This window comes from Chelatococcus sp. HY11, from assembly GCF_018398335.1.
In the GTDB taxonomy this organism is placed as follows: Bacteria; Pseudomonadota; Alphaproteobacteria; order Rhizobiales; family Beijerinckiaceae; genus Chelatococcus.
This window is the reverse complement of record NZ_JAHBRX010000002.1, coordinates 171,987-402,672: the sequence shown is the minus strand read 5'-3', so window position 1 is coordinate 402,672 and position 230,686 is coordinate 171,987. Positions and strand designations below refer to the sequence as shown.

Genomic DNA, 230,686 nt, shown 5'->3' with positions numbered 1-230,686 from the left:
ACGCTGCCTGCGGATCGGCAAGGGGACCATCGATTTTCGGCGAAGGCCTCTCACGTTTCATCTCACCGAAGGGCCGGCGGTCGCGGATGTGACACTCGCGGCAGCGCCCGAGGGGCCGCTTGAGGACGTGCTGGCTGAAACCTTCCGGGGGCTCGCGCAGCACTTCGACATGGGTGCGGTGACCGCTGTCGCCCATCGCGTCGTGCATGGCGGCGACACCTTTTCGCGTGCGGTGCTAATCGATGATACGGCACTGGACGGGATCGCGGCCTTGACGCCCCTTGCGCCGCTGCACCAGCCACAATGTGTGCGGTTGATCCGCGCCATCCGCCAACTGCATCCGGCGCTGCCGCAGACGGCTTCATTCGATACGGCCTTTCACGGCAGCCAGAGCGACGTGGTGCGCCGCTTCGCCCTGCCGCGGATGCTGCACGATGCGGGCGTCAAGCGCTACGGATTCCATGGGCTATCCTACGCTTTCATCGCGCGGGAACTTGCGCGGGTCGCGCCTGCGGCTGCCAAGGGCAAGGTCGTCGCGGCTCATCTCGGCAGCGGTGCGAGCCTCTGTGCGCTCGACGGCGGCGTCAGTCGCGATACGAGCATGGGCTTCTCCACCCTCGACGGCATCCCGATGGCGACCCGTTGCGGGGCGCTCGATCCGGGCGTGATCCTGTATCTCCTCGAGGATGGGTCGCGGAGCCTCGCTGCGGTGAATGACATCCTCTACAAGCAATCCGGGTTGCTTGGCATGTCCGGGATCAGCGCGGATAGCCGGGAATTGCTGGCGAGCGACAGGCCGGAGGCTCGGGAGGCGCTGGAGGTTTTCGCGTTCCGGATCGCGGGAGAGATCGCGCGCCTTGCGGCCACGCTCGGCGGTCTTGACGCAGTAGTCTTCACCGCTGGCGTTGGTGAGAACCAGCCATGGGTGCGTGCGGCAGTCGCCGCGCGTCTTGAATGGCTCGGCCTGGCGCTCGACGGGGAAGCGAATGCGGCGAACGCCGTACGCGTGAGCGCCGCCATGAGCCGCGTGGCGGCCTTCGTGATCCCCACGGATGAGGAGCAGGTTATTGCTGACGAAGCGGAGAGCGTCCTGGCCGCGACCACTCGAGCCTAGCGCCAGGAGCAGGCGCCGACCCTGAGTGAAACGATCAGCGACTGCCCGCTTGTGGCTTGGGTTCGGCGGGAGGATATTCATCCGGCCGGGCAAGCCGGCCTTCCTCCGCCTTGAAGAAGAACTGGCTTGCGACGAGCCAGCCCTTGAGTGGCCGCAGCGGGAGTATACAGAAGAGGAGCAATACCGGCAGGGTTGTGAACAGATGCACCCACCACGGCGCCTCGTAGGCCGTCTCGATCCATAGCCCGAACATGACGGCAGGGATGCAGACGAACATCATGACGAAAAAGGCCGGGCCATCGGCGGGATCGGCGAACTTATAGTCGAGCCCGCACACCTCGCATTCCCGCGCCAGCGTCAGGAACCCGTTGAACAGATGGCCTTGTCCGCAGCGCGGACAGCGTCCGCGCAATCCCGTGCTCACGGGCGGCAGCGGCGGCCACTGCTCATTCTTCTCCATCACGTTGCTGGACATCGCAGGTTCCTCGATACGGGGAGGCCGACTCTTCACGCTAGTCTGTATGCGCAATGTATGCATACATAGTTCAAGGTTCAAGGGCTGAAGCGCGCTGTTGTCGCCGTCACAGGTGATCCCGGAAAGCCAAAATCCAGTGATACTATAGCTGTGAAGCACGACGCGCGTCCATACATTTAGAAAATTGTATGGATAAAAGCCCATCGGCTCTATGAGGCCGATCGTCGCGCGCACGCGTGGGCTCGATGACGAACCAGGCGCCGGTCGCGCCGAGCTGGCTGCGCGCCCGAGGCTCCAAAGTCAGGACTTTGTGAGTCACGTGTGATGCTTCATCGTGGCGGATGAGGAGGTGTAATCCTGACCGTCTCGGGATCCCTCCAGCTTCTTGTCCGTCACTGACGAGGCTGTCGCCATGAATCCTCCTGTCATGAATCCTCCTGTCATGAATCCTCCTGTCATGAATCCAGTCATTCAACTGCTTGGTCGCCGTTTACGTCTTGGCCTCATCGGCGGGGGAGGCTCCTCGCTGATCGGGCCGGTGCATCGTATCGCTGCCCGGTTCGACGATGGATTTGAATTGGTCGCCGGCGTCCTGTCTTCCCAGTCCGACCGAGCGGTCGGGCAGGCGGAAGCGCTCGGCCTGCCGCGGGGCTACAGCGATGTGGCGACCATGCTTGCGGTGGAGGCAGGGCTGCCGGATGGCATCGACGCTGTTGCGATCATGACGCCTAACGATAGTCACGCGGAGTTCGTGGGACTGGCGCTGGATGCCGGCCTTGATGTGATCTGCGACAAGCCCCTGACCAATGATCTGGCCTCGGCGCGGGCGCTTCTCACGAAGGCGCGCGAACGCGGCCTGATCGTCTGCCTCACGCATAACTATTCGGGCTACCCGATGCTGCGGGAAGCGAAAAGCGCGGTTGCGGCCGGGGAGCTCGGTCCCCTGCGCCTCGTGCAGGCCAACTACGTACAGGGGTCGCTCGGCTCGCATGTTGAAGCCAATCCTGGCGCCATGACGGATCGCCTGCGCTGGCGTCTTGACCCGGCGCGCGGCGGGTTGAGCCATGTGCTCGGCGATATCGGCACCCACGCCCATCAGATGCTGACGTTCGTGACCGGGCGAAGGGTCGAGGCCGTGCTGGCGGATGTCGGTGCGGTCATTCCGGGCCGCAAGGCCCACGACACGGCGTCGGTGATCCTGCGGCTGGAGGGCGGCGCGCGCGGCGTGATGTTCGTGACCAAGGCGGCCACCGGTGCTGAGAACGCCCTGACCCTGGAAGCCTATGGGGAGGAGGGGGGACTTGCCTGGGCACAGGCCAGCGCCAACGAGCTGCGCGTCATGCGCAATGCGCGGCCCGCGGAAGTGCGAACGCGTGGCCTGCCAACGCTGCATCCCTACAGCCGCCAGGCCGCACGCCTGCCGCCAGGACATCCCGAAGCGTTTTTTGAAGCCTTCGCCAATATCTACCGCGATTTCGCATCGCTCGTCGCGGCTCGTCGCGCGGGTCGTGAGCCGGACAGTTTCGCCCGGATGGCGCCGACGGCGGCGGACGGCGCCGAAGGGCTCGCTTTCATCGAGGCCTGCCTTGTCTCGACTGCGAGCGGGACCTGGGCGCCGGTTCCGCGCGTCTGACCCATTGGGGTGACAAAGCAGCGGATCGCCAAGAGACGACACAGCAATGGGAGGACGTCGTGACAAAGCCGCTAGTGCTTCTTGATCCTTTTCCGCGCCAGCGAGAACGTATCTTCAATCCAGCACAATGGGAGCGGCTCTCGGCAATGGCCGAGATCATCGAGGACAAGCATGCGCCCATAGCCGACAGCCTGATCGAGGCTATGCTTCCCGAGGCCGTCGCCATCATCGGGCAGACAGCGCTGCCAACGGATCGCGTGGAGCGCGCCGGAAAACTTCGGGCCGTCCTGAACGTTGAAGGCAATTTCTACCAGAACATCGACTATCACGCCTGTCTGACGCGCGGCATCTCGGTGCTCTCCATCGCGCCGGCTTTTGCCGTGCCGGTGGCAGAAATGGTGCTGGCGCTGGCGCTTGATCTCGCGCGCGGCGTCACGGCGGCTGACAGTGCGGTGCGCGCCGGTACGGAACGCTACGGCCTTTCTGGCAATCCGGATGCCTTGCTCATCAGCGAGGCGCGGGTGGGGCTGATCGGATATGGCAACATCGGGCGGGCGCTGCGCCGTCTGTTGAGCGGCTTCGCGGCCGACATCCAGGTCTATGATCCCTGGCTGCCGGATAGTGTTTTGCGCGCCGAGCAGATGCGCCCCACGGATCTCGATACGGTGCTGTCCACCTCACAGTTCCTTTTCATTCTGGCTGGCGTCACGTCGGACAATCAAGGCTTCCTGGGCCGAGAGGCACTCGCGCGCATCGCGCGCGACAGCGTGGTTGTGCTTGGCAGCCGCGCGGGCGTGGTCGATTTTGAAGCCTTTGTGGAACTTGCCAATGCGGGGCGCTTTCGTGCTGCAACGGATGTGTTTCCGGCCGAGCCGATCGCCGGCGATGACCCCGTGCGTCAGAGCAGGCTGTTGCTGTCGCCCCATCGCGCGGGTGGCATTCCCGCCGCAATGGAGACGATCGGCGAGATGGTAATCGACGATCTCGGCCTCATCCTGCGCGGATTGCCGTCACAGCGCATGCAGCCGGCTCGCTGGGAGACTGTCTTCAAAATGCGCAGCCCGCCGGCACGCGGTGGCCATGCGCCGGATGAGAACGACTGAGGCCACGCATTGTGGGCACAGCGGCCAAAGTTGGAAGCAGGATGTGTCGGAGCGGCTGGCAAGCTGGCCGATACGTCCTGACGCCTGCGACGGGGCCTGCCCACGGCATGGCTATCATAATCGGCATTGCCGCTCTCTTGTCGTGATAGAGATTCGGCTTGGGAGGCATGAACGGCGAGCAACACATTGCGCTTATCGCAAAGATTAGAGAAATAATAATTTATGATGCGTGAATATTTCGATGTATTTTGCATGTGTCGCGACTTGCGGAAAATCGAATCGTCCCTTATGAGTGTGGCCGGTCAAGCGGGGCAAGCATTGGTGAGTGAAGCCAGTGTGACGCCAAACTGAAGCCTCCGGTACGACTCGGGTAGACGTGTGTATCGCTTTCGATTTATTCTTGATCAGCAATTTCTGGAAATATTTAAGTTTAGAAATTTTTGAAATCTAGACTGGAGTGGATTGGAATATTTCGAGAGAGCACGGAAATACAGATTCACGCCGGTGCAATTTTTGAAATAGGGACTTGGCGGCAATCCAGCACGCGGGACAGTGTTTTTGGGGCGAGCCGCTAGTCGGGATCGAGGGTCGATATGAGCGTTATTCGTGAGCGCGATGTGGCGGCGGTCGTTGGGCGGGTCGACCGGCTGATCGTTGAGGAGTTGTTGCGAACGGGAGCAACCAGTCTCGAGCTTAAATGTGCCTATGCCTTCGTCAAAGGGCCCGCCAATGCGAGCGCGCGGGCTTATGACGTGCTGTCACGGCGGATGCAACGGCTGGTCGATCTCCTGACGGTTGGGTTGTTTGACGCCGCGGATGCCTCGTCGTCCGTCGCGTCGCGTGAGGAAAGGGCCGGGTATCGTGCTGCGTAACACATCTTCGGAGGACATAAGCTTCTATGAAGTCGAGCTGCGCCAGGCGGTCATGACAGCGTTCTGCAACGTGCTGCACGGCAGCCGTCTGCCTCCGATGACTGTCCTGAGCATGGCGGCTGAAGCACTGGGCTCAGTCTACAAGGAAATCTACGATGCTCATCGTGGCGACAATGCGTGTCCTTGCGGTTGGCAACCAGATCCGCGAGTGGATATCGCGATGCTGCAGACGGCTTTGGCGATGACAGCCCGGATTTTACCAGAACCGGATCTCCGCCGGATGGCGACGGTCGGTCGCGCCTGAGCGCCGCGCGGCTCCGACGGGATGACGTCGCCTTCGTCTTGCCCTAGGCTGCGTTCCAATCGTCGATCCGGCGCATGGGATGGCGGATCGGAACCTGGACATAGATGGTCACGGGCTGTCGAGGCCCATCATCATTTTCAAGGCGCTTGACTGAACGCGGCAGGCTTATGCTTGCGCCAGACGTGCGACGACCTTGTCGACCAATACTTCAGGCGGTTCGGTGCCATCGAGGGTCAGCACGCTCTCATCCGTGTCAGGCAATTCGAGAGCGGCGAACTGGCTGTCGAGCAGCGATGGCGGCATATAGTGGTCCGTCCGGCGCTTCATCCGTTCCGCGATCATGTCGCGGTCACCGACCTGGTGGACGAAGAGAATGCCGGGGCAGCCTTCACGCAGGCGATCCCGATAACGCCGCTTGAGCGCCGAGCAGGCGAGCGCGACCGAGCGGCCTTCCGCGATCGAGTCATGCAGGAGTTCCGCGAGCCGGTCGAGCCAGGGCGCGCGGTCGTCATCGTTCAGCGGGATGCCGGCCGACATCTTGGCGACATTGGCCGGCGGATGGAAATCGTCGGCGTCGTAGAACGCAAGCCCGAAGCGCTCGGCGAGGGCAAGGCCGAGGGTTGTCTTGCCGCTGCCGGCGACACCCATCAGCACGATGGCGATAGGGGGATCAGAGCGTCGCAAGGACGCCTCCATCGACGTAAAGGATCTGGCCATTCACGAAATTCGATGCGTTGGAGGCGAGGAAAATGGCCGCGCCCTGCAATTCCTCGACCTTGCCCCAGCGGCCGGCCGGTGTGCGCGTCTTCAGCCAGGCGTCAAAATCGGGATTGGCGACGAGGGCGGCGTTGAGCGGTGTGTCAAAATAGCCTGGGCCGATCGCGTTGATCTGCAGGCCATGACGTGCCCAATCCGTGCACATGCCACGCGTCAGGTTCTTCACGGCCCCCTTGGACGCGGTATAGGGCGCGATGGAATAGCGGGCGGCCTCGCTTTGCAGGCTGGCGATATTGATGATCTTGCCGCGCTTGCGCGGGATCATATGCCGGGCCACCGCCTGGCTGACGTAGAAGACGCTGTCGAGATTGGCGCGCATAAGTTCATGCCAGGTCTCGACGGGGTAGTCCTCAAGTGGTGTGCGCCGCTGGATCCCGGCATTGTTGACGAGGATGTCGAGCGGGCCGACGTCACGCTCGACGGCCTCGATGCCGGCGACCACCGCTTTCTGGTCTGTGACATCGAAGAGCGCGGTCGCGACGGTCAGGCCTTCGCCGCGGAGGCGCTCCGCGGCGGCCTCGAGGCGGGTGGCGTCACGGCCGTTGATGACGATATGCGCGCCGGCGCCTCCAAGTCCCTGCGCCAGGGCATAGCCGATGCCCTGGCCGGCGCCGGTGATGAGCGCGATTCGCCCTGACAGATCAAACAGTTGAAGACTCATGCCGTTGCAGCCCCGTGACGTTCCACCATTGGCGATCCGCAGTACTGAGCGGTCTTGATCATCGCGCATTGCATCGCCCCGGTAGGGGGCGACGCCATGGACCCGTGTCTGCTGTCAGACCGGTGGCCATTCGTGATGGAATACCCCATCCCGGTCGAGCCGGCGGAAGGTGTGGGCGCCAAACAGATCGCGCTGCGCCTGGATCAAGTTGGCAGTGCCCCGCGGCCGCCGCAGGTCGTCGAAATAGGCGAGCGCGGCGGAGAGAGCGGGCACCGGGATGCCGGCGAGCGCGGCTTCAGCCACGACGCGGCGCAACGCGCCCTGGCCCGCCTTAACACGCTGCACGAATTCAGGAACCTGCAGCAGGTTTTCCGGTGCCTCGCTGGCATCGAAGGCGCGCGTGATATCGTCGAGGAAGCGCGAGCGGATGATGCAGCCGGCGCGCCAGATCTCGGCGATCTTGCCGAGTGGCAGATCCCACCCGAAGGTCTTGGAGGCCTCCTGCATGATGACGAAGCCTTGCGCATAGGCAATGATCTTGGCCGTTTCCAAGGCCTTTTCGAGCGCGTCGAGGTCAACGCCGGACAGCTTGTCAGCCGGGCCGAGGTCGTAGATCGCGCCGGTTCGGGCGCGTTCGGCGCGATGGGCGGAGATGATGCGCGCAGAGACCGCGGCTTCGAGCGTCGTGGCGCTGACGGCGAGCTTCTGCGCTTCGATTACCGCCCAGCGGCCGGTGCCCTTCTGGCCGGCTTCGTCGACGATGACATCGACCATCGGCTTGTCCGTGTCGGGATCGATTTCGGCAAGCGTGACGCCGGAGATTTCGATAAGATAGGAGGAGAGGCCGCCCTCGTTCCACCGCGTGAAGACCTTTGCCGCCTCGGCTGCCTGAAGGCCCAGGCCGTCGCGCATGATGCCGTAGACCTCGGCGATCATCTCCATATCGGCATATTCGATACCGTTGTGGATGGTCTTGACGAAATGGCCGGCGCCATCCGTGCCCATATGGGCCACGCAGGGCACGCCCTGATATTTGGCGGCGATGCGCTCCAGGATAGGGCCGATGATGGCATAAACGTCGGCATCACCGCCGGCCATGATCGACGGTCCATGGCGGGCGCCGAGTTCGCCGCCCGAGACGCCCATGCCGACGAAGCGGATGGGGCTATCCTTCAGCGCGGCGGCGCGGCGGCGCGTGTCGTTGAAATCGGCGTTGCCAGCGTCGATGACAATGTCGCCTTTGTCGAGGAGGGGCTCGAGCGCGGCGATCTGCTCGTCGACGGCAGAGCCCGCCTGCACCATCAGGATGACGATCCGAGGGGTCGCGAGCGCGGCGACAAAACCTTTGAGACTATCGGTCGGAACCAGGGACTTGGCGAGCGCCGGGTTGGCGTCCACGAGTTCCTGCGCCTTGATCGTGGTGCGGTTGAAGAGCGCGACGGTCTGCCCGCCCTGATCCGCCAGGTTGAGGGCGAGATTGGCGCCCATGGTCCCGAGACCGAGAACGCCTACTGTTGCCTTTGTCGTCATATCTCGTTCCTGTTTCGCGCGAAGGCGGGGTTTGTGCCCTGAATACAGCAGGGCCGTCTCGCGATACACCGTTCCTGCCGATAGGGCAGGGGCCGAGGTTGAGAGCCGTCGTCTATGTGAAAGCCAACTGAACCTTGACGGCGCGCGAGCGGTCAAGCGCCAGGTTGAAGGCCTCATTCGCCTCCCGGAAGGGGATCGTGGCGGTAAGCAGCGGTTTTACGTCGATCAGCCCACGATTCATCAGCTCAACCGCCAGATTGAACTCGGAATCGAAACGGAACGTCCCACGTAGCTGCAGCTCCTTGGCCACGATGACATTGATGGGAAGTGTCATATCACCACCAAGCCCAAGCTGGACGATGACGGCGCCGGGACGCAGCGCGGTCAAGGCACCGACCAGGGCCGACTGGTGTCCGGAGGCTTCGAACAGCACGTCGAAGCTGCCCTTATCGGCGCCGTAGGCCTCCAGAGCGTCGGGCTCGGCTGCGATATTGATGGCGCGCGAGGCGCCGACCTGGCGCGCGATCGTCAGCGGGAAATCGCTGACATCCGTCACGACGATTTCGGCCGCGCCCGCATAGCGCGCCACGATCACCGTCAACATGCCGATCGGCCCGCAGCCGGTGACGAGGACGCGCTTGCCCATCAGCGGCCCGGCTTGGCGGGCCCCATGCAAGCAGACCGACAGGGGCTCCCCCATCGCGGCCTCACCCATGGTTACGGTGTCAGCGATCGGCACGGCTTGCTCTGCCTTCACCGTCAGGCTCTGCCGAAAACCGCCCTGGGCATGGGGGAAACGCATGGCGCTGCCGAGAAAATGCATGTCGAGGCACTGCCGCTGGGCGCCTTCGCGGCAATATTTGCAGACGCCGCAGGGGCGGCTGGGGTTGACGGCGACGCGCGTGCCGACAGCGAGATGGCTGACGCCGGCGCCGAGCTCCACCACCGTTCCGGCAATCTCATGACCGAGAACCATCGGCTCCTTGATCCGGATCGTGCCGAAGCCGCCATGGCTGAAATAGTGCATGTCGGATCCGCAGATGCCGCCCGCCTCGATACCGATGCGCACTTCGCCGGCGGCCGGCGCGACCGCCGCGACCGCCTCGACGCGCAGATCCTTCGGTGCATGAACGACAACGCCCAGTGGTGAAGACGACATGTGTTTCCTCGAACAAATCTCGTGGGCGAACAATGCCCGCCTATTGCTGCGTACGATTCTATATCGGCTCCTGCCCTGTCCGTCATGATCTCCATCATGCGTGGCATTGCCGTTGTTCTACGCCCCGTTTCGTGGCAACTCCAAGGATACAACAACCTCATCCATCACTTTTTTGCACAGATGGAAACGCGATGCCGCCATCGGCGCGGGCAATGGAGCTTGCCGTTCGCCGTCGCGGCGGTTATCCACGGCAAAAAGGGCACTGGCACTGCGGTGGGTTTTTCCTTGGTCGAAAGCTCGATCCCGATCCATTCGCCGGCATACGGCGTGACTGCGCGGTGAACAGACGCGAGGCACCGCCGGATCAAGCTCCCGGCGCATCGGATCAAAGCACGGTGCCCGTGACATTCGTCGCCCGCGTCCAGAAGCACTTCTTTTACGGCTGGATCATCGTGGCCGCAGGTTTCTGCGCCCAGATGATCACCAGCATCTCCATGCAGGGGCTCGCCATCTATGCCCAGCCGTTGCGTCACGAGTTCGGCTGGACGGCGGCGCAGATGTCGTTCGGCCGCTCGATCCAGACGGTCGATACGCTTCTGGGCCCCCTGGGAGGTGCTCTCGTCGACCGCTTTGGTGCCAAGCGACTGATGGTGGCGGGCACGGTCCTCTATTGCGCTGCCTTTGCCCTTTTCGGCACCATGGATTCGCTGGTCGGCTTCTACGTCGCCTGCCTGAGCATGGGGCTCGCCAATAGTCTGATCGGACTGCTCACGGTCAGCCAGCTCGTCAACAGCTGGTTTTCTGCCCGCCGCTCCACCGCCATGGGGCTCGCCGTGGCGGGGTTCGCGGTGGCGGGCTTCGTCGCGCTTCCATTGATCGTCTTGGCTGAAAGCCATGTCGGCTGGCGCCTCACCGCCATCGGCACCGGCTTTGCGATCGTCGGTTTTGGCCTGCCAGTCATGCTTCTTGTCCGCAGCCACCCGGAGGCGCTTGGTCTCAGTCCTGACGGGCAGCCTGTTCCGGCGACGGGGCCTCATCCTTCGAAGCCTTCTGGATCGCAGGGCCTTTCATTGCGCCAGGCGCTCGCGACACATTCATTCTGGTTTGTCACGGCCGCCATGGCGTTCTCGAATTTCCATCAGGCGGCGCTGCTGGTGCATCTCTTTCCCTATCTCGAAGGGGTGTCGGGCCGCGCTGTCGCGACCCTCTTTCTCGCCGAGGTGAATGTCTTCAACCTCGCCGGCCGCATCTTTGGCGGCATGCTAGGCGATCTCGCGCCCAAGCGTGTCCTTCTCGGCACCAATGTGGTCGCGGCGGCCGTTGCGCTTATGATTCTGGCGGCTTCGCCCAGCGTGATCGCCATCGCGATCTTCGCCGCGATCTTCGGCTTCGCCTGGGGTACCCGCACGGCCGTATCGAGTGCCCTGATCGGCGAATATTTCGGCCGCCGTTCCTACGGCAAGATCGCCGGCATCGTGCAGACCTTCGCGGCGATCGTCACGATCATCAGCCCGGTCGCCGTCGGGCTCATGCTCGATGCCTCGGTAGCCTATGGACAGGTCTTCATCGCGCTCGCCGTTTTGACCGCCCTGTCCGGTCTGTTCTTCTTCCTCGCCCACAAGCCACAGCCAAGGGGAGCGACGTCATGACGGCGCGTGCCATCCTGCGTTACCCCGATCCGCGGCTGCGCGACATCGCGCAAGCGGTCGTCGTCTTCGATGGCGCGCTGCGTGAACTGGCGGAGGATGTCGCCGATACGCTCGAAGCGGCCGCCGGCCTCGGCCTCACCGCACCCCATATCGGGCTTCTCCAACGGGTCGTGGCGATCAGGATGCCGGGGGACCGGGCCGCCCGCATCTATGTCAATCCGGAGATCACGGAGATCTCCGATAAGCTCATGCGCCACGAGGAAGGCAGCCTTTCCATGCCGGGCGTCACCGCCGAGGTGGAGCGACCGCGCGCGGTGGTGTGTCGATATCAAGACCTCGAAGGCAGTGAACGGATCGAGAGGGCAGAGGACCTCCTCGCGATCTGCCTGCAGCATGAGATCGACCAGCTCAATGGCGTCTTCTGGCTTCAGCGGCTGTCGCGCCTGAAGCGCGACCGGCTGATCAAGCAGTACGACAAACTGCAAAAGCGTGGCTGAGCGCAGCTTCGTGATTGTCATCGTGAACGAACCCGACGACATGGACGCGAGTTAATCTTGCAGGCCACTGTCGCGCCACAAATCGGGAACGATGCTGCAGGGCTGTCATCCGCGAGGGGCTCATGTCCTCGTTTCGACGTCCTGGTTCGTCGCGAACCGTCATTGTCCTTGCAACGCTCGGCTCCGTGGCGATCGGGACGGCTGTAGCGTTTCTCACGTTGCCCGCGCGCTCGCAAAGCGACGTCCCTACGCCTCCGCTGCAGGCGGCGGTCCCCGTGACGGCGACACGCGTGATAAGGCGCGATGTGCCTTTGACCCTGACGGGCCTGGGCACAGTCCAGGCGTCCCAGACGGTCAATGTCCGTACACGGGTCGATGGCACGCTCCAGGATGTGACTTTCAGGGAGGGGCAGCATGTGAAGGCGGGGGATGTTCTCGCCCGGCTTGACCCGCGCCTGGCGGAAGCTGCCCTCGCGCAGGCTCGCGCCAGCAAGGCGAAGGATACGGCCCAGTTGCGTAGCGCCCAGGCGGACCTATCCCGCTCACTCGCGCTCGCCAGCAAGGATTTCGCCAGCAAGCAGCAGCTCGACCAGCAACAGGCCACGGTCGATCAGTTGAAAGCGACGATTGATGCGGACCAAGCTGCGATCGACAGCGCGGCGACCAATCTTGACTATATGACGATAACCGCGCCCACGAGCGGGCGGATGGGGATCCGACAGGCGGATGCCGGAAACGTCGTCCATCCATCCGATGTCCTGCCGATGGGGATCCTTGCGACCTTGAAGCCGGTCGCGGTGCTGTTCACGCTGCCGGAGAAGAACCTCGATGCGATGCAGGCGGCCATGCGTTCGGGGCCTGTGCCGATCACGGCGATCGATGAGTCGGGTGCCGTTCTTGGAACAGGCCGGGTCACCGTGATCGATAACCGAATCGATCCCACGACCGCCACGCTGCGCCTTAAGGCGGAGTTTCCCAACGACGACGAGCGCCTGTGGCCGGGCGCGTTCGTCCATGTCACGGTGACCGTATCCACCCTGAAGAACGCCCTGACCGTGCCGGACGCGGCCGTCCAGCGCGGCCCGGACGGGCTCTATGCCTGGGTGGTCGACGGGGATGGCATAGCCCAGATGCGGCCGATCCAAACCGGCGCGACAGAGGGGGATCTGACGGTCGTGACCTCTGGGCTCGGCGACGGGAATCAGGTCGTGACCGCAGGGCAGTATCGCCTGCGACCGCGCGTTCATGTGGCGGTGAGCCCGCCGGGCGGAAACACGGTTGCCTCTCGCAAGGGCTCTTCCGCACAAAACCCTGTGACAGAGACAATCGGGTCAGTCAGCCAGGACGCGTCCCAAGGCCGAGGTTCGCTGCAAAACCAAGGTGTCTCGCAAGGTCAAGATACCCGCTGAGGCCTGCCCGCCCAAGGCAGCCGCTCCGGGTTGGGAGAGATCCATGAATATCTCCGCCCCCTTCATCACACGCCCGGTCATGACGACGCTGCTGATGGCGGCTGTCCTCATGTTGGGGGTTGTCGCCTATCCGCTCCTGCCCGTGGCGCCGCTCCCGCAGATCGATTTTCCGACGATCCAAATATCGGCCCGCCTGCCGGGCGCGAGCCCCGACGTCATGGCATCCTCGGTCGCCGCGCCGCTGGAGCGCCAGTTCGGTCAGATCGCCGGCATCACCCAGATGACCTCGACGAGCACGCTCGGCTCCACCTCGATCACCATTCAGTTCGCGCTCGATCGCAACATCGATGCGGCCGCGCAGGACGTGCAGGCCGCGATCACGGCCGCCCAGCGGCAATTGCCGGATGATCTCACGTCCCCGCCGAGCTACCGCAAGGTCAACCCCGCGGATAGCCCCATCATGATCCTGGCGGCGCATTCCGATACGCTGCCGCTGACCGATGTCGACGATGCCGCCGACAATGTGTTGGCGCAGCGGCTGTCACAGGTGGAGGGCGTGTCGCAAGTTGTCATCGGGGGCGAGCAGAAGCCGGCCATCCGCGTCCAGGTCGACCCCGCCAAGCTCGCCGGCACCGGCCTCACCTTGGAGGATGTGCACGCCACGCTCGCCAACGCCACGGCTGAGGCGCCGAAGGGCGTGGTGAACGGCGCGGTGCGCAGTTTCACGATCGCCGCCAACGACCAGATCACCAAGCCGGAAGACTATGACGACGTCATTCTGGCCTATCGCGAGGGCGCGCCCATTCGTGTCCGGGACGTTGGCCATGCGGTGGTCGGCCCAGAGAACACCGATGTCGCCGCCTGGCAGAACGACCGCCGCGCTGTCGTGCTGCTGGTGTTCAAGCAACCCGGCGCCAATGTTATCGCGACGATCGATGCCATCAAGGCAACGCTGCCCCTCCTCGACAACGTGCTGCCGGCGGGCATCAAGGTCGATACGGTCGTCGATCGCTCGGTGACGATCCGCGCTTCTGTCGCCGACGTCCAGTTCACCCTTGTGCTGACGATCGCGCTGGTCGTGCTAGTCATCCTGCTGTTCCTGCGCAATCTGCGCGCGACCGCCATCCCGGCCGTGGTCGTGCCCTTGTCTTTCGCGGGCAGCGCGGCCGTGATGTACGCGCTCGGCTTCAGCATCGACAATCTGTCGCTGATGGCACTGACCATCGCTGTCGGCTTCGTCGTCGACGATGCGATCGTCGTGGTCGAGAACATCGTGCGGCACATGGAGGACGGACAGGACGCCTTCACCGCCGCGATGAGCGGAGCGCGGGAAATCGGCTTCACGGTGCTGTCCATCAGCTTGTCGTTGGTCGCGGTGTTCATTCCGCTGCTCCTGATGGGGGGTATCGTCGGGCGGCTGTTCCGCGAATTCGCGTTGACCGTGACAGCTGCGATCGCCGTGTCGGTGTTCATCTCACTGACCCTGACACCGATGCTCTGCTCGCGTTTTCTCAAGCCGCCGAGCCATACGCACGGTCGGCTCTACCGGCTGATCGAAGGCGGCTTCGACGCTATCCTGGGGTTCTACATCAGCACGCTCGATATCGCTTTGCGGTATCGGCGGGTGACGCTCACCATCTTTTTTCTGACCCTCGGGCTTACCGGCTGGCTGTTCGTCGCCATACCGAAGGGTTTCTTCCCCACTCAGGATACTGGCCTCATCATGGGATTGTCGGAGGCGGCTCAGGATGTCTCGCCTGAGGAGATGAAGCGCCTGCAGCAGGAACTCGGCGCCGTGATCGCGCAGGATCCGGCGGTCGCCGCCTTCGGCTCCGTGCTTGGCGCGGGCGGCGCCAATACCACCAACAACGGGCGCTTCTTCATTGCATTGAAGCCGCGTGACGAGCGGGACGCATCCGCCGCGCAGGTCATCAACCGGCTGCGGCCGAAGCTTGGAGACGTCGCCGGCGCGGCGGTGTTTCTCCAGCCGGCGCAAGATATCACCGTCGGAGGCCGAGTCTCGCGCGCGCTCTACCAGTACACGCTGACCGACGTCGATCTCGCCGAGCTCGATACCTGGGCACCGAAGCTTCTGGCACGGCTCAGGCAATTGCCGGAACTCACCGATGTGTCGAGCGACCAGCAAGGCAACGCGCCGCAACTCAGGGTGATCATCGATCGCGACCGGGCCGCGCGCTTCGGCATCCAGCCGGCGCTGATCGATGCGACATTGAATGACGCCTTCGGCCAGCAGAAGGTGACGCAGTATTTTACCCAGCTGAACTCCTATTCCGTCATCCTGGAGGCCAAACCTGATCTGCTGGGCCACATCGCGACCCTCGACCAGATCTACGTGAAATCGCCGGCCTCGGGGCAGGCCATTCCGCTGTCGACTTTCGTTACTCTCGATGCAAAGGGCGTCGGGCCGCTCTCTGTTTCGCATCAGGCCCAGTTTCCCGCCGTGACCCTGTCCTTCAACCTGAAGCCGGGCGTCTCTCTTGGCGATGCGGTCAATGCCATCAACACGGCGGCCCGTTCAATCGGCGCGCCATCTACGCTGACGGGTGGCTTCCAGGGCAACGCGCAGGCCTTCCAAAGCGCGCTGGCAAGCGAGCCGGCCCTCATCGCGGCCGCGCTCTTTGCTGTCTATGTCATTCTTGGCATGCTCTACGAGAGCTTCGTCCACCCCCTCACCATCCTCTCCACCTTGCCTTCAGCAGGTGTCGGCGCCCTGCTCGCCCTTTGGGCCGGTGGGTTCGACCTCTCCGTCATCGGCATCATCGGGATCATCCTTCTCATCGGCATCGTGAAGAAGAACGGGATCCTGCTGGTGGATTTCGCGATCGTCGGCGAAAGGCAGAACGGTCTGTCCGCGGAAGAGGCCATCCGCGAGGCCTGCCGGCTGCGTTTCCGCCCGATCCTCATGACGACGATGGCGGCGCTCCTCGCGGGCGTGCCGCTGATGCTCGGCAATGGCACGGGTTCGGAGCTCAGGCAGCCCCTCGGCTATGCGATGGTCGGCGGCCTGCTGCTCAGCCAGCTGCTGACGCTCTATACGACACCGGTCGTCTATCTCTACCTCGCACGCTTGCAAGGCCGGTTCTCCCGCAGGCGTCAGGCGCGACCGAAGGTACTGCCGGCTGAGGCGCGCAACAGTGCCTAGCGCGCATGGGCGGTTGGGCGCCTAAAGCCGCCCATGCAACGCCCTCGGAGGGCTCAGGAGCGCTTGGCCGCATTCCTGAAGACGACATGGTTGTAGAGCAGGAAATTTGACACAAGACCCGCGCCGACGCCGGCCGCGAGCGCGATGAAGGGAAAGACGCCCTCGCGCCCCAGCATCGCGATAACGACGAGATAGAGGCCGATGTTGATCGCGCCTGAAAAGAGGGTGGCGAGGCCATAGAGCGCGAGTTCAACGCCCTGGCCGCGGGCCCGGTCCCGCTGCCTGGCGAAGGCGAGGCTGCGGTTGAGCACCCATGTCGTCAGCATGGCGGCCGTGAAGGAGATGGCGCGGGCGGAAAGCGCCGAGAGCTCCCACCTGTTCAGGCCCATCCACAACAGGCCGGCATCGACGAGAAAGCCGATACCGCCAGCGACGAGAAAGGCTGCAACCTTTGTTGCGCTCTCCCTGGTCAGCATTGCCTCGATCACCGACGTCTGGCCGCGGGCGCGGGCAGGCCGAGATAGCTGAGCAGCTTGAACTCGCGGCGCGCGCGGGCGACGCTGTCGAGGACGAGCCCGGCCGTCAACGCCAGAAGTGATGAGATGACCAGACCGGTCGCCAGCAGGGCGGTCGGCAGCCTTGGCACGAGGCCGGTTTCCGCGAAGGTGACGACGACCGGCACGCCAAGTGCGATGGCAACGAGTGCGAGAATGGCGGCGACAGCCGCGAAGAATTGCAGGGGCTTCTCATCGCGGATGAGATGGCTGATCAACCAGATGATGCGGAAACCGTCGCGATAGGTGCGCAGCTTGCTCTCTGATCCCTCACCGCGCTCACGATAAGGGGTCTTTATTTCCGCGACGGGCAGGCCAAGCTCGAGCACGTGAATGAGAAGCTCCGTCTCGATTTCGAAGCCGCTGCTCTTGATCGGGAAGGATTTCACCATGCGCCGGGACAGAGCCTTGTAGCCCGAGAGCATGTCATTGTTGCGCTTGCCGAAGATCATGCTGACGAGCGCCGACAGCATCTTGTTGCCGAACTTGTGGCCGGCCCGGAACGCGGCCTCGTTCGTGGGCACGCGCGCGCCGTTCACGAGATCACAATTGTCCTTGAGGACAAGCTCGACGAGCCTGGGAGCCGAGGCGGCATCATAGGTGTCGTCGCCGTCGACGATCACATAGACGTCTGCATCGACATCGGCGAACATGCGGCGGACCACGAAACCTTTGCCCTGCCGGGGCTCGGTTCGCACGATGGCGCCCGCCGCTGTTGCGATGGCGACGGTATCGTCCGTGGAGTTGTTGTCGTAAACGAAAATGTCGGCTTGCGGCAGGCTTGCGCGAAAGTCCCTGACGACCGCATCGATCGACGCCGCCTCGTTATAGCAGGGGACCAAAACCGCGATGCGTGGTTCGGATGACATGCTCACCTGATCTTCATTGCGCGACGCTCTCAAGAAGGCCGAACGACGCCCGTTTCACCGTTCATAGCGCATCATCCATGCCTCTTGGCAAGGGGGCTGCGCTGATCCTCGTTGCCAAGGCAATCCGTGGTCGTCCCACTTTCATGGATTGGGCTGGCAGGGCTCCACGCTCATCCGCGATATGGCAAAATTGAGTAGCCGCGTGTCGCCCGACATTTTGAGCGATGCTGGCGACTCGGCGGCGGTATCTGTCCGTAGGGTCAGTACTAGCGAACGGTTCTTGGGAAGCTGCGCAGCCGGAATGCAAAGGCCCAGAGAATCCTCGTCCCCCGTCAGGTTCAGGCTGCCGACTTCGGTATCATTCACCAGAACGTGCATCAGCTTGCTCGTAGCCAGCGGCGGCAGGAAGGCGTGCGCGGTCAAGATCAGGCGTACGCCGTTCTGAAAACCATCACCATCAAGGCGAAGCACGAGGGTCGCCTGCTGCGCATTGGCCCAGGTGCCCCAGCTTTCAGGGCGCGACCATCCATCCGCCAAAAGAAGGGTACCCGCCTCTCCGCCCGCGAACGAAACCGCTTCGCCGTTGCGCATTCCAAGCGACAAGTGGACATCGCCCGGTTTTACGGGTTCTCCCGCGCAGAGGAGGAGAGAGGCTTCTTTGTCGGTAATCGAGCGGCAAGGCAGACTGAGTGCGCTGCCTCCGTAGCGGTTAGCCAGGCTTGCCCTCAAGGAGAGCGGTATCGGACCCGTTGGGCTCACCAGTCCGGCCATCGCCAATTCCGGCGCTGGCGTGGCTGGACGGTCCGGCGGCGTCGTGACCATATGCCAGGTGAGGCTTTGCAGATCGAACTCACAGAGCCCTTTCGTCAGATCATGCGCCTTCGCATATTCATAAACACGCCACGGGTAGTCTGGCGACAGCGGATCGGTGAGGTCCCAGCCCGTTGGTATGAAGGTGTGCATGCCGAGAAGGGTTGGGAGATTGACCTTTTCGGCGATCAGCATCGCTTCTGTACTGTGAATGTAATACTTTATATTGACGGCAGATTCTCCGTCATCTCTGTATGGATTCGTCGTATAGAAGGTTCTGCATTCGCTTGGAGGCCTCGGAATTTCGCCGAGGGCTTTGACATCAGCGGCTTTTACTCGCGCGATCGGAAAGCCGGAATATTGCTCGACAAGAACAGCCAAGCCAACCAAGACAGCCGCCAGGCTGCTCCAGGGCGCGCGATAACGCCCCAAAGCGTCGAGCGCGATGGCCAGAGCGACAGCTCCAAATGTGAGCAGCAATAGTTCGAAGCGCACGACGACACGTACCGCCTTCGCGCCAGGGACGACATAATAGACGAACCACCAGAGCGTGAAGCCGCCGACCTGAATGAGCAGGACGAGGCCGACCGCTAATGCAACCAGCAAGCACCTGTAGGCGAAGTCTTGCCGCGCGGGCAGGCCTGTCCGGAATTTGAAGGCACCGATGAGCGCGAGAGCAAGCAAGGCGAGGTGGAGAGGGGTAAAGCCACGCCACAGCTCGAATTCACCCAGGCCCTCGCCGACCGTTTCGAACCGCAGGCTTTCGAACGCGGCGCTCCAGAAGGGATTGTCCGGACCGACATTGATGACATCGACGAGGTGAGGCGCGTTGTGGATGACGGCCGCAAACTGATGCATGCCAGTGAGCGCGGCGGTGGGGCCATAAGTCAACCATAGCGGGTACAGTCCGGCTGCGAAAATCAACAGGCCTGGAATGAGGACCAGCCAGCGCTGGCCGATCATAAATTCGCGGACAATCGCGACGAGCGATCGATGGTCGATCGCCAACGCCGCGCACAGCGTGATGATCATGAAAAGACCGGTCATCCAGAAGGTGTAGAAGGACGTCATCGGCCAGCATGCAAGCAGCAGACCCGTCAGACAGCCGGTGATGAGCGCCGCTCGGCGACGTTCCTCCATCAACAGTTCGTGGATGCGGGCTATCAGGCAGAACAGCAGCGGCGCATAAGCGACCGTTGTCAGCTGGGTATGCATGGTGCCGAGATAGACGCCGTTCGCGATCGTAGCCAGCGTCGCGCCAAAGGCTGTCGCCAGAAGGGAAAGTCCGAAATAGCGGCGCATGAGCACCCAAATCGCAAAGAAACCGATGGCACGCGTGCCCACGTGGGCCAGTTCCATTGCGCTCAGGGGACTGAGGCCGGCTGTCCGTAAAATCGAATAGGGAATGCTGGTGAGAAAATAGCTATCGTTGTATCCGAGAACATTTTTATAGGGCGCAAACACGATAGGGTTGCGCCAGTCGTACCAGCCGCGAAATACACCAAACCAGTGTTCAAGTATCGATGCTTGGATAACAGGATCGAACCGGTCGAACGTGTAAAAGAATTCGTCTGAGGCAAGATGCGTTCTGTAGAAATACAGTAGCACCATCGCGCACAGGATCATGGCGGCACAAGCCTCAACAGCTGTGGACCGCCTTGAAATGCCGCGCCCGCGCGCGATCTTATGGTCTGCTGGGTTCATTGCTGAATGGTGGTGCGGGAAGATGGCGGAACAGCACGAACTCCTCCGGCGAAGAGGCTCCGCGACGAGAAGGCAAGGCACGCCGAGAGAGCACCGCACGACCGCATCTGACTATGGCACCGCGTGAGAAAAGCCTGTGTAGGTACGAGTTCACATTTCTGCCTACACTGTCCCGTCGAGCAGTGGCAAGTGCATCGCCAGTTTGGGAACATCAAAAAAATGCATGCTGTCTCAACGCGGCATGGCTCTCGGGCGAGATAACAAGCTCTCGTCGTTATCGTGCCGCCACCCGGCGGAACCATACTGCGCGCAACGTGAAACCCGTGCTTGCGCTATGCATGACCGGACGCTCGGACCAGGCCGCTTGCAGGTCCGGGACGAGTTTGGGTCAGCGCCGGTTCGGCGCAGGCCATGGAATGGCCTCGACCAGGCTCTGAGCTGGCTTCAACGAAAGGCGTCAATGCTGTGTGCCAGTGCTTTAGACGCGCTTTCATATCGCTGTGAAATTGTCCAGACGCCATCCGGAAGGCTTAGCGCCGCCGCATATCCTTCCGGAGCCGGTAAACGCGCGACAGCAAGGCCGACGAGCGCGGGCAGGGGCTTTAACAGCGTGACGGGACGCGGGTTCGCCTCGGGAGGCGCCACGCTGAAGTCCATCAATGCTACGGAAAGGCCGGCCCCCGCAGCTTTGAGCACGGCTTCCTTGGCTGTCCAGTAGCCGAAGAACACCATGTTCTGCGCGGCGGGAGAAGCGTCCTCGACAGCGGCGGCTTCAGTCGGACTGAACCATTCGCGCGCCAATGCCAAGGCGTCGGTGCCTGCGACCTCCTCGATATCGATCCCGACCGGACAATCGGCCGTGGCAACCGCGACATAGCTACCAGAATGGGAGAGGCTGACATGGATGTCATGCCCCTCGCAGGCCCACTGCCCGCTTGTCTTTCGGATGAGTGGAACCGCGGCGGGCCGGCACCGCAACTTTATGCCAAGAACCGCGCGTAGCAGTCCGTGCGCCGTCACGAAACGTTGGCGGTCGGCGAGCTGGCGGAAGGTTTGTGCCCTTGAAACCTCGATCGGCGCGAGCACCTCGTTAAGCGCCGACAATTTCGCCGCATTTGCCTCAACAGACGCGAGAATGACGTCGGCATGGATCTCATTCATGGATGTTGGATCTCCCGGATCACCATGGATGTGATAAATCACTTTACAATGACTCTCAAGAGATCGATCTGCCTTGAATGATATTGATTCTATGCCGGCCTAACTGAGGCAATAATAATTCTTCCGGCGCCGTGCTCAATATGCCCTTCATTCTATGCATATTTAATAAAAATAATATATATAGGCAGTCGGGGGCATAGAAAATGTACAATCGTCCGCCGATATAAATCTAAAAGTATAATATATGTTTATTTTAACCTGCGCTGTGGATGTCGCGCCAGCGATGAGCCATCGGAATCTGTGCAGGCCAGCCACAGAGAGGGTTCTGGAGCGGCGCGAGGAGGCGCTATAGGTATATCCGCCGAACAGATCGAGACCGGGAGCAAGCGCCATGACCGCGTTCATCTGCGTCACCTGCGGAACGCAATATGCACCGGGGGAGGCGCCGCCGGAGCGCTGCATCATCTGCGTGGAGGAGCGGCAGTTCGTGGCGCCCACGGGCCAGGCGTGGACGACGCTGAAGCGCCTGCAAGGCTCGCATATGCCTGTCTTCCGCTATGAGGAGGAGTTGATGGCGGTCGGCATGGCACCGGCCTTTGGCATCAACCAGCGGGCGCTGATCGTGCCGTCCGAAGGCGGGAACATCTTGTGGGATTGCATCAGCCTCGTCAGCGACGCGATGGTTGACCTCATCAATGGCATCGGCGGCCTCAAGGCGATCGCCATATCGCATCCCCATTACTATACAACGCTGGTGGAATGGAGCCGGGCATTCGGCGGCATCCCTGTCTATCTCAACGCGGCCGATCGGCAGTGGGTGACGCGGCCGGATTCCAGCATCGTGCTCTGGGAGGGCGACACGCTGGAGATCGCGCCCGGCGTGACGCTCGTGCGGACAGGCGGGCATTTCGATGGCGGCACGGTGATGCACTGGGCCACGGGGGCCGGAGGGCGGGGGGCTTTGCTGTCGGGCGATCTTTTGCAGGTCGTTCCCGACCGCAAGCATCTCGGCTTCATGCGATCCTATCCCAACCTCATCCCCCTCGGCGCGGAGGCCGTGAAGGCGGTGGCGGCGCGGGTCGCCCCCTTCCCCTGCGATGCCATCTACGGCGCGTTCTGGGACCGCGTCATTCCCACCGGCGGCGGCCAGGCCATGGCGGCGTCAGTTGCGCGCCATATCGAATGGCTCGGCCGCCCGGCGCCGTGAAAAAGTCAGCCTCCAAAGGATCCTCGCGCATTGCGCATGATCGGAAAATCGATCACAGAGACAGCGCAGAACAAGCGAGGAAGCATCCATGGGCGGGGTCTCAGAGTTGATAGCCAAGGCGATCCCTATCGGGATCGGCGCAACGCTACTTTTCGATATCTGGCAGCAGGTACTGCGCTTTGCCCTCCAGGGGGCGGCCCCTTCGTGGAAATTGCCCGGTCGCTGGTTCGGCCATATGTCCCGCCTCACATTCGTTCATCCCGAGGGGGTTGCGAAGTCAGCGCCGCTGCCAAGCGAAGACGCCATCGGCTGGATCATGCACTACGTGGTCGGCATCTCCTTTGCCGTTGCCTTGCTCGCCATCTGGGGCACGGCATGGGCGAGCCAGCCGACCTTCGGCCCGGCGTTGATCGTCGGGCTGGCGACGGTCGGCCTGGGCTGGTTCGTCATGCAGCCCTGCATGGGGAACGGCATCGCCTGCAATCGCGCGCCCAACCCCATGAAAGCCAAGGCGCTCAGCATCATCGCACATGTCGTCTTCGCGATCGGGCTCTATGGCACGGCGCTGTTGCTGGCATAGCGCCGACGGAGATGCTGCTCCGGACTGGTTGCCCTCAAGTATCGGTCATTCCGATATAGATCATTTTCTTCGCAAGGACAGCCGCGGAGAAGCCACCGTCGATATTGACCGTGGCGATGCCGGGTGAGCAACTGGCGAGCGCCGTGCTGAGCGCGGCCTGCCCGCCCGCCGCGACGCCATAGCCGACCGAGGTCGGAACGGCGATGACGGGCGCCTTGACGAGGCCGGCGAGAACGCTGAACAGGGCGCCTTCCATGCCGGCGACCGCGATGACGACGTCGTGGCGCCGGATATCCTCGATCCGCGCCATCAGCCGCCAGAGCCCGGCCACGCCGACATCGGCGACCAGGGGGGCGTCGATGCCATGGAACCAGAGCGTGCGTTGCGCTTCCAGCGCGACGCTAAGGTCGGATGTGCCGGCGGCGACGATCACCACGGACCGCGATGATCGAGACCCCGCGTCTCGCCGCCCGAGACAGGCGGTCCGTGAGCGCGCGTCGTAGTCGAGGCCGGCGCGGCTCGCCTCGGGAAGGCTCGCCCACATCTCCGGCGTGAGGCGCGTCAACAGGAGGGGCCTGTCCTGCACGCGCGCGGCCGTGATGATCGCGGCGATGTCATCGACCGTCTTGCCGGCGCAGAACACGGCTTCCGGCACGCCGGTGCGCGTCTCCCGCTCCCAATCCATGATGAAATCCGCCATGATGAAAATCCGCCCCGGTCATGCCCTCAGAAAGGCCGATCCGCGCCTGTAGGGGCGAATGCCGGCGAAATGGCGGCCCGCGTCCCGGCACATGTCGCCGACGATGGCCATGACCGTTTCCGTGTCCACGTCGCATTCGATGACGATGCCCTGATGCGTGACCCGGCAGCGCAGGGGCATCGTCTTTCTTTCACCAATGCCGATCACCTCCGCAAGGCGCGCTTCCACCGCCTCCACGAAGGCGAGGTCCTCCGCGCGGACGGTCAGCCCCGTCTCGATGCGGCTCGACAGGCAGGGCTGGGCCGGCAGTTCGGCGAGATCGTCGAGCCCATGGACGGCGGCGAGCGCGCGGACCGCAGCCTTGTCCATGGAAGCCTCGATATAGGGATGGATGACCGATCGCTCCTTGGCTGCGATCAGTCCAGGCCGGTAATCGTCGAGATCGTCGAGATTGGCACCGGACGCAATGACCGCTTCCCCGCTCAACCCCCGGATACGATCATAGAGATGCGTCTTGCAGAAGTAGCAGCGGTTGACCGGATTGCTGATGTAGTCGGGATCATCGAACTCGCCGGCGCCCACCACATCGAGTGCCCATCCATGGCGTGCGGCATGCGCCTCGACCCGGGCCGTCGCCGCGGCCGGAACAGCGGGGGAGACGGCGTGAACCATTCGGGCCGTCAGGGGATGCCAGAGATGGGCGACATAGGCCAGCGTCATGCTGTCCACGCCGCCCGAAACGGCGATGGCCAGCGGCTGGAGATCCGCGAGAACGGCGCGCAGGCGCTCCTCAGCGCCGATGACACCGGCTTCCGTGACGAGAGCGTCCGTCATGGCTTCTCCCGGCGGGTTGTCGCCGCGGCCAGGCGACGGCGGGCGGCAAGACCATCGGTGGCGGCGAGCGCGTCGCTTTCGACCTTGATTGTCGTGCCGCCATCCGGCCGCAGGGCTTCCTTGGCCGGCAGCGCCACGCCTTCATATTCCAGCGTGACAGCGGCCCTCTGCAAAATCTGACGTGCCGCCCCATGCCAGCGCAGGCCAAGGGTCGTGGTTTCGAGAAAACAGACCTGCGCCACCGCCTCGCGCCGCGGTGGCTCGACAAGGAGCCGGAAGGTCTGGACGGGCCGCCCCTTCTTGCCCGAGGCGGTCGCGACAATGACATCGCGCACGCCGGACGTGGCGCGCAGCCTGTCGGCGGCGACCGCGATCTCCTCACCGGTCATGTCGTCGATGTCGAAAGCCATCACGACCACTTCGTCCCCTGCGAGCTGGTCTTGCACGAGCTGGTCTTGCACGAGCGAGGCCTGAGCCGTCGGATCTTTTGCTGCGGTTGCGGTGGGCGCGCTGAAGGCGAGCGCACGCAGGATATTGGGCATGACCTTGAGATCGCGCATGCCCGCCCCGGTGCCGGTGGCGACGAGCCGGCCGGCGGCTGTGGCCGCTTCGTCAGGCGCTGCGATCAGATGCTTGAGGATGGCCGCGCCGGTGGGAGTCACCCGCTCGCCGGCCACGCCGTCATCACGGAATGGAAAGCCGATCAGGATATGCGCGGTCGCCGGCGCCGGCACAGGCAGAAGCCCGTGCTGGGTCCGCACGACGCCCGCGCCCCGAGGCAGCGCGGAGACGGTCCACCGCGTCCCTGGCAGGGCGGCGATGATCGAGCCGGCGGCGACGACGTCCGCCAGTGAGTCCCAGTCGCCGATCTCATGGAAATGGACGTCATCCACGGTCACCCCGTGGATGAAAGCCTCTGCCTCCGCCAGAATGCGCAGGATCGCGAGGGCGTGGAGAGCCGCGCCCGGCCGCAGGTTGGCTGCCTCGATACGGGCGACCATATCCGTAAAGCGGCTGCCGGGCCCGTGGCCCGCATGCGGGTCCTTCGCAGGCTCGCGGGCCGCGTGACCAGTTTTGAGCGGCTCATCGTCATAATGAGGGTGGCGGTGATTATGGTGATGCGGATGCGCGGCCGCGCCGTGACGGCCGCCGGCCGGATGGTCGTTGGCGTGTTCGTGGCGACGGTGCGCCTCCGGTGGTCGCGCGGTCTGGAGCGCGAAGCGCCGCACGCGGATCGCGCAGCTCGTGCCAGCCGTCAGCACCGGTTGCCCGGCCTCCTCAGGCAGCACCGCTCCCAGATCCGCCAGCACCCGCTCCATCAGATGCGGAAACGTGTCGATGAGCGCCGCGCAGAACATGTCGCCAGCGACGCCGCCGACCGCGTCGAGGTGGATATGGGCTATGCCCTCGCTCATGCCGCGACGACCGGAACCACATAAGGCCCTTCGGGAATGATGGCGACGCTGCGGTCGCCGTGGCGGCTGATGCTTTCCGCGATGGCCGCGTCAAGCGTGGTGGTGATCTCCACGCCCGTCGCGGCCTTGTCGGCATCGTCGAGGCCGGTTGTATAGAGAACGACGCGGCCGGCATTCAGCGGCTTGAGCTGCATCTGCGTCTGCCATTCGTCGATATCAGCCAGCGACTTGGCCTTGAGCGTCGCGAGGAAACGCTCGGGCCCCAGTGCGACGAGCCGCTCCTGCGCCTCGCGGAACTCATGCGAGCCGAAGCCTTCCGAGCATTCCGACGCGATGATCAACGTGCCGCCGGGCGCCAGGATGTCGAGCGGCGTCACCATGCCCTTGATGGTCTGGTAGTAAGTCTTGTCGAGGGGGTAGCCGGCGGAGGAGGTGACGACCGTGCCGAACTGCCGGCCGACGGGGATACGCGTTGCCGCATTGATGAAGGAGACCGCCGCGAGGTGGCTCTCGATGATCTCGCCGAAGGTGACATGCACGAGGTCGCGGTCCTCATCGAGCACCGTGTTCAGCGCGTAGATCTCGCCGATCTTGCGAACGATCTCGAGCTGTTCCTCATGCAGCGGGTTGCCGACGAGGTTGCATTGCACGGCCAGCGGATCGGCCATGAAACGGGCGGAGTGGAAAGTGCGGATCGTCTCATGGCCGGCGACGCCCGGCGCCACCACCTTGCGGCCGCCCGACCAGCCCGCCATGAAATGCGGCTCGACGAGCCCCGTGGCAATGCGCAGGTCCGCCTCGACGAAGCGCCGGTCGATCTTCACAGGTGTTTGGCGTGTCGGAGTGGGACCGAGGTCGATATGCGCCTCATCATCACGGGCGAAGTGGTTCTCGACCCGGATCTGCGACAGGACCCAGGGATCGCCGATCAGTTCCGCGAGTTCTTCACCCTCGTTCGGGCGGTGGAGGCCTGTCGCGACAAGGACCGTGATGCGATCCGCCGGCACGCCGCCCGCGATGATGGTTTCGATCATGGGCCGCAGGAAAAGCCTGTTCGGCACAGGGCGCGTGATGTCGCAGACCAGGATGCAGGCGCTGCCTTTGCCTTGCGCGAGCTCAGAGAGCGGGCGCGCGCCGATGGGCTTTTCGAACGCGTCACGGATCGCCCGCTCCTGGTCGGGCAGCTTCGGCAGCACCGCCTTGCGAATCACCGTCACATCCACATCGCCCGGCAAGCTGATCGGCAGATGGCCCCGGCCATAGGCGAGCGATAGCGGCTGAGAATTGTCCATGATCGTGCTGGCCCTCGGAAATATCCAGAATAGTCACTGAACGCACTGCACGGGATCCGTCAAGGCTGGCGTATCCGAGCGTCGTCGCTTGTGGCTGCCGTCAGAAATCGCCCGGGAGGACGAGATGCGAAGGACGCGGCGATTGTCGCTCTCCTCATGGCGGGCCGTGTGATTGTGCGGTAAGTGAACACATCGGCGCCTGTGAAAGCCGCCCCATTCGTGTCGTCTCGGGTCAATCGGTTTCCATGACCATTCCCCTTCTCCAAACGCCGGATGAATGGCGGCAACGCATCCGTTCACTGGTGCGGCGCAGCGAGTTTCTGCTCGTTGTCGTCGCGGCGGGGATCGGCTGCGCGGCGGCGGTCGCGGTCGTGGCCATGAGCCGCATTGCCCATCTCGCACATTATGTCCTGTTCGGCGTCGCGCTTGATCAGGGTCTGAGCGCCGCGACCTATCTGCCGACCTACAGCTTCTTCGTCCCCGCCGTGGGCGGACTTTTTCTTGGCGCCATCGCCTATTGGATGCGTCTGCGAAAGGCCCGGGTCGCTGTCGATCCGATCGAGGCGAACGCTCTGCACGGAGGGGTGATGTCGACGCGCGACAGCCTTGTCGTCGCGGGCCAGACGGTTCTCTCCAATGGTGTCGGAGCATCCGTCGGTCTCGAGGCCGGCTATACGCAGATTGGCGGCGCGCTTGCCTCCCGCGCCGGCCGTGCGTTGCGTCTCAGGCGACAGGACATGCGCGTGCTGGTTGGCTGCGGTACTGCGGCGGCCATCTCCGCCGCGTTCAACGCGCCCATCGCCGGCGGGTTCTATGCCTTCGAGCTGATCATAGGCGCTTATTCGATCGCCACGGCGGCGCCGGTGATGGTGGCTGCCTTCACGGCGATGCTGGTCACCGATTTGATGGGCCGCGTGACCGTACCCCTGCAGTTTGATCCGCTGCCGGCGGTCACGACGATCGACTTTCCGCTCTACATCCTGCTCGGCGTCATCGCGGGCTTCGTCGGCATCGGCATCATGCGCGGTGTGTCGATCGTCGAGCGGTGGGTCGGCTATACGCGTATTCCTGTCCTGCTGCGTCCGGCGGTCGGCGGCGCGGTGCTCGGGGCTATGGCGCTGCTGACGCCACAGGTGCTGTCCGCCGGCCACGGGGCGCTTCTGGTCGAACTCAACAGCCATACGCCGCTCGCCATTCTCGCGGGCGTGTTCTTGCTCAAGGCCCTTGCTTCGGCAATCTGTCTGGGGTGCGGTTTTCGCGGTGGTCTGTTCTTCGCCTCGCTGTTCCTCGGGGCCCTGCTCGGCAAGCTTTTCGGCGGCGCTTTGCTGTTGGCTTGGCCGGCCTTCGACATGCACATCAATACCTCGGCGTTTGTGGGCATGAGCGCGCTTGCGGTCGCTGTCGTCGGAGGGCCGATGACGATGACATTTCTCACGCTGGAAACAACGGGCAGCATTGGTGTCGGCGGCCTCGCACTCTGCGCTGCGATCGCGTCGAGCATGATCGTGCGCGAGTTCTTCGGTTATTCGTTCTCCACATGGCGACTGCATCTGCGTGGAGAGACGATCCGCAGTCCCTATGACGTCGGATGGATCCGCAATCTGACCGTCGGGCGCATGATGCGGCCGACGACCCGCACCGCGCGCGTCGACATGCCGATCGAGGCCTTCTGTAAGGCCTTCCCGCTCGGTTCGGCGACCCGGGCGATCGTCCTCGACGCCAGGGATCGCTACGTCGGGATCGCCTCGGTTGCCCAGGCCCACGCCGCCGGCAGCGAAGATGGCGCGGATGCGCATACGCTCGCCGATATCGTTGTCTTCCGCGACCAGGTGCTCCTGCCCTCCATGAACGTGAAGGAGGCCATGGCCGCTTTCGACGCGGCCGAGACCGACGCCCTGGCGGTCATCGACAATCTCGCCGAGCGGAAGGTCCTGGGCGAACTCACGGAAGCCTACGCTTTGCGCCGCTATTCCGAAGAGCTCGACCAGGCACGCCGGGGCATTGCCGGCGACGTCGGCGCGTAGTGATCGGGAGAGGTTCGCCGATCAGGCGGCCTTCTCCTGCCACGCGGTGTAGCTGACTTCGGGATGATCGAGCCAATAGTCGGCATAGTAGGGAATAAGCGGCTTGTAGGCATCGAAGGCGCGGCGCAGGTCCTTGACCGCGTCGCCGCCGTCCTTGGGCAATGGACTGGCCATGTCGATACGCAGGTCGACGAGGGGGCGCTCACAGTCCGGCGCGGAGACGACGAGGCCGGCGGAGGCCTGGCCCTTGGGCTCGCCGCCGGCGGCGTAGCCGGCCTCGATGGCGCGGACAAGCCGCTCGGCGAAATCAACGCCGTGGTCTCCCGCGAAGCTGTCGTGGATCGCATCGACGACTTGGCGACCGGCGAGGCCGTTACCCATCGCGACGAATCCATGACCCACGCGATGGCCAGTCCAGGCGGCACCCTTGGGCGGGCTATGCGCCGCGGCGGCGCCGTCGATCGTCACGATACCGACCTGGCGGTAATCATGGAAATGCGGATCGTAGCTCGCGAGCAGGCGCAGGATCTCGTCAGGCGTCAGCCCACGGGCGGCGAGATCGAGGCCGATGTGGCCGAGCCGCCAGTTGCTGTGGCACTGGGAGGAAATGGCGGCGACACCGCCGCGGACATGGGGACAGCGAGATGCGACGCCGAGGGGGCTCGTGGCAAGGCAAATGCCGAGCTGCCTGGTGTCTGGGTCACGGGCGACAATGGTGAAGGTCATATCATTCCTCCTTTGCCGTGGCGCCCCCGGCCAATCAGGTCGGATGTGGCGACATGGAACGTTTCTGGTAAATTTCAGTGAGAGGCAGGTAACGGTCAAACAGACGACGTAGATCAGTCAGCGCGCAGCCGCCGGCTTCCGGCGGATCGCGCGCGAGATCGACCCGAAGATCGATATGAACGGCCTCGTGCGGGGAGCGCACGAGAAGTGAGCTGGAGACAAGCGGGCTTTCGGGTCCGAGATGGCCGCGCACGGCTTCCAGGGTCGCCAGAAGCCGCTCCGCCATCGGCCGCCCGTGCCCGTCGACAAAACGTCGCTGCATGGCGGCCAGCACGGACGGGTCTGGCAGGCCATTGCCAAGGCACACGAAGCCACTGCCGCCGACATGGCCGGCCCAGTTCACGTTCATCGGCCCCGTATGCACCTCGATTTCGCCAGTGGCCGCCACGATGGCGATCTGGCGGTAGTCCATCCAGCGGTCGTGCTGGCGTAGCGCCTGCATGGTTTCCTGGACGGTGAGACCGCATTGGATCAGGTCCAGCGCGAGTGGCCCCACTTTGAGGTTGCTGAAGCCCTGGCTCGCGACGACGGCCTTGCCGACGACGAGATAGGGGCAGCGGGCCGCGACGGCGATCGCGGACGACGCCAGCGCGATGCCAAGGGTCTGGTCGCGCGGATCGCAGGCAAGCACGCTGAGCATGACGCCGCCGAGATCGAGCGGATTGTTCACGGCTGATCCCCCAGGTCCTCGTGGGCCGCCATGTCCGCTTCGTTGGCGATCATGGTGGCGGCTACGTCACGGGCAAAGCGTTCGATCAGTGCTTCCAGGCGGCGCTGCGCGGCTGGGTTTGAGAGCTGCGGAATGCTCAAGGTCATCGTGGCGCTGCCTGGTCCCGATTGCCCGCGCCCCAGGATCTCCGAGGCCCGTTCGGGATGGGCGGCGATATAGGCGTCGAGGAACATGCGCTCTTCGTTCGGCCGCAGCCCCGCGATTTTGACGATGGTGCGGACATGCTGCGCGGGGATCGCGAGATCATAGGCCGGGCTCGTGATCTGGGTAATGAAGCTGCGCGTATTGCCAAGCGCTTCGGCAATAGCCTGCCGGCTGCCGGAACCGCGCCGCTTGAGAAAAGCCTGCAGGAGCATCTTGTACCGGCGAACGGGCATGAGCTCGTCATAGAGCTCGAATTCCCGGGCGGATCCGGAGGGCGTTGCGATGGCGCTGGGCGAGGCAATACGTGACATGCCGACATAAGAGCCTGAGCCCGTGCTCACCCGCAAGTAAAATGTTTAGCTCGCGATACTGCTCGTTAAGTCGCACGGATTGCGTCTGCACGTTTTAGCGGCATTTGCGCTGATCGGACGGCGCTTTTCCCTCTTGCGAAAGGCTTGGCTGACAGCCCCGCACTGCGGCGTGATTCAGGGGTTTGCGCAATAAGATCCTCCAAAATAAGCACAATCATTGCCGCTGGCGGTGCGGCTATAAAAGTATTTCGCGCTGGATAAAATTTAAGCTTGTTGCGCGACGAGTTTAATAGCTAAACTTTTGTCACTCGCTCGGCGAGCCAAAGTCTCCTGCAATGAGAGACCAGAGGGGTAAATCACATGCGTGGATTAGGAATCGTGCTGGCGGGAACGCTCGCCGCTCTGATCGCGGGGGCCCCGGCCCGCGCTGCGGATCCCTTGGTGATCGGCATGTTCGGTCCGATGACCGGCGAACGCTCGGCGCTGGGCCTGCGTTTTCGCGAAGCCGCCGACATGTTCGTGGGTGAAATCAATGCAAAGGGCGGCATTGGCGGCCGTCTCGTGGAGGTTCGCGTCGAAGACAGCCGGGGCGTGCCGCGTGAGGCGGCGAATATTGCCCAGAAATTTGCGCAGGATCCGGCGGTGCTGGCGGTCATCGGTGGCCAGACGAGCACGGAGTCGATGGCTGCCGGCCCTATTCTGGCGGAAGCGCATATCGCGCAAGTGGCTCCGACGGCCGGCCATCCGGATTATGTCAAGATCAGTCCTTACCAGTTCCGGACGACGCCGACTCACGCATCGATGGTGCAACCCCATGTCGATCTCCTGACCAAGGTGATGGGCATGAAGAAGATCGCCCTGGTCTATTTCAAGGACGATTGGGGCATGGTGACGAATACCATGGTCTCCAAAGCGCTGAAGGAGGCCGGCGCCGAGGTTGTCTTGTCAGAGGCTATGATTCCGGAGACGCGAGATTTCCGTCCGCTCATCACCAAGATTCTCTCCGCGAAGCCTGATGGCATCTTCCTTGTCAGCCACTACGCGGAATCCGCCCTGTTCATGCAGCAGCTCCGTCAGGCGGATCCGAACATGAAGGTGGCCGGCACGGATACGCTCAACGATCCCAAGTTCATCGAGCTCGCGGGCGGCGCGGCGGAAGGGGTCGTCATGCCGACGCCATTCCTGGCCGAGGCACCGGAGTCGGCCGCCTTCAGCAAGGCCTATGAGGCGAAGTTCGGCAAGGCGCCGAACTACTACTCGGCCTTTACCTACGACGCCATGCTCATCGTGACGAAGGCAATGGAGGCGCTGGCCGCCAAGGGCACGCCGATCACGCGTCAGGCCATTCGCGACCAGATCGCCGCGGCGGCTCCCCTGCAGGGTGTGAGCGGCACGCTGAAGTATGAGGGATCCGGCGATCTTGGCCCGCGCCAGATCAACTATATCGTCGTGAAGGGCAATACCTACGCGCCCCACAAGTAATATATGCATCGCGGGCTGATCATTTGACGATCCGCCCGCGATCCCGATCCTGGACTTATCCGCGCCTTGTCCGCGTTTGTCGCGGCGGGTCTTCCGATCCTCCCATCCGGAGCGACGCGGCACATGATCGAGTTCTTCAGCCAGATCCTGAACGGCCTTGTCATCGGCAACGTCTATGCGCTCGTTGCGATCGGCTTCTCGCTGATCTTCGGCGTCACCAATCTCATCAATTTCGCGCAAGGGTCGCTGCTGATGTTCGGCGCGTTCCTGGCCTACACGGGCATCAATCTGGGGCTACCGCTCGGCGTCGCCGTCATCGCGTCGATCCTCGGCACGACGCTCCTCGGCATGGCGATCGAGCGCATCGCGCTGCGCCCGCTCGAGAATGCCCCCTGGATCGCGCCGCTTCTGTCCACGCTGGCGCTCACCTTCATGCTGGACCAGGCGGCGGAGATCATCTGGACGCCTGAGGCGCATCGCTTCCCGAGCCCGTTCTCCAACTACAGCTGGGTCGTCGGCGCGGCCTATATCACCGGCGTCGATATCGCCATTCTGGTCCTGTCGCTCATCATCATGGTCAGCCTTTGGCTGTTCCTCACCCACACCTGGTCCGGCCGGGCACTCAGGGCGATGTCCCAGGATCTCGATGCGGCGCGCCAGATGGGCGTTCCGACTGACCGGCTGCGGCAGCTCGCCTTCGGCCTGGGCGCAGCACTCGCCGCCATCGCCGGCGTCATGGTCGCGATGTACTACCAGAACCTCTATCCGCAGATGGGCGTACCGTTCGGGCTCAAGGGCTTCACGGCCGCGCTGCTCGGCGGGCTTGCCAGCATTCCCGGCGCCGTCGTGGGAGGGCTTCTGCTCGGCGTGCTGGAGGCACTGGCCGTCGGCTATGTCGGGGAGGGCTTCCGCGACATGGTCGCCTTCGGCCTGCTGCTCCTCATTCTCACCATCCGCCCGCAGGGCCTCCTCGGCGACAAGCGCCTGGATGCGCTCGGCGGTTCGCGCGGCGCCTCGGGCGTGATGCCGTCGACCAGCATCATGATCGGGCAGGGTGGCCAGCCGCTGATGACAGGTCGCCCGCTGACCATACCCTATGGCTGGCTCGCGGCGGGCGTTGCGGTCCTGGCGCTCCTGCCGCTCGTCGGCCTGTCAGATTACATCGTTCAGGTCGGCCTCGTCATCGTCATCTTCGCACTGCTCAGCGTTGGCCTGACGATGCTGTCGGGCGCGGCGGGCATCATGTTTCTCGGTTTCGCCGGCTTCTTCGGCGTCGGCGCCTATGTGGCGGCACTCGCGGCCAAGCTGTGGGGCGTGCCCGCCGAGTTCGCCTTTCTGCTCGCGGCGGTCTCCACCGCTATCCTGGCGGCTCTGGTCGGCCTGTTGTGCTCCTCGTTGACAGGCCACGTGGTCGGCCTCGCGACATTGGCCATGGGCGTGCTTATCTGGCTCGTTCTTCTGAACTGGACGGATGTGACCGGCGGACCGAACGGGATCTTCGGCATTCCACGGCCCCGCCTTCTGGTGGCGCCCGGCGTGTCGATGAGCAGTCTCGCGGCGCAATACTGGCAGGCGCTGGCGTTGCTGGTGCTCGCGATCTTCGCGGCGGGGCGCTTTCTGGCCTCGCCGGTCGGTCGCAGCTGGCGCGCGATCCGCGAGGACCGGGTGGCGGCCCATGCGGCGGGCTTGCCGGTGCGGCGTTATCTGGTCACGTCCTTCGCGTTGGCGGGGGCCTGCGCCGGCCTTGCCGGGGGGGCCTTTGCCTTCCTGCACCGCTTCATCAGCCCCGACAGCTTCCGGCTCGACAGCTCCTTCCTGATGGTGGCCATCATCGTCCTCGGCGGGCTCGGCAATCTCGCCGGCGCGCTGATCGGAGCCGTGCTCCTTCTGGTCCTGCCGGAAGTCCTTCGCGACTTCGCCGATTACAGGATGATCCTGTTCGGCGCGATCCTCTACCTCACGCTGCGGTTCCGTCCGCAGGGCATTGCGGGAGTTCGCTGATGACGGTCGCTGTGCTTCATCGCCCGCTGGCCGCGCCGCCCAAGGCCGCCGACGGGCTCTCGATCGAGGATGTCAGCGTAAGCTTTGGCGGCCTCAAGGCCATCGACGGCGTCACCATCCATGTCCGCCCGGGGGAGTTCATCGGCATCGTCGGCCCTAACGGCGCCGGCAAGTCGACGCTCGTGCAGACCATCACGGGCTTCGTGCGGCCAACGGCCGGGCAGATCACCTTCAAGGGCACCCGGCTGGACGGGCGCTCGCCGGAGGCGATTTCCGCGCTCGGCGTGGCGCGCACCTTCCAGACGAGCCGTGTGTTTCCCGCCCTCACGATCGCCGATAGCGTGATGGTCGGCACTCAGCGTGCATTGATCGGCGGTGGTGCTAAGCCCAAGCGTTTCGGTGCCTTCGCGGAACCCATCGCGGCCCTATTCGGGCTTCCGGCTTATCGCCGCGCCGAAGAGGAGGCGCGGCAGCGGGCCGACGCGGTCATGGCGCTGTTCGGTGATCGGCTGCTCTCACGCAAGGACAAGCCCTCGCACAGTCTCTCCTACGCCAATCGCCGGCGCCTCGATATCGCCCGCGCGCTCGCGGCCGCGCCGGACGTGCTCCTCCTGGACGAGCCGACGGCGGGCATGAATCCGACCGAGAGCCATGAGCTGGCGGACCTGCTGATTGACCTGCGCAAGAGTTTCCCCGCCATGGCGATCATCATGATCGAGCATAAGCTCGACATCGTGCGCCGCTTGGCGGAGCGCACGATCGTCATGGCGCATGGCCGGGCGATCATCGACGATACGCCGGACGCTGCCTTCGCGCATCCGGAGGTGACCGCAGCCTATCTCGGCAAGGCGATCAGCGGCACTGTGCCGGCCTCGTCCGCGGCGACAAACGGCGGCCATCTCCAGCATGGCCCGGAGCAGGATTTACCCGGGGATCCCGCGACGCCCGCGGTGGCGCTCAAGAACGTCGATGTCTTCTACGGACCGGTGCAGGCCCTGTTCGACGTGTCGCTCCATGTCAATCGCGGGGAGGCCGTCGCCGTTCTCGGCGGCAACGCCTCTGGCAAGTCGACCACGATCAAGACCGTGCTGCGGCTCGTGCAGCCGCGCAAGGGCGAGGTTGATTTCTTCGGCAAGCCGTTGGAAGCGCGCACCACCGCCGAGGTGATCGACCAGGGTGTCGCGTCCATTCCCGAAGGGCGACGCATGTTCGCGGAATTGACCGTGCGCGACAACCTGCTCATGGGCGCTTTCTCGCGCCGCAAAGGGGATTCGAAGAAGCTCGAACAAGACCTGGAGCACGTGATCGCTGAATTTCCGTGGCTTGGCAGCCGGCTGAGCCAGCTTGCCGGCACCTTGTCCGGAGGCGAGCAGCAGATGGTGGCGATGGCGCGCGCCTGGCTGCGACGGCCGCGGATTCTGTGCATCGACGAGCCGTCCATGGGCCTGTCGCCGCTCATGGTCGACCGCGTCTACGAGATCCTCGCGCGCTGGAAGGCACAGGGGCTGACGATCATCATGGTCGAGCAGAGCGCCAATCACGCGCTGGAGCTGGTCGATCGCGCCTATGTTCTGCGCAACGGCGTCGTCGTTCTGGAGGGCGAAGCGGCGAAGCTGCGCAACGACCCGGCGATCCAGGAGGCCTATCTCGGCCTTGGACGGGACAAGGCGGCGAAGGCCCAGGCCGCCGTTTAGTCGCGGCTCTCTTAGACGAGGTGATACCGACCGTGGCGTTCACGCGGACCTGCCACGCGATCGCAGCTGTTCTTCGTAACTATATGTAGAATATAGTAAAAATATGTGTCGCTGCGCCGACGAACGGGTTGATCTGACTTCCAAGTCGTTGTTAAGTAGCTAAACAAATCGTCCCAGAGAGGGGTGTGAGATGGGTCTGCGTATCGGCATCGATATCGGCGGTACTTTCACGGACTTCGCCGTGTTGGATCCGGAGACGGGCAGCTTCAATATCGGCAAGGTGCTTTCCACGCCGGCGGATCCCGCGGAGGCGGTCTTTGAAGGCTTGCGTGGCCTGATGGCGTCGGGCTCGCGTGATATGTCGGCCGTCTCCGAGGTTGTGCATGCCACGACGATAGCCACCAACACGGTGATTCAGCGGAAGGGGCCGCCGACGGCCCTGATCACCACACGCGGCTTTCGCGACGTGATCCTGATCGGCCGTCAGAAGCGCTGGGAGCTCTACGACAACGCGGCGGGCCGTCCGGCTCCGCTCGTGCCCCGTCACCATGTCTTCGAGGTGCCGGAGCGCATGCTTTGGGACGGCTCGGTCGAAACGGAGCTCGACGAGGCGGCCGTGCGTGACGTGGCGAAACAGCTCCGCGCCAATGGCATCGTGGCGGTCGCCGTCTGCTTCCTGCACAGCTATGCCAACTCCGATCACGAGCGGCGGGTCGAGGCGATCCTCCGGGAAGAGGTGCCGGAGATCATGGTCTCGATCTCCTCCGACGTTTCGCCGCTCTATCGCGAGTTCGAGCGCACCAGCACGACGGTCATGAACGCCTATGTCATGCCGGGTGTCGCCACCTATGTGGAGCGGCTCGACGAGGAGCTGAAGCGCATGGGCGTCGATGGGCCCATGCTGATCATGCAATCGAACGGAGGCGTTGCCACCGCCGATGTGGTCAAGCGCTTTCCGATCCGCATCATCGAGAGCGGGCCGGCGGCCGGTGTCCTCACGGCCGCCCGCTTCGCACCGGCGGCGGGCACCGACAACCTCATTTCCTTCGACATGGGCGGCACCACCGCGAAGCTCTGTCTCGTCGAAGGCGGCAAGCCGCTTCTGACGAGCCAGTTCGAGGTGGACATGACCCATCTCAAGAAGGGGAGCGGCCTTCCCGTCAGCATCCCTGCCGTCGACTTGATCGAGATCGGTTCGGGTGGCGGCTCGATCGCCAAGGTCGAGCTCGGCGGTATCTCGATCGGGCCGGAGAGCGCGGGCTCGGTGCCGGGGCCCGTCTGTTACGGCCGAGGCGGCAAGCGGCCGACCGTGACTGACGCGGACCTGACGCTCGGTTACCTCAATCCTGACTATTTCCTCGGCGGCGAGATGAGCCTTGACGGAGCTGGCGCCAGAGAGGCCATCGACCGCGAGATCGCCCAGCCGCTTGGTCTTGATACCATGCAGGCCGCATGGGGCATCCACGAGATCGTCACCCAGCAGATGGCCCAGGCCGCGCGGGCTGTCACCATCAGCTGCGGCAAGGACCCGCGCAGCTTCGCGCTCGTGCCCTTCGGCGGGGCGGGCCCGGTCCATGGTGCGCGGCTTGCCCGCATGCTCGGCTGCCCAAAGGTCGTGTTTCCGCGCGCGGCCGGCGTCGAATCCGCGGTCGGCCTCCTCATGGCGGAGACCTCGCTCGATCTTGCGCGCACGCAGGTCATGACCCTCGACGAGGCCGTCATCCCGACCCTCAACGCCCTGTTCGCGGATTTGGAGGCGCGCGCCCGCGAGCAGATGGAGCGATCCGGCGTTAGTCCGGAGCGCCAGCGCTTCACGGCGAGCTGTGACATGCGCTTCGCCGGTCAGGGCTACGAGATCGCGGTCGATCTGCCGCCCTATCCCTACACGGCGGCGGACCTTCCCGCGCTGCGCGAGGCCTTTTTCGAAGCCTATGCGCGCTCTTATGGCGCGCGCACCTTCGAAACCGGCTGGGATGTCGTCGGTGTGCACTGGCGCCTGCGGGCAACCGCTATCGGCTCGGTCCTCACCATGGAGGATCTCGAGCCACTCGAGGGTGACGTGACGCGTGCCGTCAAGGGCGTGCGCCAGGTCTGGTTTCCCGAGACGGACGGTTTCACGAACTGCACCGTCTATGACCGCTACCGTCTCAGCGCGGGCGATGTGGTCAAAGGGCCTGCCATCGTCGAGGAGCGCGAATCCACCATCGTCCTGCCGCCCGACAGCACAACGCGTGTCGATCCGCATGGCAATCTTGTCACCGAACTCAGCTGAGAGCGCCTGTCATGAGCTCGATCGAACCCTTGGACACGACCATCGACCCCGTGACCTTCTCGGTGGTCTGGGGCGGCCTTCTGTCAACGGCCGCTGAGATGGGCAGCACGCTCCTGCGCACCGCCTACTCCATGACCGTGCGTGAAGGATCCGACTTCTCCACCGGCGTCTTCGACGCGGAGGGCAATATGGTGGCGCAGGGCGACTACAGCCCGGGCCATCTCGGCTCGATGGCGTTCACCGTGCGCCAGATGCTGGACTACTATCCGGTCGGCAGCCTCGGGCCGGGCGACGCCGTGATCTGCAATGACCCGACCATCGGCTCAGGTCATCTCCCCGACTTCTTCATGGTGACGCCGGTCTATCTCGGCGAGCGGCTGGTGGGCTATGCCGTCAACATCGCCCACCATATCGACGTTGGCGGGAGTGCCCCCGGCAGCGAGGAGGTCGTCGGCGTCCGCGAGACCTGCCAGGAAGGCATCCGCTTTCTTCCCACGCTCCTGTTCAGGAACGGGGAGCCGAACCGCGAGATCCTGCGTATCGTCGAGGCCAATGTGCGCGTCAAGGACGTGATCGGCGACCTTCATGCGCAGTTTGCCGCGAACATGGTGGGCGCCAACCGCATACGCGCGCTGGCCGAGCAGTATGGCCCGGAGCAGTTCGCAGCGTGCATGCGCCAGATCCTGGTGCAAAGCCAGGAGGCGATGCTCGCCGCCATCGACGAGTTGCCTAAGGGCACCTACCACTTCTCGGACAAGCTCGACGACGTCGGCCCGGGCACCGAACCCGTGCATATGCAGATGGCTTTGACCATCGCCGAGGACCGCATCATCTGCGACTTCGAGGGCACAGGCCCGCAGCGCGAAGCCGGCATGAACGCCTATATGCAATATACGCGCTCCTATTGCATCGCCGCGGTCAAATCCGTGACTTTGCCGCGGGCACCGCAGAACTTCGGCATCATCCGCTGCATCGAGATCCGGGCGCCCCAGGGCAGCTTCGTCAATCCGAGGCCGGGCGCCGCCAGCGGCGCGCGCGCGGTGACTGCCAACCGCATCTACGAGGTGGTGATGGGCGCTCTCGCCCAGGTCGTCCCTGACCGCGTCATCACGGCAAGCTCCGGCTTCTGCAATCCCAAGGTGAGCGGTGCTGTCAGCCCCTTCACGGGCAAGCCGTTCCTGGCATGGATGTCGGCGGTCGGCGGCGTCGGCGCGCACCGGCACCGCGACGGCCAGGAAGCGACCACCTCGCCCACCAATGGCACGAACACGCCGGTCGAGGTGCAGGAAATGAATGCGCCGGTCTTCATCGAGCGCATGGAGCTCATTCCCGACTCAGCCGGGGCAGGGCGTTTTCGCGGCGGCATGGCGCTGCGCAAGGACCTGCGCCTTGTCGCCGACGTCGGGCTCGTCACCAACCTCGGCGACCGCTACGAGAACCAGCCTTATGGATTGGAAGGCGGCCTTTCCGGCATCTGCGCCGCCACCGTTCTCAACCCCGATACGCCGGAGGAGCGCTATCTCCACTCCAAGGGAACCTATGCTCTGAAGAAGGGGGACGTGCTCAGCATGCGCACGGCCGGCGCGGGCGGGTTCGGCGCACCGAAATTGCGTGATCCCGCGCGTGTGCTTGGCGATGTGCGCGCCGGCCTCGTGTCGATTGAGGCAGCGCGTGATATCTACGCCGTGGCTATCCGCCCCGCCCCGCTCGCCATCGACGAGGCGGCGACGGCGAAGCTGAGAGCCGCGACCTCTCCGAGCGTTCTCGAACAGGCGAACTGACGGTCACGCCGACAGTTCGCGCGATCACGGACGATGCGGCGGTCTCGGTGATCCATCCGTCATCCCGGAAACGGCGCAGCCGTTGTCCGGGATCCCGATACCACGCCGGCCCTTCAGGCGCTTTCCGTCGTGGACAGCTGCCGGTCTTGGATAGCCGCCCGTCTTGGACAAAGGCCATCGGCCATTCACGCAGCGCGTTGGTTATGGATTCCGGCCTCAAGCCCGCGGCTCGCCCGGACGCCAACAGAGTTGATGGCCGGCGCGGGAAGCATGTCATCCCTGAACGTCGTACGGCTTAAGGAGCGCTCTGCGCGCGGCCTTTAGCCAGTGCCTTCGGCCCCGGCCCGCGCATATAATGGCGCTCCGGCTTGTAGCCATCCCGCTTATGCCGGATTGTCTGCAACAGCTTCGCCAACGTGGCTAAGCGCCCGCCTAACCTTGCCTCCTGTGAGGCCTTTGCCCAGATCCTCATGGTCGTGGTCTCTATAACTCGGTTACATCAATAGCGTCAGATAGTTCGCGCATAGTGACTCGTAATTGGTAAATACGCCTTTCACCGGGCACGAGTTTATTTTCTGGACCGCTCAGCCCGCCATCCCGTCGCGCGCTGGTGCAAGGCTCTATGCCGAGCACGCAGATATGTGGCCTCAGATCGTGCCAGAGCTGGAGATAGGGCAGGGTTTCCCGTCCCCAGACGAAATCGATGCCGAGCCCGGCTGGTCCGAGCGACGGCGCTAAGACCCGGCAGCCCGCGCCGCCACCATCCTCGATCGCCATCGCGACGCTGTCGCGGGACGCGGCGGCATCCGGCACGACCAGGGGACCGAGGAGACGCTGCCCGTTGCGCTCGACATATGTTCCGTCAGCGAGCGCGGGGAAGCCGAGATTGAAATGGTAGAGGCTCGCCTGCGGGCTTACGGCTGTGCCGATGTTCTCCACCACATCGGTGATGCAGAGGCTGCCGCCGCCGATGCCCGCCTCTATACGCCTCTTCAGGCGGAATGCCTCGCCGCCGAGGCGCGCCTGGACGACTTCGCCCTCGCAGAAAAGGACGGGCTCGTCACGCTCCCAATCCTCGCCGTAGGCCGTCACCCGCGCCGGCGTGAAGGGCAGCCGGCCGTGAAGGGGATGGCCCTCAGTGGGCTGCCGGATATGGTCGAGCCCGCAGGTGACGAGAAAGCCCGAGAAGCTTCTGTTGAAGCCGAAGCCCTGGTCGCCTTCCGCATGGTGCAGGGCGGGGTTCATGAAGCCGGTGGGAGCTTGCCAGGCCAGCGGCAGGCCGCGCCACCACAACGGTCCGATGTCGAGCGAGCGATCGGACAGCACCCAGAAATCGAGCCCGCCGCCCGTGGAAAAGGCAAGCGCCCGCACACCCCGTTCTGGGCCGTCGTCCAGCGTGATCCGGCGGACGGCCGCGAACTGGCGCAAGTCCCCCGATCGCATTCTGACGGAGGAAGCCTTCATGGCCCTGTCGCAGCCTCTTCACTTTCCCGCGATGCCGGCACGGTCAGGCCGAGACGCGCGAAGGCCTCAGGCGGGGCCTCGTTGTCCGCCATCAAGCGGCTCATCAGGTCGGTCAACCGTTGCTCTGTCCGGGGCTCCGTCAGCGGCTTCTCCTGCCCGGGATCGCTGGCGAGATCATAGAGCCGCGTTCCATTCTCGATGAGCGCGCCGGGACCGTAGACATTGTACATCGGTGAGCGATCGGTGACCGGCACCTTCAGCACCTTCGCGCCCTTCGTGAAGGGAAAGCCGTTGGAGAGGCTCGCCTGTGACAGTTCCTCCGTCGAGAACGGCGAGAAGATATGGGTCGGCATCAGCGTATACTGGTAGATTTCCTGGTTGTTCAGATCCGCCGGAAAGCGATGGTAGGTATAACGGCCATCGGCGACATTCACGGCCCCGCCGAAATACCCGAACAACGCCGCATCGCGGAGCTGTTCGCCGCGCGCGGCGGCGATGAGGGAGCGCCCTTCCATCTCAGGCGCGGATGCGACGCCGAAGAGATCGAGAAAGGTCGGCGCGAGATCGACCGATTGGGTCAGCGCGGCGCAGCGCTCGCCAGGGCGCGGATGGCGGGGATCGTGCACGAAGAGCGGGATATGGGCGATCTCCTCATAGAGATTCATGCGGTTCTTCGCCCAGAAATCATGCTCGCCAAGCAGAAAGCCATGATCCGTCGTGACGATGAGCGCCGTGTCCTTCCACAGGTCATGTTTGTCGAAGTAATCGAGCAGCTCGCCCATGAGGAAATCGCACATCGAGACGATGGCGTAATAATTGGCGCGCAGTTCCTCGCATTCTTCCGGCAGTTCGTCGACGCGGCCATAGCGGGGCCAATCGCGGATCGGGCCGGTCCATCCCGTGTCGAACGCCTGCTTGAAGCGGGCAGGCGCCGTGAAGGGCTCATGCGGATCGAAGGTCTCGATCTGCATGAGCCAGTTGTCGGCATCCCGGTTGCGGTCCAGGAACTCGAAGCCATGCGCGAAGCACTGAACCGAGGGGAAGTCCTTTTCCTCCCGGATGAACTCCCTGTTGATGATGTTCTGCGAGAAATACTCGCGCCGCTCCGTGGTGAACTGGCGGGCATGATACATCTCGCGCAGCCGCTCCCAATGGGGCTGGACCATCGCCTTCCAGGGATCTCCTTCCTGGCCGCGCACGAATTCATACGTGTCGTAGCGGTTGTGGTAGGTCGCCCCGCCGTCCTCCCAGTAATGGAAGTGATCAGTGATCAGATGGCTGTAGACGCCGGCATTGTGCAGAAGCTCGGGAAAGGCGTTGTCGAAAGGCTCCAGCGGACCCCAGCTGCGATGGAGAAAGGTCAGCCGGCCGGTGAGCATGTCGCGGCGCGCGGGCATGCAGGGCAGGCTGCCGACGTAATGGGTGTCGTAGGCAAGGCTTCGTGCGGCGAGCCGATCGAAATTCGGGGTCGGCACGCGCGTGCCGCCATAGGCCCCGAGCATATGGCGATTGAGCGAATCGAACAGAACGAAGACTGCTTTCATGGTCACTTCCATTGAACCGGCCCGCCACGGCGGGCGGCCCGCTTTCACGCGGGCTATTCGATCGCGCTATTTGACGGCGCCTTGGGTCAGTCCCTTGACGATGTAACGTTGGCCGATGAGCAGCAGGACGAGTGCCGGCAGGATCGACAGGGCCGCGCTCGCCGCCATTTGCGTGTAGAGAATCTCGAAGTCCTGCGCGAATTTGGCGATGGCGACCGGCACTGTCGCTGTCTGCTTCATGGTGAGGTTGAGCGCCACCGCGAATTCGTTCCAGCTGAAGACGAAGGTCAGCACACCGGTGGCCGCGAGGCCGGGCGCGATGATCGGCAGAACGATCTTGCGCAAGAGAAGCGGGGTGGACGCACCATCGATCGCTGCGGCTTCCTCGAGTTCCCGCGGCACCTCGCGCACGAACACGCCCATGAGCCAAAGCGCCATCGGCAGGTTGAGCACGGTATGGGCCAGGATCAGGGCCGTGAAGGTATTGTCGAGCCCGACCGCCCGCGCCATCGTGAACCAGGCGCCTGCCAGCGCGATCGGCGGGATCATGTGGAAAAGAAGCGCCCACGCCAGGAAGACATGGACGACCCAGCGCGGCCAGCGCATGCGGTGAAGCGACCATGCCGCCAGCGTCGCGATCACAAGGCAGAGCGCCGTGCTGATGAGGCCGACAATCAACGAGTTCCGGTAGTTGACCAGGAAATCGGACGTCTTCGAAAACAGGACCTCGGTGAAGCTGGTGAGCACCGGCGTGAAGAAGAACTCGCCCGTGAGCAGGGAAATCTGTGTGCGGAAGCCCGCAGCGATCACCCATACGACCGGCGCGACGACGGCTATCGCCGCTGCAATCAGAAAGGCGTGGCTGCCGACATGCCGGGGCGCGGAGGAACCCGTTCTCATGACGAGGCCTCCGAGCGCCGCCGCGTCGTCAGCGCCAGCACGAGCAGCAGCGACACGATGAAGATCACGGCGATCGACATCGCTGCGCCATAGCCGACGCGATCCTCCGTGAAGAAGCGCTGGTAGAGCGTGAAGCTCACAACTTCCGTCGCTGTGCCTGGCCCACCGCTCGTGAGCAGATAGACCTCGTCGAAGACCTTGAAGGCCAGCACCAGTCGGAAGGCGAAGGTGACGACGATGGCCGGCCACATCATCGGCAGGGTGATGTAGACGAGTTCCTGCCAGCCCGAGGCGCCATCGACGCGGGCGGCCTCGTAGACGTCCTGCGGCAGGGATTCGAGGCCCGCGAGGAAGAGCAGGAAGCAGAACGGGGTCCAGTGCCAGATATCGACCACGATAACCGACGCAAGCGCCGTCTCGCTCGCGCCGAGCCAGTCGCGGGGATCCATGCCGATGAGCCCGATCGCCTGGTTGATGAGGCCGAAGTCGTAGTTCAGCATCAACTTCCAGATGGCGCCGACGACGATGCCGGGGATCAGGATCGGCAGGATGAAGACGGTGCGATAGAGGATGCGCCCGTGGGCGACGCGGCTGCAGAGCAGGGCGAGCGCGAAGCCGATCACCATCTGGCCGCCAACGGCGCCGACCGCGAAGATGAGCGTGTTGAAAAGGCCCGCGCGGAACAGGGCATCGGCCGGCAGGGCCCGGTAGTGATCGAGGGCAACTGGTGTCCAGGTGGCGGCCCCCTCCGCCCATGTCACATTGTAGAAGCTTGTGATGAAAAGATTGGCCAGCGGCAGCACGCTCAGCGCCAGCATCAGCAATAGCGCCGGACCAAAGGTCGCCCACCGCCAGGTCCGGTCGTCGCCGAGCCTCGCGGCGGTGGAGGATCGCCGCACCGCGACATCAGGTGCGGGGATCGCGATGCTGCGTGAAGCCATGGACACGGAAGCCTCAGCGCAACGGCGGCAACTTGCCGGTATTGTAATTATACTTGGCCATGACTGTCTGGATCTGGTCCGACATGGAGTTGAGAGCCTCGACCGATGTGATCTCGCCGGCGACCGCCCGGTTGAGGCCGAGTTCAAGGATGGCGATGACTTCGCTGGCCTCGGGGAACTGGTAGATGTTCACCGCATGCGGCAGGGATTCCGCAAGCGGCTTCATCCAGCGGAACTGCCGTTCCTGAGAGATGGGATCGCGATAGGCTGCCGCATTGATCGGAATGCCGCCGAGCTTCGCCGTCGCGACCTGCGCATCCTTGGTCTGGAACCAACGCAGGAACTCGACCGCCGCGCGCTTGCGATCATCCGGGACATTGCGGGCGATGCCGCCGAGCCAATGGCCAAGGCCGGGCGCGGTCGGCAGGCCGGGCGCATGGGGCGTCGGCGCAAACTCGACCTTGTCGACGACCGCCGACTTGGCCGGATCGTCCATCTGGGACCATGCCGCGATGACCATCATGATGTGGGCGGCCTTGCCGGTCACCATGTTCTGGATCACTTCGGCTTGGTCGAGCGAGGCGGTCTTCGGATGCCCCGCTTCCTTGGCGAGGCGGACATAATAATCGAGCGCCGTGCGCCCCTTCTCGTCGTTCAGGACAACGGAATAGTCCCCGGCGGCCTGATCCTTGAAGATGCCGCCGCCGAAGCCGTAGAGATATGGGTAGAAATCGTAGGCGACCGTATGCGGGCCGCGTGCCCCACGCTGGACGATGCCATACATGCGTGGAGGCTTCTGGAAATGGCGCGCGTTCGTCTCCAGTTCGGCGAAGGTTTCGGGCGCCTTGAGGCCGGCCTCCTTGTAGAGATCGCCACGATAGTAGAGGAGAGGGATCAGTGGCGAGATCGGCATCGACATCAATTTTCCGGTCTTCGTCATCGTCTTCTTGACCGGATCGAAGTAAATTGTCTCGCCCAGCGAGTAGACATCCGGGTCGAGCTTGAAGCTGGGATCGATGTCCGAGATCGCATCGACGAAACCGCCGAAATACATCTCCGCGAACCAGCCCGAGTTCATGATGAGGAGGTCGTACTGGCCGCGTGACGCGCGCACCGAATTGCGCTGCTTCTCCAGGGAGCCGGCGAAGGGATTGACGTCCAGCTCGACCTTGTTGCCGGTTTCCTTCTCGTAGAGTTCGACCGTCTTGCGGAAGCTCTCGAACCAGGGCGACTGGTTGATGACGATGGTGAACGGCGGGACAGACGCGGCTCTAGCCCCGTGGCCCGTCGCCAGCGCCGACAGCGCAAGACCAGCCCCCGCGCCAGCCAGCATGTCACGACGGTTCAAGAAGGTCTTGGTGTGACTCATGAACATCCTCCCCAAGGCGGGCCGGGCATTATCGCGGCCACGTATTTTGAAAGGGGAGCGTTGCACATCTATGCTATGCGCACAAACAACTTTTCATGCCGAAGCCATAGACACAAGGAATGGCTCAAGGCACGTGTCCCACCGGCGTCATCCCGGCCTTGTGCCGGGGATCCCGATCTAGAGGGCGCGAGCCATACTGATCGGGATGGCCGGGACAAAGCCCGGCCATGACGGCTGCGGCTCAGCGATTCCATCAGATTGGAACATTCTCTAATTCTCCGGCTCGGCGGCGCAGATGGCCTTCAACGCGTCCGCGACATGCTGCGCGGCAGGCGACAGCCAGCCGCCGCGCCGGATCACGATGCCAGCCTCGCGCCTGACGGTGAGATCCGGCGCGTCCAGCATGACTAGGTCCTTGCCCTCGCGCGTGACGAGGGTCTTCGACACGGTGAAGGTTAGGGCGTCGGAATGGAGGAGAACGTTGATGAGGAAGGCGAGCGAGCCGGTCTCCAGGCAACTCGTCGGGGGTGGAAGGTCGTGCGCGACGAACAATGCGTCGAAGCGGCGGTGCGCGCGCGTCGTGCGCGGCGGCATGACCCAGGGGTAGGTGAGGACGTCACGCATGGACAGACGCCGCCGCCGGGCCAGCGGGTGTCCCGCGCGGCAGACCACCCCGAGATTGTCGGATGTGAGCGGGGTGACCTCGACATCGCGCCTGTCCTCGGGAGAGGGAAGCTCCGCCACCACGAAGTCCAATTCGCCGTCACGCAACGCCCGGAAGAGCGCCTCGTCGAAGCCGCCCTCGACACGGAGCTGGATGCCCGGATGCTGCTTCATCACTTCCGCGACCGCCAAAGGCAGGTTGCGCCGCAGCCAGGCAGGGCCCGCGCCGATCGTCACCGTGCCGAACGTGCCGCTGCGCAGCGAGGCAATCTCCTGGCTCGCGTCCCTCACCTGAACATGCACGGCCTCGGCATGGCGCAGGAGGCGCAACCCGACATCAGTCAAGGCGACACCCCGCGGCAAGCGCTCGAACAGCTTGACGCCGAGTTCGTCCTCGAGAAGCTTTATGCTCTTGGTCAGCGTGGGCTGCGTGATATTGAGCTCAACGGCCGCCAGCGAAATGTTGCAGCGCTGCGCAACACGTAGAAAATACTCAAGCTGCCGCAGGTCCATGGCCGTCTCCGATTGCCCCGGGGATTTGTAGAGCAATCGCTGGGATGCAGAAATACGGGAGAGGCCAAGTCCGTCGCGCGTGGCCTCCGTCTTTCACGGCCTCCGCCGTCATTCCGAGGCAGGCCGAAGGACTGAGCCCGGAATCCAGAACCGATGCCCCATCCGCAAAAAGCGCTATTGGACGATCGGTCAACTTCCCAACGCTACGGGTGATAGATTCCGGGCTCGCCGCTCACGCGGCGCCCCGGAATGACCGGCCACTCGACGTGAGGGCGGCCGAGCCGGGAGGCCACCTGCCCACAAGGCGAAAGGGGAGCGCGGGCCTCAGGCAAATCGGATCAAGTGCCTGGAATCAGGCGCTCGCCGAACAGGCGGCTGGTCACGGCACGCGGCTTCAGCGCATCCTCGGGCGTCGTCGGCATGAACGAGCTCTTGCCGCCTTCGAGCTCCGCCGGCAGCACCATCACGCGCACGAAAGCGCTGTTGGCGTCGTTGATATTGGTGCCGATGACCGGATCGCTGCCGGTCTCGAACCAGGCCTGTCCCGCTGCGATCCGCTCGACATGGTCGCCGACCTCGGCAATGAGCCGCCCGTAGAGGAGCCGGCGGATGCCCGGGCCGCGATGGCCGTGGCGCGGGGTCGCGGCGCCTGACGGCGATTCGATCCGGTCCGCGCGCATGAGCCAGGGACCATCGAAGGCAACAGTGAGGGGATGGGAGAGGATGATGCTTTTGTCCCATCGGAAGGCGGTACCCGTCGGATCCACTTCATAGATCCAGATCCGGCCTTCGCCGCGCAACCGCGCTTGCCCGTCCAGGAACAGCCCGTCGTCGGCGGTGCATGTCCGCGCTCCGCCCGTGTCCTCGACGGCGAGAACGCCCGTCTCGACATAGGCGAAGCGATAGGCGCCGTCGGGCAGATCGAGGGTGGCGCCATCAAGGTCGTGTTCGTAGAGCGTGATGCGCGGCAGGCTATCGGAAGTTGCGGTCATCGTGCTCCCCGCTTGCCAGCGAGCGTCTGGCCCACCAAAGCCCGGATGATCGGGCTCTGGGGATCAAGGTACTGATTGATGATATCGAAGTGATTGTAGCCGGGGACCACATGGGTTTCCGGGTCGCGTCCATGCCTGTGGAGGTGATGGGCATAGCGGAACGACTGATCGATCCAGTGCCAGGGCTCCACGCCTCCCGCGAGTATGGCCACCGGGCAGTCGATCACCGGCGCGCGTCGCTCGACATCATGGCGCGCGGCGATCGCCGCATCGAGATTGAGCTCCGCGTTCACGCTCGTATGGATTGCGGGCGCCGGATCGTAGATGCCGCTGATCAGGACCGCGCCTTTGAGGAAAGTCGGGTCGATGCCGCGCGCGCGCCAGTCGGTCGCGATAACCTCGGCGCCAAGATGCGCGCCCGCAGAATGGCCGGAGAGGGTGATCGCTTTGGGATCGCCGCCGAACTCCGCGATCGAGCGGCAGGTCCACTCCACGGCGGCAAGCGCGGAGTCGACGACCCCATCGAGGGTCGAGGCCGGGCAGAGTTCGTAGTTGGCGATGACCGTCGTGATGCCGAGCGGCACCAGTGCGCCGGCGATGAAGGCGAAGTTCTCCTTATCCTGCGCCCGCCAGTAGCCGCCGTGAAAGAACACATGCACCGGCGCCGGGCCGGCGGCGCTTGCGGCGGGATAGACATCGACCTTGCGCAGGGGATGGTCGCCGTAGGCGATGTCCCGGTGCGAGACCAGCTCCTCGCGCGCCTTGCGGTTCGGCGCGGCGCGCCCCGCCTGATAGTCCTTGAAATTCGGAAAAGCGTTCTGCGGGTTGTATTGAAACTCGTGCTCGTCGGCGGACAAGGACGACCACAGGCGCGGCGCGTCGGTCATCAGCAGTTCCCCTGGTTGCTTCCTGGATTGGGTGCCGTCGCGTTCCGGGCAGCTTGCCTGTCGAGCGCCGCCGAACGCAATCGCGAGAGGCTCGACCGCACCGAGAGCGCCTCCTGCGGCACGATGAGTTCGATCAGGCCGCCGGTCGGGCTTGCAAGGACAGTGTCCAGCGCCTGCGCGAAGTCCTCGGTTCGCTCCACCCGGAGGCCCGCGAGACCATAGGATCGCGCGAGCATAGCGAAATCCGGATTATGCAGGTGTGTACCGGAAACGCGGGTTGGATATTCGCGCTCCTGATGCATGCGGATGGTCCCATACATGCCGTTGTTGACGACGAGATAGATGATCGCGGCGCCGTATTGGACGGCTGTCGCCATCTCCTGGCCGTTCATCAGGAAACAGCCATCGCCATTGACCGAGAGAACGGTTCGGCCGGGGTAGGTGAGCTTGGCCGCGACCGCCGCCGGCACGCCGTAGCCCATGGCGCCTGAGGTCGGGGCGAGCTGCGAGCGGAAGGCGGAAAAGCGCCAGTATTTATGCACCCAGCCGGTGTAGTTGCCCGCGCCGTTCGACACGATGGTGTCACTGGGCAGGACCTCCTGCAGATGCTGGAACACCGCCGTCAGGTCGAGATCGCCCGCATTGGGCATGGGCTTATAGGTCGCGTCTTGCTCGGCCTTCAGGCTCCGCACCCAGTCCCGCCGGTCGGTAGCGCCTGCACTTCCGTCAAGCGTGGTGAGCGCCGCCGCGAAGGGCGCGAGGCCCGCATTGATGGGCAAATCAGCCTGATAGACACGGCCGAGCTCCTCTGAGTCGGCATGAATATGCACGAGCTTCTGGCGCGTCCGTGGCGCGGTCAGCAGGCGATAGCCAGCCGTGGTCATTTCGCCCAATCGCGTACCAAAGGCGACGACGAGATCGGCTTCCGCCAGCCGCTTGACCAGTTGCGGCTCGGCGCCGATGCCGAAATGGCCGACATACAGCGGGTGTGTGTTGGGCACGTAGTCCTGGCAGCGCAGGGAGGCCGCAATCGGCAGCTGCGCCCGATCGGCGAAAGCGAGAAGGTTGTCGCGCGCCTCGATCGTCCAGCCGCCGCCGCCGAGAATGATCAGCGGGCGTTTCGCCTCCGCGACCAGCGCCGCGAAACGCGCCATCTGGTCAGGCCGGGGGGCGGCCGCGATGGGGTCGGCGCGCAGGCCCGCCTCGACGGGTGCCGCGACGTCCTCGCTCAGCATGTCCTCGGGAAGAACGAGGACGACGGGTCCCGGGCGGCCGGCCATGGCCGTCTGGAAGGCGCGATGAATGTACTCGGGGATGCGTCGCGGGTCGTTGATCTCGGCCGCCCATTTGGCGAGCGGCCTGAACATGGCGACCAGATCGACTTCCTGGAAGCCCTCGCGATCCTTGAAGCCACGCGCCACCTGGCCGATGAACAGCACCATGGGCGTCGAATCCTGAAAGGCCGTATGCACGCCGATCGAGGCATTGGTCGCGCCCGGTCCGCGCGTGACGAAACAGACGCCCGGCCGGCCTGTGAGCTTGCCGTAGGCATCGGCCATATTGGCCGCGCCGCCTTCCTGGCGACAGACGACCAATTGCACGTCATCGGCGACATCATGGAGAGCGTCGAGGACCGAAAGATAGCTCTCGCCCGGCACGCAGAAGACCCGATCAACGGCCTGTCGGCGCAGGCAATCCACCAGGATCTCGGCGCCAGAACGGCTTGCTGCCCCACCTTCCGTCGCAGCGACTTCCGCCGTCATGAGCGTCTCCTTGCATGGGATCGATTTGAGAAGAGGTTGGATGAACCAATATAGGACCAATTATTGTCCAATTCCAATCCAATTGACAACCCCTTCGACACCAAGTTGACGACCAACACTTGCGCGCGGCAGGCATTTGACGGCATGGTAAAGGCGCCCAATTCCTTGTTGCCCCAATTCCTTCTTGCCGCATCAGACAGAGGAAAGAGAGCTTGCTCGATACCGCCGTTTCCAGCCAGGATCAGATGTCGCCCCCGACAGTCGGCGTCCGTGCCCGATCCGAGGTGGAGTCGCGCGCGCTCTATGCGCGCATCAAGTCGTCGATCACCGAGGGGCGCTTTCCCCCCGGGGCGCAATTGCCGACGGAGCGCGCGCTCTCCACGGAGTACCGCGTCGCCCGTAACACCGTGCGCAAGACGATGGCGCAACTGATGGATGAAGGCCTCATCGTGCGCGAGGTTGGCCGAGGCACCTTCGTCACCGATGCCAAGCCCGCCAGCGCGGCCCCCGCCGAGCCGGAATTCTCCCTGCCGGAGTTGTTCGAGGCGCGTCTCCTGTTCGAGCCGGCGCTGGTCGATCTCGTCGTCGAGCGCGCCACCGAGGCGGATTTCGCTGCCTTCGACGCCGCGCTTGCCGACATGAAGGCGGCCGATACCTGGATCGCCTACAAGGAAGCGAAATACGCCCTGCATCTGGCGATCGCGCGGGCCTCGCTCAATCGCTTCATCGCGCGCGTCCTCGAGATGATCATTGCCTCGCGCAGGGCGGCCGGCTGGGGCCGGCCGGGCGGGCACCCGGGCCCGCTGGCGCTTGTCCGCGAGACCGCCTGCCGCGACAATGCGGCGATCATCGCGGCCCTGCGCGCCAGGGACGCGGCGCGGGCGCGGGAGCTCATGCGCGACTATCTCGTGCGCACGCTCTATTCTGTCTCCGGCGCCTGACATCAGCGGCGATCGGAGCTGCGCTGTAGTGCCCGTCCCGTCAGCATCAGCGCGAAGGCGGTGATCAGCACGGCTATGCCGGGGAATAGGGAGATCCACGGGGCAAGCAGGATCGTGTCCTTGCCCTGCTGGAGGATCGCGCCCCAGTCGGGCGTCGGCGGCTGCACGCCAAGGCCGAGGAAGCCGAGCGCGGCCTGGATCTGCAGGACGAGCGGAAACAGCACCATGTACTGCATCAGCACGAGCGGCAGGACATTGCGCAGGACATGCCGATAGAGCACCGTGACCTCGTTGAGGCCGACGCAGCGCGCCGCTTCCACGTAAGTCTTGCCCGCTTCGCCCAGCGCGCCCGACCGCGCGATGCGAAAGAACATCGGTATATGGATGATGCTGAGCGCCAGGATCAGGTTTGAAGTGGCCGGCCCCAGCACGCCGGTGATGATCACGCCGAGAATGATCGGCGGGAAACTCAGCACCACGTCCACGACGCGTCCGAGAACCTGGTCCACCCAGCCACCGAAAAATCCGGACAGCGCGCCGACGAGCCCACCGATCAGCGCCGCGATCAGAAGGGAGCCGGCGCAGATCAGCAGCGTCACTCGCGTTCCGTAAATGACGCGGGCAAAGACATCGCGGCCGGTGTCATCTGTTCCGAACAGATGCGCGGCCGACGGCGGCTGCAGGGCGTCGTCGATGTTGATCGTATAGGGCGACTGTGCGGTGAAGAGCCCCGGCGCGATCACGATGACGAGGAGCAGGGTCATCACGGCGAGGCCGCAGAGCAGGCCGGGTTCACGCTTGAGGCGGCGGAGAAACTTCACGAGGCCGCTCGTTTCGCGGGGAGCTACCGTGGCTGCGAGGGGCGATGAGATATGGGACATGTCGCTGACCTCAGGACAACCGCACGCGTGGATCGATGACGCTGTAGAGCAGATCGATGATCAGGTTGACCGCCATCGCCGTCACGACGACCACCAGCAGCGCGCCCTGTAGCATCGGATAGTCGCGGGTCTCGATGGCGCTGATGAGCAGGCGCCCGAGCCCCGGAATGGAGAAGAGCGTCTCCACGATCACCACGCCACCGAGAATCTGGACGAGCACAAGACCCATGAAGGTGATGAGCGGTATGAGGATGTTCTTGAGGATATGCTTGAAGAACAGGATGCGGATCGTGACGCCCTTGGCGCGGGCCGTGCGCACATAGTCCTGATTGAGCGACGTCACCACGTTCTGCCGCACGAACTGGCTGTAGGCGGCCGCCTGGAGGAGCCCGAGCGACAGGATCGGCAACATCAGGATGGACAGGTTGTCCCAGAGTGATTCCGTCGGAGACACATAGATCAGCGGCGGCGACCAGCCGGCGAAGGATGACACGGCGACGAGCAGCATGAGGCCCGTCCAGAACACCGGTGCGGCAAGACCCAGAAGGTTGAAGATCTGGATGAGGTTATCCGGCCAACGCCCTTCGTAGATGCCGGAAATAATCCCGAGCGGCACGCCGACGATCGTCGCGAGCGCGAGCGTCAGAAGGCCGATTTCGAGCGTCACGAGGAAGGCCTCGAACACGGCGGGGCCCACTGGCCTGCCACCGGTCCAGCTGGTGCCGAGATCACCCGATAGAACGGCGCTGATCCACCGCCCATATTGAATCCAGACGGGTTGGTCCAGACCCAGAAAGCCTCTCAACGATGCAGCGGCCTCAGGATCGCTCACCTGGCCGAGCATCTGCGCGACCACATCGCCCGGGACCGCCCGGACGATGAGAAAAACAGCAATCGAGGCGACGAAGGCCGTGACGGCCGACGCCGCCAGTCGCCGGGCGAGATAACCACCCATTGAAAATATCTCCGCGGCGGGGACGCGGTACGAAGGCCAGAGCCCCGATACCGCGTCGCGCCGTTACTTCTTGATGTAGGCGCGCGCCAGACCGAAGAACCAGCCGGTCGGGTGCTGCTGGTAGTTCATGACGTTCTCATTGCGCACGCTGACGTGATCAGCGCTGAACAGCATGACGGTCGGCACGGACTGAGCGAGGATCTTCTGGAAATCCACGTAGATCGCCTTGCGCTTGGCCTGGTCCGTCTCACCCAGCCCCTGGTCGAGGAGGGCGCTGGCTTCGGCGTTGTTCCAGTTGCGGAAATCCGCGCCTTCCGGAGCCTTGTGGAAGTGCCGATAGAACAGGAGATGTGGATCAGGCTGGGTCGCCCAGTCGTTGAAGGTGAAACCCATCTGCTTCGACTGGAAGTTCTTGATCCAGACGCCCAGATCGACGCGCTGGATGTTGAGATTGATGCCGGCGCGGGCGAGCTGCTGCTTCATCGTGACGGCGGCCGGGTCCATCCAGTCATAGCCGTTGATGGTGGTCAGCGTCAGGTTGAGGTTGCTGTGGCCAGCCTCCGCGAGAAGCTTCTTGGCCTTTTCGATATCGACCTTCTGGTTCGCGAGCTGGTCGATCGGCGCGCCCCAGGCGTCCTGCATGGCGGGCACCATCGTGCCGATGACCTTGCCGTAGCCGCCGACCGAGGCCCGCATGATCTCGTCCTTGTCGATCGACAGGGCGATCGCCTCACGCACCCGCGGGTCACCGAGCGGCGAAAGCTCGGAGCCGAGATCAAGCGCCTTCTGATTGAGCGAGGGCCAACGCTCCATGACGAGCCCCGGCGCCTTGACAACCTGCTGGATGTCCTGGGGGCGCGTGAGGAGGGCGAGATCAACGCGCTTGTTGCGCAGCGCGACGATCATGCTCGCGCTGTTTGGGATGAAGAGGATGTTGATGCGGTCGAGATAAGGCGCGCCTTCTTCCCAGTAGGCGTCGTTCTTGACCAGAGCCAGATGGCTGTTGGGCTTGAACTCGGCGAGCTTGTAGGGCCCGGTGCCGACGCTCTTGGTGTTGAAGGCCTGCTTGGCATCGGCGGCATCGAAGTAGCCAGCCGGGACGACGCCTCCGTATTTGTTGCCGAGCGTCATCGGCAAGGCGCCGTTCGGCTTCGACAAAGTGATGCGGACGGTGCCATCATCGACCGCGTCGACGGAGGAGATCAGGGTCAGGTCGCCGGCGCCCGGGGAGCCGTTCTTCGGATCGCGAAGGTAGTTGTAGCTATAGGCCACATCCTTCGCGGTCATGGGCTGGCCGGTGTGGAATTTGACGCCCTCGCGCAGCTTGATGGTGTAGACGAGCCCGTCGGGGGACACCTCATATGCGCTGGCGAGCAGCGGCATCGCCTCGCCGGTCTCTGATTCATAGAACAGGCCCTGATACATCAGCACCGTGAAGCGGATGCGTCCGTCAGCGGCTTGATGGTAGGGATCAAGGCCCGGAGGCTCGACCAGCGAGCCGAAGGTCAGGGTGCCGCCCTTGACCGCATCGGCGGCCTTCGGCCCATAGAGATCGGCAGTCGCGGCCCGTGCCGGTAGCGACGCCATCGTCAGCGCGACCGCCGCCGCGAGAGCTTGCACCGCCCCTCGCCACGGGCGCCGTCTGAGATGAGACGGATGCGTTCCCACAATCATTGCTTCTTTCTCCTCTGAATTATGCTTTGACATCAGCTTGTTAGGAAAATCTCAGTCCGTGTAGCTCGCGATGAGTTCGATCTCGACCGCGGCATTGCGGGGCAGTTCGGCGACGCCGACCGCCGCGCGGGCGTGGCGGCCCGCGTTGCCGAAGATGGCGACGAGCAGGTCCGACGCCGCATCGAGAACCTTCGGCTGGGCATTGAAGCCCGGCGCGGAGGCGACGTAGCCGTTGACCTTCAGGATGCGGTCGACGCGGTTGAGATCGCCGAGCGCCTCCGCGAGGCAGGCGAGCCCCTGGAGAATGCAAATGCGCGCCTCTTCACGCGCGGTTTCAAGGCTCACTTCGGCCCCGACCTTGCCGAACACCCGTACCTCGCCGTCGACCTTCGGCATCTGGCCGCTGACATAGGCGATGCCGTTGTGGAGCGTGACGGCTGAATAGTTGAAGGCGGGCTTGGCGGGCTCGGGCAGTGTGAGCCCGAGGCTTTCCAGTTTCTGCGCGATCATGGGGCCTCCCTGGATGATGATGCCGCGACGGCTCCCTCGCCTTTCGCCATGTCGGCGGCGAGGCCGGGAAGGTCGAAGGCTGGCGTGAAACCCGTATCGTGGCGGAAGCGGGCATCGCTGATGAGCGGGAAGAGCATCGCCGGTTCGGTGACGTCGAGCGCGACCTCAAGGCCCGGCGTCGCCTTTTCGACGGCCGCGGCTATGTCCCGCACCGAGGCGGTGAAACCGTTGATGTTATAGACTGTCGCGAGCGGCTGATGCGCTGCCAGCACCGCGAGGCAGGCGGTGGCGACATCGCTGACATGCATCAGGTCGATCGGACGGTCGTGGAAGGCGATGTGATGCGTGCCGCCACGGCTCCCAGCTTGCAGAAGTTCCGCGAGAGCCGCCGCCGCGCCCTTGTACCAGAGGCCGGGACCGAGAATGAGCGGCAGCCTGAGGCCGGTGATCGACAGATCATGCCGCAGCGCCGCGAAATCAGCGACCTCCTCGGCGATGTGCTTGGTGAGGCCGTAGACGGTGCGTGGACGCTTGGGCGCGTCCTCGTCGACAGGTTCGGCGGCATAATCGCTGGCCGGGCCATAGACGACCGTCGAGCTTGTCCAGATGAGGCGCTTGACGTTGGCCTCCACGGCTGCGGCGATAAGATGCCTGAAACCATCGATATTAATGGCAAAGGCCATGTCGGCGTCGCTCTCGCCGGACCGCATGAGGCCCTGGTCGCCCGCGCCGAAGGCCGCGCAGGAAACGACCGCGACCGGCTTCACCGCGGCGAGCATGGCGCGCACAAGATCCCGATCCTCCAGGCCGCCGACGGTCTCGCCGAATTGGCCGGTCTTGTCGGCAAGCAGGTCGGCGGCCATTGCCGGACCAAAGACATGCGCCTGGTAGCCATTGGCGATCAGCGCCCGGACAACATGTGAGCCGACGAAGCCGCGGCCGCCGATGACGACGACGCTGGCACCGGGAGCGATGGGAGAGATTGCCGCCTGTGAGGTCATCGCGTCTCTGTCATCTCTGTAAGCCGGGGCGGTCCCGTCCGGCTGCCAGCCGGAGGGGGAGGGGCGAAAGGTCTGATATTCTTTGCCGTTACTGCGCGAACCGCTTGACGGCGTCCCAATCGAGGCTGATCCCAAGACCCGGAGCGGTCGGCACCGCGATCTGGCCGTCGACCGCGACCAAGGGCTCCGTCAGGATGCTCTCGCGCAGCGGGTTCTCGCCGACATCATATTCGACCAATGTGGGCCAAGGCGCGTTTTGCCCGTGCGGATAGGGGGAGCGGGACGCCACATAGTGGACGCCGGCGGCCAATCCGATGCCGGAGCCCCACACGTGAGGCGACAGCCTCAGATGGTTGGCCTCGCCGAGGTCGGCGATGCGCCGCCCTTGCCAGAAGCCGCCACACAGGGAGAGGTCTGGCTGCAGCACGTCGACGGCGTGCCTGTCGGTCAGTCTTTTGAAATCGAAGACCGTATAGAGAGCCTCTCCCGTAGCGATGGGAACCGGGCTCGCACGCTGCAGGATCTCGTACCCATCGATATCCTGCGGTGTGAGGGGCTCCTCCACCCAGGTGATCCGGTAGGGAGCGAGACGCGCGATCGACGCCTTGGCCAGATCCAGCATGTAGTTGGAGTTGATGTCGACCATGATGTCGACCTTGTCGCCCAGGATGTGGCGCGCCGTCCTGACGCGCGCTTCATCGGAATCGGGCCCAAGACCGATCTTGATCTTCACCGCCTTGTGACCCGCAGCGGCGATGGCCTCGATCTGCGGCGCAAAATCCGCGTCCGGATTCTCGGTGATGTAGCCGCCAGACGCGTAGACAGGCACGCTTTCGCCGCCGCGGCCGCCGATCAGCTGGCACACGGGCAGCCCGACCACCTGCCCCAGGGCATCCTTGGCGGCCATGTCGATACCACTGATCGAGCCCATCAACTGGTTCTGCACACCGAAGTGATAGTGGCGCGCGATGATACGCGTGAAGACAAGTTCCACATCCGCGATATGGGTGCCGACCAGATAGTCCTTGAGGAGCGGGAGATAGGCGAGATTGACGGACGGCATGCCCCAGGCCTCGCCGATACCGCTGACATCCGCGTCCGTTTCGACGACGACCAGGGTCGTCTGCCGCGCGCTCGCCAAGGATTTGGCCATGCCATAAGGCTTCGGGAGCGGGCAGGAGAGGGGGATGAAGCGGATATCTCGAACGCGCGCCAATGCGATCTCCTCTCGCGATTCCCGAATTGCGCCACAGCGCAGGCAACCCGCAAACCAATTGCAACCAATAGCGGACTTTCCGTGAGCCAATGTCACCAGTTTCGCGGGCTTCGTCAAGCGGTCGCGATAAAATCCCCACCGTTGGGTGGTTGCTCGTCTGATCGTGATGGTTGGAAACACGGGGCATGCCCGCTGGTGCCGCATCGATCCATGTATCGTCGATCTGCATTGGCCGGATCGCGCAGCCGAGTACCGCGCACGGGGCCTTCAACTGGACAGCCCGCCCGACCATCCTATCATGCGGGGGCAACGGGAGGAGACAAGCAGTGATGTCCGGACAGAATGAAGGTCAACCGGGGCGGAAGGTCGCCGTCATCGGGCTTGGCTCGATGGGCTACGGCATGGCATCGACCCTGCTGCGCGAGAAGTTCGACGTCGCCGGTTTCGACGTCAGTCCAGAGGTGCTTGCGCGCTTCACCCGGGATGGCGGACGCGGTGCGGCGAGCCCGGCCGAGGCTGTCGCGGGTGCTGATGTGGTCGTCTGCGTCGTGGTCAATGCCGCCCAGACAGGGGCAGTCCTGTCCGGTCCCGGCGGGTGTCTCAGTGCCATGGAGCGCGGGGCTGTCTTTCTCTCCTGCGCCACGTTGTCACCGGACGAGGCGCGTGCCTTCGCCAGAGATGTCGAGGCGGCCGGCCACGCTTATCTCGACGCGCCGATCAGTGGCGGCGCGCAGCGTGCGGCAGCCGGAGAGCTCACGATCCTCGTGTCGGGGGCAGGTTCGACGGTCAACACGGCCCGGGCTGTTCTCTATGCCATGGCGGAGCGCGTCTATGAGCTCGGCGAGGCGGTTGGCGACGCGTCTGCCTTCAAGATCGTGAACCAATTGCTCGCGGGCGTGCATATCGCGGCGGCTTGCGAGGCGATGGCGTTCGCGGCGGCGCAGAATCTGGACCTGCGGCGGGTCTACGAAGTCATCACCCATTCGGCTGGCAATTCGTGGATGTTCGAGAACCGCATGCCGCATGTGCTCGATAACGACTACACACCGCGCAGCATGGTGGATATTTTCGTGAAGGACCTCGGCATTGTGGCCGATATCGCGCGCAAGGACCGCATTCCGGTGCCGATCGCCAGCGCTGCCCTTCAGCTCTTTTTGATGACCTCCGCTGCCGGCATGGGGAGGGATGACGATGCCTCAGTCGCGCGTCTCTTCGAACGCATCAACGGCGTGCCAGTGACGGGCAGCGTGAAGGAATAAGTCACGCCGCGTCAGCCGGCGTCCCCGGGCGAGGTTTATGGTGCCGGCGTCGCTTTGCGTGTAGGGTGCTGACAAAGTATCAGAAATGAGAATGCTGTGGCCATGGGTGGACAAAACGCGGCAGGGGCGGCTTTCGATACGGCGCTCTGCCATTTGGGTGACATCGAGGTCACGATCGAGCGCAAGCGTCATCTCATCGAAAGGTTACGCGCCGCCGGCTGTTCCACGTACTATGCCGAGACGCTGCTATTGCGTTTTGAGGTCATTCGGGCAGAGCAGGTCCGCATGCTTGGCAGCCTGAACGGCACCTCGGCTGTCTGATGGGCGCAGGCTAGGCCAAGCCAAGCTTAGTAAAAGGCCATCGCCGCGCCGATCGCGGCCCCGATGAGCACGATGATCCAAGGCTGCAATGCGTACCGGATTAGCAGCGCCCCGTAAACGAGCGTGAGGGCGAGTGCTTCCCATCCGGTGATCGCGGCCGTGCCGATGGGGCTGACGAGCGCCGCGCCGAGAATGCCAACGACGGCGGCATTCACGCCATGCAAGGCGGCCCGCACGGTGGGACGTGTACGGAAACTGTTCCAGAAAGGCGCCACCCCACCGACCAGCAGGAAGCCAGGCAGGAAAATCGCGACCAGTGCGAGCAGCGCGCCGGGTAAGCCATTAGGCGGAACGTCCAGGGACATGCCGAGATAGGCGGCAAACGTGAACAACGGTCCTGGCACGGCTTGGGCCGCGGCATAACCCGCGATGAATTGTGACGGGTTGATCCAGCCGGGTTCAACGACGCGTGCTTCCAGAAGAGGCAGCACGACGTGCCCGCCGCCGAAGACCAGCGCCCCCGACCGGTAAAAGGCATCGAACATGGCGAGCGCTTGGGAGGACGTCAGATAAGCTCCGAGTGGCAGGCCGAGAAGGAGAGCCAGGAAAATAACCAGCGACGCGCCGCCGGCTCGCCGGGACACTGGCAAGGCGATGACACCGACGGACGATTGACCAGCGTCCCGGCAGAGCGCGAGGCCGGCCACCGCGCCCGCGACTAGCGCGACGATCTGGCCCAATGATCCGGCGGCGAAGAGAGCAATGACGCCTGCCGCGAGCGCGATGGCCGCGCGGCGCATGTCGGGACACAAGGTCGTCGCCATACCCCATACGGCTTGTGCCACGACGGCGACGGCGACGATCTTCAGCCCCGTGAGAATTCCAGTCGCGACCGTGCCGCCGAGCCTGTCCGCGCCGGCCGCGAAGGCGATCATCGCCAGCGCCGACGGCAGGGTGAACCCAATCCACGCCAGGAAGGCGCCAAGCTTGCCTCCCCGCAGGAGGCCCAGTGCAAATCCGACTTGGCTCGATGTCGGGCCTGGCAGAAACTGGCAGAGGCCGACGATATCAGCATAGTCTTTCTCGCTCAGCCAGCCGCGTCGAACCACGAACTCATTGCGGAAATAGCCGAGATGGGCGATGGGGCCTCCGAAGGACGTACAACCGAGCTTCAGGAAGGCTGCGAAGACCTCGAGGGATCGCTCCCATCGCTGCCGATCGCGCACTCGTCCGCTATCCACGTTCCCCATGTCCACCGCGCTGTCCAGCCCCTTGAATAAGCGGAGCTAGCAGCTGTGTACGACAAACGAATGGCGCGCAAGGATGGAGCGTTATCCAATCTGGAGGAAACTCGGAGCCTCGGCCGTCATGGCCGGGCTTTGTCCTGGCCATCCCGATCCCTGTGGATCGCGTCCTTCCGATGGGGATCCCCGGCACACGTGTATGGACCGGGATGACGCCGGTGGGGAAGACGCCTTGCAGTTGGTCCGAAAAATCTGAAACCGCCAAATCACCATCGGATGAATAGGTATAGAAATCGTATTGATCACTCTCGCGTGATGAAATATCGGAATATATTCACATAAAATAACACATATGATATCAATACATAATAAATAAGAAGGATAATAGTTATGTTTGGTATTGACCCCATTATCGCGGCAGGTGTCGTTCTCGCAACGGGGGCAACTGATGCCGCCTATGTTTTCTTTAACGCCGCGGTTGGAGCGAGACATCGCGTTCGCGCGGCCAATTGGAGCTCAATCTGGTATATGCTGTCAGCCTTCGCGGTCATCAGCTACACCGAACATGCCGTTTATGTGGTCTTCGCGGCGATCGGCTCCTGGATCGGCGCTTTCGTCTCGGTCACCTGGCTCATACGCGCGCCGATCGCGCGTCCCGTCCCCGTGCCCGAGGCTTGATCGACATCGAGCCGCCCACCCGAAAAGCAATCCGGTGATGACAACAGGTCAGGCGCTCTCGCGGCTGAGGATCTCGAAGCTCAGCCTGACGGCGCGTTGCGCCGGCGCCTGGCCTTGAAGGCGGCCGAGCAACAGTTTGCCGGCTTCAACGCCTGTCTCACGCACGGGGAACTGCACCGTGGTGAGCGACGGGGAGATCCACCGGGCGATCGGGGATTCACCGAAGCCGGCGATCGCCAGCCGCCCCGGTACATCGATACCGATGTCGAGTGCATGGCGGATGGCGCCGACGGCCACCTGGTGACCCGCGAAGACAACGGCATCGACCTCCGGCGCATCGCGCAGGATTGTGCCGACGACTTCGCCGCCATTGCCGGAGCCCGGATCGCTGGTGATCTCGTAGTGCCTCGGGGGTGGCGCGTCGTGGGCCTCACAGACGGATTGCAACCCCTCGAGACGAGCCATCATGCGGCTGTCGTCGAGCCCCGTATGCCCGACATAGGCGAGATGCTTGCGACCGCGCGCCAGGAGATACTGGCCAAGAGAGGCGCCCGCATCGTAATTTGACGAGCCCACGCTCATGTCGAGTGGTGCTGGATTGTAGTCGAACATCTCGACCAGCGGCGTGCCGGAGCGGCGAAGCAACTCCAGACATTCGTCGGCATGGTCCTTTCCTGTCAGGAGGATGCCATCGACGCGATGGCCAAGGAACGTGCGCACCAGCTCGAGCTCGTTGCCGCGATGGAAATGCGAATTGCCGAGAAGCAGCTTGTAGCCGGCGGGCTCCAGAATGTCGGCGGCGCCCTGCAGCACCATCCCGTGGATCGGGTTGGCCAAGGTTGGCACCACGACGCCGATGACGTTTGACCGGGCTGACACCAGGCTGGAGGCTACGAGATTGGGGACATAGCCCATGGCGCTCGCGACCTTCAGGACATGCTTGCGCGTGCGCTCGGAAACGCGTCCGGGATTACTGATGCAGCGCGACGCGGTGATCGTCGAAACACCGGCGGCGGCCGCGACATCTTCCAGGCGAACGGGCGCCGAACTTGCGCGGTTCTCCATGCCCGATTGCCGACTTGACTCGAATTCGCTCAAGGCCTACTCATTCTGCTCATGGATAACGATGTCCATCTGCACTTCTTGTATCTCGAAAAGCGCTGCTGTCATAGAAAAAATCACCGGGCCGTGGTTTCCGTATGTCGAAATGGACAGCGCTATCCATAGCTGCCCATCGTTGTGATCAGGAGGGGGGATTGCCGGAGCCTCAATTGCGTGCCGCCGTCATCGGCGCCGGCTGGTATGCCGCCCAGAATCATATTCCGGCGCTGGCCGCGCGGCCCGAAGTTGTTCTTGATGGCGTCTGTCGTCTCGGGCGGGACGAGCTGGAACGCGTCCGCGACCACTTCGGCTTTGTCTTCGCCTCAGAGCGCTTCGAGGATGTGCTGGCGCGAAAACCCGACATCGTCGTCGTCGCTTCACCGCATCAGCTGCACTACCGGCATGCCGCGGCTGCCCTCGAAGCCGGCGCTCATGTGTTGTGCGAGAAGCCTCTGACGCTTGACCCGGCGGAAGCCTGGGATCTTGTCGCGAAGGCCGAGGCACGGGGACGTCATCTCGTGACAGCCAATGGCTACCAGTATCTGCCGAGGGTCGACGATCTCCGCCGGCGCATCGCGGAAGGCGCTGTCGGTGCCATCGAGCATGTCATGGTGAGCTTCATTTCGGCCACGCGGGATGTCTTCACGGGCGAGCGGGGACTGGATTCCTGGCGCACGACCTTCTTCCGCCCCGACCGCTCGACGTGGCAGGATCCCGCGAATGGCGGCGGCTTCGCCTATGGCCAGCTCTCCCATGCCCTGGCGATGATGTATTTCCTGACGGGCCTGGAGCCGGGCACGATCACCGCCTTCGCGGTGTCCCCGGACCGTGTCGATATCGCTGAGGCGGGCGCCTTGCGCTTCACCAATGGCGCGGTGGCCAGCATCTCCGGTGCGGCGGCCATGCCCCAGGGCAATCGTGGCCTCCTGCGCCTGTTCATTACCGGCGACGCCGGCATGCTGACCGCCGCGTTCGATCGCGATGAATGCGAGATCAAGCGCTTTTCCGGTGAGGTGGAGCGTCTGCCGCTCACGGAGGGCGACTGGATCTATCGTTGCGATGGGCCGGTGAATGCGCTGGTTGATCTCGCGCTGGGGCGGGGGGCCAATCTGTCGCCCGGCACAATCGGCGCGAGAACGGCGGCGACCATCGCCGCGCTCCTGCAATCGGTCACCGCCGGCGGCGCGCCTCGGCCCATCCTTGGGAGGCAAGGCTGACCATGGGTGATCTAGGCCTTCATGTATCCGGGTTTGTTCTACGTGTTCGCCCGGGGAAAACGGAAGAATACAAGCGCCGCCACGCCGAGATATGGCCGGAGATGCTCCGCGCGCTCCGCGCGTCCGGCGTGGTGAGCTATGATATCTTCCTGAATGAGCCGAACCGTATGGTTTTTGGGCATCTCTTCCGCCGTCACGCGCTGGACCCGAACGTCCCGGAAGATCCGGTGATCATCCGTTGGCGCGGTTATATGGCCGACGTGCTGGAGATGGCTGGCGACCAGCCTCTCAGGGAGCCGCTCGAGCACGTCTTTCACATGGAATTCGACACGGGCGTCCATCCGGACGCCGTCCGCGACGCGTGATCGCTACATCGCGAACCGCGCGGGTGCCAGTCCCGCAGGCCGCGATGAGCGACACGATCTTGACCGAGAGAAAACCGCGCGGCGCACGTCCGCGACAGGATATGGGAGGGAGGCAGGACAATGAAAAGACAGCATGGGTTGGGACGCTGGCTGATGGCAGGTGCCGCATCAGCGGCGATCGTTTGGGGGGTGGGGGAAGCGGTTGCGCAGGATCTGCCCAAGGTCCCGCGCAACCGCACCTTGATCAGCCAAGGATGGGATTTCTACAATCAGGTCCCGTCGATCGATAACTTCAATCCCTATGCGGGTGTTCTGCTGCATCAGCGCAATAACCTGCACTATACGGTCTATGAATCACTGTTCTATACGAACCATTTCACCAATGAGCTGATCCCCTGGATCGCCGAAAGCTATACCTACAACAAGGACTTCACCGAACTCACGGTGAAGCTGCGCGATGGTGTGAGGTGGAGCGACGGCAAGCCGCTGACGGCCGAAGACGTCGTCTTCACCTTCGATATGCTGAAGGGCGCGGCGCCGGATCTGTTGTTCTCCTCGGCCATCGCCGAGTGGGTCGATTCCGCGAAAGTCGTCGATCCGCTGACCGTCACCATCAAGCTGAAGAAGCCGGGACCGCGCTGGGCCGCCGACTTCCTCGCGACAGGACAATCGACGCGCTTTGTCGTGGTGCCCAAGCATATCTGGGAGGGCAAGGATCCGAAGACTTTCGCCAATTTCGATCTGGCCAAGGGTCTGCCTGTCGGCACGGGCCCCTACAAGCTCGTGAAGGCGGATGCGAGTTCCTTGTTCTTCGATCGCCGCGACAACTGGTGGGCGAAGGACGTGGGGCTCGTCAAGGAGATGCCGAAGGTCGAGCGCGTCATCTATGTGCCGGCGACGGCGGAGGCCATGCCGCAGCTCTATGCGACGAACCAGATCGATATCGGCCGGAATATCCAGTCGGGCGTGTTCGAGGCCATCAAGGTCCAGAACCCCAATCTCACGGCCTGGAACGCTCAGGGGCCGGTGTGGGGCGCCCCGAACGGGTGCGTCATCGGCATCCGCTTCAATGTCCAGAAGCCGCCCTTCAATGACGTGGCTCTGCGCCAGGCGGTCAATGCGGCGATCGATCGGGACCAGATCGTGAACCTCGCCTATGAGGGCTCGGTGAAGAAGGCCGTGCTGCCGTTCTCCTCTTATCGTGGCATGCTCGACTATGTCGACGGCATGGGTGACATCATCCAGGCCGCCGCACTCGACAAGCGCAGCGTCGAGCGGGTCGCCGAGATCCTGACGAAAGCCGGTTACAAGAAGAATTCCGCCGGGCGCTGGCAGCTGCCTGACGGCTCCCCGCTGGAGATACGTGTGTCGGTCGGCCAGGGTGACCCCGTGGGGCCGGTGCTTGGCGAGCAGCTCCGCTCGGCGGGCTTCGATACGGTGGTGAACGTCCAGCAGAGCACCGCGCAGACCGAGGCGCTCACGGCGGGCAATTTCGGGCTCAGCGTCTATCCCCATTGTGGCAGCCTCTATGACCCCTGGCAGACGCTGGAGCATTTCCACTCGAAATACGCGCCGAAGGAGGGCGAGGCCGCGAAGAACCTGCGCGCGCCGACCCGCTACGCCAATCCCGAGCTTGACGCTATCCTCGACAAGCTCGAGGCGAAGCAGCCCTCGCCGAAGGACGCGGATTATGTCGCCCTCGCCAAGCAAGCAACCGCGATCATCGCCCGTGACCTGCCGGAGATCGCCCTTTTCGAGGAAATCCAGACGCAGCCGTTCAACACCACTTACTGGACCGGCTTTCCGTCGTCGGCGCAGCCCTATGTAGCCCAGCCCCTGCCGTGGGAAGGCTTTGCGCTCGTCATCCATCGCCTGCAGCCGAAGCAGTGACCGGCAAGAGCGGAGGCTCCCGGGGCACCTGGGCACCCGGGGCACTTGGGGCACTAGGGGCACTAGGGGCCTGGAGCCTCCGCTCGCCGGATACGTCTGTCCGAGGCCCTTTTCGCGTGAGATCGCCGTGGTGAAAATTAAGGAAGTCCGCGCCTTTCCCATCCGCAATGAGATGGTCGGCGCGCTCTACAAGGAAGGCAAACTGGCGAACGGCGCGACCGCGACGAGGCCGCCCTGGACGCGCGACGCGGAAGTCGCCGGGCCGTTGTCAGGCTATCCGCGCTTCAAGGCCAAGCGTTCGAGCTGGCGTTTCGACGGATCGGTCGGCTGTCTGGTGACGGCCGAGGATGGCACGACGGGCTTCGGCGTCACGCGCCATGGCCAGCCGGCGATCGCGCTGATCAACGATCATTTCGCCGGCCTCCTGGCGGGCGAGGACGCGCTCGCCACGGAGCGCGCCTGGGATATCATGATGCGCGCGTCCTCGCCCTATGGCTCGGGTGGGCTCAGCGCCTATGCGATCAGCGCGGTCGACCTCGCCCTGTGGGACCTCAAGGGCAAGATGCTGAAGGCGCCGGTCTATGCGCTCGCCGGCGGCCCGGCCCATGACCGCATGTTCTGCTATGCCACGGGCAATGATACCGACTGGCATATGGAGCTTGGTTTCCGCGCCACGAAACTGGCGCTGCCCTATGGCGCATTCTCCGGCCTCGACGGGCTCGCCCGTAATGAGGAACTCGTGGCGCGCACCCGGGCGCTTGTCGGCGCGGATGTCGAGATCCTTCTCGATTGCTGGCTGGCGCTCGACGTCGATTTCGCCGTCCGCCTCGCCGAGCGCCTGAAGCCCTACAACCTCGGCTGGATCGAGGACGCGCTCCTGCCCGAGCCGATGGAGGCCCACGCCGCCCTGCGCAGCCGCCTGCCGTGGATGACGCTGGCGGGAGGTGAGCACTGGTATCTTCCCGCGCAGTTTCTCGAGGCCGCGAACCGCCAGCTGCTCGACGTCTTCCAGCCGGACATCTGCTGGGCGGCGGGCCTCACGGGCTGCATGCGCATCAACCACATCGCGGAAGCCGCCGGTATCAAGGTCATGCTCCATGCCGGCATGAACACGCCCTATGGCCAGCATCTCACCTTCGCCAGCGCCAATATGCGCTGGGGCGAGTTCTTTGTCGGCTCGGCGCCCGGGCAGCCGCTCGCGGACGCACGTGTCTTTCCGGGGATGGCCGTGCCGGAGAACGGTTGGCTCGTGCCGAGCGATGAACCGGGCTTCGGCCTCGGCCTGACGGAAAAAGCGCTCGAAGCGCTCGTCCTCTGAGCCGGAGAGCTGACAATGTATGCACAGTATGTCGCGCGCCGCTTCGGCATGATGCTTCTCGTCATCGTGCTCGCGGTGTCGATCAACTTTCTCCTGCCCCGGCTGATGCCCGGCGACCCGGTGGAGGCTCAGCTCAACCAGCTGCTCGCGACAGGTGGCGGCGGCGGCGATATCAGCGCGATGGTGGAAGCCTACCGCGCCCGCTTCGGGCTCGATCAGCCGCTCTTCGCGCAATATCTGTCCTATTGGAAGGCGGTCTTCAGCCTGGATCTTGGCGTGTCGCTCGCCGCCTATCCCGAGCGTGTCTCGCACGCCATTCTCGCGGGGCTTCCCTGGACGCTGGGGCTGCTCGGTTTTGCCACACTGGTCAGCTTCGTCATCGGAACCTGGCTCGGGGGATTGCTCGGCTGGCCGCGGACGCCGCGCGTGACACGTGTCTTCGGCACCGGCCTCATCCTGTTCTCGTCGGTTCCCTACTTCCTCATCGGCATGGTGCTCCTCTACCTCTTCGCCATCGTCTTCCGCTGGTTTCCCGCCGGCGGCGGCATGCCCTTCGGCCAGTCAGTTGGGTTCAACTGGCAGACGCTGACGGCGATCGCCTGGCACGGAACCCTGCCGGCCGCTTCCATCATCCTCGCCGAGATCGGCGCCTGGGCGCTCGGTATGCGCGGCATGATGGTGAGCGTGCTCGGCGAGGACTACATCACCCTGGCGGAAGCCAAGGGCCTCAAACCACGCCGGATCTTCCGATGGTACGGCCTGCGCAACGCGCTGCTGCCGCAACTCACGAAACTGGCGATGACGCTCGGTCACATCGTCTCCGGCGCCATCCTGGTGGAGGTCATCTTCTCCTATCCGGGCATCGGGTTCCGCCTCTATCAGGCTATCCAGGCCAATGATTATTTCGTGATCCAGGGCATCGTGCTGCTGCTCTCGGTGTCGATCGCCATTGCCATGTTCATTCTCGATCTCGCCTATCCGCTCATCGATCCGCGCATCACGACGGGGAGGGACTGATGGCCGTGCTGCCCAACCGCCTCGCCGGCTTCAGCCGCAATCCGCCGCTCGCCTTCGGATTGATCATCCTTGCCCTGTTGTGCTGCGCGGCTCTTGTCGGCCCCCTCGTCGTCGACGATGCGCTGGCGCGTGTCGGCGCCACGCTGCCACGGCAGCCGCCCTCCGCCGCGCATTGGCTGGGCACGGATTCGCAGGGACGCGACATGGTGACGGTGCTGATGCTCGCCATGCCGCAGACGCTCAAGATCGGCCTTGTGGCCGGCCTCATCAGCCTCTCCTTCGGGGTGGCCCTTGGCCTGATCTCGGGCTTCGCGGGCGGTGTGGCCGACACGGTGATCCGGCTCGCCTCCGACGTGATGATGACCATTCCCGGCATTGCTATCCTGGTGCTCGTCGCGGCCAATGTGCGCGAGATGACGGTCGCCATCATGGCGGTCATCGTGGCCTCGCTCTCCTGGATGGTGACCACCCGGACCATCCGCGCCCAGACGCTCTCCCTGCGCGAGCGGGGCTATGTGCAGATCGCGCGCCTCAACGGCTCCTCGACGGCCCGGCTCGTCTTCGTGGAGATCCTGCCCAATCTTCTGCCCTTCATCGCGGCGAGCTTCGTGATCGCGGTGTCGAACGCGATGCTCGCGACGATCGGTCTGGAGGCGCTCGGGCTTGGGCCGCAGAAGGAATTGACGCTCGGCACGACGATCTACTGGGCGCAGTTCTATGGCGCCATCCTGCGCGGCATGTGGTGGTGGTGGGCGCCGCCCATCCTCCTGATATCGCTGATTTTCATCGGCCTCATGCTGACCTCCGTCGGCCTCGATTCCTTCGTGAACAAGCGCGTGGCGAACGGCTCATGACTGTGCTCGATATCCGCAATCTCACCGTCGAATACCGCACGCCGCGTGGGCCCTTTCATGCCGTGCGCGATGTGAGTTTCTCGCTGGAGGCCGGCGAGCGCTTCGGGCTCGTCGGCGAATCCGGTTCGGGCAAGTCCACGACCATTCTGGCGCTGATGCGCATGCTGCGCGGCGGCATGATCACCGGTGGTCAACTGCTGCTGAATGGCAAGGACCTCGCCAAGGTGCCCGACGCGCATTACCGCGACATTCGCTTTGCCGAGATGTCGCTGGTGCCCCAGGGGGCGATGAGTTCGCTCAATCCGGTGCTGCGCATCGGCCGGCAGATCGGCGACATCTTTTCGGATCACGGCGTGCGTCATACCTCGGAGGAAAGGCGCCGCGTTATCGGCGACCTTCTAAGGCGGGTGGGGCTCGCACCCGAAGTGCAGGATCGCTTCCCGCATGAACTCTCGGGCGGCATGAAGCAGCGCGTGTGCATCGCCATGTCGATCGCGCTCAAGCCCAGCCTCATTCTCGCGGACGAGCCGACCAGCGCGCTCGACGTGATGGTGCAGAAGCAGGTGCTCGCCACCCTCGGCCGCGTGCAGAAGGATCTCGGCGCGGCGATCGTGCTTATCGGCCATGACATGGCGCTGATGGCGCATTTCGTCAGCCGTCTCGGCGTGATGTATCGTGGCGAATTGGTGGAGACCGGACCTGTGCGGGAGATCTTCACACGTCCTCAGCATCCCTACACCCGGATGCTGATCGAATCGCTTCCATCATTCGATCGCCTCGCGAGTTTCCGCTCCGCGAAGGCGCCGGCGCTGCAGGTCGGAGAAGTGTGATGGCGAAAGTTCTCGAAGTCCGCGACGCGGATGTCGTCTTTTTCGCCGGTCACGGCGTTCAGAAGCGGGCGCTGTCCAACATATCCCTGGCGGTCGGTGGCGGGCGCCCCACTATCACCGCCGTGGTGGGCGAGAGCGGCAGCGGCAAGACCACGCTCATCCGGCTTTTGCTCGGTTTCCAGCAGCCGACGCGTGGGGCTGTCCTCTATGACGGGAAGCCGATCGCCACGGGGGATCAGGCCCTGCTCACCGCTTTCCGGCGTGAGGTGCAGGCGATTTTCCAGGACCCCTTCGATGTCTTCAATCCGTTCTATCGGATTGACCATCCGCTCCTGACGCCGCTCAAGCTGTTCGGCCTCGTGAAATCGAGGGACGAGGCCTATGCGAAGATCGAAAAGACGCTCACGAGTGTCGGCCTGAAGCCGTCAGAGACGCTCGGCAAATATCCGCACCAGTTGTCCGGCGGCCAGCGCCAGCGTGTGATGATCGCGCGGGCGCTGCTGCTCGATCCCGCCATCATCCTGGCGGATGAGCCGGTGTCGATGGTCGATGCCTCCCTGCGCTCGACGATCCTGGCCATCCTCTACGAGATGAATCGCAATCTCGGCATCTCACTCATCTATGTGACCCACGATCTGACGACCGCCTATCAGGTCGCGGATTCGATCGTCGTGCTGCATGGCGGCCACGTCATGGAGGTGGGGCGCGCCGAGGATGTCATCCATCGCCCAGCGCATCCCTATACACGCGCGCTGATCGAGGCCGTGCCTTCGCCGGATCCGGATAAGCCCTGGAACCTCGACGAACAGACGGCCTCGCCCGAGCGTTATCTTCCGGCGGATGGCGCGGTTGGCCTCTACCAGATCGAGCCGCTCCGCGCGATTGCAGGTCCCCTGCGCCCAAGCGAACCGACGACCTCGGCGGCTGCCATCCAGCTGGCGATCAGCGCTGAACTCGATCGCGCGGCAACGCTCAAGGTGCCGGCGTGATCATCGACAGCCATTGCCATGTCTGGGAGAACTGGCCCTATGAGCCGGCGAGCCCACACGCGGCGGCGCGCGGCCGGGCCGGTGAGCTCGTCTATGAGATGGATGTCCATGCTGTCGCCAGCGCTGTGATCATCTGCGCTGGCATCGGCGACAATCCTGGCAATGTCGACTACGCCTATCGCGTCGCTGAGGCCCATCCCGGGCGTTTTGAAGTCTTTCCCGATATCGATTGCCGCTGGTCGGCGGACTATCACAGACCCGGCGCCGCTCAACGGCTGGAAAACGCACTTTCACGCTGGGATTTCAAGGGCTTCACTCATTATCTTGATGAAGCGGATGACGCGAGCTGGCTGACGGCGACGGAGGGACTTGCTTTTTTTGGGATCGCCGCCGCCCGGCGGCTCATTCTCAGCCTCTCGGTGCTGCCCCACCAGATGCCCGCCGTCGTCGAACTTGCGGAGCGTTATCCCGATCTGCCGATTCTCCTCCACCATTTCGCTTTTCTCGGCCCACGTACGGCGGTGACGGCCAATGGGAGGGACCTCGTGTTGGCGGCGGCGGCTCGCCCGAACATCCACATCAAATATTCCGGGCTCGGCAATGTCGCCGCGCCGGATCAGGATTTTCCCTATACCCCGCTGCAATGGATCCTCTCGGATATTGCCGCCGCGTTCGGACCTGAGCGGGTGGTGTGGGGCTCGGACTTTCCCGTGTCGCGCAAGCATATGACCTACACGCAATGCCTCACGCTGCTGACGCGTCATGGCCCTTTTGCACCAATTGACCTGCCGCGCGTGCTCGGCGGCAATATGGCGCGTCTGCTGGAGACCGCAGGCGCGAACTGACGCGGAATAGAACGCAGCCGGCGCCCGTCGACTTGGCCTTTTGCCATGAGAGGCAAGGGAATGATGGGGCTGCCCGTACCGGGCGATCTGCTGGATGCGTCTCTCGATCACAGGGTGGAAATGATCCGGGCTCGGCGAATTCGTCTGCCGCTTCCAACGTCCCGCCTCCACATGCCATTTGCCTTGTTTCACTTTGTCGTTATCTTCGGGCAGATTGCTGCATAGGCGAAAGCGATCGGACGCGATTGTGCCCATGCAGCATGAGCGGTATCGGATAGCCTTGCGAAGGGCGCGATTGCCGGAAGCAAGCAAGCGAGCACCGCGATCGAAGGATCGAGGTGAGGGAGGGTACATGCGGGATAAGCGTTACAAGGACGGATCGTCGGCATTGGACGACGTTCTGTTCGACGGGATGGTGATCATGGCGGGCGGCTTCGGCCTGTGCGGCATCCCCGAGCATCTGATCACGGCGATCGCGCGCAAGGGGACGAAGGATCTGACCTTCATCTCCAATAACTGCGGGGTGGATGATTTCGGGCTCGGCATCCTGCTCGGCAAGGGCCAGATCAAGAAGATGGTCTCGTCCTATGTCGGCGAGAACAAGCTGTTCGAGAAGCTTTACCTGTCGGGTGAGCTTGAGCTCGAGTTCAACCCGCAAGGGACGCTCGCCGAGCGTATCCGGGCAGGCGGGGCCGGCATTCCGGCCTTCTTCACGCGCACCGGCGTCGGCACGATCGTCGCCGAGGGCAAGGAAGTCCGCCAGTTCAACGGCGAGGACTATGTGATGGAGACCGGGCTCACCGCCGATCTCGCCATCGTCAAGGCCTGGAAGGGCGATGCCGAGGGCAATCTGATCTACCGGAAGACCGCGCGCAACTTCAACCCGATGATGGCGACGGCGGCGAAGGTGACGGTGGCCGAGGTCGAGGAGATCGTGCCGATCGGCAGCCTCGACCCTGACAATATCCATACGCCCGGGATCTATGTCGACCGGATCGTCGAGGGGCATGACTACGAGAAGCGGATCGAGCGCGAGACGACGCGTCCGCGGCCGGCGGCAGAAGCGGGAGCGAACTGATGGCGTGGTCACGCGAGGAGATGGCGGCGCGGGCGGCGGCGGAGCTGCGCGACGGCTTTTATGTGAACCTGGGCATCGGCATTCCGACGCTCGTCGCGAATTGCATCGCGCCCGGCCTGACGGTGACGCTGCAGAGCGAGAACGGGCTCTTGGGCATCGGGCCGTTTCCCTATGAGGGCGAGGCCGATCCCGACCTCATCAACGCGGGCAAGCAGACGGTGACGGAGATCCCGGAGTCGTCCTATTTCTCGAGCGCCGACAGCTTCGCGATGGTGCGCGGCGGGCATATCGACCTGTCGATCCTCGGCGCGATGGAGGTGTCGGAGCGCGGCGACCTCGCGAACTGGATGGTGCCGGGCAAGGTCGTGAAGGGCATGGGCGGCGCGATGGATCTCGTCGCCGGCGCCAAGCGCATCATCGTGCTGATGGAGCATGTGGACAAGGCCGGCACGTCAAAGCTCGTGAAGGACTGCAGCCTGCCGCTGACAGGACGCCAGGTGGTCGACGTGGTCATCACCGACCTGGCCCTGTTCAGCTTCCCGGCGCGTGGGGAAACGCTGCAACTCACCGAACTCGCGCCCGGCGTCAGCCTCGACGAGGTCAAGGCCAAGACGGCCGCCGAATTCGCGGTGAAGCTGTAGGACAGCGACGGAAGTTCGTGACGAACCCGGATCGGGCGTTTTCGGGTTCCTGCATCACGGGATGATCTTTCAGGCCGAGGCGATCAATCGCCTCGGCCTTTCTTATGGCGATCGTCGGCACGGGCACGGCGCGCCGAGGCCCAGAGCAAGCGCGTCTGTTCCGGCCTAGCTTCGCGAAGGAAAAGACGAAAACATTCATTCACTTCTTTGGAACCGTCCGTCTCCCTCAAAGTCTGGAGCGTGCTCAAGGCGGCTTGATCGGTCAGGGAGATGGACGCCGCCATCCTGGCTGGAATTCCGCCGGAACAAGAGGCCAGTTCCGGCTCATTTCAACGGTGCAGCAGGTTTTAACGGCCGGTCATCCCAGCGCCGGGAACGTCGTGGCGCGATGGGATTTGACCATATTCAGTTAAATGATTACATTGAATAGGAAGAAGGCGGACCGAAGGCTCCGCAATGCGGGAGGCATCATGAGGGGGCATCGGGCCGCGCTGTCCTGGCGCTGCCATCTTTGATCCTTTCATCTCGGTTGTCATGTGCAACGGCGTCACGACTGACGGCTCCGCGAAATAGCGGCGCGCCGGCTCGCGATCGCCGAAGCGGTCGGAGCAGGGCGACGCCATGAATGTCAGTGACAAGAAAAACATCCTGACCGGGGTTTTTTTCATCGGCTTTGGTGCGGCTGTCGCCTTTGGCGCGACACACTACGCGATCGGGAGCGCGGCCCGCATGGGCCCGGGATATTTTCCCCTGGGGCTTGGTCTGGCGCTGGCGCTGACCGGCGTCTGCGTTCTTGCGTCCGCGCTCTTGCGCACGACAGCACGTTCCCAGCTCGAGCAGTGGCCAGTCAGGAGCGTCGTCCTTATCCTGCTTTCGGTCGTGCTGTTCGGCTTGCTGATCGAGCGGGCCGGGCTGGTCATCGCGCTGCCGGTGTTGATCGTCGTCTCCAGCCTGGCCCACAGCGCTTTTTCATGGCGTAGCGCCTTGCTGTCGAGCGCCGCTCTGCTCGCCTTGTCCTGGATCATCTTCATCGTGATCCTTGGACTTCAGGTGCCCCTGCTGCCGCCGGATCTGAGCCTTTAGGAGCGCTTGATGGACCTCTTCGGCAATCTGCTGATCGGCTTCGGGACCGCGCTTTCGCTGCAGAACCTGCTCTACGCGTTCGCGGGCTGTCTGCTCGGAACGCTGATCGGGGTGCTGCCTGGCCTCGGGCCGCTCGCGACCATCTCCATGCTGCTCCCCTTCACGTTCGGGTTGGATCCGACGGCGGCGCTCATCATGCTCGCGGGTATTTACTACGGCGCGGCCTACGGTGGCTCGACCACCGCTATCCTGGTCAACCTCCCGGGCGAGACGTCCTCGGTCGTTACCGTGCTCGATGGCTATCAGATGGCCCGTCAGGGGCGGGCGGGCGTCGCGATCGCAACGGCGGCCATCGGCTCGTTCTTCGCGGGATGTGTGGGAACGCTTGTGCTGGCGGCCTTTGCCGCGCCGCTCGCGAGCGTCGCTTTTCGGTTCGGCGGAGCGGAATACTTCTCCCTGATGGTCGTCGGCCTCATCGGAGCTGTATCGCTCGCTTCCGGGTCGGTGCTGAAGGCGATCGGCATGATCCTGATCGGGGTTATTCTTGGCACCGTCGGTACCGATCTCAATTCCGGCGTGCAGCGTTTCACGTTCGGGACGCCCAATCTCTGGGAGGGCATAGATTTCATCGTCATCGCAGTTGGCCTCTTCGCCTTTGGCGAAGTGATCGCAAGTCTCGAGAACGACGCGAGCCGTGAGACCTTCACGGAAAACATGGGGCGCCTCATGCCCAATGCGGAGGATTTTAAGCGGATGACTCCCGCCATCCTGCGCGGCACCTCGATTGGCACGCTCCTTGGCATTCTGCCAGGGGCGGGATTGTCCCTGTCTTCGTTCTTTTCCTACAGCCTGGAGAAGAAGGTCTCGCGCTTCCGCAGCCAGCTCGGGAAGGGAGCGATCGAGGGGGTCGCCGGCCCGGAATCTGCGAATAACGCGGCAGCGCAGACGGCGTTCATCCCGACGCTCACGCTCGGCATCCCCGGCAGCCCCACCATGGCCTTGATGCTTGGTGCGATGGTCATGCACAATATTCAGCCAGGCCCGCAGGTCATGACGAGCAATCCGGACCTGTTCTGGGGTCTCATTGTTTCGATGTGGATCGGCAACCTTATACTGATCATCCTCAATCTTCCGCTCGTTGGGCTTTGGGTACGATTGCTGCGCATACCCTACGGCGTGCTTTATCCCGCGATCCTTTTGTTTTGCTGCCTCGGCGTCTATTCCGTGCAGTTCTCGACATTCGACCTCTTTTTAGCCGCGGGTTTCGGCCTCGCCGGCTATGCTTTTCGCAAGCTCGAATGTGAACCGGCGCCGTTGGTTCTGGGCTTCGTGCTCGGGCCGCTGCTTGAGGAGAATTTCAGACGGGCGATGGTGCTGTCGCAGGGCGATTTCACCATTTTTGTCCGGGAGCCGATATCCTTGTGCTTCCTGCTGCTGGCGGCGGTGCTTTTGGTGGCGGCGACGCTTCCCAAGATGCGGCGGGAGCGTGACGCAATTCTTCGCGAAGAGATGTGAGGCCGCGTAACCGGCCGAAAAGGCGCCGTACACACGGCGAAGACCATAAATATAACTGTTGACGGGAGGACAAGATGAAACGCATCCTCGGAGTTGTTCTATTTGCTTGTGCAGCCCTTCTTCCTGGTCTTGCGGCCGCTCAGGATTTTCCTTCCAAGCGGGTGACGATTGTCATCCCCTTCACGCCCGCGGGCTCGAATGACACGATTGGCCGCTATCTCGCCGACGGCCTGGCGAAGCTCTGGAACACGCCCGTGGTGGTCGAAAATCGCCCGGGAGCGGGCTCGGCGATCGGCTCGGCGCATGTCGCTCAATCGAAGCCCGATGGCTATACGCTGCTTTTCGTTTCGGGAACATTCACCACCAATGCGGCGACCCAGGCCAATCTGCCGTTCGATCCGGTGAAGGACCTGAAGCCGGTCGGCATGGGAGCGTTGGGCCAGATGGTGATCGTCACCGGCTCGCGCGTGCCGACGTCCAATCTCGCGGACCTTGTGAAGGCGGCCAAGGCACAGAAGGTCTTCTACGGCACCACGGGCGTCGGTAGTTCCACCCAATTCGCAGGCGAACTCCTCAATGACGTGGCCGGTATCAAGATGGAGCCCGTTCACTACAAGGGCGGCACCGATGCGCTGGTCGACATGGCCGGCGGGCGCCTAGACGTCTATGTCGGCACCGTGACGCAGGTGCTGTCCAGTGTGGCGAGCAACAAGGCCAAGCCGATCGCCATCGCCAGCAAGACACGATCGAAAGCCTTGCCGGACGTGCCCACGGTGGCCGAGGCCGGCTTCGCGGGCGCGGAGGCTGATATCTGGTGGGGCGTCTTCGCACCGTCCGGGACACCGGATGCCGTGGTGACAAAGATCAATCAAGGTATCAACAAAGTCATGGCCTCTCCGGAGGCGACAGAATTTCTCGCCAAGCATGGTGCGATGCCCGCCGAAATGAGCGTGTCCGAGTTTGGTGGTCATGTGACCAAGGAATTGGCGAAATGGCGGGAACTGGCCGTCAAGCACAATATCAAGGCTGAGTAACGACGCGGGGCTGGCGCGGAGCGTCGACGCTCCGCGGTTTGCCTGCCCGGAGGGCAGGCGCAATGAGGACGAGTGATGGCCAACATAGCCAGTATCCACGATATCAGGGCAGACGGAGATTTCGCCGCGGACTACGCGGCCTTCGTCTCCGGGTTGACGCTCGACCAGATGCCGCAGACCGTGGTTGCCGCGGCCAAGGCCAATCTCTTCGACACTCTTGCCCGCGCAACGGCCGGCGCGTCGGCTGTGGGTGTCGGCGATCTCAAGGCGCTCGTGACGGATTGGGGCGGCAAGCCCGAGGCGAGCATCTGGTGCTCGTCCGTCCGGGTGCCGGCTCATCATGCCGCATGGGTGAATGGCATGATGGCGCATGCCCGCGACTACGACGATACCCATGACGGCGCTGTGCTGCATGCCGGTGTGTCCGTCATACCGGCGGCCGTGGCCGCAGCCGAGCTCAATCCGAATGCGACCGGCGCCGATCTCATCGCCGGCATCGTCGCGGGACTTGAACTCATTTGCCGGCTTGGCGTCGCGACATCGATCGGCATCATCGAGAGCGGGTTTATGTACACCTCGCTCTTCGGGCATTTCGCGGCGACCGCCGCGGCCGCACGTGTGGCCGGGCTAGACAGGAATCAGACCATCAACGCCTTGGGCGTTGCCTACAGCCAAGCCGCGGGGACCCATCAGGTGACGCGTGATGCGGCGCTGACCAAGCGGGTCCAGCCCGGATTCGCCGCCAAGACCGGGCTCATCTCGGTCGCCCTGACCAAGGCCGGCATTCGCGGCGCGCAGAACACCTTCGAGGGTATCGACGGGTTGTTCCGCAGCTATCTGCGCGAACGCTATGATCCGGACGCGCTGAGGGACGGCCTGGGTGAGCGCTACGAGTTTCTCAATCTGAGTTACAAGCCCTACCCCTGCTGTCGCTTCAATCACACGGCCATTGACGCCGCGCTGATCATCCGGCGCGAGTTGGAGGCGCGTGGCGCCACGGTTCACGCGCTCACCGCGCGCGTGAACAAACAGGCCTTCGAGGCGGTCTGCACGCCCGTTGCTGTGCGCAAGCGTCCAGCGACCATCGTTCAGGCGCAATTCAGCCTGCCCTATACGGTCGCCTGCGCCTTGCACAATGGGGCCGTGGGGCTGCGTGCCTTCACGGAAGAGGGGCTGCGCGACGAGGATGTCCTCGCCATGTCGTCGCGGGTGAATGCTGAGCTCGATGCTGAGATAGAGCGGAACTGGTCTCGCAATATATCTCCGACGCAGCTGATTGCTGAAACAGACAAGGGCCTGATCGAGGCCAGGGTGGATGTTCCACGCGGACATCCCAAGTCACCCATGTCCCTCGCCGACTTTGACGCGAAGCTCACGGATTGCCTGACGATCAGCGGCCTCGATTGGCCGGGGACGGCGGTGACCACGCTGCGGCAGACAATCGATGAACTCCATGAGGCACGGCGCGGCGCTGCTATTCTGGAGGCGATAACGCGTTAGGACATTCTCGATGCGAAATACGTGGCCTGTTCGAGTGCGGGAAGCCACGGACGACCCGCATGGGCAGAACAGGGTGGCCAAGCCGGAGATCAGGCTCCATTTGCTCTATTTCATATAAATGATTTGACTCAAATTGGGCAGGGAACTACCATTCTTTGCAATGGTTGGGAGGAGCAATGTCGGTTCACAGGCTTCAGTCATCGCCGATGAACGCTGTGTCGGAAGAGCCGGTGGCTATCGACTTTGACGGCGTGGTGGCCCGTTTCGGCGCGCTCCATGCCATGGGGCCGACAACGCTCTCTGTCCGGCAGGGTGAGTTCCTGGCGGTCGTCGGGCCAAGTGGTTGTGGCAAGTCGACCTTGTTGAACATGGTGGCAGGCACACTGCGTCCGGCTGAGGGTGTCGTGCGCTACAAGGGCGATGCGGTGACCGCGATCAACCACGATGTCGGCTACATCACCCAGAAGAACTTCTGCCTGCCGTGGCGCACGGTGGAGGCGAATGTCCGGCTGCCGCTGGAATTCCGCGGAATCCCCAAGGGGGAGGCCGAGCGGCGTGTGCGCGTCGCCATCGACAAGGTCGGGCTTGGTGGCTTCGAGAAGGCCTATCCACGACAATTGTCGGGCGGCATGCTGCAACGTGTGATGATTGCTCGCACGCTTGCCTACGAGCCGGATATTTACCTCATGGACGAGCCGTTCGGCAGCCTTGACGCGCAGTTGCGCACGCGCATGCATGGCGAGCTTCTCAAGCTGTGGCAGGAAACCGGCGCGACCTTCGTCTTCGTGACGCATGACCTGCAGGAAGCCATTACTCTGGCGGATCGCGTTGTGGTCATGTCGGGGCGGCCAGGGCGCCCGAAACGCGTCGTCGACATCGAGTTGCCACGTCCTCGCGACGTCATAGACATCCAGTCCAATCCTGCCTTCGGAGCTTACGTCAAAGAGCTTTGGGCGGCCTTGGACGTGCATTGAGGGAGCGCGTGGCATGAGCGGAGGCTCCATACCCTCGGGCAGCACCCAGCGCCGCCGGGCGCTTCCTGTTGACGCCTTTCTCCAGTTTGGTCTGGCCATCCTGGCCGTCGCCGCTTGGGAAATCGTGGCGCGCGGCTTCGGCACCGAATTCTGGACGAGCAGCCCGAGCGCGGTGGCTGCCGAGCTTGGGCGATGGGCCGCATCCGGGCAGCTCGCCATCGATCTGCAGCTGACCTTGACTGAAGCTGGCGTCGGCTTCGTCATCGGGAGTGTCGCCGGTGGGTTGATCGGCTTTATTCTTGGCTGGATGAGACGGTTGGGCGACCTGTTCGAGCCATTCATTCTTTCGCTTTATACCCTTCCGAAAATCGCGCTGGCTCCCCTATTCGTCCTTTGGTTCGGGATTGGCGCGACAAACAAGATTATGTTCGCCGCGATGCTTGTGTTCTTCATGGTCTTCTTCACGACATACCAGGGAACACGCCAGGTCGACCGCGATCTTGTGGAGAATGCGCGCCTTCTGGGGGCCGGCAAGTGGGATATCTGGACGAAGATCGCCATCCCGTATTCGGCGGTTTGGATCTTTACCGGTATCCGTATCGGCCTTCCCTATGCGCTGATCGGAGCGATCGTCGGTGAATTCGTCGCGGCGGAGGCCGGCGTAGGCTTCCGTATCAAGGAGGCTACGTCGTTCTTCAACACAGCCGCCGTGTTTGCTGGCCTTATCGTCTTGATGTGTATCAGCCTTGTTCTGCTTGGCCTGCTGAAGCTCGTGGAAAGCCGCGCGCTGGCCTGGCAGAGCGCTGGCAACCGTGTCTCAGCGGGCGATCCAACATGATCCGCCTCTCGGAAACAAAGTATTCGCCTCTCTTGCCCGCGTAAACCACGCGAAATCATACAGCCACAGTCCAAAAAGGTTGCATGTCGTCTTATGAAGCCGAGCTCGTCATTTGATTTCAACAGTATCCTGCGAGCAGGCGACACGATTGCTTGGCCTCAAGGGTCGGGGGAACCGCGGGGGTTGACCCAGCGCCTCGTCGCGACCAGGCATAGTCTGCCGCCCGTGCGCCTGTTCATCGGTATGGTGACGAGCGATACATTGTCGCCTGACTGCGCCGACTGCTTCGAGCTGACCGGACTCAATGGTGCGGGCAGCAATCGCCGCCTGACCGCGGCCGGTGTGCTTGAGGTCATTCCCGTCCATGTCTCATCGATCGCCAGACTCATCGAAGCCGGAACGCTGCCTGTCGATGTCGCGCTCATCCGCGTTCGTCCGTCACCGGTCCCGGGGCATTTCACCGTCGGTGTCGTGGCCGACTACACCCAGGCGCTTGTGAAGAAAGCCCGTTGCGTCGTTGCTGAGCTCGATGAGCGCATGCCAGCGACGGCCCATGACGCGCTTGTCGCGGCCAGGGACATCGATGTCTGGGTCGAAGCCGATGTGGACCAGATCCTGCTGCATGATACCGAGCCGTCGACCGAAGAACGGGAAGTCGCCCGGCATGTCGCGTCCGCTATTCCGGATAGGGCGACGGTGCAATTCGGGATAGGCGGTCTTTCCGTCGCGGTGGCCCAGGCTTTGAAGAATCATCGTGACCTGGGTGTCCACTCCGGCGTCGTCTCCGATGCGCTGGTCGATCTCATTGAAAAAGGGGTCGTGACCAACGCCTATAAGGGTTTCGATGAAGGGGTTTCCGTCACCGGTTGCCTCTTCGGCAGCGATCGCCTGAACGCGCATGCCAACGGCAACCCCACAATCGCCTTGCGAGCGGCGACGCACACGCACAACGCCGAAATCATGGCGCGTCTTCATCGCCTCCACAGCGTCAATTCGGCGATCGAGGTGGATCTGACCGGGCAGGTCAACGCGGAACAGGCGGGGAACCGTTATCTCGGGGCCGTGGGGGGACAGATTGATTTCGTACGTGGAGCGCAGTTCTCGCCGGGTGGTCGTTCGATCATCGCCTTGCCCTCCACCACGCCCGACGGCCGAACCTCGCGCATCGTCGCCTCGCTCGCCGGGCGCCCCGTGACGACGGCGCGATCGGAGGTCGATCTCGTCGTCACCGAATATGGGGTCGCCGACCTCAGGGGGTGTTCTTTCGCGAGACGAATGGAGCAACTGGCGGCGATCGCCCATCCCGCTTTCCGCGATGCCCTGCTGCGGGAGGCGCGCGACGGCACGCGACAACGGCCGGCATTCCAGCCTGTAGTGTCCGAGGTGCGTCATGCCTGATCCCGATCTCTCGTCGCAAGAAAAGGCCCAGGAGAGGCCGCAGGAGCGAGCCCAAGAACGGGTTCGAGAACAGAGCATCGTCGTCGAGCGCCTAGCGACGGGGGCTGCCGCGATCTGGTTGAACCGGCCCGAGCGCCTCAACGCGCTGGGCGTGGCGATGGTCAACGATCTCCGGGCCACGATCGAGCAAGTGATCACGGAGAAGGCGACGGCCATTGTCCTGCGGGCGAAGGGGCGGGCGTTCTGCGCGGGTGCGGATCTCAAGGAGCGGCAAACCATGGAAGAGGCCGCGCGCCATGCCCATAACCGGGCGATCAACGCGGCGGTCAACGTCCTCGCGGCCGCGCCCGTTCCGACGATCGCCGTGATCAACGGCCTCGCGCTGGGCGGCGGATGCGAGCTGGCTCTCGGCTGCGACATTCGCATTGCTGCATCAAGCGCGATGATCGGACTGACCGAGGCGCGCATTGGCGCCATTCCCGGGGCGGGGGGGACGCAACGCCTGCCACGGCTCATCGGCGTCTCGCGCGCGCTCGATATGATGTATTCCGGAGAGCCGATCACGGCCGCGCGAGCGCACGACATCGGCCTTGTCAATCTCTGCGTGGAAGACGATGGGCTAGACGCGGCGGTTATGCGATATATGGAGGTGCTTGGTTCGCGCTCTCCGGCTGCTGCGAGCACCTTGAAGCAGGTCGTGTACGAAGGGGTCGAGATGTCGTTGGCGGGAGGACTGGAACGGGAGCGTCAGGCGCTCAGTGCCATCTTTGGATCGGCTGACTACGCGGAAGGCCTGGCAGCCTTCGCAGAAAAGCGGCCACCGCAATTTTCACGATAGGTTCTTGATTCCATGGATGCCTCACCAACGATGCCGAAAAGCAAGGCGGAGCACGTCGCGCAGCGCCTCTTGGACAAGATCATCACGGCGGGCCTCGCGCCCGGCAGCTCCTTCGGCACGGAGGCTGAACTTCTCACACAGTTTGACGTCAGTCGTCCGACGCTGCGGGAGAGCCTGCGCATTCTCGAATCGCAAGGGGTGCTGGAGCTCCGGCCCGGTCCGCGTGGCGGTATCATGGTGCGGAAGCCGAGCACGGATATTCTCGCTCATGGGCTTTCCGTCTATCTGCGGCTGCACGATGTGCCGTTCATCGCCGTGCTGAAGGCACGTGAGGTGATCGAGCCGGCGCTCGCCTCGGAAGCCGCCATCAATGGCACGGAGGAGGACTTCGACGAGCTGGAGGCCTCCATCCGCCGCATGAAGGCGATTGACAAGGACCAGACGGCCTTTATCGAGGAGAACCGCATCTTCCATAGCATCATCGCACGCGCGAGCGGCAACAAGGTGCTGGAGACTTTCTGGCAGACCATAAGCATTCTGGCGACCGGTGAGCATCATGGCGTCCGCTACTCCTTCGGCAACCAGCAGCATGTGATCGAGGCCCACCAGGGCATCCTTGATGCATGCCGCGCGCGCGACAACAAGGTCGCCGCCGCCAAGATGGAAGCGCATGTCACCGAACTCGAACATCTTGTTCGCAAGCGTTACCAGAACCTGCTGACACAGCCGACGAGCGTCGTTGGCCGCCAGGGCCGTCGCATAGCCTGAAGATCCCGCGCGTGGTTGCCCCTTTGTGGGGCAACTGCGCCCTAAAAATTAAATGATTTAACTAGATTGAGGGCAGGATATGGACTTTCAGCTCACCGCCGACCAGCGCGAGATGGTCAACACCGTGCGCGCCGTGACCCAGGAGAAGATCAAGCCCCGTTCGCTGCAGTACATGGACGGTTCTTTCCCCTGGGATAGCATGAAGGATCTCGCCTCGATCGGCGTTCTCGGCATGGCCGTGCCGGAAGAATATGGCGGATCAGGCCTCAGCGTGCTGGACACGGCCCTCGTTCTGGAGGAAGTCGCCAAGGGCTGTTACGTCACCGCGATGGCGTTGATGGGAGAGGTCGGCGTACAGGTGCGCATCATCTCCACCTATGCGCCCGAGGCGATCAAACAGCGGATTCTGCCTGGTGTCTGCACGGGTGAGAACATGCTCGCGGTGTGCATGACCGAGCCCCACGCGGGCACTGACGTGGCGAATTACCGGACCAACACGGACATCGTGGGTGACAAGCTTGTGCTCAACGGCACCAAGACCCTCATCAGCCGTGTTGACGAAGCACAGATGTTTGTCGTCTTCACGCGCATCAACAAGCAGCCGGGCCGCGAAGGTATCGGTTGCGTCCTGATCGAGCGCGATACCCCCGGTTTCCAGTGCACGGCGCGTTATCACACGATGGGTGGCGAAAACCTCGCCGAGATCACGTTCGAAAACTGCGAGCTACCGCTCGAAAATCTTGTCATCCGCGAGGACGGCTTCCGCCGCCTCCTCAGTGCCTTCAACACGCAACGCTGCCTCAATCCGAGCGTGTCGCTCGGGCTGGCGGAAGGGGCCTTCGAGGAAGCGGTGAAGTATTGCCGCGACCGCACGGCCTTCAAGCGTCCGATCGGCGAATTCCAGGGCATGCGCTGGAAGCTCGCCGAGATGTACCGCGACATCGAGATCGGCCGCAGCATCCTCTACCGCGCCTGCGCCACGGCTAACCCCTTCCCCGATCCCTACCAGGCCGCGCTCGCCAAGATGTACTGCAACGAAATGGCCATACGCGTGACGAGCGAGGCGATCCAGGTGCATGGCGGTTATGGGTTTACCGACGAATATCCGGTGTCGCGCTTCTACCGTGGCGCCCGCTACGGCACGCTCGGCGGTGGCACCACGGAAACGCTCAAGGAACTCGTGGGCAAGAAGATCATGGCCGACTTCCCCCATGACGGCTTCCTCGGCATGGGAAGCTTCTGATCGTGGACGGCATCAGGTCCCTGCTGTTTGTTCCCGGCGATAGCGAACGCAAGATCGCCAAGGGGCTCGCTTCCGCGGCCGACGCGTTGATCCTCGACCTTGAAGACTCGGTGACGGCGGAGCGCCGCGCATTGGCGCGCGGCCTCTGTCGCGAGGTCATCGCGGCGGGAAGCGCCAAGATGCTTCTCGTTCGCGTCAACGCGCTCGATACGCACGATGCGCTTCTGGATCTGGCGGCGGTGGTGCGGGCGAAGCCCTTCGGTATCATGCTGCCGAAATGCCGTTCTGCGGAGGATCTGCGCTGCCTCGACCACATGCTGTCGGCTCTGGAGGTGCGCGACGGCATCCCGCGCGGCACTCTCAACGTTTTGCCGATCGTGACCGAGACCGGCGCCTCCATGTTCGGTCTGAACACCTATGGAGAGGGGACCCCCCGGCTGGCCGGAGTGCTCTGGGGCGGCGAGGACCTTGCGAGCGACATCGGCGCGGTCGCCAATCGCGACGCCACGGGTCGGTATACTCCGACGTATGAATTGGCCCGCACCTTCTGCCTGCTCGCGGCAACGTCGTCGCGCACCACGGCCGTCGACGCAGTCTTCACGGATTTTCGCGACAGCGAGGGACTGCGGGCGGAAGCGGCCCTTGCCGCCTGCGATGGCTTCACGGCCAAAGCGGCTATCCATCCAGACCAGATCGAGATCATCAATGCGGCGTTCACGCCGAGGCCCGAGCAGGTCGATCTCGCGCGCCGTATCGTGGGCCTGTTCGAGCAAGATGAAGCGACCAGCGTCGTCGCCCTCGACGGGCGGATGCTGGACCGGCCGCATTTGATTCTCGCCAAGCGTATTCTGAGCCGGGCGCGGCTGGGGTAGTCACGCGCGGTTGCTGGAAGACGCAGGTTTCACCGGCCATTATTCCCAGAGCGCTGCTCAGGCCCACACGGATCATTCGACCGGGCAGGCCCTTCGCAAGATCACCTTCGCAAGAGTAGATGTCCTCACTTCACCAGCATCGATGCCGGATCAACGGAATCGATCTGGGGCAGGGATGTGCCGGTCGATTTCACGAAGGCTACTTCGTGAGCCATGTCGGCGGCAGTCAGCGGCCGTGCCTTCCATGCCGCCGCCTCGCCGGCATAGAGCAGATCGAGGGTCTTGGCATCGACGTCCGGGTAAAGCTTGGCGACAGCGGCCTTGACCTCGGCCGGTCTTTCCTCGATGGCCTTGCCGAGATCAGCGATCACCGCAGCCAGCGATTTCATCAGCTCGGGATTGGCGGCGGCGAAGTCCTGCATGGTCTGCAGGCTTACCGAGCTCGCCGGCAAATTCTGCGGCGGAAGCTCGGCTTTCGGGCCGCTGAGCCATAGCACCGCTTTGTCTCGCACGACCGGCACGCCCCAGAATGGCGCGCCCGCAATGAAGCCCTGGATCGCACCTTTTTCGAGGGCCGCGACCATGGCGGGCTGGGCCATGTAGGTGAAGCGGATATTGGCGCCGACCGCCTCGGCCGCGCCTTTGAAGGACACAGTGTAGGACGAGGTCGCGCTAGTCGAGCCGATAATCAGCCCGTCCAGCGCTTTCAAGCGTTCAGCGGCAGGTGCGTTGGGCGATACCCCGGTCTTCTCGGCAACGTCCTTGGCCAGAACGAGCGATGCACTCAGACCATTATACGTATTGGCGATCGCAACGACCTTCTGGCCACGGCCCTGCGCTGCCACGAGCTCTCCGGGACCGGAGAGGACGACTTCGACTGATTTTGAGATCAGCGCCGTTGTCGCGCTATTGGCGTTGTCCATGACGATAATCTTGGCATTCAGACCATGCTTCTCGAAAAGCCCGAGCTCTTTCGCGATGCGTATGGCGGCCGTGCCGAAACTGAGCGAGCTGATTGGAATACTGATGTCCCGCAGCTGCGCCATAGCTGGCACGGAAACAAGACATGCTGCGCAGACCAAGCCGCGCAGCCAATATTTCATAAGCCGCATGATATCCTCCCTCTTTTGTTTGTCTTGGATGATTGGAAAATTAGCAGTTTAGGAACGTGTTTGGACTGAACCCGGCTAGTTCAGAACGAAAAAGCGTTCCTCGGTCATATCCTTGATCGAGTATTTTGGACCTTCACGGCCGACGCCGCTGTCCTTGACGCCGCCGTAGGGCATCTGATCCGAGCGCCAGCGGGACGTGCCGTTGACGATGACCCCACCCGTGCGCACGCCCTTGATGGCGGAAAGCGCGAGCGCGAGCGAATTGGTGAAGATCCCGCATTGCAGCCCGAAGGGGCTGTCGCTGATGGATTTGAACAGCGGCTCGATATCCTCGTAAGGCTGCAGGCTCATCGCCGGGCCGAAGATCTCGTCGCACATCACGCTCATGTCGGAACGGACATTGGTGAGGATGGCGGGGTCGAGCTGCGCGCCGCGCCGTGAGCCGCCACGCAGCAAGGTTGCGCCGTCCTCGACAGCCCGGCCGATCATCCCCTCGACGCGGATCGCCGCCTGCTCGTCGATCAAGGTGCCGACCTCGGTCTCCATGTCCATCGGGTCGCCGAGCGCGAGGAGCCCGACTTCAGCCTGCACGGCCGCGACGAAAGTCTCGTAGACCGGCTTGTGAACGAAAACATTCTGCACGGAGATGCAGCTCTGGCCGGCGAGCAGCATCGCGTTGCGCGCGCATGCCTTCGCGGCGGCCGCCAGATCGGCGTCGCTGTGCACGAAGGTCGGGCCGACGCCGCCGAGTTCAAGCGCTACGCGCTTCATGCCGATCGTGCCGCGGATGATCTTGCCGACGCGGGTGGAGCCCGTGAAGCTCACGAAATCGACCCGTGGGTCCGAGACGAGCTGCGGCGCGATCGCATCGCCATAGACGGTGTTCACGGCCCCCGCCGGCAGGCCGGCGGCGACGAAGGCTTCCACGAACAGATGGACGCAGAGCGGCGCTTTCGGCGACGACTTGAGCACGATGCTGTTGCCGGCGGCGATCGCGGGGCCAAGTTTGTGCGCGGCGAGATTGACCGGCGCGTTGAATGGCGTGATGGCCGCGATGACGCCCGCCGGGAAACGCATCACCATGGCGATCTTGCCTGCGCCGATAGCGCTTGCGTCCATGGGGATATGCTCGCCCTGAATGCGAACCGCTTCTTCTGCACAGAGGCGAAGTGTGTCGGCCGAGCGCTGCGTCTCGAAGATCGAATCGCGCAAAGCCTTGCCGGTTTCGCGCGACATGGCCCGCGCGATCTCGTCAGTACGGGCGGTGACGTTGTCGGCGGCACGGCGCAGGAAAGCCGCGCGCTCGTAGCCTGGCATCGCCGCCATGGCCCCCTTGGCGCGATAGGCGGCATCGAGGGCATCGTCGAGATCTCGCGCCGTCGATACCGGCGCGAGCGCCACGATATCGCCACGGTAGGGATCGCGGACTTCCGTGACCTCTTCAGGCTCACGCCACTGGCCATTGATGAAAGCCTTGATGGATACGGCCTGCGTCGCGCGGCCCTGCGCATCGAGCATGGATGTCCTCCCGGTCTTTGGCTTGGAATATAACTATATCATCTAAAGGATTTGACACGAAACACAAGCTTCAATAGCGTCCCCTCATCAAAGTGGTTCGGACGCGAGGGGCCCAGAAAACGTGGCCCCCTATGGGAGGACGCCGCCATGCGCATGGTCGCCGCTGTCATGTATGAGCAGGGCCTGCCACCCCCCTATGTGGACAGCACGCCGTTCCGTATCGAAGAGGTGTCGCTGGAGGGGCCCGGTGAGGGCGAGGTGTTGGTCGAGATCGCGGCGGCGGGATTGTGCCATTCCGATCTGTCGCAGGTCGCCGGGCTGCGCAAGCGCAAGCTTCCGGTGGTTGGCGGACACGAGGGCGCCGGCATCGTGCGTGAGGTCGGCCGTGGCGTCACGGCCGTCCGGCCCGGAGACCATGTCGTGATGACGGCCGTCTCGGGCTGCGGCCATTGCCGCCCCTGTTCCGAGAGCCGGCCCGTGCTGTGTGAAAGCGTGACGGTGCCGCGCACGCAGGGGTTGCTGTCGAATGGCGCGCGGCGGCTCACTCTGAAGGGGGAACCCGTCTATCACTACAGCGGTGTGTCCTCCTTCGCGCAATATGCGGTGACCGTGCCGAATTCGCTGATCGTCATGGATCCAGCCATCCCCTTCGATGTAGCGGCCATGTTCGGCTGCGCGGTGGTGACAGGCGCCGGCTGCGTGTTCAATTCAGCCAAAGTCAAGCCCGGCCAGAGCATTGCCGTCTTCGGGCTCGGCGGCGTGGGCCTGAATGCCGTCATGGCCGCGCGGATTGCCGGCGCCGCGCATATCATCGGCATCGATATCAACGAGACCAAGTTCCCCTTGGCTCAGGAGCTGGGCGCGACCCACGTGTTCTCAGCGCTGGAACCCGAGGCCGTCGAAAAGGTCAAGGACCTCACGCAGGGCGGGGTCGACTTCGCCTTCGAGATCTCTGGAGCCAAGGCGGCGATGACCTCCGCGAATGCCATGACCCGCAAGGGCGGCGAGATCATTTGCGTCGGGCTCGGCGCCTCCAATGACATGTACCAGTATGCCCATGCCGCACTGGTCTCCGAGGAGAAGGTTTTCCGCGGTTCCTTCATGGGCAGTTGTGTGCCTGAGCGCGACATTCCGCGCTATCTCGGCCTCTACCAGCAAGGCCTTCTGCCCGTGAACCGTCTGAAAAGCGACAGCATGGGTTTCGACGGCCTCAATCTCAGCCTTGATCGCCTCGACCGTGGCGAGGTGGTGCGGCAGGTCCTGTTGCCGAACGGTTGATCCGCCTGTCGCCGCGCCACGACCCGGAGGACGTGATCCGGTCAGATCACGCCCTCTTCCTTCAGTGCGGCGAGCTCTTCCTCCGAATGTTCCAGCCATGCGCCGAACACGGTATCGTTGCTGGCGCCGAGCGGTAGGCTCGGCTCGATCGGCCGGCGTGGCGCGCCTTCAAAGACGAAGGGTGAATGGGGCAGAACGACCCGCCCGAGTTCGGGATGGTCGATCCACTGCAGGCTGCCACGGGCATGCATGTTTTCGTCGAGGATGACCTCCGACAATTCGCGCACGGGTGCGCAAGGCACCGCCGCCGCCAGCATCAGCCGTGCGATCTCGGCCTTCGGCATTGTTCGCGTCCAGCTCTCGAGGAGTTCATCGACATCCGCGAAATGCACGACCCGTGACGAACGGTTCAGGAAACGCGGGTCATCCTTGAGGTCCTCCCGACCCATCACCTTCAGGATCGCACGGAAATGGTGGTCGCCGGGCGCATTGAGAACGACATAGCCGTCGGTGGTGGCATAGACATTGTAGGGCGATATGCCGAGCCCGCCATGGCGATTGCCGGTGCGCGCGGGAGCCGCGTCGCCTCGGGCGTGGAGCATGCCGAGGTTCGAGGCGAGCGAGGCATAGGTCGCGTCCTGCATCGAGACCTCGACGACGCGCCCTCTGCCCGTGCGCTCGCGCTCATAGAGCGCCGTCATGATCGCCGCATAGAGATGGATGCCGGCGCTGAAATCGCACATCGCCGCTCCGGATTTCACCGGCGGCTGGTCAGGATAGCCGGTTGAGTTGATCACGCCGCACATCGCCTGCATGACAAGATCCATCGCCGGATAGTCACGGTAAGGGCCGGTCTTGCCATAGCCCGAACTCGACCCGTAGATCAGCCTGGGGTTGATCGCCTGCAATTCCGCGGCGCCGACACCGAGCCGGTCCATGACGCCTGGAGCGAAATTCTCGACGAGGATGTCCGCGCGCGCGGACATCTCCTTGAGAAGCGAGCGCCCCTTTTCGGATTTCAGGTTGAGCGTCACCGGCTTCTTGTTGGAATTGAGCATGGCGAAGGGGAGCGCGGCACCGCCCATGTCGCCCCGGCTGCGCAGGTGCTCCCCATGATGCGGCTCGACCTTGATGACCTCCGCCCCGGCCATGGCCATGAGAAAGGTGGCATAGGGGCCGTTGTAGACATGGGACAGGTCGATGACCGTTATCCCGGAGAGGGGAAGGCTCTGATTGTCCTTGCGGCCCTCTGTGCCTGCGCTGGCTGTCGCCTGAACCATGTCTCGTGCGTCCCTCTACCCTGTTGCGCGGCCTTCGGTCTGCCGCCGCTTCACCGCCTGCTTTTCTCCGCTGTCGGTCCGGCGATATTCCCCCGACCGATGGCCCGAGCAGGCCTGGATATATAAAACGTCTTTCACAAAAAAATAAAATCATTTAGATGAAATAATAAAATTTCTGACATGATCGTTGAGCATTCCAAGGAGCGCAGCCATGCAGGCCGAGGCCGTGCAGACTTCCCCGTCGTTCCGCCATTTTGCGCCAGCCATGCGCCTGTACTACGGCGAGGATAGCCTCGAATCTCTGCGGCCGGAACTGGAGCGGTCAGGCGTAAAGCGTGTCGTCGTCTTTTGCGGCCGCTCGCTGTCGCAACATCCCCAAGGGCTTACGCATATAGCGCGGCATCTCGGCACCCTCCATGCGGGCAGCTTCATGGAAGTCGCGTCGCATAGTCCCCTGCCGGCCATCATCGCCGGCAGGGATATGCTGCGGGAGACGCGCGCGGACGCGGTGCTCGCGCTCGGTGGGGGATCCGCGATCGTCACGGCGCGCGGCGCAACAATCCTGCTTGGCGAGGACCGCCCGATCGAGGCTCTCGTCACGCGCTTCGCGCCCGGTCAGCCGCCGCGGAGCCCGCGGCTCCAGGCGTCGAAGCTGCCGCAATTCATTGTGCCGACGACGCCAACAACCGCGATCGCCAAGGCGGGCACCGCAGTCCTCGAACCTGGAACCGGCCGGCGGCTCACCATGCTGGATCCGCGCACCCGCGCCCAGGCCATCTTTGTGGACCCGCGCCTTGCCCTCGCGACACCTGTCGCTGTCGTCCGGGATGCCGCGCTGAATGCCTTCGCGATGGCGGTTCAAGGGCTCGAATCCCACATGCGCCAGCCGCTCGCCGACGCGTCGCTTCTGGAGGCCGTGCGCCTGCTGCGTGACAATCTTCCACGTCTGGGCACGTCGGCGGACGGCGCGGACGTTCGCGGCGCACTGCTGCTTGCGGCCGTGCTGACCGGGCAGGGGACCGACCAGACGAGCTGTGGCCTCACCTCGGCGCTCGGCCATTGCATTGGCGCGCGCCATCACACCGCGAACGGAACGGTCAATGCGGTTCTGCTGCCGCATGTCATACGTTTCAACGGACCGGCGACAGGCGAACGCCTGGCGGCGGTTGCGGCAATGCTCGGTGGCGATGAAGCAGGGCAGATGGAGACAGCGGATGCGGCTGCGCGCGCCTGCGCCAGTTTTTTCGCGCGTCTCGGTTCGCCGTCGCGGCTCAGCGACATCGGTATCGAGGCGGCGGCGTTCGAGCCAATCCTCGCTGACGTCGAGGAAGATTGGTTCTTCCACCAGAACCCGCGTCGGGTCGAGTCACCGCAGCAGGTTCGCGACATTCTCCAAGCCGCGCTGTAGACTGTCGGAGGCCCAGATCGAAGGGGGAGGGCGGCCATCTATGATCAGTCAGCCGTCAAGTTCCTGAGCGTCGAAATGTCGTGGATGGCTGGGTCCTCATGCAGCGACGTCAGGGTGACGCCGTTAACCGTGACCGATGGATAAAGCTTGCGCACCAACGGGTCGTGGCCAGGGATGATCCGGTCGACTGCGCCCGCGATTTCGAGCATGCGGCCGTACGAGCGCAGTGTCGCGGCCGCGTCCACCGTCAGGGCGAAGGGCGCGCGCCGAAGAAAATTGGCATAGAGATGGCTGACGTCCGAGGCTAGCAGCACGGGGCCGCGCGGCGTCATGACCTTGACCGCCTGTAGCCCTTGGCTGTGGCCGGGGAGGCAATGGAGCGAAATGCCGGGGAGCGGCGCGGCATCACCGTCGTGGAAGTGGATACGTTCCGCGTAGACGTGCCGGACGAAGGTGACGACATCTTCCACGTCGAAGGGGAAGCGAAGCGCCGGCTCGCACATGCACCGTCCGGTGGCGAAGGCGGCCTCCGCATCCTGCACATGGAAGCGCGCTCTGACGAAACGATCGATGTTCCCCGCATGATCGTAGTGAAGATGCGTGAGGATGATGTCCTCAATGCTATCCGGATCGATGCCGACAAGCCGCAGCGCCTCCAAAGGGTCGATATCGAGCGGCCGCCCTCGCTCCCCTGCGGCGCGGGCGCCAAAGCCGGTATCGACAAGGACAGTGCGCGCCGCGTTGCGCAAGATCCAGAGGCTGAAGTCGAGCGGCATCGGCCCATCATGCATGTCGCGGCGCAGGAAGTTCTCGTGTACGCGCCGGTCGGGCGCCCTCGCATAGCAGAGCTGGTAGATCTCGTAGGTTGCGTCGTCAGAGATGTCCGTTGTCGGCAGACTGTCCGGCACTGTCCCCTCCCAGATAGGCGTGTTGAACCTTGTTGCTCGCCAGCAAGTCGCTGCTCTTGCCTTCGAGTACCACCGCACCGGTTTCGAGCACATAGGCCTGATCGGAGATCTTCAGGGCCAGCTTTGCATTCTGCTCGACGATGACGACGGTGATGCCTTCGCTATTGATCGTCCGGACAAGACGCGCGACCTCGTGGATCAGTTTTGGCGCGAGGCCGAGCGTCGGCTCATCCAGCATGAGCAGGCGCGGATGGCTCATCAGCGCCCGCGCGATGGCAACCATCTGCTGCTCACCGCCCGAGAGGCTGGCCGCGACCTGATTGCCGCGCTCGGCGACACGCGGGAAGACGGCATGCAGAAAGTCGAGCCGGCTGCGAAACCGTGCGCGATCCCGGACGCGATAGGCCCCCATGCGGATATTCTCATAGACAGTCAGTTCCGGAAACAGCCTGCGCCCCTCGGGGCAGAGCGCGATGCCGCGATCTAGGCGCTCATGGGGCTTGAGCGCGGTGATGTCCTCGCCTTCGAAACGGACAGCGCCGGCATTCGGCTTCACGACACCCGCGATCGCCTTCAGCAGCGTCGATTTGCCGGCCCCGTTGGCGCCGATGATGGAGACGACGTTTTTTTCGGGGATGTTCGCCGACACCTGGTGCAAGGCATGGACGCCGGCGTAGTCGACAGACAGGCGCTCGACCTCAAGCAAACTCATAGTCATCCCCCAGATAGGCGTCGATGACCGCTGGATCGGCCTTGATGGCGTCAGGTGAGCCGATCGCGATCGGCTTGCCCTGGTTGACGACGAGGATGCGGTCGCACACGCCCATGACGAGAGGCATGTCGTGCTCCACAAGCAGGATGCTGATGCCACGTTCATCGCGCAGCCGACGGATCAGCGCGCTGGCTGCTCGTTTTTCCGAGGGGTTCAGGCCTGCGGCCGGCTCGTCCATCAACAGAAGTTTCGGCGAGACCATCAGCGCCATGCCAATACCGAGCATTTTCTGCAAGCCGTAGGCAAGACCGCCGGCGGTCTGATCGAGCAGATTGCCCAGACCGACGAAGGTGGCGACGTCCTGCGGATGTGGCTCCGTGCGCCCTGTTCCAAACGACCGGAGATAGGCGAAGGGACCGTGGCTGGTCGAAAGGACCCGTGCGCGCCGCAGGTTCTCAGCCACCGTTTCCCCGGCGAAGAGGTGCACGGCCTGAAATGTCCTGGCGATGCCGAGGCGGGCTATCACGTCGCTTCTCCGACCCGATATTCCCCGGCCGGAAAACGTGGCCGTTCCGGCGCTCGGCTTGTAATGGCCGGCGATGACGTTGAACAGCGTGGTCTTGCCCGCTCCGTTGGGGCCGATGACGCCGAAGATCTCACCTTCGCTCACCGAGAAGGAGACATCGGAGACCGCCGTCAGGCCGCCGAAGCGACGCGTGAGGCCCTGAACCTCGAGCAGAGGGCTCATGCGGGCTTCCTTCGTGGGCGGTCGATCAGCGAAACGAGCCCCTGCTTGATAAAGATGAGGAAGACCATCAGGCAAAGCCCATAGATGAGAAGCTGATACTGCTTGGCCTCACGCAGCAGCTCCGGCAGCGGCACGACCACGATCGCGCCAAGCAGGGGGCCAAGGGCGACGCTCGTTCCGCCGATGACATTCATGACGACGAGATCGACGGAGAGCTGGAAACCGAAGGCCTGCGGCGACAGAAAGCCGATATAGAAGGCGTAGATGCCGCCGCTTATGCCAGCGATCGCCGCGCTGAACGTGAAGACCGCAATGCGCCAGGACAGCGCATCGGCGCCGATCGATCGGCTGAGCATTTCGTCTTCGTTCAGGGACTGCAGGATCGCGCCAATGTCGGAGCGCTCGATCGTCCGCACCATCCAGTAGGCGAGGACGGTGAAGAGCAGCGCGAAGACGTAGTATTGCGAGACAGCGGTGAGACGGTAGCCGGCCAGCGAGAACTTCGGAATGCCGTAGAGTCCGCTGTTCCCGCCGAACAGCGACGTCCATTCCTGGAAGACGAGATTGACGATCTGCCCGAAAGCATAGGTCAGAAGCACGAAATAGACGCCCTTGATGCGCAGAAAAACTGGACCGAGCACGAGCGCGGCGAGGGCCGCCAGCACGCCGCCGGAGAGGAGCGAGGCGAGCGGAGGCAGCCCGAGCCGCATGGTGAGGAGCGCGCTGGCATAGGCGCCGATGCCCATGAAGGCGGAATGGGCCATGGACAACTGGCCGATGCGCAGCATGAGGTTCATGCTGAGCGCGAGCGGCGCCATGATCGCGATCATGGTGGCTATGTGAAACACATAGCGGTTGTTTGCGACCCACGGGATCATGGCGAGAAGGACGATCGCGGCGAGAAGGATGAGACGCTTCATGGGGCGCCTCGTCCCAACAGGCCGGTCGGCCGCATCACCACGATGAGAAGAACGATCGTGAACGAGGCGATCAGCGCCGTCGTGGAGCTGAACAGCGTCGACAATACGGATTCGGACAAGCCGATGAGCAGCCCACCGAGGACGGCACCGGGAACGCTGCCGAGACCTCCGAGGATAACGACCACGAAAGCCTTGAGCATGGGCAATTCTCCCATATACGGGCCGATGGTGTAGATCGGTGCCATCAGCCCGCCCGCGAGCCCGGCGAGGGCGCAGGCGATGCCGAAGGCGGAGGCATAGATGAGGCCTGACTCAACCCCCATCAGGCTCGAGGTTTCGCGGTCCTGCGCGACCGCCTGCATGGCCAGGCCAAGCCGGGAGTGCTTCAGGAACAGATAGAAGGCCGCAAGAATGACGAGCGCGGCGATGGCAACCACCGTGCGGTCCCATGGCACAACCGCGTTGACCAACTGCCAGGTGCCCGAGAATGGCCGTTGAACGGATTGCTCGGACGGTCCGAAAAGAATGAGGGCGATCGACTGCAGGGTGATGCCGACGGCAAGTGACATGATCATGCCTGGCAATTCATTGCCCACGAGCGGCCGGAACAGCACCCGCTCGATGACGATGCCCAATGCGGCCGCGAGGAACCCGGCTATGACGACCGCGAGGAAGAAGTTCCAGCCGAGAGCGCCAAACAGGAACAGCACGACCACGGCGCCAGCCATGTAAAATTCGCCGTGGGCGAAGTTCACGATGCGCATGATCCCGAAGATGAGCGTAAATCCCAGTGCCATGATGATATAGATAAAGCCAGCCAGTAGACCGTTGACGATCATCTGCTCGATCATCGCGGTCCTGCTCCCCGGACATACAGGCTGTCAGCACGCCGATATGACATATCGTCGTTCCCCAGAAATCGAAGGCGAGACCGGCACACATCGGTCTTCTCGCCCGATGCGGCCCGGGGGGAGGGCGCCGAGCGCCTCCCCGCACGCTTCAAATTGTTGTCGCTATTTCGTCTTGCCGATCACGACTGGCTGGCCGTCACGAATGACGCCGATGTAGTTGACTGTCATGATCTGGTTGTCGACGCCGGAGATTGCCTTGCCGCCGAGGCTCAATTGATCGCCCTGCACGGATGGCGTGGGGAGAACGGACGCAAAGGCTGCCGCCACCTTGCCGGTGTCGCTCGGGTCGCCCGACTTCTGAATGGCCTTCAGGAGGACATTCGCGCCATCGTAGAAAGATACCAAGATTTCGTTCGGATCCTGGCCGACAGAGGCCTTGTAAGCGGCCGCGATGCGCCGGTACCCCTCGTTGGCCGGGTCGGCGTAGAGCATGTTGATGACGCCTTCGGCCGCCTTGGCACCCGCGCCCGCGACGATCTCCGCTGGCCCTGCGCCGCCGGTCTTGCTGAACAGCTTGTCATAACCGAGCTCACGCGCCTGGCGGATGATGAGGCCTGCGGTGGCGGGCGAGGTGCCGCCGAGCTCGATGATATCGGGCTTCATGGCGATGATCTTGGTCAGGAGCGGCTGGAAGTCCTTCTGGGCGCGCTCGAACAATTCATGGCCGAGAACCTCGAAGCCGTTCTCCTTGAACAGCTTCTCGCTGAGCTGCGTCTGATCCCAGCCCGTCTCGTCGTTGGGATTGACGACGACGACGCGCTTCTCCTTCACATTGTCCTTCATCCAGGCAATGAAGGAGGGCACGTAGTCGGCTGGCGTGCTGTACATGCGGAACATGTATTTCGTCGTGGGCTCGATCGCCTTGGCGGTATAGGCGGCTGTCACCGCGACCACCTCGTCGTCCTCGACGTTCTGTTTCAGCGCCATCGTGGCCGCCGAACTCAGGATGATCATGTATTTGACGCCGTCCTGATTGACCAGGCGGTTATAGGCGGCGACCGCTTCTGCGGCCTTGTACTGGTCGTCGTAGGCCACGACCTCGACCTTGTACGTCTTGCCGCCGACCGCCAGCCCGCCCTTGGCATTGATGTCCGCCGCCAGGATCTTCGGCGCTTCAGCGGCCGCGATTCCCCACGGAGCGCCGGCGCCGGTCAAGGGGGCGATCACGCCGATCTTGATCGTGTCGGCCGCCATGGCCGTCAGCGCACTCAGGCTCAGCGCCAGGCCGGCCGTCGCGGACGTGAGATAGTGCTTGATTGTCATGGTTGCTCCTCCCCATACGCTCGTTCCGAGACGTTATAAATCATATAGATCATTTTCCAGGCCGGGCGTCAACGGAAGCTGCCGATGCTTCGCGGGCTTGTGCCATCCATATTGCCTTCGACGCGCAATCCGGGCATTGCGATGTTCGGCTGGCGCGCGCTCAGCGCTCGCCGGCGGTCGGTGAGGCAGAGGTGATCCATGGGTGAAGTGCGGCTTGAGAGCGAATCTTTGTTCGCGGCGCTCGATACGAGCGGCGGCGTCATCTGGCGGCTTGTGGCGAAAACCGCACGCGGCGAGGTTCCGCTTCTGCGTCCGCCTGCCGAAGACACACCACGCCTGCCGCGCCGGTCCGGGTGCTATCCGCTGCTGCCCTTCGGCAACCGGATCGCGGGCAACGGTTTCACCTTCGAGGGCGAGGACTACACATTCGCCCCGAACACGGATTGGGATCCGCTCGTCCTGCATGGCGACGGCTGGCTTAACGCATGGAGCGTCGCCGAGGCAACGGCGACACACGCCGTGTTACGCAGCACGAGCCGGGCAGGGGGCGCCTTCCAGTACGACGCGGAGCAGGCCTTCTCCATTGAGGGATCTGCTCTGACTGTGACGATGACGATCATCAATCGTGGCGCGCGCGCCATGCCTTTCGGCTTCGGCTGGCACCCGTATTTGCCGGCCCATCCGGATACGACGATCAAGACGACGGCGTCGGACTACTGGGAGGAGGGGGAGTTCTCGCTTCCCGCACGGCGCGCGCCCCTGCCCGTGGATCTTGATTTCACGAACCCGCGCGGCGTGCCCGGACGGCGGATCAACAACGGTTTCGAGGGCTGGGATGGACGGGCGGAGATCACCGCGCCCAGCACAGGTGTGACGACGCTCATCACGGCGACGGAAGAACTGCGGCGTTCCTTCATCTTTGTGCCGGATCCGCTGGAACCGCCGGTCCATCCGGTCCCGTTCTTCGCCTTCGAGCCCATGAGCCATACCGCCAACGCCCATAATCTTCGGGGAGATGGTGGCCTGAAGCGGCTCGCTCCGGACGAGAGCCTGACAGGGTCGATGACAATCGCGTGGCGCGCGGCGTCCTGACCGGCCGCTCCTGCCTGCTTGAACAGATGAGGCCGAAGGCCAATCTTGGGGAGACTGGAGCAGGAGCACGGGACGATGGGCCAGGCTCGTCATCGCTATTTTATCTTCGAGACTGCCGCCGGCTTTTGCGGCATCGCGTGGAACGACAGCGGAGTGACACGCTTTCACTTGCCGGCACAATCGGCCGCCGCGACGGAACGTGGTCTTCTCAGGCGTTCAGCCGACGCCTTGCCCGGCGAGCCTCCGCCTATGGTGGTCGCGGCAATCGCCGCCGCACGACGATACTTCAGGGGCGAGTCCGTCGATTTTTCAGATGTGAACCTCGACCTCGGCGAGCAGGACCCGCTGTTCACCGCGATCTATGCGGCCACGCGCGCGCTGCGCTGGGGCGAGACGACCACCTACGGCGCAATCGCCAAGTCTCTAGGCACGGGGCCTGAAACGGCGCGCGACGTTGGCCAGGCCATGGCGAAGAACCCGGTGCCGCTGATCATTCCCTGCCATCGGGTTTTGGCGGCGGGCGGAAAGGTCGGTGGTTTCTCAGCCCCGGGAGGCGCCGATTCCAAGATCCGGATGCTAGCGCTTGAAGGGCATGACCTTGCACCGCCGCCGCCCGCGCAAGCGACTTTCGGCTTCTAGCGCGAACATCAGCCACAGCAGGTTCTTCGCATAACATACTAGTTATAATTGATTATTTCCATTTCGATGAAGGTCGCGGATCCTCCAGGACGGTATGGACTAAAGTCAGGCTCTCAATTTCCTTCTTAAGTTCCATAATTCAGCTTATGCGAAATCAGTATCCCGGCGTAAGTGTATTTTTTTCGCCTCTCTGCCCATGGATGCGAGGTGAAAGCCGAAGAACGGTTCCGGGGTCAAAGATGAGGAATTGCAGCGTGTTGTGACCGCCCGTTAGCGTTCACGCCACTCGCGTCGCGTGTTGTCCCGCTGGTGGATGGCGTCGGGCGCCATCCACGATCCTTCAAATGTCCGTCCTTTGGCACCGCCCGCGGTCTTGTTATGTGGGCGGCCGGCTCCCGGCCGTGGGACTATCCGGCGGGCTTCTTGAAGATATCCGCGAAGCGCTGGCGGAGTATGTTTTTCTGAACCTTGCCCATGGTGTTGCGTGGCAGTTCGTCCACGATGAAGATGTGTTTCGGCTGCTTGAACTTAGCCAGGCGATCCGCGAGTGCCGCGCCGATCGCGCTGGGATCGGCGGGGTTTTTCGGATCAGCGACGACGGTGGCGACCACGCCCTCGCCGAAATCCGGATGCGGCAGGCCGATGACGGCGCTTTCCACCACCCCCGGCAGATCGTCGATCGCCTCCTCGATTTCCTTCGGATAGACGTTGAAGCCGCCGGAGATGATCAGGTCCTTGGCGCGCCCAACGATATGGACATAGCCGGCCGTATCGACCTTGCCGAGATCGCCCGTGATGAAGAAGCCGTCAGCGCGAAACTCCTCTTTCGTTTTCTCAGGATTTCGCCAGTAACCCTTGAAAACATTGGGTCCCCTCACCTCGATCACGCCAATGGCGTCGGAGGCGACGGCCTGGCGCGTGTCGGCGTCCACCACGCGCAGCTCGACCCCCGGCAAGGGGTAACCCACCGTGCCGGCGATACGGTCACCCTCATAGGGGTTCGACGTGTTCATGTTGGTCTCAGTCATGCCGTAGCGCTCGAGAATGGCGTGGCCGGTGCGCTCGCGCCAGTCGCGGTGCGTCTCGGCCAGGAGCGGCGCCGAGCCGGAGACGAACAGCCGGATGTGGGCGGTCGCCTCGCGTGTCAGTCCGTCATGCTGCAGAAGCCGGGTGTAGAACGTCGGCACCCCCATCATGCTGGTCGCTTCCGGCAGGAGCGCCATAACCTTGTCCGCATCGAACTTGGGCAGGAAGAGCATCGAGGCGCCTGCTGCCAGGATGGTGTTGGTGGCGACGAACAGGCCGTGGGTGTGGAAGATCGGCAGCGCGTGCAGCAGCACGTCCTTGTCGGTGAAACGCCAGTAGTCGACCAGTGTCAGCGCGTTCGACAGGAGATTGTCGTGGCTCAGCATGGCACCCTTGGAACGCCCCGTCGTGCCAGAGGTGTACAGGATGGCGGCGAGGTCATCGGGGCCGCGCGGCACATCGACGAAGGCTGCGGCGGCGGCCTCCGACAGCGCGGCAGCCTTCTCGACGAGACTGCCTCTGCCCTCACCGTCCAGCGTCTCGACCGCCGCGATGCCGTGCCGGCCGGCGAGTTCCTTGATGCCGTCATATTTGGCCGGATCGCACACGACGAGGCGCGGCTCGGCGTCACCAAGAAAATAGTCGAGTTCGGCCAGGGTGTAGGCGGTGTTGAGGGGCAGGAAGATGGCTCCCGCCCGCACCGTCGCGAGATAGAGCACGATGGCTTCGGCGCTCTTCTCCACCTGCACCGCCACCCGATCGCCGGGCTGAACCCCAAGGCTGGCGAGCGTCGCGGCCAATCGCGCGCTCTCCTTCGCGAGATCACCATAGGTGATCGTCCGTCCGCCGCTCACCGCGATGAACGACTTGTCGGACGCCGGCGCTTTGGCCATCAGTCCGGAGAACAGGTGCGAGGTCATAGGCGTAAGCTCCGATCGCTTTTATTGTTTTGACAGCCTCAGTCCGTCACCATGGCGAGCGCCCGTTGCGGCTTGTCGGCCTTGAGGAGCTTGCGAATGGCGGGCGCGGCGATGATGTCGCCGGCGCGCGCATAGGCTTCGTGGTTGGCTTCGATATCGTCAAGGGCATAAAGGTAGTTCACCATCAGTCCGTGGGACTGTTTCAGCCCCTTGGGCGAGGGATCGCCAAGGAAGTCGAGTTTTTCCAGCCGTGCGCCGTTTCCGAGGTGAAAGCGCGCGACCGGGTCGACAGGTGTGCCCCGTGCGCTCTTGGCCTTCAGGAAATAATGGGCGGCGACCTGCAGCATCACTTTGCGCAGGGCGGGCAACTTGTCCTTGTCCTCATGCCAGCCGGGTTCGTCGAGGGCGGCGAGCACCGCCTTGTCCCCCTCGTCGAGCACGTCGGAAACCTCTGCCTGGCGTTCGCGGTTCAGCCAGCCGGCGAAGCCCGGAACCGGTGAGAGGGTCACGAACGTCTTGAGATTGGGAAGATCGCGCTTCAGGTCCTGAACCACCTGCTTGATCAGGAAATGCCCGAAGGAGATGGCGGCAAGGCCCTTCTGGGTGTTGGAGATGGAATAGAACACCGCCGTCGTCGCCTCCTCGGCGCGGATCGGCTGACGCTTCTGGGCAAGAAGCGGCGCGATCGCCCCCGGGATCTCACGCGTCAACGCGACTTCGACGAAGATCAGCGGCTCATCGCCGAGCTGAGGGTGGAAGAAGGCAAAGCAGCGCCTGTCCGCCGGCTCGAGGCGTCCGCGCAGGTCATCCCAGTCGCTGATCGCGTGCACGGCTTCATAGCGGATGATCTTCTCGAGGATATGCGCCGGCGAACTCCACTCGATCGGCCGCAGCACCAGGAAGCCGCGGTTGAACCACGACGAGAAGAGATGCCGGAAATCGCTGTCGACGGATCTGAGCGCCGGCTCGTCCCGCAGATGCTCGAGAATGTCCTCGCGCATCCTGACGAGGGCCGCCGTGCCGCCGGGCGCCAGGTTGAGCCGGCGGATGAGTTCCTGCCGCCGGGCCTCCGCCGCGTTGTGGAGGCCATGAATGGTATCGTCGTCCGGATTGGCTCGGAAGGCTTCCAGCGCCCGGTCGAGTTTGGCGCGATCGGCGCCGAAACGCTCGGCCAGGACGCGCAGAAAACCAAGCCGCACCTCCGGTGACGCGGCGGCATAGCTCTCGAGCAAGGTTTGGGCCAGCGCCACACCCGATGCCTCGCCGCGCTCCGAAAGCAGCTGCTCCGCGAGTGCGCTCGGATCGGCCGTCAGTGCCGGATCCGGCGGAAGGCCAAGGAATGTGCGGCCCCGGTTGGTCAGCGTTTGCAACAGGTCGTTGAAGAACGACGTCGGCATGATGGCTCCTCGGCAGACAATCGATGTTCCGGGACCGCTTTCCCCAGGTGCCGCCAATTCTGGACGATGAAGAAGCGGATGTCAGCGAAAACAACGGGTGAACGGCCGAGTTCCCGCTTGCGGGGCCGGAAATGTCGCGGCATGCGCAGAGTGTGACGCGTGTAACGCGTTGAGCCGGCGAGAGATATCGCGATCGGCCGGACTACCAGCGGCTTCAGGTCGCATTTGCTCCTTCGCGGATTGGTCAGGCTTGCCCTCTTACTTTAGAATGATAGTAGAAGATTCAGTGCGGGATCCAAACTTAGGCGGGATCCAGGGGAGGTTACGGTTCATCATGTCTCAGTCGCGCCACGGGGAAGGCCGTTCCGCGGTCAAGCCGAAGGATCTGAGTGGCGCGCAGCGCGATGAGATGTTGACGATCATCGCCCGTTTCGAGGGCGTCGAGGGCGCAGCTCTACCCATCCTCCACGCGGTCCAGTCCGCGTTCGGATACATTCCCCAGGCGGCGGTGCCCATCCTGGCGGACAAGCTCAACCGCTCACGCGCCGAAATCCACGGCGTGGTCACGTTTTACCATGATTTCCGCAGCCAGCCGGCGGGACGACACGTTGTGAAGCTGTGCCGCGCGGAGGCGTGTCAATCGATGGGCGGCAACCATGTCGAAAGCCTGGTGGAAGCCGGGCTCGGCATTACTATGGGGGAAACGACCGCTGATGGCCGGGTGACCCTTGAGCCGGTCTATTGCCTCGGCCTTTGCGCTGTCGCTCCGGCCGCCATGGTCGACGGGCGGGTCGTCGGTCGCCTCGACGCGGCAAAGGCTCGCGCCCTGGTCGCCGAGGTGGAGGCATGACGGTGCGGATATTCGTTCCTGGCGATTCGGGTGCGCTGGCGGTCGGCGCGGATGAGGTGGCCGCAGCGATCGCCGCCGAGGCCGGCAAGCAGGGCCTTGCCATCACGCTCGTCCGCAACGGCTCGCGCGGCCTCTACTGGCTGGAGCCGCTCATCGAGGTGGAAACGCCGGCCGGCCGGGTCGCTTTCGGGCCAGTGGCGCCGGCGGACGTTCCGGGGCTGGTAGCGGGTCTGGCGAGCGCGCCGGCCGATCCCTTCCCTCAGGGGGAGGGGCCCGCGCGCAACGGAGGGGGTGGGGCTGGGCCCTCTCCCGAAGAACCCCACCCGTCTCCGAGCTCCGCGCGGATCCACTCTCCCCTGGAGGGGAGGGATCGGGCGGCCGCGCCTTTCACCGCGCATCCCCTATACCTTGGCCTGACCGAGGACATTCCCTTTCTCAAGCGCCAGACACGCTTCACCTTCGCGCGTTGCGGCGTGGTCGATCCGCTATCTCTGGAGGACTACAGAGCGGCAGGCGGTCTGAAAGGACTTGCGGCTGCCTTGGCGCTGACGCCGGAAGCAATCGTCGACCACGTGACGCAATCGGGCCTGCGTGGGCGCGGCGGCGCGGGCTTTCCCACGGGCATCAAGTGGAAGACCGTGCTCGCAGCGGACGGCCCGCGCAAATTCGTCGTCACCAACGCCGATGAGGGCGACAGCGGCACCTTCGCCGACCGCATGCTGATGGAGGGCGACCCCTTCGTGCTCATCGAGGGCATGATCATCGCCGGGTTCGCGGTGGGTGCCAGCCACGGCTATATCTACAGCCGCTCGGAATATCCCCATGCCAACGACGTGATGGCGAAGGCCTTGGCCATCGCCGAGAGTGCTGGCCTTCTCGGCGATGACATTCTCGGCTCCGGGCGCGCCTTCACCGTCGAGCTCAGGATCGGTGCCGGCGCCTATGTCTGCGGCGAGGAAACGGCGCTCCTCGAATCGATCGAGGGCCGGCGCGGGCAGGTGCGGGCCAAGCCGCCACTACCCGCCATCAAGGGGCTCTTCGGCGCGCCGACCGTCATCAACAACCTGCTCACGCTCGCCTCGGTACCGTTCATCCTGGCGGAAGGCGCGGCTGCCTACGCGGCTGTGGGCTTCGGCCGCTCGCGCGGGACCATGGCGGCCCAGCTCGCGGGCAATGTCCGGCACGGCGGGCTGTTCGAAACCGGTTTCGGCGTGAGCCTCGGCGAATTGGTCGAGGACATCGGGGGCGGCACGGCCACGGGCCGGCCCATCAAGGCCGCGCAGGTCGGCGGGCCGCTCGGCGCCTATTTCCCCCCTGCCCTGTTCGACACGCCCTTCGACTATGAGGCCTTCGCCGCGCGCGACGGGCTGATCGGCCATGGCGGCATCGTCGTCTTCGACGACACCGTGGAGATGGCGCGGCAGGCGCGCTTCGCGATGGAATTCTGTGCCATCGAGAGCTGCGGCAAGTGCACCCCCTGCCGCATCGGCTCGACCCGTGGCGTCGAGGTGGTGGATCTCATCATCGCCGGGCGCGATGTCGAGGCGAATGCGACGCTCCTCGCCGATCTCTGCGAGACCATGAAATTCGGCTCGCTCTGCGCGCTCGGAGGCTTCACGCCCTACCCCGTGATGAGCGCGCTGACCCATTTCCCGCAAGATTTCGGCATTTTTCCGCCTGGTGGCAGGATGGAGGCGGCGGAATGAGCGGCGCAATGTCATGGCCGGGCTTGTCCCGGCCATCCCGACTTGAAGGTCACAACGCTTCTCCGATCGAGATGGCCGGGACAAGCCCGGCCATGACGGCAGAGCATAAGATATCCGTGGAGCAACGGCCATGACCCTCGTCCCCGAAACCGACTACGGCACGCCCGCCGCGCGTTCGGAGGCCACGGTCAGTCTCACCATCGATGGACGCAGCGTCGAGGTTCCGGTCGGCACTTCGATCATGCGCGCGGCGATGGAGATGGGGACGCAGATCCCGAAGCTCTGCGCGACCGACATGGTCGATGCCTTTGGCTCCTGCCGCATGTGCCTCGTTGAGGTCGATGGGATGCGCGGAACGCCGGCCTCCTGCACCACGCCGGTGGCATCCGGCATGGTTGTGCGCACCCAGACCGAGCGCTTGGCGCAGATCCGCAAGGGGGTGATGGAGCTCTATATCTCCGACCACCCGCTCGATTGCCTGACCTGCGCGGCCAATGGCGATTGCGAGTTGCAGGACATGGCCGGGGCGGTGGGCCTGCGCGAGGTTCGCTACGGCTACGAGGGCGAGAACCATGTGATCGCGAGCCGCGCCGGCGCGGTCAACGACCGCTTCCTGCCCAAGGATGAGTCCAACCCCTATTTCACCTACGATCCCTCGAAATGCATCGTCTGCTCGCGCTGTGTGCGGGCTTGTGAGGAGGTGCAGGGCACCTTCGCCCTGACGATCGAGGGGCGCGGCTTTGACAGCCGGGTGTCACCCGGCATGCATGAGAGCTTCCTCGGTTCCGAATGCGTGTCCTGCGGCGCCTGCGTGCAGGCCTGCCCGACGGCGACCTTGACCGAGAAGTCCGTCATAGCGATCGGCCAGCCCGAGCATTCGGTGGTGACGACTTGCGCCTATTGCGGCGTCGGCTGCACCTTCAAGGCCGAGATGCGCGGCGAGGAAGTGGTGCGCATGGTGCCCTGGAAAGACGGCAAGGCCAATCGCGGCCATTCCTGCGTCAAGGGACGCTTTGCCTGGGGCTACACCACGCACCGCGACCGCATCCTCAACCCGATGATCCGCGAAAAGATCACCGATCCCTGGCGCGAGGTGAGCTGGGATGAGGCATTGACGCATGTGGCAAGCGAATTCCGCCGCATCCAGACGACTTACGGCCGGGCCTCGGTCGGCGGGATCACCTCCTCTCGCTGCACCAATGAGGAGACCTATCTCGTCCAGAAGCTGGTGCGCGCCGGCTTCGGCAATAACAATGTCGACACCTGCGCCCGGGTTTGCCATTCGCCTACCGGCTACGGCCTGAAGACGGCCTTCGGCACATCGGCCGGCACCCAGGATTTCGATTCCGTCGAGCACAGCGACATCGTCATGGTGATCGGCGCCAATCCGACCGATGGCCATCCGGTTTTCGGCTCTCGGCTCAAGAGGCGCCTGCGGGAAGGCGCGAAGCTCATCGTTATCGACCCGCGCCGCATCGATCTCGTGCGCACCCCGCATGTGGAGGCCGCTTATCATCTGCCGCTGAAGCCCGGCACCAATGTCGCGGTGCTGACGGCGATCGCCCATGTGATTGTCACCGAAGGCCTCTTCGATGAAGCCTTTGTGCGGGAGCGCTGCGACTGGAGCGCCTTCGAGCATTGGGCGTCCTTCGTCGCCGAGGCGCGCAACAGTCCCGAGGCCGTGGAGGCGATCTCCGGCGTGCCGGCCGACACCATCCGTGGCGCCGCGCGGCTTTACGCGACCGGCGGCAATGGCGCGATCTATTACGGCCTGGGGGTCACCGAGCACAGCCAGGGCTCGACCACCGTGATGGCGATCGCCAATCTCGCCATGGCGACGGGCAACCTCGGCCGGCCCGGCGTGGGCGTGAACCCGCTGCGGGGCCAGAACAACGTCCAGGGCTCCTGCGACATGGGCTCGTTCCCCCACGAGCTGCCCGGCTATCGCCACATCTCGGACGACGCCACGCGCGACATCTTCGAGAAGCTTTGGGGCGTCAAGCTCGACAACGAGCCGGGTCTCCGGATCCCGAACATGTTCGATGCCGCGCTCGACGGCTCGTTCAAGGGCCTCTACGTCCAGGGGGAGGATATCGTCCAGTCCGATCCCAACACGCATCATGTCACCGCGGGCCTTAGCGCCATGGAATGCGTGGTGGTCCATGATCTCTTCCTGAACGAGACGGCCAACTACGCACATGTCTTCCTGCCGGGCTCGACCTTCCTGGAGAAGGACGGCACCTTCACCAACGCGGAGCGGCGCATCCAGCGCGTGCGCAAGGTGATGACGCCGAAGAACGGCTATGCGGACTGGGAGGTGACCCAGCGCCTCGCGCAGGCGATGGGACTGTCGTGGACTTATACGCACCCCGGCGAGATCATGGACGAGATCGCCGCGACGACGCCGAGTTTCGCTGGTGTCTCTTACGCCAAGCTCGAGGCGCTCGGCTCCGTGCAATGGCCCTGCAACGACAAGGCGCCGGAGGGCACGCCCGTGATGCACGCGGCCGGCTTCGTGCGTGGCCAGGGCTTGTTCATGATCACCGAATATCTGGCGACGGACGAGAAGACCGGTCCACGCTTTCCGCTGCTGCTCACCACCGGGCGCATCCTCAGCCAGTACAACGTCGGGGCGCAGACGCGTCGTACCGCGAACGTGATCTGGCATGAGGAGGACCTGCTGGAGATCCACCCGCATGACGCCGAGAACCGCGGCATCCGCGAGGGTGATTTCGTGCGGCTCGCAAGCCGGGCTGGCGAGACGGCACTGCGCGCGACGATCACCGACCGCGTGGCGCCGGGCGTTGTCTATACGACCTTCCATCATCCCTTGACGCAGGCCAATGTGGTCACGTCAGACTATTCCGACTGGGCTACCAATTGCCCGGAGTACAAGGTCACGGCCGTGGAGGTCATGCCCTCGAACGGGCCGAGTGACTGGCAACAAAGCTATAGCGAGCATGCGGCCCAGAGCCGCCGCATCACGCACCGGCTGGATGCAGCGGAGTAGCGGGACGTGGTTGCACCGACGCAGATGCGCGCTGTGGTGCGATGGCACGACGGCATCGCGAGAGACGCTGAGCGAGAGGTGGCCGAGGAGACGGCGATCGCCTTGACCTATGGTGGCAGCACCCAGGCCGTGATGATGGCGACCCCGCGCGACCTCGAGGATTTCGCCATCGGGTTCAGCCTGACGGAGGGTATCGTCACCGCGGCCTCCGAGATCGAACACATCGCTGTCGTGGAGACGGAACTCGGGCTCGACATCCAAATGCGGCTCGCATCGCCGCGCGGCACGGCCTTCGTCAGCCGCCGGCGGGCGATGGCCGGTCCGGTGGGTTGCGGCCTGTGCGGCATCGAGAGCCTGGCCGAGGCCATGCGCCCCCTCCCCGCGCTCGCGCCCGACGGTCGGCGCGTGAAGGCGGATGTGATCGCCAACGCACTGCGCCGTCTGCCCAAGGCCCAGGTGCTTAACCGCGCCACCCGCGCCGTTCATGGCGCCGCCTTCGCCACGCCGACGGGCGTCCTCACGCTGCGCGAGGATGTCGGCCGGCACAATGCGCTCGATAAGCTCGTCGGGGCGCTCGCCCGTTCGGGTATCGACCCCGCCACCGGTTTCATCATGGTTACAAGCCGTCTCTCCGTGGAGATGGTGCAGAAGGCCGCGATCGCCGGCGCGCCGGTCATCGTCGCGGTCTCGGCGCCGACGGCGCTCGCCATCCGCAGCGCCGAGGTGGCGGGCATGACCTTGGTCGCCGTCGCGCGGGAGGATGGCTTCGAGGTGGTGACGCACCCGGGCCGTATCGATTTCACGCGTCTCGACGCCCGTGCTGAGGATGGCCAATTCGATGTCGCCTGATACGCTCGTCCGCATGGCCAACCAGATTGCCGCCTTCTTCAAGGCGCAGGGCGCCGAGACGGCGCCGGCCGCCATTGCCGAGCATCTCCAGTTGTTCTGGGAACCGCGCATGCGCAACGCGATCATTGAGCTCGAAGGGAACGGGGCGGCCACCGCGCTCGATCCCCTCGCCGCCGCCGCCGTGCGGATGCTGAAGCCCGTGGACGCCGCTGGATCCTGAGGGGACATCCCAAGGCTTGAGAGAGTTGGGAGCGGCCAAGGACTTCGCCATCAAAGATTTGGCCAAGTCCCGGCGCGGGCTCTATCATCAGCTCGCAGAAAAATCCGGAGCCCCCGCTTTGTACGAGACCGTTGCATTGCCCGCGACCATGATAGCGATCGCCACCGATGGCTTTGGCCCGCCCGAGGTGTTGAAACCCGAGGCGCGCCCCCTGCCCCAGCTGGGCGACGGCGAGGTGCTCATTCGGGTCGAGGCGGCCGGCGTCAACCGTCCGGATGTCGTGCAACGTAAGGGGGGCTATCCGCCGCCGCCCGGCGCGCCGGACATCCCGGGCCTCGAATGTGCTGGCACGGTCGTTGCCGTTGGTCCGGATTGCCGGCGCTTCCGGCCGGGCGACGCGGTATGCGCACTGGTCGCTGGTGGCGGTTATGCCGAATATTGCCTTGCGCCGGAACCCCAGGTACTGCCGGTTCCCGGTGGCCTCTCCATGATCGAGGCCGCCGCCCTGCCCGAGACCTTCTTCACGGTGTGGAGCAATGTCTTTGACCGCGCAAAGCTGCAGCCGGGCGAGAGTTTCCTCGTCCATGGCGGCACGAGCGGCATCGGCACGACGGCGATCCAGTTGGCGAGTGCCTTCGGCGCGCGGGTCTTCGCGACGGCGGGCAGCGCCGAGAAATGCGCTGCCTGCAAGGATCTCGGCGCGGATGTGGCGATCAACTACCGCGACGAGGATTTCGTGGCGCGGGTGAAGGCGGAGACCGACCGTCGCGGCGTGGATGTCATTCTCGACATGGTCGGTGGCAGCTACACCCCGCGCAATATCGACGTGCTGGCCTTTGACGGGCGGCTCGCGCAGATCGCCTTCATGGGCGGGGCGAAGATCGAGGCTGACTTCACCAAGCTGATGACCAAGCGCCTCACCTGGATCGGCGCGACACTGCGTGCCCGCTCCATCGCCGACAAGGGGGCGATCGCCGTGGCGCTGGAAGCCAGGGTGTGGCCGCTGATTGCCGAGGGGCGCATCAAACCGCTGGTCTTCAAGACATTTCCCTTGGCCGAGGCGGCCAAGGCGCATGCCTTGATGGAAACGAGCGAACATATCGGCAAGATCGTCCTGACCAATGCCTAGATCACGCTGGTTTCACACGCAATCCAGGCCGGTCATTCCGGGCCCTCGCGTCAGCGAGGAGCCTGGAACCCATGAATTACGAGCTTGGATAAGAAAACACGTCAGATGGGACCTTCTCCTGGTTTGCCGTCGTGTTCATGGGCTCCAGGCTCGGGCCTTTAGCCCGCCCCGGAATGACCAAGCGCTTCCTAAGCTTGCACTGCGCGTCGATTGATCTTATTTTGAGCGCATGATGATCAATTCGCGCTCGGAGGCTGTCATGAACGCCGCTGCCCTGGAAATCGCGGTGACCCGCTTCCGCGAGGGTGACGCGCCCTTCCTGTCGGCGCGTCGTATCGCCGCCTTGCTCGGCGTGACATTGACGGAACTGGCGGCGCTCGCGGGCGTCGCCCGCAACACCCTCACCGCCAAAAGCGGTGCGCGCAAGGTTGACCAGGCCCTGAGCCCCGTTGCGCGGATCGTCGCAATGGCTTCCGAGATGGCCGGCGGCGACGAGCGCGCCGCCCTCTGGTTCAAGCATCAGCCCATTCCCGGCTGGGCCGGCAAGACGGCCTATGATCTCGTGCGCGAGGGGAAGGCCGACAAGGTCCTCGCCTATCTGGAGGCGGTGCGCTCCGGGGTCTATGCCTGATCAGGGGTCTATGCCTGACAGGTCCGCACCGGCGACGGATACCGTGCTCATTCTATGGCGTGCCTACGTGCCCCGCTGGGCTCACGCGCCGTTGTCTGGAGAAGGCGCGGCGCAATTTGGCGGCCGTTGGAATCCGGTCGGCGTGCCGGCTCTCTATGCCGCGCGTGAGCTGTCGACCGCCTGGGCGGAATACAATCAGGGCTTTGTCCAGCACCCCGCGACGATCGCGCAGATCAGTCTCAGCGGTGCGAGGTTGGCCGACCTTTGCGACGCCACCGGCCTCGCTGCCAATCACGTCGACGAGACGATCCATAAATGCCAGTGGCGCGCCATGCTCGACCGGGGAGAAATCCCCGCGACACATCAGTTACATCAGCGCCTGGTGGCGGACGGGTTCGACGGCGTGATCTATCCGTCCTTCATGTCGCCCGGCGGCAGTTGTGTCGCACTCTGGCGCTGGAACGTCCGGGAAGGTCCAAAGCTTACGGTGATCGATCCCGAAGGCCGGCTGCCGAAGTCAGCCGCATCCTGGCGATAGGATCAAGATTTTCGCCCGTCCTGATCGATCTCAGTGTTGCAGCGTGAATTCCACGTCCTGGAGATCGGCGGAATTGGCGCCGGTCATCACGCGAAAACGCCCGGCGTCGGTCGCCCAGCGCCCGTCCGCGTGCCAGTAAGCAAGATCTTCCGCTTTGAGCGACAGCGTGACCGTACGCGTCTCGCCCGGTTCCAGCGCGACATGATGAAAACCGCGCAACTCCTTGACGGGTCTTGAAACTTCGGCAACGGGCTGATTGATGTAGAGCTGCACCAGCGCCGTGCCCGGCCGCCGCCCGGTGTTGGTGACATCCACCGCGACCGCGATGGGCTCACCGCTTTTGACGATGGGTGCCATGCGGGGTGGTGAGAAAGCGAAGTCGGTGTAGCTCAACCCGTAGCCGAAGGGGAAGAGCGGATCCGTGCTCTCGTCGAGATAGCTCGCCGTATAGGGGCGTGGCGGGTTGGTCGGCGGCCGTCCGGTGCGCAGGTGGTCGTGGTAAAGCGGGATCTGCCCCACCGAGCGCGGAAAGGTCACGGGCAGGCGGCCACGGGGTTCGTTCTCGCCGATCAGCGTGCGTGCGATGGCAAGCCCGCCCATGGAACCCGGGAACCACGCCGAGAGGATGGCCGGCGCCTCCTCGACCAGGGACGTCAGTGCAAGCGGCCTGCCGTGGAACAGCACGACCGCCGTCGGCTTGCCCACGGCGAGTACGTCACGGGCGAGCGCCATCTGGTCGCCGGGGAGCCCGAGGTCGGCGCGGCTGGCGGCCTCGCCGCTCTGGGTCGACTTCTCGCCGAGCGCGAGCACGACGACATCGGCGGTGCGCGCCACGGCGACGGCCGCCGCGCGCTCCTCAGGCGAACTGCCATTGACGCCGCCAGCCGAGACGACCTCGACCACGGCCTTCGGCAGCACCTGCCGCAGTCCCGCCGCCAGCGTGATGGCATCCTCCGGCTGACCGTTCGCCGCCCAGGGGCCGAGCGTATCCGCGCGGTCGTCCGCCAGGGGGCCGATGACCGCGATGCGCCGTACATCCGATGGGAAAGGCAGGATCCGGCGGTCGTTCTTCAGGAGAACGAGCGACTTTTCGGCGAGTTCGAGTGACGCCTGACGATGGGCCGGGGCGAACAGGGTCGCGCGTTCCCGCGCTTCGTCCATGCGCCCGAAGGGTTTGTCGAACAGCCCCAGCTCTTCCTTGAGCATGAGGACGCGCCGCACGGCCGCGTCGAGGACCGCCATCGGCACGGTGCCCTCCGCGACAAGGCGCGGCAGGTCGCGGCGGAAGGCCTCGCCCTGCATCTCGATGTCTGTGCCGGCTTTGAGAGCGCGGCTCGCGGCCTCCTCGCGGTCGGCCACAACCCCATGCGTGACGAGTTCCTCGACCGCGCCGAAGTCACTGACGACAATGCCCGGGAACCCCCATTCCTTGCGCAGGATATCCGTGAGCAGATGGCGGTTGGCGACCCCGGGCACCCCATCGAAGGTGTTGAACGCCGCCATGAAGCAGCGCACGCCGGCCGCGACGGTCGCCTTGAAGGGCGGCAGATAGGTCTCGCGCAGCGCGCGCTCGGAGAGAGAGCCGGCCGTGTAGTCGCGGCCCGATTCGACGGCCCCATTCGCGCCGAAATGCTTGACGCAGGCCGCGACGGAATCGTCGGCGTCCAGCCGCTCGCCCTGGAATCCGCGGACACGGGCGGCACCGATCTGCCCCCCCAGCCAGGGCGATTCGCCCGCCCCTTCCGCGATGCGTCCCCAGCGTGGATCACGCGTCACGTCCAGCATCGGCGCATAGACCCAGTTGATTCCAGCGGCGGCGGCTTCCCGCCCGGCGATGCGCTCCGCGCCCTCGATGGCCGCGAGATCGAAGCTGGCGGCCTGTCCCAGCGGAATCGGAAAAATCGTCCGGTGGCCGTGCAGAACATCGAAGCCGAAGAGAAGCGGGATGCCGAGGCGGGTACGCTTGACCGCCGTTTCCTGCAATTGCCGGGTGAACGCCACGTCATAGGTGTTGAAGATGCCGCCGAGCTCCCCCCTTTCGAGCGAGCCGGTGACGTCAGGCGTGGTGTAGGGACCGGTGACGGCGCGATTGCTCGACAGAAGCACGAGCTGGCCGACTTTTTCGGCGATCGTCATCCGCGCAAGAAGATCCTCGACCCGCGCCGAGGCGCGCTCGGGCACGTTCTGGACGCTGACCTGTGCGGAGGCGGCGGGCGGTTGCTGCGGCCCCGGCATCTGCGCCTGTGCCGGGAATGTGAGGGCGACCGCCACCAACGCCGCGGTCATGCTCCCGGTCTTACAGCCATGCGTCATGACGTGATGCCGCTTGCCGCGGTCCCTGTTATGCAGAATGCCTTGATCAGCGGGTGATCGGTGCCAAAGCCTTCGGTACCATGGCCTTCGGTGCCTCGGCTTTCGGCGCGTCCTTGTCCGAACGCGCGGGCTCGCCCGAGGTCAGGGTTGGCTTCGGCGTGGCCGCCTCCACCGTGGCCGCCCGAAACTGGCTCAAGGCGACGTCGGGCGCGCTGGTGTTATGGCGCGAGGGTAGCGTCCGGCCGAGCCAGAACTCAGGCGTCGCGGCCCGCTTGAAGGTCATGACCTGTTCCTCGCCCCAGCCCTTGCCGTCCTGATGAACCCAGGCGACACGAGCCGCGTCGGCATTCGTCTCGGTGACATACATAGAACGCAGCGCGGCGAAGGGGTGGTCGTCCGGCACGGCACCGTCAAAATTGACGGACAGCACCAGCCTGTCCTGATCCAGCGCGATGATGGCAAGCGCACCTGATCCGCCGCGCGCGAACTCCATGCGGAAATCGCCTGTTGCGGGGTCAAAAGACAGGGTCTTCAGGGCAACGATCGGCCTGCCTTCGGTCTCCACCGGACCGACGAGGAAAGACGTGCCATAGGCACTGTTGCCGAGGTGCTTCGGGCTTAAGGGCCGGCCGCGCCAATAGCCATCCTGCGGATAGACGACCACCACTTCTTCAGACTGGCCGTTCTTCTCCTTCGCCCAGAGCTGAAGAAGATGGACGCCCTCCTCGCGCTTGTCGCCGATCACCACGGGGACGGTGCTTGGCCGCCAGAGGGACGGATAGGAATAGGCAATCAGCCGAAACCTGTCGTTATCGATCAGCGTCGTCTCGCGGGGGTGCCCCAGGAAGACAGGATCCGCAGTCATGTCGCACTGCGCCCAGTCAGGGGCCTGCCGGTCGGCCGCCAGTGTGCCGATATAGGCAGGGTGCAGCACCTCGATCCGGAAACTGCGCGGCATCGGCCCCTTCTCCGCCGCCTGGAACGGGAGATAGACATTGTCCTTCTCGGCGCACCGGACGGGCTCGCTCAGATTGCGAACCTCAACCGCGATATCGCGCGGATCGGCGAGGGCCGCATTCGGAAGATTGGCGATGCCGACGACGGTCAGAAGCGGGCAAGCAAAGGCAACGAACCGGAACAACGAGCAGCGAGCGGGCATAGGGCCCCTTTCGGAGTGTTGTTGAGGGGTGAACGACGAGAGGTGTTCAGGATCAGCGAGCCGCAGGAGATGTGCCGCTGTCAATCAGTCGTCGCCACCGAAAGGATTGTTGATGGCGGAGTTATGACGATTTCGACATTTCGTCACGTTTCTGCAACGTCCACAGGTCGCCGATAGCCGCACCCCAGGCTCGTGAGCCCTTGACGGGACAGTCCACCCATGCTGTATTTGTAACCATACAGTTACTTAAAAGTCGCCTTCCCTAAGGCGATGAGAAGGGGAAACACCATGGCGGTACAGCGTCTCGGTCTTATCATGCACGGCATCACCGGTCGCATGGGCTATAATCAGCATCTTGTCCGGTCGATCTGTGCCATTCGCGATCAGGGCGGCGTGGCCTTGCCAAACGGCGATCGGGTGATGCCCGATCCGATCCTTGTGGGACGCAACGGCGAGAAGATTGCCGAGATCGCCAAAAAGCACGGCATCTCCCGCACCTCGACGGATCTCGACGGCGCGCTGGCGAACCCTGAGGACACTGTCTTCTTCGATGCGGGTTCCACCGTCATGCGCGCGGGCCTGCTGACCCGGGCGATCGAGGCCGGCAAGCATGTCTATTCGGAAAAGCCGATCGCCGAGACGATCGAGGAAGCACTCGCCGTCGCGCAGCTTGCCTGCGCGCGCGGCGTCAAGAACGGCGTGGTCCAGGACAAGCTCTATCTACCGGGTCTGCGCAAGATCAAGATGCTCAACGAAGCCGGCTTCTTCGGCCGCATCCTCTCGGTCCGCGGCGAGTTCGGCTACTGGGTGTTCGAGGGCGACTGGGGGCAGCCGGCGCAGCGGCCGAGCTGGAACTACCGCAAGGGCGATGGCGGCGGCATCATCCTCGACATGCTCTGCCATTGGCGCTACGTCCTCGATAATCTCTTCGGCGAGGTGAAGGCGGTAAGCTGCCTCGGCGCGACCCACATCCCGACGCGCATCGGCGAGGACGGAAAGCCCTATACTGCCGATGCCGACGACGCGGCTTACGCCACCTTCGAGCTCGAAGGGGGCATCATCGCCCAGATCAATTCGTCCTGGGCCGTGCGTGTAAAGCGCGACGATCTCGTCACCTTCCAGGTCGATGGCACCCATGGTTCGGCCGTTGCCGGCCTCACTCGCTGCTTCACGCAGCACCGCGTGAACACGCCGCGGCCGGTGTGGAACCCCGATCAGCCGCAGACCATGCAGTTCGCCGAACAGTGGGACGAGGTGCCGGACAACCAGACCTACGACAACGGCTTCAAGGCCCAGTGGGAGGATTTCATCCGCCATGTGGTGGCCGACACGCCGTGGAAATTCGACCTCATGCAGGGCGTGAAGGGCGTGCAACTGGCCGAGCTCGGCCTGAAGAGCTGGGCGGAGCGCCGCTGGCTCGACGTGCCGCCGGTCGAAACGCTGGCGCAGGCACGGTGATGGTCATGGCAAGCCTTACCCTCCCCAAAATCACACTTCCCCGGCTCGACGGCGGCCTCGAGACCTACACGGTCCGCAACGCCCCCCTGCCCGCTCTGGCGTCGGGCGCGGCTCCCCACTTCAACCGCATCGCCTACGCGGCTGTGCATGTGGTCGCGGATCCATTGGCTAATAATGATCCGTGGCTCGACATCGCGATCGACTGGGACAAGACGATCGCCTTCCGACACTATCTCTGGGACCTCGGCTTCGGCGTCGCCGAAGCCATGGACACCGCCCAGCGCGGCATGGGCCTCGACTGGTCGAACGCCCAGACGCTCATCCGGCATTCGCTCGAGGCGGCGCGCGGCCGTCCCGGCGCGCTGATCGCCGTCGGTGCCGGCACGGATCAGCTCATCCCCTCCCCGGACGTGACGATCGACGACGTGATCCGCGCCTATGAAGAGCAGATCGAGACGATCGAGGCTATGGGCGGACGCATCATCCTGATGGCGAGCCGGGCACTCGCCAAGGCGGCGAAGGGTCCGGACGACTACGCCCGCGTTTACGGACGCATTCTCGCGCAGGTCAAGGAACCAGTCATACTGCATTGGCTCGGCGAGATGTTCGATCCGGCGCTGGAAGGCTATTGGGGCTCTGGCGACCATGACGCGGCGATGACGACCTGCCTCGACGTCATCGCGAGCCATGCGGACAAGGTCGACGGCATCAAGATCTCCCTCCTTTCGAAGGACAAGGAGATCCGCATGCGCCGGCTCATGGCGGCCGGAAACGCCACCGCAGGCGTGCGCATGTATACGGGCGACGACTTCAACTATGCCGAATTGATCGCCGGCGATGAGCAAGGCTATTCCCACGCGTTGCTCGGCATTTTCGACGCGATCGCACCGGCGGCCTCGGCTGGCCTTGCGCGGCTCGGCGCGGGTGACGAAGCTGGCTTCCACGACATTCTGGCGCCGACGGTTCCGCTGTCGCGCCATATCTTCAAGGCGCCGACCCGCTTCTACAAGACAGGCGTCGTCTTCCTCGCCTATCTCAATGGCCTGCAGGACCATTTCACGATGCTCGGCGGACAGCAAAGCGCCCGCTCCATCGTGCATCTGGCCGAGCTCTTCCGGCTGGCCGATGCCGCCCGCTGCCTGAAGGACCCGGATCTGGCGGCCGCACGCATGCGCAAGGTGCTTGCCGTGGCGGGCGTGGAATAGGTTCAATCGACATTCAGCATTCTCGGTTGTCATGGCCGGGCTCGTCCCGGCCATCCCGATGGATCGAGGCGCCCTTCCGGTCGGGATCACCGGGACAAGCCCGGTGATGACGGTGGTATCGCTTGGCAATACTTGAATGTCGATTGACTCTAGGGCCTTTTGCCGGGCGCCCTCACCTCTCCCCGGCAGGGAGAGGTCGGCTCGAAGAGCCGGTTGAGTGTGCGCTCCGCCGCGAGGGCGCTGCCCTCACCCTGTCCCTCTCCCTCAAGGGAGAGGGAACGCTAACGACCGCACGTCGCAAAGCGGGCCAGCCGACTGACATTGATGAGGTCGCCATCGAACCAGCAGCCGCGTTTGCCACACATGAATGCAACGACAAGCGGCGCGAGCCGCAATGAGGGAGAGAAACGTGCCCGTGGAAGGTCTGTCCATCAATCTCGCGACCGTGCGTCAGCAATGGGATATGCGCCAGGCGGTCGATGCCTGTCTCGCGCAGGGGATCACGGCGATTGCGCCGTGGCGTGATCAGGTCGCGAAAATCGGCCTCGACGAGGCGGCCCGTATCGTCGCGAGCAACGATCTCAAGGTCACGGGCCTTTGCCGCGGCGGCATGTTTCCGGCGGCGGATCCATCGGGGCGCGCTGCCGCCATTGACGACAACAAGCGGGCCATCGACGAAGCCTGCGCGCTCCGCGCCGACTGTCTCGTGCTGGTCGTGGGCGGCTTGCCGGAGAGTTCACGCGACATCGTCCAGGCCCGCGAGATGGTGGCCGACGGTATCGCCGCCATCCTGCCGCATGCCCGCGCCGCCGGCATGCCGCTCGCCATCGAGCCCCTGCACCCCATGTATGCGGCGGACCGCGCCTGCGTGAACACCCTCGGCCAGGCGCTCGACATCTGCGCGCTTTTGGGGGATGGCGTCGGCGTCGCCATCGATGTCTACCACGTGTGGTGGGATCCAGATCTCGCCCGACAGATCGCGCGGGCCGGCGCCATGCGACGTATCCTCGCGCATCATATCTGCGACTGGCTGGTGCCGACGCGCGATCTCCTGCTCGACCGTGGCATGATGGGCGACGGCGTCATCGACCTCAAGGGCATCCGGGCCATGATCGAGGCGGCCGGCTTCCACGGTCACCAGGAAGTGGAGATCTTCTCCGCCGAGAACTGGTGGAAGCGCCCGGGCGAGGAGGTCCTCGCCACCTGCGTCGAGCGCTTCCGGACGGTGTGCTGAGGCTTGCTGAGTTTGGATGGAAGCCGCCGTCATTCCAGGGCCTCGCATCCGCGAGCAGCCCGGAATCCATAACCAGCCAGGTCTGACGATAGGACACGTCGGACTGGGCACACTGGTTGACCGTCGTATTCATGGTTTCCGGGCTCGGGACTTAAGGCCCGCCCCGGAATGACGCGGTGGTTCCGTATAAAATCCGCGAGCCCTGGCTTCACTCAAGTCCTGGCTTCACTCAGGATAATTTTCGCTGTCGTCCGGCGTGGGCTTCTGGAAAAGGATGAATGCCAGGGGATTTCCCGGTTCCGCCATCGCGTCGCTGCGCAGGCCGGTTATCGCTCCGGCCACGCTGGTCGTATATTCGGCGACCACCTCGCCAAAACTGTTCCGCTGGATGGCCAGCTTCTGTCCGGCCGCGACCTTGTCGTCGAGCTTGACCAGATATTCGACGAGCCCTCCCTCAGTTGCGAGAACAGGCAGCGCGCTGTTGCCGATAAAGACATTCACGTCCTTGGCCGTGCGCCCCATTGGTCCGGCCACGATTCCGTGATGCTTGAGGACGTTCATCGTGCCTTCCACGAACAGAGAGATCATCGCGGGGTTCAGGACGCGCGCTGCGCCGATCTCGGGTGTGAAGGCCGGGATGCCCTCGTCGACGAAGGCATTATGCAGGACGCCGGGATACACGTGGTTGTCGAAGATCTGGCCGACGGGATAGAGTTCCAACATCGCCCTGATCTCGGGCACGTCCATGCCGCCGATGTTGAATGCGGTGACATCGAAGCCGGTGGTCCCGGTATGGAAGTCGATCGCCGCGTCGGCGTTCGGCCTCAGCAGCCGGTTGAACAGAAGCCCGGCGTGCCGGCTGGGCGCGCTGGCGCCGTTCTCGTTTCCAGGCCATTCCCGGTTCATGTCGATCAGATCATTGCCTCTGCCAAAATTGGGCCATCTGCGCTGCATGCTTTCCAACGCCGGGCGGGACACGTCCGTCACCGCCATCACCGTGCCCGACATCTGCGCCGGATCGAGCTGGTTCATGACGGTCTGGACCGTATGGATGGAGCTCATCTCATCGCCGTGCACGCCACTGACCAGAACGACGCGCTTGCCCGGCCTTGCGCCCTTGGCGACCGTCACTGATACGTACCAGTGCTGTCCCGTAGGCATCTCCACGCCCTGGAAATACAGAAGGTGCTTCTTGCCCGGCTCCAGGTCGTTGACGTCGAGCGTGCTGACGACCCTTTTTCCCTGGATCGTATCGCCAGTATAGACCGTGGCCAATGGCGCGCCCGATGTCGGGCTGACCGGGGTCGCCGCCGGGGCTTGGGCTTGCGCGGAACCGGCGCTGGCTGCGAGAGCAGCTGATGTGCCGACCGCTGCGATCGATGCGATCATGAAGTCGCGGCGATCGAGACGCTCGTCTGGCCTGTTCGACATGATGGCACTCCTCGCCGTTTCACCGCGTGAGCTTGCGGCCTTGCCCAGTCGTTCGGCAAGACCTTTACAGCATCCGCCCCGGAACTGCGTAAAGTTCTCGGACAAAACCGGTGAACAAACAAAGAGGTCTCCGAGAGACCGAGGGTTGGACTGAGACGACCGGGTCGAGCGTCACGCATATGTTTGGAACGCTCATCCAGGGCGTGGCGTCTGGCCGCGCCCTGGATGATGCTTAGGCTCATACGCCTATCACGCGCCCGCTCCGCGGGCTTGTATCGGTCTCAAGCCGCCTTTGGCGTAATCCCCGCGACGATGGCTTCGGCGTCGGTAATCGCCGCGAGCACGTCGGCTTCTGAAACGGGCTTTCCGGCGACTGTCAGCACCTCACGCACGTGTTCGATGATGAGATGGCGATAGGACTTCGGCCGCCGCAGGACTTCGCCCGCGAGGAAGGAACGGATCGCCGGCGTCCAGATCTCGTTGTAGCGCTCGCGCTCCGGACCGAAGGCGAACTGCGGCATCTCGCCGTGAAGCCGTGACGCGCGCTCTGTCTCGGTGGCCGCCGCGTCGACAGCCTCGGCCGTGGCAATGACGCCATAGCGGGCCTTCGCCTCGGCGGCGCTGAGGAGCTCGGCCTCAACATCGCGGCGCACGAGCTCCGGGTCGCGCGCGAAGGGGTCGCCGAAACCGCCGCCCGACGGCGTGATGATCCGCACCGCGTCGCCGCGCTTCATCTGCAGCACGCGGATCTTGCCGATCGATTCCTCGGGCTTGCCGGCCGGCTTGAAGATGACTTCGCCAAGCTTGCCGAAATGCCCGCCACGGAAGCCCCATGGTCGGAAGTTGAAGCGGTTCATGCCGCGCACGGTCATGCTGGCTTCAAGCCCAGTGTTCTCGATCTCCATCACCAGCGCCGCGCCGCTGCGCCACTGGCCGGCCGACTGGGTGTCGGGCACGAGGTGGCAGGCGCGCATATGCATCACCGTCTCGACCTCGATCACCTCGGTCGGGATGCTTTTGAGCGCGCCGGAGCGGCCGTCGACGCCGTCGATGCCGTCCAGACCCGTGCGTCCGCCGCCGCCGCCAATGATCGGGTTCAGCACGCTCACGCGCGGCCGGCCGGTCGAGGGGTCACGGGCATTGACGACGATGATGCCGACCATGCCGGCCCCCGCCGCCATAAGGCCATCCGGAAGGGCCTGGTTGAGGCAGCCGAGCACGGTGTCGAACACGCGTGTGCCCGCCGCCACGCGCGAGCCCATGGCCGCCGGGAATTCGGCGTTGATGACCGTGCCGCGCGGCGCCTTCATGGTGATGGGCCTGAGCAGCCCCGCGTTCTTCGGCGCGCTCGGCTCAAGGCTCATCATGTAATAGGTGAGCGCCTGGGTCACGTAGGGATGCGTGCGATCGCCGATGATGAAGTTATAGGCGGCCGCCACCTGCGGATCGGTGCCGGTGAAATCGAGCTCGATTTCCTCCCCCCTCACGCGCATGGTCGTGATGACATGGGCGTGCTGGTTTTCCTCCAGCCCTTCGAGATAGTCCGAGAAGGTGTATTCGCCGTCGGGAATACGCGCGATGACGGACCGGGCCTTCAGCTCGGCGAAGTCGATGACCTCCTTCATGCCAGTGCGCACGGTCTCGACGTCATAACGGTCGCAGAGCTGGTTGAGGCGCCGGTCCATGCTCTTGAGAGCCGACAGCATCGCCTGGAAGTCGCCCCACATCTCCTCGGGAATGCGGCTATTGTCGAGGAAGATGTTCTTGGCGTCCGGGTTGAGCTCACCCCGGCGGAACAGCTTGATCGGCCGCACCCGAAGCCCCTCCTGGAAGGACTCAGTGAAAGCCGGCGAGATGCTGCCCGGCACGGCGCCGCCGATGTCGGACGCGTGGACGAAGGACCAGCCGAAGGCCAGCAATTCGCCGTCACGGAAGATCGGATAGATCATGGTCACGTCCATCATGTGCGTGACCAGCCCGTCCGTGAAGAACGGGTCGTTGGTGATGTAGCAATCGCCCGGTTCGAAATTCTCGCGGCCGATGCGGTCCAGCGTTTCCTGCAGGGGCAGGCCGATGAACACGGTGACGCCGGACTGGCTCGGATAGGCGAAAATGTCGCCATCGGGCGTCGCCAACGCGCATTGATAGTCCTGCACGAGCTTGACGAAGGTGGTATGCGCCGTGCGGTGCAGAACGGCCGAGGCTTCCTCGACGATCGCCGTGAAGCGATTGTTCATGATGGCGGTGCGGACGGGATCCATGGCAGTTACTCGCGGGACAGGATGAGATCGCCGAAGTCGTTGACGACGGCGGTAAAATCGGGCGGCACGAGGATCGTTGTGTCGTCCTGCTCGATCATGGCGGGGCCCGGAATGCGCGAGCCAGCGGCGAGGCGCGCGCGGTCGAACACCGGCGCCTCGCGCCAGCTGTCGGCGATGCGGATCGGCCGGCTGCCCGCCTGCTCGACGGGCATGCCGCGCAGCTTCGCCTCGTCGGCGCCGGGCGCCGGCAGCGCGCCGGAAATGCGCACGCGCAACTGCAGATATTCGACTTCGGCACCGGGGTCGGAATGGCTGTAGAGCCGGTCATGCTCGGCGTGGAAGGCTCCTGCGAGGCGTCCGAGATCGCCGTCGGCGAGCACATCCTCGGGAACATTGACCTGCAGCTGGAAGGATTGGCCGCGGTAGCGCATTTCCACGAAACGCTCGATCGCCACCTTGACGAGGAGCTCCGGCGCGATCTGTCCCGCCAGCCACGCCCGGGCGCGGGTCTCGATATCGGCGAATTGCGCCTTGAGAACGCCGGCATCGATCGTCTGGCCGTGGACGGTGGCTACCGTGTCATGGACGAGTTGGGTGACGAGACCGCCCGAGGCGCAGAACACCGAGGGCGTCGGCGGAATGAGCACCTGGCCGATGCCCATCTCGCGGGCGAGCAGCGGGCCGTGCAGCGAGCCGGCGCCGCCATAGACGACGAGCGTCACGTCTTCCGGGTCCACGCCGTGGCGGGCGAGATAGGGCAGCACGCGCGCCACCATGTTGGAGGTCGCGACCGTGAGCGCGGCCTCGGCGGCGGCCCCCATGTCGAGCCCCGCCGCATCGCAGACAGGCTGCATCGCCCGTTCGGCTGCGGCGCGGTCGAGCCGCATGCGGCCGCCCAGGAAGTTGTCGGGATTGAGATAGCCGCACAGGAGATAGGCGTCGGACACCGCCGGCTCGGTGCCGCCATGGCCGAAGCAGGCCGGCCCCGGTCGCGCGCCGGCGCTGCGCGGGCCAACGCGCAGCACGCGCCCATCGAGCGAGATGATGGAACCACCGCCGGCGCCGATCGCCTCGATTTCCGTGACCGGCATGCTGAGGGGGAAATCACCGACTTCCGCGCTCGAGGAGACGGTCGCGGTCGCGTTGCGGATCAGCGAGACGTCCGTCGAGGTGCCGCCCATGTCAAAGGTCAGGAACTGCCCGCCGCCGAGCCGCTCGGCCACCGCCAGCGCGGCGGTGACGCCGGAGGCGGGGCCGGAGAGAAGGGTCTGCACGGGGAACTGACGGGCCTCGGCCGCCGCCATCGCCCCGCCGTTCGAGCGCGTGATGAACAGGCTCGCCTTCGGCAGGGTTTTGGCCAGGAACGCCTCGATATCGGCGATATAGGTGTTCATCTTCGGCTTCACGAAGGCGTTGAGCACGGCCACGACGGCCCGCTCGTATTCGCCGATCTGCGGCCAGATCTCGCTTGAGAGCGATACATCGACGTCGCCGAGCTCGTCGCGGATCGCCTCGCGTGCCGCCAGTTCATGGTCGGGGTTGCGATAGCTGTGGTAGAAGGCGATCGCGAAGCCTGTCGCGCCCCGCTCCTGCGCAGTGCGGGCCGCCCGGCGCACGCCATCGAGATCGACCGGCTTGCGCACCGAGCCGTTGGCCATCAGCCGCTCGTCGATCTCGAAAACAAGATGGCGCGGCACCAGCGCCGGCACGCGCTGGTTGAAGATGTCGGTTGGCTGCTTCAGGCGCAGGCGCTGGAGGTTGAGCACGTCGCGGAAGCCGGCCGTCGTTAGCAGCGCGATCGGCGGTGCCGAGCGTTCGATAACGGTATTGGTGCTGACGGTGGTACCGTGGACGATCATGATGTCCTCGTCCGCGCCGGCGCCAACGCGCCCGAGCATTTCCGTCAGGCCCACCTTGAAGCCCTCGGCATAGTTCGGCGGGGTGGACGGCACCTTGAAGGACACCGTTTCGCCGCCGGCGGAACGCCAGGCGACGAAATCGGTGAAGGTGCCACCAATATCGATGCCGATGCGAAGCATTTCACAATTCCTGTTCAACGACGCGATGGGGCCAATCATGGTCAAAATCCATGGGCCAGGATCATCGCAACTTGGGATCGAGCCGGTCGCGCAGCCAGTCTCCGGAAAGATTGACGGCAAGCGCGGTGATGAAGAGCGCGAGGCCGGGAAAGACCGAGACCTCGGGATAGGTGCCCATGTAGTTGCGGCCCTCCGCGAGCATCCGCCCCCAGCTCGGCCATGGCGGCTGCACGCCGAGGCCGAGGAAGCTCATGCCGGCCTCGAGGATGATGACGCGCGCCAGCTCGAGCGTCGCGATGACCAGCACCGGCGTCAGCACGTTCGGAAGGATGTGGACGAAGATGATGCGCAGATTGCCGACGCCGATCGCATAGGCCGACTGGACGAATTCGCGCTCGCGCACCGCCAGCACCTGTCCGCGCACCACGCGGGCGTAGCGAACCCAGCTCGTCAGGGCGAGTACGATGATGAGGTTCTGCAGGCTCGGGCCGAGCGCAGCCACGACGAGAAGCGCGAGCAGCATCAGCGGGATCGACAGCTGTACATCGACCAGCCGCATCAGCACGCGGTCGACCCAGCCCTTGTAGAAGCCGGCGAACAAGCCGACGATAACACCGATCACGCCGCCGAGCCCGACGGCGAGCGCGCCAATCATGAGGCTCACCCGGCCGCCATAGACGATCCGGCTGAAGAGATCGCGCCCGAGATGATCGCCGCCGAGCGGATAGCTCGTCAGATCGAGGAAGTTGAGCGACGGCGGCGCGAAGCGGCCGCGTAGATTGTTGCGGACGGGATCCGGCAGGCCAAAGAATGGGGCGAGAATCACGATGAGGATTACAGCCGCCAGGAGGACGAGGCCGATCCAGCCGCTGTGACCACCGGCGAATGTGCGAACTTTGCGAAGCGCGACGATCATCGCGTCACCCGGATGCGCGGGTCGAGAAGCGGATAGATGAGGTCGATCAGCAAATTCGTGCCGACGAAGATCACGGCGATCAGGAAAACGCCGGCCTGAATGACAGGGAAATCCTTGTTCTCGATGGCTTGCAGCAACAGCCGGCCGACACCGGGCCAGGAGAACACCGTCTCGGTCACGGCTGAGCCGCCGAGGAGTTCGGCGGTGAGAATGGCGACCATCGTGACCACGGGAATGAGGGCGTTGCGTCCGGCATGGCGGGTATAGACCGTTCCCGGCGGGAGCCCCTTGGCGCGTGCCGTGCGGACATAATCCTCCGACAGGGCGTCGAGCATGCTGGAGCGGAACAGCCGCGAGACGGTGGCGGCGACGAAGATCGAGAGCGTCAGCACGGGCAGGACGAGGGAGGCCAGGCTGTCCCAACCGCCGGTCGGCAACCAGCCAAGGTTCACGCCGAAATACAGGATCAGCATGATGCCGAGCCAGAACACCGGTGTCGCCTGCCCCAAGAGGGCCACCGTCATGGCGAGAAATTCGAGAAACGAACCGCGTTTGACGGCGGCGACGAAGCCCGCCAGCGAGCCGATGATCACGCCGAGCACGATGGATGTGCCAGCGAGGATCGCGGTCGCCGGCAGACGCTCCAGCACAAGGTCCATCGCCGGGCGGAAGAACTGGTAGGACAGGCCGAAGTCGCCCTGCACGGCGCGGATGAGAAAATCCAGATACTGGATGATCATGGGGCGCTCCAGGCCGAGTTCGGCCCGGAGCGCCGCCACCTGGGCTTCCGGCGTCCCGAGGGGGAGGAGAAGGACGGCCGGGTCGCCCAGCATGCGGGTGACGACGAAGACGATCGTCACGATGCCCCACACCGCAACGAGCGCTTCACCTAGACGCTCAATGACGTAGCGGGACATCGCGCGGGCCTTACTTCTTCACCACGTCGGTCGCGCGCACCCAGTCGTCGCCGCGCGCCTTCCATGTCACTTTCTTCGACGTGCCGTAGGTAAAGGGCTGCGCGAAGAGGAAGATCACGGGAGCTTCCTCGCACATACGCCCCGTCGCGGTCTTGTAGGCTTCTAGACGCTTGGCGGGATCGGTCGTGCCGCGACCAGCCTTGAGGGCTTCGTCGAAGGGCTTGTCGTCGAAATAGGCGGTCGGGTTCGCTGCGGCGTAGAGGCCCAGCATGCCATCGGCATCAAGCGTCGGCCAGGCCTGGCCCAGCAGCGCCATCTGGCCCATGTCCCGGCCCGCGTAGGTCTTGACCCAGGCGCCGAAATCCATCTCCTTGATGGTCGCCTCGACGCCCACTTCCTGCAGCTGGCCGGCGACGATCTGTCCGATCTCGCTCGCCATGAAATAGCGGTTGAGCGGGACTTCGAGCTCGATCTTCAACGGGGTCGTCACGCCCGCTTCCTTCAGCAGTTGCTTGGCTTTGGCAGGATCATAGGGATAGGGCTTCAGATCCTGGTTGAAGCCGAAGTAGGCCGGTGTGAGGATCTGGCACTGGCTGACGGTGCCAAGCCCGCCGAGCATCGCCTCCACCATGCCTTCCTTGTCGACCGCGTAGTTAAGCGCCTGCCGGAGCTTCGTGTTGCCGGCGAGCGGCGCCTTCAAGGTATTCATGCGCACGACCATCGAGCGGCTGCTCGGTACCCAGCCAGCGTCCGCGCGTCCGCTCTTCTTGATGCGCTCGACGTCTTCCAGCGGCAGGTCGAAAGCAAGATCGACCTCACCCGCGAGGATACCGGCGACACGCGCCGAGGCCTCGGGAATGACCCGCATGGTCACTTCGTCGAACGTCGGCTTCTCAAGAACCGCCTTGTCGTTCGGCTCAAGGACCAGCCGGTCGCCGGCGACGAACTGCTTCAGCTTGTAGGGGCCGGTGCCGTAGGCCTCGGTTGCCGGATTATGGGTCTTCATCCATTCGGGCGAGAGGAAGAAGATCATCGACAGCTGATCAGGCAAGGTGGGGTATGGACCCTTGGTCTTGATGCGGACCTGGGTCGGGCTCACCACCTCGACCTCCGAGACCGGGTCGAACCATGAGCGGTTGCGTGACTTCGTCTCGGGATTGCGGATGCGGTCGATGTTCCATTTAACCGCCTCGGCATCCAGCGGTTCGCCGCCCGGGAAGGTGACGCCTGGCTTCAGATTGAACAGCCAGGCGGAATCCCCTTCCGGCTGCCAGTTCTCGGCGAGCACGCCATAAAGCTTGCCATCCGGGCCACGCGCCACGAGGGGAGAATAGAGATGCGTCGCAACGCTGACATCCGTGCCGACGACCTGTGCCTGGGTGGGGTCCAGGGTGTTCACAGTCGATGATAGCGCGATGGTCAGCGTCTCCGCCGAAGCGCTGGAGGCAAGAGCCCCGGCGAGCGACGCACCAAGCCAGGCCGCGACGGTCAGTGATCGCAAGGATCCCGGCGCGGCGCCGGCCAATTTCGAAATCGTTGTCACCATGATCACCTCCCGAAAGGACGATCTGCCCGCTACGCCCGGGCCAGCGAATGTTCCCTTGGCCCCATTAGTAGTCAGAGACTGAATATTCTTTCAAGAGAAAAATAGACGCCGGCGCGTGGCAAATGCACGCGATCGCTTCTTTGCGTCGGATGGGACGTTGGCAGCTATGCGTACGTTCTGGCGAAGCCCGGTTCGCCGGAGGGTTTTAACGGAGCGAGGGGCAAGAGCATCGCGGGAAACATGGAGCCACGCGCGCCATCCCCAGCGGCGGGGGCGGCCAGAGGCGGCCGGGATGATAAGGGACGGTCATCCCTTGCTAACCTCTCCCTGGCGGGGAGAGGTCGCGCCGCAGGCGCGGGTGAGGGGGAAGCCCGCCGGAAAACCATGTCCCCTCACCCCAGCCCTCTCCCCGCGAGGGAGAGGGCGAAAGACGAGCGGCCTTCCCACATCGGCGGAACGGGAAAAGCGCGCGGCTTGTGCGCTGCAGCTTACACGATGACGCGAGACCGGAACGGATGCTCGCTTCTGAGTGTCTACTGTCTTAGCCGGCCTTGGCCTTCCGCTTGCGCGGCTCTGGCTTCGGAACGCGCTTGGCGGGGGAGAAATCCTCCCGATCCGGCTCGAAGGCGGGCTCGTAGGGGAGCCGGCTGCGCACGAAGGAGCGAATTTCCTCGCCGAGCGGAATCATACCGAACGACTGGCGGAGCTTGTAGAGCGCCGGGCCGAAGGCCTCTTCCACTTCCCCTTCGAAGCGCATCATGATCTCGGCGAGATAAAGCTCGTGCCGCAGGAATACGCCGGCAAGATAGACGAAGGAACGGTTCTCCGAAAAGGCCCCTTCCTGTCTGTCCTGAGAATGGATGAGGGCGCTGCCGAAGTCCGCGCAGATGGTGAAGAAGTCGGGGCCGAGGCTCGCGCCGTTGCCCTCATGCGGCCACAGCCTGACGTGAGGCAGATCCGGCAGATCGGGCTTTTCGCCGTAATATACGAACAGGCATTCGACATTGCGATCAACGGCCTTGCGCAATTCGTCCCAGACTTCAGGCGCGAGCGTCGAGGGGCTGCGCAGCACGAGCTGGCGTGTCGAGCCCGCGATCAGGGCGATCAGCCGGCGTTCGATGGTCGCCCAGCCCTCGAGCATTTCCACGTAATCCGCGTTGGCGGGGGCGCTCAGGGTCGACAGGCGGCTGACCAGCGCGTCGCATCGCTTTTGGGTCTCGCTGGCGAGAGTGCCGAAGAACTGATCCGGCGGAACGGCGACGTAGCGGGCTGGACGCGCCGAGATCTGGGTCGTCGCGGCCCGCTTCATGAGGCCACGGATGACATTGTAGGTATTGGGAACCGGTAGCCCAGCCTGGCGCGCGAGTTCGTAGGCGGTCGCCGGGCCAATGGAGACGAGGGCGACATAGACCTTCGCCTCATGGTCGGAGAAACCCACCGCGACCAGATCACGTTGAACGTCCTGCAGGCCGCGCTCCAACGCCATATCCGTCCTCGCCTTATCGTTGCCGCTTGTTGTCCCTGGCCTGCCCTAGCACGGCTCGTGCGTGGCCACCAAGGTCACGGATCATATTATTCAATTATTGACTATTATGATGGTGGTGGCTACGAAGCAAGGACTGTCCAGAATGGGAATGGAGCGATGCGGCGATGAGCACGAGCGAAGTGCAGGCCGTTGTGGCGATGATCGATGCCGAAACAGCCTCGATCATGAAGCAGGAGCCGCAGGAGACAAAGAAGCTGCGCGAAGGTCGGCTCGACGACAAGGCCGGCGCCTACGGACAGTATTTCGGCACCTGGGACATCGCGGCCGGCATGATGCGCGATTGTTCCATGTATGCGCTCTATCCGCTGCTGCGTCTGGCGCGACAGAAACGAAGCGATCTCAATATCGCGATCATGGCAGACGAGATGCTGCCACCCTATACGAATTACCTCGGCTATAGCGGCTTTCCGACGCTGGAGCGGCTGGGCGACGCGATGCGCCCGGTTCTGAGGGAAGCAACGCCCGATGAAACCGACGCGCTGCTCTCAGCTTACCTGCGCTACGCGAACAGGCTTTACTGCTGGGTCTATCATTATTTCCCGTGGAATCTCGGCGAACACTATCGCTATCCCGATGATGCGGAGGCCCGTGCCGCCGACGCGCGGGCCGCGCGCGATGCCGCCGCGATCGTCGATGGGTTCACTCCGAGCGAGACCTTCATCAAGCTGACCTGGCAGCCGCTCGGCGTCAGCGTGCACGCCTGGCTTGCGGTCGAGCAGAACCCGGAGCTTTGCCGCGACCTCCTTGATGCCCTGCCCTTCACCATGCTGCAGGAACATCCGATGGTGACGGGCGAATCGATGTTCGCCTGGACGCCGCTGACGACGACCGCGCCTGTTCACGTCACCGAGGAAATCCGCTTCGCGCCCATTGGCCGTCTCCGCTTTTCGCAGCGCACGGGCCAGAAACTCGTGGTGCAATATGGCGCGACCAAGGAAACGATCCGCGCGCCCCTTCTCGGCGGCGTGATCGCCGAGGACAGGGCGAAGCTTCCGGCTATCGGCCGCGCCGTATGGGACGCGACCTATGCCTCGAAGGATCTGATCTGGCTGACCGTAGAGCGCGCCTGATCGGCCTCAGGCGGTGACACGGCGCTGCTCGCGCGCGTCGCGCAGCATCGCGAGAAAGGCGCGCATGACGAAGGCATGGTCGTGCCAGGTGCGCCCGCTGACCAGGTTGCCGTCGATGACATAAGGCTCGTCCACGAAGATGCCGCCACAGACCTCCAGGTCGAAACGGCATTTGCGCACGCAGGACATGCGCCGCCCACGCACCCTGTCGGCGCGGGCGGGGATCTCGACGCCATGGCAGACGCTGGCGATCGGCTTGCCCGCATCAAAGAAATGCTGGGTGATGCGGATGAGATCATCATCATCACGAATGTATTCGGGCGCCCGTCCGCCACTGAAAAAAATCCCGGAGTAGTCGGCGGGATCGATATCGCGGAAGGCGACGTCCGCTTCGATCTGGTAGCCCTCCCACTCCCGGGTGATGGTCCAGCCCGGACGGACCTCGTGCAGAACCATCTGGAACAGGCGCTTCTGCGGGCCGGCGACGACGGGCAGGAAGTCATCTTCCTGCAAGCGCAAGTGTGGATAAAGCGTATCGAGCGTCTCCGTCGCATCTCCGACGATAATAAGAACCTTATCCTGCTGCATGTTCCGTGCTCCGGAAATATTGCGCGCGTGAATTACCATCAATCTTCTTGAATGGGCATTGAAGAAAAGCGCCATCCGTGCCGATAAAAGCAGTTGGGGTGATCGTTACGCCACGAGGGATGGTCTGTGCTCGTCAAACACGCCCCGTTCGAGAAAGATGCGTGTAATCTTGTCGACGAGATCCGCGAAGCGCGGATCGACGCGCGCTCCAAGGCCACGCGGTCGCGGTAGATCGACCTTGAACACGCTGTCGATCGTGCCGGGACGCGGGCTCATGACAATGACCCTGTCGGCGAGCAGCACCGCCTCGTCGATAGAATGGGTGATGAAGAACACCGTCATGCGGTCACGGGTCCACAAAGTCTCGAGATCCAACCGCATCTGCTCGCGGGTGAGAGCATCGAGCGCGCCGAAGGGCTCGTCCATCAGGAGAATGGTCGGCTGGTGGATGAGGCCACGCGCGATGGCCGCGCGTTGCTGCATCCCGCCCGACAACTCGAAGGGATAGCGATCCATGAACTGGCTGAGACCCACCGCGTCGAGCAGGCTCTCGGCGCGGGCGCGATAAGACTTCACGTTGAGCCCGCGCAACTGGATCTGCAGCAGTACGTTGCCGAGAATGTCGCGCCAGTCCACCAGCGTCGCACGCTGGAAGACGATGCCGGTGTCGGAGCGGGGACCGTTGACGACCTCCCCCGCAACACGTACCACACCCTCCGTCGCGGGTGTCAGTCCCGTCACGAGCCGCAGGAGCGTGCTCTTGCCGCAACCGGACGGACCGACCACCGCCACGAACTCGCCCTCGCGAATATCGAGGTCGACGTTCTGCAGCGCGACCGTCTGCTGAAGGCCGCGGATGAAGGTCTTGCCCACATCCGAGAGCGCAATATGTGCGGGCACCATGGCCGTGCTATTCGACGTAGGCGTTTGTGAAGAAGGCCGTCGCGGGCTTGTCGGTCTCGACGCCCTGGTAGGTCTTCAGCAGCTTGAGCGTATTGGCCCAGTCCGCCTCGGACCCGACACCGATCGGCTTGCCCTTTGTATTGGGGGATTCCATTTTTTCGAGCGAGACATCCATCTGCTGGCGCAGGATCTTGGGATCGAGGACCGGCTTGCTCTTCAGCGCGGCGGCGACGACACCGTCCGGGTCCTTTGCCGCCGCAGCGAAGGTCTTTTGCGTCGCGCGGGCAAAACGCTTGACGAGGTCGGGCGACTTCGCGGCCGTCTGATCGTTTGTGACAAGGGTGAGGCCGACGAGCTTGACGCCGAGGTCGTCAAAGGACAGCACCGAAGCCGGCACGCCTTGCGCCTCCATCACGAAGGACTGGGCATCGACGCTGCCAAGCGTCGCGTCGGCGCGCTTTTCGAGCACGGCGACGACCTTCGCCGCCGCATCCACATTGACGAGCTTGATCTTGCTGGCATCGAGCTTGTTGGCGGCCACGACGGCCGGAAACAGGGCGGTCAGCGCATCGCCCGCGGTGATGGAAATCGTCTTGCCCTCAAGATCCTTCGCCGTCTGAATATTGGCGTCCTTGCGCGCGACGACGGCAAAGATGCCGCTGTTCATCAGCGACATCACGGTCTTGATCGGAATACCTTTCGATACGCTCACGATGACAGTGCCCGCATCGACGATGCCGAAAGTATCGCTGTTGGCGCCCAGCGCTTGCGCGGTCGCCGCGCCACCTCGCCCTTCGTTGATTGTGAGATCGATACCCTCGTCGCGGTAGAATCCCTTTTCCACGCCGTAGTAAAATGGCGCGTGAAAACCAAGGAGCTGCCAGTTGAGCCTGAGGCTTGCCTTGTCTGCGGCCGAAGCGGAGCCAAGCCCAACCACAATTGACACCGCCAAACCTGCGGCAATGCCAATGATACGCTTCATCGTCATGTCAATTCCTCCCCATGTGAAGCTCGCGTTGGAGCCGTTGACGTCTTCTTATGGTCTAGGTCTATGTGCCGTGGCTCAGTCTCGCGACGTGCCAAGGAAGAACAATTTTTTCAAGCAGTTCGATGAGATAGTAAAATCCGAGCCCTATGACACCGAGGACAAGGATCGTGGCGAAGACCATCGCCGTCATCAACTGGCCATTGTAAGTAATGATGAGATAACCGAGCCCGTTGTCGGACGAGACGAATTCCGCGACCACCGCCGCCGTCGAGGCCAGCGCGGCGGCGACCTTGAGACCTGTGAAGATGGAGGGCAGCGCGCTCGGAAACTGGATCCGCATGAATGTTCGCAGACCCTTGGCACCAGTGGCGCGCGCGAATTCCATGATGCCGGGATCGACCGTCTTGAAGCCGACGACCGCGTTCACGATAATCGGAAAGAACGTCAGCAGGAAGACCAGCAGCAGCTTTGGCATCGTCCCGAAGCCAAACCAGATGATGAACAAGGGCGCGATCGCAATCTTCGGCACGATCTGCAAAAAAACGACGATTGGATAAACGGCGCGCTCGAACAGTGCGGAATAGGCCAGCGCCATGGCAAGCGGAATGCCGACGACCGCGCTCAACAGGAAGCCCCCTACCATGTTGACGGTTGTCGGAATGGCATTGGCAGCCACATGCGCCCAATGGGTCGCCAGGCTTCCGACGATTGCGCTGGGTGACGGCAAGAGATAGGCGGGAATATCAAGAGCCCGGACGCCTGCCTCCCACACCAGCACAAGACCGACGGCGGTCATGATGGCGAGGTTCGGGAAGTTCCGGCTTGTCATCATCCCGCCCTTGATGTCCGTGTGTTGGCTTCCGCGATACGGCGGCAGAAGGGAGCGATGGCCGCCTTGCCGGCGATCGCCGCCGCGGCCTCGTTCAAGGACGGAGCCAGTTCGCTGAGCTTGGCCTTGGTCCACCGGACGGTCGGGCCAACGATGGCGACGCTGCCGAGAAAGACATGCGTCTTCGGATCGAGGATCGGCACCGCAATGGCCGCCGCGCCGAGGTCGCCTTCATCATAGGCGAGCGCGTAGCCCTGGCGTTCCACCCGCGACAGTTCGAGCGCAAGTTCATCCTCGGACTGGATGGCGTTGGGGCCGGTATCCGGGCTGCCCATCAGTCCCTGCTTGCGCACGAGACGCAGTGCCTCTGCGCGTGGCTGAGAGGCCAGGAAAACCTTGCCCGCGGCCATGGTGTGCAGCACCACCGGGCGGCCGAGATTGGCATCGAAACGCAAGCCCGGCTTCGCGCCTTGCGCCTCGCTCAGGATGACGAGACGATCGTGGTCACGCCAGGCGAGCCGCACCAGTTCGCCCGAGAGCGCCGCCAGTTCGTCGAGGGTCGGCTGGCAGATGTCGAGGAAACCGAGTTCGCCCAGTTGCTTGAAGGCGATGAGCGCGAGCTCCAACGTCAAGGCGTAGTTGCCACTTGCCTTGTCCTGGCGGACGATGCCGCGGCCTATCATGTCTGTCAGGAGCCGATGCGCCGTTGGCTTGGACAATCGCGACGCTTGTGCGGCCTCCTGCAGGGACACGCCGGAGGCCCGCTCGGTAAGGGCGCCCAAAAGATCAAATATTCGATCGACAGCAGTGCGCATGAAAAAACCGGAATTGCGTTCCGGTTATTTTTTGACTCAAGCGGACCGGACCGTCAAGGCCCATCGCGACCGATTCCCGGCTTTGCCTGCCGCGCGGCCGTCCGAAAGCGCGCAGATGGCCTCTTGACTTGTATCGAATTTGTATCTTTTATGCTTGAAATAATTCAGAGGGCCGGCGGTTGATACGCTATCAGGAAATCGCGCATGATCTGCGAGGAAGCCTCCAGGCAGCCGGTGATCTGACGCGCGCCATAGCATCAGAAAATGAGCTCTGTCAGCGCTATGGCGCGAGCCGCACCACGATCCGCGCCGCTCTCAAGCAGCTTGAGAATGAGGGGCTTATCGAGCGCCGGCAAGGCAAGGGCACCTTCTACAAACCCCCTCACATCGCGAAGAACCTCGGCAGTATCGTCGACTTCCACACGGAAGCGCGCCTCGCGGGCCGCGTTCCCACCACCCATGTCGTTGCCATGGAAACCCGCATGGCGACGCCCGCCGACACAGCGCTGTTCGGCCTCCCGATGGCGAGAGCAGGCGTCGTGGAACTCACCCGCCTGCGCAAGCTGGACGGGCAACCCGCCGTCCTGCAGCGCTCGCTGCTCGACCGGTCGCTCGTCAAGGGCATCACCGCTGGGATGCTGGAGAACGCCTCGCTCTATGGACTTCTTGCGGACCACAACGGCATACGCGTGGCGACAATCGAGGAAACCCTGGAGCCTTGCCAGGTCGGGGCGCAGGACGCGATTTATCTCGACATCCCCGTCGGCAGTGCGGTGTTCCGCTCGCATCGCGTGGCCCGTGACCGCGAGGGCGCGGTCATTGAAGTCAGCGACAACCTGATCCGAGGTGATATCTACCGCTTCACCATTCGTCGACAGGTCGATACCGACATGCAGGACACCCTACGAGGGACGATATGAGCGTCGTCCTCGCCTTTGATCTCGGCGGCACGAGCTTCCGCGCCGCTCTCATCGACGCCAAGGGCACGACCCACGCCGAATGCGCGATATTCGGGCCGACGATCATCGACCGCCTCGGCTGGTCGGAGGTCGACGCCAACGACTGGTGGCGGACCCTGATCGAGGCCTGTCACCGGCTCGCCGATGAGGAACCTGGGCTGTTCGCGAGCATCGCCGGCATTGCTATCTGTGGGGTGACGCGCACGCAGGTTTTCCTGGGACGGGACGGCCGCCAGTTGCGGCAGGCCATGACCTGGAAGGACACACGGGCCGATGCGACGGCCAAGCGCCTGCAGGGCTCTCTCCCGGGCCTCCATCCGGAGACGGCCAGGATCAACGCCTTTCATCCGCTCGCCCGCCTCGCCTGGCTGCGCGAGCAGGAGGAGGCGACTTTCCGCAGCCTCGCGCGTGTCCTTGAACCCAAGGATTATCTCAACTTTCGCCTCACCGGCGTCGAGGCGGGTGATCCGGTGTCCATGGCGCGGCTCATGGCCTCCGCCGAGACCATTGGAGGCGCCGACCTGTTGTCAGCCGTCGGCGCGTCCACAACCCTTCTGCCACGTGCGATCGAGCCCTGTGACGAGGTCGGCCGCGTTCTCGACGGCCTGCCCTCACCGCTTGATCAGCTCGCTGGAGTACCGGTGTTCTGCTGCTCCAGCGACACCTGGGCGGCGGCTGCTGGGCTCGGCGCGCTGCGCGTGGGCTATGCCTACAACATTTCCGGCACCACGGAGGTGCTGGGGCTGATCAGCGAGACGCCGGCCGAGGCGGAGGGCCTCCTGACCGTCGATTGGCGCGGCCTTCACCAGCTCGGCGGCCCGAGCCAGAACGGGGCTGATACGGTCGCGTGGCTGCTCTCGTTGCTCGGGCGGATCGACGGCGATTATTCCGGAGTCGGCAAGGCGATGGACGCTCTGCTGGCCGGGCGCCGGCATCCGCAGCCGCTCGTCTTCCTGCCCTATCTGCAAGGTGAGCGTGTTCCCTATTGGGACCCGACCTTGCGCGGCGCGCTGGTCGGCCTCAATCGCCAGCACGGCGCCACCGACGTCGCCTGGGCCGTGCTGGAGGGCATCGCCTTCCTCAATCGTATCGTGCTCGAAAGAGCGGAGCAGGCCGCCGGCCTGAAGGTCACGGAAATCCGCTTTGGCGGCGGGGCCGCCGCGAACCCGGCGTGGCGGCAGGTCAAGGCCGATGTCTGCGGCCGGCCGGTTGTCGTCGGCGCGTCGAAGGAGCCGGGCCTCCTCGGCGCCGCGATCGTGGCCTGGACCGGAATAGGCCAATTCACCTCGCTCGCCGAAGCGCAGGACGCGCTGGTGTCCGTCGCAAGCCGCCACGAGCCGGACCCGGCCCGCGCGGCGGTCTATGGCCGGTTGTTCGCCCTGTTCAGGCAGAGCGAGCAGGCCCTTGCCCCCATTTCGCGTGAGCTCGCAGCCCTTTCTCGCCAGTCCGAGACGCTGCCGGGCGTTCATGCATCTCCTCTGACTGATACCAAGGACCCATCCCCATGAAGACCCTCGTTCGTGACGAATATGGCCTGGATCACCTGCTGATCGGCTGCGTCCACACGCTCGCCCTGCCCGGCACGCCGCTCTACGATCGCGCCGGCGGCATGCGCAAGATCGTGGCCCAGGCCCGTGAGGAAGCGAAGATCCTGGAGGACGCCGGCTTCAGCGCCCTCCTTTACACGAACGAATCCGATATGCCCTACGAGGCGAATATGCCGATCGAGGTGATCACGGCGATGACGGACGTGATCGCGGAATGCCAGGCGCAGACAAAGCTGCCGCATGGCGTCAACATGCTGATCGATCCGCCGGCCTCGATCGCCGTGGCCCATGCCACGGGCGGGCGTTTCGTGCGTGCCTTTCTCACAGGCTCTCTCGTCGGCGACATCGGAACGATGACCCCCGATGGTGCCCGCGCGCTCAGGCTCCGCGCCAATCTGGACGCCGGGAATATCCGCATCATCTGCAACGTCACGCCGGGCTTCTCAATCAACATCGACACCCGGCCTGTCGAGCAGCAGGCATCCGGCGCCGTCTTCATCGGCCTCGCCGATGTGGTCTGTGTCAGCGGCCCGGCCGCAGGCAAGGAAGCCGATGTCTCTCTCATCGAGCGCGTCGCGCGGCAGGTCCCCGACACGCCGGTCGCCGTCGGCACCGGCGTCGCCGAGGAGAACATCGCGCGCCTCGCCGAGGTGGCGGACATCTTCATCGTCGGCACGTCGATCAAGAAGGACCGGCAGACGCTCAATGCTGTCGAACCGGCGCGGGCGCAGGCTTTCGTGCGCGCCTATGAAAACAGGAAGGCGAGCTGATCATGACGGCTCCCGTCACGCTCATCACGGGTGCCGCCGGCGGCATCGGGAGCACCCTCGCCCATTTGCTCGCCCGCGCGGGACACAGGCTCGTCCTGTCCGATCGCGATGCCGACGGCCTTGAGGCGCTGGCGCGCAGCATCGACCAGGCCGGCGGCGAAGCCGTCTTTCTGGCCGGTGACGTGCAGGACCGGCAGTGGCCCGCCAAACTCGTCTCCTTCGCCGTGGAGCGCCTCGGGCGGATCGACAATCTCGTGACGGGCGCCGGCGCCTCCCGCGCCGTGCCGATGGTCGAGATGGACGATGATGAGTGGGACAAGCTTGTCGACATCAATCTGTCCGCGGTGTTTCGCATCTCCAAGGCCGTCACCCGGCAGATCGTGGCTCAAGGCGACGGCGGCGCGATCGTCCATATCTCGTCGATCGCCCATTCCAACGGCGGCGCCAATCTGGCCTATGGCTCCGCCAAGGGTGGCGTCGCCACATTGACGCGTGGCATGGCGCAGCAGCTTGGTCCGCAGGGTATTCGCGTCAACGCGGTAGCGCCGGGCATCATCGACACGCCGATGGTGCGCAATGGTTTCGCGGCCCAGTTCAATGGCCTTGTCGCGGGCGCGGCGGCTCGCACTCCGCTCGGCCGTCTTGGGCGGCCGGAAGATGTGGCGGAGGTCATCGCTTTCCTGTTATCGCCAGCCGCCGCCTTCGTGACAGGCGCCCTGATCCCTATTACAGGCGGCATAGAAATTCTTTCGCCGATTTCGACGATCGCCCGTGGAGACTGACGACAATGAGCGTGACGACCGTGCAGTCGCCCCAAAGCCGCCGGGCCATTCTGAGTGAAGTCGTCGGCCGCTATGGCACGGCGATTGCCGGAGTGATCCTGATCGCCTTCTTCGTAATCTTCGCGCCGAATTTCGCAACGCCGGTCAACATCGTCAACGTCATCAAGGACACGAGCTTTCTCGCGATACTAGCGCTGGGCTTCACGCTCGCCTTCACGGTCGCGGAGCTCGACCTGTCGATCGCCGAAATGGCGAGCCTTTCCGCCGTTGTGGCGGGCTGGCTCGTGCAGGCCCAATATCCACCGCTCGCCGCTGTCGCGGCCGCCCTTGCGTGCGGCGCGCTGCTCGGCGCCATCAACGGCTTCGGCGTGACGCGCTTGCGTGTGCCATCCCTGATCATGACGCTCGGCACAGCTGCCGTCGCCAAGGGGCTCGCCTTCATGATCACCCAGGGCGTCGCCTTCGTCGGCCGCTGGCCGGTCGGTTTCACGGGGCTCGCGCGGGGCACGACCTTTGGCCTGCCCAATCTCGTGCTCTGGCTTGCCGGCGTCTCGCTGTTCGCTTACGGCCTCGTGAAATGGACCAGGACGGGCGCCCACATGGTGGCGACGGGCGAAGCCGACGAGGCCGCGCGGCTGGCGGGCATCGCCACAGCGCGGATGAAGCGGATCGGCCTCCTGCTGTCTGGCCTCCTCGCCGGGATCACGGCGGTGCTCCTTGCGTCCAACCTGTCTTCGGCGGCGCCGAACATGGCCGGCGACTACCTTCTCTACGCGATCGCGGCCGTCCTTCTCGGCATGACGATGTTCGAGCCCGGCAAGCCCAACATCGGCGGCACGGTCTTTGCCGCCATCGTGCTCAAGGTGCTCGGCAACGGGCTCGTCCTCCTGGGCGCGCCCTACTACGTGCAGGACATCGTGCTCGGCATCATCATCATCGGCTCGGTCGCCTTCTCGGCGAGCGCCATGAAGAAGGCCGCCTTCAAGGTCTGAATTCGCAAGGTCTGAATACGTAGGTATTGAGAACTCGGAACAGTGACAACAAGGTAAGAGTGAGGGGACCACAGATGTTTGGATTGAAAAAACTCGTCATATCCGCCGCCGCACTGCTGGCGCTCGGCCACGGCGCCAAGGCCTTCGAGCTCGGCGTCATCGGCTTCCAGTTCACGTCGGAAACCCATGCGCGCGTCGCCAACGCGGCCGCCGCGGCGGCCAAGGAAAAGGGCTGGAACGTCACGCTGCTCAACTCCGAGGGCGCGCTTCCAAAACATGCCGAGCAGTTCGACGCGCTCATCGCGAAGAAGGTTGATGCCATCATCGTGGCGATGGGCAAGCCCGTCGAGGCGGACGCGCAATTCAAGGCGGCCAAGGATGCCGGCATCCCGGTCATCACGGTGCAGTCCGGCGTCAGCCCCTATGCGCTGTTCGATATCCAGAGCAATGAGTACAAGATCGGCGCCGAGGCCGCGCTCTACCTGCTCGGCCAGCTCGGCTTCCAGGGCAATATCGTCACGGCCCGTTTCGACCTGAACATCGCGTCGCGCATCCGTGGCAAAATCCTTGACGTCGTTCTCTCCGAGAACCAGGGCGTGAAGGAACTCGGCAAGTTCTCCATGGCGCGCACCCAGAGCTGGCGGGATGACGTGCGCGCCGGCATGCAGGCTCTCCTTCTCCAGAACCAGGGCAAGATCAACGGCATCTGGGCCTCCTTCGACGGACAGGCCTATATCATCGACGATCTCCTGCAGGCGCAGGGCGTGAAGAAGGGCGACATTCCGCTGATTTCCGTGGACGGAGGCAAGGAGACCTACGAGCGCATCAACGACCCGCAGTCGACGCTGGTCGCCAGCGTGTCCATTCCCTTCGAGGAGATGGGCAAGCAGGCCGTCGACGCCGTGCAGGCGATCGTCGTGGACAAGAAGCCGAAGGAAACGGTGACGAGCGGCCCGTACTTGTTCGTCGATGCGGTGCTCGTCGACAAGAACAACGTGAAGCAGTTCCTTAAATAAGGTCCCGCGCCACCCGCGTCATAAGGGGCGCGGGTGGCCGGACGACTGTTTTCTCATCACGTATCTCCTCGAATTTCCTCTGATCCGAGAGCAAGACGATGACCGATGCTGCGGCGAACGCCTCTCCTCTCCTGTCCCTGCGCGGCATTGGCAAGAACTATGGTCCGGTGGTGGCCGTGCGTGATGTCGATCTCGATATCCATGCGGGTGAAGTCGTCGCCATCTGCGGCGATAATGGCGCCGGCAAGTCGAGCCTTATCAAGGTCATCTCGGGTGCGGAGGAGCCGACATCCGGCACGATGGCCATACGCGGCAAGGAGGTGCGCTTTGCATCGCCCCATGACGCTTTGGAGCACGGGCTGGCGACGATCTATCAGGACCTCGCGCTCGCGCCCCGCCTGTCAATTGCCCAGAACGTGTTCATGGGGTCGGAGCTGACGCGGCCGTTCGTCCTTCCGTTTCTGCGCGTCCTCGACAAGGCGAAGATGATCGAGGAATCACGCCGGTACCTCTCGCGTCTCTCCGTCGCCATCCAGGACATGACGCGTCCCGTCGAGCGCCTTTCCGGCGGCCAGCGGCAGGCAGTCGCCATCTCGCGCGCGCTGCGCTGGAATGCCGACATCATCATCATGGACGAACCGACGGCGGCGCTTGGGGTGAAGGAAACCGCGCTCGTGCTCGACCTCATCCGTACCTTGAAGGCGGGCGGTCACACCGTGATCCTCATCAGCCACAATATGCGCGACGTCGTCGCGCTCGCCGACCGCGTGGTCATCATGGGGGCGGGACGCAAATTCGTCGACCGGCCGCTTGGGGACCTGACAGCGGACGACCTCACCCATCTCATCATGAGCGGCAATGCGCGCGCCGCCTGAGACCTTTGCCGCCGCCGCAACGAGACGTGAGCCGTGAGCGAAACCATCATCATCGATACCGACCCCGGCCAGGATGACGCTGTCGCCATCCTGCTGGCTGTCGCTGCCCGCGAACAGCTGACGCTCGACTGCGTCACGACGGTCGCCGGCAATGTGCCGGTGGCGCAGACGACGGTGAATGCCCTACGGGTGCTCGATCTCGCGGGCCGCGCCGACATCCCGGTCTATCGCGGGGCCGAACGGCCGCTGATCGTCGCGCTCGAGACCGCCGAATTCGTCTGCGGACCGGATGGCCTCGATGGGTCCGGGTTGCCGCCGCCGTCGCGCGAAGCGGACGCGGGTCACGCGGTGGACGCGATCATCCGCCGGCTGCGCGCTGCGGCGGATGGGCTGACGCTATGCCCGCTTGGGCCTCTCACCAATCTCGCCCTGGCCTTTCGGCTGGCGCCCGACATTCTGCCGAAGATCCGCCGGATCGTGCTGATGGGTGGTGCCATCGGCCTCGGCAACATCACGCCGGCGGCCGAATTCAACATGCATGTCGATCCCCATGCGGCCGCGATCGTGTTCGACTGCGGGCGGCCGATCGTTATGATGGGGCTAGGCGTCACCCTGAAGGCGATCGCGACCCATGAGCAGATCGCGGGCTTCGCAACGCTCGGGACGGCCGCCGGCCGTTCCATTCACGGCATGCTGACACGCCCCCGGCCCGGCAGCCTCGGCACCGTCGGCCACCCCATGCACGACCCCTGCGTCATTGCCTATCTGCTCTGGCCAGAACTGTTCTCAGGCCGCGATTGCCATGTCGCGATCGCCACCGAGGACGGGCCCATGCGCGGGCGCACCACCATCGATTGGAACGGGCGCCTGAAGCGCCCCGCCAACGCGCATGTCATCGCGGAGGTGGAGGCACACGAACTGTTTGAGCGCGTAACGCGGCTCATCGCGACCTTGCCCTGAGACATCCCGCATAGCATCGAGGACGGACGATACCATGGCGCATTTTGTCGAGGACCTTCAGCGCGAAGCCGGTGCGGCGATCGCTGCGATGCAGGCGGCGGCGCTCGCCGCCCGCCATGCCCACGCCCGTGCTGAACTGATGCGCCATATGCTGACGACCGCACGCAAGGTGAAGGACAAGCCAAAGGCGGAGGCTGTCGAGACGGTGGTGACTGAATGGATGGACGCCTGGCATCTCGCCCGCGCCGAATGGCCCCATATCGCGCGGGAGATGGAAGCGTTCACGGAAGCGTTCTACGATTATGCCAACGCGCCGACCGACAGCCACGATGCGCGGCTCAGACAGACCGTGGACGCGCTCGATGCGGCATTGGCCCGGGAAGGCACCACGATTTCCGACCAGATGGCCTGGCGGTCCCAATGCGCCCATGGCTGGTGGGATTGGGTGCTCCCGACACCTTCCGACCTGCCCGGCCGCAAGGAGCGCCCGAGCGTGCCGCAACCGTCCGCAGGCGCGCCCTTCTGGCAGGCAGGCTGCGCCGACTTCTGCAAATGAGCAGTTTTGCCACCTGAACGAAACGTGACGACTGGCGCAAACCCGACACCACTGCGTGCCGATCTGAGCACACAGTGGTGCCTCGTTCAGACCGGGCGCGGATCGAGCCCGATATGCACCAGCGTCTCGCCGGTCGCCATGACCGGTCCAGGGTGGATTGCGAGCACGATCCCCGGTTGCGGGCTCGTTGCCTCGCCCTTGTCATTGCCCCACGCGTCATAGTAGCGGCCAAGGACCGTGCCGACCTCGATCCGATCGCCGCAGGACACCGATTTTTCGAATAACCCGCCGCGCGTCGCGGTCACCCAGGCGAAGTTCGAGAAATAGTTGAGGTGGCCGTGATCCCTCACGGTCCCCTCGATCATGCCAAGCGCCACCATCACATTCTTGAGCCTGGCGACCGAATCTGTGACGGATTCGTCGGTGAAGCCGCGCATCTTGCCGCCGCATTCGACGATGTAGCTCGCGATGCCATCCTTGGCGGCGGTCATCATCGCGGAGCCGTTCAGGATCGTCGGCGGAGCGGGCAAGGTGTCACGCAGCCCGAAGGCGCGCGCGACTTTTTCCGACAGCGCCTCCACCTCGCCGCCGACTTTTGGATACAACGCCCAGCGTACATCGGGCGTCATTGCCGTGTGGAAATCCACGAGAACATCGGCATATGTCTTCAGCGGCTCATAGATCTTCGCTGCCATTTGCTGGGTGTGCGTGCCGTTCGGATCGCCCGGGAACTGCCTGTTCATATCGCCGCCGTGATAGAGCTCGAACGGGCTCGTCCGCTGGCGCGCCTGGAACGCGGGCAGGTTGAGGATCGGCAAAGCCACCACCGTTCCCGCAAGCTGCGCGGGATCGAGCGCGCCGAGAAGCTCGTGGATGATGTAGGTGCCGCAATACTCATTCCCGTGCACGCAGCCGTGAAGCCAGAGAACCTTGCCCGGCTTCGCGCCCTGGATGATGACCACGGGGATCTCGACCGGCGAGCCGTCTGGCGCATCGCCAATATGTAAACGGCCGGTGACCTTGCCGGGGGCCGAGGAGCGCGCCGAGCCAATGATGATTTCCTGCGTCATGACTGCCCTCATGCCTGTCTGGGATCAAGGCCGATGTGAATGAGCACATCGCCCTGGGGGATGATCGGTCCGGGGTTATGCGCGAGCACGATGCCGCTCGCCGGGGCGTGGACGTCCCCATTGGGCTCCCCGAATTGGTCGGTATAGGTGCCGACCACATCGCCCTTGGTGATCGGTTCGCCGCACTTGACCTTGGGCCGGAACAGTCCGCCGCGCGGAGCCGTGGCCCAGTGGAAGTTCGAGAACAGCGTCAGCGGGCCATAGTCCGTCACCGGGCCTTCGAGCAGCCCGATCGCGCGACCGAGATTGCGCAGCCGCTCCGCCACGTCGTCGAGCTGATCTCGCGTGAAAGCCGGACCGAGGCCGCCGGCCTCCACGATGAAGCTCGGGATGCCATCGGCTCCGGCCGTCATCATCGCGGAGCCGACGAGCGTCCCGGAGGGGGTTGGCAAGGTATGCGCATAGCCAAAGGCTTTCGCCATGTCATAGCCGACGCGGCCGACCTCGCCCTCGATATCCGCGTAGAGCGCCCAGCGCGTCGTCGCGGTGAAAGCCGTGTGGAAATCGACGAGATGTGTCGCGTGCTCCTTCAGCGGCGCATAGATGGCGGCCGCGACCTGCTCGGTGAAGCCACCTCCTGGATTGCCGGGAAAGCAACGGTTCATGTCGCCGTTGTTGAAGCCCTCGAACGGGCTGACGCGGCGCAGGGTGCGGAACGCCGTGAGATTGAGGATGGGCAGCGCGACAATCGCGCCCTTGACCGCATCGGGCGAAAGCGAGTTGAGAAAGGTGTGAATGGAAAATGTCCCGCAATATTCATTGCCGTGGACACAGCCATGCAGCCATAGAACCGGGCCGTCGCTCGCGCCACGTATGACGACGACAGGTATATCCACCGCCGCGCCGTCGGGCATCATGCCTGTCGTGAGCGTCCCCTCATATCGCCCTGGCGCGTCGGCCGTTATCGAGCCGATCTTGATGGTTTTCATGCCGGTAGCATCCTTCTTCTGTGATGGAGACGGCGGGCTAGAGGCGCATCGCCGTCCTCAGCCCGACCAGCCGTTCGACAAAAAGGCCGAACAGCACGATGAGAACGATCTGCAGTGTGGTAATCGCGGCGATGACGGGCGAGCTTTCCCATTGAATATATGAGAATATCTCGACGGGGAGCGTGGTAACCCCAGGTCCCGACAGAAATAGCGCGATATAGACATCGCCGAATGAGATGATGAAGGCGAAGATCAATGCGGAGAGCACGCCAGGCGCGATGAGCGGCAGCGTGACCTCGATCAAGACACGCCACCGAGGGGCGCCCAGCGTCCATGCGGCCGCCTCCAGATCAGGATCGACACCTTCCAGACTTGCGATGATGCCGGCGATCGTAAAGGGCAGGCAGATCAGCACATGCCCGATGATCAGCGCGGACAGTTCCATGAGCGGCAACACCGTCAGCAGCAACAGGAGCGACAGGCTGATCAGGATATGGGGCACCATCATCGGCAGCATGACGAGGGACTGGGCCAGATTCCGGCCGCGTCCGGTGAACCGGACGATGCCATAAGCCGTGATGAAGCCGATAATCGTCGCCAGAACCGCCGCGACAAGCGCGAGCCACAGGCTGAACTGGAAAGCTGAGGTAAAGTTGTTGCTCGCGAAGAACTCCCTGTACCAATGCAGCGAAGCGTTGGAGAGCGCGTAGGTATTGCGTTGATCCGGGCTGAACGAGGCAAAGACGATGATCAGGATCGGCAGCAGCAAGAAGATATACAGAAGCGTGATCAGCAAACCGTAGGCGCGCCTGCCGATCGGCAGAAGGTCGATCTTAGGCTCGACAGGACGCTGACCGACCGCTTGCGCCGCGACCGGTACCGGTCGCAAAGGCGATGTCTCGATATCAGTGTGCACCGCGTGTTTTCCGGAAATAGAGGGAAATGACCAGGAACTGGGTGAGGACGAGCAGGGCAGCCACTGCCGCGCCCAGAGGCCAATTGAAGGTCGACAGAACGAGATTGTAGATCGTCTGCCCCATCATCGTGACGTCGCGGCCGCCAAGGAGCTGCGGCGTGACGACTGAGCCCGCGGTCAGGGTGAAGACCAGCGCCGAGCCCATGACGATGCCAGAGCGGCTGAGCGGCAGGGTGACCTCAAGGAAGGCGCGGAGCGGCCGCGCGCCGAGCGTGCTAGCCGCCGGAACGAGATGCGGATCCTGGCTCGTCAGCGAGGAGAATATCGGAAACACCATGTAGGGCAGCATGATATGAACGAGCGCGACAATGACTGTTCCCTCGCGGTGCAGGAGCGCGGCAGGGCTGTCGACGAGCCCGACGAGCATCATCAGCCGGTTGATCAGGCCGTCACTGCCGAGCAGCACGATCCAGCCATAGGTACGTACGATAATCCCGGTCATCAGTGGAGCGACGATGAGGAACATCAGCAGGCTGCGCCAGCCGCTTGTCATACGCGCCAGGAAATAGGCGAGCGCATAGGCGAAGACGAGCGAAATGAGCGTGACGACGGCGGCGATACGGAATGTTGAGTAGATGACATTGCGGTAGTAGCTGTCGAAGAGAAGACGGCTGTAATTTTCCGTCGTAAAACCTGGAATGAACAGTTCGGCCGGGGAATATTTGAAGAAGCTGACGGCCAGAAAGTAGCTTATCGGTGCGAGCAAAAAGAGCAGATACAATACAGTGATGGGGCTCAGCAGGATGCTCGCGAAGGCGCCGGTCCTGGCCTCGGGATCGCGGATCATGTCAGGCTCCGTGTCATGTCAGGCTCGGTTTCATGTCAGGTTGGGCTTGCTGTCAGATCCAATTTCATTTCAGGCCGGATTTCATCTCAGGCCGGATTTCCTGGCGCCTCGACCGGGATGGCACGGCACTCGTTCAGGCTCGCATGGACGGGAACGCCCGTCTCGATTGCCCGAAAGCGCTCGAGATTGGGAGCGGAGCAATGGAGGGACTGCCCCCGCCCGGTGCGCAGATCAAACAGGATGCGATCGCCCTGGAACACCCGCTTCGCAACTTTCAGCGCAATCGCGCCCGGCGTGTCCGGATCGGCCAGTTCGATCCGCTCAGGGCGGATCATCAGCACCGCCCTGCCGCCCCTCTTGAGGCCAGGCCGCACCGCCCTAGCGGCGACATGCAATTCATCGACGGCGACCATGACTTGGTCACCGTCGATGCCAGCCACCTCACCTTCCATGAGACTCGCCTCGCCGATGAACTCAGCCGCGAACCGCGTCGAGGGCGCATCGTAGAGCTCCTCAGGCGACCCAACCTGCTCGATGCCGCCCGCATTCATCAGGATGACGCGGTCAGACATTTCGAAGGCCTCGTCCTGGTCGTGGGTCACGAACACCGTCGTCATACCGAGGCGCTGCTGGATATCGCGGAGTTCGAGGCGCATCCGCTTTCGCAGCAGGGCGTCGAGATTCGACAACGGCTCATCGAGAAGCAGGATCGGCGGCTCGATCACCAGGGCGCGGGCCAGGGCAACGCGCTGACGCTGACCTCCGGACAGTTGATGCGGATAGCGATCCTCGACATTCGGCAGGCCGACGACGTCGAGCATCGTCCGCACACGGCGCGTGATGTCGGGCTTCGGCACCTTGCGCATGCGCAGCCCGAAGGCGATGTTCTCAGCGATCGTCCTATGGGGGAAAAGCGCATAATTCTGGAAGACGAGACCGATGTCGCGGTAGGGCGGCGCGAGACGCGTGATGTCGCGTCCCGCCAGCAGAAGTCGTCCCTCGGTCGGCTGGGTCAGCCCGGCGATGATATGGAGCGTCGTCGTCTTGCCACAGCCGGAGGGGCCAAGCAGCGTGAGGAGTTCACCTTTGTGGACCTCGATATCGACAGGCCCCAGCGCTGTGACGGGGCCGTAGCGTTTGACGATACTCTCGAGCTGGAGGACAGGCATAGTGGCAATGTCTCCGGGCAAAGTTCCACGATCGCGGAGCCGCCGGCGGGACGGCCCGACAGGGCGGATCTGATGAATGCTTCACGCAGGCCCCGCGGAGCCTGATTGGCAAATTGCGGCTAGGCCGCTTGAAGAACTTCCTTGTTCCAGCGCTCGACGTATTGGTCGCGGAAAGCAAACATCGCCATGTAGTCAGTGTTGCGCTGCAATTTTCCGAGAAGCTCCACGTCCGCTTCGCTGAGCTCGAGCTTCTTGAGGTCAGGCGGAAGATTCCGCATCGCTTCCATATTCGTCGGCGGATAGCCTGTCAGCCGCGCGAAAGCGATCTGCGCCTCGGCTTCAAGCGTCGTGTTCATGAACGCATCGGCAAGTTCGAGGCTGTCCTTGGGACGGTTGGCGACGAGCGCCATGTTCCAGATCCAGGACAACCCGCCTTCTTTCGGGATCACGAATTCGACGGGGGCGCCTGCCGCCGCCGCTTGTTCCGTACGCGCGCCGAAGTAGGGCGCGATCCAGACTTCATCCGCCGTCAGCAGTTGCTTGGTGTGCTCGACATTGTTGATGATCTTGCACTGGTTGTCCTTAAACAGCGTCTTGAACTTGGCAATGCCGGGCTCGATGTTCTCGACGGAGCCGCCAAGGGCGATATTGATTGCATGGAAGACTTCCTCGCCCTGCCAGTTCCATGCCGGGAAGGCGACCTTGCCCTTGAAGGCCGGATCCCACATGTCGAGCCAGGAATCGACTGGACGGGTAATTCTCTTGGTGTTGACGCAAAGGCCGTAGGGCGTGTGGCACTTGCCGACGAGTTGCTCGTAGCGGAACGATGGATGGACTTTCTCGATATTGGGAATGCGGTCCGCCGTCCAGGGACGATAGAGGCCCATGGCCACGAGCTGGCCGGCTTTGGTCTGGCTGGAATGGCTGAGATCCCATTGCGGGCGAACGCGCTGGGCCATCACGATCGGCTCCTGGCCGATCCCATGCTTCCACACGAACTCGATGCCCTTCGCTTTCGCGAAGGGATCGGCGAAGGTCTTGTTGACCCACTCGCCCCATGTGCCGCCGGCCATGAGCACGCGAAGATCTTTCGCCGCCTTGGCGGACGTCATCCCAAACCCGCCGATGGCGCCGGCGCCTGCAACCGCGCCAGCACCCCGCAGAACACTACGTCGAGAAAACCTGTTATCTGTCATCGTGTTAGTCCCCTCTTATTCGGCTCCTGCGAGGGTCCGGACTTCGCCGGATTGCTCCTCCGCCAAGCGCACTGCCCGGCTAAAATCCGGCGGGCCGGCGCTCCGCCTCACCCACAATGGATCTCCATAACTGCGCCCAAGCGCCTGGGCCTCTTCCCAGACACGGCGTGCCATATCGAGCCGCATGGCCTCGTCGGTCGCTGCGATCGGATAGGAAATGGAGAAGGCGAAAATTTCTCCCTGGCTCGCATGGCTGACGGCCGCCGCCGTTGCGGCGACCCCCGGCGTGCCCGTGCTGATCGCCAGACTCACCCCGCGCTCGCGGATCTCCGCGAGAATTCGGCGCACTTCGTCGGGACGATCCATCCAGACCGGGTCTGTCGCGACGAGATCAAGTGCCTTTGCCTCCGGCAATTGAGCAAGCAATGCACGACCGCTGGCGGTCTGGAATGCGGGCGCATGCTGCCCGACATCGCGGATAAGCCGCAACGGATAGCTGCCATGCTTGCGACGGACGATGAATAGCCCATCTTTTTCGAGCTTGCTGATGTAGCCGACAAAGCCGAATTCGTTCGTCAGCTTGTCGGATACGTGTTCCATCGCCGTCAACAGGCCATGCTGCGTCAGATAAAGCTCCCCGAGAACGAGCGCACGCGGCCCGGCTATGTAGCCGAAGCTCCCGCTTTCGCGCTCCAACAGCCCGCTCTCGCCCATCGCCTTGAGCAGTCGCGAGACGGAGGTCTTAGGCAGACCCACGTGTCGCGCGACCTCCCCCACCCTGAGAACAGGGTGCTGGGCGTTGAGAAGAGAAAGAATGCGTAACGCGTTGTCCAGTGAACTCATCGACCCCTCGGTTCGAAGTGTTCCATATACAGCAACGGTATTGACAAATATGCTGCACGCAATGTTGGTTAGTCGTCAAGTGCATGATTTGGCGTGCTCAACTTTGAGGCACGACGTGACCAGCCAAATGGCGAGAGTGGACGAATGCTGAGAATTGGCGTCGATATTGGTGGTACGTTTACCGACTTTGCCATCTGGAAGGACGAGGGTGACGGGTACGTCGATATCGGCAGTCACAAGGCCCCGACCTCGCGGCCTAACTTCGCCGATACGGTGAAACAGGGTGTCCGGGATCTCGTCGCTCGCTATGGCGTGGCCCATGACAGCCCGATCCTTGTGGTGCATGGCACGACGGTCAGCACGAACGCGGTCATCGAGCGGTCCGAGCCACCGATCGCGCTGATTACGACCAAGGGTTATCGCGACCTTCTCGGCATAGCGCGCCTGCGGCTCGATAAGCCGGTCGATCTGTTCAATCGGCGCACAACTCCGCTCGTGCCCCGCGAGAATGTATTTGCGATTACAGAGCGAATACTATCGGACGGATCCGAAGATGCGTCGCTGGACGAGGCCGAGCTCATCACGGCCGTCGAGACGGCCATCGCCCGCGGGCTCACCACCATCGGCCTGTGCTTCCTGCATGCCCACCGCAATCCTGCGCATGAACGGCAGGCCGTCGCGCTGATCCGGGGCCGGTTTCCGGACGTCGAGATCATGGCTTCGCATGAGGTGTGGCCTCAGCAGTCCGAATATGAGCGGGCGATGCTCACGCTGCTCAATGTCTATGTGAAGCGTCTTATGGAGGGTTATCTCAAGGATATCGACGATTTTCTTGGGGAAAACTATCCTAATGCGAAGCTTTACATCACAAAATCGAACGGCGGCATCATGTCCGCGGCTGAAGCGCGGGAGTTGCCGATCCATACCCTGCTCTCCGGGCCAGCCGCTGGCGTAACCGCAGCACAGACGCTTGGCCGCTACCTCGGGCTTGATCGCATCCTGACCTTCGACATGGGCGGTACCTCAGCCGACGTCTCGTTGATCGATGGCGGACGACCGATGATCACCGCGCAGGCGGAGGTCGGAGATTTTCCGCTCATGATGCCGGTGACGGCCGTCGAGGCGATCGGCGCGGGTGGCGGTTCCATCGTGTGGCTCGACGGCGGCGTGCTGAAGGTCGGTCCGCGCAGCGCCGGCTCCCTGCCGGGACCGGCTTGCTACGGCCTCGGCGGAACGGCACCGACGTTATCCGATGCCTATCTTATCACCAATTACCTCTCTCCGAAGGGGCTGCTCGGCGGGCGCGTGGCGCTTGACCGTGCCTTGGCGGAGAAGGCTTTCGCGCCGATAGCGGAGGCGCTTGGCACGGATGTGGTGGCGGCGGCGGAAAGCGCGATCGACGTCGCGACGTCCAACATGCTCGCCAAGATCTCCCCCTTCCTCGCTCGCCTGGGTGTCGGGGCTTCAGATCTCACGCTGATGATCTTCGGCGGTGCCGGCGGTGTTCATGGGCCCATCCTCGCCAGCGAGATCAATATCGGTCGCATGGTAGTCCCTCGCCTGCCCTCGGTTTTCTGCGCCTTTGGCGGGCTCGTGTCGGATCTCATGCATGATGCCGTGCGCACCGTTCAGGGCCAGCCCCTCGCACAAGCCGACATTTTCAGTGTTTTCGCCACGCTGGCGGAGGAAGGGCGCGACTGGCTGAAACGCCAAAGCCACGAGGGCCAGGTCAAGGAGACGGAATTCATCCATCTCGCGGACATGCGCTACACGGCGCAATCCTTCACCTTGTCGATCGACCTGTCGACGGTCGTGGCCGCTGGCGGTGGGCTCGACGCGATCGCGGCGGCGTTCCACGCCGAGCACGAGCGTCTGTTCGGCCATGCCAATCCCGGCGCCCCCGTGAGCATCGACACGTTGCGCGTGCGCACGCTCGGGCGTCAGGCCAAGCCCGGCGCGATCGCGCTGGCGGGCGCGGGGACGGAACCCGAACCCGTCGAGCGTCGGAGCGTCAGATCAGGGGGGCGCTGGCTCCCGGATGTGCCGGTCTATGCGTGGAGCGACCTGTCTTCCCACTGGGCGGGGGCAGGACCCGCGATCATCCAGCAGGATCTCGCCACCATCCTCGTCCCGCCCGGCTACGGCGCCCGTGTCGGCGCCCTTGGCGACCTCGAACTCGTGAAGGACTGACACCATGGATCCGGTCCAGACGGAAATCATGAAGAACCGTTTCACGGCGATCGCGGAAGAAGCCGCCACGGTTGCCTATCGCACAGCGCACACGACCTTCGTCAAGCAGACGCAGGACTTCCAGGTCGCGGTCGCCCGTGTCTCGGGTGAGTTCTTTGCCTATCCCATGCTGACAGGCGTGGTTTCTGGCAGCGGCCAGACGATTGCCGGACTGACTCAGCATTTCCCGGAAGACGAGCTCGCACCGGGCGACGTGCTCATTTCGAACGACCCCTTTAGTACCTGGGGGCTCGTTACGCATATGATGGATATCCATCTGGCGCGCCCTATCTTTGTGGATGGCAAGCTTGCCTGCTTCGCCTGGTCTTTCGTGCACGCGTCCGATATCGGCGGCGCCGTTCCGGGAAGTATTTCCCCCGATCTATTCGAATGTTTTCAGGAAGGTTTGCGTCTGCGGCCGACGAAACTCGTCAAGGCCGGGGTCATCAACCAGGATGTCGTTAATATCCTGAAGGATAATTCGCGCATAGGGGATGCCGTCTGGGGCGATCTCGAAGCGCTGATGGCGGCGATGCGCCTTCTCGATCTGCGCATCAATGAGCTCTGCGCCAAAGTCGGGGTCGAGACCTTCCATCGCGGCGTCGATGATGTGATGACCCATACAGAGATAAAAGCCCGACGGGTCATCAGCGCCTTGAAGGATGGTACATACACGTTTACCGACTATATCGAAGGGGACGACTCCGGGGCTGCCGTGCACATCCACTGCCGCCTCACCATCCGGGGCGATGAGGCGGAGGTGGACTATTCCGGTTCCTCACCGCAAGTGCACGCCGCCTTCAATTTCGCGACTGGCAGCCGCACGCATCCATTTCTGTGCCTTGGCCTCACCAATTACATCCAGACCATGGAGCCGGACATCCCGATCAACGGCGGCATCATGCGGCCGATCAAGGCTTACGCGCCCCCCGGAACCGTAATGAACGCCGAATATCCGGCGGCCATGGGCAACCGCTTCGTCGCCGTGATGCGGACATACGATGCGTTGATCGGTTGTCTGAATCAGGCCCTTCCGGATGGCATCGCCGCCAGCGGTGCCGGGCAGGCCGGCATCATCTCGTCGGCCTGGATCGATCCGGGAACCGGTCGCAACCGGGTCGCCGTGGTGGAGCCTTTCTCGGGCGGTTCGGGCGGACGCGTTCGGGCGGATGGCGTCGACGCGAACGATACGATGATCGGCTTTCTCAAGAGCACGCCCATCGAGCATGTCGAGGTGGAGACGCCGCTCATTGTGCGCCGTCATGAGCTCGTACCCTCAAGCTTCGGCCATGGTCGTCATCGCGGCGGGGCGGCGGTCGCGATCGAGCTCGAGAGCCGAGCCCCGGAAGTCACCATCACGGTGCGCGGGCTCGACCGGTTTCGTTTCCAGCCCTGGGGCGTTTTCGGGGGCACCGCCGGCGGCAACAGCGTCGCCACGCTCAACCCGGAGACCTCCCCCGTGCGGATCGGCCGAATCAAGGTCCTGCGCCTCGGTGAGAGGGATCTGCTGCGCATGATTTCTTCATCGGGTGGAGGTTTCGGGCCACCGGTGGAACGGAAGCCGGAAGCGGTATTGCGCGATGTGCTGGACGGCATGCTGACCACCGAGGAGGCCGAAGCCATATACGGCGTCGTCATCACCGAGCGCGAGATCGATCAGGAGCGGACAGCTGCGCTCCGTGCTGGGATCAAGGCTGGTCCATCGCGCTTCAGCGTGCAGCACGGTCCGAGCCGGCGCGCCTTCGAGGCGGAATGGCCGATCGAGGCGAGCGTGGCGCTTGCGGATGCGGCGCTGGCGACCCCCCCGGGCCTGCGCCGGTTCATCATGATCAAGAGCCAGGCGTCGCTCGAGGATGCGGCAAAACCGATAACCCCCGCCATGGTTGTCGACGCCGTCAAGCGCGCCACTGGCCCGTCGGACTAGGTTCAATCGAGATTCAAGTATTGGCCAAGAGATACCACCGTCATCGCCGGACTTGTCCCCGAAATCGGGTTTACCCGATTTCGGCTCTTCATAGGGAACTCGGCAACAGCCGAGTTCCTGTGATCCCGACCGGAAAGGCGCCTCGATCCATCGGGAGGCCGGGACGAGCCCGGCCATGACAGCTGAGAAGGCTGAATGTCAATTGCCCCCAGACGATGCCGCGTGAGGCGCGCCGCGCCTCACGTCTCCGTCTGGCCGGTTTCCGAGAAGCCTGTGAGAGGGCGGCGATTGATGACGAGATCGAGCACGCCGGGTCGCGCATAATGGCCCGCGGTATCGACCAGCACCTTGGCGCGGGCGATCGCGTCGAGATCGATCTCAGCAATGACCAGCGTCTCTTCGCTCCCCTTGTGCGGGCCCGCGATGATGTCACCATTCGGCGCGTAGATCGTGGAACATCCCCCGCCGACGCCGAGCACCTCCTGGGGACCGAGCGCTGTCTCCATCGCTTCAAGATATTGTGCCGTCACGGGGTTTTCCGCGACGATGACAAAGCATTGTCCCGTGATCGCATGGGCGCGCATCACGGTTTCCACCGTCACGTCAAAGGCTGAGCCACGCCCGGCGCTGCTCGCGAAGGTGGGCCAACTCGCGCAATGCAGCTCGATACCCTGCACGATCAGGGCCTGCCGGGCGAGGTTCATCATGTGCTCGTAGCAGATCAAGCCGCCGACCCGGCCGACGGGCGTATCGAACACCGACAGGGTGGAGCCGTCGCCCTGTCCCCAGAGCATCCGCTCCGCGAAGGTCGGCTGCAGCTTCCGGTGCTTGCCGAGCAGCCGTCCGTCCGCGCCGATGAAGACCTGGGCGTTGTACATGGTGCCGCCGTCCCGCTCGCTGATGCCGAGCACGACGGTGACCTTGGCGCGGGCAGCCGCTTCACAGACGGGGTTGAGGTCTCCTGCTGAAAGATCCACGGACTGGTTGAGATAGCTGACGTGGATACCGTATTGCTGGCCAGGCGGATAGAGATTGATCCAGTACGGAAATCCCGGCACGAAGGTTTCGGGAAAACACAGCAGCTCAACCCCACTGCGACCTGCCTCTTCGATCAGGGCGCAGGCCTTGGCGATACATGCCTCGCGATCAAGCAGAATAGACGATGTATGGGCCGCCGCGACGACATGCCGTCTCATGATTCCGCACCTCTTTTTGCAGGACCGCCACGGTATAAGTTCTATTGATAGAACATAGTGTCAATCAAGCAATTGAGGTGGGTCGGCAATCTGATCGCGGGCGTCCCGCCGAGCGCGATAGGCACGGCGGGCGTCGACGGGCGGAGGTGGCAAGCCTCCGCTTTTAGGCGGGTCACGCCATCGCGCAGGCCGTGTCGAAGGCGAGTCGCGGCAGACGTTCCAGGGTGCCCGATGGGTCGGCATAGCCGAGATTGACGATGAAATTGGCCTTCCAGCCGTTGTCCGCGAAGAACTCAGCCTCGACCTTCGCCGCGTCGAAGCCGCTCATCGGCCCGCAGTCGAGGCCCAGCGAGCGCGCCGCCATGATGAGATAGGCGCCCTGCAGGCTGCCGTTGCGAAATGCGGTCTCATGCGCGACTTCAGGCGCCGCAAACCACGGCCGCGCATCCTGATGGGGAAAGAGAAAGGGCAGCTCATCGGCAAAGCGCGGATCGTAGGCGACGATAGCGGTCACAGGGGCCGCCATGGTCTTGTCGCGATTACCGGACGACATGGCTGGGCTCAACCGCTTCTTGCCTTCCGGCGTGTGCACGAAAAGAAAGCGGGCCGGACTACAATTGGCCGAAGTCGGCCCGAACTTGAGCAGGTCGTAGAGGGCATGGATGATGTCCTCCCCGACCGGCTTATCCTGCCATTTGTTTGCCGTGCGCGCTTCAAGAAACAGTTGATCGAGCGCGTCGTCATTCAAGCGCGGCATCTTGAGCCTTCCTGTGACTGAATTTTACACATCGCGGCGACACGAAGATCGGGCATGCACTCTCATCACGCCCTATTGTTGCAGCATCTCGCCATCAAGGCTTTGATAGACGACTTCAGCGATAGGCAGCAACTCGCTTCTGTTGGAGTTCGCCGTCACCGCGAAGCCATAACCCTGGTCGAGCCATGCGAAAGTCGCGGCGTCCCCGTCCTGCCGGAAGCGAAACGCGGTCTCGACACCTTGCGTTGCCTGCACATAGACGGTCAGCCTTCGTCCCCCGGTCGTCTCATACATCAATTGTGCGGCGGCGCCGGCGTCGGTGGAAAGGAGCCGGCCGCCCATCAGATGGAAGCCGAACTGGGTCAGATCTGGGGCTTTCAGGGGGCGCCCAAGGCGCTTGGAGAGCCAGCGGATGAGATGGGCCTCCTGCGCTGCGCCCACCTCCACGGGATGCGCGACCTCGACCACGAAGGTGCGATAGGCCGCGACGGCATCGCGCGTGACAACGGTTGTGCCAAGCGCTAGCGCCGTGCTCTGTCCGCGCGCGAACCAGCCTCCGGCGCCACCGGCGGCCATGAGGACAAGAGCGGCGGCCGCCCCCGCAATCCGTCGCCGCCAGAGTTGCCGTCGGGCTGTGCGAATGGCCGCGATGCGCAGCCGCGCCGGGACGGGTTCAGAGAATTTCGCCTGCAAGGCGCTTCGGAGGGCGCTCCGCTGCTGCTTTTCCAGCGACACACGTGACCTGATATCGGGATTGGCTTCCAGATAATTCTCGACAACCGCCAGCCTCTCGCCGCCGAGACGGCCGTCAACAAACGACTGCAGGTCGTCCTCGCCGATGGGCGCTTGCAAGCCGTTCATTTCACCCTCCGAAGCCACGTCCCACCACCTTTGTCCATCAATCCGCGCAGGCTTTGGCGCGCGCGCGCCAGGCGCGACATCACTGTGCCGCGCGGGATACCAAGAACTCTCGCGGTCTCCTCATAGGAAAGGTCTTCAACGCCGACGAGCAGCAGGACGGCCTTGTGCTCCTCGGGCAGGCGGTCGAGCGCGGTCAGCACATCCTGGGTATCGAGGCCCGCGTCCTGGACAGGGTGAACGCTCAGGGAGACATCATCGATATCGACTTCCGTGCCGCGTCTGCGCCTCTGGCGGAAATCGCTGATGTAGAGGTTGCGCAGGATTGTAAACAGCCAAGCCCGGAGATCACCATCGCGACGGCGCAGATACCAGTGCGCGACGGCCCGTTCCAGGCAATCCTGAACAAGGTCGTCCGCACCGTCGTGGTTGCGCACGAGCGCGTAGGCATAGCGACGCAGGGCCGGTATCTGCGGTTCCAGGAGAGCGGCAACGTCATCCAAGGCGACACACCACGGGGCTCGCGCCCTTCGGCTGGCGCCGCCGGGCGTATGCAGTCCTATGTGACAGCAACAGAACGCGGAGCACCAGCGGCATTTTGACGAGGCGCTCCGGCTGTCGTTTCAGCATAGGGCCCGTCAGGGCGCCGCGACATGCCAGGTGTTGTTGGCAACGCCCTCACCCGTCACGTCACCGGGCTTCGTATCCTTGACCCAGGTGTAGAGGGGCTTCGTCTTGTAGGCCCACTGCTTGGAGCCATCGTCACGGGTCACGATCGACCAGTCGCCGCTCGCGCTGGCGCCAGCCGCAACCATCAGCGGTGGCCAGTTTGAGGCGCAGGTGCCGTTGCAGGCGGATTTTCCGGCCGAGTCCTTGTCGAAGATATAGAGGGTCATGCCCTTGGCATCGACGAGGGTCTTGCCCTTGGACGTCTCGGCCACCTTGGCGGGCGCAGCCGCCTGAGCCAGCGCGCCGTCGGTCATGGCAAGAGTTCCCATGGCAAGAGTTCCCATGGCAAGGGTTCCCATAGAAACGGTTCCAACCAGCATGGCTGCGCGAATGATTGGTGTCAGCATCGCTTCTTCTCCCACGGTCCATCTGACCGCCCAAGGAAGACGCCTGGTGCGACGACTTATTCCATGACCGCGAAATTTTTTTCGCGCGGCTCGCGGCAATCGGCATGGCGAACCCGTGCAACGCGCCGTCACATGGATTGCGGCCAAGCTCATGTATGTTGTGAGCCGGATAACAGATTGAGGCCGGCCGAATCGATGCAGTTCGTAGAGACATTCAATCTGACCGCCTTGCTCGACACCTTTGTGAGCTTGCTCGGCGCATTCCTCCTCGGCACGCTGATCGGCGTCGAACGTCAATATCGGCAACGCAGCGCCGGACTGCGCACCAATGTTCTCGTTGCGGTCGGCGCCGCGGCCTTCGTGGATCTCGCGCTCCTGATCGCAGGAACGGACGGGGCCGCGCGTGTCATCTCCTATGTGGTGTCCGGCGTGGGGTTCCTTGGCGCGGGCGTCATCATGAAGGACGGTGGCAATGTCCGCGGATTGAATACCGCGGCAACCCTGTGGGCGTCGGCAGCCGTCGGGGCCTGCGCCGGAGCTGACAGACTGGCGGAGGCCGGCTTGGTCACGCTGTTCATCCTGGCTGGCAATACTTTGCTGCATCCGCTTGTCAATGCGATCAACCGGTTGCCTATCGATGAGGGCGGCTCCGAAGCCACCTACGAAGTCCGGGTGCTCGCGGAGACGCATCTCGCGCCGGATATCCGGGAACGCATTACAGAGGTCTTGAAGAAGGCAAAGTATCCGGTGGCCGACATCGAGATGGAGCCGAGCACCGATGATCGTACACAGATCGTCGCGACGCTGGTAAGCACCACGGTCGATGCCCAGGAACTCAATACCGCCGTCAGTTCCATACGCCGGCTTGCAGGCGTCCGCCGTGTCAGCTGGGAGGTCAGCACGCTCGACGTCTGATGCTGTTTTTGGTGACCGTGTCCGCCTCCGCAGCCGAACATGCGACCGCAGGTCGGCAACAGGCAGACTGGCTCTAGGTTTAAGCGACATTCAGCCTTCTCAGCTGTCATGGCCGGGCTCGTCCCGGCCATCCCGATTTATGGAGGCGCCCTTCCTATCGGGATCACTGGAACTGGCTGTTGCCGAGTTCCAGGGCAGTGCCGAGATCGGATAAATCCGATCTTGGGACAAGCCCGGTGATGACGGTGCTACCTCTTGGCCATACTTGAATGTCGATTGCCCCTAGCTCGCGAGCAGCCTCACTTTCGTGCCCCAGGGATCGGTCGTCTCGAAGCCGCCATCGACGGCTTGCACAGCGCCACTCTCGGCGAAGCGTCGCTTCTGCTCGGCGTGAAGGCTCGTCTCCATGACCCGCAGCGAGAACCAATCCAGGCCTGTATCCCGTGAATCGCGCAGAGAAGCGCCTTCGCTGTTCCAGGTATTCACGGCAATGTGGTGGTGGTAGCCGCCGGACGCGAGGAACGCGGCGTTCGGCCGATCTCCCCGGGTTGAAGCGAGCCCCAGCCGATCTTGATAGAAGGCCCTTGCCTTGGCGATCTCACCGACACGCAGATGGATATGCCCGATCCTGAGAGATTGCGGCGCGCTGACATAAGTGTCGTGCGAGGTGTCCGCCAACCGCAGGATATCGTCGATATCAAGAGGTTCGGTGCCCATCGTCACCAGATCGCCCTGCCATGTCCAACGCTCGCGCGGGCGGTCGGAATAAACCTCGATACCGTTTCCTTCCGGATCGGTGAGATAGATCGCCTCGCTGACATTGTGGTCCGCAAAGCCATCGATATAGACGCGCAGCATAGCCGCGTGGACCAGCCAGCGGGCGAGATCCTCCCGTGAGGGCATCAGATACGCGATATGGAAGAGCCCCGCGGACCTTTGGCTCTCTTGGTTTGCGTCTGGGCGATGAATGAGGTGCAGCAGCGCCTCGGAGCCCGCGCCCAGAACGATCCCGTCTTCCGTCTTCCGGATTTCGCGCAAGCCTAGCACGTCGCGATAATAGGCCGCCATGATATCCAGGTTGCGGACACGCAACGCCGCTTCCTCGATATGCACCGGCGTGGTGAGCGCAAATGGCAGGCCCGCCGACGCATTGGGCGCGGCCTGGAGCCCCTCTGCTTTCAGGGCACCGGCGAAAGCCGCCGCCGCGGACGATAATCCCAAGAACTTCAGAGCTGAACGACGGTCAAGGATCATAAGGGCGCCACCAAGGATATCGGTGCAACCTTCTAGCTGCGCGCGACGCGTTCTGCTCGTCACAACTCTGTGCATCTAGCCGGCGCCCGCCTGTCCGCCCCTGGGAGAGGATGACTTTGGGGCAACCTCATTGTGCTTGCTCTCGGGTGCCGTACTTGCGTGTCGGGATGTGACTAGGGAAAGGGAAAATCGGTCGTCTGGCGGGCGATCAGATCCGGCTCGATCAGGATGCCATGCTGGGTGTTGCGCTCCTCGATCCTGTCCAGGAGCATCCGCATGGCGAGCTCACCCAGATCCTGCTTGGCCACACGCAAGGTCGTGAGTGCCGGAGAAACGAGCGCCGCCACCGGGATGTCGTCGCAGCCCGTCACCGCAATCTCTTCCGGCACGGCGATGCCTTTGTCCTTCATCACGGACATCGCGCCGATCGCGATGAGATCGTTGTAGCAGATCAGCGCGTCGATCTCGCCGCGATGGGGCAGCAAGGCCCGGCCGACCTCCGTGCCGCCCGCGAGATCCGGGGAACTCGAAACTTCCGTTACAAGGGCAAGATTATGCCGGGCGAGCGCGCGATCAAGGCCGCCACGGCGCTTCTGGCCGCCATAGGAGGTCGAGAGGCCGGACGCGAAGGCGAACCGGCTACGCCCCTGGGCGATCAGCTTCTCGACCAAGGTTTCGACGCCGGAGGCATAGTCGATCTCGATGGTGCCGGCAATTCGTCGTGGCACGACCCTGTTGATGAGGACAACGGCGCGGTGCCCGTCGATCGCGCGGAGGAGACGCTTCTCCTCGAGGCGCGCGCTGCAGAGGATGATACCGTCGACGCGGCGCTCGAGAAGCGTGCCAATGACCTCCTCCTCCCGCGCCGGGTCCTCGACGACATTGGACGTCAGCAGGGTGTAACCCGCGGGCCGCGCCGCGAGCTCCGCGCCTCGGATGATTTCCGGGAAGAACGGGTTGGCGATATCCGGAACGACGATGCCCACGACCTTCGAGCGATCAATACGCAGGTTCTTGGCGAAGCTGTTCGGCCGATAGTTCAGCGCCCCGGCGATCTCCAGAACGCGGGCGCGGGTCTCGGCGCTCGCGCCCCCCCTGCTGTTGAGAACGCGTGAAACCGTCATCGGCGAGACACCGGCTGCCGACGCGACATCGATGATTGTCACGGGCCGCCCGGCCGGCGGCTCGGCGACGGCTTCAGAGGATTGCGCGGGCGACCGCGGCGGGCTTTTGGCATCCATCATCATTTAACGATAGCGTTATCGTTCCAATCTATCGTAGCGCGTGCGCTCAAAGTCTCTGCGGCGTTGTTAGCATAGCAATATCACCTTATCCATGAGCTTCATGATTATATCGTGAGAAATTCATGTCCGGTCCTTGACGCAATTGCAACGATAACGATAACGTAGATTCAACGCCCCGACATCGATCGAGAAGGCGCATATGGGAGGGTCGCTCATGTTGACGAGCCAACGCGCGCTCGGACGCGCGATATTGTACCTGTCCATCGGCTGCGGAGTTCTTGGTATCTCGGAACTGACGACGCGCGCAGCACTGGCCGCGGACTACAAGGAGGCGCCGGGCCTCGCCAAGGAGGTCGCCGGAGGCAAGCTTCCGCCTGTCGCGCAGCGTCTTCCGGACAATCCTCTGGTCGTCAAACCCGTGAATTCCATCGGCAGCTATGGCGGCACGTGGCGGCAGGCGCTCGTGGGAGCCTCCGACGGACTGCTGGAGCGCACGATAGGCTATACACGCCTTGTGCGCTGGGATCCGCAGTGGACGGGAGTCGTGCCGGATGTCGCCGAGAGCTATTCGGTCAATGGCGACGGCACCGTTTATACCTTCAAGCTTCGCAAGGGCATCAAGTGGTCGGACGGAACACCGTTTACCGCCGATGATATCCTGTTCTGGTACAACGACATCCTGATGAACAAGGAGATCACGCCGGCGGTTCCACGCTGGCTGAGATCCGGGAATGACCCGGTTGTCGTTTCGAAGGTGGACGATTCAACGATCCAGTTCAGCTTTAAAACTCCAAACGGTATGCTGCTATATTACCTCGCCAGCAATCTCGGTTCAGATATCCTGGCGGGATCGCCGGCGCATTACCTCAAGAAATTCCACAAGGCTCATAATCCCGATGTCGATCAACTGGTGAAGGCGGCCGGTTCTCCGAGCTGGGTCGCTCTCATCCAGGCCAAAGTCGGCAACTGGCAGTCGCCGGACCGCTGGCGGGATGCATCACGCCCCGTGCTTGACCCCTGGAAGTTGACGGTGCCTTACACCGGCACAACGCAGGTGGTCGCGGAGCGTAATCCCTATTATTTCAAGGTTGATCCCGAGGGTAACCAGCTGCCCTACATCGACCGGGTCACCTACGACGTCATGGGCGATGTCCAATCCGTCATTCTGAAGGCCACCAATGGCGGCCTCGACATGCAGGCACAGCGGCTCAATTCGCTGGAAACGGGCATGGTGCTGGCCGCGCATCGCGAGCAAGGCGGCTACAAGCTGTTCAAGGTTCAGCCGGCCTGGTCGAATGGCATGCTCATCTGCCTCAACCAGACCGTCAAAAATCCGGTTCTGCGGCAAGTATTCCAGAACAAGGATTTCCGCATAGGATTGTCGCTGGCGATCAACCGCGATGAAATCAACGACATTCTCTACGCTGGACAGTCGCGCCCTTATCAGGCGGTGCCGCGGCCGGGAACGGCGCTTTACGACGAGAAGCTCGCCACCCAGTATACGAAATTCGATGTAAAGGCCGCCAACGAGGCGATCGATCGATCGGGCTTCACCAAGCGTGACGACCAGGGCTATCGCATAGGCCCCGACGGCAAGCGCATAGCGTTCTCCATCGATGTTCAGACCGCGCGAAAAGATCATATCGATGCCCTAGAGCTTATCCGTAAATATTGGAAAGCCGTGGGTGTCGATATGCAACCCAAGCCGATTGAATCGTCATTCGCCGTGGCGCGCATGTTGGCCAACGATCAGGAAGGCCTCGTGTGGATCGGCGGTGGTGGCTATGATTTCCTCGGGCTCCTTGATCCGAAATGGTATTTTCCCTACGAGAACCAGTCAGCCTTTGGCTCGGCCTGGGGCATCTACTACCAGAATCCGAAGGATCCGAATGCCGAGGAGCCGCCGGCCTGGGCCAAGAAGCAGCAGGACCTCTACACCGAACTGCTGAAGACCGTCAGTGACGAAGGCAAACTCGCGCTGATGCGGCAGATCCTGGCGATCACTGGCGAGGAATTTCCTGTGATCGGCACGGATATGGATCCCGACAACTACGGCGTCGTGAAGACCAATTTTCACAACGTCCCGGAGATCATGCCCGATACGGCCTTCTATGTGACGCCAGGGCCGACAAACCCTGAGCAATACTTCATGAAATAAGGCACGAGGAGGCGCGCCCAACAAGCGCGCCTCCCACCCAACACCGAATAGGCGTCCCTGACGTCAGGTCAGCGGATTTGGGATGCGATCGCGAGGCTGCGCCGTGGACGTTGCGGCGAAGGAGTGATCATGTGGCGCTTCATTGCACAACGTGTCGTCTATACGGCGCTGACACTGGCTGCGGTCTCGGTGGTGTCGTTCCTCATCATCCAGTTGCCGCCGGGTGACTTTCTGACATCGCTCGCCGGTAAGATGGCGGAACAGGGCGGCGATCTCGACAGCGCGTCGCTTGCCGGTCTCAAGGCCCGCTATGGGCTGGATCAGCCCTGGTACATCCAGTATTGGCGCTGGATAACCGGCATCCTGCTGCATGGTGACTTCGGCCAGTCCTTTGAATGGAACAAGCCGGTCTCCGAGTTGCTGTGGGACCGCATGGGCATGACCTTGCTCCTGTCTCTAGTCACCCTGATCGTGACCTGGATGCTGGCCCTGCCGATTGGGATCTACAGTGCGGTCCGGCGCTATTCCGTGCTCGACTACGTCGTGACGTTCCTGGGCTTCATCGGCCTCGCCATACCGAGCTTCCTGCTGTCGCTGGCGCTCATGTACATCCTGTCGCGCTACGCCGGCATGAGCGTTGGCGGGCTGTTCTCGGCGGCCTACGTCAACGCGCCGTGGAGCTGGGCCAAGCTCGTCGATCTCGCCGCGCATCTGTGGCTGCCTGTGCTGATCCTCTCGACCTCCGGTACGGCTGCGCTGATACGCGTCATGCGCGCCAATCTGATCGACGAGTTGCACAAGCCCTATGTGCAGACAGCCCGGGCCAACGGCCTCGGTGAAATGGAGCTCCTGTTCAAGTATCCCGTGCGTGTCGCGCTCAATCCCTTTGTCTCGACGATCGGCTGGGTGCTGCCGCACCTGTTCTCCGGTGCGGTGATCGTGTCCGTCGTGCTCAGCCTGCCGACCGCCGGGCCGCTCCTTCTCAGCGCGCTGCTCGCACAGGATATGTATCTCGCCGGCAGCTTCATCCTCATCCTGTCGGCCCTGACAGTCATCGGCACCCTGTTGTCGGATCTGCTGCTCGCCTGGCTCGACCCGCGCGTGCGCTATCAGTGAGGTCTTCGCAATGACCGACGCGACTGCCACCGGTGGCCTCGCCCCACCACGCCGAAAGCTCGTCGAGCTCGGCCAATGGGGCCTTATCTATCGGCGTTTTCGCAAGCACAAGCTCGCTTACTGGAGCGGATTCATCGTTCTGGCAATCTATGCGGTGGCGCTGTTTGCGGAATTCGTGGCGCCCTATTCCTCGGATCGTTACAACCCGCGTTACATCTATTCACCGCCGCAAGTGCTCAAGATGTTCGGTCGCGATCAAAATGGCGATCTCGCGCTGCTTTACGTGAATGGATACAAGGTCGAGCTCGATCCCGTGGCTCTCCAGCGCCGCTTCGTCATCGATGAGAGCCGCGTTTATCCCGTCGGCTTTTTTGTGAAGGGCGAGCCCTATCACCTGTTCGGCCTGATCCCGGCCGAGCGCCATCTCATTGGTCCTGTCGATCCCAGCGCGCCGATGTATCTATGGGGCACGGATCGCCTCGGAAGGGACCTTCTCAGCCGCACCATCCACGGCACGCGCATATCGATGTCGATCGGCCTTGTCGGTGTCACGATCAGCCTCGTCCTCGGCATTCTGCTCGGCGGCATCTCGGGCTATTACGGCGGCTGGGCGGATCAGGCGGTGCAAAGGACGATCGATTTCCTCAAGTCGATCCCCACCATTCCGTTGTGGATGGGACTTGCGGCCGCCATTCCGGATCGGATGGATCCGCTTCTCGTTTATTTCTGGATCACGGTGATCCTGTCCTTGATCGGCTGGACGGATCTGGCGCGTGTGGTGCGCGGCCGTTTTCTCTCCTTGAAGACGGAGGATTTCGTGATGGCGGCGCGCCTGGACGGCTGCAGCCGACAGCGCGTGATCTGGCATCACATGGTCCCGTCCTTCACCAGCCATATCGTCGCCTCGGTGACGCTTGCAATTCCGGCGATGATCCTTGCGGAGACCGCGCTGTCCTTCCTCGGCATCGGCCTGAAGCCGCCCGTGGTGAGTTGGGGGGTCCTCTTGAAGGATGCGCAGAGCCTGCTCGCGCTCACTCAGGCGCCCTGGCTGTTCCTGCCGGGCATCCCGGTTGTCGTCGCCGTCCTTGCCCTCAATTTCCTTGGAGATGGGATCCGTGATGCGGCTGACCCCTATTCCTGAGGCGGGCGCGAGCCAGCCACGCGCCACGCGACCGGCGGCCGAACCGCAAGACCGCCTCTCCCAAGACCTCCTCTTCGAGGTGGAGAACCTCAAGGTTCATTTCGCGACGGACGACGGGCTTGTTCGTGCGGTCGATGGTGTCACTTTCGGCATTCCACGCGCAAAAACCGTTTGCATCGTCGGTGAATCCGGTTCCGGCAAATCGATCACCGGGCGCTCGCTGATGAACCTGCTGCCGCATACGGCGCGCATCGTCGATGGTCACGTGCTCTATCATCCCGAGCCCGGGCGGACGATCGACATCGGCAAGCTCGACCCGCGCGGCAAGCCCATCCGTGCCCTGCGTGGCAAGGATGTGTCCTTCATCTCGCAGGAGCCGATGGCGGCGCTCTCTCCAGTCCATACGATCGGCCAGCAGATGGTGCCCGTTATCAGCCGCCATCTCAAGCTCGGCCGCCGGGAAGCCGCCGAGCGGGCCGCCGCGATGCTCGCGCGCGTCGGTATTCCCAAGCCGGCCGAGCGGCTCGACAGCTATCCCTTCGAGTTCTCGGGTGGCATGCGGCAGCGGGTTTGCATCGCGCTCGCCCTCTCCTGCCGACCGAAGCTGGTGATCGCCGACGAGCCGACCACGGCGCTGGATGTCACGACCCAGGCCAATATCCTCGATCTCCTGGTGGAGTTGCAGGAAGAGTCCGGCCTGTCGATTCTCTTCATTACCCATGATCTCGGCGTCGTCGCGGAGGTCGCGAGCGAAGTCGTCGTCATGTATCTCGGCAAGGTCGTCGAACGCGGCAGCGTCGAGGAGATTTTCTACGATCCCCGCCATCCCTATACGCGCGCGCTGCTCAAATCCGTGCCGCGGCTCGGTGCCGGGCGCGATACGCGGCTGGCGGCGATACGCGGGATGGTGCCCTCCCCCTTCGACAGGCCAAAGGGCTGTGATTTCCATCCCCGCTGTGATTTTGCGATCGCCGGTGTCTGTGACGTGACCGCGCCGCAGGACGTGGCGCTCGGCGGCAGTCGGTCTGTCCGTTGCGTCCTGCCCGAGGCCATTCGCCCACCTCAGAACGTGACGCAGAACCCGCCCGCTCACACGCAGAGGACCCTTCGCCATGGCTGAAGCACTTCGAGGTGAAGCATTGGCCAGCGAAGCCCTCGCCGGTGCGGCGGGCGCGCAGACCCTGCTGGAATTGCGCGACGTCGCCAAGGTGTTCGCGCCCCGCACGACCCTTTTCGGGCGGGGCAAGAGCCGGCCCGTGCGGGCCGTCGACGGCGTGTCCTTCGACATCATGGCCGGTGAGACGCTCGGGGTGGTCGGGGAATCCGGGTGCGGAAAGTCCACGGTCACCCGCTGCATTCTCGGCATTCACGCGGTTTCGTCCGGCACGATCCGCTATCGCGACCGCGACGGTCGGATGATCGATTTGACGGCTTTGAGTGAGAACGAGCGTCTCGCCTATTGCACCGACCTCAGGATCGTTTTTCAGGATCCGCAGGCCTCCCTCAATCCGCGCCTGCCTGTCATCGACATTGTCGGCGAGGTGCTCAAGGTCAACCATCTCCTGCCGCGCTCCGAGATCGAGGGGCGGGTCCGCGAGCTGTTGCAACGCGTGGGGCTGCGGCCGGAATACGCGCGTCGCTATCCGCATGCCTTTTCCGGCGGAGAGCGGCAACGCGTCGGCATTGCCCGTGCCTTGGCGACCAATCCACGGCTCGTCATACTCGACGAGGCTGTTTCAGCGCTCGACGTCAGCGTTCGCGCGCAGACGCTCAATCTTCTGAAGGACCTGCAGCAGGAGTTCGGCCTCACCTACCTGTTCGTCAGCCATGATCTCAGTGTCATCGAATATATCTGCGACCGCGTCGTGGTGATGTATGTCGGCCAGATCGTGGAAATCGCGAACGCGGCGGAACTCTTCGCGCGTCCGATGCATCCCTATACCGAGGCGCTTCTTTCCGCCCTTCCCGTGCCGGATCCCGGCTTCAAGCGCCGTGGGCGCCGCATTCACCTGGCCGGTGAGGTCGCTGATCCCGCCAATCGCCCCGCCGGTTGCAGCTTCCATCCGCGATGCCGCTTCGCGACAGATCGCTGCAAGACGGAGACCCCGCCCCTGCGCAGGCTCGAAGGCCGCACCATTGCTTGTCATCACGCCGAGGACCTTGCGTTGCAAGGCGTGGATATGGGTTCAAGCCCAGAGGTTCAACATGCCTAAGCTTATCCGCCAACACGACGGCGCCGATCGCGCCATCCTCGTCGAGGACGCCGTGCTCGATCGTGTGTACTTCAACTGCATCCGGCTCTCCCCCGGAGAAATATTCGAGCTGCGGCTGCCGCGTCATGAATGCGTCATCGTCCTGATGTCCGGCACGGCCGACATCCTGGTCCATGGAGAGCGCTTCGCGGCCGTCGGCGGCCGCGCGGACGTATGGTCAGGCGTCGCCGATTCCGTCTACGCGCCGCTCGGCGCCACGATAAAAATCGAGGCTTTGGCGGTGCCTGTCGAGGTCGCGATCGCCGGCGGCTTGACCGAGGAACGCTACAGCGCCTTTCGCATTCGGCCCGATGAGGTGGAGACGGTGGAGGTCGGTTCGCCGGGAACCCATAGCCGGCGGCGTATCCTGCATATCCTGGGCCAGAACGGCCGCGGCCGTACCGGCCATCTCCTCGTCAGTGAGCTCTACGCGGATGACGGCTGCTGGTCCGGTTATCCGCCCCACAAACATGATACCGATCGCGGCGAGGGCGAGACCGATCATCAGGAGCTCTATCACTATCGCTTCCTGCCGCCCTCGGGCTTCGGCGTGCAGGTGACCTATGACGGCGAGAAGGAAACCTGCTTCATGACGCGCGATCGCGACACAGTCCTCGTCGACAGCGGCTATCATCCCACTGTCACATCACCTGGTCATCGATCCTACATCTTCACGATCCTGGTCGGAAAAGCGCATCGGGGACTGGTCCAATATTTCGATCCCGCGCATCTCCATCTCACGGAGACGATCCCGGGTATCCAGGCCATGCGGGATAAATTCAAGTAACAGGCTCTGGCACGCTCGTCGTCAGGCATCGCCCAAGAGCGACGTTGCACATGCGACGCTCCCGGATGCCCCCCATGATTGAGAGACTTTGACATGTCCGGCACTACCGCTATCCGCGTTGATCTGAAGAGTGAGGCCGAGCCTTTCCGCCGGTTCTGGCGATCCACGGGTTTTTCCCCGGCCGAACTCCTGCTTGAGCCGGAAATGCAGCAGACGCTTGCCTATGTCGGTGGTGTTCCACGCCGTGGCATCGAGTATCTGCGCGTGCATTACATGCTCGACCTCGTCACGGCTGAACGCTTCGGACGGTATGACTGGTCAAGGCTCGACCTTGCGCTCGATGTCATCCTCGAATACCGCCTCAAGCCTTTTTTCGAGCTCATGGGAAACCCGTCCTATCTTTTCACGGATCTCAACGAACGTGATCAGGTCCACCACTGGCGCGACTTCATGGCCGAGCTCGCGCAACGCTACCGCTCGCGCTTTGGCGCGGAGGAGCTGCGCAGCTGGTATTTCGAAACATGGAACGAGCCGGACATCTGGTGGAAGCTCGGCGGCGAGACTGGCTTCAACAATTATTATGACGCCTGTCACGAGGGCTTGCGCGCCGTTGAGCCAGACATCACGCTCGGCGGGCCCGGCGTCGCCCGGCGTATTCCACCGATTTTCAAGTCTTTCCTGGCCCATTGCGACACGGGCGAGAATTTCTTCACCGGAGAGCGCGGCGTTCGCCTTGATTTTATTTCGGTGCATGAAAAGGGCGCGCGCAAACACGCCGAGGACCTTACGCCGAACTCGCTGGCCATCTGCCAGCATGAGATGATGGCCGTTGACTATGTCAGGCAGCACCATCCCCGCTTCGCCCATCTTCCTTTCATCAATAACGAATGCGATCCCCAGATTGGCTGGCACATTCACCATACGTGGCACGGGTTGCCCTATTTCGCCGGGCTCGCGGCGAAGATCATCGATCAGCATCAGCGTCTCCTTATCGACGCCGAGGGGGTGGACTATCCCGTGCTGAGCAACGACAACGGCTTCCTTGGCCGCTGGGGCAACCGCACCCATCTCGCCTATTTCGGCGACAAGGACATCAAAGCGGCGCAGAGCGAACACCTGACGGACATCGGCGCCCTCGAAAAGCGCATCGGGGAACCCGAGCCCTTCGAACTCATCAAGAAGCCGGCGCTATCGGTGATGGAACTGCTGGCCTGGCTGGGCGAGGAGCGGCTCGCCGTGAGCGGTGATCCGCTTGATCCGGATCGCGATGGACTTGGTGCGGTCGCCACCCGGCTAAGCGGGGGCGATCCCGCGATCCTCGTCTATAACAGCGTGGATTCCTTCCGACGTTCCGGCGAGCGTTCCGTTCGCCTCACCTTCGACAACCTGGCGCCGGGCAGTTACGCCCTGGCACTGTTTCGCATCGAGGACGGGCGCGGGGACCCCTATTCGGTCTGGGAGACGCTTGATGATCTCGACAAGCCGAGCGTCGAAGCGCTCACCGCCATGCGCGCGGCTCAGGAGCCGGCACTTTCGATTGAGCAGATCCACGTGTCCGCCGCGAGCCGGCAGGCCACACTCACGCTGGATATCGCTCTTCCGGGCGTCGCTCTCGCGGTGCTCGCCCGTCGCGGGGACGAAAGCCCCGGCGCGCCGAGAGATCTGAGGCTCACCTCCTATGCGGGCCTCAATGGCGCGGTCAACACCGTGCTGTTCTGGCAGAGCGGTGGGGCGGACAGCCTCGAGCTGTTCGACGTTCTCTGGAGCGCGAGCGAGAACGGGCCTTACCGCGTCGTCAATTCCGTCGCCCTGTTGTCGACGGTCTATCTGCACACCGTCGGGCAGGAAGCCGGCTTCTACAAGGTCCAGGCGCGTGATGTCTTCGGGCGGGTGAGCCCGTCGTCACCGGCAGCGCCTGGCATTGCCGCCGCTCCCTCCGCCGCCTGATGAGGCCATAACCTATGCAACACGCATTCTTCACCAAGCCATTTCGCGATGTATCCGCCGCCGCGATGGCTGACACTGTCCGGGATCTCGGCTTCGGCGCGATTGACCTGCTCATTCGGGATGGATGGCACGTGGCGCCGGCCACCATCGGCACGCTGGGCGATCTGGTTCGCGGGCTGCGTGATAGGGGCCTGTCCGTCGCCATGGTGACGACCGATATCACCGAGGCGGAGGATCCGGCGACGACCGCGATCCTCGACCATTGCGCGGCCTCCGGCATCGATCTCATGCGGATCGGCTATTGGCGCTATGATCCCGCACAGGGCTATACCGCCATCCGCGACCGCGGGCGGCGTCAATTGGCTTCACTTGCGCGCCTTGCCGAACGCGCGGGAGTTCGGCTGGCCTTGCAGATGCATGGCGGCACTATCCACAGCTCGAGCGCCCAGATGCTGGCTCTGCTCGATGGCTGCGATCCGCAGTTCATGACGGCCTTCGTCGATCCCGGCAATCAGGCTGTTCAGGAAGGGCGGGAACACTGGCAAGTCACCTTCGATGCGCTGGCGCCATGGATATCGGTCGTCGGAGCCAAGAACGGCGGCTGGTTTCCGGGTGAGATCGATGCGGAGGGGCAGCGGCGTTGGCATGCGGACTGGATGCCGCTCTCCGACGGCATGGTGCCTTGGCACGACATCATCGATCACCTCAAGGCAACCGGCTTCGAGGGCGTGCTCTCCCAGCAGAGCCACTATCGCCTGCCCTACCCGCAGCTCATCGACATCAGCCGTGCCGACCATGGTTTCGTCGCACGACGCCTGGCGAAGTAACTATTCCGATCCTTCCTATGACCGGCGGAACCTTATCATGAGCTTTGCCATCCACACATCCGCGAGCAATGCGGCCAGCAACCATCCCCTCGTCACAATTCTGCTTCCGCCGGAGGCCCGCAGCCTCGTGCTCAGCGAGGCCGCGTTGGAGAAACTGGGAGGCTTCGCGCGGGTGCGGATGACCGATGAGACGTCACTGACCGAGCCGCTCATGGCGCAACTGCTGGAGGGGGCGGCGGTCTGCATCACCGGTTGGGGAACGCCGCCGCTTGAGCCCTATCTCGACGCTTGCGACCAACTGGGTTTGGTCGCGCATTGCGCGGGCAGCATTCGTCGCCTCGTGCCGGCTGCAGCCGTGGCGGACGGACTGCGCGTCACGCATGCGGCGGCGGCCATCGGCGATTCCGTCGCCGAGTTCACCTTGGCGCAGATCCTGATGGCGCTTCGCCATGGAGACGCCTTCGACAGCGGTTTGAAGTCCGGCGCGGGCTGGGAGATGCGGAACCGCTATCCCGGCCGGCTCCTTGGCGCGCTGACCGTCGGCATCGTCGGTGGCGGCTATGTCGGTCGATCCGTCATCCGGCTCATCCGCCCGTTTGGCGCGCGGATCCTCGTCACCGATCCGGTGATGAGCGACGAGGCCGCGCGGGAACTCGGCGCCGAGCGGGTGCCGCTTGATACACTGATCGCGCAAAGCGACGTGGTCTCATTGCACGCGCCGCTCCTGCCCGAAACCACCGGCATGTTTGGAGCGGCCGAACTGGCACGGCTCAAGGATGGCGCGCTCCTCGTCAACATGGCGCGATCGCCGCTGGTCGATGAAGGGGCCCTGCTGGCGGAATTGCGCACCGGACGTATCCGCGCGGCGCTCGACGTGTTCAATGTCGAGCCGTTGCCCATGACGAGCCCGTTCCGCGATCTCGGAGGGCATGTGCACCTGTCGCCCCACGCGGCAGGGCACACGCAGGACGGGCATTGGCGGCAAGGTGATCTCATCGTCGCGGAAGTGGAACGGTTCACGCGGGGCGAACCGCTGCGGCATGAAATTACCGCCGCGAGCTACGACCGCATGGCCTGAAGGGCGGCGGTCGCTATCCGCGACCGCGCCCTCATCACACCTTCATCCGATCCGCGCCAGGGACGTCATCGCTATGTCGCCGAGAAGTGGCTTGCCGGCGACATAGCGTTCGATATCGTTGATGATGGCGGTCAGCATGCGCCTGCGCTCGCTCCCCTGCGGCCCCGCGATATGGGGCGTCAGGAAGACGTTGGGAAGATCGAACAACGGCGAATCCTTGGGCAGTGGCTCCGGATAGGTCACATCGAGGCTCGCGGAAATGCGCCCGGACAGGAGCTCTTTCACCAGTGCGGCATGATCAATCAGTACACCCCGCGCGGTATTGATCAGCGTAGCACCATTCTGGAGCAAAGCGAGGCGCCGCGCATCGAGTATATTGATGGTTTCATCGGTGATTGGTGCATGAACGGACAGAATATCGCAACGTCCGATCATATCATCCAGGTTGTCCACCTTCTCCGCGCCGAGGGCGATGGCGTGTTCTCGCGCGAGGTAGGGATCATAGACAAGGACTTCCAAGTCGTAGTCCCGCAACCGCTCGATGACTCGCATGCCGACGCGTGATGCGCCGAGGATGCCGACGGTTTTGCCCAGCAGCCCGCAATCATGCGTCGTACGGCCGCCATAGCTTATCTCACGATGCTGCCTGTATTGTTGCGATTGCGTAAAGGCGCGTTTCGCGGCGAATACGATGGATGCCAGCGTGAATTCGACGACAGGCAGCGCGACAGCGTTGACGGCGGCCGTAACACTTATGCCGCGATGCCAGACGTCCTCGGAGAGAAATTGCTTCACCGTCGCGGCGAGATGGCCAACGAGCTTGAGGCGGGGGGCCATCGCGAGGGCAGTCGTGTCCAGAAGAGGAGCCCTCCAGCCTGTCACCAGAATGTCAGCCTCGGCGAGCAGCCTCGCGGCGCGTGCGTCGTGATAGGTCTGCATCGGCTCGTCATCAAGGACATCGGCAATGGTGGCGAGGCGCGCGAGATCCCTGCTGTCGAGCGCGCCCGCGTATCGCTCCGGATCGAAGGCAAAGGCGAGAGTTGGGCGGACGGCGATTGGGCGATGCATGGACACTGTCGCTTTTGATGCAAGGGAGAAGGGGATGGGATCCAAGGTCGACCCGATGGAGCGACATATCGGTATCCCATGGGATAAGGCGGTTACGTCATCGTCCCCGGATGGAATGCGAGCACCCTCCCGATCAGGCCGCGAGTAACGAACCAAAGTCTGGCAACACCGCATCCAGCGGCGCGAGTGCGGGGTGCCACAGGCGCTCCCACTCCAGGCTCACGACCCCCGAGAACTGCGAATGCCGTAGGACGTCCTGGAGATCGGACAAGGGAAACTCGCCCGCGCCGAGCGGGACATAACGATAGCCGTGGCGCGTATCCGGCGCGGCGACGCTGTCCTTCACGTGCATGTGGACCACGGCTTCGCCTATGCGCGCCCAGGTTCGGGATGGTGCCTCCCCGCTCCGCCTCCAGGTGTGATGGGTATCCCACAGGAGCTTGCAGCAGGGATGGCGCGCAACGAACGTCTCAAGCGCGGCCGGCTCAGCCAGGCTGTCATGCGTCTCGACGATGATGTCGACCGGGGGATCGAGCGCGGCACTTTCCGCACGCCACCAGGCCAGTGTCTCGCCCGCCTGTTCAAACTCCTGTTCATCGCCAGCCCGCCCGCCGTCGAATACCCGCAAGTGTGGCGCGCCGAGGGCTTGCGCCCAGGGGATATACCGTCGGAAGTCGATGAGATCGCTCTTGTTGTTCCCGATCAACCGCAGGGAGGTGCCAAGCGCGGCGACGGGGACAGCGAAATCCGCCGACGCGACGCGCAATTTTTCCGGCGTCCCGAAGCGGGCGGAAAAATAGGCTGGCAGATCGGTCCCGCCGCCGAGCGCGCGCAGCTCGATCATCGCAATCCCGTATCGCCTTGCCAGAGCGGCAACGGCGCCGATCTCCAGCTCAGGGCAACCAAGCGAGGAAAAAGCCGTGGCATAGGGAGGACTTGATTCGGTGGAGTTCGGCATGTCGTTTCGCTAGATGAAAGGACGACGGTCGAGAACGAGCTTCAGGGGACGATCCGTTATGACCAGTCCCGGCAAGGCCTGTTGTACTTCCGCGAAGGCGCAGAGATTGCCGAACAGGGCATGCAGGTCGTTGAGGCCGTCGTCCGTGGCGGGGTCCAGCGACGACACGAAATCTCCGAGGCGACGTGCCAGCTTCTCCATCGCGCTCCGGGCTTCGCCGAAGCGATGGTCGCAGGCACGCAGCGCACGGTTCATGCAGTAGAACCAGTCGATCTCGGCAAAGCCAATGCGCTCGCCCAGGGGGAACTGCCGCTCGGCTTCCATCTCCAGACAACTCTCGATCAGCCGCTCCGGATAGCGCAGGGGCCGTCGCGCGTATTGCATGTTGAACAGATAGTGAAAGGTACCGGCCATATGCGGCACCATCGTCGTCGTGCCGCTATGGGTTATGCGGGGCAGATCACGCCCGGCAAGAAGGCCCGTGGCCGGATCAGTATTGTCCCAAAGCCAAGCGAAATAAGCGTCTTCCCAGGCGAGGCCGACCTCATCGGCGAGCACCAGCGCGGCATAAAGACCTGCCCCGCGATGGGACTCCCGCCACGGATTCCCACGCCAATCCAGGGAGGCGATGAAGTCCCGCATGCCCTCGGCTGTGGTGTAGGAGCGCAAAGCGGTGAGCGGATGCAAGGGCCCCGCGTCGAACAGCTCCAGCGCGGCGATACAATGCGCCGTGGTGTGGATGGGATGGTGGGTCGGCTCCTCAAACAGCCCGCTTTCGGGTGACTGCAACCCTTGCAGCGCCTCGACCCACGCGACGCGCTCCTTCGGCTCTCGCGGGAAGCGTCCGATGGTGTAGAGAATATTGGCCGCGTCGGCGCATCCGTATGGATTGACTCCGAGGTCCCGCGAACCATCATCCGCCTGCGTGTTCCAGCGACGGTAGACACCCGGTTCAAGAGCATGATTGGCAACAATGGCCTCGGCATGTGTGATGAACCGGCGCAGATCGATCGACATGGTTTCCGTCCCTGGTCTTCTCGTGAGCGCGCCCAAACTGCGGCGCTCCATGGTCTTCAAGTTGGACTGGCAGCTACCAATCGAGGGAGATTGGTCCCTTCGCGCAAATTTGCGTAATTTCGCAACTCATCCAGCCGCCATGTCCCAACCGTTCCTTTGTGAAGCGCGGCCTATGGTTCATACCGGATCAGATGCGCGAATGTCGATCCCAGATCAGCACGAAATCGAAATTTGCGCAACTTTTCGTTGACAGGAAAATTTGCGTAACAATGATCAGGACGACATGAAGGCCCGCGACAAGCAGGCTGCCGCCAACAAGGGAGATCGCCATGAGGGGTATTGTGCGTCTGATAATCGCGGGTGTGGCCGGGGGCATGCTCCTCTCCGCCAGTGCCAGCGCCCAGGAGATCATGATTTGGCATGACAAGGGTGAAGACGGACTGCGCATGATCGAGCAGATGAGCGAGCTCTACAAAAAGGAGCACCCCAACGTTACGATCAAATCGCTGTCCATGCCGACCGATCAATGGTTCAGCCGCACCATTGCCGCGTTGAATACGAATACCGCACCCGATATCATCTTCAATGACAATCCGCGGATTGTGCAGATACAACAGACGACGCGGAAGCTATCCGACCTGAAGCCGGCGCTCGATCAATTGTCAGCTGACGATCGCAAGGCGATCTCGCCAGCCGACGTGGCGGCGTCCACCTACCAGGATCGCGTTCTGCAGATCCCGTTCCAGCGAACGATGACAGGTCTCGGCGTCCGCAAGAGCTGGCTGGCGAAGGTGGGAGAGCCTTACCCGCAGACATGGGATGACGTCCTGCGCGTCGCGAAGAAGTTCCAGGAAAACGATCCCGATGGGAACGGCCGCAAGGATACTTTCGGAATTGCGATGCAGGCCGGCGACCCCGCGTCGATGATCAACGGCGGCATCAACCTGCTCGTCTACGGCAACAGCCTTCCCCATCCTTTCGTCAATGACAAGGGCGATGTAATCATCGATCAGCCGGAAGTCGCCAAGGCCACGATCGAGTATTTGAAGCTTTTTACCGACTATAAGCTCGTGTCGCCAGAAACGGTAAACCATACCTTTACCGATATGTACCAGCTCATCGAAGGCGGCCGTGTCGGGATGTTCCGTGTGGGTAACTGGAATGTCGGCAAGTGGGACAAGTCGCCGCCAGCCGGAGACTATATTGTCGGCGGCTATCCCACGATCGGCGCTGGCCCTGGCCCTGGCGCTATGGTCGTGGGATCGGTCCGCGGCATGGCGGTTCCCGAGAATGCGAAGAACAAGGAAGCCGCGAAGGAATTCGTCAAGTTTATCGTCTCAAAGGGAGCGCAGCAGATATCGCTCAACAACATGGGCGGAAGCGTGCGCGGGGATCTGGATACGAGCAGCCTGACGCCTGGCCTCAAGCCCTTCGTCGAAAGCAGCAAGCTGCAGATGGATGATTTCGCCGCGGCCAAGTTCCCCTGGTATCTCAAGCTCCAGGAGGCCTATTACAAGCATCTCATCAATGCGGTGAACAACCCGCCAGCAGACTGGAACGCCTGGATCAAAACAACGGCTGACGCATTGCGCAAGGAACAGGAGAACCTTCAGAAGAAGGGCTAGGGCCAATCGACGTTCAAGTATTGCCCAAGCGATACCACCGTCATCGCCGGGGTTGTCGCCGAAATCGAGTTTACACGATTTCGGATCTTGATAGAGAACTCGGCAGCAGCCGAGTTCCCGAGACCCCGACCGGGAAGGCGCCCTGATCCATCGGGATGGCCGGGACGAGCCCGGCCATGACAGCTGAGAATGCCGAATGTCGATTGAACTTAGCGCGCCGGCACCAAGCGGACCGCGTTTTTTGAATTTCTGCCATATATCGCCGCTCAATTGCGGTTGGATTGCCGGGGGATCGTTGAACCCGGCTCCAGCATTCCTGACAACATAGCGTCCGGCATAAGGGAACCCTATGTCATCTGTCGCGCTTCATCGCGTTCCTGCGGAGCGGCGTATCTTGAAGAACAATACGGCCTGGCAACACGCCACGCTGTATCTTTTCCTGGCGCCATTCGCGGTCATGACCATCCTGTTTGGTCTTTGGCCAATTGCCGACAGCATCCGTATCGCCTTTACAGAGTCGAGTACGGCTCTGAGCGATGCCCCTGTCTATGTCGGACTTGAAAACTTCCAGTCCGTGCTGGCGGACAGCACATTTCAATCATCGCTTTGGCGCACCCTGCTCTATACGGTACTCGCCGTCGGCATAAACGTCTCGGCGGCCATCGGTCTCGCCGTGCTGCTCGCGCATCCGGCCTTGCGGCGTGGCAGAACCCTCTTCAAGCTCGCCATATTCCTGCCCGTCATTACCCCCGATGTCGCGAGCTTCATCGTCTGGAAGTGGATGTTCAACCAGAACTTCGGCATCGTGAACCACACCTTGCTGAGCCTTGGTTTGCCTCCCTTTCCCGGCGTGACCCAGCCGGTCAGCGCCTTCGCGACCTTGCTCGTTGTCGAAGCGTGGCAGCATGTGGGCCTCTACACCCTCATCTTTCTGACGAACCTTCAACTGCTCGACAAAACGTTGGATGAATCCGCGCAGATCGACGGCGCCAATGGCCGGCAGCGCCTGATCTTCGTCACGATACCGCAACTCCGGCCCGCGATAACCATCAATACGGTCTATGCCCTCATCGAATTTCTGAAGACATTTACGGTCATCTTCGTCATCACCAAAGGTGGGCCGAATTTCTCGACCAATTTTATCTCCTATTATGCCTACACGAAATTTACTGGCGCTCAATACGGCGAGGCGACAGCTATCGCGACCATATTGTTCGTCATCGTGTTTGGACTTGCGGCAAGTGCCTACGCCTATCTCGATCGGAGTGCGGACAGATGAATGACGCCGAATTCACCGCGGCGCCGACCTCGCGTCCTGTCGCGATCATCCTCTACGGCATCGCGACTGTGGTTGCCGCGATCTTCATCTACCCCTTCCTGTGGATGGTTGTCAGTTCATTTCGCACGCAGGAGGCGATCCTTTCGGCTCCCATGCGGTTGTTGCCAGAAAGCTTTGATACAACGGCCTTTCGCAGTCTCGCGACGATTGGCGGGACAGCGCTATCCTCCTTCGCGTGGAATTCATTGCTGATAACGATGCTTGCGACGGCTGTCGGCGTCTGCGTGATGGGGCTTGGCGCCTATGCGCTCTATCGCAATCCCAGGCTCCCGCTGTTCACGAGTGTACGTTATGGCTTTCTGCTGACCATCATGTACCCGAGTATGCTCCTGGTCATTCCGCTATACTTCGTGTCCTACACGCTCGGACTGCTGGGCAGCACATTGGGCATCGTGCTGGTCATGAGCCTCGTGCCCCTGGTTTTCTTCATCTTCGTCCAGTTCTTCAGGACCATACCCCACGAGATGATCGAGGCCGCGCGTATCGACGGCGCGAGCGAATGGCAGATCCTGACCCTCATCATTCTGCCGATCGCGCGCCCGGTCATCCTGACCGCCGTTCTCATCGCGTTTCTGATGAATTGGAAACAGTGGTTTCCCATCATGGTGCTGTCGACAAGCCCGGATACCTACACCTTGCCGGTCGCGCTCGCCGCCTTGAACAGCGAGTATGGCGTCGACTTCCAGGCAACGATGGCGCTCGCGACAATTACGGTCGTCCCGGTGGTCGTGCTGTTCCTCGCCACCCAGCGTCGCGTCATGGGCAGCTTCATGGCCGGCGCGGTGAAGGGATAGCTTTGAAGCGCTGTTGTTGTATCCAGTGCGCGCCGACGGCTTGGCCGGGCTAGTGACTTGGCCGAGCTAGTGACTTGGCCGAGCTATGACCTGGCCGAGCCAACTGATTTCCTTGGCTCGGGATCTGGACAGGTGTCGTCCGGCGGCGACGGCGCTCTATCCGATCTCGCCATCCTTGCGATCGCGGTATCTACGGATCCGGAACATGCTTTCCCGGCCTCTTGCCGACCGTGCTGACCGTCTGCCCTTTCACTGGCACGACGGCGACCTCGATCTGCAGTCTGATAGCTTCCGGGTCGGCGCAACGCCGCGCCATCAGCTGGACCGCCTGCCGGCCGATGTCCCGTAGCCCGACCCGAAGCGTCGACAGCCTGGGCGTGACATGCTCGGCGAAAGGCAGATCATCGAATCCGAGCACCGAAACGTCGCCCGGCACGTCGTAGCCGCGAGCATGCAACGCCTGCATCAGGCTGACCGCGTAAAGATCATTGATGCAGAATATGGCCGTCGGCCGCGAGGAGCCCTCCCCCACCGCGTCCACCACACGCTCCACGTGCTCCCGGGTTGGCGCTGGCAAGGTCACGATGGAGAGCTTCGCCTCCGGCACATCCGCGACAGCCGCCTTGAACCCCCGTAACCGCTGCAGCGTGGTCCAGCGCAGATGCCCCGATACGTAGAGGAGCGAGCGATGCCCCTGCTGGATCAGCATCTGCGCGGCCATCTGGGCGCCGTAAAAGTTAGCCGGGGTCACACAGTCGAAGCGCATTTCGGGGTCCGCGCCGTTCACCAGGACGGTCGGAATGCGTCTCTCCAGCAGAAGTTGCGCCAGTTCCACAGGGGGATCTATTCCCACAAGGAAGAGCGCCTCGGCGCGCTGTGTGGTCACGTCGTCGATGATGCGTTTGATGTCCTCTGTGCGATCAGCGGCGAGACGCACCTCGATGGTCATGGATGAGGCGCGTGCTTCGGCGATCATCCATTTGACGATCCCATCGTAAAATCCCGTCAGGCCATCGGTTGTCCGGTCAAGGGTGACATAGGCATGGACATGGCGGGATATGCCGCCCTTGCCCGCCCTCGCCTCATAACCCATGTCGCGCGCCAGACGGCGAACACGCTCGCGTAGGTCCTCGCTGATTCCCGGCGCATCCGCCAGCGCCCGCGATATCGTGCTGACAGAGACACCAAGGGCCTTGGCGAGATCGTTCTGGTTTTTCCGCTGGGTCACATCAGCCTGCGCTTCGCAAATCGTCATGCAACTCTACGCAAATATCTTATCGTCGCAATCTTTCCGAAGGGCTCAACCTTTCGCCAGCGTATTTTTCGCTCGATTCCAGGGGCCCCTGAATAAGAGGCCGCGGCAGACGGATGTGTTCACACTCAAAGAGAAAGGAGTTCCACGGTCGGTGCATGCTCAGCACCACCGAAGAAGACCTCGATCGCCTGCCGGAACGGGGAGGATGCCTCGGCATCCGCGCGGGCGAACACGGTCATCGAGGCGTGAAACTTCATATCGTCGGGCGTGCCGAAAATGGCATGAGCCGTGAGATGAGGATGCGCGAGCACCGCCTGCGTCGCCGATACGAGACGCTGCGCCAGAAGAGGATGCGCGAGATAGGCCTTGGCTTCGGCGAGCGACACGAGACCATAGAACTGGGCGCGCATCGAGCGACCCAGGCTGCCCAGCTGCGGAAACACGAACCACATCCAGTGGCTCATCTTGCAGCCCGCATGGAGCTCAGCCAGCGCGACGTCGAAAATGCCATCCTGCGCCGTGACGAAGCGCTCGAGATCGAAGGGATCCTTGCTCGTCATGTCGATGCTCCAAAAAAGGCCAGCGAAGGGTCACAAGCGAATGGGACGGGACGTTTGAGAGGAGCGGCGGCCTGGGCGATGTCTTTTGCACCAGGTTTTTTCCACCCTCAGACAGCCTCGCGATGATCGTACGCTTGGCGGGCGTCCAGCACCCGTTCATGGTTGGCCGCCGCCCAATCCCCGAGCGCACGTAGCGGGCTCGATAGCTCATGTCCGAAGGGGGTGAGCTCGTATTCGACGCGCGGGGGAATCGTCGGAAACACGCGACGGGTCACGTAGCCGTCACGCTCCAGGCCACGCAACGTCGTCGTCAGCATCTTGCGCGAAATGCCGTCCACAGAACGTTCAATCTCGCTGAAACGCTGCTTCCCGGTTGCGAGCAACATGACGATATGCACCGTCCATTTGTCACCGATCAGCGCTATGACCTCGTTGGCCTTGTGGCATTTGCCAGGTGAGTGGACGGCAGTAGGTTTCATCGAGGTGCCTTGGTAACGGCAACGTGCCGTCTTGCGGGAGTTTCTTTAGTCTCTAATATAAACTGAGTTTCCAATTTATACAGAGTTTGCCATGCAAAATGTCGCCGTCATCGTTGGCTCCCTGCGTCGGGACTCCATCAATCGCAAATTTGCCGAGAGCATTGGTAAGCTGGCGAGTGATCGCCTCAATTTCAACTTTGTGCAAATTGGGGATTTGCCGCTTTACAACGACGATCTCTGGCAGTCGCCGCCGGAAGCGGTCCTTCGCATGAAATCCGATGTCGAGGCCGCCGACGCTGTCCTCTTCGTGACGCCGGAATACAACAGGACATTCTCACCGGCGATCAAAAACGCGATCGACTGGGGCACGCGCCCCTGGGGCAAGAATTCCTGGGCAGGCAAGCCCGCGGCGATCATCGGTGCTTCCCCGGGCGTAATTGGAGCAGCCGTGGCGCAGAATGAGCTCAAAGGCCTCGTCACGGTCTGCGGCATGGCACTGTTGGGCCAGCCTGAGGTCTATTTCTGCTACAAGCCCGAGCTTTTCGACAGCGCCAACGAGGTGGCAGACGAGAGCACGAAAGCATTTCTGAATACGTTTATCGACCGCTTCGCCGCCTGGATCGTCAAGACGAAATAGGTGGCGTCCAGGCTGAAAGGTGGCGTGGCGCCTGCCAACCATGGAGCAAGTCCGTCTGTTGCGGACTTGCTCCGCTTGAAAAAATCCAGAACGTGAAAGATCCGAGACGCGCGTTAAACCCGTTCTGTAGGGTCTTCCGTCGCGAATGCGCGCTGCAGGAAGGCGCCAGCCAGGGCAACGCCTTCGCGTCTCGTGCTTCTGCGCAGATCAACGTACGAGCAGCGTGATCGCTGTGCCCCAGGGATCCCGGAGATCAAGGTGCGCGGGCGACGCCACATTCGTGCACCCGAGCGGGCTGCTGACGGCTGCAAGGCGCGACGGCGCCACGTGAATTTCGAAGTCCGCAAGGCCGGTCGAGGGATAGGAGCGTTCAGTCGCCCCCCGGCTGTTCCAGATATTGGTCGCGATATGGTGGTGATATCCATCCGCGGCATAGAAGGTGCCGCCCTGGTAACGACATGTAATGTCGAGCCCCAGCGTCTCGCTATAGAAAGCCTCGGCCGGCGGGAGCGCGCCCACCTGAAGATGGACATGCCCGACCTTCGCGCCTTCGGGGAAGCCTCTCCACGCTTCGTCGCCGGCACTTGCCACAAGCCCCTCGATGTCGAGCGGCTTCGTGGACATCGCCACGACGCCGTCCGTCCAGTGCCAGCTGCCAGCAGGGCGGTCGGCGTAGATTTCGACCCCGTTACCCTCCGGGTCGGAGAGATAGATCGCCTCGCTGACATCGTGATCGGACGCACCGACGACGGGTGTCCGGGTGCTGCCGGCGTTGCGCGCCCAACGTCCGAGGTCGGCACGTGTGGGAAGCAGGAAGGCGGTATGAAACAGTCCGGCCTCGCGCGGCGTGCGGCGGCGCGCGGCCTTGTCACGGCGCAGCTCGAGCAGCACGGCATCGCCGGCTCCCAGTTCGGCCATTTCGCTGTTGCCCCGCAGAAGATGAAGCCCGACGGCGCGTTGATAGAACGCGCTGACACCGTCGAGATCATTGACGGTCAATGCGACACGGCCCATGGCGAGCGTTGATGGCGTTGTCATGATGCATGCTCCTGCTTGGGCTGTAGGATGCCCCACGCTTCGGCAATGTCCGTGCGAGGGGCAACAGGGTTTGCGCCGCTAAGGGCGGATCAGATGGCCGAGCGCGAGGTGGTCGGCTTCAGGGCGAACGCGCCGTCGCCGATCAGCGCGAGCGCCGCGAGGCCGGCGACCCACAGGCCAAGAAATTCCCAACCGCCGTTTGGATTGGTGAAGAAGAAGCCGGCAGGACCGTGAACCGTAAAGATGGCCCCGAGCAGGACGGGAATCATCAGGATCGCGACAAGGCGTGGCCAGACGCCGAGAATGAGAGCCAGGGCGCCGACAATCTCCCAGGCGATTGTGACATAGGCGAGCCAACCCGGCAGGCCAAGGGAACCGAAAAAGGCGGCGGTTCCGGCAGGTGTGAAGACGAAGAGCTTAAGACCCGCATGCGCGAGAAACAGCACACCGAGCACAAGCCGCAGAACAAGGGCGGCGTAGGGGGCGGTACGAGAATCGGACATGGTCCATTTCCTTTGGGGGAGGCGCTTGTGTTGGTGGCAGTAGAATGCGCCCTGCCGTCGGGAATGATTAGCGGGCCGGGATGGCGCGCTTTCCTTCCAATTTGGAAGCAATCCCGTCGGCTCTGTTGGCGCTACCACCCCTCGTCCCACGCTGGCTTGCCCCGAAAACACGTCACGAGATAATCGACCAGCGCGCGCACCTTCAGCGCCAGATGCCGGCCCGGAGGATAGAGCGCGAACAGGCCATGCGGCTGCATTTCCATGGCGGGCAGGAGGGGCTCAACACGGCCCGCGCGCAGACTGGGACCAGCGATGAAGCTTGGCACATAGGCGATGCCGAAGCCGGCCTCCGCAGCCGCAAGGCACGCCTCGCCGTTGGAGAAGCGTAGTCGTCCAGAAACCGGCACCAGCAAGGCGGTGCCGTCCCCCTGGCGGAATGGCCAGTTAAAGGGATCGCGGAAATTGGCGTCGATGATGCATTCATGCGCGCCGAGCTCATCGGGATGACGGGGGCTCCCGCGGGCTGCGACATAGGACTGCGAGGCCACCAGCACGACCCGGACATCGCACAGTCGTCGCGCGATGAGGCTGCTGTCCCCGGGCTTGCCAATCCGGATCGCGGCGTCGAAACCCTCGTCGACGAGATTTACAACGCGATCCGAGAAGCTCACATCGAGCTGGATCTCGGGGAAGGCCCGCGCGAAGTCCAGGAGCAGCGGTACGAGCTGCGTGGCGCCGAAGGATAGCGGCGCCGTCAACCGCAGCCGCCCTGCCGGGGCACCCGAGGCGTTGCGCACGGAGGCGTCAAGCGCATCGAACTCATCGAGCAATGTCTTGATGCGCTCATAATAGGCTTGGCCGACCTCCGTCGGCGAAAGCGCCCGCGTCGTGCGCTTGAGGAGCTGGACGCCAAGGTCGGCCTCAAGCTTCGAAATGAGCTTCGAGGCATGCCCGCTGCTGGTGCCGAGCCGCCGCGCGGCGGCAGCAAAGCTGCCGGCATCAAGCACCGCCACGAACATGCGGTCGCAATCGAGACGCTCCATGATCCCTTCCAGAGCAGAAATCAACAGCGCATTCTAACGCCTATTCCATCCATTCTAGAAATGAAGCTCTCGACTCTCATCTATCCCTTGATCGCCGAGGCCCATCATCTTCCAAATCGGCGCTACCGCCGGCCGCCGGGCGGATCGATCCACCAGCGGCGGGATGGACCGGCAGGAGCTTGTGCTGGCCGCCGGGCTCCTCGCCGTTGATAGCCCCGACCAGCATCTGCGCGGCCTCCAGGCCGATCTCATAAGCCGGAGACGTCACACTGCTGAGCACGGGGGTCGAAAATTTGCGAAACCAGAAGGCGTTGAAGCCGGTCACCATGATGTCGCGCGGCACCTCGAAGCCACAGCGCGTGGCGGCCTGGATAGCCGCGAGGCCAAGTTGGTCGTTGCCGCCCATGATCGCGTCCGGAGGCGGTCCCTGCTGAAGCCGGGCGACGATTTCCTCGACCGAGGTCTCAAAATCTTCCTCATGCGTGGTGAGATAGTCGACCGTAAGCTGTCCGGCGGCGATCCGGGGGCGTGCCGCCTCAGCAATGCCGGCGGCTCGTTGCTCCGTTCCTGGCCAGATCTGGCGTGGCATGACGCATAAAAGACGGCGGACGTTTCGGCGCAACAGCTCCTCTGTCAACGCCGCCGCGCCGCCCTTGTCATCCTGGCGTATCGAGCTAGCCGCCGTCATATCCTCCGGCGGCAGATCCTGCACGATCAGCATAGGCAAGTTGAGCTGCGCGAGCGTCCGATAGGTCGAGATGCGTTCCTCACGCCCTCCGGACACCATGACCGCGAAACCGTCGTAGCCCGTGCTGCGGCCTACGAAGGTGGCCAGGGCTTCCCTGTCCTGCAGGCCATTGACCATGAGGCCGTAGCCTATTGTCGCGAGGTAGTTGCTCATGCCCGCGGCGACCTGCGTGATATAGGGATCGTCGAGGAAGCGGCGGTCCGGATGCATCACCGTCAGGCCCAGCGCGAACTCGCGCTGCAGCCGCAGGCTTCGGCCGCTGCGTTGCGGGCGGTAGCCAAGCTCTTCGATCGCCGCGCGGACCCGCTCGGCAACCTCCTTGCCCACACGTGCCATGCGTCCATTGATGACGTTGGACACGGTCATCACCGACACGTTCGCACGCTCCGCCACATGGCGTAGGCTCGGCTGTGTCTGGCGCGCAGCAACGGGCTTCTTGCTCATCACGTTCATCTACAATGCTTCGCTACGACCTCGCCATCCCTATTCGGCACGGCCCCTTCAAGCCATCTTGATTTAACGATAAATCATATTTAGAAATCTTGGAAGCTGCCGTTTCAAGAACGAGACCTTCCGCAACGAGGCTTCCATGTCGGGATTACCAAAACGCCTGCGCTCCGCCGAATGGTTCGGCGGGCATGAAAAAGGTGCCTTCATCCATCGAAGCTGGATGAAGAACCAGGGCTTCGCGCCCCATCTTTTCGATGGCCGCCCGGTCATCGGCATCTGCAATACCTGGTCCGAGCTCACCCCCTGCAACGGCCAGCTGCGCGACCTCGCGGAGCAAGTGAAGCGCGGAGTCTATGAGGCCGGAGGCTTCCCCGTTGAATTCCCGGTGATGTCACTGGGCGAATCTAACATGCGGCCGACCGCCATGATGTTCCGCAATCTCGCGGCGATCGAGGTGGAGGAAGGCATCCGCGCCAATCCCGTCGACGGTGTCGTGCTGCTTGTCGGCTGCGACAAGACCACCCCGGCGCTCCTGATGGGGGCGGCAAGCTGCGACCTCCCGGCCATCCTCGTTTCCGCCGGCCCGATGCTGAGCGGCAGCTTCATGGGGCGCATGCTCGGCTCCGGCACGGATGTCTGGAGGCTGAGCGAAGAGATGCGCGCCGGCATCATCTCCGAGGAGGAGTTCACGGCCGCTGAAAGCGCCATGAGCCGCTCTCCCGGCACCTGCAACACCATGGGAACCGCCTCGACCATGGCGAGCCTCTCCGAGACCATGGGCATGACGCTTCCCGGCAACGCGGCGATTCCCTCAGTCGACGCACGCCGCCGCGTGCTCGCCTTCATGAGCGGCCGTCGGATCGTGGAGATGGTCAACGATGATCTTCGCATGTCGAAGATCCTGACTCGCAAGGCTTTCGAAAACGCGATCCGGGCCAATGCCGCCATCGGCGGTTCGACCAACGCGGTCATCCATCTCCAGGCGCTCGCCGGGCGTGTTGGGGTGGAGTTCAGCCTTGATGACTGGGACAGGCTTGGGCGCGACGTGCCGACGATCGTCGATCTCATGCCGTCCGGCCGCTTCCTGATGGAGGATTTCTTCAATGCCGGCGGCATGCCGGCGGTGCTGCGGCGGCTTCTCGACGCCGGCCTGCTGCACGGCGACGCGCTGACCGTGAATGGCCGCACCATCGCTGAGAACAACGGCAACGCCCGTATTGAAAGCAGTGAGGTCATCCGTCCGCTGGACAACGGACTGACCGACAACGGTGGCATTATGGTTCTGCGCGGCAATCTCGCGCCGAACGGAGCTATCCTGAAGCCCTCCGCGGCGACACCAGCGCTCCTCACCCATCGCGGCCGGGCCGTCGTCTTCGAGGACATCGACGATTACCACGCGCGTATCGACGATCCCGATCTCGACGTGGACGAGACCTGCATCCTCGTCCTGAAGAACTGCGGACCGCGCGGCTATCCCGGGATGCCCGAGGTCGGCAACATGGGCCTGCCGCGCAAGGTGTTGCAACGCGGCGTCACCGACATGGTGCGCATTTCCGACGCGCGGATGAGCGGCACGGCTTACGGCACTGTCGTGCTGCATGTCGCGCCGGAGGCCGCTGTCGGCGGGCCGCTCGCCCTGGTGCGCAACGGCGACATGATCGAGCTCGATGCGCTCAACAACCGCCTGCATCTCGACGTCACGGACGAAGAATTGGCCGCGCGGCGGGCGGAATGGGTCGCGCCGGAACCGCCGGCCAGCGGCTACGAGCGCCTTTTCATCGACCAGATCCTGCAGGCCGACCAGGGCTGTGACTTCAATTTCCTGGCGGGCTGTCGCGGCGCGCCCGTCGCCCGCGACTACGTGTGAGAGCGTATTTCCGGTGGAATCGGATTCACCGGAAAATACTCCAAGTCTTTGATTTAACGGTCTTTTATTCTACGGATTTTCAGGCGAAAGAACGCTTCGCGCTTTTGCTGAAAATGCTCTACGGGAGAACGACATGCTGAAAGTGGGAGTTGCGCGTCAGGACATGACGCCACCCGTGGGCATACCCCACACCCTGTGGGGCGCCCGCACGCGGGAGACGGCCGATCGCATTCACATTCCTCTCAATGCGACCGCGCTCTGCCTCGACAACGACGGCACGCGCGTGCTGATCGTGGAGATCGACGTGACCGGCCTGCCGACGTCCGTGTCGGACGACATCCGGGGCCAGCTGGGCAAGGCGACGGGTATTCCGGTCTCGCATATCAGCCTCGGCTTCACGCATACGCACAGCGCGCCCGTCTGGAATGCTGAAACCACCAACGGTGCGTCCGCTGATTTGCCGGGCATGGAGCTGATGCCGGCCTGGCGCGAGAAAACCGTCGGGGCCATTCTCGCTGCGGCCAGGACAGCCTGCGATACACTGCAGCCGGCCCGCTTCGCCTCCGGCTATGGCCAGAGCGAGGTCACCGTGCACCGGCGCTTCCGCACGCCTGAGGGCCGCGTCGTGGTCAGCCCCAACCCCGGCGGCGAGCGCGATACGACCGTCACCGTGCTGCGCTTCGATGATCTCGATGGCAACACCATCGCGAGCGTCGTGGGCTATGGCACCCATCCCATCATCCTGGCGCATCAGAATTCGGCCATCAGCGCCGAATGGCCGGGCGCCATGAAACGGTCCGTGGAGGCTCTGCTTGGCGGCACCTGCCTCTTCCTGCAGGGCTGCGCGGGCGACCAGATTCCTTATGAAGCGCTGACCGGTGATGTGCGCGTCGCCGAGCGCATGGGTAACCGTATAGCGGCCGATGCAGCGAGCGCCTTGACCGCGCTATCACCGTTGAACCATCGCGATGTCTTCAGCCATGTGGTCGAATCCGGCGCGCCGCTCGGCATGAAGCGGCGCGAGGTCCTGCCTGACACACCGGCCCCGCTGGCTGTGGCGCAGGTGACGGTCGACCTGCCCGTGCGTCCGTTCGAGCCGATCGAAACCCTTGAGCAGCGGGCGACGGACACCCGCGCGGAATTCCTGGGGCTTGATCGCGAGACAGCCGACCACGCTGCTATCGCCGACGTGCATTTCCGCGCGCGGCGCGCCGATATCATGCTCACCATGGCGCGGCGGGCCTTCGGGATGACGACGGTACCAATCGAGATCCGCGCGATCCGCATCGGCGATACCGTCCTGGTTTCCGCGCCGCTCGAGTTGTTCGCGGCGACCGGCATGGCGATCCGCGAGGCTTCTCCTTTCACCACGACCTTCACGGGCGGCTACACCAACGGCACCGAAGGCTATCTCCCCCTCTCTCATTCTTATGGCGAGGGTGGTTACGAGACGGAACTGGCCTGCTTCGTGGGGCCCGAGGCAGAAGGCATGTTCCGCCAGGCGGCCATCAAGCTCGTCCGCGATTTGCGGGGATGATAGCGGGGCGGGGCGGCATCGCCCCGCTAACGAGACTTCGAAAAGAGAGGCCGCGTGACGATAATCACGCGGCCTCTCTTTTTGGTGTTCTGCGCCTGGCGCGTACCGCCGGCTCAGTCGTGGAGCTTCACGCGCGGGTCGAGCACGTCACGCAGTCCATCACCGAGCAGGTTGAGGCCAAGGACGGTGACGGCGATCGCGATGCCGGGAAAAATCGTCAGCCACGCCGCCTCGCGGATATAGCCGCGCCCCTCGGCGATCATCATGCCCCAGCTCGGTACGGACGGCGCCGAGCCAAGCCCGAGAAAGCTGAGGACGGCCTCGGAGAGCACCGCATAGGCGAAGACGAAGCTGAGCTGCACGATCAGCGGCGCCATGCAGTTCGGCAGGATATGCCGGAAAAGGATCTGGACATCGCGGGCGCCGGCGCCGATCGCCGCCTGCACATATTCCATTTCCTTCACCACCAGCACCGACGAGCGCAGGATGCGGGCGGTGCGGGGAATATAGACGACAGCGAGTGAAATCACCGCGGTCATCGCCGACGGCCCCATGGCGGCCGCGATGCCGATGGCAAGGAGGACCGAGGGAAAAGCCATCAACGCGTCGGCGAGACGCATCAGGATGCCGTCGAGCCGCCGATAATAGCCAGCCAGCGCGCCGAGCAGGACCCCGAACACGGCGTTCAGCACAACGACGCCGAGACCGATCGCGAGGCTGAACCGCGCGCCCCAGGCGATGCGGCTGAAAATATCCCGTCCGAGATTGTCCGTGCCGAGCCAGTACGTCGCGGATGGCAGCTGGAAGCGGTTGCGGATCGACATCCGCGCCGGATCGAAAGGCGAGATCACGGGTGCGAGCACCGCAAGTACAGTCACCAGGAGGCACAGCACCATCCCGATCATGAAGGAGCGGTGGCGCAGAAGCCTCCGCACCGTCCGGTTTTTCCAGAACGATTGGCGTTCAACAATAGCGGCCGCGCCTGCCATATCAGTCACCAGTGTCATTGGAGGCGCACCCGTGGATCAAGCCATGCATAAATGAGATCAACCGCAATGTTCAGAAGGAGCAGGGCCGAGGCGACAAACAGCAAGCCGCCTTGGATCATCGGATAATCGCGCGCGAGAATGGCGTTGCCCAACAACGCGCCGATTCCGGGGACGGCGAAGATGGTCTCCACGATGACCGATCCGGATAACAGGACGGACAGGATCATGCCGATGACCGTGACGATCGGCATCAGGACGTTGGCCATCGCATGGCGCACGATGATCGTGGTTTCCCTGAGGCCTTTGGCGCGCGCGGTGCGGATGTAGTCCTGCCCGAGGATTTCCAGCATGGTCGAACGCGTGAGGCGGGCGAGCAGGCCGATCTGCATGAGGGCCATGGCGATCGCCGGCATGGTCGCGCTGCGCAGCCAGCCGAGCGGATCCTCGGTGAAGGGGATGTAGCCGCCGGTCGGCAACCAGCCGAGCTGGACGGAGAACAGCACGATCATGACGAGGCCGAGCCAGAAATTCGGCACCGACACACCAAGCAGCGCGATCACCATGGCGATCTGGTCGAGGATGCGGTTGTGACGCATCGCGGCCACCATGCCGATAGAGATGCCGAACAGGATCGTCAGCACGAGCGAATAGATCGCCAGCGATATGCTGATGGGTGAGCGCTCGATGACCGTTTCCAGCACCGGCTGCCCGAGAATCAGGGAATGACCGAGATCGCCATGAAGGAGGTTCGAATAGAAAATGCCGAGCTGGACGAGGAAGGACCTGTCCAGCCCGAGGTTCTGTCGCAGTTGCGCCAGTTCGGCCGGCGTCGCATTGGGGCCGGCGAGCATCGCCGCCGGATCGCCTGGCACGAGCTGCATGATGCCGAAGGAGATGAGGCTGACGAGGAACAGGATCGGCACGGCCTGAGCAATGCGCCTCAGAGCATAAGCTAGCATGGGAACTCCGCTGGATTGCCGGTCCTTATCTCAACGCCTTCGTTACGCTTTTATTGTTTGAGCCAGATATTGGAGACACGCGTGTTGAAGAAGGGAATATATCCTTCGACATTGGCGCGCGTCGCCTGGATCTTCGGAATGGCGCCGAAGGGTATGGCCATGACCTGATCGAACACACGGGCTTGTGCCTTGGCAAAGGCCTCCTTGCGCTTCTCGAGGTCGGGGCTCGACGACAGAATGTTGAACTGCTTCATGAATTCTTCGTCGGATTTGTTGCCCACGGGCTTATGCACGTTGGAGGGATCAGCCAGATTGCGGAGCGACTGCGCGCCGCCCTGGGCGGTGACTGTGATCCAGGTTGTGAAGAAGAAATTCCAGCCCTTGCTCTCGTTGACGCTCATGCCGAGCGCCGTCGGCCAGTCGAGCACCAGAAGCTCGGCATTGATGCCTGCCGCCTTCATCTGCTCGGACATGACGAGCGCCGTCGTATAGGCGCGCGGAATATCGCGCGTTGTGAGGAGCACGACCTTCTCGCCCTTGTAGCCGGCTTCCTTCAGCAGTGCCTTGGCTTTTTCCGGGTTGTTCTGGTTGTAAAGCTCGCCGCCAGCCTCGCTGTAATAAGTCTGCCCGGGAAACTGGAAGGATGGATTGAGGCTGAAGGCGCCATCGCTCGCCGCGTCCATGATATCTTCCATGTTCAGCGAAGCAAGAATGGCTTGGCGAACCTTGAGATTATCGGTGGGTGCCTGCGAGAGATTGGGATAGGTCAGGTTCAGGCCGGCATAGTCGAGCTGAACGAGCTTGATATCCTTGTTCTTCGACAGTCTTTCGCGGGACAGGGTCGGCACGTCCTCGACAATCTGAACCTCGCCAGTTTCCAGCGCCGCCGTGCGCGCGCCGGGTTCGGCGAGCGTGCGGAAAGTAACAGTGTCGAGGCAGGCTTCCTTCTGCCCGGCAAAACCCGAAATGCCCTTGAGCGTCTTGTTCGGCACATAGCCGTCGAAACGCTTGACCTTGACATGGCTGTCAGCCACGAACTCGACGAGCTCGAATGGCCCCGTCCCGTTAGGCTTCAGCTGCGTTGGTTCAGCATTGGATTGATCGGCCGGGACGATCACGATCGGCACGGTCGACGCCGAGATGCTCTCGAGGAACGTCGCGCGCGGCTCTTTCAGAATAATGCGGAAGGTCGCATCGTCGGGCGTTTCCCAGCGATCAACCGCGTCCAGCGCGGAACGGTCTATACCGATGCGCTTGTAGCGTGCGAAGGATCCGGCGACGTCAGCTGATGTCAGCGGCTTCCCGTTGTGGAACTTCACACCCGGACGCAGCTTGAACGTATAAGTCTTTCCGTCATCACTCACATTGAGCTGTTCCGCGAGGTCGAGAACGGGAGCCATGTTCTCGTCGCGCGTCATCAATGTCTCGAAGATGTTCATCGCGACATTGCGGGTTGCGTTCGCGGCATTCACATGTTGATCGAGCGTGCTGAGCTTGGCCTCCATGCCGAAAACGAGATCGCCGCCCTTTCGGCCGCAGATCTCAGCCTGTGCCGCGGCCGTCCCCCAGCTCAGAAGGCCAGCCGCAACAGCAGTGCAGGCCAGAAGTCGTGCCTTGATACGTGCCATCTTCATCCCCTTTGTTCTGTTTGAAGCGATGTGCCCTTCGGCATCTTTCGTGCAGCGCCGCTCGCGCCGGATACGGACAACGAACCGTTCAGAGAATCCCGAATTTGGCGAAGACATTGGCGAGGGTTTCACCTGCCGCGAGCTCTGCCAGGGTGTTTCGTTCGCCTTTGAGACGCTCGGAAGCACGCCGGATAACGTCAGCTTCCACGGCCCTCGGCACCACCACGACGCCATCCACATCCCCGAAAATGAGATCGCCGCTCGCGACCTTGACGCCCGCGCATTCGATCCCGACGTCCAGCGCGACGATCTTTCCCCGCCCCTTGGAGTCGATCGGCGCGATGCCACCATGGAAAACGGGGTAGCCGATGGCCCGGATCTCGCGGGTATCGCGAACGCAGCCATCCATCAGAGCGCCCGCGGAGCCGCGAAAATTGGCGGCCGTGCTGAGAAGCCCGCCCCAGGGCGCGATCCGTCCCGACATGCCGCAGGCGAAGACGGGAATCTCGTCGCGCTTGAGGCTGTCGACGAGTGTGATCTCCAGTTCGTAAGGGTTCTCGCCGGGGTGCGGCCGCTCGTAGACTTCGAGATAGAGCGCGGTGCGCGCGCGCCCCACCATCACGCTTCCCTCATCAAGCGGCCGGATGGTGTGCGGCATCGCCTGGTTCACATAACCCAGATCATCCAGCACGTCGGACAGAAGAGCACTGAAGAAGAGCTCTCGCATGTCGCGCAATGACGGGTAAGCATCAATTCTGGTCTCGGCCATCACACACTCGGTCAATGCTGGGCCGCCCAAAGCCAGGCCGCCTCGGTTTTGATTTATCGTTAAACTATAATTCCGAACGGTCCTGAGTCAACTGGCATTTCGCGGCTCCCCGCCCGCGCTGGAAGTGCGCGGATCGGATCCTTTGCATTGCGAACAAAACGAGAATTTGGGAACGTGGATACTGGTGATTCGTGGAATGCCTCGCAGGAAAGTTCGATCGTGTCCGCAGCTGCAGCCTATCTCGAGACCTTGAATGCGGAGCAAAGGCAGGCTGTCGAGCACGGCGTCGTCGACGCCAAGGCGACCATCGCACCACCACTTCTCATTATCGCTGGCGCCGGGTCGGGCAAGACGAACACGCTGGCCCATCGCGTCGCCCATCTTATTGTCGGTGGGGCCGATCCGAGGCGTATCCTGCTGATGACCTTCTCGCGCCGCGCCGCCGCCGAAATGGCGCGCCGGGTCGAGCGCATCTGCAACCGCGCGCTGCCGGCCCATGCCCAGCCGCTGACGGATGCCCTGACATGGGCGGGGACGTTTCACGGCATCGGCGCGCGTATCCTGCGCGACTATGCCGACGAAATCGGCCTTGATCCGGCTTTCACGATCCACGACCGCGAGGATTCGGCCGATCTCATGAACCTCGTCCGCCACGAGCTCGGCTTCTCGCGGACCGAGACGCGTTTTCCGGCCAAGGGCACTTGCCTTGCGATCTACTCACGCGCCGTCAATGCCGAGACCCCGCTCGAGGAGGTGCTGGGTCGCCATTTTCCCTGGTGCGCCAGCTGGGCCGAGCAGCTGCGGGAGCTCTTCGCCGGCTATGTCGCGGCCAAGCAGGCGCAAAACGTGCTCGACTATGACGATCTGCTTCTTTATTGGGCGCGCGCGGCCGCCCATCCCGTGCTGGCCGAGGACATCGGCGGTCGGTTCGACCATGTGATGGTCGATGAATATCAGGATACCAACCGCCTCCAGGCCTCCATCCTCATGGCTCTGAAGCCCAGGGGCGAGGGATTGACGGTCGTCGGGGACGATGCGCAGGCGATCTATTCCTTCCGGGCGGCGACCGTCCGCAATATCCTTGAATTCCCCAGGCGTTTTACGCCAGCGGCCAAGGTCATTACGCTGGACCGCAACTATCGCTCCACGGAGCCCATTCTGGCCGCCGCCAACGGCGTCATCGACCTCGCGAGCGAACGCTTTACCAAGAACCTCTGGACCGAGCGCCGCTCGGCGGAGAAGCCGCGCCTCGTCACGGTGCGCGACGAGACGGAACAGGCGCGCTATATCGCGGAGAGCGTGCTCGCCAACCGGGAGGCCGGCGCCAGGCTGAAGCAGCAGGCGGTGCTGTTCCGCGCGACCCATCACAGCCGGCCACTCGAAATCGAGCTCGCGCGCCGCAATATCCCCTTCGTGAAATTCGGCGGGCTCAAGTTCCTGGACGCCGCCCATGTCAAGGACATCCTGGCGATCCTGCGTTTCGTGCAGAACCCTCGCGACCGCGTCGCGGGCTTCCGCGCCATGCAGCTGTTACCGGGCGTCGGACCGGGGACCGCGCAACGCGTGCTCGATGCGCTGGCTAGTGCGGATCAACCATTGACCCTGCTCCCGACGTTGCCCGCGCCGCCGCGCGCGGGCAACGACTGGACGTCCTTTGTCGCGATGATCACCGCCATCGCCCGTGGCGACGCTACCTGGCCGGCGGATATCGAACAGGCGCGCCGCTGGTATGAGCCGCATCTGGAGCGTCTTCACGAGGAAGCCACCGTCCGCAGCGCCGATCTCCTGCAGCTGGAGCAGATCGCGGCGGGCTATGTCTCCCGCGAACGCTTCCTCACCGAGCTGACGCTCGATCCGCCCAACGCGACCAGCGACGAGCCCGGCGTGCCGCATCTCGACGAGGACTATCTCATCCTGTCGACGATCCATTCCGCCAAGGGCCAGGAATGGTCGTCGGTTTTCGTGCTCAACACGGTCGACGGCTGCATCCCGATCGATCTCGGCGTCGGCACGAAAGAGGAGGTCGAGGAGGAGCGGCGGCTGCTCTATGTGGCGATGACACGCGCGAAAGACGGCCTGCATCTCGTTGTTCCGCAACGATTCTTCACCTATGGGCAGAACCCGCAGGGCGACCGGCACGTCTATGCGTCGCGCACCCGCTTCATCCCCTCCAGCCTGCTCGCGCGTTTCGAGGTCACTACCTGGCCACGCGTCAGGGAAGAAGCGGCCACACGCTCCGACACGCGCAATATCCGTGTCGACATCGGCGCACAGATGCGCGGCATGTGGCGTTAGGCTGAATCGCCATTCGGGACTATCCCGCGCCGGTCATCCGGGGGCGGGCGGTAGCTCGCGCCCGGGATCCAGAACCGACACGGTTCGTGAAAGGCGCCCCCCTGCTGAAACGGCATTGGTTCTGGATCCCGGACAACGGCTTCGCCGTTTCCGGGATGACCAGAGTTTCCCGTCCGATCCTGTTGGACGCACGAAATGGCGGATTGATCCTACCGATAGGCGCTTTCCGCCGTCCGCAGCGCGCCGTCGAGCGCTGTTCCCTCTTCGTCCATCAGGGCGGCCTGTTTGAGGCGACGCAGCCAGGCCGCGCCGTCCGGCTTCGCGGTGAGCATGGGAACGGCCGCGAGAACCCGGTCAAACTTGGATTGGCCGCGCGCGTGGGTGTCGGAATAGCCCTTGACCAGCCGCCGGCAGGCGATCGCCTCGACAGCGAGGTCGTAATCCCGGGGCAAGGCCGTTGTCGCCACGTCAAGCCAATGCGCGACATGGGCCATCTCCCGCTCGTGCCGCAGGGTGCGGGTTCGAATCGGCTTGAGGCTCGCGACGACATAAAGGCTGAGGAACCAGCCGATGGTGCCTGTCCGCACCCGGCGGCCGCGGTTGACGAGACGGTCGAGGGCCTGGAACAGTTTCGGCCGGGCTTCGAGGAAATGGCCCATGCCGGCCGGCAAGGTCCCAGCCACCTCTTCCATGCGCGGATGCATGTATTCGGTCGTATAGACGATCTGGTCGCCCTTGGCGCCGACCTCGCGCCGCACCCGGTCGAAACGGCTGGCGCGCGTCTTGAGATCGGCAACGCGGATGACGTCGTCATAGGCGAAGGCGACCGCGAGATATTTGGCGGCAGTAGTGGTGAAGGCAAAGCCCTTGCCCGCGCCGTCATGGGCGGCATCGAGGGCGGTCAGCGCCGCGAGCCGGTCGAGATAGGCGCCGGCATAGGCGATGTCCTGATAGTCGACGAGGCGCTTGACGCCGGCGAAGGCGATGGGATGCGCCTCGGCGGGCAAATCCTTGCGGATGCGTGCGATGAGCCCGTCGAGCGCCGCGTGCCCCACGGTATCCGGCAGGGGCGGCAGGGCTTTCTCGGGCTCGGCGCTCACCGTATCACGCGGCTTCTCGCGGGTGCGGTCATAGGCGGCCGAGAAGGCGCGCAGGCTGGCCTCGACACCCTTGCCTCCCGCCTTGACGGCGTCCTCGAAGGCCGCGCGCGGGAAGGGCAGCACCTCGGCGGCCGCCAGCGCGCCGAACATGGCGGCTGAAATGACGCTGCCGTTCTTCTCGGCAAGCGTCTGCATATCAAAGGCTATGATGCGCTTGGCCGCGATGCCGGCGGCTTCCACCACGACGAGCGGATCCCCGATGCCGTTGCCCGGCTTTTCCTTCTCGCCGACCGCGAAGGAGCGGTGGCTGGAGGTAATCAGCGTCGTGCGCTCGGGTGTGACGAGGCCGCGCATCATGGAGCGGCCGGCCTCCATGAATTCCGCGGCCATGACGACATCGACATCGCCGGGCGTCGGCATCAGCGACAGGATCGGATCGTGCCCGTCCTGGGCCTGCAACATTTCGACGTAGTAAATGGTCGCGCCCGTGCGCTGCGCGACGCCGGGTACGGAGGTGGATTGAGCCACCCAACCCTGTGCCTCGGCGAGCGCGACAACCCAGTCGGACAGGACACCGCCGCCCTGCCCGCCCATGGCGAGGATCGCCACGGAAATAGGACGCGCGGTTGCCAGGCGCGCTGTCGGAAAAGTCTCATGGCGTGTCATCGCGCCCTCGTTCACGCCGGGAAGACCACGCGCCGACTGTCGCGCCGGCGCTGCAGGAAGCCGATCACCGCGCTCCGGACCTTTGCGAGGAAGCGGTCCAGGCCGGTTGGATTGTGGATGATATCCGCCCGATAGAAGGACGGGCAGAGCACGGCCGCCTCGGAGACCTCGCCGCAATTGCCGCAGCCCACGCAGGAATTGTCGATGGCTGCGACCGGATCATCCTTCAGGGGATCATCGGTATGTTTCACCGACAGCGACGGGCAGCCCGAGAGGCGAATGCAGGCATGATCGCCGGTGCAGACATCCTCATCGACCCCGAAACGCTCGCGCACCATGCGCTGGCCCGCCTTGACCGCCTTGTTGAACTGCGGTTTCACGCGCCGTTGCTTGTTCAACATGCATTCCGACGAGGCGACAATGACCTTGGGCCCACGTTCCGACGTCGTCAGCGCTTCTTTCAGGGTATCGCGCATCTTGGCGACGTCATAGGTCCGGTCGATCTGGCGCACCCATTGGACGCCGATGCCCTTCACCGCGTCAACGATCGGATGCTTCGTCGATCGTTCAGGATTATCGGCGCGCGAAGACAAAATATCCTGCCCACCGGTGGCGGCGGCATAGTGATTGTCGACGATCAGGATCACGCCGTCCTGCTTGTTGTAGACGGCGTTGCCGACGCTGGTGGAGAGGCCGTTGTGCCAGAAGCCGCCATCGCCCATCACGGAGATCGGGCGTTTGTCGGCCTCCACATTGAAGGCGGAAGCCGAGGCCGGCCCCAGCCCATAGCCCATGGTTGTCGCGCCGATATTGAAGGGCGGCAGGATGGAGAAGAGATGGCAGCCGATGTCGGCCGAGACGTGATGCTGGCCGAGTTCCTTCTCGACCAGTTTCATCGCCGCGAAGATGGGCCGCTCGGGACAGCCGGTGCAGAAGCCGGCAGGCCGCTGCGGCACGACATCGGCAAGGGCCTTGACCTTCGGATCGGCGAGGATCGGCGTCGCATCCGGCAGGGGCGGCCGATTGCCGAGCAGCACGCGGGCGTGGGTCTCGAAGAAGGCGGTGAGGCCGTTGATCAGGACAGGCGCCGTCATCTCGCCGCCAAGCGGCAGAAGATCCTTGCCGCTCACCTTGGTATTGATGTCGCGGCGACGCAACAGCGTATGCAGGCTCTGCTCGATATACTCGGGCTGCCCCTCCTCCACCATGAGGACGGCCTTCTTGCCGAGGCAGAATTCCACCATCTCGTCGTCGATCATCGGATAGGCGACGTTAAGAACATAAAGAGGAACCGCGGAATTGCCGTAGACGTCCGCCAGTCCCATGAACTGCAGCGCGCGCATGACGCTGTTATACATGCCGCCCTGTAGGACGATGCCGACGTCACCTTGCTCGGGCCCGAAGAATTCGTTGAGCTTGCGCTCCTTGATGAAGGCGACGGCGGCAGGCCAGCGCTTCTCCAGCTTTTCCTTTTCATGGATATAGGCGGCCGGTGGAAGGACGATGCGGTTGACGTCGCGTTTCGGTGACTCGACAGCCTGCCGCAAGGTGAACTCAGGCTTCTTGTTATCCTTGGCGACGAATTGGCCGTGCACGTGACAGGTGCGGATGCGAACGCCAAGCATCACCGGCGTATTGGAAGCCTCCGATAATGCAAAGCCATCCTCCACCGCCTTGACGATGGACTCCAGATTTGGCCGGGGATCGAGCAGCCACATCTGCGACTTCATGGCAAAGGCATGGGAGCGCTCCTGCATGATGGAGGAGCCCTCGCCGTAATCTTCACCGATGATAACGAGAGCGCCGCCCGTCACGCCGCCGGACGACAGGTTGGACAGCGCATCGGATGCGACATTCGTGCCGGCGGTCGATTTCCAGGTCACGGCCCCACGCACCGGATACATGACGGATGCCGACAGCATTGCGGCAGCGGCGGCTTCCGAGGCTGAGGATTCGAAATGGACACCCAGGTCGTCGAGCACATCCCTGGCGTCGGCAAGCACATCCATGAGATGGGAAATAGGTGAGCCCTGATAGCCCCCGACATACGAGACGCCAGACTGCAACAATGCTTTGGTTATGGCGAGAATACCTTCCCCCCGGAAGATCTCGCCTTCGCCCAGCTTGAGGTCCTGGACCTCGCGGGCAAATGAACGCTCAGCCATGCAACTGGCCTCCCATCATGACGACCATGGCGACAGCGCCTACGAAATCCATCATCGGCCCCGATCACCGCCTGCCTGCCGAAGCCCCGATATCTGAGAATACATATTCTGAGGGTCTGGCCGGCCTGTTCCCATTTCTTTGAACAAGAATAGGGAAAGGTTGCGCCGTGGCAAGATCGAAAATGGCTCAGACGTCGGTTCTAAAGGATGCATTTGCATATTTATCAGACGGCGCGATAGCGCGGACGGCCGCTTCGGCAGCGCAGGAACACGCCACTTCAGACCACCAGGAACGACGCCGCTGTTGCATTTCGCATCCATCGGCATAGAATAGTTTGAACTTGAAATAATCACCGCGCAAGGCTTGAATCGAGGAGGCTTGAACGACGAGCGGTCACGGTGGGACACCGTAATCGATCGACTCTCCTGGATGAGTCGGCCGGCCGGAACGGTGCGTCCTCAAGCGCGCGATCCGGCAGCATCCTTCGGAAGATGCAATTGCACTGATTCAAGCCAGCACGCGGGTGGGATCGCGCTGTGCCGCTGGTATCGGATCAATTTGGAGCGGACTGCTCACAATCCTGTGGAGTGACTATTTTGGCATTACCGGCAGATCTCGCGCCCGCACTTGGCATCCGCCCATGCATGGCCAGTATTCCCATGGAAAATATTGCGCGGCTCGCCGTGGAGGCACAGGGCATAGAGGGTGTCATTCCACTCTGGTATGGCGAGGGCGACATGGTGACGCCCGCCTTCATCCGCGATGCCGCGAAAGCGGCCCTCGATCAGGGCATGACCTTCTATGTCCCGGACATGCGCGGGTTGCCGGAGCTCTCCGAAGCCTTGTCGACCTACCAGACCGCCCTGCATGGGCGCCCGATCTCCCGGGCCCGCTCCACCGTTACGCCGGGCGGCATGCAGGCCGTCTATCTCGCGCTGTCGCTGATCGTCAATGCGGGCGACGAAGTCATCTATATCGAGCCGCAATGGCCGAATATCCGCGCCGCCATCCATATGCAGGACGGAACCCCGGTGCCCTTCCCTCTCGATTTCCGCGATAGTGACTGGCGGCTTGATCTCGACCGGCTGTTCGCCTCCTGCACCGCGAAGACGCGGGCGATCTTCCTTCCCACCCCTTCCAACCCCGGCGGATGGGTGGCGACGGCCGCGGAACTCGATGCCATTCTCGCATTCAGCCGGCGCACCGGCATATGGATCCTCAGCGACGAGGTCTATGGCCGCATCTATTTCGACGGCCCCGTTGCCCCCTCGATGCTCCAGATCGCCGATGACGAAGACCGGGTCATGGCGGTGAACAGCTTTTCCAAGGCCTGGGCGATGACCGGCTGGCGCGTGGGTTGGCTCTCCCATCCCGCCTCGCTCTCCCCCACGATTGGCGCGATGACCCAGTATCTCAACAGCGGCACCGCTGGCTTCGTCCAGGCGGCGGCGGCCGCCGCCTTGATCCATGGCGAACCTGTGGTCGATGAGGTGCGCGAGCGCTGCCGCACTGGCCGCGATATCGCATATGAGCATCTGGCTGGCATCAACCAGCTTGAGTTCGGCGCCAAGCCGCAAGGAGGCCTCTATGTGTTCTTCGCCCTGAAGGGCGAGGACGACGCGATGGTGGCCTGCAGCAGGATCCTGCACGAAGCGCGCGTCGGGCTGGCACCGGGCCACCTCTTCGGGGGCATCGCCAAACGCTTCATGCGCATGTGCGTCCTGCGTGACGCCCGCCAGATCGAGCAGGCCTGCTCACGCATCGCCGAGGCTCTGAGATAATCCCCTGCTTCGGGAAATGGACCGCCATGTCAACGCTATCTGCCAAAGGCGCGCTCGGTCACCTCATCGGCTTTCCGACTGTGAGTTCCGCCAGCAATCTCGATCTATTGCACTGGGTTGAGGCGATATTGGCGCCGCTCGGCGCTCGGTTCCGGCGTTTCCCCAATGCGGATGGCGCGAAAGCCAATCTTTTCATCAGCATCGGCCCGGATGGGCCCGGCGGCCTCGTCCTGTCCGGGCATACGGATGTGGTCCCAACGTCCGGGCAGGCCTGGACAGGTGACCCCTTCGTCATGCGGGAGGAAGGCGGCCGGCTCATTGGCCGCGGCGCAACCGACATGAAGGGCTTTCTCGCCTCAAGCATCGCGGCGGCGCATGATGTCGCGGCGCTGCCACTGGCCAAGCCGCTGCATCTGGCCTTTTCCTATGACGAGGAGGTCGGCTGTACCGGCGTCTGGTCCATGGCCGAATGGCTCGGCCAATCGGGCCTCGCGCCGCAACTGGCCGTCATCGGTGAGCCCTCGTCGCTCAAGGCGATCGATGCCCACAAGGGCGGGCTCATCGGTTGGACCACCGTCACCGGCAAGCCTGGCCATTCCTCGCAGCCTGATCGCTATGTCAATGCGGTGATGGTCGCAGGCGAGCTCATCGCCTTCATCAACGGCCTGCGGCGCGAATTTGCCGAGGGTGGGCGCCATGAAGGCCTTGATCCGCCCTACAGCACCATCCAGGTCAATATCATCAACGGCGGCCTCCACGGCAATATCGTCGCCGAAAGCTGCCGCTTCTTCTGGGAAATGCGCGTCATTCCCGGCGTCGATGACCGCGCCGTGCTCGCGCGCATCGAGCGCTTCGCGCGGGAGGCCCTCGAACCGGCGATGAAGGCGATCGATCCCGCTTGCGGCATCGCCTTCGAGGTTCAGGCCCATATCCCGCCGCTCGGCCCCAATGCCGACAGGGAAGCTGAGACGCTCCTTATGGATCTCGTCGGCCAGACGGCTCCGTTGAAGGTTCCCTATGGCACCGAGGCGGGCATCTTCCAGCGCTTCGGCACACCGGCTCTCGTCTGCGGCCCGGGCGATATCGCACAGGCCCACCAGCCCGACGAGTTCATCGAAGAGGCCGAGCTCGAACGCTGCGTAGCGCTTATCAGTCGCTTGGCGGAACAACGTCTTTGTTGAGATGCGCTATACGGCAAAACGCTCTGCGCGGTAGGCCTGCGGCGAGATAAAGGACGTTTCTCCGCTCATCATCTCCGCCAGCATGCGTCCGGTTGTCGGGCCCAATGTCAGGCCATAGTGGCTGTGCCCAAAGGCGAACCACAGTCCGGCATGGCGCGGCGCGGCGCCGATCACCGGCAGCATGTCCGGCAGGCAGGGGCGCGCGCCGAGCCAGGGCTCCGGCTCAATGGGATCTCCGAGCGGGACCGCGCTGCGCGCGCGCGCTTCGATGCGCTGGATCTGGACTGGGGTCGACGGTGCATCGCGCGGGGCGAGCTCGGCGCCCGAGAGCAGGCGAATGCCACGCGCCATCGGGACAATCAGGCAGGCCTCGTCGCGGACATAGACGGCCTGTGTCAGCCGGGCGCTGTCATCATAGGCGAAATGCCGATGATAGCCGCGCTTGACGGCAAGCGGAAAGCGATAGCCAAAGCGCGCGGCAAGATCGGCGGTCCACGGCCCGAGCGCGACGACGGCGTGATCGGCGGAGATCGTCTCTCCACCGGCGGAGCGGATGTCCCATGTGCTGCCTTTATCGGCGAGCGTCAGCGCATCCGCGCGCAGGATCTGGCCACCCCTAGCGCGGAAGAGCCGCGCATAAGCCTCCACCAGCCCACCGGGATCGATGATCCGGCAGGTGTCGGGCCAGGCGATAGCCCCGTGGAAGCCGGGCTTCAATGCGGGCTCCAGGGCATAGAGAGCCTCCGCTCCCAGTTGCTCCGCGGTGACACCGTGACGACGTGCGAAGTTCGCCTCGCGGTCTGCGGCTTCAAGCTGTTGCGATGAACGACAAATTTCGAGCCAGCCGTCGTGGCGCAGCAGACCCGTTACACCGGCCTCGGCGATCAGTGCCTCGTGTTCGGCAAGCGCGGTATCGATCAAGGCGCGGAACGACGGCCCAATGCGGGCGAGTGCGCTGTCCTGGGAGGCCCGCCAGTAGGCAAGGAGCCAGGGCGCGATGCGCGCCAGGAAGCGCGGCTCGTAACGCACAGCGTCGGACCGGTTCATCGCCAGCTTCATCAGCGTCGAGAAGCCACGCGGAAAGGGATGCGGCAGCACGGATGAGCATTCGATGAAGCCCGCATTGCCGTAGCTCGTCTCGCGTCCTGGATCCTTGCGGTCGACGAGAACGACGGACCAGCCGCGCTGCTGGAGATGCAATGCGATCGAAACGCCGACGATACCGGCGCCGAGTACCAGCGCCCGGCGCCCGGCGGGAGCCCGGTCAGTGGCCATTTTGATCGCTATATGGGTCCATTACGTGCCGCAGACGATCACCGACAAGATTGATGGCGAGGACCAGCAGCAGGAGAGCAAAACCGGGAAAGGTCGAGATCCAATACTTTCCAGAGAGCAGGTAACCATAGCCATTGGCGATGAGCATGCCGAGCGAAGGTTCGGTTACGGGCACGCCAACACCGAGGAAGGAAAGCGTTGCCTCCAGCGAAATCGCATGGGCGATCTGCACCGTGGCGATCACGATGAGTGGCGGCAGGCAGTTCGGCAGGAGATGTCTGAACATGATACGCCATCGCGGCGCCCCAAAGGAGACAGCGGCCGCGATATAGTCTTTCTCCCGTTCGACGAGGGCCGATCCCCTGACCGTGCGCGCGTAATAGGCCCATTGTACGATAACGAGGGCCAGGATGACCTTGTCGATGCCGCGCCCGAAGACTGACAGCAGAACCAGCGCCACGAGTATCGAGGGAAACGAAAGCTGCAGGTCCACGATACGCATGGCGATGGCGTCGACGCGACCACCTAAATATGCGCAGCCGATGCCGACAACGGCGCCGATCGCGCTTGCGATCAGAACAGATACGACGCCCACGCCGATCGAGATGCGCAGGCCGTGCAGGATGGCGGACAGCATGTCACGCCCCTGGTCATCGGTTCCGAGCCATGCGGTGATGCCGTTGCCCAGCGCGGAGCCTGGCGCCAGCATGTTGTCCATGATGTCGAGGGTGTCGAGATCATAGGGGTTCTGCGGCGAGATCTGAGGCGCGAAAAGTGCCAGGATCAGGAAGAGGCCAAACAAGGCCAATCCGAAAACAGCGCCGGGTGCTCGCAGAAAGGCCTTGATCCGCTTGCGGGTAACGCTCTGGCGGGGCTGCTCCGCCTCCGTCGTTCCGGGGCCGGTTGGAATATGAACTGCGACCATGGCTCAAGCCTTCGATGCGCTGAAGCGCACGCGCGGATCAAGGACGGCATAGAGCCCGTCCACGATCAGATTGACGGTGACGAAGATCAGGCAGGTCACCATGAGATAGGCGACGATGACCGGCCGGTCGATCCGATTGATGGAATCGATCAGGAGCTTGCCCATGCCGGGATAGGAGAACACCGTTTCGACCGCCACGGCGAAGGCGATCATGGCGCCGAACTCGAGCCCCATCACGGTGATGACGGGAATGATGACATTCTTGAGAAGATGAACGGTCACGATGCGGACCGGCGGGACGCCGCGGGCGCGCGCCGTACGCATGTAATCCTGCCGGTTGACGTTGCGTGTGCCTGTCTCGCAGATGCGAATGATCAGGGAGGTCTTGTAAAGGGCGAGCGTAAAGGCCGGCAATATGAGATATTTCAGCCCTTCCAGGGAGAGGATCGACAGGGGAATGCCAAAGACGTCCACCGTCGGCCCTCGCCCGCCCGACGGCAGCCACTTCAGCTGCACGGCGAAGATCGAGATCAGCATCAGGCCGATCCAGAAATTCGGAAGCGAGAAGCCGAGAATCGACCCGGACATGATGGTCTTGCCGCTGAGGCTGGCAGGTTTCAGCCCGGCGATGATACCGAGCGGAATGCCTATGGCGAGAGCGATCGCCATGGCGACTATGGCGAGTTCAAGGGTCACCGGCAGCCGCTCAAGAATGACCGTGGTCGCGGGCTTGCCGTAAACAAAGGAATTGCCGAGATCCCCCCTCACGGCGTTCCAGAGGAAACTCGCGTATTGCTCCAGAATAGGCCGGTCCAACCCAAGACGCGCGACTGCCGCCGCGCGTTCCGTCTGGTCGGCGTCCGGGCTCACCATGACATCGACGGGATTCCCCAAGGCGAAGACCGCGAAGAAGACCAGCGTTGCCGTGACGAAGAGTACGAGCAGGCCGCCGATTAGACGGCGCGTCAGGAATATCAGCATCGTCCTACAGCTCCTGTCTGCCGCTCGTCATGGCAGGTCGGTCTTGTCAATCGAGTGGCGGCGATCACCTCGTGAGCGATCACCCGGCAAGCGATCATTTGGCAAGCGATCATTTGGCGGGCAATCACTTGGCAGGCAATCACTTGGCAGGCGTGAACATGAGCGCGGACGTGCGCTCGTCCATGCGCGGCGTGATGGTGATGCCGGGCTTCGCGGCCCAAGTATTCGCCTGGAAGTAGAGCGGAACGATGGCCACGTCATCATGCACGATTTGGGTCGCGTCCTGAAGCAGCTTCGAGCGAGCCGCGTCGTCCATCGTATTCAGCGCCTTTGCGGTCACGGCATCGAGATTCGGGTTGCAGTAATTGCCCCAATTGACTGGTCCCCAACCCTTTTCCTTGTTTGTGCAGGCGATCATCGCGCGGATGGGCGACGACGCCTCAGCCGTCTGCGCGCCCCAACCCATCATGACCGATGAGAACTCGCCCTTGTTGCCGCGCGTGTTGATGACGGCGAAGGGCACGGCATCGACGGACGTGCGAATGCCGACGCGGGTCAGCATCTGCGCGAGAGCCTGCGCGACCTTGGCGTCGTTGATCAGCCTGTTGTTCGGTGAGGCGAGCACCAGGCGGAAGCCCTTGTCGTAGCCGGCCTCGGCGAGAAGCTTCTTCGCCTGTTCGGGATCGTACGACGGCTTGATGCCGGGAACAAAGCCCTGCATCGTTTCGGTCACGATATTATTCGTGGGGAAGGCAAGTCCCTGCATCAGGCGGCTTGCGATCGCCTCGCGATCGATAGCGAGATTGACGGCCTTGCGCACGCGCACGTCCTTGAAAGGATTGGCCTTCAGGGGGCTACCGTCAGCGGCCGATACGCCAGGGGTCTCGTCGCGGCCGCTATCGAGGAAAAGGAAGATGAGCCGATGCGACATCTTCTCCCCGACCACGAGGTTCTTGTTGTTTTTTACGGCTTCAAGGTCGGGCGTCGGGATGTTTTCGATGGCATCCACCTCTCCTGACAGGAGCGCGCTCAGCCTGGAGCTGTCATTCGGCAGGAAGCGTATCTCAACCGTGTCCCAAGCGGGTTTGTCGCCCCAATAGTTTTCGTTCGCCGTCATGATCACCCGATCATCGGGCGTATAAGACTTGAACTTATAGGGACCGCTGCCGACGACCCCTTGCCCTGTGACAAACTTGTCGGACGTCAGGCCTTCCGTCGCCTTCTTGCTGACGATGAAGACATTGGTCAGATCCGCCAGAAGCAGCGGATAGGGCGCTGCCGTCTTCAACTGGACCGTTTGCTCATCGATGATCTTCTTCTCGACAACCGGGCGCGTATAGATTGTGAAGCTTGAAGGGCTATTGGGGATGGTAGCGGGTCGATCCAGCGACCAGACGACGTCTTCCGCGGTCACGGCCGAGCCATCGCTGAATTTCGCGGGCCTTAGTTTGAATTCCCAGGTCGTGTCGTCAACGAGACGCCATGATTCAGCCAATGCCGGAACAATCTGGCTGTCGGGATCCATCTGGACCAGCGTGTCGAACATATTGCGCGATACAGCGATGTTCTGGCTGGCGTTATGAAACTGAGGATCGAGGGTCGTCGCCGGCGCACTGAAGCCGATTTTCAGGTCGGCCGCCCAGCTCGCGGCCGGGAGAGAGGCGACAACGGCAAAAGCCGCGGCCCGCAACACAGTCGTAATGCCTGTCTTTCTCATAGAATGGGCCCCTCTAGGCGCGTTTGGTCATTTGATCAAAGCCGATTTGATGGCACCTAGGATAAACATAGATTGCTGCGAGGTAAATGCTTCAAGCTTGAAGTTCCCCTTGAACTTCCCATCCCAACGTCTAAGCTCCACGTCCAATCATCGCCTGGAGTGGGACAGGCGTTTACGCTCGCTGCAACAATGCGGACGTGAACGGTGATCGCGCGGGAATAAACGGCAAACAGCTCCGTCGATGGTCAAGATACCTGTGTCTCCTCCACCTTGCACCAACAACGCAGCGTGTGTGATCGTCGCATACGGAATCAAGTATCCACACCACTATACGCGGTCAGCACGGCCGCGATTCTTGAAGGCAGGAACAGCCCATGCAGCCTTGTGATCTCTCCGCGATCGAGGCCCGCCGCCTTATAGGCACACGCCAACTTTCACCCGTCGAGCTCCTCGAAAGTTGTATCGCGCGCATTGAAGCGATCGATCATGCGGTCAACGCGATGGTCACGCGCGATTTCGAGCGCGCACGCCAGACGGCTCGCGAGGCCGAGGCCGCCGTCGTACGCGGGGAGCCGCTCGGACCGCTGCACGGCCTGCCCATCGGCATCAAGGACACATCCGAGACCGGGGATCTACGCACGACCTTCGGCAGTCCGATTTTCAAGGACAATGTGCCGGCCGCCGACGAGCGCTTCGTCGCTCTCATCCGGCAGGCTGGCGGCATTGTCGTCGGCAAGACGAATGTTCCGGAATGGGCGGCGGGTGGCAATACGCGTAATCCCGTTTTCGGCGCGACGGGTAACCCCTTCGATCCCACACGTTCGGCGGCGGGTTCCTCCGGCGGTTCGGCGGTTGCCCTCGCCTGCGGCATGGTGCCCTTGGCCTCGGGCTCGGACACCGGCGGCTCGCTGCGCAACCCGGCCGCCTTCTGCGGTGTCGTGGGGTTCCGTCCTTCGCCTGGCCTTATCCCCAGCGAGAAGCGGGGCGCGGCCTGGCTCCAGGTATCGACCAACGGGCCAATGGCGCGGACCGTCGGCGACGCGGCGTTATTGTTGTCCGTGATGATGGGCGAGGACAGCCGCGACCCCCTGTCGGCGGTGGTTCCCGGCGAAACCCTGCGCAACCCGGCAGATTATGCCAGCCTGCCGGAGATCGATCTTTCGACATTGCGTGTGGCGATAACGCCGGATTTCGGCTTCGCTCCCACTGAGCATCAGGTCGCTGCGACGCTCGCGGAGAAAACCGGGATGTTTCGCTCGGTCTTTCGCGAGGCGGCTGACACGACCCCGGATTGCACGGGGGCGGACGACGTCTTCGCGGTCCTGCGCGCGGTCGCCGCGCTCGCCATGTTCGGTCCGCTCGCCGCCAAGTACCCCGATCAGCTCGGGCCTAATATCAAGGATAATATCGCCGAGGGAGACGGCTACAGCGCGCGTGACGTGGCCGAGGCGATGAATGCCCAGACGGCGATGTATCGTCGCTGGCAGGCCTTCTACAAAGACTACGACGTCATCCTGGCGCCGAGCGTCACCATCAGCCCCCGGCCGTGGCGGGAGCTCTATCCCCGCGAAATCAACGGCCGCCCGACGCGCAGCTATTACCATTGGCTGGCCTGCGCTTATGCCGCGACACTGCCGGGACATCCCGCGGTTTCCCTGCCCGTCGGCCTCGATGGCAACGGCATGCCCTTCGGCCTGCAGGTCATCGGCCCGCGCGGCGGCGACCGCTTCACCCTCGGCGTCGCGGCCGCGCTCGAGCGGCATCTGACGGGCGACCGTCGCACCGCGCGGCCCCTGCCTGATATCGCGGCACTCCAGGCGGCGCCGGCCATTGCCGAGGCGGAGGGCTTCTACGCGTTCGACTGAAGCAGGAGCTCTTCGGCGTCGCCGGGCTTGGCGGCGACCGGCGCTGGCCATGGCTGATCGAGATCGTCGGGGGGGACCGCTGCGATCAACTGGCGCGTATAGGGATGCTGCGGGTTGCCGAAGACATCGTCGACGGTACCCTCCTCCACCACCACGCCATGGTGCATGATGACGACGCGCGAGCAGAGATAGCGCACGACGGCCAGATCGTGTGAGATCAGGATGAGGCTGAGATCGCGGGCGGCGCGCAGGTCGAGCAGCAGGTTGAGGATCTGCGCCTGGACGGATACGTCAAGACCCGACACGATCTCGTCCGCGATGAGAAGATTTGGCGTGACACAGAGCGCCCGCGCGATATTCACCCGCTGCTTCTGGCCGCCCGAAAGCTGGGCGGGATAGCGCTCCAGCAGCTCGCCTGAAAGCTTGGTCTCCGCCAGGAGCGACCGCGCGCGTTCGAGACGTTCGGCATGCGACGCGCCTGTGGGCTCCATGGCCTGGGTCACGATGTGATCGATCGAGCGGCGTGGATTGAGCGCGGATTGCGGATCCTGGAAAACCATCTGCATGGTGTTGAGGCGCAGCTCGCGCGCCTTGCGATCGGCGAGCGTGACATCCTCACCCTCGACGAGGATGCGGCCGGCGGTTGGTTTCTCCAGGCCTATGATGAGCCGCGCGAGCGTGCTCTTGCCGGATCCGGATTCGCCCACGATCCCGATGAATTCGCCGCGCCGGACCGTCAGCCCGACATTTTTCACGGCGTCCGTTCCGGGCCTGCGCCGCCCGAGCCAGTCAGCCTTGCCTGGATAATGCTTGAAGAGACCGTCGAGAACGAGCACGGGCTCGCCGTCTTCTTCCCCGGCGGGCGGCACAAGAATGGGCTCGGCTTCGATCACGGCCTCCGCCTTCTCGCGGCAACCGTCACTGCAGCGCACGAAATGGGCCGGCGCGATTTCACGCAAGGATGGCACGGCGTCCGCGCAGGCAGGGTCGGCGACCGGACAACGGGTGGCGAAGCGGCAACCGGGCAGTCGCGCGAAGGCGCTCACGGTCGGCATCTGGTCCGGCAGGGTGCGCAGGCGATGGCGCGGGCCGCTGAGGGCCGGATTGGCCGCCTTCAATATGCGGGTGTAGGGATGGCGCGGGGCGTCTAGGACCTCCCCGGCCGGGCCTTCCTCGATCACCTCCCCCGCATAGAGCACGGCGATCCGGTTGCAGACGCGCGCGGCCAGCCTGAGGTCATGGGTGATGAAGACCATGGCCGTGCCTTGCTCCCGCTGCAGCCGGCGCATGATCTGCACGACGGTCGCCTGGGTCGAGACGTCGAGGGCGGTGGTCGGCTCGTCGGCGATGACGAGGGCAGGCTTCGCCGCAAAGGCCATGGCGATGAGCACGCGCTGGCACATCCCCCCCGAAAGCTGGAAGGGATAGCGCTGCAGCAGCTCCTCCGGATTGCGCAGGCGGACGTCGGTGAGGGCCTGCACGATGTGCTCGCGATAGGCGCCGCGGGGCAAGCCGCCGATGCGCGCGAGGTGCTCGGCGAATTGCTGGCCTATGGTCAGCACGGGATTGAGCGATGTCAGCGGCTCCTGCGGGATGAAGGCGATCTCGCGCCCCAGCAGCTGGCGGCGTTGCTCGCCGGTGATCCGCGTCAGATCGCTACCGCCGAAGTCGAGCGAACCTTCCGAAACGCGGAAGCCGCCCGGCAGGTTGGCCGCGATCACCCGGCCGAGCATGCTCTTGCCGGCGCCCGATTCACCGACGAGCCCGATGATCTCTCCGCGCGCCACGCCAAAGCTGATGTCCCGGAGAACGGCGATGCCACCCGAGGAGGAGACTGTCAGCCCCTTGGCCCGTAACACATCAGCCATGATGGTCAGGCCCTTCCGCGGCTGGTGACGAGGCGTGGATCGAGCGCCCGGCGCAGGCCGTCGCCCAGCAGGTTGAACGACAGGATGGTCAGGAAGATCGCGAGCACGGGAACCACCACGCCGAAGGGTGCCTGATTCATGGTGGAGCGCGCATCCGCGAGCATGACGCCCCACGCCGGCACGTCGGGTTCGACGGACAGGCCGACGAAGGACATGATGGCCTCGACGACGACCGCGATGCCCGCCTCCAGGCTCAGCATCGTCAGGACGAGTGGGGCAACGGCCGGCAGAACCTCGCGCAGGAGCGTCCTGACATGGGAGAAGCCGACGAGGCGAGCGGCCGCGACATAGTCCCTGCGCGCCACCACCATCACGTCCGAGCGGATGACCCGGCAGAAGCGGGTCCAGTCGATCAGGACGATGGCAAGCACCACCTTGTTGACACCCGCGCCGAGCGCGAGCAGCAGCAGCAGCGTGAGAATGACCGGCGGAAAGGCCATCCAGATCTCGACGACACGGCTGATCAGCCAGTCGACCGGGCCCCGAAAATAGCCGGCGAGGAGAGCGAGGAACGTGCCGAGCAGCATGGCGCCCATCGAAGACAACGAGGCCACATAGAGGGCGACCCGGCCGCCATAGAGCACGCGCGACAGGATACAGCGCCCAAGCCCGTCGGTGCCCAGCGGATAAGCTGGATCGCCGCCCGCCTGCCACAAGGGCGGCAGCAGCGTGTTGATGAGGTCCTGCTCCTGTGGATCATGGGGCGCGAAGACGGGCGCACCCAGCGAAGCGATGATGATGACGAGGAGAATACTGCCGCCCACAAGAATACGTGAACTGCGCAGACAGCGCTGCAGCGCCTGGCGACCTTGAGGCGTCATGCCACCCTCAATCGCGGATTGGCCGCGAGATAGATGACGTCCACGATGGCATTGATGGCCAGCACCAGCACGCAATAGACCAAACCAACGACTTGGACGACGGGCAGGTCGTGATTGCGCACGGCATCAACCATCAGGTTGCCAAGGCCGGGATAGGCGAAAATCATCTCGACCAGCACGGTCCCCCCGAACATGAAGCCGCCCTGGACGCCGATGAGGCTGATTGTCGGCAACGCGGCGTTCTTTAGGGCATGATGAAGGATGATCTGGCGCTCCGTCAGCCCGCGCAGGCGCGCCTGGGTGATGTAGTCCTCCATGATCGTCTCGATGAGCGAGGAGCGCAGCACACGCATGATGAGCGGCGCAAGGCCGATTGACAGCGCGATCACTGGTAGAACCATGTGGGTGAGCGCACTGCCCAACACATCGATACGCCCGGTGATCAGGCTGTCGAACAGCAGGAAGCCCGTGACCGGCGGCGGCAGCGACACCGCCGGATCGAGGCGGCCGATGAAGGGGAGGAACGGCACGGTCACACCGAGAAAAAGAATGAGCAGGATCGCCCACAGGAATTCCGGGATGGCCATGATGGCTGTCGTGCCGAGATCGAGCACCTGCTCCCCGGCCGTTCCGCGCCATGCGAACATGAGCATGCCGCCGCCGACGCCGAGCAAGGTGCCGACGATGAGGCTGAAGGCCACCAGCTCGACCGTGGCCGGCAGAGCCGTAGATACGAGTTCCATCACCGGTCGGCGGAAAAAGACCGATGTGCCGAAGTCTCCCCGCAGCAGCGACGAGACCCAGATCCAGTATTGCTCCGGAATACTGCGATCGAGACCAAGCGCCCGCTTCATCGCCTCATAATCGGCCTGCGAGGATCCCGGTGGCAACGACATGGCCACCGGGTCGGCAGGCACCAGACGCAACAGGATGAAAATCAGCGCGGATACGCAGATCAGTATCGGTATCGCCAGTACAATCCGGCGCACTATGAGTTCGAGGGCTATTCTGCCCATGAATGCAGCACCTCGATCAAAAAAACGTCCAATGTCCGCCGATCGCGAATTATCCCTTCAATGTGTAGGTGCTGGGCAAGGTCAAACCATTCGCGTATTTCTTAATCGAGACCTTATCCGTGTGGGCAATTGTCTTGACGCTTTGGTAAAGCGGGATCGTATAACCCTGTTCGGCGGCAAAACGATTGACGGCCTTGTAGCCCGCGACGCGTTTGGCCTCATCCACCTCCACCAGCAGCGGATGGATCATCTGCCCAAGGTCGTCCGATTTGAATGCGGAGAAAATCGACTTGGGGTCCAGGAGGTAGCCGGCATAGAATTCCGGATCACCGGCCGTGTTGCCCCAGCTGTAAAGGGTCGCTTCCTTCAATGCGCCCGCGCGCAGTCGCTCCTGGTAAGTCGACAGTTCGATCGTCTCGAGTTCGGCATTGATGCCGATCTTCTTCCACATCTGCACGATGGCGCGGGCGACGTCGAAGTCGCCGGGATTGACGCCGTTGGTGGTGGACAGCGTGATCGCCACCGGCTTGTCCGGCCCGAAACCCGCCTCTTTCAGAAGCGCCTTTGCCTTGTCCTCGGAAAAAGCGAATTCATAGTCCTCGGGATAGCCGGGCGTGCCCTTCGCGGCCGGCACGGAAATCGGAACCGCTGCACCGCCGAAGAAAGCTTTCGACAAAGCAGCCTTGTTGATGGCGTGGTGGGCGGCAAGGCGCACCTTCTGGTCGGCGAAACCGCCGCTCTTCGAGACCTGCAGGATGGTGATGTCGGTGATCGGATCGATCGTCGTGGCCAAACCCGGCACCTTGCCCAGCCGCTCAGCCTCGCGGATCGGCACGTCGATCGACATCGTCGCGCGCCGCGATTCAATGGCGGCCGTGCGCGCGTTCTGGTCGCGGACGATGTCAATCGTCACCCGGCCAATGGGTGGCTTGCCGCCCCAGTAGCGGTCATGGGCTTCCAGCACCATACGGGCACCTTGCTGGTATTCCACGACCTTATAGGGTCCCGAACCCACCGGCTTCTTGGTGAATGCGTCGACGCCCATCGTTTCCAGCGCCTGCTTTGGAACGACGAAACTCGCCAGGAAATGCAGCCAGGAAATCGCCGTCGGCATCGGCTCACTGAAATGCATAATCGCCCGGGTTGGCGAGACCACTTCGATATCCCGCACTTTTCTCCAGATGAACGCGGTGTCGAGCTTGCGCTGTCCTTCCGCCACCGGCGCACGCGGGCGCTCGAAATAGGTGTAGCGTATGTCGTCCGCCGTAAATGGCGTACCGTCGTGAAAGACCGCGTCGGCGCGCAGGTCAAGCCCGAGCGCGAGCCCCTTGTCGTCCACATAGCCCCATTTGGTGACGAGCCCCGGCAAAACTTCCAGTGTGGGGCTCTGCCGCAGGGGCTGGTCGAAGACGGTCAGGTAAAGGGAAAAGCCCGCCGGGAACGTGCGCGCATTCGGATCCCATGTCGGCACATCGGCCGGATAGGCGATCGCGAGTTCTCCACTCGACGCCGCCTGCGCAAGAACGGAGCGTGGAACCCCAAGCGCACCGAGGGCGGCCATGCCAGCGCCAAGGCCGAGAAGACGACGACGGTCGGACTGAAAGCTCATCGCGCGTTCCTTCATGAGGTCGCGCCTCTCCCGATGAAAGAGGCTAGGCATTGTCTGGAAGTGTATGTAACGCCAAACGAAAGCCGCCTGCTTTCGACGACGCGAGGGTTACCCTCAAGAAACTATAGACTTAAAATAATTCACTAGAGCCGCCGCCCGTCAAGCCCGAAATATGATTTCACATATTTTTGCCGACAGCTTGTGCAGAATTGAGCGTCTTGCCGACGGGAGAAGCAACAAGGGCATCAGATCGTCAGGACGATTCGCCCGCGGGTCACCTCACCGGCTTCGATGCGCCTGTGCGCTTCCCCGATCTCCGCCAGCGGCAGGGTCGCTGCCACGCCGGGGCGCCACACGCCCTCATGGGCCAACTCGGCAACGGCCGCGATTGCATCCGGGCGATCCGTGACCATCGCGCGCCTGACCGTAATCCCCCGCTCGCTCCGTTGTTCGAATGGCGCGGCGACCAGATAGACCATTTGTCCTTCATTGCGCAGCACGTCATACGACCGCGCATGGACGTCACCGCCAATCAGGTCGAACACGACATCCTGCCGATCAATCCGCGTAAAATCCTCCGTATCATAGGCAATCGCACGCTGTGCTCCCAGCGCCACGACATAGTCACGGTTGGTCGCGCGGCAGGTTGCGGTCACGATCGCGCCGCGATGACGCAGCAGTTGCACCATCAGGCCGCCCACGGCACCAGCCCCGCCGTGGACGAGAACACGCATGCCGGGGGCTATCGCTGCTGTTTCGATAGCGATCCAAGCGCTCAAGCCCGGCTGCATCAGGGCGCCCGCTTCCTCCGGGGTGAGCCCGGGCGGAGCCGGCACGACCGCCGCTCGCTGACAGGCGATCAAGGTCGCCGCCGTGCCGCCTTCACGCGGCGCGAGCACACAGACGCGATCGCCAATGGCACAACCCGTCACGCCAGTCCCAAGCGCCATCACATGCCCGGCACCATCACGGCCCGGTGTGCTGGGAAAGTTCAGGGTGAAATGCTGTTGTAGCCGGCCGGCACGCAGCTTCGCGTCAAAGGGCGCAACACCGGATGTCTGCAGACGCACAAGAACCTCCCCCTCCTCCGGCGTGGGATCGGGCTGCTCTGCCAGCCGCATGACATCAGGCGGTCCGTAGCGGTCATAAAGAATGGCCCACATGGCTCAGCCTCGCTTATCCGGCCCGGATGATGTCGGTCGCCATCGGATAATGGGCGTTGCCGCCCTCATATTTCGGGAACTGATAATAGTCGGCGCGAAGCTCATGCCGCACGGGCGATTGCAGCGCCGCCGTCAAGGCCCCCGGGCTATCGAACATCACGCGGTTGCGCTGGATGTGATGGACCCGTTGCCAGGGCAAGGCGTCGCACCAGTCGATACGCGACAGCACCTCGATCTCCCGAATGCCGGGAAAACGGCGCATGATCTGCGGATGATGCGTGACATAATGGGTAAACCAGGCGTTGAGGTTCTCCGCCTGCCCGGAGTAATGCACGACATAGCTGCACGGTTGTCCGTCCGCCTCGGCCTGCACCACTGGATCATCAACCGGGAACCGCCGAAGCGCCATGGCCTGTTGTGTCACAGTTGCGCCGGCCAGGCTCGGCCAATCCCGGACAAGAGCCTGCAGATGGCCGTCCCGCGCGATGGCTGCTTCCAGATGCGCGAGCTCGTCGAAATAGAGCTGCAGGCTGAGCTGCGGCGAAGCGTCCTCATGATTGTAAATGTCTTGCGCGCTCTCAGGTGTATAAATATTGGCGCGACGCAAAGCGGGTGTATCTGCCACGATCTTTCGGATCTCACCTGCATCCTCCGGCGCCATGCGTTGGCCCGGCACCGTATTCTCGAACACGATAAAGTGACAGAAGCGCATAATCGGCCTCCCTTGCGTACGATTACCAGACAAATACTGATTTTTCACTTACACCGCAAAGGCATAAATGATGATTTTATTTAATGTTGCATATTAATTTGCATTTGCATATAGTCATTCGACTTATTGACAGGGATCGGATCCGCGCCATGCCGGCAGACACTCACTCCCCCATGCCAGCTGAAATGTTTGCGCCACCCGAGCGCACTGTGCCGACGCTGCTGCGGCGCCAGGCCGAGCGGTTCGGCGAGCGCCTGCTGTTCTCCTGCGGGGACGCGCGCTGGAGCTATTCCGATCTCTCGGACATTGTCGCGCGCCGGGCGACGATTTTGCAGGAAGCCGGCATTGCGAAAGGCGACCGGATTGCCCTGATCAGCGGGAACAGTCCGGAGCTCATCGAAATCGTGCTCGCCTGCGGCTGGCTCGGCGCCGTTTCCGTGCCGATCAACACGGCATCGCGCGGCTTCCAGCTCCAGCATATTCTCGGCAATTGCGCCGCGCGCCTCCTGATCGTGGAAGCCGAGTTCCTGCCGGCCCTCGCGACCGTCGATCTCGCCGCCTTGCCGATCGATACCATCTGGGTCATCGGCGATCCCGGAGCCGATACGGGCGCCCTCGCCGGATGCGACTGGCGGCTCTTTCCGTCGCTTGGCGACGAGGCGACGGAGCCGGCCGCGGTTACGCCGGGCGATCCCTTCATCATCCTCTACACTTCCGGCACGACCGGTCCGTCGAAGGGAGTCGTCTGTCCGCACGGGCAGTTCTTCTGGTGGGGCGTCGTCACCGGACGTCAGCTCGGCGTCCGCGAGGGCGATGTGCTGATGACGACATTGCCGTTGTTCCACACTAACGCGCTGAATTGTTTCTTCCAGGCGCTGATCCACGGCGCAACGCAACGCGTTGAACGGCGATTCTCTGTCTCCGGCTTCTTCGAGGCTTTGGAGACCCATGGCGCCACCGTCACCTATCTGCTCGGCGCCATGGTGCCGATGCTGCTCTCGCGCGAGCCGAGCGCCGTCGAGAGCCGTCACAAGGCGCGCGTGGCGCTGGCACCCGGCGTGCCCGCGGGCCTCCATGAAACCTTCCTGAAGCGCACCGGCATCCTGCTGCTCGACGGTTTCGGCACGACGGAAAGCAACGCGGTCATCGGCTCGACGCGTGAAAACCTCACGCCCAACTGGCTCGGCCAGGTGGTTGACGGCTTCGAGGCCATCGTCGCCGACGAAGACGACAATCCCGTGCCTGACGGCGTGCCCGGCGAACTGCTGCTGCGCGCCCGCGAGCCCTTCTCCATGGCGTCGGGTTATTTCGACATGCCGGAAAAGACCGTTGAAACGTGGCGCAACCTTTGGCTGCATACCGGTGACCGCGTCGTGCGCAACGCAGACGGCTATTTCCGTTTCATCGACCGCATGAAGGATGCGATCCGCCGGCGTGGCGAGAACATCTCCTCTTATGAGGTGGAGCAGGTGCTCGCCGCCCACGCGGCGGTCGGCGTTGCCGCCGTCTTCCCCGTGTCGTCGGAACTGGCGGAAGATGAGGTGATGGCCGCCATCGTGCTGAAGGAAGGCATCAAGGTGAGCCCCGCGGAGATCGTCCATTTCTGTGAGGGCAAGCTTTCCTATTTTGCCATTCCCCGCTTCATCGAATTCGTGGAGGACTTGCCGCGCACCGAAAATGGCAAGGTCCAGAAGTTCAAGCTGCGGGAGCGCGGACGCACCGCAGCGACATGGGACCGCGACGCGGCCGGCATCGTGCTCAAGCGCTAGGGCCGATGGATTGAAAAAAGACCCCGGCGACGACGCCGGGGTCCTCGCCTATCAGGGCTTGTAGAAATCCTTCACGACGACTTTGCTGAGATCTGTCTTGGTCTTGGTGATCTTCTGCTCCAGCAGGAAATCCGCGATCCGATCATAGTCCTCAAGGTCCTTGTCGGTCACGCTGCGAACCTTGCAGTCAACCTCCTTGACGAATTGCACGGTCTGGTCGACGGGGATCTTGCCCGCCATCTGCGCCGCTTTTCCAGCTTCTTCCGGATTGGCGCGGATAGCGTCACACGCCTGAGCGAGCGCACGGGCGACGCCCTCGGCGGCGGCCCTGTGCTGCTTCAGCCAGTCTGCCGAGGTCACGAGGACGATCGTGCCGAGATGGCCGACGTCTTCGCTGACCGCCAGAACGCTGCCTCCCTGCTTCACGGCAAGAGAGGGCCAAGGCTCCCAGATAAAGAAGGCATCGATATCACCGCGCGTCAGCAGCGCCGGCAGCTCGGGCGGAGCAGAGCGCACCAGCTCGACATTGGGAATATTGTACTTCTTCATCGCCAGCCGCACGGAATATTCACTGTCCCCCGCCGGCGCGAAGCCGATCTTCTTGATCTGGCTCGGGTCCGTGATGCCCTTGCGAGCGACGAGCTTCACAAATTTGCCGTGGGTTTCGACGATGGCGAGGATCCTCACATCGACACGAGATCCGCGATTGAGCGCAGCGGGCGCCCCCACGACCGTCATGTTGAGCTGGCCCGCGCCAACCGCGTCCGTCGCCTCGCCACCCGACGGATAGTTTTGGGTGGTGACGTTCAGCCCCTCCTTCTCGAACAGCTTGTTCTGCAGGGCGACGAACACAGGTGAGAATGACGCATCAACGCCCGTCCCTATCGTCACCGGCTCCGCCGCGAAAACGGAAGCCGTCATCAACCCGAAGCTCGTAAAGGCGGCGATGCCTATCCGGCGCATTCTAGATTCTGTTTTCCTATCCAACATTTTTGTCATTGTATTCCCGCTCCTCGTTATTGCTCTCTTTGACGAATGGGCACCTGCGCGGTGTTCCCTCGCGTCTGCCTTCACTATGCCTCGGCTTCCCCGCGGCGAAAGGTCGATTGGGCATTCGCAAAACCGCGCGAGACCACATCGATGTCGTTGGCAACCACCGTCAGGCTGTAGCCTTGCGCAGCGCGCCTCGCGGCGGCCTCGGCATGCGGCGTGAAGATCCCACACGCGACCCCCGCCTTCCGGCAGGCGGCCAACACTGTGTTGCAGGCTTCCTCGTGGCGCGGATCGGCCGCCGGGAACGTGCCCAGTGAAATCGCCAGATCTCCCGTCCCGATGAGGACAAGATCGACCCCTTCCACGGCAGCGATCGCTTCGGCATTCGCGACGCCCGCCATGGTCTCGATCATCACACCGACAAGGGTATGCGTATTGGCTGCGGCATAGTAAGCCGCGAAATCGCTGGCGAGTGGCCGGACCCCGCCACCGGAACGCACGCCACGGGGCGGAAATCGCGCCGCCTCAACGACGTGGCGCGCCTCCTCGGCCGTTTCGATCAGGGGGGCGATCACGCCGACTGCGCCCGCGTCGAGCGCTGTGCTGATGGCGCCTTTGGTGCCATCCATGGTGCGCACGAGGAGCGGAACCTTGCCGCCGGTAGCCGCGACGGCATGCTCAAGAGAATGCCGGTCCCAGAGGCCATGCTGTGCATCGACGACGATGGCGTCCGGGCCGGCCGTTACCGCAAGTTCGATGAGCGCGGGGGCGCCCAGCGAAAACCAGAATACACTGAACTGGCCGCCTTCCTGCAAATGCTGGCGCAGGCTGCGCTCATTGAACACAAACATCACACAAACCTGCCTTCTTCCAGTTTCTCAGCACGATCAAGCTGCCAGTTCACCGTCGCCTGCGTTTCACGCATGAAAGGCGAAGCCGTGAGTTCATTGAGCGGATCGCCACGTCCGCTCAGACAATCCGGGCCAAGGTCAGCCACCGTAAGGCGGCCGAGAAGAGCCATCGTGCGCAGAACCTCTTGCTCGAGGATCACAAGCGCTCGTGTCACCCCTGCCTCTCCGCCGGCGGCAAGGCCATAGAGCGCCGCCCGGCCGACCATCACGGCATCGGCGCCGAGCGCGAGCGCCTTGACGATATCAGTACCGCGCCGGAAGCCGCCATCCACCAGTATCGTAAACCTGTCGCCGACACGCCGACGCGCCTCCGGCAGCGTCGAAAGACCCGAGACCATGCCATCGAGTTGTCGTCCGCCGTGGTTGCTGAGTACCACCCCGTCCGCACCGACATCGGCCGCGCGCGCGGCGTCATCCGCGGTGACGAGCCCCTTGATGATGAGGTGGCGCGGCCAGATGCGGCGTAGCGTCGCGATATCGGACCAGTCGAAAGCGAGGTCCATCTGCTCGCGGGTCCAGCTCGCGGTGCGGCGGTAGTTTCGCGCTGCGGGCGGGACCTTGTCGGCGACATTGGCGAAGGTCGGCAATCCCCGCGTCAACACGTTCGCCATCCAATGCGGGCGCCGCAGGACGTCGAGCTTGTTGGTGAATGTCGGCTCCATGTCGCGGCTGTAGTTGCGCCGGTCCCACTCACGATTGCCGAATGCGGCCGCGTCGACGGTCACCACCAGCGCTTCCGAACCGGCGGCCTCGGCACGGGCAACCAACTCTTCCATGAAATCGCGAGGACGAAAGACATAGAGCTGCATCCAGTGCCGAACGCCGGCAAGCGCGGCGATGTCCTCCAGCCGAGCATTGGATACGGTACTCTGCGTGAAGGGAATGCCGAACGCCGCGGACGCCCGCGCCAGACATTGGTCTCCTTCATGCCAGTAGAGGCCGTTCGATCCCGTGGGCGCGACGACGACGGGCAAGCGCAGGGTTTGGCCGAAAAGCTGTGTGGATGCGTCAACGCCAGCGGCATTGATCAAAGCGTTCGGACGAAACAGGATGCGCGAGAAGATTTCCCGGTTTTCGCGTATGGTCAGCTCTTCCTCAGCACCGCCCTCGATATATTCGGTCAGGAAATTCGGCAGCCGCCGGTGCATGCGGGCGCGCAGATCGGAGATGGCTACAGCCCTCTCCAGATTGGCTCCCGTATAAAACCGACGTCGCATCATAATTTTTCCCCGGCCTATAGCGCTAAAACCTTGCCCGTGTTCAGAATATCGGCCGGGTCCAGTGCCGCCTTGAGCCGCTTCATCAGCTCCAGCTCAGCGTCGGACCGTGTAAAATGGAGATACTTCTTTTTCAGAAGGCCGATGCCATGCTCGGCCGAAACCGTGCCCCCGGCCGCCCGCACGGCACCCAGCACAAGATCCGTAATCTCGTCGTGAGGTTGATGAGCGCCGGCGGCTGGTACATTGGCGACCAGATGCAGGTTGCTGTCCCCGATATGACCATAGACAAGCAGAATGGCGCCAGGCCAGCGCGCCTGATACTCCGCCTCGATGGCGGCCACCACCTCCGCCATACAGCTCGTCGGCAGACCGACGTCGAAAGCCGTGAGCGGCCCCATCAGCTTGCCGTATTCCGACACGCTGTCCCGGACGGCCCAGAGGTCACGCGTTTCGCGGTCCGAGGAGGCGAGCACGGCGTCCTCGACAACGCCTGCCTCAAGCATTTCGCCCATGACGGCTTCCATCCGCCCGCTGTCGACTTCCGGATCGAAGCCGCTTTGTTCGAGCAGGACATAAATTCCATGGGAACGGCCGAGCGGACGGCGCAGTTCGCTCAGGTTGCCGGTCATGAAATCATAGAAGCTCGGCCACATGACCTCGAAGGCCGACAAGGCGGGACCGAGGCGCGCCCGCGCGCCTTTCAGCAATTCGAGAACCGCGGGAAAATCCTGGCAGCCACAGAAGATCGTGTTCACCGTAAGAGGCTTGGCTTGGAGCCGTAGGACGACGCGGGTGATAATGCCGAGCGTCCCCTCGGAGCCGATGAACAGCTGCTTCAGATCATAACCCGCGTTGTTCTTGATGAGCTTGTTCAGCGACGTCACCACCGTGCCGTCGGGCAGCACGACCTCGAGGCCGAGCACATGCTCACGCGCCATCCCGTAGCGGATCACGCGATTGCCGCCGGCATTGGTCGCCAGATTGCCGCCGATCTGACAGGACCCACGCGCGCCAAGATCAAGACCCAGGAAGAGTCCCGCCTCCTCCGCCGCCTTCTGGGCAACCTCAAGCGGCGTGCCGGCCTTGACGGTCATACTCGCCATCACCGGATCGATTTCCTCGACGCCGCTCATGCGGTCGAGGGATAGAACGGCGCCGCCGGCGACGGGCTGCGCGCCACCCGCCAACCCCGTAAGGCCGCCCTGCGGCACGATCGTTATGCCATGGCGAGACGCGATTTGGAGCGCGATCGCAACTTCGGCGGTTTCGCGCGGCCGGATCAAGGCGACTGGACGAACGGGTGGCAGCCCGCTCCAGTCATTGTGGAACCGTGCCGGAATGTCCTCGCCAGTAAACACGGCGGCACCGAGCGCGGCGTGCAACTCCTCGATAAAAGCGGCCTCTCCACGATCAGTCATGAGTTACCCGCGATGAAAAAGCCGCGCATGCGCCGCCGCTAAAATCGAAATGGATGCATTTGCATAAATTAGTTGCCAAAGCAGCCCCCCCGAGCACGTCGCCAACTTTCATGCGAACGCGATTTTCAGAAAAAATACCTAACCCTCTATTTCGTTAGTCTTATTCACTACATGTAAACACGCAAGAGCAACATGAATTCTTGCAGTGCCACGCACCCGATCGCGAGATGGCTATAGACAAGCGCCTCAATTCGAATAGTTTAGACTTGAAATTATAGCTCGTCAAATGGCATGAACCACCGCATACTGATTTTCGGCGGCTGTTATCCGCAGGGGCGCAGGGAGGCATTTCCGTGTTAAAGCAGCACCCGCTCAAAGGTCCCAATCGCTTCAAGCTCGGTGTCTTTTCCGCCAATGCCGATGGCGGCTTGGCCATAACGACGGTGCCGGAGCGCTGGCCCGCGCGCTGGACGGACAATTTGACCGCAGCCCAGATCGCTGACCGCGCGGGACTGGAATTCTTCCTCCCCATCGCGCGTTGGCGCGGATACGGCGGCAAGAACCGTGTTCGCGAATGGTCATTCGAGACATTTACATGGGCTGCCGGCCTCGCGGCCGCCACAGAACAGATCGCCCTATTCATGACAGTGCATGTACCTGTCGTGCACCCGATCTATGCCGCGAAAGCGCTCGCCACCGTCGATCACATCTCCGGCGGCCGCGCTGGCCTCAATATCGTCTGTGGATGGAGCCCGGCCGAGTTCGGCATGTTCGGCATCGCGCTTCATGAGGATGGCTACACCCAGGCCGCTGAGTGGATGGACGTGATCGAGCGGTGCTACGGTGATGACCAGCCCTTCGACTTCAACGGCAAGTTCTACACGCTCAAGGACGTCGTCAGCCGCCCGGCTGCCCTGCAGGTCCCACGCCCCGTCACCATGAACGCGGCCTTCAGCCCGCATGGCCGCGACTTCGCGGCGGCCCAGTGCGATTTCCTGTTCACGACCTTCGGGACCATCGAGGATGCCGGGACGCACGCGGCTGATGTGCGCCAGCGCGCCGCAGCTGCCGGCCGCGAGGTCGGGCTTTATACGGTCTGTCACGTCGTCTGCCGGGAGACACAGGCGGAAGCCGAGGCCTACTATCACCGCTATGCGGTAGAGATGGCCGACCAGTCCGCGCTGGAAACGCGCATGTCGGGCAACCGTCATTTCGCGAGCGATTTCGACAAGGCCGCTTTCGAGCAGGCGCAGAAGCGCTTCGCGGGTGGCGCTGGGAGCTATCCGCTTGTTGGTACGCCGGAGAAGATCGTGGAGGACCTCCTGGCCATCTCTGCGCAGGGCTATGCAGGTGCCGCATTGTCCTTCGTCAATTACACCTATGAGCTACCCTTCTTCACGGACCGGGTTCTGCCGCTGATGCGTGAAGCCGGCCTGAGGGCCGCGTGACCGGCGGGCGGCGGCAACCTTATGACGGCGTGGTCGTCACGACGCCGGTGACGGTGCCCTATGCGCGTTACTCCATCGAGAGCGCGCATTGGTGGATTGGCCGTGCGCTCGCCGCCCTCATCGCGGAGAGCGGGCTGCAGCGGACCGATCTCGACGGCTTCGGTCTGGCGAGCTTCGGCATCGGGCCGGATACGGCTATTGGCCTCACCCAGCATTTCGGCCTGTCGCCGCGCTGGCTCGACCATGTGCCGATGGGCGGCGTCAGCGGCATCGTCTCGCTGCGCCGGGCGGCGCGCGCCGTCCAGTCCGGCGACGCCGACGTGGTTGCCTGCGTCGCCGGGGACACAAACAGCGTGGATGGATTTCGCCAGCTCCTCGCGCATTTCAGCCGCTTCTCGCAGGACGCGGTCTATCCTTATGGGGCGGGGGGCGCGAACGCTAGCTTTGCGCTAATCGCCCGCAACTACATGAACCTCTTCGGCGCTAGGCGGGAGGATTTCGGCAAGCTTTGTGTCGCCCAGCGCGACAATGCCCTGCGCAATCCCCACGCGCTCATGAAGAAGCCGCTGACGCTGGACGCCTATATGGCCGCGCGGCCGATCGCCGAGCCGATCCATCTCTTCGATTGCGTCATGCCCTGCGCGGGTGCGGAAGCCTTTCTCGTCATGCGCGAGGAGACCGCGCGGGATTTTGGCCTGCCGTCGGTCCGCCTGCTCTCGACTATCGAGCGCCACAACGCCTTCGCGGACGACCCCGTCCAGATTCGCGGCGGCTGGGCAATGGATGTGGACGAGCTCTACGCCATGGCTGGAATCGGCCCGGACGCCCTCGATTTCGTGCAGACCTACGACGACTATCCCGTGATCTCGATGATGCAGTTCGAGGATCTCGGCTTCTGCGCGAAGGGCGAAGGGCCGGATTTCGTGCGGACGCACGAATTTACGATCCATGGCTCCTTTCCGCATAATACCTCCGGCGGCCAGCTCTCGGTCGGGCAGGCCGGAGCGGCGGGCGGTCATCTCGGCCTCGTCGAAAGCATCCGGCAATTGCTGGGGAGCGCCGGAGCGACCCAGGTGCCAGGCGCGCAATACGGCCTCGCGTCCGGTTTCGGCATGATCAACTACGACCGGGGGCTCGCGTCCGGCGCCGCCATTCTCGCGAGGTCGTCATGACGGATCGCTCGCCTCCCTCTCCGCTATTGGCCCCGAGACGCAAAAACCCTCTTCTGCGCACACCGCAGCCGCTCCTGCCGCCGCAGGCGCGCAGCCGCACGGCGCTCGGACTGCTGAAGCCGGCCGCCGAGGGGCGCTTCGCCCTGCAAGTGTGTGGGCAGTGCGGCACGGTTGCCTATCCGCCCCGCGACGCCTGCGGGCACTGCCTGTCCGCGGACTTGGCGTTGCGGGATGTCGATCCACGCGGAAGGCTTGTTTGCGAGACGAGCGTCGAGGTGCCGAGCGAGCCCTATTTCCGCGAGCGCGCCCCTTGGCGAACGGGTATCGTCGTCCTCGACGCCGGGCCGCGTGTCATCGCCCATCTTCATGGCGCCTGCCGTGAGGGCGGGGTCGTGCGGCTCGCGCTCAAGCTCGACAAGGGGGGACGGCCGGTGATGATAGCACTGCCCCCAACGGATAGGCCCGCCATGGCTGACGACCCCGTGCTGCGTGAACTGACGGCTTCCCCGAAATTTCGGCGCGTGCTGGTGACGGACGGACGCGGGGCGGTGGGACAGGCTGTCACGCGCAGCCTGGTCAAGGCCGGCGCCGCCAAGGTCTTCGTCGGAATCGCGGAGGACTGGAAGCCATTCCCCGGCGAGGATGCACTACGCTCCATTCCGGCGGTCGAGCTCGTGCCGCTCGATGTGAGCGACGAGATCTCGGTGCACCGGCTGGCCGCCAGCCTCGGCGCCAAGACGGATATTCTCGTCAACACCGTCGAGCATGTCCGTCCCGGGGGTGTCATCGGCCGGGATGAGACCGTCATGGCTCAGGACGTGATGGACCGGTGCTATTTCGGCCTGATGCGGCTTGCCCGGAGCTTCGGCCCCGTCATGATGAGCCGCGGAGCAGACGGCGCCAATAGCGCCGTGGCCTGGGTCAATGCCTTGTCGGTCTTCGCGCTCGTCAACTGGCCAGCCTGGGGCGCCTATTCCGCCGCGCAGGCGGCCGCCCTGTCACTCAGCCAGTGCCTGCGCGCCGAGTTGCGACCAGGCGGCATACGCGTCATCAACGCCTTTTCCGGACCGCTCGAAACCGAGTGGTTCCAGGCCGTCCCTCCGCCCAAAGTGACGCCGTCCGTGCTTGCCTCCGGTATCGTACGCGCGCTGGAAAACGGCCTCGAGGACGCCTTCATCGGCGACGTCGCGCTCGATATCCGTGACAGGCTGACGGCCAATCCCAAGGCCGTGGAACGGGAACTCGCGAACGAGGCTTGAACGATCCCGGGGCCGTCCACCAACCAAGAGACGCGTTGATGAGCGACATTGACCTGATTGCCCTTGCCACCGCGATCGCGAGCGGCGCCGTCGAGGTTGTGGACCTCACCCATACCCTCACGCCCGATTTCCCGACGATCGTGATGCCGCCGGAGCTCGGCCAGAGCGCGCCGTTCCGGATGGAGACGATATCGCGCTATGATGGCCGCGGGCCGGCGTGGTACTGGAACAACTTCACCGTCGGAGAACATACCGGCACCCATTTCGACGCACCCATCCACTGGGTGACGGGGCGCCAGTTGCCTGACAATACGGTCGACACCTTGCCGACCCGGCACATGGTGGCGCCGGCCTTTGTCATCGACTGCTCGGCCGAGGCGGCGGCGGACGCGGATTTCCTGCTGACCATCGGCTATGTCGAGGCTTGGGAAAGGAATCACGGCCGTATCGATGCAGGCGCATGGGTCCTGCTGCGGACCGATTGGGCGAAGCGCAGCGGCCGCGCCTTCGCCAATCTCCGCGATGACGGGCCGCATACGCCGGGACCGGACGCCGATGTGATGCGGTGGCTGGTGGAGGAACGGGGCATTCTCGGCTTCGGCACGGAGACGATCGGCACCGACGCGGGCCAGGCCGCCGACTTTCTGCCGCCCTACCCGGCGCATCACTACCTGCACGGTGCGGGCCGCTACGGTTTGCAGTGCCTTGCCAATCTCGATCGGTTGCCGCCACACGGCGCAGTTGTCATCGCCGCTCCGCTCAAGATCCAGCAAGGGTCCGGGAGCCCCTTGCGGGTACTCGCTCTCGTTGGCCCGAAGGTTGCCTCAAATGTTCAACATCGCCGGAACGTGTCCGGGACAAGCACTTGACCAATGCTTTAAGCTTGAACAAATATGCAATTGCACGGTTTCCGAGCGGCCCTACGGTCCTCGCGGCCGGCGATAATGGAGGCCATGAATGCCTGCCGGTGCATCTATCGACCTAGAGGGGGTCGGTATCCAAATTTCCGGACAAAGGATTGTCTCGGACATCACGCTGTCGATCGCGGCGGGCGAGTTCGTTTGCTTGCTCGGCCCCTCGGGTTGCGGCAAGTCGACGCTTCTGAACGCCATCGCCGGGTTCATCCCGGTGGAGGGTAGATTGCTGGTGGGCGGCCAGCAAATCCGCGGGCCGGGCATCGACCGTGGCGTGGTGTTCCAGAATTCCGATGCCCTTTTTCCATGGCTTACAGCGCGCGAGAACGTGGAATACGGCCCGCGCATCCGCGGTGTCGACAAGGCTGAGCGCGCCAAAGCCGCGCGATACTATCTGGAGCTCGTCGGCCTGGGGCACGCCGTCGATAAATTTCCAGCGGAACTGTCCGGCGGCATGCGGCAACGGCTGCAGATCGCTCGTGTGCTCGTCAACGAGCCATCCGTCATGCTCATGGATGAGCCTTTCGGGGCGCTCGACGCGCAGACTCGCGAGGTCATGCAGCACGAACTCGACCGGATCTGGCGGGCGACGCGCTCGACGATCGTCTTCGTCACCCATGACATCGGAGAGGCGATCCTCCTCGCCGATCGGGTTTTCACCATGACGACGGGGCCTGCGGCGCGCATCAAGTCGATCGTCCCGATCGACTTGCCTCACCCCCGTGACGAGACGGATCCAGGCGCCATCGCCATTCACCGTGATTTGCGGGACGATATCGGCGAGGAAGTCAGCAAGGTTCTCCGCCAACAGGGCTTGCGGGAGAAGACGGCATGAACCAGTCGCAATCGGCAGCGGCGAATGTGGCAAATGCCGCGCCGCGCACCAGCAGCTTCGCGCGCCTCGCCGAATTTCGCCAGGTGGCGATCGCCATTGCGGCGGTTCTCGGCGGCCTCATCATCTGGCAGAT

200 protein-coding genes (2 of these 200 only partly in view) are annotated in these 230,686 nt (G+C 63.6%); 98 read left to right on the top strand and 102 right to left on the bottom strand.

Features of this window, described 5'->3' with window-relative positions; translation table 11 throughout:
* A protein-coding gene (locus tag KIO74_RS22885) for an acetate/propionate family kinase (protein WP_213337043.1) crosses the window boundary here: on the top strand, positions 1-1,114 show its 3' portion. 77 nt of this gene lie to the left of the window's left edge; 1,114 of the gene's 1,191 nt are visible here — the last part of the coding sequence; its start codon lies beyond the left edge, outside the window; the stop codon is at positions 1,112-1,114.
* A gap of 34 nt (positions 1,115-1,148) precedes the next feature.
* Here KIO74_RS22885 and KIO74_RS22880 read toward each other — a convergent pair whose 3' ends face one another.
* Positions 1,149-1,589, bottom strand: a complete 441-nt coding sequence (locus tag KIO74_RS22880; RefSeq protein WP_502762126.1) for a DUF983 domain-containing protein — start codon at positions 1,587-1,589, stop codon at positions 1,149-1,151.
* A gap of 457 nt (positions 1,590-2,046) precedes the next feature.
* Between KIO74_RS22880 and KIO74_RS22875 the strand changes: the two genes are divergently transcribed.
* From KIO74_RS22875 to KIO74_RS22860, 4 genes are all read left to right on the top strand, one after another.
* Positions 2,047-3,222 carry a Gfo/Idh/MocA family protein gene (locus tag KIO74_RS22875; RefSeq protein WP_213337041.1) on the top strand — a complete coding sequence of 392 codons (1,176 nt, stop codon included), beginning with the start codon at positions 2,047-2,049 and terminating at the stop codon, positions 3,220-3,222.
* 59 nt (positions 3,223-3,281) lie between these two features.
* Positions 3,282-4,325, top strand: coding sequence for an NAD(P)-dependent oxidoreductase (locus KIO74_RS22870; protein WP_213337039.1), 1,044 nt, complete (start codon positions 3,282-3,284; stop codon positions 4,323-4,325).
* Positions 4,326-4,918: 593 nt separating this feature from the next.
* Positions 4,919-5,197 (top strand): hypothetical protein, encoded by a 279-nt coding sequence (locus KIO74_RS22865; protein ID WP_213337037.1) that lies wholly within the window; start codon positions 4,919-4,921, stop codon positions 5,195-5,197.
* Positions 5,187-5,501, top strand: coding sequence for a hypothetical protein (locus KIO74_RS22860; protein ID WP_213337034.1), 315 nt, complete (start codon positions 5,187-5,189; stop codon positions 5,499-5,501). The genes KIO74_RS22865 and KIO74_RS22860 overlap by 11 nt, the downstream gene beginning before the upstream one ends.
* Positions 5,502-5,666: 165 nt before the next feature.
* Here the strand turns inward: KIO74_RS22860 and KIO74_RS22855 are convergent, their stop codons facing one another.
* The 4 genes from KIO74_RS22855 to KIO74_RS22840 form a co-directional block, all read right to left on the bottom strand.
* Positions 5,667-6,185 (bottom strand): gluconokinase, encoded by a 519-nt coding sequence (locus KIO74_RS22855; protein WP_249731443.1) that lies wholly within the window; start codon positions 6,183-6,185, stop codon positions 5,667-5,669.
* Positions 6,172-6,939, bottom strand: coding sequence for an SDR family oxidoreductase (locus KIO74_RS22850; protein ID WP_213339152.1), 768 nt, complete (start codon positions 6,937-6,939; stop codon positions 6,172-6,174). The genes KIO74_RS22855 and KIO74_RS22850 overlap by 14 nt, the downstream gene beginning before the upstream one ends.
* A 114-nt stretch (positions 6,940-7,053) precedes the next feature.
* Positions 7,054-8,469, bottom strand: a complete 1,416-nt coding sequence (gene gnd / locus KIO74_RS22845) for an NADP-dependent phosphogluconate dehydrogenase (RefSeq protein WP_249731442.1) — start codon at positions 8,467-8,469, stop codon at positions 7,054-7,056.
* 112 nt (positions 8,470-8,581) lie between these two features.
* Positions 8,582-9,628, bottom strand: a complete 1,047-nt coding sequence (locus KIO74_RS22840) for an L-idonate 5-dehydrogenase (protein WP_213337029.1) — start codon at positions 9,626-9,628, stop codon at positions 8,582-8,584.
* Between the two features lie 96 nt (positions 9,629-9,724).
* Here KIO74_RS22840 and KIO74_RS22835 point away from each other — a divergent pair, with 96 nt between their 5' ends.
* From KIO74_RS22835 to KIO74_RS22815, 5 genes are all read left to right on the top strand, one after another.
* Complete coding sequence (locus tag KIO74_RS22835) at positions 9,725-9,970, top strand: hypothetical protein (protein WP_213337026.1); 246 nt, start codon at positions 9,725-9,727, stop codon at positions 9,968-9,970.
* Positions 9,971-10,023: 53 nt separating this feature from the next.
* Entirely contained in the window at positions 10,024-11,277 is a 1,254-nt protein-coding gene (locus KIO74_RS22830) for an MFS transporter (protein WP_213337023.1), read from the top strand.
* The gene (locus tag KIO74_RS22825) at positions 11,274-11,774 is read left to right on the top strand and encodes a peptide deformylase (RefSeq protein WP_213337020.1); all 501 of its coding nucleotides are present in this window, start codon (positions 11,274-11,276) and stop codon (positions 11,772-11,774) included. The genes KIO74_RS22830 and KIO74_RS22825 overlap by 4 nt, the downstream gene beginning before the upstream one ends.
* 122 nt (positions 11,775-11,896) lie before the next feature.
* Positions 11,897-13,183, top strand: coding sequence for an efflux RND transporter periplasmic adaptor subunit (locus KIO74_RS22820; RefSeq protein ID WP_213337017.1), 1,287 nt, complete (start codon positions 11,897-11,899; stop codon positions 13,181-13,183).
* A 43-nt stretch (positions 13,184-13,226) separates the two neighbouring features.
* Positions 13,227-16,346: a multidrug efflux RND transporter permease subunit gene (locus KIO74_RS22815; protein ID WP_213337015.1), complete on the top strand. Its 3,120-nt coding sequence runs from the start codon at positions 13,227-13,229 to the stop codon at positions 16,344-16,346.
* Positions 16,347-16,399: 53 nt separating this feature from the next.
* Here KIO74_RS22815 and KIO74_RS22810 read toward each other — a convergent pair whose 3' ends face one another.
* The 4 genes from KIO74_RS22810 to KIO74_RS22795 all read right to left on the bottom strand — a co-directional run bounded on the left by KIO74_RS22810 (position 16,400) and on the right by KIO74_RS22795 (position 21,444).
* Positions 16,400-16,822 (bottom strand): GtrA family protein, encoded by a 423-nt coding sequence (locus KIO74_RS22810; protein ID WP_213337013.1) that lies wholly within the window; start codon positions 16,820-16,822, stop codon positions 16,400-16,402.
* An 8-nt stretch (positions 16,823-16,830) separates the two neighbouring features.
* On the bottom strand, positions 16,831-17,769 hold the full coding sequence (locus tag KIO74_RS22805; protein ID WP_213337010.1) for a glycosyltransferase family 2 protein: 939 nt from the start codon (positions 17,767-17,769) through the stop codon (positions 16,831-16,833).
* A 141-nt stretch (positions 17,770-17,910) separates the two neighbouring features.
* Complete coding sequence (locus KIO74_RS22800) at positions 17,911-20,283, bottom strand: glycosyltransferase family protein (protein WP_213337008.1); 2,373 nt, start codon at positions 20,281-20,283, stop codon at positions 17,911-17,913.
* A gap of 444 nt (positions 20,284-20,727) precedes the next feature.
* Positions 20,728-21,444 (bottom strand): 4'-phosphopantetheinyl transferase family protein, encoded by a 717-nt coding sequence (locus tag KIO74_RS22795; RefSeq protein ID WP_213337006.1) that lies wholly within the window; start codon positions 21,442-21,444, stop codon positions 20,728-20,730.
* A 391-nt stretch (positions 21,445-21,835) separates the two neighbouring features.
* Here KIO74_RS22795 and KIO74_RS22790 point away from each other — a divergent pair, with 391 nt between their 5' ends.
* Both KIO74_RS22790 and KIO74_RS22785 read left to right on the top strand, forming a co-directional pair.
* Positions 21,836-22,651 carry an MBL fold metallo-hydrolase gene (locus tag KIO74_RS22790; protein ID WP_213337004.1) on the top strand — a complete coding sequence of 272 codons (816 nt, stop codon included), beginning with the start codon at positions 21,836-21,838 and terminating at the stop codon, positions 22,649-22,651.
* An 88-nt stretch (positions 22,652-22,739) separates the two neighbouring features.
* Complete coding sequence (locus KIO74_RS22785) at positions 22,740-23,231, top strand: DUF2938 domain-containing protein (RefSeq protein WP_213337001.1); 492 nt, start codon at positions 22,740-22,742, stop codon at positions 23,229-23,231.
* 34 nt (positions 23,232-23,265) lie between these two features.
* Here KIO74_RS22785 and larB read toward each other — a convergent pair whose 3' ends face one another.
* From larB to KIO74_RS22765, 4 genes are read right to left on the bottom strand one after another with little or no spacing between them, the layout of a single operon-like run.
* On the bottom strand, positions 23,266-23,931 hold the full coding sequence (gene larB, locus KIO74_RS22780) for a nickel pincer cofactor biosynthesis protein LarB (RefSeq protein WP_213336999.1): 666 nt from the start codon (positions 23,929-23,931) through the stop codon (positions 23,266-23,268).
* 18 nt (positions 23,932-23,949) lie between these two features.
* Positions 23,950-24,765, bottom strand: coding sequence for an ATP-dependent sacrificial sulfur transferase LarE (gene larE / locus KIO74_RS22775; protein ID WP_249731441.1), 816 nt, complete (start codon positions 24,763-24,765; stop codon positions 23,950-23,952).
* Positions 24,762-26,180 (bottom strand): nickel pincer cofactor biosynthesis protein LarC, encoded by a 1,419-nt coding sequence (gene larC / locus KIO74_RS22770; protein ID WP_213336997.1) that lies wholly within the window; start codon positions 26,178-26,180, stop codon positions 24,762-24,764. The genes larE and larC overlap by 4 nt, the downstream gene beginning before the upstream one ends.
* A complete protein-coding gene (locus tag KIO74_RS22765) occupies positions 26,177-27,472 on the bottom strand; it encodes a nickel-dependent lactate racemase family protein (protein WP_213336996.1) in 1,296 nt (431 codons plus the stop codon). Before KIO74_RS22765 ends, larC begins: the two co-directional genes overlap by 4 nt.
* 245 nt (positions 27,473-27,717) lie before the next feature.
* On the opposite strand from KIO74_RS22765, the gene KIO74_RS22760 reads away from it, so the two are divergent.
* Positions 27,718-29,496: a chloride channel protein gene (locus KIO74_RS22760; RefSeq protein WP_213336994.1), complete on the top strand. Its 1,779-nt coding sequence runs from the start codon at positions 27,718-27,720 to the stop codon at positions 29,494-29,496.
* Positions 29,497-29,517: 21 nt separating this feature from the next.
* On the opposite strand, the gene KIO74_RS22755 is transcribed toward KIO74_RS22760, so the two are convergent.
* From KIO74_RS22755 to KIO74_RS22745, 3 genes are read right to left on the bottom strand one after another with little or no spacing between them, the layout of a single operon-like run.
* On the bottom strand, positions 29,518-30,222 hold the full coding sequence (locus KIO74_RS22755; RefSeq protein WP_213336992.1) for a DUF1028 domain-containing protein: 705 nt from the start codon (positions 30,220-30,222) through the stop codon (positions 29,518-29,520).
* 34 nt (positions 30,223-30,256) lie between these two features.
* Positions 30,257-30,952, bottom strand: coding sequence for a DUF1028 domain-containing protein (locus KIO74_RS22750; protein WP_213336990.1), 696 nt, complete (start codon positions 30,950-30,952; stop codon positions 30,257-30,259).
* Entirely contained in the window at positions 30,949-31,467 is a 519-nt protein-coding gene (locus tag KIO74_RS22745) for a hypothetical protein (RefSeq protein ID WP_213336987.1), read from the bottom strand. The genes KIO74_RS22750 and KIO74_RS22745 overlap by 4 nt, the downstream gene beginning before the upstream one ends.
* A gap of 360 nt (positions 31,468-31,827) precedes the next feature.
* Between KIO74_RS22745 and KIO74_RS22740 the strand changes: the two genes are divergently transcribed.
* The 5 genes from KIO74_RS22740 to KIO74_RS22720 all read left to right on the top strand — a co-directional run bounded on the left by KIO74_RS22740 (position 31,828) and on the right by KIO74_RS22720 (position 40,697).
* Positions 31,828-32,949: an ABC transporter substrate-binding protein gene (locus tag KIO74_RS22740; RefSeq protein WP_213336985.1), complete on the top strand. Its 1,122-nt coding sequence runs from the start codon at positions 31,828-31,830 to the stop codon at positions 32,947-32,949.
* A gap of 123 nt (positions 32,950-33,072) precedes the next feature.
* Positions 33,073-34,950 carry an ABC transporter permease gene (locus KIO74_RS22735; RefSeq protein WP_213336983.1) on the top strand — a complete coding sequence of 626 codons (1,878 nt, stop codon included), beginning with the start codon at positions 33,073-33,075 and terminating at the stop codon, positions 34,948-34,950.
* The gene (locus KIO74_RS22730; protein WP_213336981.1) at positions 34,950-36,644 is read left to right on the top strand and encodes an ATP-binding cassette domain-containing protein; all 1,695 of its coding nucleotides are present in this window, start codon (positions 34,950-34,952) and stop codon (positions 36,642-36,644) included. Before KIO74_RS22735 ends, KIO74_RS22730 begins: the two co-directional genes overlap by 1 nt.
* Positions 36,645-36,834: 190 nt before the next feature.
* Positions 36,835-38,916 (top strand): hydantoinase/oxoprolinase family protein, encoded by a 2,082-nt coding sequence (locus KIO74_RS22725; RefSeq protein ID WP_213336979.1) that lies wholly within the window; start codon positions 36,835-36,837, stop codon positions 38,914-38,916.
* Positions 38,917-38,927: 11 nt separating this feature from the next.
* A complete protein-coding gene (locus KIO74_RS22720) occupies positions 38,928-40,697 on the top strand; it encodes a hydantoinase B/oxoprolinase family protein (RefSeq protein ID WP_213336977.1) in 1,770 nt (589 codons plus the stop codon).
* 483 nt (positions 40,698-41,180) lie between these two features.
* Here the strand turns inward: KIO74_RS22720 and KIO74_RS22715 are convergent, their stop codons facing one another.
* From KIO74_RS22715 to KIO74_RS22675, 9 genes are all read right to left on the bottom strand, one after another.
* Entirely contained in the window at positions 41,181-42,161 is a 981-nt protein-coding gene (locus tag KIO74_RS22715; RefSeq protein ID WP_213336975.1) for a DUF4432 family protein, read from the bottom strand.
* Positions 42,158-43,705, bottom strand: a complete 1,548-nt coding sequence (locus KIO74_RS22710) for a sulfatase family protein (RefSeq protein ID WP_213336973.1) — start codon at positions 43,703-43,705, stop codon at positions 42,158-42,160. Before KIO74_RS22710 ends, KIO74_RS22715 begins: the two co-directional genes overlap by 4 nt.
* A 66-nt stretch (positions 43,706-43,771) precedes the next feature.
* Positions 43,772-44,605 (bottom strand): carbohydrate ABC transporter permease, encoded by an 834-nt coding sequence (locus tag KIO74_RS22705; protein WP_213336971.1) that lies wholly within the window; start codon positions 44,603-44,605, stop codon positions 43,772-43,774.
* Positions 44,602-45,546, bottom strand: coding sequence for a carbohydrate ABC transporter permease (locus tag KIO74_RS22700; RefSeq protein WP_213336968.1), 945 nt, complete (start codon positions 45,544-45,546; stop codon positions 44,602-44,604). Before KIO74_RS22700 ends, KIO74_RS22705 begins: the two co-directional genes overlap by 4 nt.
* Positions 45,547-45,559: 13 nt before the next feature.
* Positions 45,560-46,915, bottom strand: coding sequence for an extracellular solute-binding protein (locus KIO74_RS22695; RefSeq protein ID WP_213336965.1), 1,356 nt, complete (start codon positions 46,913-46,915; stop codon positions 45,560-45,562).
* Between the two features lie 270 nt (positions 46,916-47,185).
* Positions 47,186-48,091 carry a LysR family transcriptional regulator gene (locus KIO74_RS22690; protein ID WP_213336962.1) on the bottom strand — a complete coding sequence of 302 codons (906 nt, stop codon included), beginning with the start codon at positions 48,089-48,091 and terminating at the stop codon, positions 47,186-47,188.
* A 338-nt stretch (positions 48,092-48,429) separates the two neighbouring features.
* The gene (locus KIO74_RS22685) at positions 48,430-49,083 is read right to left on the bottom strand and encodes a cupin domain-containing protein (RefSeq protein WP_213336960.1); all 654 of its coding nucleotides are present in this window, start codon (positions 49,081-49,083) and stop codon (positions 48,430-48,432) included.
* Positions 49,080-49,970 carry an alpha/beta hydrolase gene (locus KIO74_RS22680; protein WP_213336958.1) on the bottom strand — a complete coding sequence of 297 codons (891 nt, stop codon included), beginning with the start codon at positions 49,968-49,970 and terminating at the stop codon, positions 49,080-49,082. The genes KIO74_RS22685 and KIO74_RS22680 overlap by 4 nt, the downstream gene beginning before the upstream one ends.
* Positions 49,970-51,733, bottom strand: a complete 1,764-nt coding sequence (locus KIO74_RS22675; protein ID WP_213336956.1) for a thiamine pyrophosphate-binding protein — start codon at positions 51,731-51,733, stop codon at positions 49,970-49,972. The genes KIO74_RS22680 and KIO74_RS22675 overlap by 1 nt, the downstream gene beginning before the upstream one ends.
* A gap of 212 nt (positions 51,734-51,945) precedes the next feature.
* Between KIO74_RS22675 and KIO74_RS22670 the strand changes: the two genes are divergently transcribed.
* Entirely contained in the window at positions 51,946-52,674 is a 729-nt protein-coding gene (locus KIO74_RS22670) for a FadR/GntR family transcriptional regulator (RefSeq protein WP_249731440.1), read from the top strand.
* Between the two features lie 2 nt (positions 52,675-52,676).
* Here KIO74_RS22670 and KIO74_RS22665 read toward each other — a convergent pair whose 3' ends face one another.
* From KIO74_RS22665 to KIO74_RS22640, 6 genes are all read right to left on the bottom strand, one after another.
* Positions 52,677-53,495, bottom strand: coding sequence for an ABC transporter permease (locus KIO74_RS22665; RefSeq protein WP_291959222.1), 819 nt, complete (start codon positions 53,493-53,495; stop codon positions 52,677-52,679).
* A gap of 70 nt (positions 53,496-53,565) precedes the next feature.
* Positions 53,566-54,510 (bottom strand): ABC transporter permease, encoded by a 945-nt coding sequence (locus KIO74_RS22660; protein ID WP_213336954.1) that lies wholly within the window; start codon positions 54,508-54,510, stop codon positions 53,566-53,568.
* Between the two features lie 63 nt (positions 54,511-54,573).
* Positions 54,574-56,130: an ABC transporter substrate-binding protein gene (locus KIO74_RS22655; RefSeq protein WP_291978318.1), complete on the bottom strand. Its 1,557-nt coding sequence runs from the start codon at positions 56,128-56,130 to the stop codon at positions 54,574-54,576.
* A 105-nt stretch (positions 56,131-56,235) separates the two neighbouring features.
* Positions 56,236-56,694, bottom strand: a complete 459-nt coding sequence (locus KIO74_RS22650) for a RidA family protein (RefSeq protein WP_213336953.1) — start codon at positions 56,692-56,694, stop codon at positions 56,236-56,238.
* Positions 56,691-57,695, bottom strand: coding sequence for an NAD-dependent epimerase/dehydratase family protein (locus KIO74_RS22645; protein WP_213336950.1), 1,005 nt, complete (start codon positions 57,693-57,695; stop codon positions 56,691-56,693). The genes KIO74_RS22650 and KIO74_RS22645 overlap by 4 nt, the downstream gene beginning before the upstream one ends.
* Positions 57,696-57,783: 88 nt before the next feature.
* Positions 57,784-58,911 carry a mandelate racemase/muconate lactonizing enzyme family protein gene (locus tag KIO74_RS22640; protein WP_249731439.1) on the bottom strand — a complete coding sequence of 376 codons (1,128 nt, stop codon included), beginning with the start codon at positions 58,909-58,911 and terminating at the stop codon, positions 57,784-57,786.
* 329 nt (positions 58,912-59,240) lie between these two features.
* On the opposite strand from KIO74_RS22640, the gene ltnD reads away from it, so the two are divergent.
* The gene (gene ltnD, locus KIO74_RS22635; protein ID WP_213336947.1) at positions 59,241-60,170 is read left to right on the top strand and encodes an L-threonate dehydrogenase; all 930 of its coding nucleotides are present in this window, start codon (positions 59,241-59,243) and stop codon (positions 60,168-60,170) included.
* Positions 60,171-60,272: 102 nt separating this feature from the next.
* Complete coding sequence (locus KIO74_RS22630) at positions 60,273-60,491, top strand: hypothetical protein (protein WP_213336945.1); 219 nt, start codon at positions 60,273-60,275, stop codon at positions 60,489-60,491.
* Between the two features lie 26 nt (positions 60,492-60,517).
* Here the strand turns inward: KIO74_RS22630 and chrA are convergent, their stop codons facing one another.
* Positions 60,518-61,732 carry a chromate efflux transporter gene (gene chrA / locus KIO74_RS22625; RefSeq protein WP_349629232.1) on the bottom strand — a complete coding sequence of 405 codons (1,215 nt, stop codon included), beginning with the start codon at positions 61,730-61,732 and terminating at the stop codon, positions 60,518-60,520.
* Positions 61,733-62,125: 393 nt separating this feature from the next.
* On the opposite strand from chrA, the gene KIO74_RS22620 reads away from it, so the two are divergent.
* Positions 62,126-62,413 carry a hypothetical protein gene (locus tag KIO74_RS22620; RefSeq protein WP_213336941.1) on the top strand — a complete coding sequence of 96 codons (288 nt, stop codon included), beginning with the start codon at positions 62,126-62,128 and terminating at the stop codon, positions 62,411-62,413.
* A 48-nt stretch (positions 62,414-62,461) separates the two neighbouring features.
* On the opposite strand, the gene KIO74_RS22615 is transcribed toward KIO74_RS22620, so the two are convergent.
* On the bottom strand, positions 62,462-63,511 hold the full coding sequence (locus KIO74_RS22615; protein ID WP_213336939.1) for a LacI family DNA-binding transcriptional regulator: 1,050 nt from the start codon (positions 63,509-63,511) through the stop codon (positions 62,462-62,464).
* Positions 63,512-63,669: 158 nt separating this feature from the next.
* On the opposite strand from KIO74_RS22615, the gene KIO74_RS22610 reads away from it, so the two are divergent.
* The 22 genes from KIO74_RS22610 to KIO74_RS22505 all read left to right on the top strand — a co-directional run bounded on the left by KIO74_RS22610 (position 63,670) and on the right by KIO74_RS22505 (position 86,621).
* Complete coding sequence (locus tag KIO74_RS22610) at positions 63,670-64,731, top strand: Gfo/Idh/MocA family protein (RefSeq protein ID WP_213336937.1); 1,062 nt, start codon at positions 63,670-63,672, stop codon at positions 64,729-64,731.
* A 2-nt stretch (positions 64,732-64,733) separates the two neighbouring features.
* Positions 64,734-65,096, top strand: a complete 363-nt coding sequence (locus tag KIO74_RS22605) for an L-rhamnose mutarotase (protein ID WP_213336936.1) — start codon at positions 64,734-64,736, stop codon at positions 65,094-65,096.
* A gap of 120 nt (positions 65,097-65,216) precedes the next feature.
* Complete coding sequence (locus KIO74_RS22600) at positions 65,217-66,986, top strand: ABC transporter substrate-binding protein (protein WP_213336934.1); 1,770 nt, start codon at positions 65,217-65,219, stop codon at positions 66,984-66,986.
* 127 nt (positions 66,987-67,113) lie between these two features.
* Positions 67,114-68,304 carry an enolase C-terminal domain-like protein gene (locus KIO74_RS22595; RefSeq protein ID WP_213336932.1) on the top strand — a complete coding sequence of 397 codons (1,191 nt, stop codon included), beginning with the start codon at positions 67,114-67,116 and terminating at the stop codon, positions 68,302-68,304.
* Between the two features lie 15 nt (positions 68,305-68,319).
* Positions 68,320-69,321: an ABC transporter permease gene (locus tag KIO74_RS22590; RefSeq protein WP_213336930.1), complete on the top strand. Its 1,002-nt coding sequence runs from the start codon at positions 68,320-68,322 to the stop codon at positions 69,319-69,321.
* Entirely contained in the window at positions 69,321-70,175 is an 855-nt protein-coding gene (locus KIO74_RS22585; protein WP_213336928.1) for an ABC transporter permease, read from the top strand. Before KIO74_RS22590 ends, KIO74_RS22585 begins: the two co-directional genes overlap by 1 nt.
* A complete protein-coding gene (locus KIO74_RS22580; protein ID WP_213336926.1) occupies positions 70,172-71,005 on the top strand; it encodes an ABC transporter ATP-binding protein in 834 nt (277 codons plus the stop codon). Before KIO74_RS22585 ends, KIO74_RS22580 begins: the two co-directional genes overlap by 4 nt.
* A complete protein-coding gene (locus tag KIO74_RS22575) occupies positions 71,005-71,994 on the top strand; it encodes an ABC transporter ATP-binding protein (RefSeq protein ID WP_213336924.1) in 990 nt (329 codons plus the stop codon). The genes KIO74_RS22580 and KIO74_RS22575 overlap by 1 nt, the downstream gene beginning before the upstream one ends.
* Positions 71,991-72,839: an amidohydrolase family protein gene (locus tag KIO74_RS22570; protein ID WP_213336922.1), complete on the top strand. Its 849-nt coding sequence runs from the start codon at positions 71,991-71,993 to the stop codon at positions 72,837-72,839. Before KIO74_RS22575 ends, KIO74_RS22570 begins: the two co-directional genes overlap by 4 nt.
* 352 nt (positions 72,840-73,191) lie before the next feature.
* The gene (locus KIO74_RS22565) at positions 73,192-73,917 is read left to right on the top strand and encodes a CoA transferase subunit A (RefSeq protein WP_213336920.1); all 726 of its coding nucleotides are present in this window, start codon (positions 73,192-73,194) and stop codon (positions 73,915-73,917) included.
* Positions 73,917-74,558 (top strand): 3-oxoacid CoA-transferase subunit B, encoded by a 642-nt coding sequence (locus tag KIO74_RS22560; protein ID WP_213336918.1) that lies wholly within the window; start codon positions 73,917-73,919, stop codon positions 74,556-74,558. The genes KIO74_RS22565 and KIO74_RS22560 overlap by 1 nt, the downstream gene beginning before the upstream one ends.
* A gap of 621 nt (positions 74,559-75,179) precedes the next feature.
* Positions 75,180-75,641, top strand: coding sequence for a tripartite tricarboxylate transporter TctB family protein (locus KIO74_RS22555; protein WP_213336916.1), 462 nt, complete (start codon positions 75,180-75,182; stop codon positions 75,639-75,641).
* 9 nt (positions 75,642-75,650) lie between these two features.
* A complete protein-coding gene (locus KIO74_RS22550; RefSeq protein WP_213336913.1) occupies positions 75,651-77,156 on the top strand; it encodes a tripartite tricarboxylate transporter permease in 1,506 nt (501 codons plus the stop codon).
* A 74-nt stretch (positions 77,157-77,230) separates the two neighbouring features.
* Positions 77,231-78,190, top strand: a complete 960-nt coding sequence (locus tag KIO74_RS22545) for a Bug family tripartite tricarboxylate transporter substrate binding protein (RefSeq protein ID WP_213336910.1) — start codon at positions 77,231-77,233, stop codon at positions 78,188-78,190.
* Between the two features lie 75 nt (positions 78,191-78,265).
* The gene (locus KIO74_RS22540; protein ID WP_213336907.1) at positions 78,266-79,690 is read left to right on the top strand and encodes an MmgE/PrpD family protein; all 1,425 of its coding nucleotides are present in this window, start codon (positions 78,266-78,268) and stop codon (positions 79,688-79,690) included.
* 176 nt (positions 79,691-79,866) lie between these two features.
* Positions 79,867-80,664, top strand: a complete 798-nt coding sequence (locus tag KIO74_RS22535; protein WP_249731438.1) for an ABC transporter ATP-binding protein — start codon at positions 79,867-79,869, stop codon at positions 80,662-80,664.
* 13 nt (positions 80,665-80,677) lie between these two features.
* Positions 80,678-81,502, top strand: a complete 825-nt coding sequence (locus KIO74_RS22530) for an ABC transporter permease (RefSeq protein WP_213336904.1) — start codon at positions 80,678-80,680, stop codon at positions 81,500-81,502.
* A gap of 93 nt (positions 81,503-81,595) precedes the next feature.
* Positions 81,596-82,900, top strand: a complete 1,305-nt coding sequence (locus tag KIO74_RS22525; protein ID WP_502762125.1) for an acetyl-CoA hydrolase/transferase family protein — start codon at positions 81,596-81,598, stop codon at positions 82,898-82,900.
* Positions 82,893-83,738: an enoyl-CoA hydratase/isomerase family protein gene (locus tag KIO74_RS22520; RefSeq protein WP_213336898.1), complete on the top strand. Its 846-nt coding sequence runs from the start codon at positions 82,893-82,895 to the stop codon at positions 83,736-83,738. The genes KIO74_RS22525 and KIO74_RS22520 overlap by 8 nt, the downstream gene beginning before the upstream one ends.
* A 30-nt stretch (positions 83,739-83,768) precedes the next feature.
* Positions 83,769-84,506: a FadR/GntR family transcriptional regulator gene (locus KIO74_RS22515; RefSeq protein WP_213336896.1), complete on the top strand. Its 738-nt coding sequence runs from the start codon at positions 83,769-83,771 to the stop codon at positions 84,504-84,506.
* A 79-nt stretch (positions 84,507-84,585) separates the two neighbouring features.
* Positions 84,586-85,749 (top strand): acyl-CoA dehydrogenase family protein, encoded by a 1,164-nt coding sequence (locus KIO74_RS22510; protein ID WP_213336894.1) that lies wholly within the window; start codon positions 84,586-84,588, stop codon positions 85,747-85,749.
* 2 nt (positions 85,750-85,751) lie between these two features.
* The gene (locus KIO74_RS22505; protein WP_291978321.1) at positions 85,752-86,621 is read left to right on the top strand and encodes an HpcH/HpaI aldolase/citrate lyase family protein; all 870 of its coding nucleotides are present in this window, start codon (positions 85,752-85,754) and stop codon (positions 86,619-86,621) included.
* Between the two features lie 125 nt (positions 86,622-86,746).
* Here KIO74_RS22505 and KIO74_RS22500 read toward each other — a convergent pair whose 3' ends face one another.
* Positions 86,747-87,733 (bottom strand): ABC transporter substrate-binding protein, encoded by a 987-nt coding sequence (locus KIO74_RS22500; protein ID WP_213336892.1) that lies wholly within the window; start codon positions 87,731-87,733, stop codon positions 86,747-86,749.
* Positions 87,734-87,808: 75 nt separating this feature from the next.
* A complete protein-coding gene (locus KIO74_RS22495) occupies positions 87,809-89,251 on the bottom strand; it encodes an aldehyde dehydrogenase family protein (protein WP_213336891.1) in 1,443 nt (480 codons plus the stop codon).
* A 147-nt stretch (positions 89,252-89,398) separates the two neighbouring features.
* On the opposite strand from KIO74_RS22495, the gene KIO74_RS22490 reads away from it, so the two are divergent.
* Positions 89,399-90,529 carry a zinc-binding dehydrogenase gene (locus KIO74_RS22490; RefSeq protein WP_213336888.1) on the top strand — a complete coding sequence of 377 codons (1,131 nt, stop codon included), beginning with the start codon at positions 89,399-89,401 and terminating at the stop codon, positions 90,527-90,529.
* Between the two features lie 41 nt (positions 90,530-90,570).
* Here the strand turns inward: KIO74_RS22490 and KIO74_RS22485 are convergent, their stop codons facing one another.
* Entirely contained in the window at positions 90,571-91,809 is a 1,239-nt protein-coding gene (locus KIO74_RS22485; protein WP_213336885.1) for a CaiB/BaiF CoA transferase family protein, read from the bottom strand.
* Positions 91,810-92,020: 211 nt separating this feature from the next.
* Here KIO74_RS22485 and KIO74_RS22480 point away from each other — a divergent pair, with 211 nt between their 5' ends.
* Positions 92,021-93,217, top strand: coding sequence for an iron-containing alcohol dehydrogenase family protein (locus KIO74_RS22480; RefSeq protein ID WP_213336882.1), 1,197 nt, complete (start codon positions 92,021-92,023; stop codon positions 93,215-93,217).
* Between the two features lie 44 nt (positions 93,218-93,261).
* Here KIO74_RS22480 and KIO74_RS22475 read toward each other — a convergent pair whose 3' ends face one another.
* The 6 genes from KIO74_RS22475 to KIO74_RS22450 all read right to left on the bottom strand — a co-directional run bounded on the left by KIO74_RS22475 (position 93,262) and on the right by KIO74_RS22450 (position 98,679).
* The gene (locus tag KIO74_RS22475) at positions 93,262-94,125 is read right to left on the bottom strand and encodes an N-acyl homoserine lactonase family protein (RefSeq protein ID WP_213339354.1); all 864 of its coding nucleotides are present in this window, start codon (positions 94,123-94,125) and stop codon (positions 93,262-93,264) included.
* The gene (locus KIO74_RS22470) at positions 94,091-94,831 is read right to left on the bottom strand and encodes an ABC transporter ATP-binding protein (protein WP_502762134.1); all 741 of its coding nucleotides are present in this window, start codon (positions 94,829-94,831) and stop codon (positions 94,091-94,093) included. Before KIO74_RS22470 ends, KIO74_RS22475 begins: the two co-directional genes overlap by 35 nt.
* Positions 94,824-95,585 carry an ABC transporter ATP-binding protein gene (locus tag KIO74_RS22465; protein ID WP_213336878.1) on the bottom strand — a complete coding sequence of 254 codons (762 nt, stop codon included), beginning with the start codon at positions 95,583-95,585 and terminating at the stop codon, positions 94,824-94,826. Before KIO74_RS22465 ends, KIO74_RS22470 begins: the two co-directional genes overlap by 8 nt.
* Positions 95,582-96,505: a branched-chain amino acid ABC transporter permease gene (locus tag KIO74_RS22460; protein WP_213336876.1), complete on the bottom strand. Its 924-nt coding sequence runs from the start codon at positions 96,503-96,505 to the stop codon at positions 95,582-95,584. The genes KIO74_RS22465 and KIO74_RS22460 overlap by 4 nt, the downstream gene beginning before the upstream one ends.
* Positions 96,502-97,356, bottom strand: a complete 855-nt coding sequence (locus tag KIO74_RS22455; protein ID WP_213336874.1) for a branched-chain amino acid ABC transporter permease — start codon at positions 97,354-97,356, stop codon at positions 96,502-96,504. The genes KIO74_RS22460 and KIO74_RS22455 overlap by 4 nt, the downstream gene beginning before the upstream one ends.
* Positions 97,357-97,518: 162 nt before the next feature.
* Positions 97,519-98,679, bottom strand: coding sequence for an ABC transporter substrate-binding protein (locus KIO74_RS22450; RefSeq protein WP_213336872.1), 1,161 nt, complete (start codon positions 98,677-98,679; stop codon positions 97,519-97,521).
* A gap of 198 nt (positions 98,680-98,877) precedes the next feature.
* Between KIO74_RS22450 and KIO74_RS22445 the strand changes: the two genes are divergently transcribed.
* The gene (locus KIO74_RS22445) at positions 98,878-99,771 is read left to right on the top strand and encodes an aldose 1-epimerase (protein WP_213336871.1); all 894 of its coding nucleotides are present in this window, start codon (positions 98,878-98,880) and stop codon (positions 99,769-99,771) included.
* 75 nt (positions 99,772-99,846) lie between these two features.
* Entirely contained in the window at positions 99,847-100,410 is a 564-nt protein-coding gene (locus KIO74_RS22440; protein WP_213336869.1) for a methylated-DNA--[protein]-cysteine S-methyltransferase, read from the top strand.
* Positions 100,411-100,817: 407 nt separating this feature from the next.
* On the opposite strand, the gene KIO74_RS22435 is transcribed toward KIO74_RS22440, so the two are convergent.
* Both KIO74_RS22435 and KIO74_RS22430 read right to left on the bottom strand, forming a co-directional pair.
* Positions 100,818-102,356, bottom strand: a complete 1,539-nt coding sequence (locus tag KIO74_RS22435; RefSeq protein ID WP_213336868.1) for a malonate--CoA ligase — start codon at positions 102,354-102,356, stop codon at positions 100,818-100,820.
* Between the two features lie 38 nt (positions 102,357-102,394).
* Complete coding sequence (locus tag KIO74_RS22430; protein ID WP_213336867.1) at positions 102,395-103,753, bottom strand: malonyl-CoA decarboxylase; 1,359 nt, start codon at positions 103,751-103,753, stop codon at positions 102,395-102,397.
* Between the two features lie 334 nt (positions 103,754-104,087).
* On the opposite strand from KIO74_RS22430, the gene KIO74_RS22425 reads away from it, so the two are divergent.
* The 8 genes from KIO74_RS22425 to KIO74_RS22390 all read left to right on the top strand — a co-directional run bounded on the left by KIO74_RS22425 (position 104,088) and on the right by KIO74_RS22390 (position 112,686).
* The gene (locus KIO74_RS22425; protein ID WP_283772185.1) at positions 104,088-104,603 is read left to right on the top strand and encodes a formate dehydrogenase subunit gamma; all 516 of its coding nucleotides are present in this window, start codon (positions 104,088-104,090) and stop codon (positions 104,601-104,603) included.
* Complete coding sequence (locus tag KIO74_RS22420) at positions 104,600-106,309, top strand: formate dehydrogenase beta subunit (protein WP_249731437.1); 1,710 nt, start codon at positions 104,600-104,602, stop codon at positions 106,307-106,309. Before KIO74_RS22425 ends, KIO74_RS22420 begins: the two co-directional genes overlap by 4 nt.
* A 130-nt stretch (positions 106,310-106,439) precedes the next feature.
* A complete protein-coding gene (fdhF, locus tag KIO74_RS22415; protein WP_213336865.1) occupies positions 106,440-109,319 on the top strand; it encodes a formate dehydrogenase subunit alpha in 2,880 nt (959 codons plus the stop codon).
* 6 nt (positions 109,320-109,325) lie between these two features.
* Complete coding sequence (fdhD, locus tag KIO74_RS22410; protein ID WP_349629231.1) at positions 109,326-110,168, top strand: formate dehydrogenase accessory sulfurtransferase FdhD; 843 nt, start codon at positions 109,326-109,328, stop codon at positions 110,166-110,168.
* Positions 110,158-110,388 (top strand): formate dehydrogenase subunit delta, encoded by a 231-nt coding sequence (locus tag KIO74_RS22405; RefSeq protein WP_213336863.1) that lies wholly within the window; start codon positions 110,158-110,160, stop codon positions 110,386-110,388. Before fdhD ends, KIO74_RS22405 begins: the two co-directional genes overlap by 11 nt.
* A 148-nt stretch (positions 110,389-110,536) precedes the next feature.
* Entirely contained in the window at positions 110,537-111,517 is a 981-nt protein-coding gene (locus tag KIO74_RS22400) for an NAD(P)H-quinone oxidoreductase (RefSeq protein WP_213339134.1), read from the top strand.
* 259 nt (positions 111,518-111,776) lie between these two features.
* A complete protein-coding gene (locus KIO74_RS22395) occupies positions 111,777-112,148 on the top strand; it encodes an antitoxin Xre/MbcA/ParS toxin-binding domain-containing protein (protein WP_110377456.1) in 372 nt (123 codons plus the stop codon).
* Positions 112,149-112,158: 10 nt separating this feature from the next.
* A complete protein-coding gene (locus tag KIO74_RS22390; RefSeq protein ID WP_213336860.1) occupies positions 112,159-112,686 on the top strand; it encodes an RES family NAD+ phosphorylase in 528 nt (175 codons plus the stop codon).
* A gap of 30 nt (positions 112,687-112,716) precedes the next feature.
* Here the strand turns inward: KIO74_RS22390 and KIO74_RS22385 are convergent, their stop codons facing one another.
* Together KIO74_RS22385 and KIO74_RS22380 are read right to left on the bottom strand one after the other, a co-directional pair.
* Positions 112,717-114,972, bottom strand: a complete 2,256-nt coding sequence (locus tag KIO74_RS22385) for a glycoside hydrolase family 3 N-terminal domain-containing protein (protein ID WP_213336858.1) — start codon at positions 114,970-114,972, stop codon at positions 112,717-112,719.
* 73 nt (positions 114,973-115,045) lie between these two features.
* Positions 115,046-116,158 carry a hypothetical protein gene (locus KIO74_RS22380; RefSeq protein ID WP_213336856.1) on the bottom strand — a complete coding sequence of 371 codons (1,113 nt, stop codon included), beginning with the start codon at positions 116,156-116,158 and terminating at the stop codon, positions 115,046-115,048.
* 288 nt (positions 116,159-116,446) lie between these two features.
* On the opposite strand from KIO74_RS22380, the gene KIO74_RS22375 reads away from it, so the two are divergent.
* The 3 genes from KIO74_RS22375 (at position 116,447) to KIO74_RS22365 (ending at position 120,055) form a co-directional block, all read left to right on the top strand.
* Complete coding sequence (locus KIO74_RS22375; RefSeq protein WP_213336854.1) at positions 116,447-117,616, top strand: Gfo/Idh/MocA family protein; 1,170 nt, start codon at positions 116,447-116,449, stop codon at positions 117,614-117,616.
* A gap of 5 nt (positions 117,617-117,621) precedes the next feature.
* A complete protein-coding gene (locus KIO74_RS22370) occupies positions 117,622-118,821 on the top strand; it encodes a dihydrodipicolinate synthase family protein (RefSeq protein WP_213336853.1) in 1,200 nt (399 codons plus the stop codon).
* A 409-nt stretch (positions 118,822-119,230) separates the two neighbouring features.
* Positions 119,231-120,055 carry a sugar phosphate isomerase/epimerase family protein gene (locus KIO74_RS22365; protein WP_213336851.1) on the top strand — a complete coding sequence of 275 codons (825 nt, stop codon included), beginning with the start codon at positions 119,231-119,233 and terminating at the stop codon, positions 120,053-120,055.
* Positions 120,056-120,280: 225 nt separating this feature from the next.
* On the opposite strand, the gene KIO74_RS22360 is transcribed toward KIO74_RS22365, so the two are convergent.
* The 7 genes from KIO74_RS22360 to KIO74_RS22330 all read right to left on the bottom strand — a co-directional run bounded on the left by KIO74_RS22360 (position 120,281) and on the right by KIO74_RS22330 (position 130,651).
* Positions 120,281-121,486, bottom strand: coding sequence for a M14 family metallopeptidase (locus KIO74_RS22360; RefSeq protein ID WP_213336849.1), 1,206 nt, complete (start codon positions 121,484-121,486; stop codon positions 120,281-120,283).
* A 281-nt stretch (positions 121,487-121,767) separates the two neighbouring features.
* Positions 121,768-123,747, bottom strand: a complete 1,980-nt coding sequence (locus KIO74_RS22355; protein ID WP_213336848.1) for a hydantoinase B/oxoprolinase family protein — start codon at positions 123,745-123,747, stop codon at positions 121,768-121,770.
* A gap of 5 nt (positions 123,748-123,752) precedes the next feature.
* Positions 123,753-125,786, bottom strand: coding sequence for a hydantoinase/oxoprolinase family protein (locus KIO74_RS22350; protein ID WP_213336845.1), 2,034 nt, complete (start codon positions 125,784-125,786; stop codon positions 123,753-123,755).
* Between the two features lie 61 nt (positions 125,787-125,847).
* On the bottom strand, positions 125,848-126,702 hold the full coding sequence (locus tag KIO74_RS22345) for an ABC transporter permease (protein WP_213336842.1): 855 nt from the start codon (positions 126,700-126,702) through the stop codon (positions 125,848-125,850).
* Entirely contained in the window at positions 126,699-127,619 is a 921-nt protein-coding gene (locus tag KIO74_RS22340) for an ABC transporter permease (protein WP_213336840.1), read from the bottom strand. The genes KIO74_RS22345 and KIO74_RS22340 overlap by 4 nt, the downstream gene beginning before the upstream one ends.
* 10 nt (positions 127,620-127,629) lie before the next feature.
* The gene (locus tag KIO74_RS22335) at positions 127,630-129,165 is read right to left on the bottom strand and encodes an ABC transporter substrate-binding protein (RefSeq protein WP_213336838.1); all 1,536 of its coding nucleotides are present in this window, start codon (positions 129,163-129,165) and stop codon (positions 127,630-127,632) included.
* A gap of 541 nt (positions 129,166-129,706) precedes the next feature.
* A complete protein-coding gene (locus KIO74_RS22330) occupies positions 129,707-130,651 on the bottom strand; it encodes a TrmB family transcriptional regulator (protein WP_213336836.1) in 945 nt (314 codons plus the stop codon).
* Between the two features lie 164 nt (positions 130,652-130,815).
* Between KIO74_RS22330 and KIO74_RS22325 the strand changes: the two genes are divergently transcribed.
* Positions 130,816-131,781: a cucumopine synthase-related protein gene (locus KIO74_RS22325; protein WP_213336833.1), complete on the top strand. Its 966-nt coding sequence runs from the start codon at positions 130,816-130,818 to the stop codon at positions 131,779-131,781.
* 6 nt (positions 131,782-131,787) lie between these two features.
* Here the strand turns inward: KIO74_RS22325 and KIO74_RS22320 are convergent, their stop codons facing one another.
* The 5 genes from KIO74_RS22320 to KIO74_RS22300 all read right to left on the bottom strand — a co-directional run bounded on the left by KIO74_RS22320 (position 131,788) and on the right by KIO74_RS22300 (position 135,904).
* Positions 131,788-132,369 carry a DJ-1/PfpI family protein gene (locus tag KIO74_RS22320; protein ID WP_213336831.1) on the bottom strand — a complete coding sequence of 194 codons (582 nt, stop codon included), beginning with the start codon at positions 132,367-132,369 and terminating at the stop codon, positions 131,788-131,790.
* A gap of 105 nt (positions 132,370-132,474) precedes the next feature.
* Positions 132,475-133,272: an ABC transporter ATP-binding protein gene (locus KIO74_RS22315; protein ID WP_213336829.1), complete on the bottom strand. Its 798-nt coding sequence runs from the start codon at positions 133,270-133,272 to the stop codon at positions 132,475-132,477.
* A 7-nt stretch (positions 133,273-133,279) separates the two neighbouring features.
* Positions 133,280-134,260 (bottom strand): ABC transporter substrate-binding protein, encoded by a 981-nt coding sequence (locus tag KIO74_RS22310; RefSeq protein WP_213336826.1) that lies wholly within the window; start codon positions 134,258-134,260, stop codon positions 133,280-133,282.
* 61 nt (positions 134,261-134,321) lie between these two features.
* Positions 134,322-135,089, bottom strand: coding sequence for an ABC transporter permease (locus KIO74_RS22305; protein ID WP_249731435.1), 768 nt, complete (start codon positions 135,087-135,089; stop codon positions 134,322-134,324).
* Complete coding sequence (locus tag KIO74_RS22300; RefSeq protein ID WP_213336820.1) at positions 135,089-135,904, bottom strand: IclR family transcriptional regulator; 816 nt, start codon at positions 135,902-135,904, stop codon at positions 135,089-135,091. The genes KIO74_RS22305 and KIO74_RS22300 overlap by 1 nt, the downstream gene beginning before the upstream one ends.
* A gap of 179 nt (positions 135,905-136,083) precedes the next feature.
* Between KIO74_RS22300 and KIO74_RS22295 the strand changes: the two genes are divergently transcribed.
* The 9 genes from KIO74_RS22295 to KIO74_RS22255 all read left to right on the top strand — a co-directional run bounded on the left by KIO74_RS22295 (position 136,084) and on the right by KIO74_RS22255 (position 144,361).
* Positions 136,084-136,824, top strand: a complete 741-nt coding sequence (locus KIO74_RS22295) for a GntR family transcriptional regulator (protein WP_213336818.1) — start codon at positions 136,084-136,086, stop codon at positions 136,822-136,824.
* Positions 136,821-138,371, top strand: coding sequence for a xylulokinase (locus KIO74_RS22290; RefSeq protein ID WP_213336816.1), 1,551 nt, complete (start codon positions 136,821-136,823; stop codon positions 138,369-138,371). Before KIO74_RS22295 ends, KIO74_RS22290 begins: the two co-directional genes overlap by 4 nt.
* The gene (locus KIO74_RS22285; protein WP_213336814.1) at positions 138,368-139,180 is read left to right on the top strand and encodes a BtpA/SgcQ family protein; all 813 of its coding nucleotides are present in this window, start codon (positions 138,368-138,370) and stop codon (positions 139,178-139,180) included. Before KIO74_RS22290 ends, KIO74_RS22285 begins: the two co-directional genes overlap by 4 nt.
* Positions 139,181-139,182: 2 nt before the next feature.
* A complete protein-coding gene (locus KIO74_RS22280; protein WP_213336812.1) occupies positions 139,183-139,962 on the top strand; it encodes an SDR family NAD(P)-dependent oxidoreductase in 780 nt (259 codons plus the stop codon).
* Positions 139,963-139,967: 5 nt separating this feature from the next.
* Positions 139,968-140,954 (top strand): ABC transporter permease, encoded by a 987-nt coding sequence (locus KIO74_RS22275; protein ID WP_213336810.1) that lies wholly within the window; start codon positions 139,968-139,970, stop codon positions 140,952-140,954.
* A 74-nt stretch (positions 140,955-141,028) separates the two neighbouring features.
* Positions 141,029-141,970 (top strand): sugar ABC transporter substrate-binding protein, encoded by a 942-nt coding sequence (locus KIO74_RS22270; RefSeq protein WP_213336808.1) that lies wholly within the window; start codon positions 141,029-141,031, stop codon positions 141,968-141,970.
* 98 nt (positions 141,971-142,068) lie between these two features.
* Complete coding sequence (locus KIO74_RS22265; protein WP_213336807.1) at positions 142,069-142,845, top strand: ATP-binding cassette domain-containing protein; 777 nt, start codon at positions 142,069-142,071, stop codon at positions 142,843-142,845.
* A gap of 33 nt (positions 142,846-142,878) precedes the next feature.
* A complete protein-coding gene (locus tag KIO74_RS22260; protein ID WP_213336805.1) occupies positions 142,879-143,805 on the top strand; it encodes a nucleoside hydrolase in 927 nt (308 codons plus the stop codon).
* Between the two features lie 34 nt (positions 143,806-143,839).
* Positions 143,840-144,361: a hypothetical protein gene (locus tag KIO74_RS22255; protein ID WP_213336803.1), complete on the top strand. Its 522-nt coding sequence runs from the start codon at positions 143,840-143,842 to the stop codon at positions 144,359-144,361.
* An 86-nt stretch (positions 144,362-144,447) separates the two neighbouring features.
* On the opposite strand, the gene KIO74_RS22250 is transcribed toward KIO74_RS22255, so the two are convergent.
* From KIO74_RS22250 to KIO74_RS22220, 7 genes are all read right to left on the bottom strand, one after another.
* Positions 144,448-145,431 carry a succinylglutamate desuccinylase/aspartoacylase family protein gene (locus KIO74_RS22250; protein WP_213336802.1) on the bottom strand — a complete coding sequence of 328 codons (984 nt, stop codon included), beginning with the start codon at positions 145,429-145,431 and terminating at the stop codon, positions 144,448-144,450.
* A gap of 8 nt (positions 145,432-145,439) precedes the next feature.
* Positions 145,440-146,420, bottom strand: coding sequence for a succinylglutamate desuccinylase/aspartoacylase family protein (locus tag KIO74_RS22245; RefSeq protein ID WP_213336800.1), 981 nt, complete (start codon positions 146,418-146,420; stop codon positions 145,440-145,442).
* 37 nt (positions 146,421-146,457) lie between these two features.
* Positions 146,458-147,336 (bottom strand): ABC transporter permease, encoded by an 879-nt coding sequence (locus KIO74_RS22240; RefSeq protein ID WP_213336799.1) that lies wholly within the window; start codon positions 147,334-147,336, stop codon positions 146,458-146,460.
* Positions 147,326-148,183 carry an ABC transporter permease gene (locus KIO74_RS22235; RefSeq protein WP_213336797.1) on the bottom strand — a complete coding sequence of 286 codons (858 nt, stop codon included), beginning with the start codon at positions 148,181-148,183 and terminating at the stop codon, positions 147,326-147,328. The genes KIO74_RS22240 and KIO74_RS22235 overlap by 11 nt, the downstream gene beginning before the upstream one ends.
* Positions 148,184-148,269: 86 nt before the next feature.
* Positions 148,270-149,352, bottom strand: coding sequence for an ABC transporter ATP-binding protein (locus tag KIO74_RS22230; RefSeq protein ID WP_213336795.1), 1,083 nt, complete (start codon positions 149,350-149,352; stop codon positions 148,270-148,272).
* A gap of 119 nt (positions 149,353-149,471) precedes the next feature.
* Positions 149,472-150,548, bottom strand: a complete 1,077-nt coding sequence (locus KIO74_RS22225) for an ABC transporter substrate-binding protein (RefSeq protein ID WP_213336793.1) — start codon at positions 150,546-150,548, stop codon at positions 149,472-149,474.
* A 15-nt stretch (positions 150,549-150,563) separates the two neighbouring features.
* On the bottom strand, positions 150,564-151,391 hold the full coding sequence (locus KIO74_RS22220; RefSeq protein ID WP_213336790.1) for an IclR family transcriptional regulator: 828 nt from the start codon (positions 151,389-151,391) through the stop codon (positions 150,564-150,566).
* Positions 151,392-151,535: 144 nt separating this feature from the next.
* On the opposite strand from KIO74_RS22220, the gene KIO74_RS22215 reads away from it, so the two are divergent.
* On the top strand, positions 151,536-153,581 hold the full coding sequence (locus KIO74_RS22215) for a hydantoinase/oxoprolinase family protein (RefSeq protein WP_213336788.1): 2,046 nt from the start codon (positions 151,536-151,538) through the stop codon (positions 153,579-153,581).
* Between the two features lie 4 nt (positions 153,582-153,585).
* A complete protein-coding gene (locus KIO74_RS22210) occupies positions 153,586-155,544 on the top strand; it encodes a hydantoinase B/oxoprolinase family protein (RefSeq protein ID WP_213336786.1) in 1,959 nt (652 codons plus the stop codon).
* A gap of 239 nt (positions 155,545-155,783) precedes the next feature.
* Here KIO74_RS22210 and KIO74_RS22205 read toward each other — a convergent pair whose 3' ends face one another.
* The 5 genes from KIO74_RS22205 to KIO74_RS22185 form a co-directional block, all read right to left on the bottom strand.
* Positions 155,784-156,740, bottom strand: coding sequence for a carbon-nitrogen hydrolase family protein (locus tag KIO74_RS22205; protein WP_213336783.1), 957 nt, complete (start codon positions 156,738-156,740; stop codon positions 155,784-155,786).
* A 172-nt stretch (positions 156,741-156,912) separates the two neighbouring features.
* Entirely contained in the window at positions 156,913-157,497 is a 585-nt protein-coding gene (locus KIO74_RS22200) for a malonic semialdehyde reductase (RefSeq protein ID WP_213336780.1), read from the bottom strand.
* Positions 157,498-157,569: 72 nt separating this feature from the next.
* Complete coding sequence (locus KIO74_RS22195) at positions 157,570-158,358, bottom strand: anti-sigma factor family protein (protein WP_213336778.1); 789 nt, start codon at positions 158,356-158,358, stop codon at positions 157,570-157,572.
* Entirely contained in the window at positions 158,355-158,858 is a 504-nt protein-coding gene (locus tag KIO74_RS22190; protein ID WP_213336776.1) for an RNA polymerase sigma factor, read from the bottom strand. The genes KIO74_RS22195 and KIO74_RS22190 overlap by 4 nt, the downstream gene beginning before the upstream one ends.
* 135 nt (positions 158,859-158,993) lie before the next feature.
* Positions 158,994-159,368, bottom strand: a complete 375-nt coding sequence (locus KIO74_RS22185) for a COG4315 family predicted lipoprotein (RefSeq protein ID WP_502762133.1) — start codon at positions 159,366-159,368, stop codon at positions 158,994-158,996.
* A 258-nt stretch (positions 159,369-159,626) separates the two neighbouring features.
* On the opposite strand from KIO74_RS22185, the gene KIO74_RS22180 reads away from it, so the two are divergent.
* Positions 159,627-160,346 carry an MgtC/SapB family protein gene (locus tag KIO74_RS22180; protein ID WP_213336773.1) on the top strand — a complete coding sequence of 240 codons (720 nt, stop codon included), beginning with the start codon at positions 159,627-159,629 and terminating at the stop codon, positions 160,344-160,346.
* A 282-nt stretch (positions 160,347-160,628) separates the two neighbouring features.
* On the opposite strand, the gene KIO74_RS22175 is transcribed toward KIO74_RS22180, so the two are convergent.
* Both KIO74_RS22175 and KIO74_RS22170 read right to left on the bottom strand, forming a co-directional pair.
* Positions 160,629-161,600: a VOC family protein gene (locus KIO74_RS22175; RefSeq protein WP_213336772.1), complete on the bottom strand. Its 972-nt coding sequence runs from the start codon at positions 161,598-161,600 to the stop codon at positions 160,629-160,631.
* A 173-nt stretch (positions 161,601-161,773) separates the two neighbouring features.
* Positions 161,774-162,847: a LacI family DNA-binding transcriptional regulator gene (locus KIO74_RS22170; protein ID WP_249731434.1), complete on the bottom strand. Its 1,074-nt coding sequence runs from the start codon at positions 162,845-162,847 to the stop codon at positions 161,774-161,776.
* A gap of 211 nt (positions 162,848-163,058) precedes the next feature.
* Between KIO74_RS22170 and KIO74_RS22165 the strand changes: the two genes are divergently transcribed.
* The 9 genes from KIO74_RS22165 to KIO74_RS22125 all read left to right on the top strand — a co-directional run bounded on the left by KIO74_RS22165 (position 163,059) and on the right by KIO74_RS22125 (position 174,150).
* On the top strand, positions 163,059-165,002 hold the full coding sequence (locus KIO74_RS22165; RefSeq protein ID WP_213336769.1) for an ABC transporter substrate-binding protein: 1,944 nt from the start codon (positions 163,059-163,061) through the stop codon (positions 165,000-165,002).
* A 129-nt stretch (positions 165,003-165,131) separates the two neighbouring features.
* On the top strand, positions 165,132-166,118 hold the full coding sequence (locus tag KIO74_RS22160) for an ABC transporter permease (RefSeq protein WP_213336766.1): 987 nt from the start codon (positions 165,132-165,134) through the stop codon (positions 166,116-166,118).
* 10 nt (positions 166,119-166,128) lie between these two features.
* Complete coding sequence (locus KIO74_RS22155; RefSeq protein ID WP_213336763.1) at positions 166,129-167,259, top strand: ABC transporter permease; 1,131 nt, start codon at positions 166,129-166,131, stop codon at positions 167,257-167,259.
* Positions 167,237-168,379, top strand: a complete 1,143-nt coding sequence (locus KIO74_RS22150; protein ID WP_213336761.1) for an ABC transporter ATP-binding protein — start codon at positions 167,237-167,239, stop codon at positions 168,377-168,379. Before KIO74_RS22155 ends, KIO74_RS22150 begins: the two co-directional genes overlap by 23 nt.
* Positions 168,372-169,472: an ABC transporter ATP-binding protein gene (locus KIO74_RS22145; protein WP_213336759.1), complete on the top strand. Its 1,101-nt coding sequence runs from the start codon at positions 168,372-168,374 to the stop codon at positions 169,470-169,472. Before KIO74_RS22150 ends, KIO74_RS22145 begins: the two co-directional genes overlap by 8 nt.
* Positions 169,465-170,298, top strand: a complete 834-nt coding sequence (locus tag KIO74_RS22140) for a 5-deoxy-glucuronate isomerase (protein WP_213336757.1) — start codon at positions 169,465-169,467, stop codon at positions 170,296-170,298. The genes KIO74_RS22145 and KIO74_RS22140 overlap by 8 nt, the downstream gene beginning before the upstream one ends.
* Before the next feature lie 93 nt (positions 170,299-170,391).
* Entirely contained in the window at positions 170,392-172,245 is a 1,854-nt protein-coding gene (locus tag KIO74_RS22135; RefSeq protein WP_213336755.1) for a GH39 family glycosyl hydrolase, read from the top strand.
* Positions 172,246-172,259: 14 nt separating this feature from the next.
* Positions 172,260-173,072, top strand: coding sequence for a sugar phosphate isomerase/epimerase family protein (locus KIO74_RS22130; protein WP_213336752.1), 813 nt, complete (start codon positions 172,260-172,262; stop codon positions 173,070-173,072).
* Positions 173,073-173,109: 37 nt separating this feature from the next.
* Positions 173,110-174,150 carry a hydroxyacid dehydrogenase gene (locus KIO74_RS22125; protein WP_213336749.1) on the top strand — a complete coding sequence of 347 codons (1,041 nt, stop codon included), beginning with the start codon at positions 173,110-173,112 and terminating at the stop codon, positions 174,148-174,150.
* Positions 174,151-174,192: 42 nt separating this feature from the next.
* On the opposite strand, the gene KIO74_RS22120 is transcribed toward KIO74_RS22125, so the two are convergent.
* The 3 genes from KIO74_RS22120 to KIO74_RS22110 all read right to left on the bottom strand — a co-directional run bounded on the left by KIO74_RS22120 (position 174,193) and on the right by KIO74_RS22110 (position 177,193).
* Positions 174,193-175,218 carry a hydroxyacid dehydrogenase gene (locus KIO74_RS22120; protein ID WP_213336747.1) on the bottom strand — a complete coding sequence of 342 codons (1,026 nt, stop codon included), beginning with the start codon at positions 175,216-175,218 and terminating at the stop codon, positions 174,193-174,195.
* Between the two features lie 133 nt (positions 175,219-175,351).
* Positions 175,352-176,176, bottom strand: a complete 825-nt coding sequence (locus tag KIO74_RS22115) for a sugar phosphate isomerase/epimerase family protein (protein WP_213336745.1) — start codon at positions 176,174-176,176, stop codon at positions 175,352-175,354.
* A gap of 9 nt (positions 176,177-176,185) precedes the next feature.
* A complete protein-coding gene (locus tag KIO74_RS22110) occupies positions 176,186-177,193 on the bottom strand; it encodes a hypothetical protein (protein WP_213336742.1) in 1,008 nt (335 codons plus the stop codon).
* A gap of 329 nt (positions 177,194-177,522) precedes the next feature.
* Between KIO74_RS22110 and KIO74_RS22105 the strand changes: the two genes are divergently transcribed.
* The 3 genes from KIO74_RS22105 (at position 177,523) to KIO74_RS22095 (ending at position 180,951) form a co-directional block, all read left to right on the top strand.
* Positions 177,523-178,818, top strand: a complete 1,296-nt coding sequence (locus KIO74_RS22105) for an ABC transporter substrate-binding protein (RefSeq protein ID WP_213336739.1) — start codon at positions 177,523-177,525, stop codon at positions 178,816-178,818.
* Positions 178,819-179,212: 394 nt separating this feature from the next.
* Entirely contained in the window at positions 179,213-180,097 is an 885-nt protein-coding gene (locus tag KIO74_RS22100) for a carbohydrate ABC transporter permease (RefSeq protein WP_213336736.1), read from the top strand.
* Entirely contained in the window at positions 180,094-180,951 is an 858-nt protein-coding gene (locus KIO74_RS22095; RefSeq protein ID WP_213336733.1) for a carbohydrate ABC transporter permease, read from the top strand. The genes KIO74_RS22100 and KIO74_RS22095 overlap by 4 nt, the downstream gene beginning before the upstream one ends.
* Before the next feature lie 190 nt (positions 180,952-181,141).
* On the opposite strand, the gene KIO74_RS22090 is transcribed toward KIO74_RS22095, so the two are convergent.
* The 3 genes from KIO74_RS22090 to KIO74_RS22080 form a co-directional block, all read right to left on the bottom strand.
* A complete protein-coding gene (locus KIO74_RS22090; RefSeq protein WP_213336730.1) occupies positions 181,142-182,206 on the bottom strand; it encodes a LacI family DNA-binding transcriptional regulator in 1,065 nt (354 codons plus the stop codon).
* Between the two features lie 125 nt (positions 182,207-182,331).
* Positions 182,332-182,766 carry a DUF1810 domain-containing protein gene (locus KIO74_RS22085; RefSeq protein WP_213336727.1) on the bottom strand — a complete coding sequence of 145 codons (435 nt, stop codon included), beginning with the start codon at positions 182,764-182,766 and terminating at the stop codon, positions 182,332-182,334.
* A gap of 107 nt (positions 182,767-182,873) precedes the next feature.
* Positions 182,874-183,245: a winged helix-turn-helix transcriptional regulator gene (locus KIO74_RS22080; RefSeq protein WP_213336724.1), complete on the bottom strand. Its 372-nt coding sequence runs from the start codon at positions 183,243-183,245 to the stop codon at positions 182,874-182,876.
* 91 nt (positions 183,246-183,336) lie between these two features.
* Here KIO74_RS22080 and KIO74_RS22075 point away from each other — a divergent pair, with 91 nt between their 5' ends.
* Positions 183,337-183,882, top strand: a complete 546-nt coding sequence (locus tag KIO74_RS22075) for an NADPH-dependent FMN reductase (RefSeq protein ID WP_213336721.1) — start codon at positions 183,337-183,339, stop codon at positions 183,880-183,882.
* Between the two features lie 207 nt (positions 183,883-184,089).
* Here the strand turns inward: KIO74_RS22075 and KIO74_RS22070 are convergent, their stop codons facing one another.
* The 4 genes from KIO74_RS22070 to KIO74_RS22055 form a co-directional block, all read right to left on the bottom strand.
* A complete protein-coding gene (locus tag KIO74_RS22070; protein WP_213336718.1) occupies positions 184,090-184,920 on the bottom strand; it encodes a VOC family protein in 831 nt (276 codons plus the stop codon).
* A gap of 89 nt (positions 184,921-185,009) precedes the next feature.
* Positions 185,010-185,423, bottom strand: coding sequence for a DoxX family protein (locus KIO74_RS22065; protein ID WP_213336715.1), 414 nt, complete (start codon positions 185,421-185,423; stop codon positions 185,010-185,012).
* Positions 185,424-185,554: 131 nt separating this feature from the next.
* Positions 185,555-186,466, bottom strand: a complete 912-nt coding sequence (locus tag KIO74_RS22060; protein ID WP_213336712.1) for a LysR family transcriptional regulator — start codon at positions 186,464-186,466, stop codon at positions 185,555-185,557.
* Positions 186,467-186,542: 76 nt separating this feature from the next.
* Positions 186,543-187,658 (bottom strand): LacI family DNA-binding transcriptional regulator, encoded by a 1,116-nt coding sequence (locus tag KIO74_RS22055; RefSeq protein ID WP_213336709.1) that lies wholly within the window; start codon positions 187,656-187,658, stop codon positions 186,543-186,545.
* Positions 187,659-187,803: 145 nt separating this feature from the next.
* On the opposite strand from KIO74_RS22055, the gene KIO74_RS22050 reads away from it, so the two are divergent.
* A complete protein-coding gene (locus KIO74_RS22050) occupies positions 187,804-189,531 on the top strand; it encodes an IlvD/Edd family dehydratase (RefSeq protein WP_213336706.1) in 1,728 nt (575 codons plus the stop codon).
* Positions 189,532-189,664: 133 nt separating this feature from the next.
* Complete coding sequence (locus tag KIO74_RS22045; RefSeq protein ID WP_213336703.1) at positions 189,665-191,068, top strand: neutral/alkaline non-lysosomal ceramidase N-terminal domain-containing protein; 1,404 nt, start codon at positions 189,665-189,667, stop codon at positions 191,066-191,068.
* A 113-nt stretch (positions 191,069-191,181) separates the two neighbouring features.
* Here the strand turns inward: KIO74_RS22045 and KIO74_RS22040 are convergent, their stop codons facing one another.
* The 4 genes from KIO74_RS22040 to KIO74_RS22025 all read right to left on the bottom strand — a co-directional run bounded on the left by KIO74_RS22040 (position 191,182) and on the right by KIO74_RS22025 (position 195,413).
* Positions 191,182-192,075 carry an ABC transporter permease gene (locus KIO74_RS22040; RefSeq protein ID WP_213336701.1) on the bottom strand — a complete coding sequence of 298 codons (894 nt, stop codon included), beginning with the start codon at positions 192,073-192,075 and terminating at the stop codon, positions 191,182-191,184.
* Positions 192,072-193,016 carry an ABC transporter permease gene (locus tag KIO74_RS22035; protein ID WP_213336698.1) on the bottom strand — a complete coding sequence of 315 codons (945 nt, stop codon included), beginning with the start codon at positions 193,014-193,016 and terminating at the stop codon, positions 192,072-192,074. Before KIO74_RS22035 ends, KIO74_RS22040 begins: the two co-directional genes overlap by 4 nt.
* A gap of 50 nt (positions 193,017-193,066) precedes the next feature.
* Positions 193,067-194,644 (bottom strand): ABC transporter substrate-binding protein, encoded by a 1,578-nt coding sequence (locus KIO74_RS22030; protein WP_213336695.1) that lies wholly within the window; start codon positions 194,642-194,644, stop codon positions 193,067-193,069.
* A gap of 88 nt (positions 194,645-194,732) precedes the next feature.
* The gene (locus KIO74_RS22025; protein ID WP_213336692.1) at positions 194,733-195,413 is read right to left on the bottom strand and encodes an RraA family protein; all 681 of its coding nucleotides are present in this window, start codon (positions 195,411-195,413) and stop codon (positions 194,733-194,735) included.
* A gap of 219 nt (positions 195,414-195,632) precedes the next feature.
* Between KIO74_RS22025 and KIO74_RS22020 the strand changes: the two genes are divergently transcribed.
* Entirely contained in the window at positions 195,633-197,708 is a 2,076-nt protein-coding gene (locus tag KIO74_RS22020) for an ATP-dependent helicase (RefSeq protein ID WP_213336689.1), read from the top strand.
* A 209-nt stretch (positions 197,709-197,917) separates the two neighbouring features.
* Here the strand turns inward: KIO74_RS22020 and KIO74_RS22015 are convergent, their stop codons facing one another.
* Positions 197,918-199,474: an indolepyruvate oxidoreductase subunit beta family protein gene (locus KIO74_RS22015; protein WP_213336686.1), complete on the bottom strand. Its 1,557-nt coding sequence runs from the start codon at positions 199,472-199,474 to the stop codon at positions 197,918-197,920.
* Between the two features lie 11 nt (positions 199,475-199,485).
* Complete coding sequence (locus KIO74_RS22010; protein ID WP_213336683.1) at positions 199,486-201,639, bottom strand: ferredoxin family protein; 2,154 nt, start codon at positions 201,637-201,639, stop codon at positions 199,486-199,488.
* Positions 201,640-202,284: 645 nt separating this feature from the next.
* Between KIO74_RS22010 and KIO74_RS22005 the strand changes: the two genes are divergently transcribed.
* Together KIO74_RS22005 and argE are read left to right on the top strand one after the other, a co-directional pair.
* Entirely contained in the window at positions 202,285-203,421 is a 1,137-nt protein-coding gene (locus KIO74_RS22005) for a pyridoxal phosphate-dependent aminotransferase (protein ID WP_213339130.1), read from the top strand.
* Positions 203,422-203,447: 26 nt separating this feature from the next.
* Positions 203,448-204,602: an acetylornithine deacetylase gene (gene argE / locus KIO74_RS22000; protein ID WP_213336680.1), complete on the top strand. Its 1,155-nt coding sequence runs from the start codon at positions 203,448-203,450 to the stop codon at positions 204,600-204,602.
* Positions 204,603-204,608: 6 nt separating this feature from the next.
* Here the strand turns inward: argE and KIO74_RS21995 are convergent, their stop codons facing one another.
* From KIO74_RS21995 to KIO74_RS21980, 4 genes are all read right to left on the bottom strand, one after another.
* Positions 204,609-205,877, bottom strand: a complete 1,269-nt coding sequence (locus tag KIO74_RS21995; RefSeq protein WP_213336677.1) for an NAD(P)/FAD-dependent oxidoreductase — start codon at positions 205,875-205,877, stop codon at positions 204,609-204,611.
* Positions 205,867-206,802 carry an ABC transporter permease gene (locus tag KIO74_RS21990; RefSeq protein WP_213336674.1) on the bottom strand — a complete coding sequence of 312 codons (936 nt, stop codon included), beginning with the start codon at positions 206,800-206,802 and terminating at the stop codon, positions 205,867-205,869. The genes KIO74_RS21995 and KIO74_RS21990 overlap by 11 nt, the downstream gene beginning before the upstream one ends.
* A 3-nt stretch (positions 206,803-206,805) precedes the next feature.
* Positions 206,806-207,783, bottom strand: a complete 978-nt coding sequence (locus KIO74_RS21985) for an ABC transporter permease (RefSeq protein ID WP_213336671.1) — start codon at positions 207,781-207,783, stop codon at positions 206,806-206,808.
* Between the two features lie 139 nt (positions 207,784-207,922).
* A complete protein-coding gene (locus tag KIO74_RS21980; RefSeq protein ID WP_213336668.1) occupies positions 207,923-209,500 on the bottom strand; it encodes an ABC transporter substrate-binding protein in 1,578 nt (525 codons plus the stop codon).
* A gap of 374 nt (positions 209,501-209,874) precedes the next feature.
* On the opposite strand from KIO74_RS21980, the gene KIO74_RS21975 reads away from it, so the two are divergent.
* A complete protein-coding gene (locus KIO74_RS21975) occupies positions 209,875-211,365 on the top strand; it encodes an amidase (RefSeq protein WP_213336665.1) in 1,491 nt (496 codons plus the stop codon).
* Here the strand turns inward: KIO74_RS21975 and KIO74_RS21970 are convergent.
* From KIO74_RS21970 to KIO74_RS21945, 6 genes are all read right to left on the bottom strand, one after another.
* Positions 211,350-213,233, bottom strand: coding sequence for a dipeptide ABC transporter ATP-binding protein (locus tag KIO74_RS21970; protein ID WP_213336662.1), 1,884 nt, complete (start codon positions 213,231-213,233; stop codon positions 211,350-211,352). The two genes, KIO74_RS21975 and KIO74_RS21970, sit on opposite strands and share 16 nt — an antisense overlap.
* A gap of 5 nt (positions 213,234-213,238) precedes the next feature.
* Positions 213,239-214,114 (bottom strand): ABC transporter permease, encoded by an 876-nt coding sequence (locus tag KIO74_RS21965; protein ID WP_213336659.1) that lies wholly within the window; start codon positions 214,112-214,114, stop codon positions 213,239-213,241.
* Complete coding sequence (locus KIO74_RS21960) at positions 214,111-215,130, bottom strand: ABC transporter permease (protein ID WP_213336656.1); 1,020 nt, start codon at positions 215,128-215,130, stop codon at positions 214,111-214,113. The genes KIO74_RS21965 and KIO74_RS21960 overlap by 4 nt, the downstream gene beginning before the upstream one ends.
* 49 nt (positions 215,131-215,179) lie before the next feature.
* Positions 215,180-216,739 carry an ABC transporter substrate-binding protein gene (locus KIO74_RS21955; protein WP_213336653.1) on the bottom strand — a complete coding sequence of 520 codons (1,560 nt, stop codon included), beginning with the start codon at positions 216,737-216,739 and terminating at the stop codon, positions 215,180-215,182.
* A gap of 245 nt (positions 216,740-216,984) precedes the next feature.
* A complete protein-coding gene (locus KIO74_RS21950; RefSeq protein ID WP_213336650.1) occupies positions 216,985-217,902 on the bottom strand; it encodes an NADP-dependent oxidoreductase in 918 nt (305 codons plus the stop codon).
* A 13-nt stretch (positions 217,903-217,915) separates the two neighbouring features.
* The gene (locus KIO74_RS21945; protein ID WP_213336648.1) at positions 217,916-218,614 is read right to left on the bottom strand and encodes a hypothetical protein; all 699 of its coding nucleotides are present in this window, start codon (positions 218,612-218,614) and stop codon (positions 217,916-217,918) included.
* A gap of 149 nt (positions 218,615-218,763) precedes the next feature.
* Between KIO74_RS21945 and KIO74_RS21940 the strand changes: the two genes are divergently transcribed.
* Entirely contained in the window at positions 218,764-220,383 is a 1,620-nt protein-coding gene (locus KIO74_RS21940; RefSeq protein ID WP_213336645.1) for an ATP-dependent acyl-CoA ligase, read from the top strand.
* Between the two features lie 51 nt (positions 220,384-220,434).
* On the opposite strand, the gene KIO74_RS21935 is transcribed toward KIO74_RS21940, so the two are convergent.
* From KIO74_RS21935 to KIO74_RS21920, 4 genes are all read right to left on the bottom strand, one after another.
* Positions 220,435-221,346, bottom strand: a complete 912-nt coding sequence (locus KIO74_RS21935; RefSeq protein WP_213336642.1) for an ABC transporter substrate-binding protein — start codon at positions 221,344-221,346, stop codon at positions 220,435-220,437.
* Positions 221,347-221,456: 110 nt separating this feature from the next.
* On the bottom strand, positions 221,457-222,227 hold the full coding sequence (locus KIO74_RS21930) for an HpcH/HpaI aldolase family protein (protein WP_213336639.1): 771 nt from the start codon (positions 222,225-222,227) through the stop codon (positions 221,457-221,459).
* Positions 222,227-223,504, bottom strand: a complete 1,278-nt coding sequence (locus KIO74_RS21925; protein WP_213336636.1) for an alpha-hydroxy acid oxidase — start codon at positions 223,502-223,504, stop codon at positions 222,227-222,229. Before KIO74_RS21925 ends, KIO74_RS21930 begins: the two co-directional genes overlap by 1 nt.
* A gap of 17 nt (positions 223,505-223,521) precedes the next feature.
* Positions 223,522-224,925 (bottom strand): FAD-binding oxidoreductase, encoded by a 1,404-nt coding sequence (locus KIO74_RS21920; RefSeq protein WP_213336634.1) that lies wholly within the window; start codon positions 224,923-224,925, stop codon positions 223,522-223,524.
* 353 nt (positions 224,926-225,278) lie between these two features.
* On the opposite strand from KIO74_RS21920, the gene KIO74_RS21915 reads away from it, so the two are divergent.
* From KIO74_RS21915 to KIO74_RS21890, 6 genes are all read left to right on the top strand, one after another.
* Positions 225,279-226,373: an LLM class flavin-dependent oxidoreductase gene (locus KIO74_RS21915; protein WP_213336631.1), complete on the top strand. Its 1,095-nt coding sequence runs from the start codon at positions 225,279-225,281 to the stop codon at positions 226,371-226,373.
* Positions 226,370-227,545, top strand: coding sequence for a thiolase family protein (locus tag KIO74_RS21910; protein WP_213336628.1), 1,176 nt, complete (start codon positions 226,370-226,372; stop codon positions 227,543-227,545). Before KIO74_RS21915 ends, KIO74_RS21910 begins: the two co-directional genes overlap by 4 nt.
* Complete coding sequence (locus KIO74_RS21905) at positions 227,542-228,804, top strand: SDR family NAD(P)-dependent oxidoreductase (protein ID WP_213336625.1); 1,263 nt, start codon at positions 227,542-227,544, stop codon at positions 228,802-228,804. The genes KIO74_RS21910 and KIO74_RS21905 overlap by 4 nt, the downstream gene beginning before the upstream one ends.
* A gap of 38 nt (positions 228,805-228,842) precedes the next feature.
* On the top strand, positions 228,843-229,673 hold the full coding sequence (locus KIO74_RS21900; RefSeq protein WP_213336623.1) for a cyclase family protein: 831 nt from the start codon (positions 228,843-228,845) through the stop codon (positions 229,671-229,673).
* Positions 229,674-229,761: 88 nt separating this feature from the next.
* On the top strand, positions 229,762-230,553 hold the full coding sequence (locus tag KIO74_RS21895; protein WP_213336619.1) for an ABC transporter ATP-binding protein: 792 nt from the start codon (positions 229,762-229,764) through the stop codon (positions 230,551-230,553).
* Positions 230,550-230,686: the beginning of an ABC transporter permease gene (locus KIO74_RS21890; protein ID WP_213336616.1), read on the top strand. It continues 688 nt past the right edge of the window; the window shows 137 of its 825 coding nt (coding positions 1-137); it begins with the start codon at positions 230,550-230,552; the stop codon falls past the right edge of the window. Before KIO74_RS21895 ends, KIO74_RS21890 begins: the two co-directional genes overlap by 4 nt.

Excerpts from the sequence above, each read along its gene's own strand:
- KIO74_RS22835 (WP_213337026.1), top strand. The coding sequence starts at position 9,725 with ATGCGTGGCATTGCCGTTGTTCTACGCCCCGTTTCGTGGCAACTCCAA.
- KIO74_RS21995 (WP_213336677.1), bottom strand. The coding sequence starts at position 205,877 with ATGGCCACTGACCGGGCTCCCGCCGGGCGCCGGGCGCTGGTACTCGGC.
- KIO74_RS22700 (WP_213336968.1), bottom strand. The coding sequence starts at position 45,546 with ATGGCTTCACGCAGCATCGCGATCCCCGCACCTGATGTCGCGGTGCGG.
- KIO74_RS22075 (WP_213336721.1), top strand. The coding sequence starts at position 183,337 with ATGCAAAATGTCGCCGTCATCGTTGGCTCCCTGCGTCGGGACTCCATC.
- fdhF (WP_213336865.1), top strand. The coding sequence starts at position 106,440 with ATGACCCTCGTCCCCGAAACCGACTACGGCACGCCCGCCGCGCGTTCG.
- KIO74_RS22590 (WP_213336930.1), top strand. The coding sequence starts at position 68,320 with ATGTATGCACAGTATGTCGCGCGCCGCTTCGGCATGATGCTTCTCGTC.
- KIO74_RS22015 (WP_213336686.1), bottom strand. The coding sequence starts at position 199,474 with ATGACACGCCATGAGACTTTTCCGACAGCGCGCCTGGCAACCGCGCGT.
- KIO74_RS22630 (WP_213336945.1), top strand. The coding sequence starts at position 60,273 with ATGGGTGGACAAAACGCGGCAGGGGCGGCTTTCGATACGGCGCTCTGC.
- KIO74_RS22705 (WP_213336971.1), bottom strand. The coding sequence starts at position 44,605 with ATGAGAACGGGTTCCTCCGCGCCCCGGCATGTCGGCAGCCACGCCTTT.
- KIO74_RS22175 (WP_213336772.1), bottom strand. The coding sequence starts at position 161,600 with ATGATCCTTGACCGTCGTTCAGCTCTGAAGTTCTTGGGATTATCGTCC.
- KIO74_RS22255 (WP_213336803.1), top strand. The coding sequence starts at position 143,840 with ATGGCGCATTTTGTCGAGGACCTTCAGCGCGAAGCCGGTGCGGCGATC.
- KIO74_RS22880 (WP_502762126.1), bottom strand. The coding sequence starts at position 1,589 with ATGTCCAGCAACGTGATGGAGAAGAATGAGCAGTGGCCGCCGCTGCCG.
- KIO74_RS22385 (WP_213336858.1), bottom strand. The coding sequence starts at position 114,972 with ATGACCGCGGCGTTGGTGGCGGTCGCCCTCACATTCCCGGCACAGGCG.
- KIO74_RS22530 (WP_213336904.1), top strand. The coding sequence starts at position 80,678 with ATGAGCGGAGGCTCCATACCCTCGGGCAGCACCCAGCGCCGCCGGGCG.
- KIO74_RS22315 (WP_213336829.1), bottom strand. The coding sequence starts at position 133,272 with ATGGTGCCCGCACATATTGCGCTCTCGGATGTGGGCAAGACCTTCATC.
- KIO74_RS22490 (WP_213336888.1), top strand. The coding sequence starts at position 89,399 with ATGCGCATGGTCGCCGCTGTCATGTATGAGCAGGGCCTGCCACCCCCC.
- KIO74_RS22305 (WP_249731435.1), bottom strand. The coding sequence starts at position 135,089 with ATGACAAGCCGGAACTTCCCGAACCTCGCCATCATGACCGCCGTCGGT.
- KIO74_RS22575 (WP_213336924.1), top strand. The coding sequence starts at position 71,005 with ATGGCGAAAGTTCTCGAAGTCCGCGACGCGGATGTCGTCTTTTTCGCC.
- KIO74_RS22230 (WP_213336795.1), bottom strand. The coding sequence starts at position 149,352 with ATGCCTGTCCTCCAGCTCGAGAGTATCGTCAAACGCTACGGCCCCGTC.
- KIO74_RS22005 (WP_213339130.1), top strand. The coding sequence starts at position 202,285 with ATGGCCAGTATTCCCATGGAAAATATTGCGCGGCTCGCCGTGGAGGCA.
- KIO74_RS22735 (WP_213336983.1), top strand. The coding sequence starts at position 33,073 with ATGATCGAGTTCTTCAGCCAGATCCTGAACGGCCTTGTCATCGGCAAC.
- KIO74_RS22085 (WP_213336727.1), bottom strand. The coding sequence starts at position 182,766 with ATGACGAGCAAGGATCCCTTCGATCTCGAGCGCTTCGTCACGGCGCAG.
- KIO74_RS21945 (WP_213336648.1), bottom strand. The coding sequence starts at position 218,614 with ATGCGCTTCTGTCACTTTATCGTGTTCGAGAATACGGTGCCGGGCCAA.
- KIO74_RS22185 (WP_502762133.1), bottom strand. The coding sequence starts at position 159,368 with ATGGGAACTCTTGCCATGGGAACTCTTGCCATGACCGACGGCGCGCTG.
- KIO74_RS22425 (WP_283772185.1), top strand. The coding sequence starts at position 104,088 with ATGTCTCAGTCGCGCCACGGGGAAGGCCGTTCCGCGGTCAAGCCGAAG.
- KIO74_RS22110 (WP_213336742.1), bottom strand. The coding sequence starts at position 177,193 with ATGTCGATCGATCTGCGCCGGTTCATCACACATGCCGAGGCCATTGTT.
- KIO74_RS22555 (WP_213336916.1), top strand. The coding sequence starts at position 75,180 with ATGAATGTCAGTGACAAGAAAAACATCCTGACCGGGGTTTTTTTCATC.
- KIO74_RS22825 (WP_213337020.1), top strand. The coding sequence starts at position 11,274 with ATGACGGCGCGTGCCATCCTGCGTTACCCCGATCCGCGGCTGCGCGAC.
- KIO74_RS22270 (WP_213336808.1), top strand. The coding sequence starts at position 141,029 with ATGTTTGGATTGAAAAAACTCGTCATATCCGCCGCCGCACTGCTGGCG.
- ltnD (WP_213336947.1), top strand. The coding sequence starts at position 59,241 with ATGTCCGGACAGAATGAAGGTCAACCGGGGCGGAAGGTCGCCGTCATC.
- KIO74_RS22060 (WP_213336712.1), bottom strand. The coding sequence starts at position 186,466 with ATGGAGCGTCTCGATTGCGACCGCATGTTCGTGGCGGTGCTTGATGCC.
- KIO74_RS22400 (WP_213339134.1), top strand. The coding sequence starts at position 110,537 with ATGATAGCGATCGCCACCGATGGCTTTGGCCCGCCCGAGGTGTTGAAA.
- KIO74_RS22180 (WP_213336773.1), top strand. The coding sequence starts at position 159,627 with ATGCAGTTCGTAGAGACATTCAATCTGACCGCCTTGCTCGACACCTTT.
- KIO74_RS22275 (WP_213336810.1), top strand. The coding sequence starts at position 139,968 with ATGAGCGTGACGACCGTGCAGTCGCCCCAAAGCCGCCGGGCCATTCTG.
- KIO74_RS22740 (WP_213336985.1), top strand. The coding sequence starts at position 31,828 with ATGCGTGGATTAGGAATCGTGCTGGCGGGAACGCTCGCCGCTCTGATC.
- KIO74_RS22140 (WP_213336757.1), top strand. The coding sequence starts at position 169,465 with ATGCCTAAGCTTATCCGCCAACACGACGGCGCCGATCGCGCCATCCTC.
- KIO74_RS22550 (WP_213336913.1), top strand. The coding sequence starts at position 75,651 with ATGGACCTCTTCGGCAATCTGCTGATCGGCTTCGGGACCGCGCTTTCG.
- KIO74_RS22435 (WP_213336868.1), bottom strand. The coding sequence starts at position 102,356 with ATGACCTCGCACCTGTTCTCCGGACTGATGGCCAAAGCGCCGGCGTCC.
- KIO74_RS21925 (WP_213336636.1), bottom strand. The coding sequence starts at position 223,504 with ATGCGACGTCGGTTTTATACGGGAGCCAATCTGGAGAGGGCTGTAGCC.
- KIO74_RS22125 (WP_213336749.1), top strand. The coding sequence starts at position 173,110 with ATGAGCTTTGCCATCCACACATCCGCGAGCAATGCGGCCAGCAACCAT.
- KIO74_RS22080 (WP_213336724.1), bottom strand. The coding sequence starts at position 183,245 with ATGAAACCTACTGCCGTCCACTCACCTGGCAAATGCCACAAGGCCAAC.
- KIO74_RS22660 (WP_213336954.1), bottom strand. The coding sequence starts at position 54,510 with ATGGGTGGTTATCTCGCCCGGCGACTGGCGGCGTCGGCCGTCACGGCC.
- KIO74_RS22465 (WP_213336878.1), bottom strand. The coding sequence starts at position 95,585 with ATGAGCCCTCTGCTCGAGGTTCAGGGCCTCACGCGTCGCTTCGGCGGC.
- KIO74_RS22135 (WP_213336755.1), top strand. The coding sequence starts at position 170,392 with ATGTCCGGCACTACCGCTATCCGCGTTGATCTGAAGAGTGAGGCCGAG.
- KIO74_RS22210 (WP_213336786.1), top strand. The coding sequence starts at position 153,586 with ATGGATCCGGTCCAGACGGAAATCATGAAGAACCGTTTCACGGCGATC.
- KIO74_RS22565 (WP_213336920.1), top strand. The coding sequence starts at position 73,192 with ATGCGGGATAAGCGTTACAAGGACGGATCGTCGGCATTGGACGACGTT.
- KIO74_RS21955 (WP_213336653.1), bottom strand. The coding sequence starts at position 216,739 with ATGAGCTTTCAGTCCGACCGTCGTCGTCTTCTCGGCCTTGGCGCTGGC.
- KIO74_RS22350 (WP_213336845.1), bottom strand. The coding sequence starts at position 125,786 with ATGCTTCGCATCGGCATCGATATTGGTGGCACCTTCACCGATTTCGTC.
- KIO74_RS22420 (WP_249731437.1), top strand. The coding sequence starts at position 104,600 with ATGACGGTGCGGATATTCGTTCCTGGCGATTCGGGTGCGCTGGCGGTC.
- KIO74_RS22195 (WP_213336778.1), bottom strand. The coding sequence starts at position 158,358 with ATGAACGGCTTGCAAGCGCCCATCGGCGAGGACGACCTGCAGTCGTTT.
- KIO74_RS22695 (WP_213336965.1), bottom strand. The coding sequence starts at position 46,915 with ATGAGTCACACCAAGACCTTCTTGAACCGTCGTGACATGCTGGCTGGC.
- KIO74_RS21905 (WP_213336625.1), top strand. The coding sequence starts at position 227,542 with ATGACGGATCGCTCGCCTCCCTCTCCGCTATTGGCCCCGAGACGCAAA.
- KIO74_RS22580 (WP_213336926.1), top strand. The coding sequence starts at position 70,172 with ATGACTGTGCTCGATATCCGCAATCTCACCGTCGAATACCGCACGCCG.
- KIO74_RS22030 (WP_213336695.1), bottom strand. The coding sequence starts at position 194,644 with ATGGCACGTATCAAGGCACGACTTCTGGCCTGCACTGCTGTTGCGGCT.
- KIO74_RS22375 (WP_213336854.1), top strand. The coding sequence starts at position 116,447 with ATGGCGGTACAGCGTCTCGGTCTTATCATGCACGGCATCACCGGTCGC.
- KIO74_RS22010 (WP_213336683.1), bottom strand. The coding sequence starts at position 201,639 with ATGGCTGAGCGTTCATTTGCCCGCGAGGTCCAGGACCTCAAGCTGGGC.
- KIO74_RS21965 (WP_213336659.1), bottom strand. The coding sequence starts at position 214,114 with ATGACGCCTCAAGGTCGCCAGGCGCTGCAGCGCTGTCTGCGCAGTTCA.
- KIO74_RS22745 (WP_213336987.1), bottom strand. The coding sequence starts at position 31,467 with ATGTCACGTATTGCCTCGCCCAGCGCCATCGCAACGCCCTCCGGATCC.
- KIO74_RS22445 (WP_213336871.1), top strand. The coding sequence starts at position 98,878 with ATGGGTGAAGTGCGGCTTGAGAGCGAATCTTTGTTCGCGGCGCTCGAT.
- KIO74_RS22525 (WP_502762125.1), top strand. The coding sequence starts at position 81,596 with ATGAAGCCGAGCTCGTCATTTGATTTCAACAGTATCCTGCGAGCAGGC.
- KIO74_RS22390 (WP_213336860.1), top strand. The coding sequence starts at position 112,159 with ATGCCTGACAGGTCCGCACCGGCGACGGATACCGTGCTCATTCTATGG.
- KIO74_RS22040 (WP_213336701.1), bottom strand. The coding sequence starts at position 192,075 with ATGACACTGGTGACTGATATGGCAGGCGCGGCCGCTATTGTTGAACGC.
- KIO74_RS22395 (WP_110377456.1), top strand. The coding sequence starts at position 111,777 with ATGAACGCCGCTGCCCTGGAAATCGCGGTGACCCGCTTCCGCGAGGGT.
- KIO74_RS22105 (WP_213336739.1), top strand. The coding sequence starts at position 177,523 with ATGAGGGGTATTGTGCGTCTGATAATCGCGGGTGTGGCCGGGGGCATG.
- larE (WP_249731441.1), bottom strand. The coding sequence starts at position 24,765 with ATGACGGACGCTCTCGTCACGGAAGCCGGTGTCATCGGCGCTGAGGAG.
- KIO74_RS22145 (WP_213336759.1), top strand. The coding sequence starts at position 168,372 with ATGGCTGAAGCACTTCGAGGTGAAGCATTGGCCAGCGAAGCCCTCGCC.
- KIO74_RS22245 (WP_213336800.1), bottom strand. The coding sequence starts at position 146,420 with ATGAAAACCATCAAGATCGGCTCGATAACGGCCGACGCGCCAGGGCGA.
- KIO74_RS22710 (WP_213336973.1), bottom strand. The coding sequence starts at position 43,705 with ATGAAAGCAGTCTTCGTTCTGTTCGATTCGCTCAATCGCCATATGCTC.
- KIO74_RS22560 (WP_213336918.1), top strand. The coding sequence starts at position 73,917 with ATGGCGTGGTCACGCGAGGAGATGGCGGCGCGGGCGGCGGCGGAGCTG.
- KIO74_RS22515 (WP_213336896.1), top strand. The coding sequence starts at position 83,769 with ATGCCGAAAAGCAAGGCGGAGCACGTCGCGCAGCGCCTCTTGGACAAG.
- KIO74_RS22680 (WP_213336958.1), bottom strand. The coding sequence starts at position 49,970 with ATGACCGACGCGCCGCGCCTGTGGTCGTCCTTGTCCGCCGACGAGCAC.
- KIO74_RS22455 (WP_213336874.1), bottom strand. The coding sequence starts at position 97,356 with ATGATCGAGCAGATGATCGTCAACGGTCTACTGGCTGGCTTTATCTAT.
- KIO74_RS22510 (WP_213336894.1), top strand. The coding sequence starts at position 84,586 with ATGGACTTTCAGCTCACCGCCGACCAGCGCGAGATGGTCAACACCGTG.
- KIO74_RS21960 (WP_213336656.1), bottom strand. The coding sequence starts at position 215,130 with ATGGGCAGAATAGCCCTCGAACTCATAGTGCGCCGGATTGTACTGGCG.
- KIO74_RS22370 (WP_213336853.1), top strand. The coding sequence starts at position 117,622 with ATGGCAAGCCTTACCCTCCCCAAAATCACACTTCCCCGGCTCGACGGC.
- larC (WP_213336997.1), bottom strand. The coding sequence starts at position 26,180 with ATGAGCGAGGGCATAGCCCATATCCACCTCGACGCGGTCGGCGGCGTC.
- KIO74_RS22360 (WP_213336849.1), bottom strand. The coding sequence starts at position 121,486 with ATGTCGAACAGGCCAGACGAGCGTCTCGATCGCCGCGACTTCATGATC.
- KIO74_RS22095 (WP_213336733.1), top strand. The coding sequence starts at position 180,094 with ATGAATGACGCCGAATTCACCGCGGCGCCGACCTCGCGTCCTGTCGCG.
- KIO74_RS22725 (WP_213336979.1), top strand. The coding sequence starts at position 36,835 with ATGGGTCTGCGTATCGGCATCGATATCGGCGGTACTTTCACGGACTTC.
- KIO74_RS22035 (WP_213336698.1), bottom strand. The coding sequence starts at position 193,016 with ATGCTAGCTTATGCTCTGAGGCGCATTGCTCAGGCCGTGCCGATCCTG.
- KIO74_RS22250 (WP_213336802.1), bottom strand. The coding sequence starts at position 145,431 with ATGACGCAGGAAATCATCATTGGCTCGGCGCGCTCCTCGGCCCCCGGC.
- KIO74_RS22715 (WP_213336975.1), bottom strand. The coding sequence starts at position 42,161 with ATGAAGGCTTCCTCCGTCAGAATGCGATCGGGGGACTTGCGCCAGTTC.
- KIO74_RS22430 (WP_213336867.1), bottom strand. The coding sequence starts at position 103,753 with ATGCCGACGTCGTTCTTCAACGACCTGTTGCAAACGCTGACCAACCGG.
- KIO74_RS22650 (WP_213336953.1), bottom strand. The coding sequence starts at position 56,694 with ATGATCGCGCAGAAACTGGAAAGCCTCGGGCTCACACTGCCCGAGCCC.
- KIO74_RS21900 (WP_213336623.1), top strand. The coding sequence starts at position 228,843 with ATGAGCGACATTGACCTGATTGCCCTTGCCACCGCGATCGCGAGCGGC.
- KIO74_RS22090 (WP_213336730.1), bottom strand. The coding sequence starts at position 182,206 with ATGACGATTTGCGAAGCGCAGGCTGATGTGACCCAGCGGAAAAACCAG.
- KIO74_RS22045 (WP_213336703.1), top strand. The coding sequence starts at position 189,665 with ATGCTGAAAGTGGGAGTTGCGCGTCAGGACATGACGCCACCCGTGGGC.
- KIO74_RS22205 (WP_213336783.1), bottom strand. The coding sequence starts at position 156,740 with ATGAGACGGCATGTCGTCGCGGCGGCCCATACATCGTCTATTCTGCTT.
- KIO74_RS22810 (WP_213337013.1), bottom strand. The coding sequence starts at position 16,822 with ATGCTGACCAGGGAGAGCGCAACAAAGGTTGCAGCCTTTCTCGTCGCT.
- KIO74_RS22170 (WP_249731434.1), bottom strand. The coding sequence starts at position 162,847 with ATGATGATGGATGCCAAAAGCCCGCCGCGGTCGCCCGCGCAATCCTCT.
- KIO74_RS22055 (WP_213336709.1), bottom strand. The coding sequence starts at position 187,658 with ATGAGCAAGAAGCCCGTTGCTGCGCGCCAGACACAGCCGAGCCTACGC.
- KIO74_RS22320 (WP_213336831.1), bottom strand. The coding sequence starts at position 132,369 with ATGCAGCAGGATAAGGTTCTTATTATCGTCGGAGATGCGACGGAGACG.
- KIO74_RS22865 (WP_213337037.1), top strand. The coding sequence starts at position 4,919 with ATGAGCGTTATTCGTGAGCGCGATGTGGCGGCGGTCGTTGGGCGGGTC.
- KIO74_RS22815 (WP_213337015.1), top strand. The coding sequence starts at position 13,227 with ATGAATATCTCCGCCCCCTTCATCACACGCCCGGTCATGACGACGCTG.
- argE (WP_213336680.1), top strand. The coding sequence starts at position 203,448 with ATGTCAACGCTATCTGCCAAAGGCGCGCTCGGTCACCTCATCGGCTTT.
- KIO74_RS22500 (WP_213336892.1), bottom strand. The coding sequence starts at position 87,733 with ATGCGGCTTATGAAATATTGGCTGCGCGGCTTGGTCTGCGCAGCATGT.
- gnd (WP_249731442.1), bottom strand. The coding sequence starts at position 8,469 with ATGACGACAAAGGCAACAGTAGGCGTTCTCGGTCTCGGGACCATGGGC.
- KIO74_RS22850 (WP_213339152.1), bottom strand. The coding sequence starts at position 6,939 with ATGAGTCTTCAACTGTTTGATCTGTCAGGGCGAATCGCGCTCATCACC.
- KIO74_RS22070 (WP_213336718.1), bottom strand. The coding sequence starts at position 184,920 with ATGACAACGCCATCAACGCTCGCCATGGGCCGTGTCGCATTGACCGTC.
- KIO74_RS22585 (WP_213336928.1), top strand. The coding sequence starts at position 69,321 with ATGGCCGTGCTGCCCAACCGCCTCGCCGGCTTCAGCCGCAATCCGCCG.
- KIO74_RS22150 (WP_213336761.1), top strand. The coding sequence starts at position 167,237 with ATGCGGCTGACCCCTATTCCTGAGGCGGGCGCGAGCCAGCCACGCGCC.
- KIO74_RS22285 (WP_213336814.1), top strand. The coding sequence starts at position 138,368 with ATGAAGACCCTCGTTCGTGACGAATATGGCCTGGATCACCTGCTGATC.
- KIO74_RS22355 (WP_213336848.1), bottom strand. The coding sequence starts at position 123,747 with ATGGATCCCGTCCGCACCGCCATCATGAACAATCGCTTCACGGCGATC.
- KIO74_RS22720 (WP_213336977.1), top strand. The coding sequence starts at position 38,928 with ATGAGCTCGATCGAACCCTTGGACACGACCATCGACCCCGTGACCTTC.
- KIO74_RS22265 (WP_213336807.1), top strand. The coding sequence starts at position 142,069 with ATGACCGATGCTGCGGCGAACGCCTCTCCTCTCCTGTCCCTGCGCGGC.
- KIO74_RS21985 (WP_213336671.1), bottom strand. The coding sequence starts at position 207,783 with ATGCTGATATTCCTGACGCGCCGTCTAATCGGCGGCCTGCTCGTACTC.
- KIO74_RS22600 (WP_213336934.1), top strand. The coding sequence starts at position 65,217 with ATGAAAAGACAGCATGGGTTGGGACGCTGGCTGATGGCAGGTGCCGCA.
- KIO74_RS21940 (WP_213336645.1), top strand. The coding sequence starts at position 218,764 with ATGCCGGCAGACACTCACTCCCCCATGCCAGCTGAAATGTTTGCGCCA.
- KIO74_RS22290 (WP_213336816.1), top strand. The coding sequence starts at position 136,821 with ATGAGCGTCGTCCTCGCCTTTGATCTCGGCGGCACGAGCTTCCGCGCC.
- KIO74_RS22215 (WP_213336788.1), top strand. The coding sequence starts at position 151,536 with ATGCTGAGAATTGGCGTCGATATTGGTGGTACGTTTACCGACTTTGCC.
- KIO74_RS22535 (WP_249731438.1), top strand. The coding sequence starts at position 79,867 with ATGTCGGTTCACAGGCTTCAGTCATCGCCGATGAACGCTGTGTCGGAA.
- KIO74_RS22120 (WP_213336747.1), bottom strand. The coding sequence starts at position 175,218 with ATGCATCGCCCAATCGCCGTCCGCCCAACTCTCGCCTTTGCCTTCGAT.
- KIO74_RS22480 (WP_213336882.1), top strand. The coding sequence starts at position 92,021 with ATGCAGGCCGAGGCCGTGCAGACTTCCCCGTCGTTCCGCCATTTTGCG.
- KIO74_RS21895 (WP_213336619.1), top strand. The coding sequence starts at position 229,762 with ATGCCTGCCGGTGCATCTATCGACCTAGAGGGGGTCGGTATCCAAATT.
- KIO74_RS22790 (WP_213337004.1), top strand. The coding sequence starts at position 21,836 with ATGACCGCGTTCATCTGCGTCACCTGCGGAACGCAATATGCACCGGGG.
- KIO74_RS22765 (WP_213336996.1), bottom strand. The coding sequence starts at position 27,472 with ATGGACAATTCTCAGCCGCTATCGCTCGCCTATGGCCGGGGCCATCTG.
- KIO74_RS22540 (WP_213336907.1), top strand. The coding sequence starts at position 78,266 with ATGGCCAACATAGCCAGTATCCACGATATCAGGGCAGACGGAGATTTC.
- KIO74_RS22220 (WP_213336790.1), bottom strand. The coding sequence starts at position 151,391 with ATGAGTTCACTGGACAACGCGTTACGCATTCTTTCTCTTCTCAACGCC.
- KIO74_RS22165 (WP_213336769.1), top strand. The coding sequence starts at position 163,059 with ATGTTGACGAGCCAACGCGCGCTCGGACGCGCGATATTGTACCTGTCC.
- KIO74_RS22380 (WP_213336856.1), bottom strand. The coding sequence starts at position 116,158 with ATGCCCGCTCGCTGCTCGTTGTTCCGGTTCGTTGCCTTTGCTTGCCCG.
- KIO74_RS21975 (WP_213336665.1), top strand. The coding sequence starts at position 209,875 with ATGCAGCCTTGTGATCTCTCCGCGATCGAGGCCCGCCGCCTTATAGGC.
- KIO74_RS22340 (WP_213336840.1), bottom strand. The coding sequence starts at position 127,619 with ATGTCCCGCTACGTCATTGAGCGTCTAGGTGAAGCGCTCGTTGCGGTG.
- KIO74_RS22485 (WP_213336885.1), bottom strand. The coding sequence starts at position 91,809 with ATGGTTCAGGCGACAGCCAGCGCAGGCACAGAGGGCCGCAAGGACAAT.
- KIO74_RS22300 (WP_213336820.1), bottom strand. The coding sequence starts at position 135,904 with ATGCGCACTGCTGTCGATCGAATATTTGATCTTTTGGGCGCCCTTACC.
- KIO74_RS22050 (WP_213336706.1), top strand. The coding sequence starts at position 187,804 with ATGTCGGGATTACCAAAACGCCTGCGCTCCGCCGAATGGTTCGGCGGG.
- KIO74_RS22820 (WP_213337017.1), top strand. The coding sequence starts at position 11,897 with ATGTCCTCGTTTCGACGTCCTGGTTCGTCGCGAACCGTCATTGTCCTT.
- KIO74_RS22690 (WP_213336962.1), bottom strand. The coding sequence starts at position 48,091 with ATGGACCTGCGGCAGCTTGAGTATTTTCTACGTGTTGCGCAGCGCTGC.
- KIO74_RS21990 (WP_213336674.1), bottom strand. The coding sequence starts at position 206,802 with ATGGTCGCAGTTCATATTCCAACCGGCCCCGGAACGACGGAGGCGGAG.
- KIO74_RS22345 (WP_213336842.1), bottom strand. The coding sequence starts at position 126,702 with ATGATCGTCGCGCTTCGCAAAGTTCGCACATTCGCCGGTGGTCACAGC.
- KIO74_RS22440 (WP_213336869.1), top strand. The coding sequence starts at position 99,847 with ATGGGCCAGGCTCGTCATCGCTATTTTATCTTCGAGACTGCCGCCGGC.
- KIO74_RS22200 (WP_213336780.1), bottom strand. The coding sequence starts at position 157,497 with ATGCCGCGCTTGAATGACGACGCGCTCGATCAACTGTTTCTTGAAGCG.
- KIO74_RS22675 (WP_213336956.1), bottom strand. The coding sequence starts at position 51,733 with ATGACGGCGGAAGTCGCTGCGACGGAAGGTGGGGCAGCAAGCCGTTCT.
- larB (WP_213336999.1), bottom strand. The coding sequence starts at position 23,931 with ATGGCGGATTTCATCATGGATTGGGAGCGGGAGACGCGCACCGGCGTG.
- KIO74_RS22235 (WP_213336797.1), bottom strand. The coding sequence starts at position 148,183 with ATGATCCGCGATCCCGAGGCCAGGACCGGCGCCTTCGCGAGCATCCTG.
- KIO74_RS21970 (WP_213336662.1), bottom strand. The coding sequence starts at position 213,233 with ATGGCTGATGTGTTACGGGCCAAGGGGCTGACAGTCTCCTCCTCGGGT.
- KIO74_RS22785 (WP_213337001.1), top strand. The coding sequence starts at position 22,740 with ATGGGCGGGGTCTCAGAGTTGATAGCCAAGGCGATCCCTATCGGGATC.
- KIO74_RS21930 (WP_213336639.1), bottom strand. The coding sequence starts at position 222,227 with ATGTTTGTGTTCAATGAGCGCAGCCTGCGCCAGCATTTGCAGGAAGGC.
- KIO74_RS21950 (WP_213336650.1), bottom strand. The coding sequence starts at position 217,902 with ATGTGGGCCATTCTTTATGACCGCTACGGACCGCCTGATGTCATGCGG.
- KIO74_RS22620 (WP_213336941.1), top strand. The coding sequence starts at position 62,126 with ATGTTTGGTATTGACCCCATTATCGCGGCAGGTGTCGTTCTCGCAACG.
- KIO74_RS22760 (WP_213336994.1), top strand. The coding sequence starts at position 27,718 with ATGACCATTCCCCTTCTCCAAACGCCGGATGAATGGCGGCAACGCATC.
- KIO74_RS22280 (WP_213336812.1), top strand. The coding sequence starts at position 139,183 with ATGACGGCTCCCGTCACGCTCATCACGGGTGCCGCCGGCGGCATCGGG.
- KIO74_RS22840 (WP_213337029.1), bottom strand. The coding sequence starts at position 9,628 with ATGTCGTCTTCACCACTGGGCGTTGTCGTTCATGCACCGAAGGATCTG.
- KIO74_RS22800 (WP_213337008.1), bottom strand. The coding sequence starts at position 20,283 with ATGAACCCAGCAGACCATAAGATCGCGCGCGGGCGCGGCATTTCAAGG.
- KIO74_RS22065 (WP_213336715.1), bottom strand. The coding sequence starts at position 185,423 with ATGTCCGATTCTCGTACCGCCCCCTACGCCGCCCTTGTTCTGCGGCTT.
- KIO74_RS22805 (WP_213337010.1), bottom strand. The coding sequence starts at position 17,769 with ATGTCATCCGAACCACGCATCGCGGTTTTGGTCCCCTGCTATAACGAG.
- KIO74_RS22605 (WP_213336936.1), top strand. The coding sequence starts at position 64,734 with ATGGGTGATCTAGGCCTTCATGTATCCGGGTTTGTTCTACGTGTTCGC.
- KIO74_RS22755 (WP_213336992.1), bottom strand. The coding sequence starts at position 30,222 with ATGACCTTCACCATTGTCGCCCGTGACCCAGACACCAGGCAGCTCGGC.
- KIO74_RS22225 (WP_213336793.1), bottom strand. The coding sequence starts at position 150,548 with ATGACAGATAACAGGTTTTCTCGACGTAGTGTTCTGCGGGGTGCTGGC.
- KIO74_RS22460 (WP_213336876.1), bottom strand. The coding sequence starts at position 96,505 with ATGAAGCGTCTCATCCTTCTCGCCGCGATCGTCCTTCTCGCCATGATC.
- KIO74_RS22310 (WP_213336826.1), bottom strand. The coding sequence starts at position 134,260 with ATGACGATGAAGCGTATCATTGGCATTGCCGCAGGTTTGGCGGTGTCA.
- KIO74_RS22155 (WP_213336763.1), top strand. The coding sequence starts at position 166,129 with ATGACCGACGCGACTGCCACCGGTGGCCTCGCCCCACCACGCCGAAAG.
- KIO74_RS22025 (WP_213336692.1), bottom strand. The coding sequence starts at position 195,413 with ATGGCCGAGACCAGAATTGATGCTTACCCGTCATTGCGCGACATGCGA.
- KIO74_RS22405 (WP_213336863.1), top strand. The coding sequence starts at position 110,158 with ATGTCGCCTGATACGCTCGTCCGCATGGCCAACCAGATTGCCGCCTTC.
- KIO74_RS22730 (WP_213336981.1), top strand. The coding sequence starts at position 34,950 with ATGACGGTCGCTGTGCTTCATCGCCCGCTGGCCGCGCCGCCCAAGGCC.
- KIO74_RS22795 (WP_213337006.1), bottom strand. The coding sequence starts at position 21,444 with ATGAATGAGATCCATGCCGACGTCATTCTCGCGTCTGTTGAGGCAAAT.
- KIO74_RS22545 (WP_213336910.1), top strand. The coding sequence starts at position 77,231 with ATGAAACGCATCCTCGGAGTTGTTCTATTTGCTTGTGCAGCCCTTCTT.
- KIO74_RS22495 (WP_213336891.1), bottom strand. The coding sequence starts at position 89,251 with ATGCTCGATGCGCAGGGCCGCGCGACGCAGGCCGTATCCATCAAGGCT.
- KIO74_RS21920 (WP_213336634.1), bottom strand. The coding sequence starts at position 224,925 with ATGACTGATCGTGGAGAGGCCGCTTTTATCGAGGAGTTGCACGCCGCG.
- KIO74_RS22875 (WP_213337041.1), top strand. The coding sequence starts at position 2,047 with ATGAATCCAGTCATTCAACTGCTTGGTCGCCGTTTACGTCTTGGCCTC.
- KIO74_RS22130 (WP_213336752.1), top strand. The coding sequence starts at position 172,260 with ATGCAACACGCATTCTTCACCAAGCCATTTCGCGATGTATCCGCCGCC.
- KIO74_RS22645 (WP_213336950.1), bottom strand. The coding sequence starts at position 57,695 with ATGACCTCACAGGCGGCAATCTCTCCCATCGCTCCCGGTGCCAGCGTC.
- KIO74_RS21980 (WP_213336668.1), bottom strand. The coding sequence starts at position 209,500 with ATGAGAAAGACAGGCATTACGACTGTGTTGCGGGCCGCGGCTTTTGCC.
- KIO74_RS21935 (WP_213336642.1), bottom strand. The coding sequence starts at position 221,346 with ATGCGCCGGATAGGCATCGCCGCCTTTACGAGCTTCGGGTTGATGACG.
- KIO74_RS22325 (WP_213336833.1), top strand. The coding sequence starts at position 130,816 with ATGAGCACGAGCGAAGTGCAGGCCGTTGTGGCGATGATCGATGCCGAA.
- KIO74_RS22160 (WP_213336766.1), top strand. The coding sequence starts at position 165,132 with ATGTGGCGCTTCATTGCACAACGTGTCGTCTATACGGCGCTGACACTG.
- KIO74_RS22520 (WP_213336898.1), top strand. The coding sequence starts at position 82,893 with ATGCCTGATCCCGATCTCTCGTCGCAAGAAAAGGCCCAGGAGAGGCCG.
- KIO74_RS22335 (WP_213336838.1), bottom strand. The coding sequence starts at position 129,165 with ATGGTGACAACGATTTCGAAATTGGCCGGCGCCGCGCCGGGATCCTTG.
- KIO74_RS22330 (WP_213336836.1), bottom strand. The coding sequence starts at position 130,651 with ATGGCGTTGGAGCGCGGCCTGCAGGACGTTCAACGTGATCTGGTCGCG.
- KIO74_RS22115 (WP_213336745.1), bottom strand. The coding sequence starts at position 176,176 with ATGCCGAACTCCACCGAATCAAGTCCTCCCTATGCCACGGCTTTTTCC.
- KIO74_RS22450 (WP_213336872.1), bottom strand. The coding sequence starts at position 98,679 with ATGACAATCAAGCACTATCTCACGTCCGCGACGGCCGGCCTGGCGCTG.
- KIO74_RS22685 (WP_213336960.1), bottom strand. The coding sequence starts at position 49,083 with ATGACCGCAACTTCCGATAGCCTGCCGCGCATCACGCTCTACGAACAC.